This is a genomic window from Pseudomonas putida (assembly GCF_001636055.1).
GTDB classification, from domain to species: Bacteria; Pseudomonadota; Gammaproteobacteria; order Pseudomonadales; family Pseudomonadaceae; genus Aquipseudomonas; species Aquipseudomonas machongensis.
This window is the reverse complement of sequence record NZ_CP011789.1, coordinates 4,151,248-4,379,813: the sequence shown is the minus strand read 5'-3', so window position 1 is coordinate 4,379,813 and position 228,566 is coordinate 4,151,248. Positions and strand designations below refer to the sequence as shown.

Genomic DNA, 228,566 nt, shown 5'->3' with positions numbered 1-228,566 from the left:
TCATCTGGAACGTCACATCTCACTCGATGAGCTATTCGAGCTACGGGCGCCCCATGTGTACCTGGTGCAAGTGGAGGGTGACAGCATGCAGGGCGCTGGCATTTTTTCCGGCGACCTTCTTATCGTAGACCGCAGCAAGGAAGCAGAGCATGGCGACATCGTGATCGCTGCGATCAACGCTGAGCCTGTCTGCAAACGCCTGCACAAGCGGGGTGGGGTGGTGATGCTTCTGTCCGAGAACCCCAGCTATCCACCCCGGTACGTGATGGAGGGCGATGACCTGGTCATCTGGGGTGTGGTTCGCTACAGCGTGCGCGATCATGCGCAGTGACCAGGTGTTTGCGCTGATCGATTGCAACTCGTTCTACGCGAGCTGCGAACGCGTGTTCCGGCCGGATCTGGCTAAGACACCTATCGTGGTACTGAGCAATAACGACGGCTGCGTGATCGCGCGCAGCTACGACGCCAAACCGTTCGTGAAGATGGGAGAACCGTACTTCCAATGCCGCGAGAGGCTGAAGCGGCACGGCGTGGTGGCGTTCTCCTCTAATTACGCGCTGTATGGCGACATGAGTGAGCGCGTAATGTCGATCATCGAATCGATGGTGCCTGCGGCTGAGGTCTATTCGATCGACGAATGCTTCGCCGATCTCACCGGCGTGCAGGGCAGCTTGAGCCAGTTCGGCCGCGACGTGCGGGCCAAGGTGCTGCAGCGTACCGGCATACCGGTCGGTGTCGGCATCGCCCGCACCAAGACCCTCGCGAAGCTCGCCAACCACACCGCAAAGCGGCTGCAGGCGCACACGGGCGGCGTGGTCGATATCACGACGGACTTCGAGCGTGACTGGGTGCTGCGTAATACCGAGATCAAGGAGGTGTGGGGTATTGGGCGGCGGATGACCGAGCACCTGAGGAGCATGGGGATTCAGAAAGCCATGGACCTGGCAAAGGCTGATCCGCGCATGTTGCGGGACAAGTTCAGCGTGGTGGTGGAGAAGACCGCGCGCGAGCTGGCTGGCGTTCCCTGCCTCGAACTGGACGAGGCAGCACCCCCGAAACAGGAGATCTGCTGCAGCAGGATGTTCGGCAAGCGACTGAGTGATCTTGCCCCGATCAAGCAGGCCGTGGCCACCTACACCGGCCGAGCAGCTGAAAAGCTGCGGGCGCAGGGCTCGGTATGCAAGCGCATGCGGGTGAGTATCCGTACTGGCATGTTCAACCCTGATGAGCTGCACCATGCGCAGGGAGCGCTTGTGGAGCTGCCTTACCCTACGAACGATACGCTGCTGCTCACCAGGGCGGCGACAAGCGCGGTGGAGCGTGTTTTCAGGGAGGGCTATCGTTACAGCAAGGCCGAAGTGCTGCTGCTCGATTTGCGGCAGCCAGGTGAATTCACGGATGATCTCTTCGTGATCACGCAGCCTGTGGCGAGCGACAGACTGATGTCGGTGGTGGACCAGATCAACGACCGATATGGGCGAGGGACAATGAGGTCGGGCAGTGTACCCAGGGCCCCCGATTGGGGTATGCGCCGCGAGCTGATGAGTAGGTCATATACCACGCAGATCGATCAATTGTGGCGAGTTCGGTAGCGGGGCATGGCGCAAAAAAAGGGGCAAACTGAGCGCTGTTCTATGCCCCTCCATGACTTTTGTTGGCCTCCCCCGCAAAGATAAAAAGCGCCCAAGCCCTTAGTACATAAGGGTTTGGGCGCTTTTTTACGTTAATACTCAAGCACAATCGGGGAGGTATGCTGTATGCGAGTGTAGGTGCCTTGATGAGATTTCACGTTTCGGTAAGGTTTGGTCTGTGTAAAGGTAATATGTCTTTTTCAGATAAAGGTCTCGGAGCACAGATTTCGAATTTGATCTTTTTTTGCTGAAACTCCGAAGTCGAGCCAGTGCGTGACGTTGTAATAGGTGGTTGGAGACCTCATGTGTTCCTCAAAAATCTCCTTGAGTGTTTTTCGCGGGAGGGTCTTGCAACACTTCAATGCGCAGTGTTTTCTTATGCCGCTATCTTCATCCTGCAATAGCGCTTTTAAACGCCCCAGTCCGAGGTTGACAAAGTCCTTGTCGGGCATTGAAGAAATAAGATGTTGGCGTATTTGTGCGGGACAGCTTATTTCAAGTATTTCAGCTGCTCGGTTTCGCGCAAGCTTCATTATGACTTTAACAGTTGTTTGCAGTGTTTTTTCTGTCATTACTTGGCCTAGGAGGCTTGTTGAGCTGCGGATGCGTTGTGATAAAGAAATAACTCGTGGGATATCTTGCCATTCACCAGCATGCCAGAAATATTGAATATCTTCATCAGTTGGTTTTATTGCTGTGTCTTCTAGTAATCGTCGGACTACAAAAAGGTCTACTTTGCTGTTGCTTTCTATTAGAAGAGTAAGCGTGGCGCGTTTAATGCGAGTGATCATGAATTCTTCAAGCGAGGCAAAGTTTTCCTTGGCAGTGCTGAGTTCGCGGTTGTAATGCCGGGCCCATGCTTGTATGCTCGATTCGTAGTGGGCTTTGAAACCGTCCTCAATCCTTGCCTCGATTTCCTTGCGAAGTCTGTTTTTGTTTCGGCGGTAATATTCAATGTAAGAGCTTATCACCAGGGGTGATTCGCGCTCTGCTCTACTTAATAGTTCATTGTCGCTTATGCTTTGCATCGCAAGGGGGCGATATTTGTCCCAGGCTTCAGTTTCTTCCTGGGTTGGCTTGTTTGTATCCGACATGAGTAATGCTTTAGCCTCATTTTCGCCAATCTTTACATTGTGGCTGTTGAGTGCTTCAAGTGCCAGTAGTCGAATTTTTACGTCTGGGTCTAGTCTCAGTTCGTCAGCTTTCTCAAGGCTAATGATCTTTCTGGTTACGGCAAGTTTAAGGGCCTTGCGTCTAATATTACTATTGCGATTTTCTATAGCCTGTTCTAGGCGAAGATTAGATATTGCGCCTGGGTTTTCGAATATATCGTCGACGAGTTTAGTGCTAAGTGCGGCGGGTTGCAGAGCTTGAGCGGACTCTATTGCGGCATCTGCTCCGTCACGAAGTTTGATAGATATGTAGGCTTCATTTGCTGGAGTAATGCTCTGTGATTCGTTCTCGTCGATTACAGCTTTTATTAGATCCAGGTCTTCTGTTTTACCGTATTTGGCCAAATATTTTAAGGCGGCGTTTCGGGTGGGAATTTTGGTCTTTGAGTTAAGCCAGTCGCTGAGGTAGTCTGCTCTTTTGAAGTGTTCGTCGCTTTTGATTTCTGTGCCTGTTAATGTCATCAGGTCGATAATTGAACTTTTTGTTACAGCTTCATTGTCAGGGAACATCCACGTTAGAAAGCTGAGGTCGATTGCTGGGTTAGTGGCTAGTGTAAGCCAATGCCAGAATGGCATGTTCTCATGGCCGAGATTTTTGGCGCCTGCAAGGATTAAGTGTAGAACTTCCGAAAATTCAAAATTGCACTCGGCCCGATATTTAAATAAAAGGTTGGCATCGTGAGCGCCAATGTAAGTGGTATCATTGGTGCTATCGCCGACTGAAGATGCTACCAGCCTAAATCGCGCTACCTCAAAAGGCTTTAGCTTGGGTTGCTCATCGTTCGTTACGGTCCTCGTAAGAAGATCTTTTATGAAATTTGCGCTTAAAGTCGGGAAAGGTCCATTCCCTGTCTTTGTGGGTTTGTCACTCTGTTCGGGGTTTTGCGCTTCAAGAGTGTCTGGCGTGGTAAACTCAATGTGTTCTAGTGCGTACTTGGTTATGCATCTGCGCACAAGCCTTTCTAGATCTTCTTTTCCCTTGAAGGTTTCGAACAGAATTTTTTTTTCGTCTATTATTTTCTTTCTGAATTTTATTACCTTTTGGAGATGCTCGCCTGGGTCGGTCAGCAGCTGTTGCTCTACCTCTTTAAAAAACAAGCTCATTAGAGGTTTTTTATCTTTTCTATGACTTTCTGATGCCACGTAAAACTCTTCTTCGAACCCTGAAGAGAACTTTCCTTCGGTATCGGGTGGTGTGCCCCACCTCTTCCAAATGAGGCCGATGAATACGTCGCAGCGCTCAAGCTCCTTGTTAATTAGTGCTTGAGGTCGGCCTATTTTTGATCCTGTATCTTCCCGGCCGACGAGTTCTATGAAGATGCTAAGCTTAGCACCAAACATCAGATTCAGATCATCAATGACGTTTTTTACAATTTTTCGCTCTTCGTCCAAGTCGCCAGGGGACGCAAGAAAAAAAACTGATGACTTTGCGATTTCCAGCCACGTTACAAGTCCTTTATGTCGGATGTAAAGAGAAGTTAATCACCTATGCAGAACCATTTCGACTGTGCGGAGTTAGCACTTGTATCTGCGAGTTTTCGGTTGGTAAGGAGTCTAGCTCTGTCGCTTGGGTGTCAAAAAGTTAAGATAGCAATTAGCTATGAGAGGGGCAATGTGGAGGCCTTGACGTTTTGTGAATGCCGAACAGCGGCCAACCCGCCTCGTCATCCAGCATTGCAAGATGGCTGGTCAAATTGAAGGGGTTGGGTGGTACAAAATTGGTACTTAACCGCTACACCAGTGCTGCGTGGTACGAGAATAAAGGCCTGTGAGATATATGCGCCCAATCCATCATCGGTGCAACGCTGAACCGGCGGGAGGGTTCAGGGCGCGTGGTTTGTGGGTTTGAGGCTTGTGAAGCAGTGCGTTCGTTCAACGTATTCAGTACCGATTACCAACAATTTTGTCGCGTTGTACCCTTCGCTCGGGGCGCTGTACCAACAAAACAGCGACAGGAGGCGTTCAAGGCGCCAGTTTACCAAGAGCACCACGTATTTGCCTGTATAGCCTTGCTTGCCGCGGCCCCGGTGGTCAGTCCGGTATGGAACCATTGCCTGCGAAACAACCTACGGCTTGGGTAGCTCCCAGCTGATTTTGCCGAACGTTCGCCTTAAGATAAGTTATTCGTCCCAACCAACCCGCGCCATGTCGAAACCCACAAACAGCCCACATCCGAAGGGAAGACTCATGCATCCATACGACATGCCCCAAGCCGAAGCGGAGAAGATTCACGTCGAAATCGCCAAACTGATGGCAGAGACTCGCAAGCTCAATGCCGAAGCAGGCAAATTGACCCGAGAAACTTTCTGGTACCCGATCGGCATCGCGACCGGTCTGGTGACAGCAGTGGCGGGCATCACCGCACTGACAATCAAGGTCTTTGCCTGAATCCCCAGCCCCGCAATCGCGGGGTTTCTTGCATCAAGGCCAATGGCCTGCACTTCATCAAATGGTCTACAAAGCTGGCGCCAGCGCCATCGATGGTCAAAGCTGCAGGTTCCCCTTGCATTGATAAAGGACTTCGCATGCCCATCCGACGCTCACCGATCGCCGCTGCCATCGCCTTGTCATTCCTGTCGTTTTCCGCCCTTGCCGCCAACCTGACTCCCGACGCTCTACTGAAAAAGGCCGAAGCCGAGCAGAAGGCCTATCTCGCCACCGTCAAGCAACTGGTCAATGTCGATACCGGAACTGGCCAGGCGCCGGGGCTGAAAACCGTCAGCGCCCTGCTGGTCGAGCGGCTCAAGGCGTTGGGTGCCGAGGTCAAGACCAGCCCTGCAAGCCCCTCGGCGGGCGACAATATCGTCGGCACCTTCAAGGGCACCGGCAGCAAGTCGTTCCTGCTGATGGTCCACTACGACACGGTGTTCCTGCCGGGCACCGCTGCCAAGCGGCCGTTCAAGGTCGAGGGCGAGCGTGCCTATGGGCCTGGCGTGGCCGATGCCAAAGGTGGTGTGGCGATGATCCTGCATTCGCTGAAGCTGCTGCAGGACGAGAAGTTCAAAGGCTTCGGCACCTTGACCGTACTGTTCAACCCGGATGAGGAAACCGGCTCCAGCGGCTCGAAGGCGATCATCGCGGAACTGGCGCGCAAGCATGACTACGTGTTCTCGTACGAGCCACCGGACAAGGATGCGGTGACGGTCGCGACCAATGGCATCAATGGCGTATTTCTCGAAGTGAAAGGCAAGTCTTCCCACGCAGGCTCCGCACCCGAGGCTGGGCGTAATGCCGCCATGGAGCTGGCCCACCAGATGCTGCAGTTGAAGGACCTCGGTGACCCGGCCAAAGGCACCACGGTCAACTGGACGATGGTCAAGGCAGGCGACAAGCGCAACATCATTCCCGCCAGCGCCACGGCCGAGGCGGACATGCGCTACTCGGACCTGAGCGAAAGCGACCGAGTGCTGGCCGACGCGCAACGCCTGGTGCAGAAAAAACTCATCGACGGCACCGAAGTGACGGTGCGCCTCGACAAGGGCCGCCCGCCGTTGGCGAAGAACGCCGGCTCCGAGCAGTTGGCGAAAACCGCCCAGACGCTCTACGCGAAGATCGATCGCAACATCGAGCCGATCGCCATGCGTTTCGGGACTGATGCGGGCTATGCCTACGTGCCCGGCAGCGAGAAGCCGGCAGTGCTTGAAACCATGGGCGTGGTTGGAGCGGGATTGCATGCCGATGACGAGTACATCGAGCTGTCGAGCATCGCGCCGAGGCTTTATCTGACAGTGGCATTGATCCAGCAATTGTCTGAGGCGGCGAAGTAAGCGCGCGTAGGATCAAGTGGTTATTGTCCTGCGATGACCAGCATGCCGGTTCCATTTGCCGAGGTGTCTGCTTCGTGGGCAAGTCGGGGCGCCGAACCGCCGCCCCTACAGGGGCGGGCAGTGGATTGCAGGCTTTGTGGCCGCGGCGGTTACTCAAGGCGACTGATTTCTGGCGACTTCCAGGTCGTTCATCAATGCTTTGGCCATGGCGCTCAGATACCTCAGGGCGACCATGGCCGCAGGCGTGATTGATTCATCACCCATTTCGCTCAGGTCGCGCACGCATCCCAGTAGTAGCGAGACTTCGTCGAAAGCCTGGCCGACGGGAATGCCGGGTTGCACGCGGAAAATCCCTAGCGCAGTGGCGATGCCGGGTGTGGTGCCTTCATTCATCAGCGAACCTCTTTCACATCCGCCTCAGTGCATGTTCGATCAAGGCGCGAGCCGTTTCTGCGGCGTGCGCTGCGTTGGCGAGCATGTTCAGGCCAGGAGTACCGGCCAGGGCCCGGCAGTGTTCGTCGAGGGTTTCGCTGACGCCGCGCAACAGTTCGCTGGCGTGAGCCAAGGCGTCGGGCGGAATGAGGTCGGAATGGATGGAGAAGTAGAGGTTGTTGACGAGTTTGAGGCGGGGTGGATCGGGGACGATCTTTTTCATGGCTAACTCCCATTAAGCAAAGTAGCCACCTTCATCATCCCTCTCACAGGACAAGGGTGGCAGCGGTGCGTGGGGTGAGAGACCGGCGAGAGTTAGCAAAAACCGGCCAGGCAGAAGCCTGCCCACGCACTGCTGCCATAGCAGTGCCGCCAACTCTTCAGTAAAGCCGGGCTCTCACCCCCGGTCGCCATAGGGACGACCCGGGGAAATTAGCCCTGATGCTTATCTTCAACAACAGAGAAACGGCTGCGTGCTGCGTAGGATAATTCCCAGGTGGCCTTAAGCTGAAGTATTGGCGGAGAGATTCGGAATTTTCTGAGGGTGTAGTGGAGGGTAGCGGCGGTTCGGCGGCCCGGTTTGTCCCGAGAACACGGGCGTAGCCCGTGCCAGGGAGCGCGGTGTCTTTTTCGCGGGCAAGCCCGCTCCCACAAGGTCCGCGCAGGTTTTGAGAACCCTGTATCGCGGGGCTGCAGGCGCGGGCAGCCTTGCCTCAGCCGTAGGCGAAGTTGTACTCCTCGTCGCGATCCTCCTTGGTAATCGGTCCGCCGGTGAGGTCGTACTTGTCCAGCACCGGCTTGAGTTCGCCGAAGAACTGGTCCTGCATCTTCTCGCGCTTGGCCACTTCGATGATCGGCAGCACGATCCCTGCCACCAGCCCGATCCCCGCCGTGGCCCAGCCCAACACGCCGGAGAAGGCACCGGCGATGGCGCCGACATCGGCCAGGCCAAACAGCCCCGCACCGCCTTCGATGATCGAGGTGATCGCTGCACCTGTACCCAGCGCGCCGGTGGTCAGCGAGAAGCCGGCCCCGACCTTGTCACCGGCGAAGGCGCTGTTGACGCCGCTGATCAGGCCCAGCACGCCGCCGATGAAGCTGCCCGCACCGCCGATGACCTTGCCTAGGTTGCCCAGGCGGTTGATACCGTCGGTGTTCTGCACCATGTTGCCGGTCGGGAACTCGCCGATCGGCGCGGGTTTGGATGGATCGACCGGGGTGGGTTTCCAGACCATGCCATAACCGGCTTCCTTGGCGTACTTGGTACCGCCCTCGATGATCAGGCCGGCGAACTGCATGCCTGCCGAAACCCGCGAGGCGTTGTCGGTCGGGCTGTTGCCACCGGTGGCGGAACGTGCGGCCAGCACACCACCGGCGAGCAGGGCGCTGCCGATGTGCAGCAGGCCTTGCTTGTAGGACTCGCTGACATTGAGCTTCAGACCGTCGATCGACTTGGGCAGGACGTCGCTGATCTTCTCGCCCTGGCGGTTGGTGTCCCACACCGAGCGCAGCATCGAGATCACATCCTGCGGGCGGATCGGCGCACCGCTGGAGTCCTTGAACATGTCTGGATCGTCGGCCATGGCCTTGTCGATGATGGCCTTGGCCTTGTTTTCATCGAAGTTGCCGTTGCCGTCGCCAAAGATATCCTTGAGCGTATTCTTGTCGGCACCGTCGATCAGCGAATCGGACACCGCCTGGTTGATGCGCTGGCCGACCTCGGAGGCCTCCTGCGGCGTCACCTTGTCGCCCAGGAACTCTTTGAACAGCGCGGCATTGGAGGCGTACTGGCCGATGACGGTCATCGGGTCGCCGCCCTTGGACAGGCCGTCCTCCAGGTCCTTGCCGTTGAGGGTGTGCTCGCGGAAATACTGCTCGATATCCCCGGACTTGCCCGACTTGTCGGCGATCGATGCCAGGTCGATGTTGCCGTCGCCGCCCAGGGCCAGGTCGGTCAGGGTGGCATCGGTGCCGGCCAGGGCCAGGGCGTCGGGCAGCGACAAGGGGTTGCCATTGGCGTCCTTGGTGGCCAGGGCGGTGTTGATGATGTTGCCGCTGTTGATCTGGCTGTCCTGGCTGTGCTGCAGCGCTTTCTTCATCGCCGGGTCGGCGTTGATGATGTCGCGCATGCCCGGGCCCTGGTTTGCTGCCATGTAGGCCTTGACGTCCGCGTCGTTGCCCAGCTTGGAGATGGCATCGTCCAGTTGCTTCATGACCTTGGACTTGGTCGGGTTGAGGTGGTACTGGCTGTCGGCGGTGATGCCGGCATACAGGTCGCCGTCGACCTTGTCGCTGGCCTGCAGGCGCGCACGTGCGTCAGTGATCTCCAGCATGGCCGCGGCCTTGGTCTTGCCGTCGTAGTTCTCGGGGTGCTCGAGCACGTCCTTGGTCAGCTTGGAGGTGTCCACGCCCGCCAGAGAGCCGCGAATCGAGGCGTTGCTGAGCATCATCAGCACGCCGTGGTCGTCCTTCGGCGCCTGGTTTTCCAGCCAGGCGCCGATGTTCTTCTGCTGGACGATGCCGTCGGAGGAGGCGGTCGCGGGGTGGTCGCCCGCCGAGTCCATCACGTGCCACATGCCTGGGTTGGACCAGTAACCGGCAGCGCCTGTCAGCTCGGGGCTCAGGCCGCTGTCGGACTTGATCGCGTTTAGGTTGTCGGTGGTCAGGCTACCGTTGTTGGCGCGCTGGTTGGCGCCTTCCATCTGCGGGCCGGCGCTGCTGACCAGCGAGATGTTGGCCATGACGATGGCTGCGGACTTGGCGTTTTCCTTGGCCAGGTCGGAGGCGCCCGGGTTTTTCGAGAGGAACTTCGAATAGGAAGAGGAGGCAGCCGACAGGTCCTTGTTCTGCTGGCTGATGAACTTGTCGACATCGGCGTGGGTGATGACGCCATCGCTCTTGCCCAGGCCGCCGCTGTCCAGGGCGTTCATCAGGCTCGGGCTGCCCGCCAGGTACTTGAGCGTGGCCTGCGCCTCGGGCGGCAGGTCGCTGGGTGGGTTGGCGAAGTCGATCTTGCGGTCGTGAAGGCCCCATTTGTCCCAGTTATCGCTGAGCATCTTGGATGCGGCGCGCGGACGCTCCAGGTCTTTTTCGGCCTGGGTGGGCTTGTCGCCGCCCTTGTTGCCGGTGATGGTGTCCCAGTCGCGCACACCGCTGGCGTACTTGGAGTTGTCGATCCAGCTGGTGTCGACCGCGCCGTCGACACCGAAGATGCCGTTGGACGCCTTGCTCATCGAGGCATAGAGATCCGGGCTGATGCCTTGGGAGACGATGATCTTCTCGCCGCTTTCGGTTTCGTAGCGAATCAGGCCGTGGCCCAGTTCCTCGGGCGTACCGATGGCCTTGATGCCATCGGCGGGCTCGTCGGCCCTGGCCAGGCGATAGCCTTCCTGCTCGCTCTTGTTGATCAGGGTGAGGGCTTCGCCGTCGGACTTCACCTGGTCGAACAGGGCATGGTTGGTCTCGTTGGCGACGATCACCTTGTCGCCGGACTGGGTTTCGTAGCGAATCAGGCCGGGGCCGACCTCGTCGGCAGGGCCGATGAACTTGTAGTCGTCCATGCCCGGTGGCACATCGCCGGCCTGGGCGATGCGATAGCCCTCGGCCTTGCTCTTGTTCAGGGCGTCCACGGCGTCGGTCTTGCTGGCCATGCCGTCGAACAGGTAGGGGGTCATCTGCTTGATGATGACGATGTCGCGGCCGTCGCGGGTCTTGAGGTCCAGGACGTTGTCGGAGAGCTTGGTGATCGAGGCGATGTTGGCCAGCGGGATGCCGGTGTTGCCGATATCGGCGAGGTTGGGATCGTTGAGGTGCTTGATGACTTCCGGGTCGTTAGTGGCCAGTGCGGCGGCGATTTCCGCTTCCTTCTTGTTGTCGACCGCGGCGGCGACGACGAAGCGTTTGTTGCCGGCCGGCGTGGGGTCTGGCGTGTCCTTGAAGTTGGAAAGCGAGCGGGTGACCGCAGTTTCGAAGCGGGCGAGGGGATTGTCCGAGGACGTTGTGCCAGGGGCGTCGGTGTTCGAGGTTTTCATGGGGCCGGACCTAGTGATACAGGAGGATTCCGACGATAAGGAGGCAATAAGTCATATTTGTTTCAAATTGTAAAATAAACGTGCGAAGCGTGAGTTCACTATCGTTTTCACGCGTTTGCTAAATGATGTGATTGCCGCGGCGGAAGTTGTGAATTTAGTTGCCTGTCAAGTGAAGTGTTGTTTGGTAAATCGCCATTGTTATCGGCAAGCTATTAACTAAGTGAAATGTTGTGAAATTACTCGTAACTATCTTTCCCGGATTGGCACTGCGCTTGTGGAGGTGAGCTTATGTGCAGTCTCGCATGCGTCGGTTTCAGGATGTGCCCTGTCGCTTGCGCGCTATCGTTTTCGGCCAACGGTGCCATTCTTATCAGGATGTCCGAGGACCGAGTGCGCACAGACGCACCGGCTTGGACGAGGAGGGCGACCGTGATCCTGTGACCGTGACAGGCCCGGAACGCCACAGCAGAACACCGCCGGACACCTGCCCGCACCTTCGGGCGGATCCGGGTTGCCGAGGTCCGCTGTATGCCTGAAGAGACGCTTGACCTGCCCTTGATCCAGCGTGTGCTGGACAACCACAAGGAGGTGCCCGGCGCGCTGTTGCCGATCCTCCACGCCATCCAGCAAGGCCTGGGCCATGTACCCGATGAAGCAGTCCCCGAGATCGCCCATGCGCTGAACCTCAGCCTCGCCGAGGTGCGTGGGGTGATCAGCTTCTACCATGATTTCCGCACTTCGCCCCCGGCACGCCATACCCTGCGCCTGTGCCGCGCCGAGTCGTGCCAGAGCCGCGGCGCCGAAGCCCTGGCCGCGCAGCTGCGCGAACAGCTTGGGCTGGACGACCATGGCACCACTGCAGATGGAGCGTTGAGTCTGCGCCCGGTGTACTGCCTCGGCGCTTGCGCCTGCTCGCCAGCGCTGGAGCTGGACGGGCAGGTGCATGCGCGGCTCACGCCCGAGCGTCTGCAGGCTTTGGTGAACAGCTGCAGGGTGGAGGCGGGCGCATGATCAAGCTGTGTATTTCCTGCGATTCGCTGGCTCGCGCAGTGGGCGCCGACCAGCTCGCCGAGGCGTTCGAACGTGAGGCCGCGAAGCGGCAACTGCCGCTGCAGATCCAGCGCACCAGCTCGCGTGGCCTGTATTGGCTCGAGCCATTGCTGGAGCTGGAAAGCGCCGAAGGGCGCCTGGGCTTCGGACCGGTCATGCCCGAAGACGTGCCGGGCCTTCTGGAGGCCCTGGACAAAGGGGCTGAGCATCCACTGGCATTGGGCCCTGTCGAACAGATCCCTTACCTGAAGACCCAGCAGCGCCTGCTGTTTGCCCGCGCAGGCATCACCCGGCCATGTTCGCTGGACGACTATCAAGCCCATGGGGGCTTCGAGGGCTTGCGCAAGGCTGCATTGATGGACGGCGATGCAGTGGTTGCCGCGGTTCTGGATTCCGGCCTGCGTGGCCGAGGCGGGGCTGCGTTTCCAGCGGGTATCAAATGGCGCACCGTGCGCCAGGCACCGGCCGGGCAGAAGTACATCGTCTGCAACGCCGACGAAGGCGACTCCGGCACCTTTGCCGACCGCATGCTGATGGAAGGCGATCCGTTCCTGCTGATCGAAGGCATGATCATCGCCGGCCTCGCGGTTGGCGCTAGCAAGGGCTATATCTATGTGCGCTCCGAATACCCGGACGCCATTCGAGTGCTCGACGAGGCCGTCATGCTGGCGCGCGAGGCCGGTTATCTGGACGTCACCGGCAGCGGCGTGGCCTTCGAGCTCGAAGTGCGTGTGGGGGCTGGTGCTTATATTTGCGGCGAGGAAACGGCGCTGCTGGAGTCGATCGAAGGCAAGCGCGGCATCGTGCGCGCCAAGCCGCCGCTGCCGGCGCTCGAGGGCCTGTTCGGCCAGCCGACGCTGGTGCATAACGTCCTGACCTTGGCTTCTGTGCCGATCATCCTGGCAAGAGGTGCAGCGTTCTATCGCGACTTTGGCATGGGCCGTTCGCTGGGCACGTTGCCGTTCCAACTGGCGGGCAACGTGCGCCAGGGCGGGTTGGTCGAGCGTGCCTTTGGCCTGACCCTGCGTGAGCTGGTCGAGGGGTATGGCGGGGGTACCGCCAGTGGTCGTCCGCTGAAAGCTGCGCAGGTCGGTGGCCCGCTGGGTGCCTGGGTGCCGCCGTCGCAGTTCGATACGCCGCTGGACTACGAGGCCTTCGCTGCCATCGGCGCGATGATCGGCCATGGTGGTGTGGTAGTCGCCGACGACACGCTTAACATGGCCGGCATGGCGCGTTTCGCCCTGCAGTTCTGCGCCGAGGAATCCTGCGGCAAGTGCACGCCCTGCCGCATCGGGTCGACCCGCGGCATGGAGGTGGTGGATCGCCTGATCGCCAGCAGCGACCCTGCTGCGCGCGAAGACCAGGCGCACCTGCTGCGCGATTTGTGCGACACGATGCAGTACGGCTCGCTGTGCGCCATGGGCGGGATGACCGCTTACCCGGTGGCCAGCGCCCTCAAGCACTTCCCCGCCGATTTCGGTCTGGCCAGCTCGGAGGCCGCACAATGATCCACTATTTCGACCCCGCCAACAGCGACATCGACCTGGGCACGCCTGCCCGCGACAGTGAGCTGCAGGTCAGCCTGAACATCGACGGCCGTGCGATCAGCGTCCCCGCAGGCACCTCGGTGATGCGCGCCGCCGCGCTGCTGGGCACCAGCATCCCCAAGCTGTGCGCCACCGACAGCCTCGAAGCCTTCGGCTCGTGCCGCATGTGCATGGTCGAGATCGACGGTATGCGTGGTTATCCGGCTTCATGCACCACGCCGGTCAGCGAAGGCATGGTGGTGCGCACCCAGACGCCGCGCCTGGCCGGCCTGCGGCGCAATGTCATGGAGCTGTACATCTCCGATCACCCGCTGGACTGCCTGACCTGCTCGGCCAATGGCAACTGCGAGTTGCAAACGGTCGCCGGCCAGGTGGGCCTGCGCGAGGTGCGCTATGGCTATGACGGCGCCAACCATCTTGACGAGGCCAAGGACGTCTCCAACCCGTACTTCGACTACGAGCCCAGCAAGTGCATCGTCTGCAGCCGCTGTGTGCGTGCCTGCGAAGACATTCAGGGCACCTTCGCCCTGACCATCAGTGGTCGAGGCTTCGAGTCGCGGGTGGCAGCGGCCGGTGGCGAGAATTTCCTCGCCTCCGAGTGCGTGTCGTGCGGCGCCTGCGTGCAGGCCTGCCCGACAGCGACCCTGACTGAGAAGAGTTTGGTCCAGCTCGGCCAGCCGGAGCGTGCGGTGATCACCACCTGCGCCTATTGCGGGGTGGGCTGCTCGTTCCGCGCCGAGATGAAGGGCGATCAACTGGTGCGCATGGTCCCGGACAAGAACGGCGGCGCCAACCACGGTCACGCCTGCGTCAAGGGGCGCTTCGCCTGGGGCTACGCCACCCACCCGGATCGCATCACCACGCCGATGATCCGCAAGCGCCTTGAAGACCCATGGCAGGAAGTCAGTTGGGATGAGGCGCTGGCCTATGCCGCCAGTGAGTTCCGACGCATCCAGCTCAAGTACGGACGCGACTCGATCGGCGGTATCACCTCCAGCCGTTGCACCAACGAAGAAGCCTATCTGGTGCAGAAGCTGGTGCGTGCCGCCTTCGGCAACAACAACGTCGACACCTGCGCGCGGGTCTGCCATTCGCCGACCGGTTATGGCCTGAAGCAGACCCTGGGCGAATCGGCCGGCACCCAGAGCTTCGACTCGGTCATGCAGGCCGACGTGATCCTGGTGATCGGCGCCAACCCGACCGACGCTCACCCGGTGTTCGGCTCGCAGCTCAAGCGCCGCCTGCGCCAGGGCGCGCGGCTGATCGTCATCGACCCGCGCCGCATCGACCTGGTCGACTCGCCTCACGCCCGCGCCGAGCTGCACCTGCAGCTGCGTCCGGGCACCAACGTCGCCATGCTCAATGCCTTGGCCCATGTGATCGTCGATGAAGGGCTGCTCGACCAGGCCTTCATCGACGCGCGCTGCGAGAGTGCCGAGTTCACGCGTTGGCGTGAGTTCGTCAGCCTGGCCGAGAACTCACCCGAGGCGCTTGGGCCGATCTGCGGCGTGCCTGCCGAGCAGATCCGCGAGGCGGCACGGTTGTACGCGGGCGCTGGCAATGCGGCGATCTACTATGGCCTGGGCGTCACCGAACACAGCCAGGGCAGCACGGCGGTGATGGGCATCGCCAACCTGGCCATGGCAACCGGCAACATCGGTCGCGAAGGCGTGGGCGTCAATCCGTTGCGTGGTCAGAACAACGTCCAGGGCTCGTGCGACATGGGCTCCTTCCCCCACGAATTGCCGGGCTACCGGCATATCTCCAACGAGACCGTGCGCAGTGAATTCGAGCAGGCCTGGGGCGTTACCTTGCAGCCTGATCCTGGTCTGCGCATTCCCAACATGTTCGAGGCCGCGCTCGATGGCAGCTTCAAGGCGCTGTACTGCCAGGGCGAGGATATCGCCCAGAGTGACCCGAACACCCAGCACGTCACTGCGGCACTGATGGCCATGGAGTGCGTGGTGGTGCAGGACATCTTCCTCAACGAAACCGCCAAGTTCGCCCATGTGTTCCTGCCGGGCAGCTCGTTCCTGGAAAAGGACGGTACCTTCACCAACGCCGAACGCCGCATCTCGCGGGTGCGCAAGGTGATGGAGCCGCTGGCCGGCAAGGCCGACTGGGAGGCGACCGTGGCCCTGGCCAATGCCTTGGGCTACCGCATGGACTACCGGCATCCGTCCGAGATCATGGACGAGATCGCCCGCCTGACGCCGAGCTTCCACCGCGTCAGCTACGCGGAGATCGACCGCCATGGCAGCCTGCAATGGCCGTGCAACGAAGCCGCGCCCGACGGCACCCCGACCATGCACATCGACCAGTTCGTGCGCGGCAAGGGGCGATTCATGCTCACCGGTTATGTACCCACCGACGAGAAGGTCAATGCCCGTTATCCGTTGTTGCTGACCACCGGCCGCATCCTCAGCCAATACAACGTCGGCGCCCAGACCCGTCGCACCCACAACGTTGCCTGGCACGATGAGGATCGCCTGGAGATCCACGCCAGCGATGCCGAAAGCCGCGGCATCCGCGACGGCGACTGGGTTGGCGTGGGCAGCCGTGCGGGGCAGAGCGTATTGCGTGCGCGGGTCAGTGCGCGGGTGGCGCCGGGCGTGGTGTACACCACCTTCCACTTCCCCGAGTCCGGTGCCAACGTGATCACCACCGACAACTCCGACTGGGCCACCAACTGCCCCGAGTACAAAGTCACGGCGGTTGAGGTGGTGCGGGTGTTCCAGCCCTCTGAATGGCAGAAGCGCTATCAGCATTTCAGTGACGAACAGCAGCGCTTGCTCAAGGAGCGACGCCAGGTCGAAGGACAGGAAAAAGCCGAGGTCCGCCGATGAGCAGTGACAACCTGGTCAAGATGGCCAACCAGATCGCCCACTACTTCGACAGCGAGCCGGACCGGGCGCTGGCGGTGCAGGGGGTGAGGCAGCACTTGCAGAGTTTCTGGACCCCAGCGATGCGCCGGCAGTTGAGCGAATGGAGCGAGGCCCATGCGGGGGAGGGGCTCGATTCGAAGGTGCGGGAGGCGTTGGGATAGTGATCGGGCCTCGGCATGACCCATGCCGAGGCCGCGCAGGCATTAGCCGTTTTCGCTATAATCGAACTTCCATCACCCCGTGAGAGGCGTTGAACGGTGAAAGGCATCAGCTTGGAAACCAAAAAAGCAGCTTGGGAAAAGACTCGCCGCTCGAACTACGCAGCCAGTCTGCGCCTTGAGGGTTTTGATGTCACGCCTGACTCCGCCGAGCGTAAGCTCCCGTCCAAGGAAGAGTTGTTGCGTCACTACCGCAAGCAGGTTTGATCCTTGGACAAGTACGGTGTCGGACAGGACGCCTACTGTTATCCCGGTACGGTCGTCCTGTGCAATCTACTTGATCTTCGTGATGAGTCAGCGCTTGCCAGGGCCGAGCGGGACTTTTCCGAGCTCGCCGCCAGCCAGCTCCCATTCGAGCTTCCTCCTTACGATCTTCCCTATCTCCAGAGGCTTCATCGCGCGCTTTTTCAGGATATTTATGCGTGGGCTGGAGAAATCCGCACGCTCGATATTTCCAAAGGCCACACGCGTTTCTGCAATATGAGTCGCATTGAAGCCGAAGCTTCAAAAGTATTCAGCAGCCTTGCACGGCAAAGCTGGTATGAGGGCTATTCGCGTGCGGATCTGATCCGCGCCGTGGCAGAAAGCTTTGGCGATTTGAACATGGTCCATCCCTTTCGCGAGGGAAATGGGCGAGCTCAGCGGATTCTTTACGAACACGTGATCTTGAACGCGGGTTTTGAAATCGACTGGTGGTCGGTCGATCCTGATGAGTGGGTGGCTGCGAACATAGCGGCAGTTGTTTGCGATTATTCGCCGCTGGAAGCGGTTTTCGACAAGTGCATCGGGCGGACCATCATCGGCTTGTCGCCTGTTTAGCGTTCATGGCACGCCCAACATGAAACCTCCGTCATCTTCGCCAGCCCCGGCCGGTGCTAGGCTCGAGTAAATACTCGCCACGGAAACCCCACCATGGAAATGAACTGGCACCAGGCCCTGCAAGAGAGCCTGAGCTGGCTTGCAGTCGCTTCATTGATCACCCTTGTCGGCTTCACCGCCGCCGCTTTCCTGGCGGTGCGCTTTACTCGCTGGGGCCAGCAGTTCTGGCAACTGGCAGGCGATTACTTCAGCTTCAGGCGCAGTTGGCGTCCGCTGTTGGTGTTTGCCCTGCTGCTGTTCCTGGCGCTGTTCTCGGTGCGCATGAACGTGCTGTTCTCGTTCTGGTACAACGGTTTCTATAGCGCCCTGCAGGGCCTGGACCAGACCGCGTTCTGGTACCTGCTCGGGGTGTTCGCGGTACTGGCGACCATTCATGTGCTGCGTTCTCTGTTCAACTACTACGTCACCCAGTCGTTCAACATCCATTGGCGGGTTTGGCTGACCGAGCGCCTGACCGCCGACTGGATGCATGGCGATGCCTACTACCGCGGGCAGTTCCTCGAAGAGCCGGTGGACAACCCGGACCAACGTATCGAACTGGACGTCAACGCCTTCGTTACCGGCTCGGTGTCGCTGGCCCTCGGGGCAGTGAGTGCGTTGGTCTCGCTGGTTGCCTTCACCGGCATTCTCTGGGGGCTGTCGGCGCCGCTGACAGTGGCTGGAGTCGAGGTGCCGCGGGCGATGGTGTTTGCGGTGTACGTCTATGTGCTCATCGCCACCTGGATCGCTTTCCGCCTCGGGCGGCCGTTGATTCGCCTGAACTTCCTCAACGAAAAGCTCACGGCGAACTTTCGCTACGCACTGATGCGCTTGCGCGAGAATGCCGAGAACATTGCCTTCTACCAGGGCGCGCAGGTCGAGCGGGGCACGTTGCTCGGGCGTTTCTTCGCCTTGATCGGCAATGTCTGGGCACTGGTCTGGCGGAGCCTGAAGTTCAACGGTTTCAACCTGGGTGTCAGCCAGGTGGCGGTGGTGTTCCCGTTCATCCTGCAGGCGCCGCGCTTTTTCAGCGGAGCGATCAAGCTGGGTGATGTGATGCAGACGTCGCAGGCGTTCGGGCAGGTGCAGGATTCGTTATCGTTTTTCCGGGAGTCCTACGACACCTTTGCCAGCTACCGCGCGACCCTCGATCGTCTCACCGGTTTTCTCGATGCCAACCACCAGGCCAGCGAGCTGCCGCACGTGGCAACCCGCGAGCTGCCGCGGGCCCTGGATATCGCGGGTTTGCAGGTGCTGCGCCCGGATGGCCATCGGTTGATTGCCGACCTGAGCCTGAACCTGCAGGCCGGGCAGGCATTGCTGATCAAGGGGCCTTCGGGCAGCGGCAAGACCACGCTGCTTCGAGCCCTGGCGGGATTGTGGCCTTATGCAGAAGGGGCGGTCGCGAGGCCTTTGGGGGAGCAGGCGCTGTTCCTGTCGCAGCGGCCTTACCTGCCGTTGGGGGATCTGCGCACCGCCATCGCCTACCCGGCCCAGGTCGGCCAGGAGCAGGATGCACGGATGCAGCAGGCATTGCGGCAAGTGAACCTGGCGCATCTGGCCGAGCGCCTGGAGGAAAGCCGCGACTGGACGCGCATCCTGTCGATCGGCGAGCAGCAGCGCCTGGCGTTTGCCCGGGTGCTGTTCAACCAGCCGCATGTGGTGTTTCTCGATGAGTCCACTTCGGCGATGGATGAAGGTTTGGAACATGCCTTGTATTCGCTGCTACGCAACGAAATGCCGGAAACCTTGCTGGTGAGTGTCGGGCACCGCAGCACGCTGGCTGGCTTTCACAGCCACCGGCTGGAGGTCGATGGCAAGGGTGGTTGGGCGTTGTTCGAGCAGGACGCGGTGGTGCTGTCCTGAGTATCGGCAGCAGATGAAAAAGCCCCCTGACATCGCTGCCAGGGGGCTTTTTTACATGCGGCGCGGGCCTTACATGTTGGGGTAGTTAGGGCCGCCGGCACCTTCTGGGGTGACCCAGGTGATGTTCTGCGACGGATCCTTGATGTCGCAGGTCTTGCAGTGCACGCAGTTCTGCGCGTTGATCTGGAAGCGCTTGCTGCCGTCTTCCTGGGTGACCACTTCGTAGACCCCGGCCGGGCAGTAACGCTGGGCCGGCTCGTCGTACAGTGGCAGGTTGGTGGCGATCGGCACGTTCGGATCGGTCAGCTTCAGGTGGCAGGGTTGTTCCTCTTCATGGTTGGTGCTGGAGAGGAACACCGAGCTGAGCTTGTCGAAGCTGAGCTTGCCGTCGGGCTTTGGGTAGTCGATCTTTTTCGCGTCGGCAGCCAGCTTCATGCAGGCGTAGTCGGGCTTGGTGTCGTGCAGGGTGAACGGCAGCTTGCCGCCGAACCAGTTCTGGTCGACATAGTTGAACGCAGCGCCGAACAGTGGCCCGAACTTGTGCATGGCCGGGCCGAAGTTGCGGCTGGCGTACAGCTCTTCATACAGCCAGCTGGCCTTGAACGCCTCGACGTAGCTGTTGAGGGCGTCGCCACCTTCGCTGCCGGCGAACAGGGCATCGGCCACTGCATCGGCGGCCAGCATGCCGGACTTCATCGCCGTGTGGCTGCCCTTGATCTTGGCGAAGTTCAGGGTGCCCAGGTCGCAGCCGATCAGCGCGCCGCCGTTGAACACCATCTTCGGCAGCGAGTTCAGGCCGCCCTTGCAGATGGCGCGGGCGCCGTAGCTGATGCGCTTGCCGCCTTCCAGGTACTGGCTGATCACCGGGTGGTGCTTCAGGCGCTGGAACTCGTCGAACGGCGACAGGTAGGGATTGGCGTAGGACAGGTCGACGATCAAGCCAACTACTACCTGGTTGTTCTCCAGGTGGTAGAGGAACGAGCCGCCGGTGTTCTCGGCGCTCACCACATCCAGCGGCCAGCCGGCGGTGTGCACGACCAGGCCTTGCTCGTGCTTGCTCGGGTCGATCTCCCAGATTTCCTTGATGCCGATGCCGTAGTGCTGCACGTCGGCTTCGCTGTCCAGGTCGAAGCGCTTGATCAGCTGCTTGCCGATGTGGCCGCGGCAACCTTCGGCGAACAGGGTGTACTTGGCGCGCAGCTCCATGCCGGGGGTGTACAGGCCGTCCTTGGGCTGACCTTCGCGGTCGACACCCAGGTCGCCGGTGACGATGCCACGGACTACGCCGTTCTCGTCGAACAGCGCTTCCTGGGCGGCGAAGCCCGGGTAGATTTCCACGCCCAGGTTCTCGGCCTGCTGGGCCAGCCAGCGGCACAGGTTACCCAGCGAGATGATGTAGTTGCCCTGGTTGTGCATGGTCTTGGGCACGAACAGGTCCGGCACCTTGACCGAACTGCCCTGGTCCTTGAGCACATAGATGTCGTCGCGCTTGACCTCGGTGTTCAGCGGGGCGCCGAGTTCTTTCCAATCGGGGAACAGTTCGTTCAGCGCGCGGGGTTCGAAGACCGCGCCGGAGAGGATGTGGGCGCCGACCTCGGAGCCTTTCTCGACCACGCAGACGCTGATCTCGTTACCGGCTTCGGCGGCCTTCTGCTTCAGGCGGCAGGCGGCAGACAGGCCCGCCGGGCCTGCGCCGACGATGACCACGTCGAATTCCATGTATTCGCGTTCCACAGGTTCTCTCCTACTCAAGGCTCATCGCGTTGCTTGTCTTATGGGTGTCGGATGCCCGCTCACGGTCGGGGCAGCTGTAGCCGTGCCGGTGGCGGACTACACCGTTTTGTCTTGGCCGCGCATTATATCTACACCACTTGGCGGGTCCAATACAAACGTTTGTTTGAATTTGCCGCAGCCCAGTAAAATCACAGGAGGGCGGCTGGAGGCTGGCCAATTTGCCGTATTGACCGGATTGGGTGTTACGGTCAAGATACGAGCGGTTTTACGCTCGCCGTAGGCTGACCGTCGGGCGCAGGTGCACCTCTAAAAACCAGGCGTAGAGCAGGGAATACAGGCCGAAACCCTTTTTGTAGTGGAGTCTACACGCCACGACAGGAAATGACCCGCGGGTTTTGCCCCGCCAGTTCGCACAGGACTGATCGGTCATGGCAAATTCGCTCGACCCGGAACGTTTTCAGAGGTGTCCTTGTACCCACGCGCATTCGCCGGGCACGCCCCAGGCGACATTCTTTTCACCGGAGAGTAACGAGGAATCCATGAAGGTTCTTGTAGCTGTCAAACGAGTGGTCGACTACAACGTCAAGGTTCGCGTCAAGGCGGACAACTCCGGCGTCGACCTTGCAAACGTCAAGATGTCCATGAACCCCTTCTGCGAAATCGCCGTGGAAGAAGCCGTACGCCTGAAAGAGAAGGGCGTTGCGACCGAGATCGTCGCCGTTGCCGTCGGCCCGACCGCCGCCCAGGAGCAACTGCGTACCGCCCTGGCACTGGGTGCCGATCGTGCCATCCTGGTCGAGACCAGCGAGGAGCTTAACTCCCTGGCCGTGGCCAAGGCGCTGAAGGCCATCGTCGATAAAGAGCAGCCGCAGCTGGTCATCCTCGGCAAGCAGGCCATCGACAGTGACAACAACCAGACCGGCCAGATGCTGGCTGCGCTGACCGGCTACGCCCAGGGTACCTTCGCCTCCAAGGTCGAAGTGGCTGGCGACAAGCTGAACGTCACCCGTGAGATCGATGGCGGCCTGCAGACCGTCGCGCTGAACCTGCCGGCGATCGTCACCACCGACCTGCGTCTGAACGAGCCGCGCTATGCGTCGCTGCCGAACATCATGAAGGCCAAGAAGAAGCCGCTGGAGACCGTGACTCCAGATGCGCTGGGCGTATCCACCGCCTCCACCACCAAGACCATCAAAGTCGAAGCGCCTGCTGCACGCAGCGCCGGTATCAAGGTCAAGTCGGTGGCCGAACTGGTCGAGAAGCTGAAGAACGAAGCGAAGGTAATCTAAATGACTATCCTGGTTGTCGCTGAACACGAGAACGGTGCCGTAGCCCCGGCCACCCTGAACACTGTCGCTGCTGCCGCCAAGATCGGTGGCGACGTCCACGTGCTGGTCGCAGGCCAGAACGTCGGCGGCGTAGCCGAGGCTGCGGCCAAGATCGCTGGCGTTGCCAAGGTGCTGGTCGCTGACAATGCGGCCTATGCGCACGCCCTGCCGGAAAACGTCGCGCCACTGATCGTCGAGCTGGCCAAGGGCTACAGCCACGTGCTGGCCCCGGCCACCACCAACGGCAAGAACATCCTGCCGCGCGTCGCCGCGCTGCTGGACGTCGACCAGATCTCCGAGATCGTCTCGGTCGAATCCGCCGACACCTTCAAGCGTCCGATCTATGCCGGTAACGCCATTGCCACCGTGCAATCGAGTGCTGCGGTCAAGGTCATCACCGTGCGCACCACCGGCTTCGACGCCGTGGCCGCCGAAGGTGGTTCGGCTGCGGTGGAAGCCGTTGCTGCCGCCCACGACGCCGGGAAGTCGGCCTTCGTCAACGAAGAGTTGGCCAAGTCCGACCGTCCCGAGCTGACCGCTGCCAAGATCGTCGTCTCCGGCGGCCGTGGCATGGGCAACGGTGACAACTTCAAGCACCTGTACGCCCTGGCCGACAAGCTCGGCGCCGCTGTCGGCGCTTCGCGCGCTGCGGTCGACGCAGGCTTCGTGCCGAACGACATGCAGGTCGGCCAGACCGGCAAGATCGTCGCACCGCAGCTGTACATCGCCGTCGGTATCTCCGGCGCGATCCAGCACCTGGCGGGCATGAAGGACTCCAAGGTGATCGTCGCGATCAACAAGGACGAAGAAGCCCCGATCTTCCAGGTGGCCGACTACGGCCTGGTTGCCGACCTCTTCGAGGCGGTGCCGGAGCTGGAAAAGCTGGTCTGATCCGAGCGCTTCACTTATAAAGAAGCCCGACCCTCGTGACAGGGGTCGGGCTTTTTTTTGCATGGCTGGCAAGGAGTAAGGTAATGGCGTTTGGCAGAACGGGTCGCTTGCTGACCTGCATGGTGGCCTTGTTATCCTCGCAGGCGATGGCCGCCGGCAAGTGTGAAAAGCTGGTGGCCACTGGCAGCCCGGATGCACCGCCGTACTCCTGGCAGGACCCGCAAGACCCGCGGCACCTGATCGGTGCCAATGTCGACCTGTTGCGCCAGGTGGCGGGCGAGTTGGGGGTGAGGGTCGAGGTGCTGCATGCCGGGCGCCGCGAGCAGGCGCTGGAGGAGGTGCGCAGCGGGCGCATGGACCTGTTGCTGGACACGCCGATGCAAATCGGTCAGTTGACCGCGCTGGACTACATCCATCCCCCCTTGCAGCTCAACGAATACCTGGTCTGGACTCGCCATGATTCGGCATTGGATTTCGACGGTCCGGCGGATCTGGCCCGCTATCAGGGCAGCCTTTCGGAGAAGGCCCGGCTGACCCCGGCGTTCGAGGCGTTCGCCAAGTCCCAGCTCAAGCTGGTGCCTGCGCAGAATCTCACCCAGGCCTTCCAGAAGCTGGTGCTGGGGCAGGTCGACTACGTATTGGCGGGGCGCTATTCGGGGATGGCCATGACCCAAAGCCTGGGCATGAGCAACGACCTCGTCGCACGCGGCCTGCCGGTGGATCGTCCGGGGCTGTACCTGGCGGTGTCACACAATTCGGCCTGTAACGATGCCTGGCTGCGTGGGCAACTGGCGAAAAAGCTGACAGAATTGCCGATCTCTGGCGCCTCCGAGGCGGTGCTGCAGCGGAATGTGGAGCGCTGGAAAGCGCAGATGCAGATGACCGGGGACGCCCCCAAACAGTAGGAAGAATGCGTGAGAATCCAACCACTGATCCTGGTCCTGGCTGTTGCAGCCCTGGCCGGTTGTGCCAACGATCCGGCTCCTCATGAGCAGATGCGCCTGTCCGAGCAGGCGCTGGAGCAGGCCAAGGCTGTCGGCGCGACCGAGCAGGTCGAGGCGTTCAAGCTGGCCGAAGACAAGTTCGCCCGAGCCAAGACCAACATGGTCAGCGAAGACTTTCGTGATGCGCGCATGCGCGCTGAGCAGGCCGAGCTGGATGCACGCCTGGCCGAGGCTCAGGTGTTGACCCAGAAAAGTGAAGAACAGTTGAAGGTGACCGAGTCGCGTATCAAGCGCCTGCGCAAGCAGCTGGAGGTGCAGCCATGAGCCGAACATTCAAGCCCGGTGCTGCCCTGGTCGTGCTGGCGTTGGCTGCCGGTCTGCCGGGTTGCGCGAGCCAGCGCAGCGAGTCGGCGTTGGACGATGCCACGGCTGCGTTCCAGAAGGTCAAGGACAACTCCGACGTGCTGCGCAGTGCACCGCGCGATGTGATCCGTGCCGGTGAGTCGCTGGCGCGTGCAGAGCGTCTGGCCAGTTATGTCGGCAGCGGCACCGATGTACGTCACTATGCCTACCTCAGCCAGCGCTACAGCGAGATCGCCCGCGAGCACGCCAATCTGGCACTGAACCAGGAGCGCCTGGCCAAGCTCGATCTGGAGCGCCAGCGTCTGCAACTGGCGCTGCGTGAGGCGAAGCTGGCCAGCGTGCAGCAGCAGGGCAAGTGGGTCGAATCGCAGATCGCCGCCCTGGCATCGGAGCAGGCCGATCGCGGCCTTGTGATGACGCTGGGGGACGTGCTGTTCGACACCGGCGAGGCGGAGCTCAAGAACTCCGCCAGTCGCACGGTGCTCAAGCTGGTGCAGTTCCTGCAGCTCAACCCGCGCCGCGTGGTGCGGATCGAGGGCTACACCGACAGCACCGGGGCGTCCGAAGACAACCTGAAGCTGTCCCGTGACCGTGCGCAGTCGGTGGCGGACATGCTGGTCGACCTGGGCATCGATGAAAAGCGGATCGAGGTCGAGGGGTATGGCGATCAGTACCCGGTCGAGGTCAACGCCTCGGAGCGGGGCAGGGCGCAGAACCGCCGTGTGGAGATCGTGTTCTCCGATGAGAAGGGCAAGCTCGCGCCGCCGCGCTGAGTGCTGTTCGGGTGTTGCCTGGCACCCGCGCTGACGGTTCGTCTGTTCGCCGCTGTCAAGCAAGTGTAATGTCGACTATTCTCGGAACTGTCCCAGTACACTTTGCAACTGTTACGGTATTCTGTCTCGACTGTGAGTCGTACAAGAACAACGAACCCGTCCGCGCTTCGAGAATCACCATGACCAACCTGCTGTTGTACCAGCGCATTGCCCAGCAACTGGCCGATGACATCCGTCGCGGTGTCTACCAGCCAGGCGAGCGCGTGCCTTCCGTGCGCAAGATGAGCGCCCAGCTCAATGTCAGCCATGCCACGGTGCTGCAGGCCTACGCCAACCTCGAGGATCAGGGGCTGATCCGTGCCCGCCCGCAGTCTGGCTACTATGTCCACCAGACGCCCGCCCTGACCGCGCAGACTCCGGATATCGCCCGGGTCGAGCGCCCTGGGTTGGTCACCCGGGCCAGTATCATCCAGCAAGTGCTCACTGAAGCGCGCCGCGATGGCGTGTTCCCGTTTGGCGCTGCTGTTCCCCATGTGGACTATCTGCCGGTTCGGGCCCTGCACCAGCAGATCGCCAAGGTGACGCGGTTCCACAGCCCGCGTGCCTTCAGCTACATGTTCAGCCCGGGGTTCGAGCCGCTGCGCCGGCAGATCGCCATTCGCATGCGTGACGCTGGCGTGCTGGTCGACCCGCGCGAGGTGATTGTCACCCATGGCTGTGTCGATGCCCTGCAAATGGCGCTGCGCGTGTTGACGCGTCCCGGCGACCTGATCGCCGCCGAGTCGCCGACCTACTACGGGCTGCTGCAGTTGGCGGACTTGCTGGGCCTGAAGGTGATCGAGATTCCCAGCGACCCGTCCACCGGCATCAGCCTCGAGGCGCTGCAACTGGCGGCCAACCAGTGGTCGATCAAGGCCCTGGTGCTGACGGCGCGCCTGAGCAACCCTCTGGGTGGGACCATTCCGGAAGAGCGGCAGAAACAGTTGCTGCGCCTGGCGTCAGACTTCGATATCCAGATCGTCGAGGACGACATCTATGGCGAGCTGATGTTCGAGCAGGGGCGAACCAAGGCGCTGAAGGCGTTCGACCGGCTGGATCGAGTGATTTACTGTTCGAGCTTCTCCAAGACGCTGTCGCCAGGGGTTCGGGTCGGCTGGATGATTCCTGGGCGCTACCAGGACGAGATCCAGCGCCTGCAGACCTTCACCACGCATTCGGCCTGCAGTGTCACCCAGATGGGAGTGGCGGCCTATCTCGAGAATGGCGGCTACGACCGCCACCTGCGTTTCATTCGCCAGGAGTACCGCAAAAATCTCAGTGCCTATCAGCTGGCGGTGCAGCAGCACTTCCCGGACGGCACGCAGATGACTCGGCCTACGGGTGGGTTCATTCTCTGGGTCAGCCTGCCGGGGCGAGTCAATACCCAGGAGTTGCATGTGCGGGCGCTGGAGCAGGGCATCAGCATCGCGCCTGGCCTGATCTTCAGCAACACCGAGCAATTCAACCACTGCATCCGCCTCAATTGCGGGATTCCCTGGAGCAAGGAGGCAGAGCGGGCGGTGATGACCTTGGGGCTGCTGGCCCAACAATTGTGTCGAGAGTCTGCTGTCTCGATTTTGTAGCTTGTCATAAGGGCAGGGAACAGGGAGCATAGGCATTTTGATGCCATGCTCTTGATGCCCATGAATGCGTTTCGCCCTATTGCCCTGATCCTGTGTCTTGCGCTGCCCTGGTTGCCGGGTGCGTCGGTGCGGGCTGCGCAGGTGCAGGCCAAGAGCGAAGTCTCCCAGAGCAAGACCGCCAAACCGGCGGTCAAGACCCCGGCGAAGACGGCCAGTAAACCCGCAAGCAAGCCTAAGCCAAAGCCGAAGAGCAAGCAGGTCAGCAAGGCGGCGAGCAAGCCACTGTCCAATCCCAAGCTTGATCTGAGCCTGCCGACCGAGATGGTGAAGAACCTCAAGCCGGATGTTGGCAATGCCTCGTCGACGCGCAAACCCCTGCTGCCATCGATGTTCCCCGAAAAGCCCGCGTCCGATGACAGCCCGTTCCAGCTCAACGGCCGGCTCATCAGCAACGAAATGCAGTTGCAGTTGCGCAACGACAGTCGCCGTGATGTCGAGGGTGCCGCCATCGATTTCGAATTTCGCAACTGACTGCCGAGTCACCGCGGATTTCATCGGTTCGGTAATTTCAAACATATGTTTGAGCGGTTAGTATCCAGGGATGTCCGTCCCGTCCAGTTCCAGGGAGTCCAGTTGTCATGAAATGCCGTGAGGGCTGCGGTGCCTGCTGCATTGCCCCGTCCATCAGTTCGCCGATCCCCGGTATGCCTCAGGGCAAGCCGGCGGGCGAGCGTTGCCTGCACCTGTCCGTGGACTATCTCTGCGCCTTGTTCGGCAAGCCCGAACGGCCAAAGGTCTGTGGCGGGTTCAAGGCCGAGGTGGATGTCTGCGGCCGTGATCGCGACGATGCGATCAGGATCATTGGCTGGCTGGAGCAGATGACGGCGGCGTGACGTTTGGATCTTCGACAAAAGGAACAAGATGATGAGATCGATCAAGCGCGTTGTACTGCTGTGTGGCATGGGTGTCATGCTGGCGCCGACGGCCTGGGCCGAGAGCTGGCAGGTGGCCAAGGACGAGGAGGGCATCAAGGTGTCCCTCAGCGAGGTGTCGGGTTCCAAGTACAAGGCCTACCGTGGGGTGACCGTCATCAAGGCGCCGCTGGCCAAGGTCAAGGCGCTGCAGGAGGATGTAGCCGGCGCCTGCGCCTGGGTGCATGAGTGCAAGTCGCAGAAGCTGCTCAAGCATGAGGGCGACCAGAGCTGGACCTACACCCAGTTCAACACGCCCTGGCCGGTGACGCCGCGCGATTCGATCCTGCACGTGACCACGGTGCAGGAAGCCGACGGTAGCCTGACCCGCAAGCTCGAGGGTGATCCGAAGTACCTGCCGGAGGAGAAGGGCTTCGTGCGCGTGGCGCAGGTCGAGGGCTTCTGGAAGCTGGTGCCCAAGGGCGACAGCACCGAGGTGACTTATCAGGTGCACACCGAGCCAGGTGGTAGCGTGCCTTCGTGGTTGGCCAACAAGTTCGTGGTGGATGCGCCGTTCAATACGCTGAAAGGCTTGCGTGAGCGGGCCGAGAAGAACTGAGGTTCTTTCGTCGAATGGCCCAATGAAAAAGGCTGCCCGAGGGCAGCCTTTTTGCGTTCAGCCTGGGCGGCTTACTTGCGGTCTTTCAGTGCGGTGATGTCGCGCTGCGGCTCGCCGGTGTACAGCTGGCGCGGACGGCCAATCTTGTACGGGCCGGAGAGCATTTCCTTCCAGTGCGAGATCCAGCCCACGGTACGTGCCAGGGCGAAGATCACGGTGAACATGCTGGTTGGAATGCCGATCGCCTTGAGGATGATCCCCGAGTAGAAGTCGACGTTCGGGTACAGCGAGCGCTCGATGAAGTACGGATCGGTCAGGGCGATCTCTTCCAGGCGCATCGCCAGTTCCAGCTGCGGATCGTCCTTGATGCCCAGCTCGCGCAGGACTTCGTCGCAGGTCTGCTTCATCACGGTGGCGCGCGGGTCGCGGTTCTTGTAAACGCGGTGACCGAAGCCCATCAGTTTGAACGGATCGTTCTTGTCCTTGGCCTTGGCGATGAACTTGTCGATGTTCGAGACATCGCCGATTTCATCGAGCATGGTCAGGACCGCTTCGTTCGCACCGCCGTGGGCAGGGCCCCACAGTGCGGCGATACCGGCGGCGATACAGGCGAACGGGTTGGCACCCGAAGACCCGGCCAGGCGCACGGTGGAGGTGGAGGCGTTCTGCTCGTGGTCGGCGTGGAGGATGAAGATCCGGTCCATCGCCTTGGCCAGCACCGGGCTGATCGGTTTGATCTCGCACGGGGTGTTGAACATCATGTGCAGGAAGTTTTCTGCGTACGACAGGTCGTTGCGCGGGTACATCATGGGTTGGCCCATGGAGTACTTGTACACCATCGCTGCAAGCGTCGGCATCTTCGCGACCAGGCGCACGGCGGAGATTTCGCGGTGCTGCGGATTATTGATGTCCAGCGAGTCGTGATAGAACGCCGAGAGGGCGCCGACCACACCGCACATGACGGCCATCGGGTGGGCGTCGCGGCGGAAACCGTTGAAGAAGGACTTCAGCTGCTCGTGGACCATGGTGTGGTTCTTCACGGTGCTGACGAACTGGGCCTTCTGCTCTGCGTTCGGCAGTTCGCCGTTGAGCAGCAGGTAGCAGGTTTCCAGGTAGTCCGATTGCTCGGCGAGCTGTTCGATCGGGTAGCCGCGGTGCAGCAGCACGCCCTTGTCGCCGTCGATGTAGGTGATCTTCGACTCGCACGAGGCGGTCGCCATGAAACCGGGGTCGAAGGTGAAGTGACCGGATGCCCCCAACCCGCGGACGTCGATAACATCGGGACCAACGGTGCCGGTTAAAATGGGCAGCTCTACGGGGGCTGCGCCCTCGATGACCAACTGCGCTTTTTTGTCAGCCATGTGGCCTCCTATTAATGCTTGAAATCATCAGACAGACCCCCCACGCAGGGCCCGCACCACTATAGAGGGATAAATTCGAATGTCAATTTGCCTAAAGGCTGGTTGAAACACCCTCCAAGCCCATGATTTTCACGAAATTGCCGCCCGTTTACGCCTTTTGTTCGCTAAAGGCAATGCGCTATTCGGGCTAGCCCCTTACGTTGTCATAAGCAGCCTAACTGTCTATACTCGGCAGCCGACTCCCAGGGGCTTTCCAGCCCGCCCTGCTGGGTGTCGTGTTCTCTTCGGTGGTGGGTACCTGACCAGTACACTTACCAACAACTTTGCCCTGTTCGCTAGGGGCTCTTCAGTGTGAAAAAAGCCGTGAAAAGCCAACGACCTGTAAACCTAGACCTAAGGACCATCAAACTCCCGATCACCGCGTACACGTCCATTCTTCACCGTATTTCCGGCGTCATCCTGTTCCTCGGCCTTGCCATCATGCTGTACGCATTGGGCAAGTCGCTGGGTTCCGAGGAGGGCTTTGCCGAGGTGAAGGCGTGTCTGACCAGTCCGCTGGCCAAACTGGTGACCTGGGGCCTGCTGTCCGGCCTGCTGTATCACCTCGTCGCAGGTGTTCGCCACCTGATCATGGACATGGGTGTCGGTGAGACGCTGGAAGGCGGCAAGCTGGGCTCGAAAATCGTGATCGTCATCTCCGTGGTGCTGATCGTTCTGGCGGGAGTTTGGGTATGGTAACTAATGTCACGAACCTGTCGCGTTCGGGCCTCTATGACTGGATGGCGCAGCGCGTCTCGGCGGTCGTTCTCGCGGCTTACTTCATCTTCCTGATCGGCTACCTCGCGATCCACCCGGGCATCGACTATGCCCAGTGGCACGCTCTGTTCTCCAACAACGCGATGCGGATCTTCAGTCTGCTGGCACTCGTTGCCCTGGGCGCTCACGCCTGGGTCGGCATGTGGACCATTGCCACCGACTACCTGACGCCGATGTCGTTCGGCAAGTCGGCGACTGCGATTCGTTTCCTGTTCCAGGCGGTATGCGGCGTTGCGATGTTCGCTTACTTCGTCTGGGGTGTGCAGATTCTCTGGGGTATCTGATTCATGGCTAACATTCCAACCATTTCCTTCGACGCCATCATCATCGGTGGCGGCGGTGCGGGCATGCGCGCAGCACTGCAGCTGGCTCAAGGCGGCCACAAGACCGCAGTAGTCACCAAGGTGTTCCCGACCCGTTCGCACACTGTATCCGCCCAGGGCGGCATCACCTGCGCCATCGCTTCGGCCGACCCGAACGACGACTGGCGCTGGCACATGTACGATACCGTCAAGGGTTCCGACTACATCGGTGACCAGGACGCTATCGAATACATGTGTCAGGAAGGCCCGGCTGCGGTTTTCGAGCTGGACCACATGGGCCTGCCGTTCTCGCGTACCGAAACCGGCCGTATCTACCAGCGTCCGTTCGGTGGCCAGTCCAAGGACTTCGGCAAGGGCGGCCAGGCTGCGCGTACTTGCGCCGCGTCCGACCGTACCGGTCACGCCCTGCTGCACACCCTCTATCAGGGCAACCTTAAGGCGGGCACCACCTTCCTCAACGAGTACTACGCCGTTGACTTGGTCAAGAACCAGGACGGCGCTTTCGTCGGTGTGATCGCGATCTGCATCGAAACCGGCGAAACCATGTACATCAAGTCCAAGGCCACCGTTCTGGCCACCGGCGGTGCGGGCCGTATCTACGCCTCCACAACCAACGCCCTGATCAACACCGGCGACGGTATCGGCATGGCCCTGCGTGCAGGCGTGCCGGTGCAGGACATCGAGATGTGGCAGTTCCACCCGACCGGTATTGCCGGCGCCGGCGTACTGGTCACCGAAGGTTGCCGCGGTGAGGGTGGCTACCTGATCAACGCCCACGGCGAGCGCTTCATGGAGCGTTATGCGCCGAACGCGAAGGACCTGGCTGGCCGCGACGTGGTCGCCCGTTCCATGGTCAAGGAAATCATCGCCGGAAACGGCGTGGGTCCGAACAAGGACCACGTACTGCTGAAGCTGGACCACCTGGGCGAGGAAGTGCTGCACAGCCGCCTGCCAGGCATCTGCGAGCTGTCCAAGACCTTCGCCCACGTCGACCCGGTGGTCGCGCCGGTTCCGGTCGTGCCGACCTGCCACTACATGATGGGCGGCGTTGCCACCAACATTCATGGCCAGGCCATCACCATGGACGCCGAAGGCAAGGATCAGATCATCCCAGGCCTGTTCGCTGTGGGTGAAGTGGCGTGCGTATCGGTTCACGGTGCCAACCGCCTGGGCGGCAACTCGCTGCTCGACCTGGTGGTATTCGGTCGCGCTGCCGGCCTGCACCTGGAAAAGGCACTGAGCGACGGCGTCGAGTACCGCGACGCGAGCGACACCGATGTCGACGTTGCCCTGAACCGCCTGAACAAGCTCAACGAGCGCACCACTGGCGAAGATGTCGCAAGCCTCAAGCGCGAGCTGCAGAGCTGCATGCAGAACTACTTCGGTGTATTCCGTACTGGCGAATACATGCAGAAGGGTATCGAGCAGTTGGCCGGCCTGCGTGACCGCATTGCCAACGTCAAGATCAACGACAAGTCCCAGGCCTTCAACACCGCGCGTATCGAAGCGCTGGAGCTGCAGAACCTGCTGGAAGTTGCCGAAGCGACCGCCATCGCAGCCGAAGCCCGTAAAGAGTCCCGCGGCGCGCACGCCCGTGAAGACTTCGAAGACCGTGACGACGAGAACTGGCTGTGCCACACCCTGTACTACCCGGGTGAGAAGCGCGTCGCCAAGCGTGGCGTCAACTTTGCGCCGAAGACAGTTCCTGCCTTCGAACCAAAAGTCCGGACTTACTAAGGGTGGCCGCTATGTTGAAAGTCGAAGTTTATCGTTACAACCCGGACACCGACTCGGCGCCCAAGATGGAGTCGTTCGACGTCGATACCGGTGGCAAGGACCTGATGGTGCTGGACGTACTGGCGCTGATCAAGGAGAAGGACGAGGGCTTCTCGTACCGTCGCTCCTGCCGTGAAGGCGTTTGCGGTTCCGATGGCATGAACATGAACGGCAAGAACGGCCTGGCCTGCATCACCCCGCTCTCGGGTGTGGTCAAGGGCAACAAGCTGGTCCTGCGTCCGCTGCCAGGCTTGCCGGTCATTCGTGACCTGGTCGTCGATATGAGCATCTTCTACAAGCAGTACGAGAAGGTGAAGCCATTCCTGCAGAACGACACTCCGGCTCCGGCCATCGAGCGTCTGCAGTCGCCGGAAGATCGCGACAAGCTGGACGGTCTGTACGAGTGCATCCTGTGCGCTTGCTGCTCGACCTCCTGCCCATCGTTCTGGTGGAACCCGGACAAGTTCCTGGGTCCCGCCGCGTTGTTGCAGGCCTATCGTTTCCTGGCCGACAGCCGTGACACCAAGACGCAAGAGCGTCTGGCGTCGCTGGATGACCCGTTCAGCGTGTTCCGCTGCCGCGGGATCATGAACTGCGTGAACGTCTGCCCGAAGGGTCTGAACCCGACCAAGGCGATCGGCCACGTACGTAACATGCTGCTGCAGAGCGGCACCTGATTCAAAAATGTTGCACCAGCAGTAAGCCGAAGCGCGGGTGGTGAGCCCGCGCCGAGGTAAAACCCGAGCAAGGGCCCAAAAAGCCCGCGCTCATTACCTATGAAGATATGAGACCAGCAGGGGCTTCCGGGCTGGTACCCGGAAAATCTGCAGGATCCAGGTGGCGTGGTTAGTCGCTGTGTTCGGACTTTTCCAGGTTTGCGTGGTTCTTGCCGATCCGTCCCCTAACCGAGGGTGACCAAGCATGCAAGAAAGCGTGATGCAGCGCATGTGGGAAAGCGCCCACCTTTCAGGTGGTAACGCTGCATATGTGGAAGAGCTCTACGAGCTCTACCTGCACGACCCTAACGCTGTGCCAGAAGAGTGGCGCACCTACTTCCAGAAGTTGCCCGCCGACGGCAGCACCGCTACCGACGTATCGCACTCTACGATCCGCGACCATTTCGTACTGCTGGCAAAGAACCAGCGCCGCGCCCAACCGGTTTCCGCCGGGAGCGTGAGCAGTGAACACGAGAAGAAGCAGGTTGAAGTGCTGCGACTGATCCAGGCCTATCGTATGCGCGGCCATCAGGCTGCCAAGCTCGACCCGTTGGGGTTGTGGCAGCGCCCTGCGCCTGTAGACCTGTCGATCAATCACTACGGCTTGACCAATGCCGACCTTGATACGACCTTCCGTGCCGGCGACCTGTTCATCGGCAAAGAGGAAGCGAGCCTACGCGAAATCTTCGAGGCGCTGCAGAAGACATATTGTCGCACCATTGGCGCCGAGTTCACCCACATCGTCGATTCCGAGCAACGCAGCTGGTTCCAGCAGCGCCTCGAAAGCGTTCGTGGCCGTCCTGATTTCTCCGTTGACGTGCAGACTCACCTGCTCGAGCGCGTTACCGCGGGTGAAGGCCTGGAGAAATACCTGGGCACCAAGTACCCGGGTACCAAGCGCTTCGGTCTGGAAGGCGGCGAAAGCCTGATTCCGATGCTGGACGAAATGATCCAGCGTTCCGGCTCCTACGGCACCAAGGAAGTCGTGATCGGCATGGCCCACCGTGGCCGTCTGAACGTGCTCGTCAACACCTTCGGCAAGAACCCGCGCGAGCTGTTCGACGAGTTCGAAGGCAAGAAGATGAACGAGCTGGGCTCCGGTGACGTGAAGTATCACCAGGGCTTCTCCAGCAACGTCATGACCCCTGGTGGTGAAGTCCACCTGGCAATGGCGTTCAACCCGTCCCACCTGGAAATCGTCTCGCCAGTGGTAGAGGGTTCGGTTCGTGCCCGCCAGGACCGCCGCAACGACACTGTCGGCGACAAGGTCCTGCCGATCTCGATCCACGGCGACGCGGCCTTCGCAGGCCAGGGCGTGGTCATGGAAACCTTCCAGATGTCGCAGACCCGCGGTTTCAAGACCGGCGGTACCGTGCACATCGTGATCAACAACCAGGTCGGTTTCACCATCAGCAACCCGCTGGACGCGCGCTCCACCGAGTACGCCACCGACGTGGCCAAGATGATCCAGGCGCCGATCCTGCACGTGAACGGCGACGATCCGGAAGCTGTGCTGTTCGTGACGCAACTGGCCATCGACTACCGCATGCAGTTCAAGCGTGACGTGGTGATTGACCTGGTCTGCTACCGTCGTCGCGGCCACAACGAGGCCGACGAGCCGAATGGCACCCAGCCGCTGATGTACCAGCAGATCACCAAGCAGCGCACCACCCGTGAGCTGTACGCCGACGCGCTGATTCAAGCCGGTCGCATCGACGCCGAGCGCGCTCAGGCCAAGATCGACGAGTACCGCAACGCGCTGGACAATGGCCTGCACGTGGTCAAGAGCCTGGTCAAGGAACCGAACCGCGAGCTGTTCGTCGATTGGCGTCCGTACCTGGGCCATGCCTGGACCGCGCGTCACGACACGCGCTTCGACCTCAAGACCCTGCAGGAACTGTCGGCCAAGCTGCTCGAGCTGCCGGAAGGTTTCGTCGTCCAGCGCCAGGTCGCGAAGATCTACGAAGATCGCCAGAAGATGCAGGCCGGTGGCTTGCCGATCAACTGGGGTTACGCAGAGACCATGGCCTACGCCACTCTGCAGTTCGAAGGTCACCCGATCCGCATGACCGGCCAGGACATCGGCCGTGGCACCTTCTCGCACCGTCACGCGGTGCTGCACAACCAGAAGGACGCCAGCACCTACGTTCCGCTGAAGAACCTGTTCCCGGGCCAGCCGAAGTTCGAACTGTACGACTCCTACCTCTCGGAAGAAGCTGTACTGGCCTTCGAATACGGCTACTCCACCACCACGCCGAACGCACTGGTGATCTGGGAAGCTCAGTTCGGTGACTTCGCCAACGGTGCGCAGGTGGTGATCGACCAGTTCATCACCAGCGGCGAGCACAAGTGGGGTCGTCTGTGCGGCCTGACCATGCTGCTGCCACACGGCTACGAAGGCCAGGGCCCCGAGCACTCCTCGGCGCGTCTGGAGCGCTACCTGCAGCTGTGCGCCGAGCACAACATTCAGGTGTGCGTACCGACCACGCCGGCGCAGATCTACCACCTGCTGCGTCGTCAGGTCATCCGTCCGCTGCGCAAGCCGCTGATCGTGCTGACGCCAAAGTCGCTGCTGCGCCACAAGCTGGCCATCTCGACGCTGGAAGATCTGGCAGAAGGCTCGTTCCAGACCGTGATCCCGGAAATCGATGCCATCGATCCGGCCAAGGTCGAGCGCCTGGTGCTGTGCAGCGGCAAGGTCTACTACGACCTGCTGGAAAAACGCCGTGCCGAAGGCCGCGAAGACATCGCCATCGTGCGTATCGAGCAGCTGTATCCGTTCCCTGAGGACGACCTGGTCGAGATCCTGGCGCCTTACACCAACCTCAAGCATGCAGTGTGGTGTCAGGAAGAGCCGATGAACCAGGGCGCCTGGTACAGCAGCCAGCATCACATGCGCCGTATCCTGGGCCGCCACAACAAGGCGCTGGTCCTGGAGTACGCCGGTCGCGACGCTTCTGCCGCGCCAGCCTGTGGTTACGCATCGAAGCACGCCGAACAGCAGGAAAAGCTGCTGCAAGACGCGTTCACTGTCTAATGCCTTCGCGCACCTGAAACCGAATTTAAGGAAACACTGATAATGGCTATCGAGATCAAAGCCCCAACCTTCCCGGAATCGGTTGCCGATGGCACCGTTGCCACCTGGCACAAGAAGCCGGGCGAAGCCGTCAAGCGTGACGAGCTGATCGTCGACATCGAGACCGACAAGGTCGTCCTGGAAGTCCTGGCCACCGCCGATGGCGTGCTGGGCGACATCGTCAAGGGCGAGGGCGACACCGTCCTGTCCGACGAAGTCCTGGGTTCGATCGTTGAAGGTGGCGCTGCTGCTGCAGCACCTGCCGCCGCTGCTCCTGCTGCCGCTCCGGCCGCTGCTGGCGCCGACGCTGGCGAAGACGACCCGGTTGCCGCCCCTGCCGCGCGCAAGCTGGCCGAAGAGAACGGCATCGACCTGGCGACCGTTTCCGGTACCGGTAAAGGCGGTCGCATCACCAAGGAAGACGTGGTGGCTGCAGTCGCCAACAAGAAGTCGGCCCCTGCCGCACCTGCTGCCAAGCCGGCTGCTGCTGCCGCTGCTCCGGTTGTCGTCGCTGCTGGCGATCGCACCGAGAAGCGCGTGCCGATGACCCGCCTGCGCGCCAAGATCGCCGAGCGTCTGGTCGAAGCCCAGTCGAGCATGGCCATGCTGACCACCTTCAACGAAGTCGACATGACCGAAGTCATGGCCCTGCGTTCGAAGTACAAGGACCTGTTCGAGAAGACCCACAACGGCGTACGCCTGGGCTTCATGTCGTTCTTCGTCAAGGCCGCCACCGAGGCGCTGAAGCGCTTCCCGGCAGTCAACGCTTCGATTGATGGCAACGACATCGTCTACCATGGCTACGCGGACGTCGGCGTTGCCGTCTCCAGCGACCGTGGCCTGGTGGTACCGGTGCTGCGCAATGCCGAGTCCATGTCGCTGGCCGAGATCGAGAACGGCATCGCCACCTTCGGCAAGAAGGCCCGTGACGGCAAGCTGTCGATCGAAGAGATGACCGGCGGTACCTTCACCATCACCAACGGTGGTACCTTCGGTTCGATGATGTCGACCCCGATCGTCAACCCGCCGCAGGCCGCGATCCTGGGTATGCACAACATCATCCAGCGTCCGATGGCGATCAATGGCCAAGTGGTCATTCGCCCGATGATGTACCTGGCGCTGTCCTATGACCACCGCCTGATCGACGGCAAGGAAGCGGTAACCTTCCTGGTGACCATCAAGAACCTGCTGGAAGATCCGTCCCGTCTGCTGCTGGACATCTAATCACGCAGCTGCACGCTGCAGGCGACAGGCTCCCGACCGGAGCAGGTCGCCTTGCCGCGTGCGGCTTGTAGCTTGAAGCTGATAAGGAATCTTTTATGACCCAGAAATTCGACGTAGTGGTGATTGGTGCGGGTCCTGGCGGCTATGTTGCTGCCATCAAGGCTGCCCAACTTGGTCTGAAGACTGCCTGTATCGAGAAGTACACCGACGCCGAGGGCAAGCTGGCCCTGGGCGGCACCTGCCTGAACGTAGGTTGCATTCCTTCCAAGGCGCTGCTGGACAGCTCCTGGAAATACAAGGAAGCAAAAGAAAGCTTCAACGTCCACGGCATCTCCACTGGCGAAGTGAAGATGGACGTCGCCGCGATGGTTGGCCGCAAGGCTGGTATCGTCAAGAACCTGACCGGTGGCGTTGCCACCCTGTTCAAGGCCAACGGCGTTACTTCGATCCAGGGCCACGGCAAGCTGCTGGCTGGCAAGAAAGTGGAAGTCACCAAGGCTGACGGCACTACCGAAGTCATCGAAGCCGAGAACGTGATCCTGGCCTCCGGCTCGCGTCCGATCGACATTCCGCCGGCTCCGGTCGACCAGAACGTCATCGTCGATTCCACCGGCGCCCTGGAATTCCAATCGGTACCCAAGCGCCTGGGCGTGATCGGCGCTGGCGTCATCGGCCTGGAGCTGGGCTCGGTCTGGGCTCGCCTGGGTGCTGAAGTGACCGTGCTGGAAGCGCTGGACACCTTCCTGATGGCTGCCGACACCGCCGTCTCGAAAGAAGCTCAGAAGACCCTGACCAAGCAAGGCCTGGACATCAAGCTGGGCGCGCGCGTCACTGGCTCCAAAGTCAACGGCGACGAAGTCGAAGTCACCTACACCAACGCCGAAGGCGAGCAGAAGATCGTCTTCGACAAGCTGATCGTTGCGGTCGGCCGTCGTCCTGTGACCACTGATCTGCTGGCTGCCGACAGCGGTGTGAACATCGACGAGCGTGGCTACATCTTCGTCGACGACTACTGCGCCACCAGCGTGCCGGGCGTCTACGCCATCGGCGACGTGGTTCGCGGCATGATGCTGGCACACAAGGCCTCGGAAGAGGGCATCATGGTCGTCGAGCGCATCAAGGGCCACAAGGCTCAGATGAACTACGACCTGATCCCTTCGGTTATCTACACCCACCCGGAAATCGCGTGGGTCGGCAAGACCGAACAAGCATTGAAAGCCGAAGGCGTTGAGGTTAACGTGGGCACCTTCCCGTTCGCGGCCAGCGGCCGTGCGATGGCTGCCAACGATACCGGTGGCTTCGTCAAGGTCATCGCCGATGCCAAGACCGACCGCGTCCTGGGTGTTCACGTGATCGGCCCATCGGCTGCCGAGCTGGTTCAGCAAGGCGCGATCGCAATGGAATTCGGCACCAGTGCCGAGGACCTGGGCATGATGGTCTTCAGCCATCCGACCCTGTCCGAAGCGTTGCATGAAGCAGCGCTGGCTGTGAATGGCGGTGCCATTCACGTGGCCAACCGTAAGAAGCGTTAATTATAAAAACCACGGCGGGCTGCCCGTCGTGGGTCTTGCGTGCAAGATCCACCGCGGAATGTCCGCCGGACCGGGCCACCGGAAAAATCCGGGGTTAACGGTCACAGGTGGCGCGGCTCTGGAAACAGCGCAGCGCCGAAGCGCAGTACCTAACGAAGACGGTAAAAAGCATGAATCTTCACGAGTATCAGGGTAAACAGCTGTTCGCTGAGTACGGCCTGCCAGTTTCCAAGGGTTTCGCTGTAGATACCCCTGAGCAAGCCGCAGAAGCCTGCGACAAGATCGGCGGTTCCGAGTGGGTTGTCAAAGCCCAGGTCCACGCTGGTGGTCGCGGTAAAGCGGGCGGCGTCAAGCTGGTTCGCAGCAAGGAAGACGCCAAGGCGTTCGCTGCGCAGTGGTTGGGCAAGAATCTGGTTACCTACCAGACTGACGCCAACGGTCAGCCAGTCTCCAAGATCCTGGTCGAATCCTGCACTGACATCGCCAAAGAGCTGTACCTGGGCGCTGTAGTGGATCGTTCGAGCCGTCGTATCGTGTTCATGGCTTCCACCGAAGGTGGCGTGGACATCGAGAAAGTCGCTCACGAAACTCCTGAGAAGATCCTCAAGGCTACCATCGACCCGCTGGTCGGCGCTCAGCCGTTCCAGGGTCGCGAGCTGGCATTCCAGCTGGGCCTGGAAGGCAAGCAAGTACAACAGTTCGCCAAGATCTTCGTAGGTCTGGCCAAGCTGTTCAAGGATCACGACCTGGCCCTGCTGGAAGTGAACCCGCTGGTGATCAAGGCCGACGGCGACCTGCACTGCCTCGATGCCAAGATCAACATCGATGCCAACGCCATGTACCGTCAGCCTAAGCTGAAGACCTTCCACGACCCGTCCCAGGACGACGCCCGTGAAGCCCACGCTGCCAAGTTCGAACTGAACTACGTAGCGCTGGAAGGCAACATCGGCTGCATGGTCAACGGTGCCGGTCTGGCCATGGGTACCATGGACATCGTCAACCTGCACGGCGGCAAGCCAGCCAACTTCCTCGACGTTGGCGGCGGCGCTACCAAGGAACGCGTTACCGAAGCGTTCAAGATCATCCTGTCCGACAGCAATGTCGCGGCCGTTCTGGTCAACATCTTCGGTGGTATCGTTCGTTGCGACATGATTGCCGAAGGCATCATCGGTGCAGTGAAAGAAGTCGGCGTGAAAGTACCGGTCGTTGTCCGCCTCGAAGGCAACAACGCCGAACTGGGCGCTAAAGTACTGGCAGAAAGCGGTTTGAACATCATTGCGGCAACCAGCCTGACCGACGCTGCTCAACAAGTTGTCAAAGCTGCGGAGGGCAAGTAATGAGCGTCCTGATCAATAAAGACACCAAAGTCATCTGCCAGGGCTTCACCGGCTCGCAGGGTACTTTCCACTCCGAACAAGCCATCGCCTACGGCACCAAGATGGTCGGCGGCGTCACCCCAGGCAAGGGTGGCACCACCCACCTGGGCCTGCCGGTGTTCAACACCGTCAAGGAAGCTGTGGAAGCAACCGGCGCTGACGCTTCGGTCATCTACGTTCCGGCTCCGTTCTGCAAGGACTCGATCCTGGAAGCGGCCTTTGGCGGCATCAAGCTGATCGTCTGCATCACCGAAGGTATTCCTACCCTCGACATGCTGGACGCCAAGGTCAAGTGCGACGAGCTGGGTGTCACCCTGATCGGCCCTAACTGCCCAGGCGTCATCACTCCGGGCGAGTGCAAGATCGGCATCATGCCAGGTCACATTCACTTGCCAGGCAAGGTCGGTATCGTTTCCCGTTCCGGCACCCTGACCTACGAAGCGGTCAAGCAGACCACCGACGCCGGCTTCGGCCAGTCGACCTGCGTCGGCATCGGCGGTGACCCGATCCCAGGCTCCAACTTCATCGACATCCTGAAGCTGTTCCAGGAAGATCCGAAGACCGAAGCGATCGTCATGATCGGTGAGATCGGCGGTTCGGCTGAAGAAGAAGCTGCTGCCTACATCAAGGCCAACGTCACCAAGCCTGTCGTTTCCTACATCGCTGGCGTTACCGCACCTGCGGGCAAGCGTATGGGCCACGCTGGCGCCATCATCTCCGGCGGCAAAGGCACTGCAGACGAGAAATTCGCTGCACTGCAGGACGCTGGCGTGAAGACCGTGCGTTCCCTGGCTGACATCGGCAAGGCCCTGGCCGAGCTGACTGGCTGGGAAGCCAAGAAGTAAGTAACACGCTATCACCCCCCACGCGCACAGAGGCCACCTTCGGGTGGCCTTTGTCGTTCTGGGTCGTCCCGCGATGGGCCCGGAAATGACAACTCAGATTATTCGATCGGGCCCATAGGATTTTTCCAGCAGACGATGGTTTCAATCCGAGGATAATCCAGCCATCCTCGGTCACGCAGACGACAAACACATACGCACATCGGACAACCAGCACCATTGCAGTGCGTTTGCCCGGCAAATTCTGTAACCTACGCGTTCACTCTGTGCCCGTACCCCAAAAGGGAACGACACGCTAAACGGGTCTGGCTCATCAAGCCGGGCAGCATTTCCCTCATCCATGTGGAAATCCCTTCTCGAATCCCGATTTCAGCAGTGTGGTACTTCCTTAAATGAAAGTGTTAAAAGGCCAGGACATCCTGGCGCTTGGCTTTATGACGTTCGCGCTTTTCGTCGGTGCGGGCAATATCATCTTCCCGCCTATCGTTGGTCTGCAGTCCGGTCCGCACGTGTGGATGGCGGCGCTGGGCTTCCTGGTCACCGCCGTGGGTCTGCCAGTCATTACCGTGGTTGCCCTGGCGAAGGTCGGTGGCGGGATGGATGCCCTGAGCAGCCCGATCGGCAAGTTCTTCGGCGGCCTGTTGGCGGCAGTCTGCTACCTCTCGGTCGGCCCGCTGTTCGCTACCCCGCGCACCGCGACCGTTTCGTTCGAGGTGGGTGTGGCGCCACTGACCGGTGAAAGCCCGCTGGCGCTGTTCATCTACAGCCTGGTGTACTTCGCTGTGGTGCTGGCCGTGTCGATGTATCCGGGCAAGCTGCTCGATACCGTCGGTCGCTTCCTGGCACCGTTGAAGATCATCGCCCTGGCGGTGCTCGGCATTGCTGCCTTCGCGCTGCCAGCGGGCTCGATTGGTGACGCGCAGCCAGCTTACGTCGCAGCTCCGTTCTCCCAAGGCTTCATCAATGGCTACCTGACCATGGATACCCTCGGTGCCCTGGTGTTCGGCATCGTCATCGTCAACGCCATTCGCTCGCGCGGTGTGGAGTCGCCCAAGCTGATCACTCGCTACGCCATCATCGCCGGCCTGATCGCCGGTGTCGGCCTGGCCCTGGTCTACATCAGCCTGTTCCGCCTCGGCGCCGGCAGCCATGAGATCGCTGCGAACGCGAGCAACGGTGCTGCGGTTCTGCATGCCTACGTGCAGCACACCTTCGGCTCGCTGGGCAGTGGTTTCCTGGCCGTGCTGATCGCGCTGGCCTGCCTGGTCACTGCCGTGGGCCTGACCTGCGCCTGTGCCGAGTACTTCAGCCAGATCCTGCCGCTGTCGTACCGTGCCCTGGTGGTGATCCTGGCGGGCTTCTCGCTGCTGATCTCGAACCTGGGCCTGACCAAGCTGATCATGTTCTCGATCCCGGTGCTGACCGCCATCTACCCGCCATGCATCGTGGTCGTGGGCCTGAGCTTCGTGAAGGACCTGTGGAACTCGCCGGTACGCATTCTCGCGCCGGTCATGCTCGTTTCGCTGCTGTTCGGCATGGTCGATGCGATCAAGGGCAGCAGCCTGGCGCACATCCTGCCGGACGCGGTGGCGCACTTGCCGCTGAGCGAGCAGGGCTTGGCCTGGCTGGTGCCTTCGGTGATCGCCCTGGCCGCCGCGGTGGTCTGTGATCGTCTGCTCGGCAAGCCACGCGAGGCGCTGGCCTGATGGGTTGAAGCCTGCAGCAATGCTGGCCACAAGCCCATTGGCACTTGCTGGGTGTTTGAACCCGAAGCCCCGTATCCGAAAGGATGCGGGGCTTTTTGTTGGCAACGAGGTTTTCAGAGCCCGCATGTGTCTTTCGCCGATAGCCAACGTCGAATTCGGATTCTAACCTTTCTATGCACCTGGCCTCTGGAACCCGGCATGACCTTCATCCAAAGCAATCTCCACAACCTGCTGGCCATCGCCTGGTTTGCGCTGTGCTGGGGCGGCTACACCCGCTACGCCACATGGAAGGGGCGCGACACAGCGTGCCTGGCCAGCGTCCTGCATCTCTACCGGGAAGACTGGATGCGCCGTATGCTGCTGCGCGACAACCGCATCGCCGACGCCAGCGTGATCGGCAACCTGGAGCGCAATGCCTCGTTTTTTGCCTCGAGCACCCTGATCATCCTGGCAGGTATCCTCACCGTGCTCGGCGCCTCCGATCGCGCGCTGTCGCTGCTGGCCGACCTGCCGCTGGTGCAGCAGGCCTCGCAGGGGATGTCGGAGATCAAGCTGCTGTGCCTGGCGATGGTGTTCGTCTATGCCTTCTTCACCTTCAGCTGGTGCATGCGCCAATACAATTTCGCTGCGGTGTTGGTGGGTTCGGCGCCGATGATCGGTGAGCGGCAGGTCAGCGAGCTGGAGCGTAAAGCCTTCGCTTCACGCGCGGCGAGGGTGCTTTCGCTGGCGGCCAACCAGTTCAACCTGGGGCTGCGCTCGTATTACTTCGGCATGGCCATGCTCAGTTGGTTCGTCAGTCCCTGGATGTTCATGGTGTTGAGTATCGGAGTCGTATTCATTCTGTACCGACGGGAGTTCCACTCCCATGTACTGGAAGTGATGGTCTTCACACCCACTGAAAGTGTGCACAGCGAAGCGGGCAAGGACACTTCGGTACATATGAATTGATAGACGCTGACTGAAGCGTTTCATCAGTTAGTTGCAGGCACAAAAAAACCCGACGCAAGTCGGGTTTTTCCGTTCAGCATAATTACTGTTTGGCAGGTTCGGCCGGAGCAGTGGAAGGTGCCGGAGTGGAAGGCTGGGCTTCCTCGGCGGCTTTCTGCTGCGCTTCGGCCTGATCTTTGGCGGCTTCGGCGTTTTCCTTGGCGGCCTCGTTCACTTTATCCTGAGCCTCGCCCATCTTCTCCTGGGCTTGCTCGGCATGTTGCTGTGCGTCCTGGGCTTTGTCTTCGCTCGCCTTGTCGCAAGCAGCCAGGCCCATGGCAGCGGCCAGCATCAGAGCAAAAGCAAAAGGTTTACGCATGGGGTGTTTCTCCTTGGTGGAATAACTTACTTGAAACCTTCGAGTCCATCCGCCAGCCATAAGTTCAACGCAGGTTGCAGATATATAACACCCCGTTCTATATCGACTTTTCCGTTGATTTGTGAAATGTCGAGTCGGCAAGGAGTATGCGGACCATGAGTGAGACGGCCTTGATGGCGATGGCTGGACGTTTTCTTTCAGCGCTCAGGCATTGCCAGGTGTTGCAGATGCGTGTCCATCACGCTGATGCCGAGGGCATGACCCTGATACTGCCTTGGTCGGCAGCGATCGTTGGCAATCCACAGACTGGCGCCGTCCATGGCGGCGTGCTGACCACGCTGATGGACACCACCTGCGGCATGGCCACCCTTTGTGTACTGCCGCAGTTCGAAGTCTGCCCGACCCTGGACCTGCGTATCGACTACATGCATCCTGCGCAGCCTGGCAAGGACATCCATGGCCATGCCCAATGTTATCGCGTCACCCGTGATGTGATCTTCACCCGCGGCACGGCCTATCAGGACGACCCTGCTCAGCCGATCTGTCAGGTGGTCGGCACCTTCATGCGTCTTGGGCAGGAGGCCCGTGGTGGTATCCGTTTCGGCAGCGGCCTCAAGGAGGGCAGGGCATGATTCCCGAGGAAGTTCGCAAGCAGCTGACTCAGGCCCACGCCCGCGGCGACTATGCGCCGTTGCTGGCGCTGATTCCCTATGCCGGGCTGATCGGCATCGAATGCGCGCGCCAGGGCGATGATCTGCTGTTCCGCCTGCCGGCCAATCAGGACAACATCGGCAACCCTTTGCTGCCGGCCATCCATGGGGGTGTCATTGCGGGTTTCATGGAGCTTTCGGCAGCGCTCTATCTGCTGATTTTCAGCGAGAGCCTGAGCATTCCCAAGATCATCGACTTCTCCATCGACTACCTGCGCGCCGGGCACTACCGCGACACTTATGCCCAGTGCCAGCTCTGGCGCCAGGGCCGTCGAGTGACCAACGTGGCGATCACCGCCTGGCAAGGCGATCGCGACTCGCCTATCGCCACTGCCCGGGCGCATTTCAAGATCGAACCGCATAAGCCCTTGAAATAGTCGGACATGCCCCCATCTGCTGAACATCTGCCCGGCCATGCGCAATTGCCGTCGGGTGCATTGACCAACAGATCGGAGTTTGAAGACGATGAGTGTGGAGACTCAAAAAGAAACCCTGGGCTTCCAGACCGAGGTCAAGCAACTGCTGCACCTCATGATCCATTCGCTGTACTCGAACAAGGAGATCTTCCTTCGCGAGCTGATCTCCAACGCCTCTGACGCTGCCGACAAGCTGCGTTTCGAAGCCTTGGCCAAGCCTGAGCTGCTCGAGGGCGATGCCGATCTGAAGATTCGCGTCAGCTTCGACAAGGACGCTGGCACCGTGACGCTGGAAGACAACGGTATCGGCATGAGCCGCGCCGATGTCATCGCGCACCTGGGTACCATCGCCAAGTCCGGCACCGCCGACTTCATGAAGAACCTCACCGGCGACCAGAAGAAGGACTCGCACCTGATCGGTCAGTTCGGTGTGGGCTTCTACTCTGCCTTCATCGTCGCCGACAAGGTCGATGTCTTCAGCCGTCGTGCCGGCGCACCTGCAGCCGAAGGCGTGCATTGGTCATCCAAAGGCGAGGGCGACTTCGAAGTCGCCACCATCGACAAGCCGCAGCGCGGCACCCGCATCGTCCTGCACTTGAAGAAGGACGAGCAGGAGTTCGCCGACGGCTGGCGTCTGCGCAACGTGGTCAAGAAGTACTCCGACCACATTGCCCTGCCGATCCAGCTGCCCAAGGAGCAGGCTGCTGCCGCCGAAGGCGAAGAACAGCCGGCCGAGGAATGGGAAACCGTCAACCGCGCCAGCGCCCTGTGGACCCGTTCGCGTACCGAGATCAAGGACGAGGAATACCAGGAGTTCTACAAGCACATCGGCCATGACTTCGAGAACCCGCTGGCGTGGAGCCACAACAAGGTCGAAGGCAAGCTCGAGTACAACTCGCTGCTGTACGTACCGGCCCGCGCCCCCTTCGACCTGTACCAGCGCGAGGCCCCGCGCGGCCTGAAGCTGTATGTGCAGCGCGTGTTCATCATGGACCAGGCCGAGTCGTTCCTGCCGCTGTACCTGCGCTTCATCAAGGGTGTGGTCGACTCCAACGACCTGTCGCTGAACGTGTCGCGTGAAATCCTGCAGAAAGACCCGATCATCGACTCGATGAAGTCGGCCCTGACCAAGCGCGTATTGGACATGCTGGAGAAGCTGGCCAAGAACGAACCTGAGCAGTACAAAGGCTTCTGGAAGAACTTCGGCCAGGTGCTGAAGGAAGGCCCGGCGGAAGACTTCGCCAACAAGGAGAAGATCGCAGGCCTGCTGCGCTTTGCCTCCACCCACGACGACAGCGGCGAACAGAGCGTCAGCCTGGCGGACTACCTGGCCCGCGCCAAGGAAGGCCAGGACAAGATCTACTACCTCACCGGTGAGTCGTATGCGCAGGTGAAGAACAGCCCGCACCTGGAAGTCTTCCGCAAGAAAGGCATCGAAGTGCTGCTGCTGACCGATCGCATCGACGAATGGCTGATGAGCTACCTGAGCGAGTTCGAAGGCAAGGGCTTTGTTGACGTCGCTCGTGGCGACCTGGACCTGGGCAAGCTGGATTCCGAAGAGGACAAGAAGGCCCAGGAAGAAGTCGCCAAGGACAAGGAAGGGCTGGTCGAGCGTCTGAAGAGTGCGCTGGGTGACAGCGTGGCTGAAGTCCGCGTTTCCCACCGCCTGACCGACTCCCCGGCGATCCTGGCCATTGGCGAGCAGGACCTGGGCTTGCAGATGCGCCAGATCCTCGAGGCCAGTGGGCAGAAAGTGCCGGATTCCAAGCCGATCTTCGAGTTCAACCCGACTCACCCGCTGATCGAGAAGCTCGACAACGAGCAGAGCGAGGACCGCTTCTCGGAGCTGTCGCACATTCTGTTCGACCAGGCGGCCCTGGCTGCCGGTGACAGCCTCAAGGATCCGGCGGCCTATGTACGTCGCTTGAACAAGCTGCTGGTCGAGCTGTCGGCCTGAGTTCGAGCTTAATGAAAAAACCCGCTTCGGCGGGTTTTTTTGTGCCCGTTCACACTTATCAATTACAGGCTCGCTTTTTTCTAATGTGACCTTTCTGGTAATCATGAAGATCGTCAGCATCGGCTAGCCTTTTGCACCGGGGTCCGTACACACTAGAGTCGTGATACGGAACAGTTCCAGGTTCAGGAGGAGTTTGATGAGCAAGGTAATCGTCGAGTCGCTGGTCTATCACGTTTCCGGCAGAGGCTATGAAAGCCGTCTGGTTTACGAGCCTGGGGCGTTGGGGCGGCCAGGGCTGGTGATGGCGCCGAATTGGATGGGCATCGGCGAAGGTGCCGAGCGAATCGCCAAGGAAGTGGCCGAGAAGGGCTATGTGGTGCTTATCGCCGACCTGTATGGCCAGGGCGTGCGTCCGTCGAACGCCGATGAGGCCGGTGCGGCGATGATGCCGCTGAAGAATGACCGCGCCGAGCTGCGCAAGCGCATGCAGGAAGCCCTGGCGCAATTGCTCGGGCAGTCCAAGGCGCTGCTGGCGCCGGGCAAGGTAGGTACCTTTGGTTTCTGCTTCGGCGGCTGCTGCGCCCTGGAGCTGGCGCGTACCGGCGCTGATCTGAAAGCGGCGGTGTCGTTCCACGGCACCCTGGACACGCCGAACCCTGAAGATGCCAAGCGCATCAAGGGCTCGGTGCTGGTGCTCCACGGTGCTTCCGACCCGCTGGTGCCCCAGGAGCAACTGCCGGCGTTCGAGGCTGAAATGAACGCTGCCAAGGTCGATTGGCAACTGTTGAGCTATGGCGGTGCAGTACATTCGTTTACCGACCCGAATGCCAACGTGCCGGGCAAGATGCAGTACGACCGTCGCACCTCGGAGCGGGCCTTCCGCGCGATGCACAATCTGCTGGAAGAAGTGTTTTCACACTGACGGTGTATTGGGGCTGCTATGCAGCCCTTCGCGGGCAAGCCCGCTCCCAAAGGTGCAGATGCTGCTTGTCAGGGTTGCGCCATCCTTGTGGGGGCGGCCTTGTCGGCGAACGGCCGCAAAGCGGCCCAGCCTAGCGAGGTAGCTCGATCCGGGAGGTCTCGCCCGGCACCTGTGGCCAGTCACCTGCCGCCCAGCGTGCCCGGGCCTGTTCGATCAACTGCGGATCACTGGCAACGAAATTCCAGTTCATCCGCCGAGGTCCGTCCAGCGGCGCGCCGCCTATCAGCACCAACTGGCACTCGCCTTCGGCATACAGCTCCACTGCTTCGCCGTCTGGCAGCACCACCAGGCTGCACGCCTCTACCTCGTCGCCGTTTAGCACCAGCTCGCCGTCGAGCAGGTACAGTGCCCGTTGTGCGTGCTCGTTCGGCACGATCAGCGAGGTTGCCGCCTGCATCTGCACCTGGGCGTAGAGGGTAGGAGAGAGCACCGGTACTGGCGACTCCAGGCAGAATCCGGTACCGGCGATCAGGCGGATGCGTACCCCCAGGTTGTCACTCACCGGCAAGCTGCTTGCGGGGTGGTAGCTGTAGTTCGGATCGCCTTGTTCGTGCGTCTTGGGCGATGCCAGCCACACCTGCAGGCCGTGCAGCCGCGAGCCTTCAGTGAAGGCTTGTGCCGGCGTACGTTCCACATGGGCCACGCCGCGTCCGGCAGTCATCCAGCTGACGTCACCTGGCAGCACGCGCTGATTCGAGCCCAGGCTGTCCTTGTGCAGGATCTCTCCTTCGAACAGGTAGGTCAGGGTCGACAGGCCGATATGCGGGTGCTGGCGGATGTCCATGCCGTTGCCGGGTGCATAGTCGGTTTCCAGCATGTGGTCGAAGAACACGAAGGGGCCGACGCTGCGGCACTGAGCCGATGGCAGCGGACGCAGAATCGGTTGGCCCTCCACCGATTCGGCACGTGGGCGGATGATCAGGGGGCTGCTCATGGTCGGGCTCCGGACGGGCAGGGGGTGCGCCTAGCATAGCGGGTCGCGGCGGCGTGCTGAACCGTCTTGCAGGCGCGCGGGTCTACCCTGTTCCTGACTGGAACAAGGAAGCTGCTCCATGATTGCCAGAGTGCTGGCCTGCATCGTGTTATCCGGCTGCCTGTGCCAGGCGGCGCAAGCGCGCGACTATCGCTACAGTGACGCCCATCTGCACTACGTCGACTTCTTCCAGGAAACCGAAGGCATGCCTGCACTGCTGAAAGCCATGGACGAGGCCGGCGTCGAGCACGCCATGATTTCCGGTATCCCGGTGGCGAAGAAATGGCATGAGGATGAACCCAAGCGCCCACGCTATTACGCGGGCGACGACGCTGATGCCTACTGGTTCAGCGCTACCGATATCCATGTAGTGGCAGCGGTGCAGAAGTTGCCGGCCGAGCAGCAGAAACGCTTTCATCCATTCCTGTCGGGTTTCAACCCGGTGGACAAGAACGCGGTCAGCCACATCGAGCGCATGCTCGACTTGTATCCGGGGTTCTGGCAGGGCATCGGAGAGGTGTTCACCCGGCATGATGACCTCACTGCACTGACCAGCGGTGACACGCCGAGAGCCAACAACGAAGCGATGACCCGCATCTATCACCTGGCAGCCGAGCGTGACTTGCCGGTGCTGGTGCATTCGAACATCACCTCCAAGCGTGAGCGTAACCCGTTGTACCTGGCGGAGATCGAGGAGCCGCTGCGCAATCACCCCCATACGCGTTTCATCTGGGCCCATGCCGGTACCAGCATGGAGATCCATCGTCACCAGACGCAGATGGACTTCATCCTGCCAACGCTTGAGCGCATGCTCGAGGCTTATCCTAATCTGTACATCGACCTGTCGTGGAGTGTACTGGAGCCCTACCTGCTGGATGAGCAGGGCAAGCCCCGCAAGGCGTGGCTGGCGCTGGTCGAGCGTTTCCCCGATCGATTCATGCTGGGTTCGGATGTGGTGGGCAAGTTCGGCAGCGTCGGTGAGCAGATGCACGGATTCGAGCCATTTCTGGATGCGTTGCCTGAAGCCGTGGCGCGCAAGGTGGCGAGGGATAATTTCCTTGCGGTGCTGCCCAGGCAGCGTTGAACTGCCGACCCTTTCTAAGGCAACACAAATGAAAACGCCCCGAACCAGTCGGGGCGTTTTCGTTGTCGCAGCAGCGTCTTACTTGCCAGTCCAGCGCTTGAGTACCAGGGTGGCGTTGGTGCCGCCGAAGCCGAAGCTGTTGCTCATGACCGTGTCGATCTTGGCGTTTTCTTCGGTCTGACGCAGTACCGGCAGGTCGGCGACCTCTGGGTCCAGTTCGTCGATGTTGGCGGAGCCGGCGATGAAGTTGTTTTCCATCATCAGCAAGCAGTAGATCGCCTCGTGCACGCCAGCGGCGCCCAGCGAGTGGCCGGACAGGCTCTTGGTCGAGCTGATCTTGGGTGCCTTGTCGCCGAACACTTCGCGCACGCCTTTCATTTCAGCGACGTCGCCGACCGGCGTCGAGGTGCCGTGGGTGTTCAGGTAGTCGATCGGGGTGTCGACGGTGGACAGCGCCTGCTGCATGCAGCGGATCGCGCCTTCGCCACTTGGGGCGACCATGTCGTAACCATCGGAAGTCGCGCCGTAGCCGACGATTTCCGCGTAGATCTTGGCGCCACGGGCCAGGGCGTGTTCCAGCTCCTCGACCACCACCATGCCGCCACCGCCAGCGATGACAAAGCCATCACGGTCAGCGTCGTAGGCGCGCGAGGCCAGCTCAGGGGTTTCGTTGCGCTTGGTCGACAGGGCGCCCATGGCATCGAACAGGAACGACTGGCTCCAGTGCTCTTCTTCACCGCCGCCGGCGAAGACGATGTCTTGTTTGCCCCACTGGATCTGCTCCAGCGCGGTGCCGATGCAGTGTGCGGAGGTGGCACAGGCCGACGAGATCGAGTAGTTGATGCCCTTGATCTTGAACGGGGTAGCCAGGCACGCCGATACGGTGCTGCCCATGGTACGGGTGACACGGTACGGGCCGACACGCTTGACGCCTTTCTCGCGCAGGGTGTCCAGTGCTTCCATCTGGTTCAGGGTCGAAGCGCCGCCGGAACCTGCAACCAGGCCGGTGCGTGGGCTGGACACCTGCTCTTCGGTCAGGCCTGCGTCCTTGATCGCGTCCTGCATCGCCAGGTAGGCGTAGGCGGCGGCGTGACCGACGAAGCGATAGACCTTGCGGTCGATCAACTCTTCAAGGTTCAGGTCGATAGAGCCGGAAACCTGGCTACGCAGCCCCATTTCCTTGTATTCCGGGTTGTAACGGATACCCGGACGGCTGTTGCGCAGGTTTTCGGTGACGGTAGCTTTGTCATTGCCCAGGCACGAAACGATGCCCAGACCAGTGATAACGACGCGGCGCATGCGAATAACCCTTAGAAATTGTCAGTGGAGGTGAACACGCCGACCCGCAGGCCTTCGGCGGTGTAGATCTCGCGACCGTCGACGCTGACCGAGCCATCGGCGATGGCCATGTTCAGCTTACCTTTCAGGACGCGCTTGATATGGATGTTGTAGGTGACTTTCTTGGCGGTAGGCAGCACCTGGCCGAAGAACTTCACTTCGCCCGAACCCAGTGCGCGACCGCGGCCCGGCAGGCCCTGCCAGCCGAGGAAAAAGCCAACCAGCTGCCACATGGCGTCGAGGCCCAGGCAGCCCGGCATCACCGGATCGCCTTCGAAGTGGCAGGCGAAGAACCACAGGTCTGGAGTGATATCCAGCTCGGCGACCAATTCACCTTTGCCGAACTTGCCGCCTTCCTCACTGATGTGGGTGATGCGGTCTACCATCAGCATGTTCGGGGCGGGCAGTTGCGCATTACCGGGGCCGAACAGCTCACCGCGACTGCAGCGCAGCAGGTCTTCCCGAGTAAAGGCGTGTTGTTTGGTCATGCGAGCTCCTCAATAACCCCCTGTGGCAGGGGATGAATCTTCCCGGCCGACCCGAAATCCTAGAGAGTCCGGGCGGCAGCCTACAGGTAGACTATTGCGTTGTGGTGAAAGTCACAGCGCACCTGGCAAAAGAAGTACAGGTGTGCACTGAAAGTTTTATTTTCAGGGCCAACGACGGCCCTGTCCAGTCTTTAAGACTGCCGCACTTTATCATTAATCGCCAGTCGCGGCTGTCCGGCCGGGCAACCAGCGCTGCAGAATGCGTTGCAGATCGGTGCGTTTGAACGGTTTGCTCAGGTAATCGTTCATTCCTGCAGCCAGGCAGCGTTCACGATCGCCCTGCAGGGCATTGGCGGTCAAGGCGATGATCGGCAGTTGCGCGCCGTGCTGGCGGATGCGGCGTGTGGCTTCGTAGCCGTCCATTTGGGGCAGGCGACAGTCCATCAGGATCGCCGCAAAACTTTGCTGGCCCGCCATTTCCACCGCTTGCGCGCCGTCCAGTGCCACGCTGACCTCGAAGCCCAGGCTGCGCAGCATGGCTTCGATGACGCTCTGGTTGACCGGATTGTCTTCCACCAGCAGGACGCGCTGGCCGTCGCCACCCAGCAGTGCGTCATGCTCGTGCCCGAGCAGGCGCGCTGCAGGCTTGCTCGACAGCATCAAAGGGACTTCCAGGGTGAAGGTCGAACCCATGCCCTCGCGGCTTTCGCCGCGCAATTTGCCGCCCATGCGCTCGGCCAGGGTACGGGCGATGGACAGGCCCAAGCCGGTGCCGCCGTAACGCCTTGAAATAGAACTGTCGGCTTGCTGGAAGGCGACGAACATCGTTTCCAGCCGATCGCTGTCGATGCCGATGCCGGTATCGCGGACCGCGCAGGTCAGCCAGAGCAACTGACGGTCGAGCATTTGCCAGCGGGCCTCGATCTCCACTTCGCCGCGCTCGGTGAACTTCAACGCATTGCCGACCAGGTTCAACAGGATCTGGCGGATGCGTGTCGGATCGCCGATCACTTGCAGGCGGTCCATGCCCGGCGGCAGGTGCAGGCGCAGGGCCAGGTTGCGCTGTTGGGCGCTGTGCTGGAACGATTGCACGCTGCTGGCAATCAGCTCGCCAAGGTTGAAATCGATGTGCTCCAGTTCCAGGCTGGTGCGTTCGATGCGCGAGAAGTCGAGGATGTCGTTGATCACCTTGAGCAGGTGGCCGGTAGACTCGCTGGCCACGGCCGTGTATTCGGCTTGCTCACCGGTCAGCGGGGTGGTTTCCAGCAGTTGCAGCATGCCGAGTACGCCGTTCATCGGGGTCCGCAGCTCGTGGCTCATCATCGCCAGGAAGTCGGACTTGGCGCGGTTGGCCTGCTCGGCCTCCTCGCGCGCCTGGGTCAACTGGGCAATGGCCTGGCTCTGCTCGTGGCTGGCCTGGTCCAGGGCGCTGGCAAGGTTGTTGATGTGGCGTGCCAGATGGCCCAGTTCGCTATCGTCGACCACCGGCAACGGGGCGTTGAACTCGCCCTGCTGGATGGCCTCGACCGCATGCCCCATGTCACTGATCGGCTTGGACAGGCTCCTGGCCAAGCGCCGGGCGAGGAGGAAGGTAAACAGCAAGGCGAACAGCGCGAGAATGCCGGCCTTGATCACGATCTCCTGCTGGCGTTCGCTGAAGGCGTCGTCGGACATGCCGACGATCACTCGCCCCAGGTAATCGTCGCCAATGCTGGGGGGCGTCTTGCCTTCCTGCAGGAAGTCGTTGTCCAGGCGGATCTGTTGCAGGCGAATGGGCGCCTGGAACACCTCGACGCGCTGGGCGCGGCTGACGCTTTCACCCGACTGCTCGACGTAGACCAGGATGTGGTTGCGGCTGTCCTGCACCTCGAGAAAACGCACGTGAGGGATGCTCAGGGTCGCCCGCATCAAGCTTTCGAGCACCTCGTTGTTGCCTGAGATCACCCCGTATTCGGAGGCTGGCGCCAGTTGGTTGGCGATCAGTTGACCGGTGTGGTTGAGCTCCTGCCGCAAGTCCTGGATACGCACGAAGGTAAAGAAGCTGATCAACAGCAGGGTGAGCAGCAGCGCGGGCCCCAGGCTGATGATCTGGGTGCGTGTGTGGATGTCCCAGCTCAGGCGCTTGGTCATGGGGTGGGTTCTCCTTCGGCCAGGGCCAGGGCGGCGGCGTTCGGATCGATGGGTTCCAGGCCCAGGGCGCGGGCGACCTGCTGGTTGCCGCTGACCCCGTAGTGTTCGGGGTAGAGGCTACGGGGCCAGTGTGCCGGCGGCTGGTCGAGCAAGTCGTCGAGTACCGCCAGCCAGTCGTCCTGGTCGCTGTAGGTGCTCGCCAGGGCGCCAGCGCGAACGAAGCCGGCGTTGGGGCCGATCAGCGCCATCTGTCGGCCATAGCTGCTGAGCAGGACGTTCTTGGCGGTCTTGGAGTTGTACAACTCGGGATCGTCGATTCCCAACAGAACGTCGCTGTTGCCCAGCAGGTGCTGCAACGGGCGGCTGTCACGCAGGTCGGCCCAGTCCTGGGCGACGATCTCCAGACCCAGGCCACGCGCAGCCTGGCGCATCTCATCGATCAGAAAGCGGCTGCCGGGGCCGTACAGTACGCCAATGCGTCGCGCTTGCGGTAGCAGGTAGCGGGTCAGGCGCAGTTGTCGTGGCAGTGGCGGGTCGCTCCACAGCAGGCTCAGGTAGGAGGGCCGCGACTTTCCCAGGCGCTGTTCGGCCTGCACGCGGCTGACCCGCAGGGCCAGCGCCGCAGGACCTGCGGTTTCGCCCATGCGCCAGTCGAGTGCGGCGTTGTCCAGCAGGATCAAGCGGGTCTCGGGTTTGAGCAACGCTGGGCGGGGCAGTTGCGCCACGGTCTGGAAGCGCACGTGGTCGTGAGGGCGGCGTGCCTCCAGTGCGGTGACGAAGCTGCGCACACCGGGCTGGTCTTCGCCGCCCACCAGCAGGATTTCGCTGGCCGAAAGCGCGCCCATCGGCCACAGGCATAGCAGCAACAGGCGCAGCAAGCGCAGCATCAGAACTCCAGCTCCGCGCTGAAACTCAGGCGATGGCGGCTGTCGTAGCGGTTCTGCTCGATGGTGGTGGGCTGGTCGTCCAGCCGCTGCTGCCACAGCGCGGCGAGCTCCAGCGAGCTGCCATACACCCGCAGGCGCTTGGCCACGCGCAGGTCTACACGCTCGTAGCGGTATTGGTTGAGGGCGTCGTCGCCATAATAGAAGAGGGCACTCGACCATCCCTGGCCCCAGTCGCGCATCCAGCCGGCCGAGCCGCTGTTGCGTGCGCTGAGGCGGCGGTCGTCGGGGTTGCTGGCCCAGGCGTCGACGTAGGCATAGGTCAGGCGCAGACGGTCGCGCATGCTCAGGCGCCAGTCCAGTTGTGTCTCGGTGCCGCTGAAGCGGGACTTGTTGGCATTGCTGGCGATGTACTGGTTGTTCTTCAGCGGCTCGCTGATCATCCCGGTGATTTCGTCGTAGAACAGCTTGACGTCCAGGCTCAGGTCGATGTCCGCGAAGTAGCCGTTGTAGCCCAGCTCGCGCGAGCGCATGCGCTCCTGGTCGAGGTTGCCCGGGCCACGGGTCTTGACGAAGTATTCACCGTTCTGCAAACCCAGCGCGTTGGGCGTGAGGTTCTTGACCGTGTAGCTCCAATTGACGTTGTTCTCGAACATGTCCGGCGAACGTACGGCCTCGGAGTACACCGCACGCAGACCGTGGCGCGGGGTGATCAGGTAGTTGACCGCCACGCGCGGGGTCAGCGAGCTGCCGGACAGCTCGCTGTCCTCGAACATGGCCCCACCCTGGAGGATCCAGTGTTCGTCGGCGCGCCATTCGAGCTGTCCGAACAAGCGCCAGGTGCGGTCGTCGAGGCTGCCGTTGAAGTAGGTCTGCGAGTCGGCACGGTCATAGCGGTAGTTGAAGCCGCTGAGCAGGCGCAGGGTGTCGGTGAGGCTCAGGGTATCCTGGATTTCCAGGTCGTAGCGGGTTTCGCGGGTGCTCTGGTCGACATCACCGCAGACTTCACGGTTACCGCCGTTGTCCCACTGGCTCTTGATCTGGTTGCGCAGGCTCTGCAATACCGGGTCGTTGTTGTTGGGCGGGTTGTTGGCGTTGCGCGCCACTTGTTCGGCGTAGTCTGGATTGAGTTGCCACAGCCGGGTCAACTCGGGGCTGAAGGCCAGCGTCGCATCGCAGGCACGCCATACCTGCTGGCGGTCGAACTGCTGCGCCGAGCCCTGTACGTACAGGCTGTGCTCGGGGCTGAAGTCGATGTTCCAGCGCACCGAGCCCGCGTAATCCTTGGCGTTGAGGTCGGCGTTGTCGCCACGCCCGGTGATGAAGGGGAACACCGGGGTATAGGTATAGGGGCGTTGGTTGCTGCCTTCCTTGGCCGCCAGTTGCCATTCGAGGGTCTGGTCGGGCGCCAGGGTGTGGCTGGCGCTGAGGTTGAAGCGGGTCAGCCGGCGGCTGTCGCGGTAGTCCTGGCCGTACTGGTTCTTGTCGAAACCATCGTCCTGCATGCCGGACATCGACAGGCGCAGATCGCCGCCTTCCCAGCCGAAGCCCTGGCTGGCATAGAAATCGTTGATGCCATCCTGGCCCTGGGTGATCTTCAGTCGCGTGCCGTGGCTGTCGGCGGGGCTGCGGGTGAGGATGTTGACCACGGCCATCAGCGCGTTGGCACCATAGCTGACGGTATTGGGGCCGCGGAACACTTCGATGCGTTCGATATCCTCGATCGCCAGCGGGATGTCGCTCCAGTCCACGGTGGCGAGGCCTGCGCGGTACACCGAACGGCCGTCGATCAGCACCTGCATGCGCCGGGCGTCGTTGACGTTGCTGCCATGGTAGTTGACGGTCGGCTGGTTACCGGCGCCGTAGCCGATCATCATGCCGGGCACCAGGCGCAAGAGCTCGGGGATGTCTCGTGCACCGCTGGCGCGGATCAGTTCGCTGTCGAGCACGGTCATGCTGCCGGGCACTGCGGCCGGGGATTGTTTCAGGCGTGTGGCGGTCAGAACCTGCGGCAGGTCCTGGTTGTCGATGAACAGGTCATCGGCCATGGCCGAACCCCCGAGCAGGGCGGTCAGCAACAGCAGGCGAGGGGCAGGAGGCGTGCCTGGGAACACGTGACGGCCTTGTGTGCGGGATAAACCAGGCATGGTAACCGACCGTGGGGGTTTTTCCAGTGATCTGCGCTGGATTTGCCACCCTCTTTCGGATAAATGCCCTCTGGCAAGGCATGCGTACGCGCGCCGTGCAGGCGGCTTTGCCTGTGAAGAGGCTGGTGCCGACACTGGTTCTGTAGCAGACGAGCCGTATAATGCCCGCGTCGCCACTCAACTTAATGGCTTTAACGGATTGAATATGACTGAACAGCAACCTGTTGCAGTTCTGGGAGGCGGGAGCTTCGGTACCGCCGTGGCGAACCTGCTGGCGGAAAACGGCAATCCGGTGCGTCAATGGATGCGCGACCCGGAGCAGGCCGAGGCCATGCGCGCCAACCGCGAGAATCCTCGTTACCTCAAAGGCATTCGCCTGCATGACGGCGTCGAGCCGGTCAATGACCTGCTGGCGACCCTGGAATCGAGCGACCTGGTGTTCGTCGCGCTGCCGTCGAGCGCCTTGCGCAGCGTACTCGCGCCACATGCCGAGCTGCTGCGCGGCAAGTGCCTGGTCAGCCTGACCAAGGGCATCGAGGCGCAGACCTTCAAGCTGATGAGCCAGATTCTTGAAGAGATCGCCCCCCAGGCGCGTATCGGCGTGCTGTCCGGGCCGAACCTGGCCCGTGAGATCGCCGAGCATGCCTTGACCGCCACTGTGGTTGCCAGTGAGGACGAGGCGCTGTGCCAGCGCGTGCAGGATGTCCTGCACGGGCGCACCTTCCGTGTCTATGCCAGCGCCGACCGCTTCGGTGTGGAGCTTGGAGGCGCGCTGAAGAACGTCTACGCGATCATCGCCGGCATGGCCGTGGCGCTGGAGATGGGCGAGAACACCAAGAGCATGCTGATCACCCGGGCGCTGGCCGAAATGACCCGCTTCGCCGTGAGCCAGGGCGCCAACCCCATGACCTTCCTGGGGCTGGCAGGGGTGGGTGACCTGATCGTCACCTGCTCCTCGCCCAAGAGCCGCAATTACCAGGTCGGACATGCCCTGGGGCAGGGGTTGAGCCTGGAAGAGGCGATCAGCCGCCTGGGCGAAGTGGCCGAAGGGGTGAATACCTTGAAAGTGCTCAAGGCCAAGGCTCAGGAAGTGCAGGTCTACATGCCGCTGGTGGCCGGGCTGCACGCGATTCTGTTCGAGGGGCGAACCCTGGCCCAGGTGATCGAGCACCTGATGCGTGCCGAGCCCAAGACCGACGTCGATTTCATTTCCACCAGCGGTTTCAACTGAGCCGTCAGCGGCTCCAAATCAGAGCAAGGAGCGACACATGAACGATACGCCCGAGCGCGCCCAGCGCGAGTCGATCATCCTGCGGGTGCTGTGGATGCTGGTGTTCCTGGTGGTCTGGCAACTGGCCGAGCTGCTGCTTGGCGGGCTGGTGCTGGTGCAACTGATCTACCGCCTGGTGTATGGCGCGCCTAGTGCCAGCCTGATGAACTTCGGCGACAGCCTCAGCCAGTACCTGGCGCAGATCGGTCGCTTCGGCAGCTTCCACACCGACCAGAAGCCCTGGCCGTTTGCCGACTGGCCGACGGCCCGTGCGCCTGAGGGCGAAGCGCCCCACGCAGTGGCTCCGGCGCCGCACCCGGTGCGTGATGAGGAGCCAAAACTGTGAAGCTGTGGATCCTACGCCATGGCGAGGCAGAGCCACGGGCCAACACCGACGCTGAACGCCGCCTGACCGGCCATGGTCGTGAGCAGGTGCTGCACAGTGCCGCACGGCTGCTTGGCCAGCCACTGCAGGCGATCGTCGCCAGCCCTTATGTGCGCGCGCAGCAGACCGCCGCCCTCGTGCACGACACCCTTGGTTTCGCCGAGCCGGTGCGCACCGTGCCGTGGTTGACCCCCGAGAGTGACGTCCGGCAGGTGATCGGCGAAATCGAGCGTATGGGGCTGGAACATGTGCTGCTGGTCAGTCACCAGCCGCTGGTGGGGGCGTTGGTGGGAATGCTGGAGCATGGGCATCTGCAGCAGCCAGCGCCGATGAGCACTGCGAGCCTGGCCGAGCTGGAAGGGGATTGGCCGCTGGCGGGTTTGCTTACGCTGCGTGGGCTTCACGCCTCGGCCTGATACCTGGCACGCATCTGCACGCACGTCGCCGAGCACCGCCGGCCGCATGCGTTGTTTCGCCTCGATAGCGCGACGTGACCTGATAGCCCTCGCCGATGACCTTTCCGAACGTTGCCGCCAACCGGCAGGTTGCTGACAATGGGCTATCACTCTCCAGTCGGACCAGGCGGTCATGTCGCAGCAGATATTCTTCGCCCATGCCAACGGTTTCCCTTCAGCCACCTACGGCAAGCTGTTCGCGGCCCTGGCCCCGGACTACCAGGTCTGTCACCTGGAGCAGCATGCCCACGACCCGCGCTTTCCAGTGGATGACAACTGGCAGAACCTGGTCGACGAACTGCTGCACCATCTGGCGCAGCAGCCGGCACCGGTCTGGGGTGTCGGTCATTCCCTCGGTGGTGTGCTGCACCTGCATGCTGCCCTGCGCCGACCCGAGCTCTACCGCGGTGTGGTGATGCTCGATTCGCCGGTGCTGACCCGCGCTGACCAGTGGCTGATCCGCACCGCCAAGCGCTTCGGTTTCATCGATCGCATCACGCCAGCCGGGCGAACCGAAGGACGGCGCGAGGCGTTTCCTGATCGCGACAGTGCACGCAGTTACTTTGCCAGCAAGACGCTGTTCCGCCAGTTCGATCCCGATTGCCTCGAAGCTTATCTCGAGCACGGGTTGCAAACGGTGGAGGAGGGCGTGCGTCTGCGCTTCGATCCCAGCACCGAGATGCGCATCTACCGCAGCATTCCCCATGTCAGCCCGGCCCCTGCGCGTCAACTGCAGGTGCCACTGGCCATGGTGCGTGGCGATCGCAGTCGGGTGATCCGCAAGCACCACGCCATGGCGGTACGTGCGATGCCGCAGGGGGAGTATCACAGCGTTCCGGGCGGGCACATGTTTCCACTGGAGCGGCCCAACGATACTGCCAGCCTGATCAAGGGCCTGTTCGATCGCTGGAGCCAGGCATGAGTGCGCAGGTCGAGGAGATTCGCCTGAGCTTAGGCCATATCGAACTGGCTGCACACCTGTTCGGTCCTGCCGACGGCCTGCCGGTGATCGCTCTGCACGGCTGGCTCGACAACGCCAACAGCTTCGCCCATCTGGCCCCGCGCCTGAAAGGCCTGCGCATTGTCGCGCTCGACCTGGCCGGGCACGGCTATTCACAGCATCGTCCAGCCGGGGCGAGCTACAACCTGGCCGATTATGCCCATGACGTGCTGCGGGTAGCCGAGCAACTGGGCTGGGAGCGCTTTGGCCTGCTCGGGCATTCGCTGGGGGCGATCATCTCGGTGCAGCTGGCGGGCGCACTGCCTGAACGGATCAGCCATCTGGCGTTGATCGATGGCGTCATCCCGCCTACGGTCGCCGAGCAGGATGCCGCCGAGCGCCTGGGTATGGCACTGCAGGCGCAACTGCGCCTGGATGGCAAGCGCAAGTCGGTGTACCCGAGCCTGGAAGAGGGCGTGCAGGCGCGGATGAAGGGCATGGTCGCAGTCAGTCGCGAAGCCGCCGAGCTGCTCGCCCAGCGTGGGCTCATGCCGGTGCCTGGCGGTTACAGTTGGCGCAGCGACAGTCGCCTGACCTTGCCGTCGCCCGTGCGCCTGAACGAGGCGCAGGCCATGGCCTTTGTGCGCCGGGTGAGCTGCCCCACCTGCCTGGTGATCGCCGAGGACGGCATGCTGGCGCGCCACACAATTCTGCTGGAGCAGCTACCCTTCGAGCAGGTGGCCTTGCCCGGTGGTCATCATCTGCACTTGAACGATGCGCAGGGCGCGGCCCTTGTCGCAGACTGTTTCAATCGCTTCTTTGGCTTTGCTTGACTTGCACTGGACAAGTGTCGAGGCTTGGCGGGTTGAACAGGGAGACAACCATACATGCCAGACATTCACGATCTTCGCCACGGCGCCCGACGCCGCAAGGACGGCCGATGAGCGCGCCGTTCCTCGTTCGCAGTGCCATCGCCGCCTGCCTCACACTCGCCAGCCCGCTGCTGTGGGCCGGGAGCCTGCCGGTGCCGGCCGATGCCAAGGTGGTCGACCAGCGTCCGGTCGTGGAGGGGGAGAGGGTCTACCCCATGGGCCCGGTACGCAAGATCAGCGGTCGCCTGCGCGTCGAGGGCAAGGTCGAGAGCCGTGGCCAGGTCAGCTCGGTCACCTACGAACTGCCGGTGGAGCGCACTGCCCGCGAGGCCTTTACCAGCGCACGTGAGGCGCTGCAGCGCGACGGTGGCTATCCGCTGTTCTGGTGCCAGGGCCGTGACTGCGGCGAGGCCAGCATCTGGGCCAACGATGTGTTCAACAACGCCCGTCTCAATGGTGGCGACGAGCAGCAGGCCTTCATTCTTTTGCGCCGCTCGGCCGAAGAGGCCGACACGCTGGTCGCCCTGTACAGCGTCACTCGCGGCAATCGCCGCGCCTACCTGCATGTCGAGGAATTCGTCGCTGACAGCCCGCTGGGCGAAGTGCTGCCGACACCCGCCACGGTGCTGCGTGAGATGCGCGATACCGGCAAGCTCGACTACCCTGACCTGAGCGCACCACAGCCTGCGTGGGTTTCGCTGCTGGCCCGCAGCCTGAACCTGGACAGCACCCTGCGTGCCAGCCTCAGCGGCCAGGCGGCCGAAGCCTGGCGCGAGCAACTGGTCAAGGCCGGTGTACGCAGTGCCCGTCTCGAAGTGGGTACGGCGCCTACCGATGGCCTGCATCTGGAACTGATTCGTTGAACGAGGGCCATCATGGCCAACAATGACCGTCTGCTGGTCCAGATTCTGTTGCTGGCGCTGTTGGGCGCCGCCTTGTGGGTCATGGCACCGTTCATCTCGGCGCTACTCTGGGGGGCGATTCTGGCCTTTGCCAGCTGGCCGCTGATGCGCTTGTTGACGCGCCTGCTGGGTGGGCGCGAAACCCTCGCGGCCAGCATCCTCACGACGGTGTGGATCCTGGTGGTTGCCCTGCCGCTGGTGTGGCTGGGCTTCAACCTGGCCGACCATGTGCGTGACGCCACCAACTTCGTGCGTGACGTGCAGTTGGAGGGTTTGCCGGATGCGCCGGAGTGGGTGCGTGGCATTCCCTTCATCGGCGAGCGCCTGGTCAACTGGTGGGAGTCCCTCGACCAGCAGGGTGCGGCTCTGATCGCCTCGGCCAAACCGTACCTCGGCCAGGTCGGCAATTGGTTCCTGGCGCGTAGCGCCCAGATCGGCAGCGGCGTGCTGGAGCTCACGCTCAGTATCGTCTTCGTGTTCTTCTTCTACCGCGACGGCCCACGCCTGGCCGCGTTCGTGCAACGCTTGCTGCAGCGCCTGGTGGGAGAGCGCGCCGAGTACTACATCGACCTGGTGGCCGGTACCGTACAGCGGGTGGTCAACGGTGTGATAGGTACTGCTGCAGCGCAAGGGCTGCTGGCGTTGATCGGCTTCTTGATCGCCGGCGTGCCCGGGGCGATCGTGCTGGGCCTGGTGACCTTCATGCTCAGCCTGATCCCGATGGGGCCGCCACTGGCCTGGATTCCTGCCACCGGCTGGCTAGTGTGGAAGGGCGAGTATGGGATGGCGGTGTTCCTCGGGATATGGGGCACCTTCATCATCAGTGGCGTGGACAACGTGCTCAAGCCGTATCTGATCAGCCGGGGGGGCAACCTGCCGCTGGTGATCGTGCTGCTCGGCGTGTTTGGCGGGTTGATCGCGTTTGGCTTCATCGGGCTGTTCATCGGGCCGACCCTGCTGGCCGTCGGCTACAGCCTGCTGCTGGACTGGAGCCGGCATTCGGGGCAGGTTCAGCGCTGACCTGCAGCGTTCTCTTCGCGGGCAAGCCCGCTCCTGCAGTTCCAGGGCTGCAGGAGCGGGCTTGCCCGCGAAGAGGCCGGTATTGATGATCCAGAAACCAAACTTTACGCATTCTTTATTCCCATCCCGCCCCCCCGATCTCGTCCCTTTACGCCCCCCGCCCCGACAATTCCCCCAAAGCGGCCGACGCCGCAAGACGGGGAGATCCACCGATGAACATGCTCGACGGAGTGTCACTGCTGCTGGCAGTGGCGTTGGCCATTTACCTGCTGGTTGCGCTGCTGCGCGCCGATCGCAGCTAGGGAGCGGCCATGCACAGCTACGACTTCGCATTGCTGCTGGCGTTTCTGGCCCTTGTGCTGCTACCAGCACCCTGGCTTGGGCGGTTCTACTACAAGGTCATGGAGGGTCAGCGCACCTGGCTGTCGCCGGTCCTCGGCCCGGTAGAGCAGGGTTGCTACCGGTTGTCCGGGGTGCGCGCCGAGCAGGAGCAGAACTGGAAGCAATACACCCTGGCGTTGCTGGCCTTCAACCTGGTGGGCTTCCTGGTGCTGTTCGCCGTGCTCCTGCTGCAGGGCTCGCTGCCGCTCAACCCGCAGCACCTGCCGGGCCAGGAATGGTCGCTGGCATTCAACACCGCTGTCAGCTTCATGACCAACACCAACTGGCAGGCCTACAGCGGTGAGGCCTCGCTCAGCTACTTGAGCCAGATGATCGGCCTGACCGTGCAGAACTTCGTCAGCGCTGCCACCGGCCTTGCCGTGCTGGTCGCCCTGTGCCGTGGTATCGGCCGGCGCTCCACTCACAACCTGGGTAACTTCTGGGTCGACATGACCCGTGCCACCCTCTATGGCCTGCTGCCACTGTGCATCGTGCTGGCGTTGCTGCTGGTGTGGCAGGGTGTGCCACAGACCTTCGCCGACTACGCCCATGCCGTCACCCTGCAAGGTGCCGACCAGAGCATCCCGCTGGGCCCTGCCGCCAGCCAGATCGCGATCAAGCAACTGGGCACCAATGGCGGCGGCTTCTTCGGCGTCAACTCGGCGCATCCGTTCGAGAACCCGACAGCCTGGAGCAACCTGTTCGAGGTGGCTTCGATCATTCTGATTCCGGTGGCACTGGTGTTCACCTTCGGCCACTACGTCAAGGACCTGCGTCAGAGCCGGGCGATCCTGGCCTGCATGTTGGGCCTGTTCCTGATCGGCGGTGCGGTCGGCCTGTTGGCCGAATACCAGCCCAACCCGGCCCTGGACAGCGCTCAGGTGCAACAAAGCGCGCCGATGGAAGGCAAGGAAAGCCGCTTCGGCACCACCGCTAGCGTGCTGTGGGCCGTGACGACGACCTCCGCCTCCAACGGCTCGGTCAACGCCATGCACGACAGCCTCAATCCGCTGACCGGCATGGTAGCGATGGTCAACATGATGGTCGGCGAGGTGATCTTCGGCGGCGTCGGTGCGGGCCTCTACGGCATGCTGCTGTTCGTGCTGATCGCGGTATTCCTGGCCGGGTTGATGATCGGTCGCACGCCGGAATACCTGGGCAAGAAGTTGCAGGCCCGTGAAGTGCAACTGTTGGTGGCGACGCTGCTGGTGATGCCGGTTGGTGTGCTGGTACTCGGCGCCATCGCCGCCAGCCTGCCGGGGCCGGCAGGTGCGGTGAGCAATCCGGGGCCGCATGGCTTCAGCCAGCTGCTGTATGCCTACACCTCCGGCACCGCCAACAACGGCTCGGCTTTCGGCGGCTTCAGTGCCAACACGGTGTTCCACAACCTGATGATCGGCCTGGCCATGCTGATCGGGCGCTTCGGCTACATCCTGCCAGTGCTGGCCCTTGCAGGCAGCCTGGCCGCCAAGAAAAGCGCGCCGCAGGGCCAGAACAGCTTCCCCACCCATGGCCCGCTGTTCGCCGGCCTGCTGTTGGTGACCATCCTGCTGGTCGGCGGGCTGACCTTCCTGCCGACCCTGGCCCTGGGGCCGATCGCCGAACAGTTGAGCCTGGGTTTCTGAGGATCCGAACATGAACATGCCCATTTCTGAAGTGAAAGCTCCCCGCGCCGTCGACCAGACCCGCTTCGCCGCGCTCTGGCGCCCGGCCCTGGTGCAGGCCTTCGTCAAGCTCGATCCGCGCCAGCTCAAGCGCTCGCCGGTAATGCTGGTGGTCGCCCTGACGGCTGTGCTGACCACGGTCCTGTGCCTGGTGCCCGGCAGCGGTGTGAGCACCGGCGTGGCGGTGCAGATCGCCCTGTGGCTGTGGTTCACCGTACTCTTTGCCAATTTTGCCGAAGCCTTGGCGGAAGGCCGGGGCAAGGCCCGTGCCGATAGCCTCAAGGCCGGCAGCCAGGGCCTGACCGCTCAGCGCCGTCTGGCCAATGGCAGCTTCGAAACCGTCGCTGCCACCGCATTGCGCAAGGACGATGTGGTGCGCGTGGTGGCCGGTGAGCTGATCCCGGGTGATGGCGAGGTGCTCGAAGGCATCGCCGCCGTCAACGAGGCGGCGATCACCGGCGAGTCTGCGCCGGTGATCCGCGAGTCCGGTGGCGATCGTTCGGCCGTGACCGGCAATACCCGGCTGGTTTCCGACTGGCTGCTGATTCGCATCACCAGCAACCCCGGTGAGTCGACCCTGGACCGCATGATCGCCCTGGTCGAAGGCGCCAAGCGCCAGAAGACCCCCAACGAGATTGCCCTGGATATCCTGCTGATCGGCCTGACCCTGATTTTCCTGATCGTGGTGGTGACCTTGCAGCCGTTCGCCCATTTCGTGGGTGGCAGCCTGCCGCTGATCTTCCTCGCCGCGTTACTGGTGACGCTGATCCCGACGACCATTGGTGGCCTGCTGTCGGCCATCGGTATCGCGGGTATGGATCGCCTGGTGCGCCTTAACGTCATCGCCCGCTCCGGGCGTGCGGTGGAGGCTGCGGGCGACGTGCACACGTTGATGCTCGACAAGACTGGCACCATCACCTTCGGCAACCGCCGCTGCAGTGCCCTGCACGCCGCGCCGGGTGTTACCGCCAAGGAGCTGGGGGAGGGAGCCTTGCTTGCCTCGCTGGCCGACGACACGGCCGAGGGCAAGTCTATCGTCGACTACCTGCGCCAGTTGCACGACTTCGACGAGCCGGCTGCCGCGCAGTACAGCGCCATCGCCTTCAGCGCCGAGACGCGCCTTTCGGGTATCGACTTCGGGCAGCGTCACTACCGCAAGGGCGCGGTGGACGCGGTGCTGGCGTTCGTCGGCTTGCAACGCCTGGAAATGCCGGCTTCGCTGGCCCGTGAAGTCGAACGCATCGCCCAGAGCGGCGGCACCCCCTTGCTGGTATGCGTTGACCGCCACTTGCTGGGGGTGATTCACCTCAAGGACGTGGTCAAGCCCGGCATCCGTGAGCGTTTCGCCGAGTTGCGCAAACTGGGTATCCGCACCGTGATGGTGACCGGCGACAACCCGCTGACCGCTGCGGCCATCGCCGCCGAGGCCGGTGTCGATGACGTACTTGCCGAGGCCACCCCTGAGAAGAAGCTGGCGCGCATTCGCCAGGAGCAGAATGACGGCCGCCTGGTCGCCATGTGCGGTGACGGTGCCAACGATGCCCCGGCCTTGGCCCAGGCGGATGTCGGCATGGCCATGAACGACGGTACCCAGGCGGCGCGCGAGGCGGCCAACATGGTCGACCTGGACAGCGATCCGACCAAGCTGCTGGATGTGGTCCAGGTCGGCAAGGAACTGCTGGTGACCCGTGGTGCACTGACTACGTTCTCCATCGCCAACGACGTGGCCAAGTACTTCGCCATCCTGCCGGCGCTGTTCGCTTCGATCTACCCTCAACTGGGTGTGCTCAACCTGATGCGCCTGAGCAGCCCGCAAAGCGCGATCCTTTCGGCGATCGTCTTCAACGCGCTGATCATCATCGTGCTGATCCCCCTGGCCTTGCGCGGTGTGCGCGTGCAGGCGGCAAGTGCCGCGCACCTGCTGCGGCGCAATCTGCTGATCTACGGCGTGGGCGGCATCCTGGTGCCGTTCGCCGGGATCAAGCTGATCGACATGCTGCTCACTGCACTGCACCTGGTCTGAAGGAGAGACGAACATGAGCACCTACGTACGCCCGGCCGTGAGCCTGGTCCTGCTGATGACCCTGGTCACCGGCGCGTTGTACCCGCTGGCGGTGACCGGTATCGCCCAGGTCGCCTTCCCCGAACAGGCCAATGGCAGCCTGGTGCGCGATGAGCAGGGGCAGGTTCGCGGCTCGGCGTTGATCGCCCAGGAATTCAAGGGCGACGGCTGGTTCCAGTCGCGCCCTTCGGCCGGCGCCTTCGCGACGGTGTCCAGCAGCGCGAGCAACCTGGCACCGAGCAACCCGGCGCTGGCGGAGCGGGTCAGGAGTGATGCCGCCGCCCTGTACCAGCCTGAGCTTGGCCCGGTGCCGCAGGCCCTGTTGACCACCTCCGGCAGCGGGCTCGACCCGCAGTTGCCGCCGGAGGCGATCGCCTACCAGTTGCCGCGCGTGGCGGCGGCGCGGCAGATCCCCATCGAGCGCTTGCAAGCGCTGGTGGATGAGGCCACTCTGCGGCCATTGGTCGGCCCGCCGGTGGTCAATGTGTTGGCGTTGAACCAGGCGTTGGAGCGGTTGGCGCCTGTTACAGATCGCTGATAATCGAGACCGTGTCGCGGCCATCGCGGGGCAAGCCCGCTCCCCCAGGTTCACCGGCGCTCACAAGAACGGCGCAGGACCTGTGGCTTGCCCCGTGATGGCCTGCGAAGCTGGCCCCTGGCCCCCTTACCAAAGGATCAAGCATGAGTGATTCCGCCCGCGCCGATGCGCTGTTGGCGAGCCTGCCCCGCAACGGTCGCGGCAGGCTTAAAGTATTTCTGGGCGCAGCTCCCGGCGTGGGCAAGACGTTCGCCATGCTCCAGGCCGCTCATGCCCAGCAGCGCCAGGGGGTAAAGGTGCTGGCGGCGGTGGTGGAGACTCATGGCCGGGCCGAAACCGAGGCGCTGCTCGGTGGCTTGGCGCAGCAGCCCTTGCTGCGCAGCGAGTACCGCGGCGTCATCCTCGAAGAAATGGACCTCGATGGCCTGCTCAAGGCTGCACCACCGCTGGCGCTGGTCGACGAGCTGGCTCATACCAACGCCCCAGGCAGCCGTCACGCCAAGCGCTGGCAGGATGTTCAGGAACTGCTCGCTGCCGGTATCGATGTGTATACCACGGTCAATGTCCAGCACCTGGAAAGCCTCAACGACAAGGTTCGCGACATCACGGGCGTTCAGGTGCGCGAAACCCTGCCCGACTGGGTGCTGCAGGAAGCCTTCGAGCTGGTGCTGATCGACCTGCCGCCACGTGAACTGCTCGAGCGCTTGCGCGAAGGCAAGGTCTACGTGCCTGAGCAGGCACGGGCGGCGATCGATGCGTTCTTCTCCCAGACCAACCTCACCGCCTTGCGCGAACTGGCCATGCAGACCGCTGCAGCCCAGGTCGATGCCGACCTTGCCCATGGCTACCGCCAGCGCGGCGAGCAGGCGCCGACCTTGCGAGGGCGCCTGCTGGTCGGGGTCGATGGCGATGAGCAGGCCGAGCGTCTGGTGCGCCATGCCAGCCGCGTCGCCCAGCGTCGGCATTTGCCGTGGAGCCTGGTGCATGTCGACAACGGCAAGCTGCGTGACGAGGGCGCTCGTCAGCGCCTGCAGGCCGCGCAGCAACTGGCCGAGCGCCTGGGCGGCGAAGTCGTGGTACTCAGGGCCGGGGAGGTGGCGCGCACGCTCATCCAGCATGCGCTGGAACGGCGGGCGAGCCTGGTGCTGGTCGGCCAGTCCCGCGACCGTCTGCGCCGCCGCGTGCTCGGTGCGGGCGTCGCTGCACGCTTGCTGCGCGACAGCCGGGGGTTGGAGATCAATGTGCTCGACCGCGACGCTCAACCCGTACCGACACGGGTGGTGGTCAATCGTGTGTGGGTCTGGCGCCACTATTGGCTGGCGCTGCTGGCGACCATGCTGGCGGCAGGGCTGGCCTGGGCCGTGTCCAGTGTGCTGGCCTTGCCGAACATTTCGCTGGTGTTCCTCGCGGCAGTGCTGCTGGTCGCGGTGCGCAGCAGCCTGGGGCCTGCGCTGGCCTGTGCGGCGCTGTCGTTCCTGACCTACGACTTCCTGTTCATCCCGCCGAGCTTTTCGTTCAGCATCCAGCGCGAAGAGGACGTGCTGACCCTGGTGTTCTTCCTGCTCATGGCGGCCCTGACCGGCAATCTCGCCGCTCGTCAGCGCCGTCAGTTGCAGGCGCTGCGCGAAACCCAGGGCGAGACCCGGCAACTGCTCGACCTGTCGCGTCGCCTGACCGTGGCCACGGATCGCCAGGCGGTTTTCAGTGCCGCCGGGCAGCACCTGAACGATTGGCAGGGTATCCAGATCTGTCTGCTCGAGCGCGATGCCGAGGGCTTGTTGCAGGTGGCCAGCGGCGGGCCGCAGGTCTTTACCGACAACGAGCGCGCCGCTGCCGAATGGGCCTGGCAACATGGCCAGGCAGCAGGGCATGGCAGCGATACCTTGCCCCATGGCCGCTGGTGGTGGTGGCCGCTGGCGGTCGACGAGACTCCCTTGGCCTTGCTGGGTGTGCAGCCGGCCTCGGGCGAGTCGTTGAGCGCACAGCGCCGTCGCTTGCTGACGGCGCTGGCCGAGCCGCTGGCCCAGGCCCTGGCCCGCGCGCGCCTGGGCGAGCAGCTCGAAGCCGCGCGCCTGCATGGCGAAACCGAGCAGTTGCGCAGCGCCTTGCTTGCCTCGGTGTCCCATGATCTGCGCACCCCGCTGACCGCCATGCGCGGTAGCATCGACAGCTTGCTGGCACTGGGCGATGCGATCCCTCCGGACGATCGCCGTGAGCTGCTCGAAGGCACACGCAACGAAGCCGAGCGCCTGGATCGTTACATCCAGAACCTGCTCGACATGACCCGGCTGGGCCATGGCGGCTTGAAGCTTGCGCGTGACTGGGTGTCGCCCGGCGATATCGTTGGCAGCGCTCTGAACCGTCTGCGCGCGGTGCTGGCACCGTTGCGCGTAGACACCGAGGTACCTGCAGAGCTGCCCCTGCTGTTCGTGCATGCAGCGCTGATCGAGCAGGCGCTGGTCAACGTACTGGAGAATGCCGCACGTTTCTCGCCGGTCAATGGTCGCCTGGCGCTGCGGGTGGAGGTGCAGGAGGAGCGCCTGTGCTTCGCGGTCGCGGATCAGGGCCCGGGCATCCCGGTGGCCGAGCGCGAGAAGATCTTCGACATGTTCTACACCGCTGCCCGCGGTGACCGCGGCGGGCAGGGCACAGGCCTGGGGCTTGCGATCTGCCAGGGCATGATCGGCGCCCATGGCGGCAGCATACTGGTTGGCGAGGGCATCGATGGCCAGGGCACCTGCATCACTCTATGCTTGCCGTTGCCTCTTCAACCCGACAGCGACAGTGAAGCCCCATGAGCCAAGCCGCCACCCTTCTGGTCATCGACGACGAACCGCAGATCCGCAAGTTCCTGCGCATCAGCCTCGTGTCCCAGGGCTACAAGGTGATCGAGGCTGCGACCGGCGGCGAAGGCCTGGCTCAGGCGGCGCTGAGCAAGCCTGATCTGGTGGTGCTCGATCTCGGCTTGCCGGATATGGACGGCCAGCAGGTGTTGCGCGAACTGCGCGAGTGGAGCGCCGTGCCGGTGATGGTGCTGTCGGTGCGAGCCAGCGAGGTGCAGAAGGTCGATGCGCTGGATGGCGGTGCCAACGACTACGTGACCAAGCCGTTCGGTATCCAGGAGTTCCTTGCCCGGGTGCGCGCGCTGTTGCGGCACAAACCCCAAGCTGGCTCCGGGCAAGCGGCCAGTGCCAGCTTCGGTGCGCTGGTGGTCGACTTCGCCTATCGCAAGGTCACGCTCGACGGCGTCGAGGTGGCACTGACACGCAAGGAGTACGCGCTGCTGGCGCAACTGGCCGGGCATCCGGGGCGGGTGATCACCCAACAGCAACTGCTCAAGGATATCTGGGGCCCGACCCATGTCGACGACACACACTACCTGCGCATCGTGGTGGGGCATCTGCGGCACAAGCTGGGCGACGATCCGACCGCTCCGCGGTACATCATCACCGAGGCGGGTGTGGGCTACCGGTTGGTGGCGCCGCCATCGGTTTAAACGCTGCGGGCGATCCGTCAGGCTGCAGCCCATCTCGCGATATAAGCCCGGTCAATGGTGGCAGACGTTTCGCACCTTACCCTCTAGATTTCGTCAGGCGTGCTGGAAGCCCTGAATAACGATAACGAGGGACCCGACCATGACCACCGCCCCCCAAGCGTCCAACGCCTGGCGCATCTTGTTCCTGCTGTTTCTGGCCAACCTGTTCAACTTCTTCGACCGCACCATACCCGCGATCATCATCGAACCGATCCGCCTGGAATGGCACCTGAGCGACTTCCAGATCGGCCTGATCGGCACCGCCTTCACCTTGGTATACGCCATCGCTGGCCTGCCGCTAGCGCGCATGGCCGATACCGGCTCGCGGGCCAAGCTGATGGGCTGGGGCCTGGCGGCCTGGAGCGGGCTGACGGCGGTCAACGGCATGGTCGGCAACTTCTGGAGTTTTCTGCTGGTGCGCATGGGCGTGGGTATCGGTGAAGCCAGCTATGCGCCGGCCGCCAACTCGCTGATCGGCGATCTGTTCCCGGCCGAGCGACGGTCGCGGGCGATGGGCATCTTCATGCTCGGCCTGCCGCTGGGCCTGTTGCTGGCGTTCTTCACCATCGGCGCCATGGTCCAGGCGTTTGGCAGCTGGCGTGCGCCGTTCTTCATCGCTGCGGTACCCGGCCTGGTGTTGGCGCTGTTCATCTTCCTGATCCGCGAACCTGCCCGGGGCGCTGCGGAAACCGTTGCCATCTCCCTCGCGCCGATCGATCGCCCGCTGCGTCGGGTGCTGAGCGTGCCCACGTTCGCCTGGCTGGTACTGGCGGGGCTGACCTTCAACTTCGCTTCCTATGCCTGCAACTCGTTCATGGTGCCGATGCTGCAGCGCTACTTCGCCTTGCCCTTGCACGATGCGGCCGTGGCAACGGGGATGATCGTCGGTCTGAGCGGCCTGGTGGGGCTCACGCTAGGGGGCTGGGTGGCCGACAAGGTGCACCAGCGTTTTGCCAATGGGCGTCTGTTGTTCGCCGCGCTGAGCATGTTGGTGGCCACTCTCGCCACCGCCTGGGCACTGCATGCCGGGCGTATCGAGCTGGGGCTGTTCGTCGCGGTGTTCGGCGTCGGCTGGCTGTTCTCGTACAACTTCTATACCTGCGTGTACACGGCGATTCAGGATGTGGTGCAACCGCGCCTGCGGGCTACCGCCATGGCCCTGTACTTCGCCGGGCTGTACCTGCTCGGCGGCGGCCTGGGGCCGGTGGTGGTCGGTGGGCTGTCGGATCATTTCGCCGTGTCGGCCATGGAGACGGCGGGACAGCTGGTGATGAGCGAGGCGTTCAAGGCCCAGGGGCTGCATGACGCGATGTACCTGATCCCGGTGGCGCTGCTGCTGACCCTGGTGTTTCTGCTGGCGGCGTCGCGTTGCTTTGTGCGTGATGCGCAGAAGATGCGCGAGGGGATGGTGCTCGAAGGCGAGGCAGTGACTGCCCGCGCCGCCGAAGCCTGAGCGCTAGCCGACTTGAGCCTGCTCACTCCTATGAGGGCTGAGCAGGCTCTTGGGTTTTGAACGAGTTAGTCGCTCTTTGTCATTGCACAAAGGGATCAACTGTTCGCCGTCTCCAGAAACGCCGCCTCCAGCAACTGACGCGTATACGGATGCTGCGGCGCATGGAAGATCTCCTGCGCATCGCCTTGCTCCACCACGTGCCCGTGCTTGATCACCATCAATTGGTGACTCAACGCCTTGACCACCGCCAGGTCATGGCTGATGAACAGGTACGTCAGGTTGTACTTCAACTGCAGGTTGCGCAGCAGCTCCACGACCTGGCGCTGTACGGTGCGGTCCAGCGCCGAGGTCGGTTCGTCCAGCAGGATCAATGCCGGCTTCAACACCAGTGCCCGGGCGATCGCGATCCGCTGTCGCTGCCCGCCAGAGAACTCGTGCGGATACCGGTGCCGTGTGCGCGGGTCCAGCCCCACTTCCTCCAGCGCCGCAATGATCGCGGCTTCCTGCTCGGCGGGGGTGCCGATCTTGTGAATCCGCAAGCCCTCGCCAACGATATCGGCCACGCACATGCGCGGGCTCAGACTGCCGAACGGGTCCTGGAACACCACCTGCATTTCGCGGCGCAGCGGCCGCACTTCCTGCTGCTTCAGCCCTTCCAGCGACTGCCCGTGGAAGCGAATCCCACCCTGGCTTGCGATCAAGCGCAGGATCGCCAGCCCCAATGTCGATTTGCCGGATCCGCTCTCACCAACGATCCCCAGGGTTTGCCCCTGCGGGAGGCTGAAATTGATCCCGTCGACGGCTTTCACATGATCGACAGTGCGGCGCAGCAGGCCCTTCTTGATCGGGAACCACACCTTCAGGTCGTTGACTTCCAGCAGCGGTTTGCCGATCGCGTTCGCCGCCGGGCCACCGCTGGGTTCGGCATTGATCAGCATCTGCGTATAGGGGTGCTGCGGGGCCTTGAACAGTGTCTCGCAGTCGGCCTGTTCGACGATCTTGCCGCACTGCATCACACACACGCGGTGGGCGATACGCCGCACCAGGTTGAGGTCGTGGCTGATCAGCAGCAGCGCCATGCCCAGGCGCGCCTGCAGGGACTTGAGCAAATCGAGAATCTTGAGCTGCACGGTGACGTCGAGCGCGGTGGTGGGCTCGTCGGCGATCAGCAGTTCGGGTTCGTTGGCCAGGGCCATGGCGATCATCACGCGCTGGCGCTGGCCGCCGGAAAGCTCATGGGGCAGGGCCTTGAGGCGCTTCTTCGGGTCGGGGATGCCCACCAGTTCGAGCAGCTCCAGGGTGCGGGCGGTGGCCTGCTTGCCGGTGAGGCCTTTGTGCAGCAGGAGGATCTCGTTGATCTGCTTCTCGATGCAATGCAGCGGGTTCAACGAGGTCATCGGCTCCTGGAAAATCATCGCGATGCGATTGCCGCGGATGCGCTGCATGGGCTTCTCGCCCAGGTGCAGGAGGTCCTTGCCGTCGTAGTGGATGGTGCCGCTGGGGTGGCGTGCAAGCGGGTAGGGCAGCAGGCGCAGGATCGAGTGGGCGGTGACCGATTTTCCCGAGCCGCTCTCACCGACCAGGGCGAGGGTCTCGCCCTTGCGGATGTCGAAACTGATGCCATCGACCACGCGGTTGACCTGCTCGCCGGTGACGAACTCCACCGCCAGGTCGCGCACTTCGATCAGGGTGTCTTGGCTCATGTCATTTCCTCGGGTCGAAGGCATCGCGGGCGGATTCGCCGATGAACACCAGCAGGCTCAGCATGACGGCCAGCACGGCGAAGGCGCTGATGCCCAGCCACGGCGCCTGCAGGTTGGACTTGCCCTGGGCGACCAGTTCGCCCAGCGACGGCGAGCCGGCGGGCAAGCCGAAGCCGAGGAAGTCGAGGGCGGTGAGGGTGCCGATGGCGCCAGTGAGGATGAATGGCATGAAGGTCATGGTCGAGATCATGGCGTTGGGCAGGATGTGGCGGAACATGATCGGGCCGTTGCGCATACCCAGGGCGCGGGCGGCGCGCACGTACTCGAGGTTGCGTCCGCGCAGGAACTCGGCGCGCACGACATCCACCAGGCTCATCCATGAGAACAGCAGCATGATGCCGAGCAACCACCAGAAGTTGGGCTGCACGAAGCTTGCGAGGATGATCAACAGGTAGAGCACCGGCAGGCCCGACCAGATTTCCAGGAAACGCTGGCCAGCCAGGTCCACCCAGCCGCCATAGAAGCCCTGCAGGGCACCGGCGATGACGCCGACGATGGAGCTGGCGATGGTCAGCGTCAGGGCGAACAGCACCGAGACGCGGAATCCGTAGATCACCCGGGCGAGCACGTCGCGCCCCTGGTCGTCGGTGCCGAGCAGGTTGTCGGCCGAAGGCGGCGCGGGGGCAGGGACCTTCAGGTCGTAGTTGATGCTCTGGTAGCTGAACGGGATCGGCGCCCACAGCACGAAGCTGTCCTTTTTTTCCAGCAGTTCGCGGATATAGGGGCTCTTGTAGTTGGCTTCCAGCGGGAATTCGCCGCCGAAGGTGGTTTCCGGGTAGCGCTTGAACGCCGGGAAGTACCACTCGCCGTCGTAGCGCACGGCGATGGGCTTGTCGTTGGCGATCAGCTCGGCACCCAGGCTCAGGCCGAACAGGATCAGGAACAGCCACAGCGACCACCATCCGCGACGGTTGGCCTTGAAGCGCTCGAAGCGCCGGCGGTTCAGGGGAGAGAGGGCCATGTCAGTGCTCCCGGCTGGCGAAGTCGATGCGCGGATCGACCAGGGTGTAGGTGAGGTCGCCGATCAGTTTCACCACCAGCCCCAGCAGGGTGAAGATGAACAGGGTGCCGAACACCACCGGGTAGTCGCGGTTGATGGCCGCTTCGAAACTCATCAGGCCCAGGCCGTCGAGAGAGAAAATCACCTCGATCAGCAGGGAGCCGGTGAAGAAGATACCGATGAACGCCGACGGAAAGCCTGCGATCACCAGCAGCATGGCGTTGCGGAATACATGGCCGTAGAGCACGCGGTTGCGGCTCAGGCCCTTGGCCTTGGCGGTGATCACGTACTGCTTGTTGATCTCGTCGAGGAAGCTGTTCTTGGTCAGCAGGGTCATGGTGGCGAAGTTGCCGATCACCAGCGCGGTGATCGGCAGCACCAGGTGCCAGAAGTAGTCCATCACCTTGCCGGTGGTGGACAGCTCGTCGAAGTTGTTCGACGTCAGGCCCCGGAGCGGGAACCAGTCGAAATAGCTGCCACCGGCGAACAGCACGATCAGCAGGATGGCGAAGAGGAACGCGGGGATGGCGTAGCCGACGATGATCGCCGAGCTGGTCCAGACGTCGAAGTGGCTGCCATGGCGCACCGCCTTGGCAATCCCTAGCGGGATCGACACCAGGTACATGATCAGTGTGCTCCACAACCCCAGCGAGATCGACACGGGCATCTTCTCGGCGATCAGGTCGATGACCTTGGCATCGCGGAAGAAGCTGTCGCCGAAGTCGAGCTGGGCGTAGTTCTTGACCATGATCCACAACCGCTCCGGGGCTGACTTGTCGAAGCCGTACATGCGTTCGATTTCAGCGACCAGCGCCGGGTCCAGGCCTTGGGCGCCGCGGTAGTTGGAGCCGGCTACCGATACTTCGGCACCGCCGCCGGCAATGCGGCTGGTGGCGCCATCGAAGCCTTCGAGCTTGGCGATCATCTGCTCGACCGGGCCACCGGGGGCGGCCTGGACGATGATGAAGTTGATGATGAGGATGCCGAACAGGGTCGGGATGATCAGCAGCAGGCGGCGCAGAATGTAGGCAAGCATGTCAGTTCGCCTCGTCCACGAGTGGCACGCGCGCTTCGCTGACGGCCGGGGTCACGTCAGGCTTGATCCACCAGGTGTCGATGCCGATATCGTATTTGGGTGACACCTTCGGATGGCCAAGGTGGTTCCAGTAGGCGACCCGCCAGGTCTTGATGTGCCAGTTGGGAATGACGTAGTAGCCCCACAGCAGTACACGGTCCAGCGCGCGGGTGTGGGCGACCAGGCTCTGGCGCGAGTCGGCATTGATCAGGTCTTCGACCAGTTGGTCGATGGCCGGGTCGCGCAGGCCGATGGTGTTGCGGCTGCCCGAGCGGTCGGCGGCAGCGCTGGTCCAGTACTCGCGCTGTTCGTTGCCCGGCGAGTTGGATTGCGGGAAGCCGCCGACGATCATGTCGAAGTCGCGCGAGCGCAGGCGCGTGATGTATTGCGAGACGTCGACGCGACGGATGGTCAGGTCGATGCCCAGGTCGGCGAGGTTGCGCTTGAACGGCAGCAGGATGCGTTCGAACTCGGTCTGTGCCAGGAGAAACTCGATCGACACCGGCTTGCCCTGGGCGTCGACCATCTTGTCGTTCTCGATCTTCCAACCGGCGTCCATCAACAACTGGTAAGCCTTGCGTTGCTGCTCGCGAATCATGCCGCTGCCGTCGGTGACGGGATTGTGGAACGCCTCGCTGAAGACCTGCTCGGGGATCTTGCCGCGCAGCGGCTCGAGAATCTTCAACTCGTCGGCGGAGGGGAGGCCCGTAGCGGCCATCTCGGAGTTTTCGAAGTAGCTGCCGGTGCGGGTATAGGCACCGTTGAACAGCTGCTTGTTGGTCCATTCGTAATCGAGCAGCAGGCTCAGGGCCTGGCGCACGCGGATGTCCTGGAACACGGGCTTGCGCAGGTTGAAGATGAAGCCCTGCATGCCGACCGGATTGCCGTTGGGCAACTCTTCCTTGATCAGACGCCCGTCGCGCACCGCAGGGACGTTGTAGGCGGTGGCCCAGTTCTTCGCGCTGACTTCCAGGGCATAGTCGAACTGCCCGGCCTTAAGCGCCTCGAGGGCGACGGCAGTGTCGCGGTAGGAGTCGAAGGTCATGGCGTCGAAGTTGAACATGCCGCGGTTGATCGGCAGGTCCTTGGCCCAGTAGTCCTTGACCCGCTCGTAACGGATCGAGCGTCCGGCCTTGACCTCGGCGACCTTGTACGGGCCGCTGCCCAGCGGGATCTCAAGGTTGCCGCGGGTGAAGTCGCGAGTCTCGTACCAATGCTTGGGCAGCACTGGCAACTGGCCCAGGATCAGTGGCAGTTCGCGGTTGTTGCTGTGCTTGAACTTGAACAAGACGCGCAGCGGGTCCTCGACGATCACCTCGGAGACATCACCGTAGTACTGGCGGTACAACGGCGCACCCTGCTGGGTGAGGGCGTTGAAGCTGAACACGACGTCTTCGGCGCGGATGGGGTGGCCGTCATGGAAGCGTGCTTCAGGTCGCAGGTAGAAGCGTACCCAGCTGTTGTCAGGGGCCTTCTCGATCTTGCCGGCGACCAGCCCGTACTCGGTGAAGGGCTCGTCCAGGCTCTGGCGCATCAGGGTGTCGTAGATGATGCTGATGTTGTCGGCCGATACGCCCTTGTTGATGAAGGGGTTGAGGCTGTCGAAACCGCCGAAGCTGGACTGGCGGAAGGTCCCGCCCTTGGGGGCATCGGGATTGACGTAGTCGAAATGCTTGAAGTCGGCGGGGTACTTGGGCGGTTCGTCGTAGAGCGTCAGGGCGTGTTGCGGGGCGGCCAGCGCGGGTAGGCTCAGGCAGGCGAGCAACAGGCTGCAGGCCAGGCGCAGGCGAGGCGTCGGCATCATTTGGCTTTCTCCGAAGTCTTGAGCCACCAGCTGTTCAGGCCCAGGGTGTAGGGCGGCGTGGTGACGAAGGCGAACCGGTTGCGGTAGGCCAGGCGATGGTTGTCCAGGTACCAGTTGGGAATCATGTAGTAGTGCCACGACAGCACCCGGTCCAGCGCGCGCGCAGCGGCGACCTGATCATCGCGGGTGCGGGCGGCCATGAGCGTGTCGAGCAGGTGATCGACCACAGGGTCCTTGATGCCCGCGTAGTTCTTGCTGCCCTTGACGGTGGCCTGGCTCGAGTGGAAGTACTGCCACTGCTCGAGGCCGGGGCTGAGTGTCTGGTTCAGGGTCATCAGGATCATGTCGAAGTCGAATTGGTCCAGCCGTTGTTTGTACTGGGCTCGGTCTACCGTGCGCAAGCGCGCGTCGATGCCGATGCTGGACAGATTTTCGACATAAGGTTGCAGGATGCGTTCCAGATTAGGGTTTACCAGCAGCAACTCCAGGCGCAACTGGCGGCCTTTGGTGTCGACCAGGCGCTGGCCGTCGAGCTTCCAGCCGGCTTCGCCGAGCAGGCCCAGGGCCGTGCGCAAGGTCTGGCGGTCGATGCCGCGCCCGTCGGTCTGGCTGACCTGGTAGGGCTCGGTGAAGAGCTTGGCGGGTAACTGTTCGCGAAACGGTGAGAGCAGCAGCCATTCCTTGCCGGTGGGCAGCCCGCTGGCGGTGAATTCACTGTTGGGGTAGTAACTGGTCGAGCGACGGTAGGCACTGCTGAACAGGGCACGGTTGGTCCACTCGAAATCGAGCATCAGCCCCAGCGCCTGGCGTACCTTCGGGTCGGCGAAGGCGTCGCGGCGGGTGTTCATGAACAGACCCTGGGTCTGGGTCGGGATCCGGTGCGGGATCTGTGCCTTGATCACATCGCCACGGCGGATCGCCGGGAAGTTGTAGCCGTTGGCCCAGTTCTTGGCCTGGTGTTCGATGTAGATGTCGAACTCGCCAGCCTTGAACGCTTCGAAGGCCACGGTCGCGTCACGATAGAACTCGAACTCCACGCGGTTGAAGTTGTACTTGCCGCGGTTGACCGGCAAATCCTTGCCCCAGTAGTTCTTCACCCGGCTGAATACCAGGCGTCGACCGGGTTGTACCTCGGTGATGCGGTACGGACCGCTGCCCAGCGGAGGCTCGAAGGTGGTGGCCTTGAAGTCTCGATCTTGCCAGTAGTGCTTGGGCAGTACTGGCATTTCGCCCAAGCGCAGGATCAGCAGCGGATTGCCGGCGCGCTTGAAGACGAAGCGGATGCGCAACGGCCCCAGGATGTCGACGCGCTGCACTTCCTGCAGGTTGGTGCGGTACAGCGGATGGCCTTCCTTGAGCAGGGTGCGGTAGGAGAACGCCACGTCGGCCGAGGTGATGGGTTGCCCGTCATGAAAACGCGCCTCGGGACGCAGGTTGAACACCACCCAACTGCGGTCTTCGCTGTACTCCACCGAGCGGGCGATCAGGCCGTAGCTTGAGGTCGGTTCGTCGCCGGAAGGGTCGTATTGGCCTGTGCCGACCATCAAGGTCTCGTTCAGCTCGTTGACGCCGTACTGCTGGAAATTCGGCGTCGAAACGGGGCTGGTGCCCTTGAAGGTGTAGGGGTTGAGCGTGTCGAAGGTACCGAATGCCATGGCCCGCAAGGTTCCGCCTTTAGGCGCCTGCGGATTGACCCAGTCGAAATGGGTGAACGTGGCCGGGTACTTGAGCGTGCCGAACTGCGCATACCCGTGGCTTTCGGTCACGGTCGCGACTGCGGGGAAGCTCAAGGCCAGGCTCAGTGACAGGAGGAGGGGTCTTATCAAGTCTGGAATCCGGTCAAGGCGGCGTTGGGCTTGGTCCGGCGTACAGTAACAGCTTGTCTGGAATGGAAAAAGGGTATGGCGGGGGCGGTTGTGGAAGCGGGCTGGCGCCGCGAAAAGACACCGCGGTGCATGGCGCCGGCTCGCCGCCCTGACAAGCCCGCGCCTACGCAGTCAGCGCGTCAGGTAGACGGTGAGGGTCTGGCCGGGCTTGAGTGCCTGGCCGCTGCGCGGGTTCCAGCGCTTGAGGTGTTTCATCTCGACGTTGAACCGTTTGGCCACCAGATAGTACGAGTCGCCCTTGCGTACCTTGTACTGGGTGGAGCGCTGCTTGGCTGCCGCGACGCGGTTGGCTGAGGCGCTCGGCGCGTTACCGCCACGCAGGGCCAGAACCTGGCCGACTTTCAGGTTGCTGCCCGACAGGCGATTCCAGCGCTGGATGTCCTTGACCGACACACGGTTGGCCTTGGCGATGGCGCCCAGGTTGTCGCCGCGCTTGACTCGGTAACTGCTGGTTGCGGCCGGTGCCTTGGCCTCGGCGAGGGCGGCCTGGAACACGGCCTTGTTCGGTTGCAGGCTGACCAGTTGCTCGGGCTTGAGGTTGGACAAGCTGCTGGTCAGCAGTTGCGCCTTGGCGGTAGGAACGAGCAGTTGCTGCGGGCCATCGACCGTCATGCGTTTCTTGAACGCGGGGTTGAGCTGGATCAGTTCGTCTTCGTCGATATTGGCGAAGGCGGCGACGCGGGTCAGGTCGAGGCGCTCGTTGATGGCGACGGCTTCGAAGTAGGGCTCGTTGGCGATGGGGCTGAGGTTGACGCCATAGGCCTGTGGTGTCAGGACCACCTGCGACAGCGCCAGCAGCTTGGGCACGTAGTCGCGGGTCTCCTGAGGCAGCGGCAGGTTCCAGTAGTCGGTGGGCAGGCCGAGGCGTTCGTTGCGTTCGATCGCCCGGCTGACAGTGCCTTCACCAGCGTTGTAGGCGGCCAGGGCCAGCAGCCAGTCGCCATTGAACATGTCGTGCAGGCGGGTCAGGTAGTCCAGCGCGGCGTTGGTGGAAGCGGTGATGTCGCGACGACCGTCGTAGAAGTTGGTCTGGCGCAGGTTGAAGTGGCGCCCGGTGGACGGGATGAATTGCCACATGCCTGCCGCGTGGGCGCGGGAGTAGGCCATCGGGTTGTAGGCGCTTTCGATGGCCGGCAGCAGCGCCAGCTCAAGAGGCATGTCGCGTTCTTCGAGGCGCTCGACGATGTAGTGCAGGTAGAGGCTGCCACGCTCGCCGGCGTTCTCGAGGAAGCTCGGGTTGCTGGCGAACCACAGGCGCTGTTGCTCGATACGCGGGTTGACGTCGATGCTGTCTTGCAGGGCGAAGCCCTGGCGCATGCGCTCCCAGACATCCTCGGGCGCTTTTTGCTCGGCCGGCTTGATCATCAGCGGCGCTGGTTTGTGCTTGATCCGGGCCTGGTAGTTGTGTGCGCGAACGCTGTCGGATTCGTCGACCTGACGGGTGCTCTGGCAGCCCACGAGGGTGGCGGCCAAAGCGAGTGCGCTGACCTGGGCCAGGCGCGTCAGGGCGGCGGAATGAGCGGTGCGGCGGCTACGGGAAGACATCGGCGGACACGGTTTTCCGGGCAAAAAATTTCGGCGATTCTAGAAACCGCATCCAGTCGGGTCAACCTTGGATGTCATCCTGCGATATATCGTGAGGTTATCAGAAGCCGTCTTTCCAAGACCTCAAGGCAGCAAAAACAGCGGGTTGGGATTCGTTTGAATGTCCCTTCCATTCGTCTGCTTTTTGTTTAACGGATGTTTCAGTTGTGCGAAGAAACGGATTGGTCAAACGCTCCAGGCCGATGGTCGAGGGCAGGGTGATGCGATTGTCGGCGCGCAGGCGGGTAACCGCTTCGAAGCGTTGGATAACATGCGGGTTATCCGGCTCCACAGCCTTGGCAAAGCGCAGGTTGCTCAGGGTGTATTCGTGGGCGCAGTAGACGGCGGTGGCCTCGGGTAGCGCGGCCAGGCGCTGCAGGGCCGGTTGCATCTGTTCGGGTGTGCCTTCGAACATTCGCCCGCAACCGGCGGCGAACAGGGTGTCGCCGCTGAACAGCAGCGGGGTCGGTGTTTTTGCACTGTAATAAGCAATATGGCCGAGGGTGTGGCCAGGTACGGCAAGCACCTCGAAGGTCACGCCCAGCGCCGTCACGGTGTCGCCGTCGTCCAGCGCCACGTCGCGGCTCGGAATGCGTTCGTTGGCCGGGCCGTAGACCTTGGCACCGGTCGCCTGCTTGAGTTGTTCCACACCGCCGACATGGTCGTTGTGGTGGTGGGTGATGAGGATGTCGGTGAGCGTCCAGTCGGTGTGTGCCTGCAGCCACTGCAGCACCGGTTTGGCGTCGCCGGGGTCGACCACCGCGCACTGGCGTTTGGCAGTATCCTGTAACAACCAGATGTAGTTGTCGGAGAAAGCGGGAAGGGCATCGATCTGTATCATGGCGCGGATCCGAATCATCTGGCGTGGGACATGAAGGCATCTTAGCTGCGATGGCGTGGCTGAAGAAACCTTCGAGGGAGAATGCAATGACCGACCAAGCCTTTGCCCAGGCCGACCCCGAGTGGGTGGAGCTGATCAGCCTGGCCCGTGACTGGTTCGCCGGGCCCATCGGGCAACTGATGCTCAAGGAGGAAGAAAAACTGCTCGAGGATGAGCTGGGCCGCTTCTTCGGCGGTTTTCTCGTGCACTATGGGCCGAGCGCCGATACACCGCCCAGCGCGCCGCAGGTGCAACGCACGGTGCGCCTCGGCGCGCCATTGCCGGGTGTGGAGATCGTCTGCGAGGAACAGGCCTGGCCGTTGTCCGAGCATGCGGCTGATGTGGTGGTGCTGCAGCATGGCCTGGATTTCAGCCTCTCGCCCCACGGTCTGTTGCGCCAGGCTGCCAGCGCGGTGCGCCCGGGCGGGCACCTGCTGATCGTTGGCATCAACCCCTGGAGCGCCTGGGGGGCGCGGCACTTTTTCGGCCGCGGGGCGCTGCGCAAGGCGCGCTGCATCTCGCCGTCGCGGGTCGGCGATTGGCTCAACCTGCTGGGCTTCGCGCTGGAGAAACGCCGCTTCGGGTGCTATCGTCCGCCGCTTTCCTCCCCGGTCTGGCAACAACGCCTGGCGGGGTGGGAGCGGATGGCCGGGGGATTGCAGACCGCGGGCGGGGGTGTTTACCTGCTGGTGGCGCGCAAGATGGTGGTTGGCCTGCGACCGCTGCCCATGGAGCGCCGGGAGCCGATGGGCAAGCTTTTGCCCCTGCCGCTGGCCAAGGTCAATCGTCGTCACAGCGAGCCCTGACCGCGCCGTCCATGGTCGATAACCTGCAAGCGAACGAAGGCGGTACATGAGCGATAGCGTCGAGATCTACACCGATGGTGCCTGCAAGGGCAACCCTGGCCTGGGCGGCTGGGGCGCCCTGATCGTCTACAAGGGCGTCGAGAAGGAGCTGTGGGGCGGCGAGCGCGACACCACCAACAACCGCATGGAGCTCATGGCTGCGATCTGCGCGCTGATGGCGCTCAAGCGCGAATGCGAAGTGGTGCTGACCACCGACTCGCAATATGTGATGAAGGGCATCACCGAGTGGATGGCCAACTGGAAAAAGCGCGGCTGGAAGACCGCTGCCAAGGAGCCGGTGAAGAATGCCGACCTCTGGCAGTTGCTCGATGAACAGGTCAACCGGCACAAGGTGACCTGGAAGTGGGTGCGCGGGCATATCGGGCATCCGGGTAACGAGCGCGCCGACATGCTGGCCAACCGCGGGGTGGATGAGCTTCGCGCCAAGCGTTGAGGCACCTGCAAAGCCAGTGGCCTGTTTGATGTATACTCGCCCCCTTTCCCAGAAGTCGCTTGGAGCCCCCGCGTGGAGCAGCAGAACACCCGACTGATCGTCCTCGATACCGAAACTACTGGTATGCCGGTCAGCGAAGGCCACCGGATCATCGAGATCGGTTGCGTCGAGGTCATTGGCCGACGCCTGACCGGGCGCAACTTCCACGTCTACCTGCAGCCAGACCGCGAGAGTGACGAGGGCGCCATTGGCGTTCACGGCATCACCGACGCGTTCCTGGTCGGCAAGCCGCGTTTCGCCGATGTGGCCGATGAGTTCTTCGAGTACATCCAGGGCGCGCAACTGGTCATCCACAACGCGGCGTTCGACGTTGGCTTCATCAACAACGAATTCGCCTTGATGGGCCGCCAGGACCGCGCCGACATCTCCCAGCACTGCACCATCCTCGACACCCTGATGATGGCGCGCTCGCGCCATCCGGGCCAGCGCAACAGCCTCGATGCGTTGTGCAAGCGCTACGGCATCGACAACTCTGGCCGTGACCTGCACGGGGCGCTGCTCGACTCGGAACTGCTTGCCGACGTCTATCTGGCGATGACCGGTGGCCAGACCAGCCTGTCGCTGGCCGGCCAGGGCGCTGAAGACAACGAAGGGCAGGGCGGCAATGGTAGCGAGATCCGCCGTATCGTCGGGCGTCAGCCGGGGCGGGTGATCATGGCCAGCGAAGAGGAGCTCGAGGCACATGCCGAGCGTCTGGCGGCGATCGCCAAGTCGGCGGGGGCACCGGCAATGTGGCAGGCACTGACCGAAACGCCAGCAGGCTGACACCGCCCATACAGTTGCCCTGAGGCTCGACTACCCTGAAATGGACACGCGTCCTTTGGAGGTAGCGGCCTGATGTACAAGGACCTGAAGTTTCCCATCCTCATTGTCCACCGTGCGATCAAGGCCGACAGCGTCGCCGGTGAGCGCATACGGGGTATCGCCGAGGAGCTCAAGCAGGATGGCTTCGCCATCCTCGCCGCCGCCGACCATGCCGAAGCGCGTCTGGTCGCCGCTACCCACCACGGCCTGGCCTGCATGCTGATCGCCGCCGAAGGCGTCGGTGACAATATCCATCTGCTGCAGAACATGGCCGAGCTGATCCACCTGGCGCGGCTGCGTGCACCGGATCTGCCGATCTTTGCCTTGGGTGAGCAGGTTACCCTCGAAAATGCCCCTGCCGAGGCGATGAGCGAGCTGAACCAGTTGCGTGGCATCCTCTACCTGTTCGAAGACACTGTGCCTTTCCTGGCCCGGCAGGTGGCGAGGGCTGCGCACAATTATCTCGACGGCCTGCTGCCTCCCTTCTTCAAGGCGTTGGTGCAGCACACTGCGCAATCGAACTATTCCTGGCACACGCCTGGCCACGGTGGTGGCGTGGCATATCGCAAGAGCCCGGTGGGTCAGGCCTTTCACCAGTTCTTCGGTGAGAACACCCTGCGCTCGGACCTCTCGGTCTCGGTGCCGGAGCTGGGGTCGTTGCTCGATCACACCGGGCCGCTGGCCGAGGCCGAGGCCAGGGCTGCGCGCAATTTTGGTGCCGATCATACGTTCTTCGTCATCAATGGCACTTCGACCGCCAACAAGATCGTCTGGCATGCCATGGTCGCGCGTGATGACCTGGTGCTGGTGGACCGCAACTGCCACAAGTCGGTGGTGCATGCGATCATCATGACCGGTGCCATCCCGTTGTACCTGTGCCCGGAGCGCAACGAACTGGGCATCATAGGGCCGATCCCGCTCAACGAGTTCAGCCGTGAGTCGATCGAGTCCAAGATCCAGGCCAATCCACTGACCCGTGGCCGCGCGCCGCGCATTCGCCTGGCGGTGGTGACCAACTCCACCTATGACGGTCTGTGCTACCACGCCGGCCAGATCAAGCAGGCCCTGGGCGCGAGTGTCGAGATACTGCATTTCGACGAGGCCTGGTTTGCCTACGCCGCGTTCCACGACTTCTTCAGTGGGCGTTATGCCATGGGCACCGCCCGCGAGGTCGACAGCCCGCTGCTGTTCAGCACGCACTCTACCCACAAGCTACTGGCTGCTTTCAGTCAGGCCTCGATGATCCATGTGAAGGATGGCGCCCTTCGCCAGCTTGATCGCGATCGCTTCAACGAGGCGTTCATGATGCATATATCGACCTCGCCTCAGTACAGCATCCTGGCATCGCTCGATGTTGCCTCGACCATGATGGAAGGCCCGGCCGGGCGATCACTGCTGCAGGAGATGTTCGACGAGGCCCTGAGCTTTCGTCGTGCGCTGGCCAACCTGCGTGCGCACATCGCGACCGATGACTGGTGGTTCAGCATCTGGCAGCCACCGACGGCCGAAGGTATCCAGCGCCTGGCCGCGCAGGACTGGCTGCTGGAGCCCGGCGCCCAGTGGCACGGTTTTGGCGAGGTGGCGCACGACTACGTGCTGCTCGATCCGCTCAAGGTGACCCTGGTGATGCCGGGGCTGACCGCCGAGGGCGTGCTCGGCGAGCATGGGATTCCAGCGGCGGTGGTGAGCAAGTTCCTCTGGGAACGTGGATTGGTGGTAGAGAAGACCGGGCTGTACAGTTTCCTGGTGCTGTTCTCCATGGGGATCACCAAGGGCAAGTGGAGCACACTGCTGACCGAGTTGCTCGAGTTCAAGCGCCACTATGATGCCAATACCGTCCTGCAGCTGTGCCTGCCCAGCGTTGTGGCCGTCGCACCGTTGCGTTATCAGGGGCTGGGCCTGCGCGATCTGTGCGAGCAATTGCACGACTGCTACCGTGCCAACGCTACGGCCAAACAGCTCAAACGCCTGTTCACACGCTTGCCGGAAGTGGCCATGAGCCCAGGGCAGGCTTACGACCGGATGGTGAAGGGGGAGGTCGAGGCGGTGCCGATCGAGCAACTGCTCGGCCGTATCTCGGCGGTGATGCTGGTGCCTTACCCGCCAGGTATTCCGTTGATCATGCCGGGCGAACGATTCACCGAGGCGACCCGTTCGATCCTCGACTACCTGGCCTTCGCTCGAGCCTTCGATAGGGGTTTTCCCGGCTTCGTTGCCGATGTCCATGGCCTGCAGCATGAAGGCGATGGGCCTTACACGGTGGATTGCGTCACGGAATGCGAATGATCTCGACGCCGCTCTGGGCCAGTTCGAAACGGTCTTCACCCAGGTAATTGACCCGGTCGCCGATGGCCAGGCGATAGGTGGTGATCGGCGCGCCAAGGGTGCTGCCGTCCGCCTGCAAGGTCGACTCCTGGAACTCATGCACCGGGTAGATGCGGCCTTCGGCGTCGCGGGCGTGGAATTGGCCGACCAGTACTGCTGCCATGTAGGTTGAAACCTCTGAAATATGGAGAAATATCTGCAGTCATAGACCAGCGAAGGGGGCGGGAAGTTTTCTTGTTACGGAAAAAAACCTCGAGGGTGAAGCAGGGTCATCTATAACTACACAGTTCCCCTTCCCCAGCAGAGGATGCAAATCGCCATGAGCCAGGTCTATTCGGTAGCGGTCGTTGTCGGCAGCTTGCGCAAGGACTCCTACAACCGCAAGGTGGCTCGCGCCCTTTCGGAGCTGGCGCCGTCCAGCCTTGCGTTGAAAATCATCGAGATCGGTGATCTGCCGTTGTACAACGAGGACGTCGAGGCCGCGGGTGTACCGGCGCCTTGGCAGCGTTTTCGCGACGAGATCCGCCGCAGCGATGCGGTGCTGTTCGTCACTCCGGAGTACAACCGCTCGGTCCCGGGGGCGTTGAAGAACGCCATCGATGTTGGCTCGCGACCTTACGGGCAGAGTGCCTGGGGCGGCAAGCCGACGGCGGTGGCCAGTGTGTCGCCGGGGGCGATCGGTGGCTTTGGTGCCAACCATGCGCTGCGCCAATCGCTGGTCTTTCTCGACATGCCCTGCATGCAGATGCCCGAAGCCTACATCGGAGGCGCGGCGACACTGTTCGACGAGGCGGGCAAGCTCAGTGACAAGACTCGGCCGTTCCTGCAGGCATTCATTGATCGGTTTGCCGCGTGGGTGAAGCTCAATAGGGCGGTGTGATAGCGCTCGCTGTCCTTTTCGCGGGCAATTCGCAGCGGCGAGCCGCTGCGAATTGCCCGCCAGTGAGTCACCGCCAGGCCATCAGACCCCCTGCGGCATCTCCCCCTTGGCCAGTCGCCGATTGATATCGGCAACCACCTCCGGCAGCTCGTTGATGGTGTCGATCAAGTAATGCGGTCGCGAGCCCTCGAACAGCGCATGGATCCGCTTGCGTTCCTCCTCCAGTCTTTCGGCACCCAGCGCCTGGTATTGCTCCCAGGTCAGCCCCAGGGCATTGCCCGAGCACACCAGCGCCACGGTCCACATCCCTGCACGACGACCTTCCAGTATGCCCGGCACGGTATCGTCCACCTTCACGCATGCGGCGACATCGTCGATGCCCAGGGCAATCACGTTGGCCAGAGCCTGGGCCGGCCATGGGCGACCATTGGGCGTTTCGTCGGTTGCCACCACGTGGTCGGCGACATAGCCATTGCGTGCTGCCAGCGCTACCACCTTGTCCATCACCACTTTCGGATAGCCCGAGCACGAGCCGATCTTCAGGCCGTCCTTGCGCAGCCCAGTGAGGGTATCCAGTGCACCGGGAATCAGTGCGGAATGCACGGCGATCTTCTCGATCTGCAGAGGCATGAAACGCTCGTAGATGGCCGTGACGTCGTTGTCGGTCGGGGTACGGCCAAACACCTTGCGGTAACGCTCGGCGATTTCCGGCACATCGCACAGGGTGCGGATATGGTCCCATTTGCCCATGCCCATCGGGCCGCGGGCCTCCTCGATGGACACCGCGACATCGAACTCGGCAAAGGCTTCGACGAAGATCTGGGTCGGGGCGAAGGAGCCGAAGTCGACCACGGTACCGGCCCAATCGAGAATGGCGGCTTGCAGTTGGGTGGGGTTGCTGTAGTTCATGTGCACGATTTCCATAAATGGGGTGGGCAAAGAGGTCAGATATCCAGCACTTCCATTTCTCGCAGCACCTGGGCCACGGCATCGACGGCGGCCTGCATGCCTGCCGAACCGACCACACCGATGCAGCCGACGCGGAAGGTTTCGACCTGGGTCAGCTTGCCTGGATAGAGAATGAAACCCTTGGCCTTGACCCGCTCGTAGAAGTCCTTGAACTGGTAGCGGGCGTCCGTGGGTGCGTGGAAGGTGACGATGATCGGCGCCTGGATGTCGGTAGGCAGGAAGCTGCGCAGGCCGATTCTGGCCATGCCGTCGAGCAGGGTCCGGCAGTTGTTGGCGTAGCGTTGGTGCCGCGCTGGCAGACCGCCTTCTTCAGCGTACTGTTGCAGTGCTTCGTGTAGTGCCGCGACCACGTGGGTAGGCGGGGTGAAGCGCCACTGGCCAGTCTTGGCCATATAGGTGTGCTGGTCGTGAAGGTCCATGGCCAGTGAGTGGGCGTTGCCTTCGGCAGCGGCCAGGGCATTTTTCTCGGCGAACACGAAGCCCATCCCAGGCACACCTTCCAGGCATTTGCCGGAGGCGGCGATCAGGGCTTCGAACGGCACCTCACGCGCATCGATGGGCAGGGCGCCGAACGAACTCATGGCATCGATGATCAAGCGTCTGCCGTGGTTTTTGACGACCTGGGCGATTTGGGCGAGCGGGTTGAGAATACCGGTGCTGGTTTCACAGTGGATCAGTGCGACGTGGGTCACGGCCGGGTCGGCGGCGAGCAGGCGGTCGACATCGGCGGCGGTGGTCGGTTGATCCTCGGCGGTTTCGAAGGTGCTGTAATTGCGGTCCAGCACCTTGCAGATCTTTGCCAGGCGCTGGCCGTACGCACCGTTGATCAAAACCAGGACCTTGCCATCACGCGGCACGAGGGTGCCGATGGCCGCTTCCACGGCGAAGGTGCCGCTGCCTTGCAGGGGCACGCAGTGGTGGCTGGCGCTTGCGTCGAGAATCGCCAGCAATTGTTCGCAGACGCTGGCGGTCAGCTGATTGAAGTCACGATCCCACGAGCCCCAGTCCACCAGCATGGCCTGGCGGGTGCGGATCGAAGTGGTCAGTGGGCCGGGGGTCAGCAGAATCGGGGCGCTGGTCATTGCGGTGCTTCCTCGCAGGCAGTGGGCTGAAACGACGGGGCTAGGTTGCAATTCGCTCAATCATCAATCAAATTGTTTGTTGTTATGCCAGCCATAAGTCAGGCCGATAAATGAACCTCTTTCAACTCCGTGCCTTCGATGCCGTCGCCCGCGAGGGCAGCTTCACCCGTGCCGCGGCGCGCCTGTTCATCAGCCAGCCGGCAGTGACCGGACACGTCAAGGCGCTCGAGGAGCATTACCAGATCACCCTGCTGCGCCGCACTGCGCGGCGTGTCGAGCTGACCGAGGAGGGCACGCGTCTGGCGGCCATTACCCGGGCCATGTTCGGGCTGGCCGAAGAGGCCCAGGCGATGCTCGAAGCGAACCGTCAGCTGCTGACCGGGCGTCTGGAGGTCGCAGCAGACGGACCGCACCGGGTCATGCCGATGCTGGCGCTGCTGCGCGCACGCTACCCTGGCATCACCGTCAACCTGCGCCTGGGCAATGCCCAGGAGACCTTGGCGGCGCTGCTGTCCGAGCACGCCGATGTGGCGGTGCTGACCGAGGTGGAACCGCGCAAGGGCCTGTATCTGCAGCGTTTGGGCGAGTCGCACCTGTGCGCTTTGTTGCCGGTCGGTCACCCGTGGGCCGCCGAGCCTGGGGAGCTGGCGCTGAGGGCTCTGGACAAGCAGGTCATGGTGCTGCGTGAGCCCAGTTCGATCACCCGGCAGACCTTCGACCGGGCCTGCGCTGCGGTCCATGTGCAACCCCGAGTGGTGTTGGAGCTGGACAGTCGCGAGGCGGTAACCGAAGCGGTGGCCGCGCAGCTTGGCATCGGGATCGTCTCTTCGGCGGAGGTAGCGCATGATCCACGGGTAGTGGCGCGCCCCATGGCGGGCGCAGGGCTGCTCAACCGGCACATGATCGGCTGCCTGGAGCGGCGTCGCCCGTTGCGCTTGATCCAGGCGTTCCTGGGGTTGGCCAGTATGTCCGAAGAGGACGGGAACAGTTCCGGCTGTGCCCCGCTGAGGTGATTGGCAAGAGTAGTCCTGGTTATCTTCCAGGAAACTCCTATGACCACCCTCAAACTCGATCACACTGACAGCTTCATCGTGGACAACCTGCCTGTCTGGCTGCATGCCGCTTCGGCCGAGCAAATCACGACCTTGCGACGCCGATTCGACGAGCACCGTGCGGTGGAAGCACGTCTTCAGGCGGCGTTCAAGGCGCTGAAGGCTCCCCAAGACTTCGCCTGTAGCCTCCTGAATACGGCAATGGAAAACACGCTGAAGGTCCGGTTGGACTTGCGCAATAGCTTATGGCGCCAGCGGTGGGACAATTACAGCCTTTTAGGTGGAGAGACGCTGGTCAATCATTTCACCTTTGAACCTGCGATGAACCACCTGATGCAGAACTTCGTATCGGGGCTTAACTTTGACCACCGCACTGGTCTGATCAAGGCCGGACCCCATGCGTCTCTGACCAGCGAAAAGCTGCTCGTGGATACCGCCCGGTTGGCACAGGTGTGTCGCCAAGTTGATGCTGGCGCGCATTACCAAACGCATCTTGAGCAGGTACTGGATGATTCGGTCACCGCATTGCTGGCCGAGGAGAAAGCCAGGCGCCTGGCGCTGGCGGCTCAGCTTGCGGTTGTGCAGGGTCGCATCGAGGCGGCCGAGCTGGCGGCGCTGGAGCCCCTCCTGGGAAGCGTGTCGACAGTGAATCCGACGCTCCCGAGTGTGAAGGTGAAGCACCTTTATCTGCTGGGTCATGCAGTATTGGGCGCCTTGCTCATAGAGCTGTCGGAGCATGCGCATGCATCGGGACCTTCCGATAGCGCGGGCATATTGCTTTTTCTGCCTCATCGACCACTGCAGCGATTTGCCGACTTGAACGGCGTCGTTACTCATCTGGTCACGATGCTCGCGACCCCGCACGAGCATGAAGCCTTGCTCGCGCTGATTGCCCTCGACAGTCGCATCGGCTTCCAGGCCATGTTGAAAAAGCGTCTGAGCGATGCGGTGCCTGACCTGGAGGTCCTCGGCAGGGTCTGTGGCAAAGCCCTGTTCGCCGAGCTCGCCGAGTTGCAGGTGAAGCAGATCAAGGATGATGCCCGGTACCTGCTGGTGCCAGTGGCGGATGTCGATGACAAGGTCAAGTGGCAACGGTTGCTGACACTGGAGTCCGTCGGCATGAACTTGCTACAGGCGGCATCGCTGTTTGTGCCAGGGCTGGGTCAGTTGTTTCTCGCGGCAACGGTGGTGCAGGTGCTTGACGAGGTCTACGAAGGCGTTGTCGACTGGTCGCGCGGTCATCAACACGAAGCCTTGGAACACATGCTTGGCGTCGCCGAACTGGTTGCTGTCAATGCGTTGGGGGCTGCGGGTGGGGCGGCGGTAGCCCGAGGTTTCCAACGTAGCGGTTTCGTGCAGGAATTGGCTCCTGTCGAGCCTCAGCCAGGCACAGGACGATTGTGGGCCCATGAGCTGGCACCTTACCGCGCCAGGAATGTGCCGCAGCACGCGCAACGTGGCCCCGATGGCCTGTACCGACATGGCGGCGAGCGTTGGTGGTTGCATCAAGGCCACCTTCACGGCGTTCGTCGTGATATCGCTGCAGCTCAATGGCGGCTGCAACGAGGCGACGGCAAGTCGGGCTTTGCTCCAGCGTTGCAATGGAACGGTGAATACGGTTGGCGCCTGGCCTGGCAGCGCCCGCAGGAATGGCAGGGCGAGTCGTCTTTGCTAGGACACTTGTGGCCGCTGGCCTCCGAATTCGATGAGCAGCGGATCAAGTCGATTTTGTCGATCGCCGATATTGACCACTCGACCTTGCGCCGCCTCGTCGCCGAGCAACGAGCGCTTCCTGCTGGGCTGCGTGACACCCTCAACCGCTTCGCCGCTGATGGAAGAATCGACCAGTTCTTTCTCGCGTTGCATCATAGCCCGCAAACTGCTGAGGTGGACTTGATGCGTTTTTGCAGCAATCGCCTCAAGCTTGAGCAAATGACGTCTCAGGCTCGTGTACAAGCCATGCTTGATGACGCTGCCATGTTGCGTGAGGAGCTCATGGCACATTTGACCGAGCAGGCGGGCGGGCGCACGGACACTGCCTTGATACAGCGTGATTTCCCCGGCTTGCCTGATGTGTATGCCGCCGATCTGCTTGATCGTGTAAGCCCCGTCCAGCAACAGCGCTTGCGAAGCAGCGGACGTTTGGACCTGGCATTGGCGGAGCGCGCGCGTCTGGCGTTGCACGAGGCGCGGATTTGCCGATTATTGCAAGGGTTGTACCTCAACAACGCCTACCAGCAAGAGCTGCCGAGCCTGGTCTTCGCGTTGCTGCGCAGGGAGCCGGCCTGGCCCCGCGAAATCAACTTCGAGGTACGCCAAGGCACTGTCGACGGACGGCTCATCACAAGCTTGTACCCGGCTGATACAGGGGGTAAGCCCAAGGTACTGGTATGGCGCGCAGGGCAGATGCACGTGTTCGAGGATGGCAGGCGTCTGCTCGTCGAAACCGAGGGCGCGGGTGGGCTGCTGGAGTGCTTGTGGCACTTTCTGCCCGAGGCAGACCGCCAGCGGCTGGGATGGACAGGCCAGGCAGCCATCGAAGCAATGCGTGCCGACCTCCGGCGCCGTCTACCGAACAGCCGGACCCAGGTGCTCGAACTGCTGAATGTGCAGCCGCCCAAGCCGACGTTCCGCCCACCGGTCCGCCTTCCGGACAGGCGTTTCGGCTATTTGATGAGTGGCCGTGGTGGGCGCGGCAGTCATGCGGCCGAACGCACGCTGGAGGATCGGGTGCGCAGCCTCTATCCAGGGTTCAGCGAAAGGCAACTAGAGAGCTATCTTCAGGTTCTCGATGAGCAGCCGGGGTCTTCCTTCACGGCCTTGCTCGCGCAGGAGCAAATCTATGCGCAACTTGACCGTGACCTGCAGAGCTGGGCCGAGGATGAAGACGGTGTAGCGACGCGTCGACAGCGACGTCAGGTGGCTGATGAAATCCGTCGCTGCTGGCGTTTTCAAGGATTGGCTGGCAGGGCGCATAGCAACGGCGACCCTGGTATGGTGCTGGTACTGTCCGGTCTGGATGCGGCCGAGCTGCCGGATCTCTCCGGGCATGAGGGGTTCAGTCACGTCAGTGAGATGACCCTGTCGCACATGCAACTGGGCGATCTTCCCACGGGCTTTCTACAGTCATTTGGCAGTTTGCTGACCCTGAATCTGGACAGTAACAGGTTGACCGTAGTCCCCCAGGCGCTTTCGACATTGCCGCATCTACGTGAACTGACGCTTTCGCGAAACGAGCTCCACATCGATGCAGCAGGCCTTGCCTTACTCGGGCAGATGCGCCAACTGCGTATGCTGGACTTGAGCGAAAACCCGCTCGGGATGTTCGGGCTGGCGCTGGATCAAATGCCGCGTCTGCGCCAGTTGGGTCTGCGTAATGTTGGCCTGACCGAGGTCCCGCGACATCTGGAACTGGGGGTATCCCTGGACTATGTCGATCTGCGCGACAACCAAATCACCGCCTTGCCGCTGAGCCTGCGCAACCGGGCTGGGCAGTGGCGGCGAAGGCTCGCGCTGGTGGGGAATCCGCTACCCGAGCAGTACCGTGACCTGTGGATCGACCCGAGCTGGACGTCTGAGAGCGAGGCCGAGAACGAGGCCGAGAGCGACGTACACGATGGCACGCGCTGGCTGGAGCGGCTCGACGATGCGTCCCGGGTCACCCGCGCCGCGCAATGGGACCGCCTGCAGGCGGAACCGGGAAGCGCCGATTTCTTTGGCTTGATTCACGCACTGGCGGACACCAGCGATTTTCGCTTGGCGCGGGCGCACCTGGAGGCCAGGGTATGGGCCATGTTCGACATGGTCGAACGGAATACGGCTGTGCGTGAACAGTTGTTTGCGCTTGCGAGCGAGCCACGCACCTGCGTGGACAGTGTGATTTCGACCTTCGGCCTGCTGGAAGTCAAGATGCTCAGTACTGCGGTCGAGAGCGGCTCAGCGGACGAGGCCGAGACGCAATTGCTGGACCTGGCACGGAGGTTCTTCCGTCTCGACCAAGTGGAAGCCTACGCCCGAGAGGACGTCAGGCAGCGCCGCGCCGGTGGGCGAGGCGTCGATGAGGTGGAGGTGAGCCTGGCCTACAGGGTAGGGTTGGCGCAAGCCCTCGACTTGCCAGGCCAACCGCGTACGATGCAGTTCGAGACCATCGCCGGGGTGAGTCGGCAAGATCTTCAGGCGGCGCAGGCCGCCGTGCTCGAGGCAGAGGCCAGTGATGCGCTGGCGGTTGACATCAGCCATAGAAGCTTTTGGCTTGATCGTTTGCAAAGATCGCACGAAGCAGCCTTCGGGTTGATACGCGAACCGTTCGTAACGCGAATGGAGGCTGTGTATGCCCGTCGTCACAGCCTCACGGATGCCGAGTACGACGCTCAGGGCAGAGCGATCGTTGCGGAGTGCGAGTCGGCAGTAGATGCCAAGGCACTCGAGCTGACCCGCCAGGCACTGGCACGTCAGACCGAGTGAGGGTCAGCAGACCCGGTCCATGAATTGTTCAGGAGCTGGCCTTTTTTCGTCATGGCCCTAAGATGGCCTGCATTGGGCAATCTGGATAGCCGATGAGCGAGAAAGATACGATTTCCATGCAATTGGTGCGCGAAGCGCTGCTGCAGACCTGCCCGCAGGGCAAGGCTGACGCAGCGCTGCTGCGGCGGGCGGGAATCGATGAACGCAGCTTCGAGCAAGCTGATGCGCGCGTTGGTGCCGATGCCTATGCGCGTCTCTGGCGCTTGTTGGCACGTCGATGCAACGACGAATTCTTCGCGATGGACCCGCGCGGTCTGCGTAGCGGCAGCCTCTCGTTCATGTGCCAGGCAAGCATGGCGCAGCCCACGCTCGGCGCAGGACTGGAGACTGCGTTGGGGTTTCTCTCGTTGATGCTCGAAGACCTGCAGCCCGGGCTGGTGCGCCAGCAGAGCCTGGCCGAGATCACCATCAACGAACCGCGCGATGAGCCCCGGCGTGCCTTTACCTATTTTACGTTCTGGATGATTGTCCATGGCGTCGCCTGCTGGCTGGCGGGCCGACGCATTCCCATCCTCGCCATTGACCTGCGTTGTGCCGAGCCGCCGTTTTGCGACGATTACCGGGTGATGTTCTCCGAGAACCTGCAGTTCGAACGCCCGCGTACACGCATGATCATCGCCGCCGATTGCCTTGACCTGCCCCTCAGGCGCACGCCCGAGGAGTTGCAGAAGTTTCTCGCCGAGGCTCCGGGCAACATCCTGGTCAAATACCGAGATCCAGACAGCCTCGCCCGACGTGTGCGTCGCATCCTGGGGAAGCTCGACCCCGGCCAGTGGCCCGACGCCGAACGTCTGGCCCGCGACCTGTGCCTGTCGTTATCGACCTTGCGCCGTCGCTTGGCAGAGGAAGGGCAGACCTACCAGGGGCTCAAGGATAGCGTACGCCGACAGCTGGCGATCGACTGGCTGAGCGAGGGCTCGCTGGCGATGAGCGATATCGCCGAACGCCTGGGGTTTGCCGACGCCAGTTCGTTCTATCGCGCGTTTCGCAAGTGGTTTGGCTGCAACCCAGGGGGGTATCGGGCCTTCGTATTGGGTGGCACGCAGGTACAAGACAAGAACTCCGGCTGAATGCCGAGTGATGCCTGTGTACGTGAAGCCGAGGCCAGCGATGAGCTGGGCGCAGGTCGCTAATCCGATCATTCGCAGCCCATGACGGGAGTTCATTCCTCCTGCCATGGCCCGGACGGTCCAGCGAGAGTGCATGACGCGATTTGCGAAAGGAGCCTCTCCCATGACATCTATCCCTCCCTTGACCGTCGGTAAGCCCAGTGTTGCCGATGCAGTCGATGACTTTATCCGCACCGGGTTGCCCGAATGGCTCAAGCGTGCCTCACCTGCCCAGATCAACCGTCTGCGCGATCGCTTCAAGAGCAGCCGGGCCAGCCAGGACAAGGTGCGTGCGGCAACGCTCGACCTGATCCCGCTGCACACCTTCGTACTTGAGCAATTCACAGCGCTGCTCGGCGACCGGTTGCCCAAGGACTGTAAGCTCTATCAGTTGCAGTGGCTGGATGTCAGGCGCGAGTTCGGCCTGGTTCCGGGAGTGCATTGGCCGTTCTATCGACCGGGTTACGTGCGACAGCCAGGGTTGTTGCGACTGATGCAGAACTTTCACGCCGACGACGCCGCACTCGAGGGCAGTGGGCTGGTGCATCCGGGGGCTGATGTTGTGTTGTCAGGTCCGGCGAACGATCTGGCACGCGACTGTCGCAAGAAAAATGTCGGCAGCCTTTACCAGGCCCAGCTAGCGCAGGTTTTCAGTGCATCGAACTGCGCGCTGCTGGCCGAGGACAAGCGCTCGAGCCTGAGCCTTGTGATGGAGATCGCAGCGCTCAAGGGAGAGATATCGGCGCTTGAGCAGATTGCTTTGCAGGATATCGTCCAAGGTGTGCCCGAGCAGCATGAGACGCTGTTGCGAGGCTATTCCGGCATGCTGACGGTGCTGGGTTGCAGTATCACTGATGGCCTGACCATCGCGCTGCGCGACGCTGCAGGTGTGAGCAAGGGTGTCATCCTGTACCTGCCCAGTGACCCGCAGCTTGCTCTGCGGCGTTATGACTCGTGGGAAGACCTGAGTGCGGCTATGGTCACCGCGCTTGAGGACAAGGCTTACCTTGAGTTCTTCAGTGGTCTGGTTGCGCTTGAACAGCGGCCGACGTTCCTGCAGACACTGGGCAAACGTCTGGCCGATGCCAGCCCGGATCTACAGATCGAAGGCAAGACAGTGCAGGGCGAGTTGTTCGCGGAGCTGGTGGCGCAGCAGGTGCAGCGGGTGAAGTCCGACGCACGGTACGTGCTGGTGCCGACCGCTGACGCGGATCATGCTGCGACCCAGTCACGCCTGCAGGCGTGGCAGTCGATCGGGCTTGGCTTGGCCAATCTGGCAGGGCTGTTCATTCCTGCGATCGGTGCGATTTTGTTTGGCCAGTTGGTGGAGCAGACGCTCTCGCAGGTGTTCGAAGGGGCTGCGGACTGGACCCGTGGTCATCAACATGAAGCCCTTGAGCATCTGCTCGGTGTGGCCGAGACCGTTGCGGTCACGGCGGCGGTGGCTGGAGGGGCTGCGGTGGTTGCACGGGGGTTCGCCCGCAGCAGCTATGTTGATGGTCTGGAGCCTGTCGACGTGCAAGGCGTTGGCACGCGTCTTTGGTCAAGCGCGCTGGATACTTATGTTACCGAGCCGCTACAGCCGCGCTTGCAGGATGACGGGCTCTATCGCACTGCCGACTCGCGCTGGCTGCGGGTTGGCAAGCGTTTCTTTGCCGTGCACCAACCGTCGGCTCAAGGTGGCTGGCGCGTGCGTCACCCGCGTCGTGTGGCTGCCTACGGTCCTGCGCTGGAAACCGTCGGCGAGCGTGGCTGGCGGCTGCGCCTGGAGCGACCGCTGGAGTGGTCGGATGAGGCTCGGATGCTGCAGAGCCTATGGCCCCTGGACCCGGCGTTGACCCGCACCGATGCCTTGGCCGTTCTCGACATGGCGGACATCGATGTCGAAGAGTTGCGTGGCTTGCTGGTGGACAGCCGTGAGGTTCCGGCCAACCTGCGCGAGACGTTGCGGCGCTTCGATGCGGACCGACAGGTATCGGCGTTCTTCAAGGCGTTGGCCGAGGACCAGCTACCTGTGGACGATGCACGTATCGAGGCGTGGTGCCTGGCGTTGCCAGGCTCGCACAAGGCGGACAGTGCCGCGCTGCGTGTTGCCTTGCTGGCGCAGGAGCCGGTGCTGCGCCGCGATCTTTTCCAGTATCTGGTGACCGAAAACCCGCCTGCAGACCCGCTGTGTGCGCTGTTGCAGCGTGACTTTCCCGGGTTGCCTGCACGGTATGCCGTGCAGGCAGCCGCCCAGGTGTCGAGCCGTCTGCGCACGATCGCCGAGGTTGAATCACGCGTACCGCTGGCGGTGGCGAACGACGCCCGGTCACTGCTGCAACTGGCTCGCTTGAACCGCGCCTGCGAGTCGCTTTACCTGGACAATGTATACAGCGACGAAGGTGCCGAACTGGTTCTGGCGCTGGCAGCACGGCTACCCGGGTGGCCGCAGACGTTGCGCCTGGTGTTGCGTGAAGGAGCCCTTGATGGACGGGTGGTCAAGGCCGTCGGACCTGTTGCCGACACTGGCTCGCAAGTCACACTGGTGCATAAGGATTGCCAGTTCCAACGCTACGACCATGGCGGTCGGAAGCAGGGTGAGCCCGCGTTGTCTATGGCACAGGCGCTGGTCGACGCACTACCGGTCGAGGTACGGACCTCACTGGGGCTTGCAGGTATGCATGCAGGTCTGCTGTTGCGTACGGCGTTGCGTGCGCAACTACCGAGCACACGCAGTGAGCGTGTAAGTCTGCTGGGCTGGACCCCGCGCCAATCCTGGTTCAACCCTGGACGGCGCATGGCTGATGGGCGTGTTGGGTATCCGCTCAGTGGACGCGGGCAGCCTGGCTCGTCCTGGCAGTCGCTACTGGACCGTCTGCGCGCGATCTATCCTGATCTTTTACCCGCGCAACTCGAGGCGCGACTGAGTCAGATGCAGCAAGCGCCTGGGTCCGTGTACCGGCGGCTGGCCGAGCTTGAACGCGATTACGAGCGACTGGAGGGGGCACTCACGCGTTGGCTCAGCGCCGGGCTTGGCGGCCGTAGCCACGCTGCCCGCGTCCAGGCTGCCGAGCGCATGCGCCAGGCCTGGCGTCTTCAGGACGGGCAGCAGACCCTGGTGATCAGTGGCGTACAACTGCAGACCTTGCCCGAGTTCGCCCACCCGACGACGTTCGCCAACGTTACCACGCTGGTGATCAGCGACACCTCGCTCAATCATGTGCCGACCGATTTCCTGCGTTGTTTCAGCGCTTTGAGGGAGCTGAACCTGAGCGGCAATCATCTGCTGGCCTTGCCACGAGGTATCGTTCACCTGGTCGAGCTGCGTCGTCTGCGACTGGCGCGTAACGACATTCGCCTTGATGAAGCAGGTGTCCAGGTGCTGACGGGCCTGCAACATCTGAGCGAGCTGGACCTGAGCCACAATCCGTTAGGAGCGTTGATCTTGCGATTCAATCACCTTCCGCAACTGCGCGAAATCAGTGTGCGCCATTGCCGATTGGGTGCCTGGCCGGACGGTTTGGAGCAGTGCGGATTTCTCGAGCGCGCCGACCTGCGCGACAACCAGATTCGTGTCGTGCCAGCGGCCATCCTCCAGATGCCGAATGTCTTCCGCCGCGGTTTCATGGTCGAAGGCAATCTTTTGTCGAGCGTTGAGCTGCGAGGGCTCTATGCTCTCGACGTGATCCAGGAGCACTTGCACCTTCCCGAGCGACTGGCCCGGCAGAATGTCGACGTGGTGCGCACCTGGTGGTTGGACAGAGGCGATGAGGCCTTGTACAACGCGCGGCTGTTCCAATGGGACACGCTGCAGGCGATGCCGGACAGCGATGGGTTCTTCCAGTTGCTGGGGTGGCTGACGCTCACGCAGGACCATGCTCAGGTGCCAGCGGTGCTGTCGACGCGCGTATGGTCGGTGCTCAATGCCATCAACGCCGACACTGACCTGCGCAACCAGCTTTACGCGCTGGCCGACGACAACCTGACCTGCCTGAATGCGGTCAGTGACCGTTTCAGTGATTTGCAGCGCTGCGCCGCGATTGCGCGTGCCGATGCCAACACCTTGCATGAGCGGGGCAGTGAGCTGATCACACTCGGTCAGGGGCTGTTTCGCCTGGACCAGTTGGACGCGTTCGCTCGTGCCGACATCCGTCGCCGGATCGAAGCCGGCGACAGTGTCGACCAGCTTGCAGTGCGCTTGTACTACCGAGTGAGCCTGAGGGAGCGCCTGAGCCTACCGTTCACTTCGCGGTTCATGGACTATGCCTCGGCGGCCGAGGTGACTGACAGCCAGCTCCAGGAAGCGCTGGTGGCGGTGAGGGCCGCGGAGTCGATCGAAGCCCTGGGTGAAAGCCTGAGCCGGCAGGCGTTCTGGCGGCGCTATATGCTTGAGCGCCATGATGCGGTCTTCGAGCGCGTCGAAACAGACCATCAGACACGATTGGCGGCGCTGCAGGCCAGGGCCGACCAGATTTCGGCCGAGAATCTGGCCCTGGAGATCGAGGCGCTGGAGAGTCGGCGGGACGTCGAGGAGCTCGAGATGATACGTGAACTGACCCGGCAAATGCTGATTGGCCGGGAGCGGGGGCTTGGCTGAACGCTCAGGGCGCTGAGGCTACAGTGGCCAAACCGATCATGCCTGATGAGCGCTTTTGCCATTGTCCACAAGCGCTGGCGGCGCGACTATCGTCGGACCTAGGGTTCAACTCCAACAACAAGAAACCAGGAGTCCGACGATGCGTGATTACGCCGAGGCCGCGAGAGCATTCGAATATGACCGGGTTGCCGCAAACGCCTTGCATGGCAACCTGCAAGCACTTAACGCCTGTGTCGAGTGCTGCGACCGGCATGTCGGCCGCAACCTGCCTGCGCTGATCTGTGAAGACCAGGAAGGTAACGGCGCGCGCTACAGTTTCGAGCAGCTGCAGGCCATGTCGGCTCGCATGGGCAATGTCCTGAAGGATCAGGGCGTGGGGCCTGGGGACCGGGTCGCCGGCCTGATGCCACGTACCGTCGAACTGCTGGTGACGATTCTCGCCACCTGGCGACTGGGGGCGGTATACCAGCCGTTGTTCACCGCGTTCGGTCCCAAGGCCATCGAGCACCGTCTGGAGCAGTCCCAGGCCCGGGTGGTGGTCACTGATCGCAACAACCGCGCCAAGCTGGACGATGTCAGCGGCTGCCCGGCGATCATCACGGTCGGTGCTGCGGCGCACGAGCTGGATTTCCAGCAGGCGTTGGAGGCGGCAAGCGATCACTGCGAGCCGGTAATGCGCAGCGGCGACGACCCCTTCCTGTTGATGTTCACGTCCGGCACCACAGGGCCGGCAAAACCACTTGAGGTCCCGCTGCGTGCGATCGTCGCCTTCCAGGGCTACATGCGCGATGCCATCGACCTGCGCCCCAACGATACCTTCTGGAACCTGGCCGATCCGGGCTGGGCCTATGGCCTGTACTACGCGGTTACCGGCCCACTGGCGCTGGGGCACGCCACCACGTTCTACGATGGTCCGTTCAGCGTCGAGAGCTGTGCACGGATCATCGACAAGCTGGGCATCAGCAACCTGGCCGGCTCGCCCACCGCCTATCGCTTGCTGATCGCAGCCGGTGAGGCGTTCTCGGCACCGATCAAGGGGCGTCTGCGGGTGGTCAGCAGCGCCGGTGAGCCGCTCAATCCCGAAGTGATCCGTTGGTTCGCCGACGCCTTGAACGTGACCATCCACGACCACTATGGCCAGACCGAGCTGGGCATGGTGCTGTGCAACCACCATGGCCTGGCGCACCCGGTACACTTGGGCTCGGCGGGCTTCGCCATCCCCGGGCATCGCATCGTGGTGCTGGACGAAGCTGGCAACGAGCTGCCTGCCGGTCAGCCGGGGATACTGGCAGTCGACCGCGAGCAGTCACCACTGTGCTGGTTCGGCGGCTATCACGGCGTCCCCACCAAGGCGTTCATCGGCAAATACTACCTTTCCGGCGACACCGTCGAGCTCAACACCGATGGCAGCATCAGCTTCGTCGGCCGCAGCGACGATGTGATCACTACCTCCGGCTACCGCGTCGGTCCGTTCGATGTGGAGAGCGCGCTGATCGAACACCCGGCGGTGATCGAGGCGGCGGTGGTGGGCAAGCCTGACCCCCAGCGTACCGAGCTGATCAAGGCTTTCGTGGTGCTGGCTGCAGGCCATAGCGCCAGCCCTGAACTGGAAGAGGCTCTGCGCCAACATGTGCGCCAGCGCCTGTACGCCCACGCTTACCCGCGTGAAATCGAATTCGTCGGCGAGCTGCCCAAGACCCCGAGCGGCAAGCTGCAACGCTTCATCCTGCGCAATCAGGAAATCGCCAAGCAACGCGCTGCGCAGGCCAACCCTGCTGGCGCCTGAAGGAAGACCTCCATGAACGTTCAACGCAAAAGTTTCATTGTCACCGGCGCCGCCTCCGGGCTGGGCGCCGCTACCGCGCAAATGCTGGTCGAGGCCGGCGCCCGTGTGATGCTGGTCGACCTCAACGCCGAGGCGGTCGAAGCCAAGGCGCGGGAGCTGGGTGACAACGCCCGCTTCGCAGTGGCCGACATCAGCAGCGAGCCGGCCGCCCAGGCAGCGGTCGAGGCGGCCGTCAGCGCCTTCGATGGCCTGCACGGGTTGGTCAATTGCGCGGGGATCGTCGGCGCCGAGAAGGTCCTGGGCAAACAGGGGCCGCATGGCCTGGCAAGCTTTGCCAAGGTGATCAATGTCAACCTGATTGGCAGCTTCAACATGCTGCGCCTGGCCGCAGCGGCCATGGCCGAAGGCCCTGCGGACGAGGGCGGTGAGCGGGGTGTGATCATCAATACCGCCTCCATCGCTGCCTATGACGGGCAGATCGGCCAGGCGGCCTATGCCGCCTCCAAGGGCGCGATTGCCAGCCTGACACTGCCGACCGCCCGTGAACTGGCGCGCTTCGGTATCCGCGTGATGACCATCGCTCCCGGCATTTTCGAGACGCCGATGATGGCCGGGATGACCCAGGAAGTGCGTGATTCGCTCGCCGCCGGGGTGCCATTCCCACCACGTCTCGGCCGCCCGCAGGAATATGCGGCGCTGGCCCGCCACATCATCGAGAACAGCATGCTCAACGGCGAGGTGATCCGCCTCGACGGTGCACTGCGCATGGCTGCCAAGTAAGGAGAAGAGCTCATGAGCCTCGTCAATGATCCGATCGTCATCGTCAGTGCCGTGCGCACGCCCATGGGTGGCCTGCAGGGCGACCTGAAAAGCCTCACTGCACCGCAGCTGGGCAGCGCAGCGATCCGCGCCGCAGTCGAGCGTGCCGGCATCGATGCCGCCAGCGTCGAGCAGGTGTTGTTCGGTTGCGTATTGCCCGCCGGGCTTGGCCAGGCGCCGGCGCGCCAGGCCGCCCTCGGGGCGGGCCTTGGCAAGCACACCACCTGTACCACCCTGAACAAGATGTGCGGCTCTGGCATGCAGGCGGCGATCATGGCCCATGACCTGTTGTTGGCCGGCAGTGCCGATGTGGTGGTGGCGGGTGGCATGGAGAGCATGACCAACGCTCCGTATCTGCTGGACAAGGCCCGCGGCGGCTATCGCATGGGGCATGGCAGGATCATCGACCACATGTTCATGGATGGCCTCGAGGATGCCTACGACAAAGGTCGCCTGATGGGCACCTTCGCTGAAGATTGCGCCCAGGCCGGGGCCTTCAGTCGCGAGGCCCAGGATAACTTCGCCATTGCCTCGCTGACCCGTGCGCAGGACGCGATCAAGAATGGCCGCTTCAGCGCCGAGATCGTGCCGGTGGAGGTCACCGAGGGCAAGGAGAAACGGCTCGTCAAGGACGACGAGCAGCCGCCCAAGGCGCGGTTGGACAAGATCCCCCAGCTCAAGCCGGCATTTCGCGAGGGCGGCACGGTGACGGCCGCCAACTCCAGCTCTATCTCCGACGGCGCCGCGGCCCTGGTACTCATGCGCCGCAGTGAAGCCGACAAGCGTGGCCTCAAGCCGCTGGCGGTGATCCACGGTCACGCAGCCTTCGCCGATACGCCTGCGCTGTTCCCGACCGCACCGATCGGCGCTATCGACAAGCTGATCAAACGTACTGGCTGGGATCTTGCTCAGGTGGACCTGTTCGAGATCAACGAAGCCTTTGCCGTCGTCACCCTGGCCGCCATGAAGCACCTGGACCTGCCCCATGACAAGGTCAACATTCATGGCGGCGCCTGTGCCCTGGGCCACCCGATTGGCGCCTCCGGTGCGCGCATCCTGGTGACGCTGCTTTCGGCGCTGCGCCAGAACAACCTGCGCCGCGGTATCGCGGCCATCTGCATCGGCGGCGGCGAAGCCACGGCGATCGCGGTCGAATGCCTGTACTGAGGTGAACCATGCTGGTAACTGACGAGCAACAACAGATCGCCGATGCGGTAAAGGACTTTGCCCAGGAGCGCCTCAAGCCGTTCGCCGAACAGTGGGACAAGGAGCATCGCTTCCCGCGTGAAGCCATCGACGAGATGGCCGGGCTTGGCCTGTTCGGGATGCTGGTGCCGGAGCAGTATGGTGGCAGCGATACCGGTTATGTCGCCTACGCCATGGCCCTGGAAGAAATCGCCGCCGGCGACGGCGCCTGTTCGACCATCATGAGCGTGCATAACTCGGTGGGCTGCGTGCCGATCCTGAAGTTCGGAACCGAGCAGCAGAAACAGCGTTACCTGGTGCCGCTGGCCAGCGGTGCGATGATCGGCGCCTTCGCCCTCACCGAGCCTCAGGCGGGCTCCGACGCCAGCAGCCTGAAAACGCGTGCGCGTCTGGATGGCGATCACTACGTGCTAAACGGCAGCAAGCAGTTCATCACTTCCGGTCAGAACGCCGGCGTGGTGATCGTCTTCGCTGTCACCGATCCTGAAGCGGGCAAGCGTGGGATCAGTGCGTTCATCGTGCCCACCGACTCGCCGGGCTATCAGGTGGTGCGGGTTGAAGAAAAGCTTGGGCAGCACGCCTCCGACACCTGCCAGATCGTTTTCGATGACGTGCGGGTGCCGGTGGACAATCGCCTGGGCGAAGAGGGGCAGGGCTACAAGATCGCTCTGGCCAACCTCGAGGGCGGACGTATCGGCATCGCTTCGCAGGCCGTCGGCATGGCCCGTGCGGCGTTCGAGGTCGCGCGCGACTACGCCAAGGAGCGCCAGAGCTTCGGCAAGGCGCTGGTCGAGCACCAGGCCGTGGCTTTCCGTCTGGCCGACATGGCCACGCGCATCGCCGTGGCCAGGCAGATGGTGCTGCATGCCGCCGCTCTGCGCGATGCCGGGCGCCCGGCGCTGGTGGAAGCGTCGATGGCCAAGCTTTTCGCCTCGGAAATGGCCGAAAAGGTCTGTTCGGATGCCTTGCAGACGCTCGGCGGATATGGCTATCTGAAGGACTTCCCGCTGGAGCGCATCTATCGCGATGTGCGGGTTTGCCAGATCTACGAAGGCACCAGTGACATTCAGCGCATGGTCATTGCGCGCAATCTTTGAAGGAGCAGCTTGCATGGCATTCGAAACAATCCTGCTGGACATCCACGGCAAGGTCGGCCTGATCACCCTCAACCGTCCCCAGGCGCTCAATGCCCTGAACGCGCAGATCGTGGCCGAGATCAATCAGGCCCTGGACCAGCTCGAGCGTGATCCGAACATCGGTTGCGTGGTCCTGACTGGCTCTGCCAAGGCCTTCGCCGCAGGTGCCGACATCAAGGAGATGGCCGAGCTCAAGTATCCGCAGATCTACGTTGACGACCTGTTCAGCGACGCCGACCGCATCGCCAATCGGCGCAAACCGATCATCGCCGCGGTGTCGGGGTTCGCCCTGGGCGGCGGCTGCGAACTGGCGATGATGTGCGACTTCATTCTCGCCGCTGACAACGCCAGGTTCGGCCAGCCGGAAATCAACCTCGGCGTGCTGCCGGGTATGGGCGGCACCCAGCGCCTGACCCGCGCCGTGGGCAAGGCCAAGGCCATGGAACTGTGCCTGACTGGCCGCCTGATGGGCGCAGAGGAGGCCGAGCGGGCAGGGCTGGTGGCGCGCGTGGTGCCCCAGGCCGAGCTGCTGGAAGAGGCGCTGAAGGTGGCGGCGACCATCGCCAGCAAGTCGATTCCGGTGAGCATGATGGTCAAGGAAAGCGTCAATCGTGCTTTCGAGGTGAGCCTGAGCGAGGGTGTGCGTTTCGAACGTCGCGTGTTCCACGCGGCGTTTTCCACGGAAGATCAGAAGGAAGGCATGGCAGCGTTCATCGCCAAGCGCGAGGCGCAGTTCAAGGACCGTTGAGGTTGAGGGGCAGCGCCAGGGCGCTGCCCCGCTGTTTCAGTTCGTGAGAACGTACTGCTTTGCGTCGTTCAACGAGACCGAGCTACGTTATTGGGCCTGCGCCGCTCTCCGTGCCGGTGTCCATCACCGGTTACGATCCCGGGGCAATCCGTCCGATACGGCAGATTCCTCTGTCATTTCTGTTGCCCCACGGGGCCGGGCACCTTAGACTGCCGCCCCCTGTAAAAGAGTGCCGATTGGCGCTTGAAGAATTCCGCTGCCTGCGAGCCATCGCCGGCGGCACCCGAATCGCCCAAATGCACATTTTTTCATAGAGAAATCGATGACCAAGGAACAGTTGCTGGCCATGTCGGCCGATGACTACATGAATGCCGATCAGCTCGGGTTCTTCACCGCGCTGCTGCAAGCGATGAAAGTCGAGACCCATGAGCGCATCGAGCTGAGCCGCGCCACCATCGAAAGCCTGGATACGCCCTCTGACCCGGCCGATGTGGCTTCGGTCGAGGAAGAGCGTCATTGGCTGGTCAACGCCATCGAGCGCGACCAGCGCCTGCTGCCGCAGCTGGAGATGGCCCTGGGCCGTATCGCTGACGAGAGCTTTGGCTGGTGCGACGACAGCGGCGAGCCGATCGGTCTGCAACGCTTGCTGATCAGCCCGACCACCAAATACTGCATCGAAGCCCAGGAGCGTCACGAGCAGCTCGACCGCCATCAGCGGCAGATCTGACCGGACACACTCGGCGCAAGGCCCTGCGGAGCAATCCGTGGGGCCTTTCGCGTTTCCGCAGGAGCAGAAAGCATTTCGATTTGTTGCGATTGATGCAATACAGCTCTACCGGCAAGCGCTTTTTCCCGGCCTTGGCGGGTCGTATCCTATCCATGTAGTTAGCTTGCTAATTAAGTGGAGAGGGTCATGCAATCCCGGGTCAATGTGGCAGTGATGATAGGCTCTGGTGTACCTGCGATGCTGCAGGCACAGGGACAGCGGGCATGCTGGGTAGTGTTGGTCGATGGCGAGCGTCGCGGTACTGCCTTCGCCAGCCGGGCTGAAGCGCTGGAGTGTCAGGCTGCCTGGCTGCAGCAACTGGCGAAGGGATATGCGGCTTAGATATCCAGGCTTAGCGCCAGCTCGCAGGCTGCCAGGTGGCTGCGGCGAAAGCCCATGACTCGGCCAGTGGCACGCTCGGTGATGTGGAAGAACGCGACGCCGGCGGGAATGACCACGAAACGCGCGATGTTGCGCACAGGTCGGATGTAAGAAATGTTCGAGACCTCTCGACGGATTTCGGTGTTTTCGTGCATATTCTTTCCCCTGTAAATGCATGGATGAATACCGGACCCATTCTGCCGAGGGGCCTGGCTCTATCTATTGCATCTTTTCTGGCGGCATTGTTGTCAGACAATATTGTTCCCCCTGTGGGATCTATGCTGAGCGTTCTCTTGGGGTTTTGGCTGGCGTGCGAGGGTAAAAGATCCTGCCTGCCGTATCGACGAGCCCCGCAGACGTTTCACGCATCATGTCACTAACCTTTCAGACTTCGCTTTGAAATGGCCGCCGCGTCACGCTTTCACGACTTCGTGTGGCGGCGGGAAACAACCGGTTCGAGGATCACTTCATTGGCAGTCAGTACTCTGGATACCCACGCCCTGTTCGCCCTGGGCGATTTGCGGGCCAAGTTGGTTAAGCTTTTTCAGGGCCGTTTCATCTACGTCACCGAGCAGAACCCCGATGGCCTGTACATGGCCGAGATCGATACCGACAACGCGATGGTCGTCGATGACAAGCAACGTCTGGAACTGAAGGTCGGGGATCACTTCCGGGCCGCGGTCCTGCCGAGCCGCGAGGGTGGCAAGCTCGAGCTGCGCTTTCGCGACATCAAGTTCAACGTCTATGGCGTGGGTGACTATGCGTTCGTCTCGGTACCCGAGGGCGATGGCATTGTCTTCCGTGACGGGCAGGGCGTGATGCTCGTGTTCGCTGCCCAGTCCCAGGTGGCGGAAGGCCTGGGCAAACTGCTCAAGGCGGTGACCGGCAAGGTCGCCAAATGGCGCAAGGGCGAGCTGACCACCTTCAAGGCCAGTGAATGAGTGGCGACGATGAGCTGCCTGCGGGGCGCGCCGAGTTTCACCAGCGCCACAAGGCGCAAGCAATCCTGGACGCCGAGCGCCTGATTGCCCATCGAGCACAGTTGAAGGATGGTTGGCTGGCCTGGGTGGCGGGGGAGCTCTATCGGCGCGAGCTGCAGCGCCTTACCCAGCACTGACAGCGTTTGCCAGGCGGCTTCAGCGGGCGCTCAGTTGCCCCGATCGCCACCGCTGCTGACCTCATCCGGCACCTGTTCTCCCGACATGCGTTTGCGGAACAAGGCGGCCCGCGCGAGCAGAAGCGTCGTGACCGGTACGGTAATCGACAGCAGGATCGGTATCAGCCAGGCATGCAGCACTGGCCCTTGCTTGAGACCGGAGAAGTACAGGATCGAGGCGAGGCTGACGCACCACGCGCCAATAGTCGAGGCCAGTGCAGGCGGATGCATGCGCTGGAAGTAGTCCTTCAGGCGCACCAACCCGATTGCGCCGATCAAGGCGAACAGGCTGCCTATCAGCAGGAGCGCGGCCGTGGCCAGCTCCAGCCAGAACGGGAGTTCGACGGTCTGCATCATTCGATCACCTCCCCGCGCAGCAGGAACTTGGCCAGGGCAAAGGAGCCGACGAAGCCGAACAGGGCGATCAGCATCGCGCCTTCGAAATAGGTATCACTGGCATAGCGGATGCCTAGCACCAGCATCATCAGCATGGCCAGGATGTACAAGTAGTCCAGCGCCAGGACCCGGTCCTGCGCCGAAGGGCCGCGGAACACCCTGACCAGCGCCAGGGCCATGGCGATGATGAAGATGAACAGGCTGGCGAGAATGGCGTTGGCGAGCAGGCCTGTCATTCGAAGATCTCCATCAGCGGGCGTTCGTAGGTGTGCTTGAAGTGTTCGATGAAGGTGGCTTCGTCGTCCAGGTCGAACACATGCAGCAGCAGGATGCTGCGATCCAGGGCCAGCTCCGACCAGACCGTGCCGGGTACCACCGTGGTGATCATCGACAGGGCGGCCAGGCCATGGGCGTCGCGCAGTGACAGGGGGATGTGCACGAAGGCAGAGCGCGGTGGATGGCCGCCGGCTCGCAGCACGCCCCGGGCAACTTGCAGGTTCGAGAGGATCACATCCAGGCCCACACGGCCGATCAAGCGCGCAATCACCAGCGGGCGGCGGATATGGGCGTGCTGCGGGCGCAATGGCGCCATGAGCACGGGTGCGAGGATGCCGAGGGCGGCGCCAAGCAGCAGATTGCCTGGGCTGACGGAAAGGTTCAGCACCAGCCACAGCACGAACAGCGCCAGCGACAGCAGCGGGGCGGGGAACAGCCGGTTCATGGTTGCACCTGCGTCATGGTGGTCGGCCCAGGCACGGGGCGGGTTGACAGGACCGCCTGGATATAGGCGTCGGGTGCCTGCAGGCCGGCGGCGGTGTCCTGGGTGTAGCGCAGCAGCGGCTCGGCCTGGATGCTGAGGACGATACACAGCCCCAGCAGTACCACGATCGGTATGCATTCATAGCGACGCAGTAATGGCGAGGGCCTCTCCTCAGGCTTCCAGAAGCGCTGGATGCCCACCCGGCCAAAGGCGATCAACGATGCCATGCCCGATAGCAGCAACAGGGCTACCAGGCACCAGCCAGCGGCTGACAGAGGCTGCCCGGCCGCCATGCCCAGGCCTTGCGGATTGAACAGGGCGCTGATCAGGTTGAGCTTGCCGATGAAGCCGGACAGCGGCGGCATGCCAATGATCAGCAGGGCGCAGGCGATGAAGCTCAAGCCGAGGAAGGCCATGGTCCAGGGGATGATCTGACCGATCACTGCCTTCTGTTCGTCGTCGAGGTTGATGCCCTTGGGTGGATGCAGGGATTCGAGCGGCGGCGGGATGGCGTCCTCTTCGTCGTCCAGGGGCACTTCGTTGGCCGAGCGCGAACGCTCGATCAATTCGGCCAGCAGGAACAAGGCGCACAAGGCCAGGGTGGAGCTGGCGAGATAGAACAGCGCCGCGCCGGTGAGGGCTGCCTGACCAAAGCCGACCGAGGCCAGCAAGGTGCCAGCCGAGACCAAAATGCTCAGCGCGGCGAGACGCTCCAGGCGCTGTGCGGCGAGAATCGAGACGGCAGCCACCGCGAGGGTGACGAGGCCGCCATACACCAGCCATTCCCCACCGAAATTCGCCGAAGCGCCTGCCTGGCCCGAGAACAAAAGAGTCCACAGCCGCAGCACTGCATACAGACCGACCTTGGTCATGATGGCGAACAGGGCTGCGACCGGTGCGCTGGCCGAGGAGTAGGCCGGCACCAGCCAGAAGTTCAGCGGCCAGACCCCGGCCTTGACCAGGAATGCCATGGCCAGGATCGCCGCTCCGGCGTGCAGCAAGCCACGATCGGCTTCTGCGACCAACGGGATCTTCAGCGCCAGGTCGGCCATGTTCAGCGTGCCCGTCACGCCATAGAGCATGGCGGCGCCAACCAGGAACAGGGAAGAGGCGAACAGGTTGATGGCGATGTAGTGCAGCCCGGCCCTGACCCGCGCGCGTCCCGAACCGTGCAGCAGCAGGCCATAGGACGCCGCCAGCAGCACTTCGAAGAACACGAACAGGTTGAAGAGATCGGCGGTCAGGAACGCGCCGTAAAGGCCCATCAGCTGAATCTGGAACAGTGCGTGGAAGCTGGCGCCGGCGCCGTCCCAGCGGGCGCGGGCGAACAGCAGGGCGCTGACGCCGATTACACCGGTCAGGGTAAGCAGCAGTGCGGACAGGTGATCGAGTACCAGCACGATACCGAACGGCGCCGGCCAGTTGCCTGGCAGGTAGACACCGATGGACTCGGCCTGACCCTGGCCGCGTACCCACATCAACAGCGTCACGGCGACACCCAAGCCGATCAGGCTCGACAGCAGGTTCAGGCGGGCCTTGAACTGGCGGTGCTTTTCACCGATCAGCAGCATGATCGCTGCGGTTACCAGCGGTAGCAGGATCGGGGCGACAATCAGTTGATTCATCCAGCTCATTCCTCACGCTCCCGGCCATCGACATGGTCGGTGCCGGTCAGGCCGCGCGAGGCCAGCAGGACCACCAGGAACAGGGCGGTCATGGCGAAGCTGATGACGATGGCGGTCAACACCAGCGCCTGGGGTAGTGGGTCGGTGTAGTTCAGCAGGTCCTGTGGGACGCCCTCCTTGATGATCGGCTCCTTGCCGATGAACAGGCTGCCCATGCTGAAGATGAACAAATTGACGCCGTAGGAGAGCAGGCACAGGCCCATGATGACCTGGTAGGTCCGTGGGCGCAGTACCAGCCAGACTCCGGAGGCGGCCAGTACGCCGATGGCGACTGCGATGACTTCTTCCATCAGGCGGCTCCTGTCTGGCTGGATTTCGGATGGCCCGGGCGATAGGCACGCACCGATTGGTGTGCCAGGGCGGTCAGGATCAAGAGCGTGGAGCCGACAACCACGGTGTACACGCCGATATCGAAGAACAAGGCGCTGGCGACATGGATGTCACCGAGCAACGGCAGATGCAGGTGCGCAGTGTGGGTAGTGAGGAACGGATAACCCAGCAACATGGCACCTATGCCGGTAAGCGTGGCGCACAGCAGGCCGGTGCCCATCCAGCGCAGCGGCCGCAGGCTCATCTGGGCCTCGACCCACTGAGTGCCTGCGACCATGTACTGGAGGATGAACGCCACCGACATCACCAGCCCGGCGACGAAGCCGCCGCCTGGTTGGTTGTGGCCGCGCATGAACAGGTACATCGAGACCAGCAGGGCGATCGGCAGCAGCAGGCGTACCAGCACCGCAGGCACCATCATGAAGCCCAGCGCGGTATCGGTGACATGCCGTGGGTTGACCAGGTCGGTGATCACGTCTGGCGCCAGCTGGCGCTGTTGCGTCGGCAGCTGCATGCTCTCTTTCGGTGGGCGGAAGCGGCGCAGCAGGGCGAAGACCGTCAGCGCCACGGCGACCAGTACAGTGATTTCACCCAATGTATCGAAGCCGCGGAAGTCCACCAGCATCACGTTGACCACATTGGTACCGCCACCCTCGGGGAGTGCACGGCTCAGGTAGAACGATGAGATGTCGTTGGGTGTAGGACGGGTCAACATGGCGTACGACAGCAGGGCCATACCGCCGCCGACCAGCACTGCCAGCAGCAGGTCGCGCAGGCGTCGCAAGCGTGCACGCTCCTGGCTGCCTGGCAGGGGAGAGACGCCTTCGATTCGGCGCGGCAGCCAGCGCAGGCCCAGCAGGATCAACACTGTGGTGACGACTTCGACCACCAGTTGCGTGAGTGCAAGGTCAGGGGCAGAGAACCAGACGAAGGTGATGCACGTCATCAGGCCGCAGACGCTGACCATGATCAGCGCAGCCAGACGGTGGTATTTGGCCTGCCAGGCTGCGCCGATGGCACAGGCAATTGCAATCAGCCACATGGCGACGAATACGCCGGACCCCGGAATCTTGGGGCGGTCCCCCCAGCTGATGCCGCTGTACAGCATGGGGGTGAGGCCGGCGAGGAAGGCGGCGACCACCAGCATGAACAGCTGGGTCTGCAGACGGCGGCTGGTCAACAGTCCTTCGAGGTGCCGGGCCAGCAGCATCAGACGTACCAGTCCGTGCTCGAACAGCCGCTTGCCATTGAAGCGTTCGATCAGTGGCGGGTAGGGGAAGCGGCCCAGGCGCAACTGTTTGCGCAGCAACAGGTAGAGCACCACGCCGCCGCACATGGCGATCAGGCTCATGATCAGGGGGGCGTTCCAGCCATGCCAGATGGCCAGGCTGTATTCCGGCAGGGTGCCGCCCACCACCGGCAACGCTGCGGCGGCGAGCAGCGGGCCCACCGACTGGGCAGGGAAGATGCCGACTACCAGGCAGGTCAGGACCAGCAGTTCGACCGGCGCGCGCATCCAGCGCGGGGGTTCGTGGGGGGTATGCGGAAGGTCCTGGGCGGTCGGGCCGAAGAACACGTCGACCGTGAAACGCAGGGCGTAGGCAACGCTGAACGTGCCTGCAAGGGTGGCGATCACCGGCAAGGCGGCCTCGACCCAGGCGCTGGAGCTGATGAATACGGTTTCGGCGAAGAACATTTCCTTGGAGAGGAAGCCGTTCATCAGAGGTACGCCGGCCATGGACGCACTGGCGACCATGGCCAGGGTGGCGGTATAGGGTACCAGGCGTATCAGGCCGCTGAGACGGCGAATGTCGCGGGTGCCGCTTTCATGGTCGATGATGCCGGCGGCCATGAACAGCGAGGCCTTGAAGGTGGCGTGGTTGAGGATGTGGAACACTGCCGCGACAGCGGCCAGCGGGCTGTTGAGGCCCAGCAGCAGGGTGATCAGGCCCAGGTGGCTGATGGTCGAATAGGCCAGCAGCCCCTTGAGGTCATTCTGGAACATCGCCGCGAAGGCCCCCAGCAGGAGGGTACAGGCGCCTGCCCCGCCGACGATCCAGAACCACTCCTCGGTGCCCGACAGCGTTGGCCATAGGCGTGCCAGCAGGAACACTCCGGCCTTGACCATGGTCGCCGAATGCAGATAGGCCGAGACCGGCGTGGGGGCAGCCATGGCATGCGGTAGCCAGAACTGGAAGGGGAACTGCGCGCTCTTGCTCAGGGCGCCAATCAGGATCAGCGGCAGCAACACAGGATAGAGCGCGTGCTGGCGGACGGTTTCGCCAGCGGCCAGGACCTTGTCCAGGTCATAGCTGCCGACCACATGGCCCAGCAGCAAGGCGCCGACCAGCAGGCACAAACCACCTGCACCCGTGACCATCAGCGCCATGTAAGCGCCGCGGCGGGCATCGCTGCGGTGGTGCCAGTAGCCGATGAGGAGGAAGGAGAACAGGCTGGTCAGCTCCCAGAAGAACACCAGCTGAATCAGGTTGCCGGAAATCACCAGCCCGAGCATTGCGCCCATGAATGCCAGGAAGAAGGCAAAGAATCGTGGCACGGGGTCTTGGGGTGACATGTAGTAGCGCGCATACAGCGACACCAATGTGCCGATGCCCAGCACCAGCAACGAGAACAGCCAGGCGAATCCATCCATGCGCAGCACGAGGTTGAGCCCGAGGCTGGGCAGCCAGAGGAATTCTTCGCGGATCACGCCGCCATGGGCGATCTGCGGGTACAGCAGCGCTACCTGGACAGTGCCGACCAAGGCCACGAGCCCGGCGAGAATGGACTCGGCGTTACGCGCATTGTGCGGCAGCACGGCTGCCAGGCAACTGCCGATGAAGGGCAGAAGCGATAGCACTATCAAAGACATAGCGTTCTAATCTACGGAGGTTTGCCATGGATCATACGTGCCACGCTGGTGATCACCAACACGCAAGCTGTGGCAGAATCCTACAAAAGCGCTGTGACAAGCTGTTTTTTTATAACAGTTTTTTTCAGAGCATAGCCGCTGATCAGGAGTTCAACGCCCTGTCTCGCTTTCGCTTGGCGTCAGGCCTTGCGGCTCTGGAAGGGGATCGCGATCGCGGCGAATCTTCAGTTCGCTGACGACCACGGCGATCACGATCAGCAGGCCACCAATAAGCGCCACGCCTGGCAAGCGGTCCCCTGCGATACGACCAACGATGCCGGCCCAGACCGGTTCGCCGGCATAGATCAGCGTGGCACGGGTTGGCGAGACAGATTTCTGCGCCCAGTTCATCGCCACCTGGATTACCGCGCTCATGGCGCCCAGGCCAAGGGCGCTGGCCAACAGCAGCCAGGAGAAATCCGGGATGCGCTCCTGGGTCGGAACGATCATCAGGAATGATAGTGCCGAGGCAGTTGCCAGTTGCACCACGGTGACCCGGCGCACATCGACCTTTCCGGCATAACGGCTGATCAGGATGATCTCGCCGGCGATGGCCACGGCGCTGACCAAGGTCACGATTTCGCCTTCGCTGAAATTCAGCGCACCACCCTCAGGGCCGGCCAACAGCATCAGCCCGACAAAGGCCAGGCAGATACCGATGCTTGGCATCAGGCCGGGCCGGCGTCCCAGCACCAACCATTGCAACAGCGGCACGAAGGGTACGTAGAGGGCTGTGATGAAGGCCGACTGGCTGCTGCTGATGGTTTGCAGGCCCATGGTCTGCAAGCCGTAGCCGAGCATGATCGATACACCGATCAGTACGCCGGCCTTGAGTTCGGTGAACGTCAGGCCCGACAACGCTCGCGCCGATACCAGCCCGACGAACAGTGCCGCTGCCGCGAATCGCAGGCCGACGAAGAACATCGGTCCGCTCACGCTCATGACGTTGTGCACGATCAGGAAGGTGCCGCCCCAGAGCATGGTGATGAACACCAGCACCCATTCGGCTTTGCTCAGGCGAAAGGATACGGACGGCCGCGGGCTGCTGCTGGTGTGGGTCATGGTCTTGCGCACTCGGAAGGGGCGGCGCACAATCGCCGCAAAGTGGGCAGTATACTGCGCAATTCCTACCAGTGAGCAATATAGTGCACAAAGATTCCTCGCACCGCGCTTCGGTGCTGCAGCACGTCAGTCAGAACATCCGCCGCCTGCGTAACGACAGGGGGCTGAGCCAGACCGCCTTGGCCGAAAGCTCTGGTGTCAGTCGGCGCATGCTGGTTGCCATCGAGGCAGGCGAGAAGAACGTCAGCCTCACCACCCTCGACCTGATCGCCGAAGCGCTGGGTGTGGCGTTCAGTACGCTGATCCAGGCGCCCGAGCAACGCGATCCTGCACGCATCAATGAGCTGGCCTGGGCCGGTGAGCAGCCGGACAGCCGCGCGGTACTGCTGGGTAGTAGCCCCGCGCGGCGCGAGGTCGAGCTCTGGGAGTGGACCCTGGCACCGGGCGAGCACTATGCCAGTGAGGCTGATGCCGAGGGTTGGAGCGAGCAGATCTATGTGACCGAGGGCTGTCTGACGCTGCTGATCGAAAGCGGTGAACTGCGCCTGCGCGCTGGGGAGTTCCACATCTTCCCCAGCGACTGCCGCTACGCGTACCGCAACGACGGCGACCAGCCCACGCGATTCGTGCGCAATGTGGTGATCTGATCCACCCAGCCTACTTGGCCAGCAACGTATCGGTACTCTCGACGGCGGCAAAGGCGAAAGCTAGCGCCGCCATGGCCGAGTCGTGCACGTGCGATGCGGGCACCGTCTGTCCATTGAACTCCAGGGCCAGCGTGGCGCAGGCGTCGTGCGCCACCGAGACCTGGTAGCCGAAGTCTGCGGCAGCGCGGGTTGCCGAATCGATGCACATGTGGCTCATGGCGCCGACGATGGTCAGGTTTTTTACCTCATGCTTGTCGAGGAGCGACTTGAGCTCGGTGTCGCGAAACGCGTTGACTTGATGCTTGAGCACCACCGGCTCGCTGCTGATCGGCAGTACCTTGGCGTGGATCTCGGCGCCTGGCGAGCCAGGGGCAAAAAACGGCGCATCGGCTGATTCGAACTCATGGCGCACATGCACGACCAGGTCGCCGCGCTCGCGGGCAGCGGCGAGCAGGCGGGCGGCGTTGTCGGCCGCCGCATCGGCGCGGTCGAGTGTCCATTTGCCACCGGGGAAGTAGTCGTTCTGGATATCGATGAGAATCAGGGCCTGCTTGCTCATGCTGCGCGCCTCCTTGGGCGTGGTCGTGGTGTGGCGATAGTTATAGGCTTGAACGACCGACATGGGGATTGGCGCGACCGACACAATGAGGGCAAAAACTGACATGGGTACAGGCTTGGAAATCGGTGTGCTGGTCTATCCCGATGCGCAGCGTGCCGCTGTACATGGGCTGACCGACCTGTTCACGGTCGCCAATCAGGTCGCCTGTGAACTCGGTGATGGGAAGCTGGTGCCGATCCGTATCAGCCACTGGCAACTCGATCAGGCCGGTGAACTCTGCGAGGTGTACGACAGCCTGCCGGGCGCGCGCCATGACCTCAAGGTGCTGGTGGTGCCGCCCAGCCTTGGCCCGGCACCTGCACCTGCGCTGCTTGAGCGACACCGCGCGCACTTGTGCCAGTGGCATGCACGCGGCACTGTGCTCGCTTCGGTGTGCATCGGCGTGTTCTTCATTGCTGCCAGTGGCCTGCTGGACGGGCGTTCGGCGAGTACCCACCGGAATTACGCCCAGACCTTGGCCGAGCGTTACCCGCAAGTACGCGCCGATGCCAGCGTAGCGGTACTGGACGATGGCGACATCATGACGTCGGCCGGGCTGATGGCCTGGACCGAGCTCGGGCTGCGTCTGCTTGAGCGTTTCCTGGGTGCCACCCTGGCGCGCGAGACTGCACGCTACCTGGCGGTCGATCCGGTGCCGACCCCGCTGCCCGGTGCGTTGTTCACACCGAGGCTGGATCACGGCGATGAAGCCGTGCTGAAGGTGCAGCACTGGCTGCAGGGGAGTGGTGCGCGAGAGGCCAATCTGGCAATTATGGCTGGATGTGCCGGGCTCGAAGAGCGTACGTTTCTGCGGCGTTTTCGCGCGGCGACCGGATTGCGTCCTACCCAATACTGCCAGCAGGTCCGGGTAGGACGTGCCTGCCGCCTGCTGGAGTTCACCCGGCGCAGCGTCGACCAGATTGCCTGGGGCGTGGGCTATCAGGACCCCGGTGCCTTTCGTAAGGTGTTCCAGCGTGTCACCGGCCTGACACCCAGTGACTACCGGCGACGTTTCGCCGTGGTTGCCTGAGCGTCTGGGCCTAACGGGTGTGGCCCCGGGCCTTCCGCGGCGAGGCGGTCGCTATGGTTGCGCAGCGGACATTCCTTCAATGACATGCAGCCGCAGCCAATGCAGCCATCCAGCTGGTCGCGCAGCATCATCAATTCTTCGATGCGCTGGGTCAGGTCTTCTCGCCATCGTGCGGAAAAACGCTGCCAGTCTTCAGCGGTCGGCGTGTGCCCTTTGGGCAGGGTATCGAGCGCTTCGGCGACTTGCGCCAGCGGTACTCCCAGGCGCTGCGCCATCTTGATCACTGCCACCCGGCGTAGCATGGCTCGCTCGAAGCGGCGCTGGTTGCCGTTGTTGCGGGTGCTGTGGATCAGTCCCTTGCTTTCATAGAAGTGCAGCGCGGTCACCGCGACGCCGCTGCGCGCGGCCAACTGGCCTACGCTGAGCAGGCGTTCCGGCGCCGTCACGTCCTTGCTGGGCATATCGAAATATTCCTTGACCTTGACTTAACTCGAGGTTTTACCCTGCTCGCCATCACGCTGCAAGTACCCCGAGCAAGGAGACTGTTCATGGTGGCCACCCCTCATTCCCTATGGTTTACCCAGATGATCGAGTACGAAGTGCCGGCGATTCGGCAACAGGCCCTGGCCGAGGCGTTGGTCCTGCGGGCGGAGGAGATCGCCAGCCGTTGCGATGGTCTGCTGGGTGTCAGCATTCAGGCCAGTGTCGATGGCAGTCGGGTGTTGCAATACCTGCGGTGGCAATCGCGCCAGGAGTGGGCGGCTGCCGCGCCCTGTTTCGTCGAGGAGCCGTTCCTCGACCTGTTGCAGCGTCACCAGGCACGCGGTGTCAATTTCACGGCCTACCAGACCTTGCGCAGCCTGGTGCGAGGCAGCGACGGCGGCTTGCATTGCGAGGTCGGTGAGCCTCAGGCGTACCAGGGAGCGTAGTGCGGGTAGCGGTCTAGCCGTGCGCCGATGACCATTTCTCCAATCCATGTACCCAGGATCGAACTGTAGGCTTTCTGGCTTTCCTCGCTGGACAGTGCATGGTCGGCCCCGTCGACGATGCGATGGGTCAGTGAATGGGCGCCGACGAACGCGGAGCGATAGCTCATCAGGGTGTTGTGCGGCACATAGTCATCGTGCTCGGACTCCACCAGCAGGACATCGCCAGCGAACTCGGCGCAGGCGGCCAAGGCACGATTGTCGGCCGGCCCCAGAATGCGTTGGCGATAGTGATTCAGGCGCTGGCGGTCGAGTGCTTGCTTTGGAGTGTCCCATTCATCGTCCCAGTACAATGCAGGTACCCGCATCGCCAGCCATTTCACGGGTCTATGTGCGGTCAGCAGGGTGGCCAGATAACCGCCATAGCTGCTGCCGATCAGCGCAATGGCGCCGGGATCGACGGCAGGGTGCGAGGCCAGTCGATCGTAGGCGGCCAGCAGGTCGGTGAGGTTCTGCTCACGGGTCACCGTCAATCGCTGGCTTTCGGTCTTTTCGTGTCCGCGCAAGTCGAAGGTCATGCACACGCAGCCCAGCCCGGTAATCTGTCGGGCGCGGGCCAGGTCTCGCTGCTGGCTGCCGCCCCAGCCGTGGACGAAGAGAATGCCGGGCATCTTGCTGCCAGGACTGACCAAAGTACCGGCGATACTTTCGCCCTCGACCTGTAGCTCGACCTGTTCACTCTGAATGGCCATGCTCGCGAATCCGTGCAAATTTGCAGAATTGTCCGAGTTCACTGTCGTCCCCCTCATAGAAAAGTGTGGCGTCGGCCGGAAGTTCAGGCGTGCCGAACACCTCGTGGGTGGATGCGCGTACCTGCTGCAGCGTCGGATCGTCGGCGAAGGCGCGCACGGCAAGGAGCTCTGCGCTGCTGGCGCCACCCTGGCGCCACGATTGCTCCAGGACGCCGCTGCGCAGGTGGCCACGTGCGTCGAGGCCACGGGCGATGTCGTAGTTGCGGCGTGAGGCGATGAAACCTGGGAAGTGTCGCTCCGCCGCTTGCTCGTAGGTCATGGCCTGATTGATAGCCAGGCGCAGATAATCTTCCAGCGGGCGCTGCAGCAGCGCCTGATAGTCGCCGCGTACTACCATCAGATCTGAGCCACCGTAGACTTGTTGGCCCTGATGATCCTGGGTGAGTTGCTGGGTACCGTAGTAGCTGCAGGTGAGGCCAGCGACACGCACTTGGCCAACACTGAAGGTTTCTACTTCATGCAGGTCTTCCTCCAGCACCAGCCCCCAAAGGCCAAGTGCCTTGTCGTCCAAGGTCGCGAGCAAGGGGGCAAGTGCGTCAAGGGTATCGATTACCTGCTGGCCGCGACCGGCACGGGCCAATACGGGTTTGACCCGAACGGGGCCGCTGCGCAATAGCAAGTCGGCTGCTCGTCGAGCGTCGTCCTTGGAAAAGACCGTGTAGCCGCGCAACAGGGCACCGCTGGCCTGTTGCGCGAAGGCGTCAGTCCAGCCCGGCGGAAAGACTGCATTGGCGGGTAGTGGGTGGGAAATGGCTTTGGTCGCCATGTAGGGATGGCTTACCAGGCCGCCGAACAGGTCCTGTTCACTGCGGATGCCCTGCTGCTGGCCGATCAAGGTTTCCGTGGGCAGGTAATAATAGTGGTTGGCCTGGCCGGCCGGTTGTCCAGGGTTGAAGACGGGTATTCCAAGCAATTGCGCCAGGATCTCGGCGAGCTTCTGGCGAGTGGCATATTCATGGTCCGGGGTGCGTTCGCGGGTGTCGAGAAGTACGACGGCGATTTTCGACTCGTGGGGGTGGGCCATGTGCGATCTCATCCGCTGGGGCTGTACGAACTGTGAAATTCCAGACAGCTCGAAAGTTCAGCCCGTTGGACTGGCGGCCGAGGCGCTCCAATCTATCGCAGGCTCTTTGTGGGCGATCCGATTGCGGGCGTTCGCAGCCTGTTCCATTATCCCGACCTGGAACCGTCCAAGATGTGATCGCAGGAGAGCGCATGAGCAGTCTGAACCCCCTTAAGGAATCCATACCGGCACGCCTGGCGCGTGTGCGCGATGTCATGGCCAGGGAGGGTGTCGATGCCCTGTTGGTGCCCTCTGCCGATCCGCACCTTTCCGAGTACTTGCCCGGCCATTGGCAAGGGCGCCAATGGCTGTCTGGCTTCCAGGGCTCGGTCGGCACGCTGGTAGTGGCCGCGGAATTCGCCGGGCTGTGGGTCGACAGCCGCTATTGGGAGCAGGCAGAGAAGGAATTGGCGGGCAGTGGCATCGAGCTGATGAAGCTACTGCCAGGTCAGCCGGGGGCATTGGATTGGCTGGGTGAGCAGGTTGCCAGCGGCGGTGCCGTGGCGGTTGATGGTGCGGTCATGGCGCTGGCCTTTGCCCGTCAATTGGGAGAGCGCCTGAGCGCTCGCAATGTAAGACTGCTGACTGACCGAGACCTGCTGGGTGAGGTCTGGGGCGATCGTCCGGCCTTGCCTGGCAACCCCGTCTATCAGCACCTGCCCCCCCATGCGACTGTCAGTCGTGCGCAGAAACTCGGTGAGTTGCGTCAGGCCCTGGATAGCAAGGGCGCCGACTGGCATTTCATCGCAACTCTGGACGACATCGCCTGGCTGTTCAACCTGCGCGGTAGTGATGTTTCGTACAACCCGGTGTTCGTTTCCTTCGCCTTGATCGGTCGTGATCAAGCCACGCTCTTTGTCGGTCAGGACAAGATCAATACTCACCTGCGTCAAGTACTGGCGGCCGACGGTATCCAGGTGCGTGACTACGCGGAAGTTGGCCAGGCACTTGCGAGCCTCGTTGGCGGCACCCGCCTGCTGGTCGATCCGGCGCGTGTCACCCAGGGCCTGCTGGACAAGCTCGACGAGCGGGTCGCGTTGGTCGAGGGCATCAATCCGACTACGCTGAGCAAGTCGCGCAAGGGCGAGGCGGACCTGGTTCATATTCGTCAGGTGATGGAGCAGGACGGTGCAGCCTTGTGCGAGTTCTTCGCCTGGTTCGAGGCCAATCTTGGGCGCGAGACCATCACCGAACTGACGGTCGATGAACAACTGAGCGCGGCACGTGCGCGGCGCCCTGACTTCGTCTCGCTGAGCTTCTCGACCATCGCGGCCTTCAATGCCAATGGCGCGATGCCCCATTACCGCGCCACCGAACAGTCGCATGCGGTGATCGAGGGTAACGGCCTGCTGCTGATCGATTCGGGCGGCCAGTACCTGGGCGGAACTACCGACATTACCCGGATGGTGCCGATTGGTACACCCAGCCTGGAGCAGAAGAAGGACTGCACGCGGGTGCTCAAGGGAGTGATCGCGTTGTCGCGGGCGACTTTCCCGCGGGGCATTCTTTCGCCGCTGCTCGATGCCATCGCCCGGGCGCCTATCTGGGCCGATCAAGTCGACTACGGCCATGGCACTGGGCATGGCGTAGGCTACTTCATGAATGTGCACGAGGGGCCGCAGGTCATTGCCTATCAGGCGGCAACTACGCCGCAGACAGCCATGCAGGCCGGGATGATCAGTTCGATCGAGCCGGGCACCTACAGACCTAGAGCCTGGGGCGTGCGTATCGAGAATCTGGTGGTTAATCGGGAGGTGGGCAACAGCGCTTTTGGCGACTTCCTGGCCTTTGAAACCCTGACGCTTTGCCCGATCGACACCCGATGCTTGCTGCCCGAGTTGCTCGATGTTTCGGAGCGCCAATGGCTCAACCGTTATCACCAGACCGTGTATGAGCGATTAGCGCCCCTGTTGCAAGGCGACGCACTGGCCTGGTTGAGACTGCGAACGCAGCCGGTCTGATCGACTGGAACGAGAAAGGGCAGCCTGAGGCTGCCCTTTCCTTTATTTGCAGATGACGATCATGCTGCGGCTGGTATAGCCGGCTGGGTTGATTCCGAACACGTAGTCGCCCGGCTCTTCGTCGCTGTCGCTGGAGCGCGCGATTACCTTGTAGCCTTTGCTGCCGCATGACGCTTGCGCATTGGCGTAGCACTTGTCCCAGGACGATGAAAGCCCGGAGCAGTTGATGTGCAAGCCCTTCTTCCCTCGCTTCACCTCGGTCTTGGCTGTAGCGGCACACCCAGCAATGGCCAAGATGGCCAGGATGAGAAAAATACGTTTCATTCCTGTCCTTATCTGGGCGGTGAGCATTGTCCGCCCTTGTAGTGATGACTGCGTTCTGCCTGAAACTCCCCTGCTTCCGTGCCCGGCTCAGTAGATCGTCTGAAGGTGATGATGCTGTGACAGCTTAAACAGCCTTATAGGCGGGTACAAGGCTGAAGCTGCTCAAATGAAAATATTTCTCAAATCAGTCAGCCGCTACGGGAGGGCTGCTTTCCTTGCGCATCGACAGTGTGGCCCCGACCGAGGCGGTAATGATTGCCAGGATCGCCAACCATTGGGTCAAGCTGAGAACCTCTCCAAGGAATAGAAGCCCCGACAGTGCACCGAATGCGGGTTCGATACTCATCAGTGTGCCGAAGGTTCGCGCGGGCATTCGTGTCAGTGCGACCATTTCCAGGCTGTAGGGGAGGGCGGTAGACAGGATCGCCACGGCAAGTGCGACCGGAATCAGTGCTGGAGTGAGCAAGGCACTACCGGCGTGGGCGATACCGATGGGAGCCACGAACAGCGCCGCGATCAATACGCCCAATGCCGCGGTCTGGATACCGTTTTCCGCGCCTGCTCGCTGGCCATATAAAATGTAGAGCGCCCAGCAGACGCCGGCACCCAAGGCGTAGGCCGCGCCGGTCAGGTCGAGGGAGGCCCCCGTCTGCCCTGTCGGGATGAGCAGTAGCAGGCCGACGATGGCGAGCGCGATCCAGAGAAAGTCCAGGGCGCGGCGCGAAGCGAAGATCGCTACCGCCAGCGGGCCGGTAAACTCCAGCGCCACGGCGATGCCCAGCGGAACGGTGCGCAACGACATATAGAAAAGGAAATTCATGCCGCCCAGGGCCAGCCCATAGATGATGACGCTGCGCAGGGTGCTGGCATTGAACCTGGCGCGCCACGGGCGTAGCAATGCAAGCATGATGATGCTGGCGAAGATCAGGCGCAGCGTTGTGGTGCCCTGAGCGCCGACAACTGGAAACATGCTCTTGGCCAGTGACGCTCCAGACTGGATGGAAGCCATGGCAATCAACAGCAGGCCGATAGGGAACAGCGTGGCGGCCAGGCTGCGGGGCTGGGTGTTCATTTGGGTGGGGCAGTCCTAAATAAGTAGAAGGGGCGAGCTGCGCAATATAGTGCGCAAATCCCAGTGGCAGGTGCAACTGCTCTTGAGCAATGCGCGGGCTAAGCCCTTCATTTCGATTAAGATTTTATGAAATAAAAGGTTGACGGCCTCTCAGATTCCCTTATAATGCGCCCCACTTCCGCAGCAAACGGAACGCAAAACTTCTTGTTAATCAACGAGTTAAGCGATTTCGGCAAGGCGTGAAGGGCTTCGGTCACCTGATCGGCAGCGGTGAAAAAGGCAGTTGACAGCATCTTCGAGTGCTGTATGATTCGCCTCCCGCTACGAGAGATCGCAGCGAGTCAAGTGTTTGAAGCTAAACGAGTTTCTCGCGAAAAACTTCAAAATAAACGCTTGACAGCCAATGAGGAAAGCGTAGAATGCGCGCCTCGGTTGAGACGAAAAGCTCTTAACCAACCGCTCTTTAACAAATCGAATCAAGCAATTCGTGTGGGTGCTTGTGAGTACGGACTGATAGTCGCCAAGATTATCAGCATCACAAGTGGCCATGCGAGAAATCACATAGTCATTTGAGATTGCTGAGCCAAGTTTAGGGTTTCTTAAAAACCCAAGCAGTATTGAACTGAAGAGTTTGATCATGGCTCAGATTGAACGCTGGCGGCAGGCCTAACACATGCAAGTCGAGCGGATGACGGGAGCTTGCTCCTTGATTCAGCGGCGGACGGGTGAGTAATGCCTAGGAATCTGCCTGGTAGTGGGGGACAACGTTTCGAAAGGAACGCTAATACCGCATACGTCCTACGGGAGAAAGCAGGGGACCTTCGGGCCTTGCGCTATCAGATGAGCCTAGGTCGGATTAGCTAGTTGGTGAGGTAATGGCTCACCAAGGCGACGATCCGTAACTGGTCTGAGAGGATGATCAGTCACACTGGAACTGAGACACGGTCCAGACTCCTACGGGAGGCAGCAGTGGGGAATATTGGACAATGGGCGAAAGCCTGATCCAGCCATGCCGCGTGTGTGAAGAAGGTCTTCGGATTGTAAAGCACTTTAAGTTGGGAGGAAGGGCAGTAAGTTAATACCTTGCTGTTTTGACGTTACCGACAGAATAAGCACCGGCTAACTCTGTGCCAGCAGCCGCGGTAATACAGAGGGTGCAAGCGTTAATCGGAATTACTGGGCGTAAAGCGCGCGTAGGTGGTTCGTTAAGTTGGATGTGAAAGCCCCGGGCTCAACCTGGGAACTGCATCCAAAACTGGCGAGCTAGAGTATGGTAGAGGGTGGTGGAATTTCCTGTGTAGCGGTGAAATGCGTAGATATAGGAAGGAACACCAGTGGCGAAGGCGACCACCTGGACTGATACTGACACTGAGGTGCGAAAGCGTGGGGAGCAAACAGGATTAGATACCCTGGTAGTCCACGCCGTAAACGATGTCAACTAGCCGTTGGAATCCTTGAGATTTTAGTGGCGCAGCTAACGCATTAAGTTGACCGCCTGGGGAGTACGGCCGCAAGGTTAAAACTCAAATGAATTGACGGGGGCCCGCACAAGCGGTGGAGCATGTGGTTTAATTCGAAGCAACGCGAAGAACCTTACCAGGCCTTGACATGCAGAGAACTTTCCAGAGATGGATTGGTGCCTTCGGGAACTCTGACACAGGTGCTGCATGGCTGTCGTCAGCTCGTGTCGTGAGATGTTGGGTTAAGTCCCGTAACGAGCGCAACCCTTGTCCTTAGTTACCAGCACGTTATGGTGGGCACTCTAAGGAGACTGCCGGTGACAAACCGGAGGAAGGTGGGGATGACGTCAAGTCATCATGGCCCTTACGGCCTGGGCTACACACGTGCTACAATGGTCGGTACAGAGGGTTGCCAAGCCGCGAGGTGGAGCTAATCTCACAAAACCGATCGTAGTCCGGATCGCAGTCTGCAACTCGACTGCGTGAAGTCGGAATCGCTAGTAATCGCGAATCAGAATGTCGCGGTGAATACGTTCCCGGGCCTTGTACACACCGCCCGTCACACCATGGGAGTGGGTTGCACCAGAAGTAGCTAGTCTAACCTTCGGGAGGACGGTTACCACGGTGTGATTCATGACTGGGGTGAAGTCGTAACAAGGTAGCCGTAGGGGAACCTGCGGCTGGATCACCTCCTTAATCGAAGACATCAGCCTGCTGATGAGCTCCCACACGAATTGCTTGATTCATTGTATAAAGACGATCAAGACCCAAAGTTTTACCCTTAGGTCTGTAGCTCAGTTGGTTAGAGCGCACCCCTGATAAGGGTGAGGTCGGCAGTTCAAATCTGCCCAGACCTACCAATTTTGGTTGGAATGATGAGCACCCCATGCCTCTGGATAAAGAGTGGTGAGGACGGCTCTTCTGCAGTTCAAATCTGCCCAGACCTACCAATATGCGGGGCCATAGCTCAGCTGGGAGAGCGCCTGCCTTGCACGCAGGAGGTCAGCGGTTCGATCCCGCTTGGCTCCACCACTTACGCTGTACCTTGATCAGAACCTAGAAATGAACATTCGTCGCTGAATGTTGATTTCTGGCTTTTGTCAGATCGTTCTTTAAAAATTCGGATATGTGATAGAAATAGACTGAATGCCAGTTTCACTGCTGGTAGTTCAGGCTAAGGTAAAATTTGTGAGTTCTCACGAATTTTCGGCGAATGTCGTCTTCACAGTATAACCAGATTGCTTGGGGTTATATGGTCAAGTGAAGAAGCGCATACGGTGGATGCCTTGGCAGTCAGAGGCGATGAAAGACGTGGTAGCCTGCGATAAGCTTTGGGGAGTCGGCAAACAGACTGTGATCCAGAGATCTCTGAATGGGGGAACCCACTCAGCATAAGCTGAGTATCTTGTACTGAATCCATAGGTGCAAGAGGCGAACCAGGGGAACTGAAACATCTAAGTACCCTGAGGAAAAGAAATCAACCGAGATTCCCTTAGTAGTGGCGAGCGAACGGGGACCAGCCCTTAAGCTGGTTTGAGATTAGTGGAACGCTCTGGAAAGTGCGGCCATAGTGGGTGATAGCCCCGTACACGAAAATCTCTTGCCAGTGAAATCGAGTAGGACGGAGCACGAGAAACTTTGTCTGAACATGGGGGGACCATCCTCCAAGGCTAAATACTACTGACTGACCGATAGTGAACCAGTACCGTGAGGGAAAGGCGAAAAGAACCCCGGAGAGGGGAGTGAAATAGAACCTGAAACCGTATGCGTACAAGCAGTGGGAGCCTACTTTGTTAGGTGACTGCGTACCTTTTGTATAATGGGTCAGCGACTTATATTCAGTGGCGAGCTTAACCGAATAGGGGAGGCGTAGCGAAAGCGAGTCTTAATAGGGCGCTTTAGTCGCTGGGTATAGACCCGAAACCGGGCGATCTATCCATGGGCAGGTTGAAGGTTAGGTAACACTGACTGGAGGACCGAACCGACTACCGTTGAAAAGTTAGCGGATGACCTGTGGATCGGAGTGAAAGGCTAATCAAGCTCGGAGATAGCTGGTTCTCCTCGAAAGCTATTTAGGTAGCGCCTCATGTATCACTGCTGGGGGTAGAGCACTGTTTCGGCTAGGGGGTCATCCCGACTTACCAAACCGATGCAAACTCCGAATACCAGCAAGTGCCGAGCATGGGAGACACACGGCGGGTGCTAACGTCCGTCGTGAAAAGGGAAACAACCCAGACCGTCAGCTAAGGTCCCAAAGTCATGGTTAAGTGGGAAACGATGTGGGAAGGCTTAGACAGCTAGGAGGTTGGCTTAGAAGCAGCCACCCTTTAAAGAAAGCGTAATAGCTCACTAGTCGAGTCGGCCTGCGCGGAAGATGTAACGGGGCTCAAACCATGCACCGAAGCTACGGGTATCACCTTTGGTGATGCGGTAGAGGAGCGTTCTGTAAGCCTGTGAAGGTGAGTTGAGAAGCTTGCTGGAGGTATCAGAAGTGCGAATGCTGACATGAGTAACGACAATGCGAGTGAAAAACTCGCACGCCGAAAGACCAAGGTTTCCTGCGCAACGTTAATCGACGCAGGGTTAGTCGGTCCCTAAGGCGAGGCTGAAAAGCGTAGTCGATGGAAAACAGGTTAATATTCCTGTACTTCCAGTTATTGCGATGGAGGGACGGAGAAGGTTAGGCCAGCCTGGCGTTGGTTGTCCAGGTTTAAGGTGGTAGGCTGAAATCTTAGGCAAATCCGGGATTTCAAGGCCGAGAGCTGATGACGAGCGCTCTTTAGAGTGCGAAGTGGTTGATACCATGCTTCCAAGAAAAGCTCCTAAGCTTCAGATAACTGGGAACCGTACCCCAAACCGACACAGGTGGTTAGGTAGAGAATACCAAGGCGCTTGAGAGAACTCGGGTGAAGGAACTAGGCAAAATGGCACCGTAACTTCGGGAGAAGGTGCGCCGGCGAGGGTGAAGGACTTGCTCCGTAAGCCCATGCCGGTCGAAGATACCAGGCCGCTGCGACTGTTTATTAAAAACACAGCACTCTGCAAACACGAAAGTGGACGTATAGGGTGTGACGCCTGCCCGGTGCCGGAAGGTTAATTGATGGGGTTAGCGCAAGCGAAGCTCTTGATCGAAGCCCCGGTAAACGGCGGCCGTAACTATAACGGTCCTAAGGTAGCGAAATTCCTTGTCGGGTAAGTTCCGACCTGCACGAATGGCGTAACGATGGCGGCGCTGTCTCCACCCGAGACTCAGTGAAATTGAAATCGCTGTGAAGATGCAGTGTATCCGCGGCTAGACGGAAAGACCCCGTGAACCTTTACTATAGCTTTGCACTGGACTTTGAGCTTGCTTGTGTAGGATAGGTGGGAGGCTTTGAAGTGGGGACGCCAGTTCTCATGGAGCCATCCTTGAAATACCACCCTGGCAACCTTGAGGTTCTAACTCAGGTCCGTGATCCGGATCGAGGACAGTGTATGGTGGGTAGTTTGACTGGGGCGGTCTCCTCCCAAAGAGTAACGGAGGAGTACGAAGGTGCGCTCAGACCGGTCGGAAATCGGTCGTAGAGTATAAAGGCAAAAGCGCGCTTGACTGCGAGACACACACGTCGAGCAGGTACGAAAGTAGGTCTTAGTGATCCGGTGGTTCTGTATGGAAGGGCCATCGCTCAACGGATAAAAGGTACTCCGGGGATAACAGGCTGATACCGCCCAAGAGTTCATATCGACGGCGGTGTTTGGCACCTCGATGTCGGCTCATCACATCCTGGGGCTGAAGCCGGTCCCAAGGGTATGGCTGTTCGCCATTTAAAGTGGTACGCGAGCTGGGTTTAGAACGTCGTGAGACAGTTCGGTCCCTATCTGCCGTGGACGTTTGAGATTTGAGAGGGGCTGCTCCTAGTACGAGAGGACCGGAGTGGACGAACCTCTGGTGTTCCGGTTGTCACGCCAGTGGCATTGCCGGGTAGCTATGTTCGGAAGAGATAACCGCTGAAAGCATCTAAGCGGGAAACTTGCCTCAAGATGAGATCTCACTGGGATCTTGAATCCCCTAAAGGGCCGTCGAAGACTACGACGTTGATAGGTTGGGTGTGTAAGCGCTGTGAGGCGTTGAGCTAACCAATACTAATTGCCCGTGAGGCTTGACCATATAACACCCAAGCAATTTGCTTTGCAGATTGCGGTGGTGAAGACGAAACGAACCGAAAGTTCGAAGCGACCCACAAAGATCACATATCCGAATTGGCTGGCGTGTCTGCAAGGACGCACTGGCAACCGAATTTCTTGACGACCATAGAGCATTGGAACCACCTGATCCCATCCCGAACTCAGCAGTGAAACGATGCATCGCCGATGGTAGTGTGGGGTTTCCCCATGTGAGAGTAGGTCATCGTCAAGATTCATTTCGCAAAACCCCTATCTGCGCGAGCAGGTAGGGGTTTTGTCTTTCTGGCCGTCCGAAACAGCGACTGAAAAACCGATCTGTATCGCAATCAACCGCGCGCCAACTCGGCCAGGTGCGTCGTGGCCTCCTCGCTCTTGAGCACCAGTACATCCCCCTCGAGTGAATCAAGCACCACCTCGGCGGTGTTGCCGATCAAGGCGCCAGATATCCCCGTGCGCGCAACGGTACCGACGATGGTGACCACCGCATCGATCTGTTTCTCGGTATAGGGAATCAGTACATCGGCAGGCCCCTCGGCGACATGCAGGCGATCCTCGCTGATATCGAACTCCGCCTGGAATGCCGAGCACGCTTCGCGGTAACGCTTTTCGATGGTTTCGCTGAGCTGATACACCGGGTCGGACGCCGACAGCATCGGCGAGGGATGAGCACTGATCACATGCAACTCGCCTTTGGCCAGGCTGGCGATTGCATAGCCATGGTCGATGATGCTGGCATGTAGCCGCCGATGATCCCCGTCCTGATTCCCCACATCCACCGCTGCGAGGATCTTGCCGCCGGTCCAAGGCCGTTCGCTTTTGACCATCAGCACGGCGCAGGGGCATTGGCGCAACAGTTTCCAGTCGCTGGGTGTGAGCAGCGCCTTGCGCAGCGGATTGTCCGGACGATGCTCCTTGATCACCAGTTCGCACCCTTCGGCTTGCTGCACACTGATAATCGACTCATGCAGCGTGTCATGCCAGGCCTGCTCATGGGTGACATTGTCGTAGCCATCATCATGCAGTTGGCTACTGAGCAGGCTGAGCAGGGCGCTATGGTCCTGCTTCTTGTCGCACATCAGCAGATGCAGGCGTGCGCCGGTCACCCCGGCGATCAGCTTGGCCCGGGTCAACGCCCGGCTGTGGGCGTGCTCGGGGTCGAGTACGACGAGGATGCTGCGAACGGCTTGCATGGGCATGACTCCGTTGGGATATGAAGGCCAATGCCTGACTATAGTCGGCGGTCTGTGTCGCGCCGTTTGATGTGTATCAAGCATAGTCGCTGGCGATCGGCATCGCCCTCGGTATAATCCGCGCTCCTGCGATGCTACCCAGCTGTGAGCTTATGTCCCTGACCCCTGAAATCGACGCCTTCCTTGGCTGCCCTACGCCTGACGCCTGGATCGAAGCGGCGCTCGCCGACCAGGAAACCCTGCTGATCGACCACAAGAACTGCGAGTTCAAGGCCGCCAGCACCGCGCTCAGCCTGATCGCCAAGTACAACACCCATCTGGACTTGATCAACATGATGTCGCGCCTGGCTCGTGAGGAGCTGGTGCACCATGAACAGGTTCTGCGTCTGATGAAGCGTCGTGGCGTCCCCCTGCGGCCTGTTTCGGCAGGACGATATGCCTCGGGCTTGCGCCGCGTCGTGCGTGCTCACGAGCCGGTCAAGCTGGTCGATACCCTGGTCGTCGGCGCTTTTATCGAGGCGCGCAGCTGTGAGCGTTTCGCAGCGTTGGCGCCACACCTGGATCAGGAGCTTGGCACCTTCTACCACGGCCTGCTCAAGAGTGAAGCACGTCATTACCAGGGCTACCTGAAACTGGCGCACCACTATGGTGAACAAGCTGATATCGCGCGGGTGGTGGAGAAGGTGAGGGAAGTGGAAGCCGAGCTGATCAGCTCGCCAGATATGGAGATGCGCTTTCACAGCGGCATCCCGATGGCCCAGCCCGCCTGAGGGCGAGCGGGCCCGTGGGGGCGCGTCAGCTTACTGACGACGGCCGAGCAGCAAGCCGACCACCAGCCCGAAACCTGCGGAAATCGCGACGGTCTGCCACGGATGACCACCAATGTACTCCTGCGTGGCATCTACCACCGGCTGTGCCTTCTGCCCCAGACGACTGGTGGCCTGGCGTGCCTGACGTAGCTTCAGGCCAAGCTGGGCGCGCAAGGTGTCGGCTTCTTCGCCCACCAGTGAGGCGCTGTCGTCGAGAAGCTTTTCGGACTCCTCGATCAAGGCCTGCAGCTCACTGAATACCTGGTCCTTGATCTGATCGCTGTCGACTGTTGCGGTGGATTTCCTGGCCATGAACACGTCCTCGTAGATGGATTGACTTGTACAGTGGATAACGGCGTGCGTCGAAAGTTGCACCGGCATACCAGCGCCTCGCCGCTAGGTGTAAGATAGCGCTCATTTTCAAGCGGCAGGAAAGACCATGAGTTTCAATCTGGCCAACAGAGATTTCGCCGAACGCGCGCAGATCGAGGCGGAAAAAGCCCGACTGTTTCAGCTTTGGCAGAGCAACCTCGGCAAGGCCAAGGGTGAAGCAGCCCGAATGATCGCCGAGAAACCTCGACGCAAGGGCAAATGGGCCGAATGGGTCCGTGCCGAGCTGGAGGGTATGTCGCCCCCGGAGTTCGCCGACATGGTTCGCAGCGAAGTCAACAAGATGATGGCGGCAGCCAGCGCCAACCGCTGATCCTCACCAGCCTGCACCCCCAGGCTGCGGCAGATCGAGCTTGCCTTTATCGGTGAAGCGCACCGTACCCAGCGGTCCGCCGGCCAGCTTCCCGCGCAGCACATAGGGCAATCCCTGTAGCGATTGGGTTTGGCTGAGACCATACGCCTGGCGCAAGAACGAAAACGCGGTGATGCTCACCGGGACCACGATCACCGCCTCGTCATAACGGCCGATATGCCCGCGCTGGTCGCTGACACCTGCCGCCAACGGTTGATCGTTCACTTCCAGGTTCAGTGCAATACCGTTGAAGTCCACCGGCGTCTCGTTGGGGTTCTGAACGCGTATCTTCACTGCCATGCGCAACTCCAGGTCCTGCCCGGGCAGGGGTTCGACACCGATGACATTGATGTTCAGCGGATCGCGGTTTTGCAGCAGTGCGCAGGCATTGAGAGCGAGGGCCAGCAGCAGGGCCAGGCACAGTCGGGCTGAGTTACGCAAGCAGGCGGTCATGTCAGGGGGCCTTGGCTGTAGAGGGCCCTTGAGTGTGGCAAATACATTCCATCGGTGAAACCCTCGCTGTCGCCCCGAGCGCTTCCGGGCTGAAGGAAACATCACGAATCAACTCCATTGGTTTTCATGCTTTTGTCGCGAACCTGAAGCGCCTTAGGCTATCCAACGCTTGGGCGCGACTTTTCGTACCGGAGATGAAGGATGAAACCTACACTGCCTTTCCTCGCCATCAGCCTGCTGCTGTGCCTTCCTGCGCACGCGGCCCCCGTGCAGATGCCCTTGCTTGCCGCCAGCGACCGCAATAACCCCTACAACAGTCCGATTCAGCGCGCCAACCCCAACAGCCGCCAAGGCAGTGTACCGGCGACGCCGCCGGTGCGCGGTCCCTCGACCCAACCGATTGTGCGGCCACCGACGCTGGACAACCGCGGCATCGGCAACGGTGGCAACCTGCGCCGTCAGCAACAGACCCCGAACCTGGAACCCACTCGGCCACCGCGCGATTCACAACGTGCGCCCTGAGCCTCTTGATTGGAAGGATCCCCGCATGACGTCACGTATCTGGATGACCACCCTGGCTGCAGCCGCGCTGTTCCCGCTATTGGCGCAGGCTGCCGACGACAGGCAGTTTCCGAGCGAAGAAGGGCAGTTGACCGTCAGTACCGTTGCCGATGGCCTGGTCAACCCGTGGGCTTTGGCATTCCTGCCGGGGGGCAAGGATATGCTCGTCACCGAGCGCTCAGGCAACCTGCGCATCGTCGGGGCCGAAGGCAAGGTCGGGCCGCCGCTGTCAGGGGTGCCCAAGGTCTGGGCGCAAGGGCAGGGCGGTCTGCTGGATGTGGTGCTTTCGCCGGAGTTCAACCAGGATCGCACGGTGTACCTGTCGTATGCCGAGGAGGGCGCGGACGGCAAGGGAGGCACGGCGGTCGGACGTGGCCAGCTGTCGCAGGACCGCGCGCGCCTGGAAAATTTCACCGTGATCTTCCGCCAGCAACCCAAGCTGTCTGACGGTAACCACTTCGGTTCGCGACTGGTGTTCGACCGCGACGGGTATCTATTCATTGCCTTGGGCGAGAACAACCAGCGCCCCACCGCCCAGGACCTGGACAAGTTGCAGGGCAAGCTGGTCCGCATCCTGCCTGATGGCGAGGTGCCCAAGGACAACCCCTTCGTCGGCCAGAAGAATGTGCGCCCGGAAATCTGGTCGTACGGCCACCGCAACCAGCAGGGCGCGGCGCTCAACCCTTGGACAGGCAAGCTCTGGACCCACGAGCATGGCCCACGCGGCGGCGATGAGATCAACATTCCCCAGGCAGGAAAGAACTACGGTTGGCCGATCGCGACCCATGGCATCAACTACTCGCTGATGCCGATCCCCGAGGCCAAGGGCAAGCATGTCCAGGGTATGGAAGATCCGCACCATGTGTGGGAGAAGTCCCCAGGTATCAGTGGCATGGCCTTCTACGACAGCCCGACCTTCAAGGCCTGGGATCACAACCTGTTCATCGGTGCGTTGGCCACCCAGGAGCTGATTCGTCTGCAGCTCGACGGTGACAAGATCGTCCACGAAGAGCGCCTGTTGGGGGAACTCAAGGCGCGTATTCGTGATGTGCGAGTGGGGCCGGACGGTTACCTTTACGTGCTGACCGACGCCAAGGATGGGGCGCTGCTCAAGGTAGGCCTGAGCGGGAGTTGATGGCGGATCCGGGAAACCCCCATTACCATGGCGATTTGCCCACGACCCATCGCCATGACGCCCTACGCCCTTTATCAGCAAGCCATCCTGCAGCAAGGCTTTGCCGCCGATCCTGCACAGGCTGAGGCCGTTGCCGCCCTGCAGCATTGCTTCGAGGTGCTGGAGCAGGGGCGTAGCGGCCAGGGCGTCTACCTGTGGGGCCCGGTCGGACGTGGCAAGACCTGGTTGATGGATCAATTCCAGCAGTGCCTTGCGGTTCCTTCCCGGCGACAGCATTTTCATCACTTCATGGCCTGGGTGCACCAGCGCCTGTTTTTGCTGAGTGGCACTGCCGACCCACTGCATGCGTTGGCCCAAGAGCTGGCCAGGGATATCCGCGTACTGTGCTTCGATGAGCTGTTTGTCAGCGATATTGGCGACGCGATCATCCTGGGGCGCCTGTTTCAGGTGCTGTTCGACCAGGGCGTGGTGATCGTCGCTACGTCCAACCAGCCGCCCGACCAGTTGTATCTCGACGGATTCAATCGGGAGCGCTTCTTGCCGGCCATTGCCGCGATCCAGCGGCACATGCAGATCGTTTCCGTGGCCGGTGAACAGGACCACCGCCTGCACCCCGGCGAACAACGCCAGCGCTACTGGATTGCCGAGGCGGGCAAGCCCGGCGCAATGGTCGAGGTATTCCGGCAACTGAGCGCGGATGACCCCGGCACCGACCAACCGTTGCAGGTCGGTTCGCGGCAGATCCAGGTGATTCGCCGCAGCGAGCAGGTGATCTGGTGCCGCTTCGCCGACCTGTGCGAGCAACCGCTGGCGGCGACTGAGTTCATGGCCCTGTGTGACCGCTATACGGCCATCCTGCTGGAGGGGCTGCCAGCACTGGGCGGGGTGCAACGTGCCGGGCGCATCGCCCGCGGAACCGAGGACGGCGCCCGGCGTGTAGTGGCTGGTGATCGCCAGTTACCGGCGCTGTCGCCCCGCGATGACAGTGTGCGGCGTTTCATCGCATTGGTCGACGAATGCTACGACCGTCGGGTCGCCTTGTACCTGGAAGCGGAGGTTGCGCTCGAAGCGCTCTACACTCAAGGGTATCTGGCGTTCCCGTTCAGGCGGACCCTGAGCCGGCTGCGGGAGATGCAACTGCAACGCTTCGCCTGAAGGAGCCGACCATGGAGCTGCTGTCGCACCATCTGCTGACCCAGGCCTACAACAATGGCTGGGCCAACCATCGCCTTTACAAGGCATGCCTGCAACTGAATCACGACGAGTTCGTCGCCCCCCGTTGCAGCTTCTTTCCCTCGATCAAGGCCACGCTCAATCACCTGCTGACGGTGGACTGGTTCTACCTCAATGCCCTGGAGTGCGAGCAGCGCGGTGAAGCCCCCGAGGCGGATGGCGAGCGCTTCTTCGAGCCTGAACAGCCGTTTGCTACCTGCACCGACCTGCACGCCCAGCAGGCCCAGGCCGACCAGCGCCTGATCGCGTATTGCCGACTGTTGCGTGACGACCAGTTGCGGCGCTATGTGAGTATCGTGCGGCCTGACCGGGTCCAGCGCGAGCAGCGCCTGCGCCTGCTCGCGCACCTGTTCGAACACCAGATCCATCACCGCGGGCAGGTGCATGCGATGCTCAGCGACACCTCGGTGCGCCCGCCGCAGCTGGACGAATTCTTCTGCGAGGAGGAAGCGCCCCTGCGTGCGGATGATTTTGCCGAACTGGGGTGGAGCGAAGAGCAGGTCTGGCGGGCGTGACAGCTTTGCCCGCGCCGTCTGTTCAGGAGCGGCCTTGTGGCCGTAGCAGGCCGCTCCCAGCTTGCCGCAAGGCGAGAGCTACTGCTGCAACCAGTTGATCAAGGCTTTGTGGAACGCTTCAGGTTCCTCGATCTGTGGGGCATGACCCATGCCCGCGAAGGTGACCAGTTGCCCCTGGGGAATCAGCTTGGCCACCTGCGGTCCGAGCTCTGCGTATTTGCCCAGGCGGGCCTTGACCTCTGGCGGGGCGATGTCGCTGCCGATGGCGGTAGTATCCTTGTCGCCGATCAGCAACAGCGTCGGCATCTTCAAGTCCTTGAACTCGTAGACCACAGGCTGGGTGAAGATCATGTCGTAGATCAGCGCCGAGTTCCATGCCACCGCCTCGTGCCCTGGCCCTTTGTTCAAGCCCACCAGCATCTGTACCCATCGCTCGTATTCCGGTTTCCAGCGCCCGGCGTAGTAGGTGTTGCGCTCGTAGTTGCGCACGCCTTCGGCATCGAGCTTGAGTTCACGCTGATACCATTGATCGACACTGCGATACGGCACGCCCAGGGCTTTCCAGTCTTCCAGGCCGATCGGATTGACCATGGCCAGTCGCTCCACCTGCTGTGGGTACATCAGCGCATAGCGGGTGGCGAGCATGCCACCGGTGGAGTGGCCCAGCACGTTGACCTTGTCGATGCCAAGCTGTTGAAGCAGTGCATGGGTGTTGTCGGCCAGTTGCTGGAAGCTGTACTGGTAGTGCTCCGGCTTGCTCGAGGTGCAGAAGCCGATCTGGTCCGGGGCGATGACCCGGTAGCCGGCCTTGCTCAGGGCATCGATGGTGGTTTCCCAGGTGGCGGCGCAGAAGTTCTTGCCATGCATCAGCACCACGCTGCGACCATTGGCCTTGCCCTGCGCAGGGACATCCATGTAGCCCATCTGCAGGGCTTGGCCTTGGGAGGTGAGAGCGAAGTGCTTGAGCGGGTGAGGGTAGGTGAAACCTTCGAGCTGTTTGCCGTAGGTGGGCGACTCGGCGGCGATGGCCGAGCTGCCGACGAGGCAGGCCAGGGCCAGGGCGGTTGCGCGCAGCATCGGGGTACTCCGTGTAGGTTCAAGTAGGAAAAGGCGACTGTAGCAGTCAGTTGACCTTCGGAACCGTGAAAGGTGTTACCCGTTGTGAAACCAGCCCAGGGTGATCATCGCGACCACCAGGTAACGCCCGGCCTTGGCCAGGGTGACCAATAGCAGGAAGCGCCAGAATGGTTCGCGCATGATGCCTGCGATCAGGGTCAGTGGATCGCCGATCACGGGCATCCAGCTCAGCAGCAGCGACCACTGGCCCCAGCGTTGGTAGCGTCGTTGCGCACTTTGCAGCTGGCTGGCGCTGAACGGAAACCAGCGTTTTTCGCGAAAGCGCTCGATCGCTCGGCCCAGCAGCCAGTTGACCAGCGAGCCGAGCACGTTGCCCAGGGTCGCTACCAGCAACAGCGTGAGCCAGGCGTCGGGGTCGCGCAGGAGCAAGCCGACCAGCACCGCCTCGGACTGCAGCGGCAGCAAGGTGGCCGCGCCAAAGGCGCTGAAAAACAGCGCCCAGAGACTGAGCATCAGTATTCGGCGACCACAGTGTCCTGGCCGTCCTGGGTCAGGCCGATGACCTGATAGGCATCCTTGTGGTCACCCATTTCCATGCCAGGCGAGCCCATGGGCATGCCCGGCACGGCCAGCCCCTTGAGATCGCTGCGTTTGGCCAACAGGCGCACCTGTTCGGCGGGCACATGCCCTTCGACGAACTTGCCGTCGATCACGCCGGTATGGCAAGACGCCAGGCGTGGTGCGACGCCCAGGCGCTGCTTGACCGCGCTCATGTTCGGCTCGACATGGTCGTTGACCGTGAAACCGTTGTCGCGCAGATGGCTGATCCACTGTTTGCAGCAGCCGCAGTTGGGGTCGCGGTAGACATCGATGACGTCGGCGGCCTGGGCCAGGCCACTGATTGCCAGCAGTCCAAAGGCCATCAGGTGTTTGTGTAGCATGGTCGAACTCCTTCAAAAACGCAGGCGCACACCTGCGACCAGACGGGTCTGCGCGGGGTCGTCGCCGTCTTCACGGGCCTGGTCGGCGCGTGTACCGTGCACGCGGTTGAAACTGACGCCGACATAGGGCGCGAAGCTGCGGGTGATTTCATAGCGCAGGCGCAGGCCAACTTCGCTTTCGGCCAGCCCCGAACCTTGTTCGCGCCCGGCGTCGTTACGGCCGAAGAAGTTGGCTTCGATGTTCGGTTCGAGGATCCAGCGATTGGTCAGCAGCATAGCGTAACTGGACTCCAGGCGCAGCGCCGTCTGCTGTCGCTCGCCGGCATAAGCGGTGGCTTCGAACTCCAGCCCATACAGCGGCGTACCTTGGATGCCGAACGCTGCCCAGGCCTGGCCGCTGGCAGGTTTGAAGTCCTGGCGTATACCACCGACCAGCTCCCACCAGGGGCTGATGGCATGGCCCCATAGCGCCTGCAGTTCGGCCTTGTGGGTGATGCCCTGTTCACGTTCGCCTTCGCTGCGCAGCCACAGGCGATCGATGTCGCCGCCGATCCATGCGGTGGCATTCCAGTTCAGCACGCCGCTGTTGTCGAAGTGCTGGTATTCGAGTTGATCGACGATCACCGCGCCGTTCAGTGCATCGTCATGTACCTGGTGGCCCGGCAAAAGGGGGAAGGCGGCGCGGCGGTCGGCATCGGTGATGACCGGCAACGCCGTGCTGGGCTGGGTCGGGTTCTGCTGTGCGCGCGCCTCTTCGCTGGCCAGTAGCACCAGCAGTGTGATGCTGGTCAGGATCCAGCGGCTGTTGAACTCATTCATCGACCCGTACCTCGCGGAACATGCCGGTCTCCATGTGGTAGAGCAGGTGGCAGTGGTAGGCCCAGCGGCCCAGGGCGTCGGCACTGACCCGGTAGCTGCGGCGAGTGCCGGGCGGGATATCGAGGGTGTGCTTGCGCACCATGAAGTTGCCCTGCTCATCCTCCAGGTCGCTCCACATGCCATGCAGGTGAATGGGGTGGGCCATCATGGTGTCGTTGACCAGGGTGATGCGCACCCGCTCGCCATAGGTAAGGCGCAGCGGCTGGGCGTCGCTGAACTTCACGCCGTCGAATGACCAGGCAAAGCGCTCCATGTGGCCGGTGAGGTGCAGTTCGATATCGCGTGAAGGCGGGCGGCCGTCGGGGTCTTCGAAACGGCTGCGCAGGTCGGCGTAGGTCAGCACCCGGCGGCCGTTGTCGCGCAGGCCGATACCGGGGTCGCCCAGGTTTGGGCGGGGCGCCATGGTCTGCATGTCGACCAGCGGGTTGTCAGTCTCGCTGGCCGGGTGTGGCTGCATGGCGGCCATTGCCGCGTGATCCATGCTGGCCATGCTGGCGTGGTCCATGCCAGGCATGTCTGCCATTGCGGTGCCGCCCATGCCGCCGTGCCCCATGTCGTTAAAGGTCAGGCGGGGGCGTGGGTCCGTTGCAGGGACGGGCGCCTGCTGGCCGTGAGCATGTGCCAGGGTGCCACGGGCAAAGCCGGTGCGGTCCATGCTCTGGGCGAACAGCGTGTAGGCTGGCGCATCGCCCGGCTCGACCAGTACGTCGAAGGTTTCGGCCACGGCGATGCGCAGTTCGTCGACCGTCACCGGCACCACAGGTAGGCCGTCTGCGGCGATCACGGTGAGTTTCAGGCCGGGGATGCGGAAGTCGAAGTAGGTCATGGCCGAGGCGTTGATCAGGCGCAGGCGTACCGTCTCGCCGGGGCGGAACAGGCAGGTGAAGTTGCCGTCCGGCGGCTGGCCGTTGAGCAGGTAGCTGTAGGTGGCCGCGCTGATGTCGGCAAGGTCGGTGGGGCTCATGCGCATGCCGGCCCACATCAGGCGCTCGTCGACGGTCTTGCGCCAGCCGTCGCGAGCGACATCCTCGATGAAGTCACCCACGGTGAGCTTGTGGTAGTTGAAGGCGTCGGACTGCTTCTTGAGCGTCGCCAGCAGTGCTTCAGGGGCCTGATCGCTCCAGTCGCTGAACAGCAGCACATGGTCGCGCTGGTAGGCGTGTGGCTCGGCCTCGCGCGGTTCGATGACGATTGCCCCATAGACCCCCGCCTGCTCTTGCAGCCCGGAATGGCTGTGGTACCAGTAGGTGCCACTCTGGCGCAGGGTGAAGTGGTAAAGGTAGTCGCCGCCAGGTTCGATGCCGGCGAAGCTCAGGCCCGGAACACCGTCCATGTTGGCGGGCAGGATGATGCCGTGCCAGTGGATCGAGGTGGGTTCGGCCAGGCGGTTGCGTACGCGCAAGGTTACGCTGTCACCTTCGCGCCAGCGCAGCAGCGGGCCGGGCAAACTGCCGTTGACGGTGAGGGCAGTGCGGGGGCGGCCGGTGATGTTGACGGCGGTCTGGCCCACGTACAGTTCGAAGTCCTGACCCTGCAGCGGTTGGCCTGGGCGATGGCCTTCGGCGGCGCTGGCCAGTGGGCGCCAGAGGCCCAGGCCGGCCACTGCGGTGGCGGCGCCGAGGCCTTTGACGAAGGTGCGACGGGAGGGGCTGTGGGGCATAAACGGCCTCAGGCAGGGCTTGGGTAGAGGCCTTGTCGCGATCGGGCGCGCCTTTCGTAGCCCTGGGCTTGCCTGCGAACGGCCTTGGAATAGCCCGATGATCCACCACCGTTCCTGTCAGCCAGCTGAGGCTGTCATTACAGCGTTGTCAGCCCAGGGCCTCCTGCACAGGCAGGTCGCGCATCAGCAGCCCGAATTCGAGCGATACCTGCTCCGGAATCGGCAGGTACACCAGGTGCCCGTCGCCTGGAGCCACCTCGATGGCCTGGCCTTGGCGATCACCCAGCCGGGCGAGCTCGAAGTGGTAGTTGCCGCGAGGGGTCATCAGTTCGAGGGTGTCGCCCAGTGCGAAGCGGTTCTTCACCTTCACCTCGGCCAGCCCGTCGATACGCAGCCCCGTCAGTTCGCCAACGAACTGTTGGCGCTCCGAGACCGAGTTGCCGCGCTGGTAGTTCTGGTACTCGTCGTGCACATGGCGGCGCAGGAAGCCTTCGGTGTAGCCGCGCTGGGCCAGGGACTCGAGGTTGTCCATCAGGCTGCGATCGAAGGGCCGACCGGCGACGGCGTCGTCGATCGCCTGGCGGTAGGACTGCACGGCACGGGCGCAGTAGAAGTGCGATTTGGTCCGTCCTTCGATCTTCAGCGAGTGCACGCCCATCCGGGTCAGGCGCTCGACGTGCTGTACCGCGCGCAGATCCTTGGCGTTCATGATGTAGGTGCCGTGTTCGTCCTCGAACGCAGGCATCTCTTCACCCGGGCGATTGCCCTCCTGCAGCAGGAACACCTGTTCGGTGGGCGCGCCAATGCCCAAGGTCGGTTCGCACTCACGCACGATGTCGCCGGTGGCGTTTTCCCCTGCCGGGGTCGCCTGGTACTTCCAGCGACAGGCATTGGTGCAGCTGCCCTGGTTGGCGTCGCGCTTGTTCAGGTAGCCCGACAACAGGCAGCGCCCGGAATAGGCCATGCACAGTGCGCCATGGACGAAGACCTCCAGTTCCATGTCAGGTACTTGCTGGCGGATTTCCCCGATCTCTTCCAGCGACAGCTCGCGCGACAGAATCACCCGGCTCAGGCCCAGCTGTTGCCAGAACTGCACGCTGGCCCAGTTCACTGTGTTGGCCTGCACCGACAGGTGCACGGGCATCTGTGGGAAATGCTGGCGCACCAGCATGATCAGCCCGGGGTCGGACATGATCAACGCATCGGGTGCCATCTCGATCACGGGCGCCAGGTCCTTGAGGAAGGTCTTGAGCTTGGCGTTGTGCGGCGCGATGTTGACCACCACGTAGAAGCGCTTGCCCAGGGCGTGCGCTTCCTGGATGCCCAGGGCCAGGTTGGCGTGGTCGAATTCGTTGTTGCGCACCCGCAAGCTGTAGCGCGGCTGGCCGGCGTAGACCGCATCGGCGCCATAGGCGAAGGCGTAGCGCAGGGTCTTCAGCGAGCCGGCGGGGGCCAGCAGTTCGGGCTTGGCAAGAGGGTTCATGGGGGCACCGGGGCAAAAGGTGCGGATGCTACGACCGGGCCCGGAACGCGGTATTGACCTGGATCAAGCGCTGCTGATGGCACTTTTGCCTCTACGCTGTGCACTAAGGTCCAGGACAATCGAGGAAAGCCCATGAATCAAACTGCTCTACAGAACAGAGCCCTGGCCGTATTGCTGGCGCTGGTCACCATCGCATTCTTCTGGATACTGCTGCCGTACTACGGCGCGATCTTCTGGGCCGTGATCCTCGGCATCCTGTTCGCACCGCTGCAGCGCAACCTGCTGCTGCGTTTCAACCGTCGGCGCAACCTGGCGGCCGGCGCTACCTTGGCCACCTGCCTGATGATTGCGATCCTGCCGGTGATCATCATCAGTGCCCTGCTGGTCCAGGAAGGGGCAACACTGTACCAGCGCATCGAAAGCGGCCAACTGGATATCGCCGGCTACATCGAGCGCGGCAAGGACATGCTGCCGCACTTCGCCCAGAACGGCCTGGACCGCATGGGCATGGGCAATCTCGATGGCCTGCGCGACAAGATCACCAAGTGGGCGACACAGGGTAGCCAGTTCCTTGCCAGCCAGGCTTTCAGTTTTGGCCAGGGCACCTTCGACTTCCTGGTGAGCTTCGGCATCATGCTCTACCTGCTGTACTTCTTCCTGCGTGAAGGGCCGGAGCTGGCGCGCAAGGTCCGTCAGGCCGTGCCGCTGCCCGAGCAGCAGAAGCGCCGCTTGCAGTTGAAGTTCAACCGTGTGGTGCGGGCCACGGTGAAGGGCAACCTGTTGGTGGCGATCACCCAGGGCGCGCTGGGCGGCTTGATCTTCTGGGTGCTGGATATTCCCAGTGCGCTGGTGTGGGCGGTGCTGATGGCGTTCTTGTCGCTGTTGCCTGCGGTGGGTGCCGGGATCGTCTGGGGGCCGGTTGCGGTGTATTTCCTGCTGACCGGCGCGATGTGGCAGGGCATCGTGCTGACGGCGTTCGGCGTGCTGGTGATCGGGCTGGTGGACAACCTGCTGCGCCCTATCCTGGTGGGCAAGGATACGCGCATGCCCGACTACCTGATCCTGGTGTCGACCCTGGGCGGGCTGGCGGTGTTCGGCCTCAACGGCTTCGTGATCGGGCCGTTGATCGCCGCGTTGTTCATTTCCAGCTGGACGATCTTCACCGAGACCACACCGCAGGTGCAGTTGCCGTCCTGACTCGATCTACCCAAGGGCAGGAGCAGCGTAATGCTGCTCCTGCAGGGTGCAGTTCAATTAGCCCCGGCTAATCGCTAGCGGAAGCTGTACGAAACCCCCGCATACATCCCGAACCCTTCTCCCGGGGTCGAGCGCGCAGCATCCAGCCCGGCATCGTCGTACCCTGGTGTCACCGTCGCGGCGTAGCGCTTGTTGGTCAGGTTGCGCAGGTCGAGCCAGGTCTGCCAGTCGCGCTTGGGCGAATCCCAGCCCAGACGCGCGCCCAGTAGGGCGTAGGCATCGGCGTGATAGCTGTTGGCGTAGTCCACCTGCACCTTGGAGGCCAGTTGCGTGTTCACCCCGGCGTAGAAACCGCTCGGCCAGTCGTAACGTAGCTCCGCCTGGTAGTAATGCATGGGGATGCCCGGCAAACGGTTGTCGCCGAAGCGGTCATCGTCGCGGTAATGGAAGTCGCTGAAGGTATAGGCCTGGCGCAGAGACAGCTTGCCACTGCCCGGCTGCTCCCACAGCGTGCTGTCCAGACCAGCTTCGATGCCCTGGTGCACGGTGGCGCTGGCGTTGAACTCCTTGAACGGCTGGCCCGGCACGATTTCCACTGCCAGCAGCTCGTGACGCACCTGCGAGTAGTACCAGGCCAGGTCCCAGCGCCCCAGCACCGAGTCGCCGCGGGCCCCCAGCTCCAGGGTGGTGGCCGTCTGGTTCTGCATCTCGATCGGTTGCGTTGCAACGGTCGAACTCCAGATCAACGACCAGGGGTGCGGTGGTTCGACGGAGCGACTGAGGTTGCCGTAGACCTGGGTCTGCGGATCGATGTCGTAGCGCAGGCCCAGGCGTGGTGCGTAGTCCCAGTCATGCTGGCTGACCTTGCCGCCGTTGGCGGGGAAGGTGACAGCACTTTCTCGGCGGGTGTAGATCATGGCAAGGCCCGTGGTCAGCCACAGGTTGGGGACCAGCTCCAGATCGTTGCCCAGGTGCAGCACGGTGTCCGAGCCCTGGTAGCTGAAGTCGCGGCTGCGCGGGCCGAACACATCGCCATTGCGGGCGAACTGCGAGGCGCCGCTGTTGGGCAGGTGCTTGGTGGTGCGCCAGCCAACGGTGGTCTTGCTCTCGTGGCCGAACAAGGTGTCGCGACGCAGATAGTTGAGCGTGCCGCTGACATCGGTGTAGGCCACCTTCAGGCGCATCGGGCCTTCGCGCAGGTCCATCGGGTAGTCGTGGTAGACCAGCCCGGCCTCCAGGCGTGAGTCGTCGTCGAGGAAGAAGGTGGTCTTGTTGCCCACCCAGGTGCTGCCGGGCTGGGGACGGCTGTCATCGCGGGCGAGGTAGGCCGGGTTGGCGGCGCGCGGGTGATGCTTGATCTGCGCCTTGGTCAGGCGCCCGGCCAGGTCGTTCTCGGTTTCCCGGTAGCGCAGGTAGAAGCGCGTTTCCAGATTCGGGTTGAAGCGATAGCCGACATTGGCGGCGATGCCCTTGGCACTGCCGCTGCTGTGTCGCTGGTAGCCGTCGTACTCGGCGTCGGTCAGCGCCACGTAGTAGTCGAGGTTGCCCAGCACCTGGCCAGAGCTGATGTGCCGGCGCTGGTAGCCGTGGCTGCCGACCTCATAGCGCAGTTGCAGCGGGGCGGCGTCATGGCCGGTGTGGGTCACGTAGTTGATCGCACCGCCCAGAGCCAGGGCGCCCTGCTCGAAGCCGTTGGCGCCGCGCAGTACCTCGGCGCGGCTCAGCCACAAGGGTTCGAACAGCTCGTAGGGCGTCCCGCCGGGGCCGGTCAGCGGCAAGCCGTCGAACATCGTGTAGACCCCCGAGCCATGGGCGCCAGGCGCGCGGTTGATACCCGAGCCCCGGATCGACAGCTTGATCCCGTCGTTGCCCGCCGACTGGGCGAACACGCCCGGCTGGTAGGCCAGCACATCCTGGTTGCTGGCCACGCGTCCCTGGCCGACGGTTTCCATATCCACCAGGTTGCTGGCGCCAGGGATCTCGCGCAATCGTTCGGCGGCGGCCTCCTGCTCGGATTGCTGGCGGTCCTGGATCAGCACCTGTTCGAGCTCGATGCGCTCGGCGGCATGGGTGGCGGTGCTGACCAACAGGGCCAGTAACGAAAGTGGAAGGGTCGGACGCATGGGCAGGGGTTCCAGAGCGGGTGCGCAGTTGTGACGCTACAACTGTCAGACGAAGCACAGTGGTCGATCTGCAGAGCGCAGTCCTGGCGCCTGCGTGTTAGCCTTGACAGGTTCCAGCCGCTTCGGACGCCCTATGGCCAACCACAAGATCGAGATCCGCCGTCGCAATATCGAGAAGATCCTCCAGGCAGCCGAGCAGGTGTTCGCCGAACAGGGCTACGGCGTCACCTCCATGGGCGACATCGCCGAGCGTGCGCAGTTGCCGCGTTCCAACCTGCATTACTACTTCAGTACCAAGGACGAACTCTACCGCGCGGTACTGCAGGACCTGCTGGACGTCTGGAAGCAGGATGCCCTCTGTTTCGAGCGCTTCGACGACCCGCGCGTCGTGCTGACCAGCTATATCCGCGCCAAGATGGGGCACTCGCGCTCGCGGCCGCTGGGCTCGAAGGTCTGGGCCGAGGAAATCCTCCATGGCGCGCCGCTGCTGGGAGGCAGCCTGGACGATTCGCTGGTGCCTTGGGCGCAGTTGAAGGAAGCCAAGATCCGGCGGTGGGTGGAGGAGGGGCGCATCCTCCCGGTCGAGCCGTCGGCGCTGCTCTACATGATCTGGGCTTCGACTCAGCATTACGCCGATTTCGGTTATCAGGTGGCTTTGCTCAATGATGGGCAGCCGCTGTCGGACATGGCGTTCGAGCGGGCGGTACAGACGGTGACCAGCGTGATTCTGCGGGGCATCGGGCTGGAGCCTTGAGCCTGCCGGGGTGCCTGACAACCCCGGCGAGGGTTCTTGCAGGGTTCAAAATCTGAAGGCCAGCCCAGGTCAGCTCGCTTCACGATAGGGGTTGCGCGGATCCTGGGTCCAATTCAGGTACGGCTTGCCGGTCTCCTGCGCCACCATGTCGATGCAGTTTTCAACCGGGCAGGTGATCTGGCACAGGTTGCAACCCACGCATTCGGCCTCGATCACGCTGTAGACGTGCGTCCCATCGGCCTGCAGGGTGTTGGCGATGGCTTGGTGCGAGGTGTCTTCGCAGGCGATGTGGCAGCGTCCGCAGCCGATGCAGGCATCCTGGTCGATATGCGCCACCGACTTGTAGTTGATGTCCAGGTACTTCCAGTCGGTGGTGTGCGGTACGGCCTGGCCGCGGAAGGCTTCCAGGGTGCGGTGTCCGTGCTGGTCCATCCAGCGCGCCAGGCCATCTTTCATGTCTTCGACGATGCGAAAACCGTGCAACATCGCCGCCGTGCACACCTGCACCGCACCGCTGCCCAGTGCGATGAATTCCGCGGCATCGCGCCAGTTGCCGATTCCACCGATGCCACAGATCGGCAGGCCACGGGTTTCAGAATCGCGCGCAATCTCGGCGACCATGTTCAGCGCGATCGGTTTGACTGCCGAGCCGCAGTAACCGCCGTGGGTGCTCTGGTCACCGACGATGGGGTGGGCGACCATGCGGTCCAGGTCGACACTGGTGATCGAGTTGATGGTGTTGATCAGCGACACGGCATCGGCGCCGCCTCGATGTGCGGCGCGGGCCGATTGGCGGATGTCGGTGATGTTGGGCGTGAGCTTGACGATCACCGGCAGTGAGCAATACGTCTTGCACCAGCGGGTGACCATTTCCACGTATTCCGGCACCTGGCCGACCGCCGCGCCCATGCCGCGCTCGGGCATGCCGTGGGGGCAGCCGAAGTTCAGCTCGATGCCATCGGCGCCGGTGGCTTCGACCAGCGGCAGGATGAACTTCCACGACTCCTCGACGCACGGCACCATCAACGACACCACCAGCGCCCGGTCGGGCCAATCCTTCTTAACCTGGGTGATTTCACGCAGGTTGATCTCCAGCGAGCGGTCGGTGATCAGCTCGATGTTGTTGATGCCCTGCACCTGGCGGTTGGCGCCGAAGTGCGCGGAGTAGCGCGACGACACGTTGACCGCCGCCGGGTCCTCGCCGAGGGTTTTCCAGACCACGCCACCCCAGCCCGCCTCGAAGGCGCGAACCACGTTGTAGGCTTTGTCGGTCGGTGGCGCGGACGCCAGCCAGAAAGGGTTGGGCGCCTTGATACCGGCGAATTCGATGGACAGATCGGCCATTTACGCTGCCTCCACATTGAGCATGAGTTGGGCATGGATGGCTTCGGCGGCCAGCTTGCCATGTTGCACGGCCTGAACGGTGAGGTCCTGGCCAAGGGCGGTGCAGTCGCCACCGGCATAGACGCCAGGCAAGCTGGTGCGCATCTGCTCGTCGACGCGGATGCGTTCGCCATCGCGCGCCAGTTGCGCCGCCACCGGATCCTTGAGCCCTGCGTCGTCGAAGCACTGACCGATGGCCTTGAAGATCGCGTCGGCGGGCAGCTCGAAGGTTTCGTCGGTATCGGCCAGTTTTCCTTCGACCTGTTTGGTGCGGACGAAGCGCATCCCCTTCACCCGGCCCTGCTCATCCAGCAGCACCGCATCGGGCCGCGCCCAGGTATGCAGGCGCACCTGGTTGGCCTTGGCGATGTCCTGCTCGTGGCCGGTGGCGCCCATGTCGGCGGCGCCGCGGCGGTAGACGAGGTTGACCTCGCGCGCCCCCAGGCGGCTCATCTGCACCGCCATGTCGATGGCGGTATTGCCCGCGCCGATCACCAGGCAGCGGTCGGCCAGCGGCAGTTGGCTGAGGTCGTCGGCCTGGCGCAGTTCACGGATGTAGTCGGTGGCGGCCAGCACGCCAGGGGCCTCTTCGTCCGGCAGGCCGAGCTGGCGCACGGCATTCAGGCCAAGGCCCAGGAATACCGCGTCGTACTGGTCACGCAGCTCGCCGAGGGTGAGGTTGTCACCCAGGCGTTGGCCATGGCGGAGCTCGATGCCGCCGATGCCGAGCAGGAAATCCACTTCACGCTGGGCGTAGTCGTCGACCAGCTTGTAGCGGGCGATGCCGTACTCGTTGAGGCCGCCAGCCTTTTCCAGCGCCTCGAAGACCACCACATCATGACCATGCAAGGCCAGGCGATGGGCACAGGACAGCCCGGCGGGGCCGGCACCGACCACTGCGATGCGCTTGCCGGTGCTGGGCGAGCGCTTGAAGGGGTGTTCGCTGAAACCGGCGTTGTCCAGGGCATAGCGTTGCAACTGGCCGATCAGCACCGGCGCGCACTCCTGGGCGTTGTTGCGTACGCAGGCTTGCTGGCAGAGGATTTCGGTCGGGCACACGCGGGCACAGCTACCACCGAGGATGTTCGCCGACAGGATCCGCTCGGCGGCGCCCTGCAGGTTTTCATCACCGATGCGGTGGATGAACGAAGGGATGTCGATTTCGCTCGGGCATGCATTCACACAGGGGGCGTCGTAGCAGTACAGGCAGCGCGCGCTTTCCACGGCGGCCTGGCGTGCGGTCAGGGGAGGGGCGAGGTCGGTGAAGGCGTCGGCGAGCTGCTCGGCGCTGGCCCTCGGGCGCGGCAAGTGGTTCAGGGTGTCGATCACGGTTGTAGCCTCTCTCTTTTTTATGGGTGCAGGCGGCGGTTACTCGCCCGTCCGTTCTGGGATGGCAGTCAACAGGTGTCTCTGGATTGTTATCGCCGGAGGCGTTGCGGCCCCCGGCCGTTATGGGCTGCTCAGCGGCTGACCGGGATCGGCCGCTGCTGCTCGGCCCGTCGCCCTAGGACCTCGTACACCGAGGGGTAGGCGGGCCTTTCCACATAGCGTCCCGCGCCCGGCTCGGCGCGCAGGTCGCCATCTGCCCAGAGCACTCGCCCCTGGCTGATGGTGTGGCTGGGAATGCCGCGCACCGTGCGACCTTCGAAGATGTTGAAGTCGACCTTCTGGTGATGGGTGCTGGCAGAAATCGTGCGTGTGCCCTGCGGATCCCAGAGCACCAGGTCGGCGTCGGCTCCGACACGGATCGCCCCCTTGCGCGGGAACAGGTTGAAGATCTTGGCCGTGTTGGTCGAGGTCAGCGCCACGAACTCGTGCATCGACAAGCGCCCGCTGTTCACGCCGGCGTCCCACAACACCGCCATGCGGTCCTCGATGCCGGCGGTGCCGTTGGGGATGCGGCTGAAATCATCACGGCCCATGGCTTTCTGCTCGGCGCAGAAGCAGCAATGGTCGGTGGCGGTGGTGTGCAGGCTGCCCGATTGCAAGCCGCGCCACAGGGCTTCCTGGTGTTCGCGCGGACGGAATGGCGGGCTCATCACATAGCCGGCGGCGGTGGACCAGTCGGGGTTGCGATAGACGCTGTCGTCGATCAGCAGGTGCCCCGGCAGTACCTCGCCATACACCGGCTGGCCCTTGGCCCGGGCGTAGGTGATCTCATCCAGTGCTTCCTTGCTGGAGATGTGCACCAGGTACAGCGGGGTGCCCAGCGTTTCGGCTATACGGATGGCGCGGCTGGCCGCCTCGCCCTCGACCTGCGCCGGACGCGACAGCGGATGGGCCTCGGGGCCGGTGATGCCCTGGGCCAGCAGTTTCTTCTGCAGGTGGTACACCAGCTCGCCGTTCTCCGCATGCACGGTGGGCACCGCGCCCAGCTGCAGGCAGCGCTCGAAGCTGGCGACCAGGGTGTCGTCGGCGGCCATGATCGCGTTCTTGTAGGCCATGAAGTGCTTGAAGCTGTTCACACCGTGATGGGCGACGAGCTCGCCCATCTCCTGGGCGACCTGCTCGCTCCACCAGGTGATTGCGACGTGAAAACCATAGTCACTGGCCGACTTCTGCGCCCAGCCGCGCCAGGTGTGGAACGCCTCCAGCAGTGACTGCTGCGGATTGGGGATGACGAAGTCGATGATGGAGGTGGTGCCGCCGGCCAGGCCTGCGGCGGTGCCGCTGAAGAAGTCCTCGCTGGCCACAGTGCCCATGAATGGCAACTGCATGTGGGTGTGCGGGTCGATGCCGCCTGGCATCAGGTACTGGCCGCTGCCGTCCAGGACCTGGCAACCGCTGGGCACTTCGAGGTCTTTGCCAATGGCGCGGATCAGGCCGTCGGCACACAGGACATCGGCGGGATAGCTTTCTTCGTGGGTGACCACGGTGGCGCCACGGATCAACAGGGACATACCGTCTTCCTCGCAGGCTGACCGGTCGTTTTGCCGGTTCTTGAAATTGTTTTGTGCCAGCGGCGGGAGGCTGCGTTGCAATCCTGTCAGCGCTGACAAGATTGGAATCTAGATGCTGATCAAGGATTGATCAAGAAAAAATTTTATGAGCTTATTACTTTTATAAATTACTGAAATATAAGTGTTTTCTGTATAAATCACCAAAATGGACAGGCTGCTCACCATTTTGACGCACTTGACAAGAAGCAGATTTGGTCAAGATTTTCCATGCGAAATCAGCCGTTTGAAACCTGGCTTGCCGGCGCGAACCACGCCACGCAAAAACCAGGCTGCACCAGATTGAAACCGAGTGCGCAGGCCAGGGCGGGCCGCCACCAGCAAGACGACAGGGCAAGGCATGACCGTACCTTTCCCTGGCGCTAATCAATGCCTTGCAAATCAGTGAATTACCTCCAGTCGGCGGTGGCCGGCAGGGTTGGCCCGGGCCAATCCGGCACGCAATTTGAGTGCGGCCACAACCGCCAGGCCGGACCGGAGGTGCAGTACTGGTGAGGTGTGTAACTCCGGCCATCGATTCAGCCGATGAGCGAATAACTAGAACAATCTGGAGAAGGCCCCATGCAACAGAGCAGATCGCAAGTGATCGAGCAGCACGGGCTGTACGAGCTGTCCGAAGGCACTGATGTCCTCGACAGCCCTCGCTACAACCACGACATCGCACCGACCAAGGTGCACCAGCGTACCTGGAACAAATGGCACATCACCGCCTTGTGGGTCGGCATGTCCATCTGCGTCCCTACCTACACCCTCGGCGGGGTCCTGACCGCCTACTTTGGGCTGAGCGTCGGCGAGGCGCTGCTGGCGATCTTGCTGGCCAACCTGATCGTGCTGATACCGCTGACCCTCAACGCCTTCCCCGGCACCAAGTACGGCATTCCCTTTCCGGTGCTGCTGCGCGCCTCGTTCGGCATTCTCGGCTCCAACGTGCCGTGCCTGATCCGCGCGGTGGTGGCTTGCGGCTGGTTCGGTATCCAGACGATGTTCGGCGGCCTTGCCATCCACCTGTTCCTGGGGTCGCTGTTCGACGGCTGGAAGAGCCTGGGCGGAACCGGCGAGGTGATCGGCTTCATGCTGTTCTGGCTGCTCAACCTGTGGGTGGTGCTGCGCGGCTCGGAGTCGATCAAATGGCTGGAGACCCTGTCGGCACCGCTGCTGGTGGCGGTGGGCGTAGGCCTGCTCTTCTGGGCGCTGCCGCACATGTCGATGAGCGAACTGCTGGCCCAGCCGCCCAAACGCCCGGAGGGGGCCAGCGTGGTCGGCTATTTCTGCGCGGGGCTGACGGCGATGGTCGGGTTCTGGGCCACGCTGTCGTTGAATATTCCCGACTTCAGCCGCTACGCCAAAAGCCAGAAGGACCAGATCCTCGGCCAGATCTTTGGCCTGCCGCTGACCATGTTCCTGTTCGCTGCCCTGGGCGTGATCATGACCGCCGCCTCGGCATCGCTGGTGGGCGAAACGGTCTCGGACCCGGTGAGCCTGATCGGACGTATCCAGAGCCCCGGCTGGGTGGCGCTGGCCATGGCGCTGATCATCATCGCCACGCTGTCGACCAACACGGCGGCGAACATCGTCTCACCGACCAATGACTTCCAGAACATCGCCCCACGCCTGATCGGGCGCAGCCGTGCGGTGTGGCTGACCGGGTTCATCGGCTTGGCGCTGATGGGGCACGAATTGCTGAAAAAGCTTGGCTGGATCGTTTCCGACCTGAGCCTTGAGAGCGTGTACTCCAACTGGCTACTGGGTTATTCGAGCCTGCTCGGGCCGATTGCCGGGATCATGGTGGTGGACTACTTCCTGATCCGCCGCCAGCAACTGGACCTTGCCGGGTTGTACCGCGATGACGTGTACCCGGCCTGGAACTGGGTCGGGTTCCTGGCGTTCGCGGTGCCGGTGGCGCTGACCGTGATGTCGATCGGCAACAGCAGCTTCAGTTGGTTCTACGACTACGGCTGGTTTACCGGTTCGCTGCTGGGGGCGGGGCTGTACTACGTCCTGGGCCGAGTCGCGGTGCGTGGAACGGCGCGCCTGGCCAAACCATCACCCTGAAATCTGGCTGGCCGCTACAGCCGAATCACCAGAACAAGAAATCGCCTGAGGAGAGTCTCGATGAAACCGATCAAGGAAGTGCTGCACTCCACCGACCGCCATGTCGACAGCGCGCGCCTGTGGCAATCGCTGATGGACCTCGCGCGCCTGGGCGCCACGCCCAAGGGCGGGGTCTGCCGATTAGCGCTGACCGACCTGGACCGCCAGGCCCGCGACCTGTTCCGGCAGTGGTGCGAGGCCGCAGGCTGTAGCGTCAGCGTCGATGCGATCGGCAACATGTTCGCCCGGCGTCCCGGACGCAACCCCAAGCTGCCCCCGGTGATGACCGGCAGCCACATCGACACGCAGCCCACTGGCGGCAAGTTCGATGGCTGCTTCGGGGTGATGGCCGGCCTGGAAGTGATCCGCACCCTGAATGACCTCGGCGTGGAAACCGAAGCGCCGCTTGAGGTGGTGGTGTGGACCAACGAGGAAGGCTCGCGTTTCCCGCCGTGCATGATGGGATCGGGGGTGTTCGCCGGCAAGTTCACCCTCGAAGAGACGCTGGCCAAGCGCGACGCCCAAGGGACCAGCGTCGGTGAGGCGCTGCAGGCCATCGGTTATGCCGGCCCGAGGGCCGTGCTGGGGCATCCGGTCGGGGCGTATTTCGAGGCGCATATCGAGCAGGGGCCGATTCTGGAGGATCAAGGCAAGACCATCGGCGTGGTGCTCGGCGCCCTCGGCCAGAAGTGGTTCGACCTGAGCCTGCGCGGCGTCGAGGCGCACGCCGGGCCGACGCCGATGCACCTGCGCAAGGATGCCCTGGTCGGCGCGGCGGCAGTGGTCGAGGCCGTCAACCGCACCGCACTGGAGCATCAGCCACATGCCTGCGGCACGGTCGGTTGCCTGCAGGCGTATCCGGGGTCGCGCAACGTGATTCCGGGTGAGGTACGCATGACCCTGGACTTCCGTCACCTTGAGGGAGATCGGCTCGATTCGATGATCGCCGAGGTGCGTGAAGTGATCGACAGCACGTGTGCCAAACACGGGCTGAGTTTCGAGCTGACGCCAACGGCGGATTTCCCGGCGCTGTATTTCGACCGCAACTGTGTCGATGCCGTGCGTGAGTCGGCCAGGAGCCTTGGGCTGGCACACATGGATATCGTCAGCGGGGCAGGGCACGATGCGATCTTCCTGGCCGAGCTGGGCCCGGCAGGCATGATTTTCGTGCCGTGCGAGAACGGCATCAGCCACAACGAGATCGAGAACGCCACGCCCGAGGATCTGGCGGCGGGTTGTGCAGTGTTGCTGCGGGCGATGCTGGCAGCGTCGGAGGCCATTGCCCAAGGGCGATTGGCGGCCTGACTGCGAGCGGTGCCTGGCATCGGCTCAGCCGGTGTCAGGCACTGGACATGCCCACTTGCCGACGTGACCGTGCTGGCCGGGCGTCAGGCGTTGCACAAGCGCGGCGATTACTGACGCCCGGCCTGCCTGGTTCAGATCACGCCGCAGGCCACGCGGTCGCCGCCACCGCCCAGGGGCATGGGCATGTCGGCGTGGTTGTCGCCACCGGCATGGATCATCAAGGCGTGGCCCTTGATTTCGGAAATCGTCTTCAGGCGCGGCGCCAGTACCGGATACGTGGAGGTGCCGTCGGCGCTCACATAGAGCGCCGGCAGGTCACCCAGATGGCCATTGCCATAGGGGCCCAGGTGCTTGCCGGTCTTGGCCGGGTCGAAGTGCCCGCCCGCGGCCAGCGCCGCCACTGCCTTGCCATCTTTCATGCCTGGCGCACAGCTGCCGTTCTCATGCACGTGGAAACCATGCACGCCTGCGGGCAGGCTGTTCAGCTTGGGGGTGAAGATCAGCCCGTAGGCCGACTCGCTGATGCTGACCTGACCGATGGGTTGTGCTTTGCCATCGGCGCTGACCAGATTGACCGGTACATCAAGGGTGGCGGCGTGGGCGCCAATGGACAGGGTGCCCAGCAGGGCGAGCCAGAGGTGTCGTTTCATGTTTGCCTCTTCAATTCAATGACAGGAAAGCGGGGTGGCGGGAACCTGAAAGTTGTTCCGGCGGGGCAAGAATAGAAAGGGCTGAGCGCGAGAGTCCAACTAAAATTGGTAATTAAAAAAAACAGAAAAAGCTATGGAATAAACGGCGTGAGATAAGTGTTATGGGCGTTTTTATTGCCTGAAAGTATGAGCTCATGAAACAAGGACGATAAATAACAAGATGAGTTCCCTTCACTTGTAAAAATAATGGCTTCGGCGCACTGTATGAAAAATCAACAGGCCGAAAGTTGCCGAGCAGTTTCCCAGGAGGGCGTATGCAAGTGCCTGGCAATGCGTACGAAGGTTCAGGTGCGCAGCAGGTCGCGGCCAGGCGCCGAGGGCTTGGGGGTGTCATTGAGCAGCGTGCCAATCGTTTGCCTGGCGCGGGACAGCCGACTCATGACCGTGCCGATAGGCACCTCCAGGATGTCGGCGGCTTCCTTGTAGCTGAAGCGCTCCACCGCCACCAGCAGCATCACTTCGCGCTGGCCCTCGGGCAGGCTGTTCACTGCCGTGAGGATCTGCTGGTGCATCAGATCGGTTTCCGGGGTGGGCGCGGCAGGGTCGGTCACCGACTCGATGACGCTGTCGTTCCACTCCGAGCGCGAGCGGCTGCGCACGTTGCGCGAGCGCACCTCGTTGATCCAGGTAGTATGCACGATGGCGAACATCCAGCTCAGCGGCGCAGTGTCCGGCCGCAGTTGGTGGGTACGTTCGAGGGCGCGCACGCAGGCGAGCTGGACCAGGTCTTCAGCGTCGTGCCGGTCGCCCGAGAGGCGCAGGGCAAAGGCCCACAGGCGCGGCAACATGCCAGGGAGCAGTGCAGGGAGGTCGGCACCGGTGATCGACATAGTTCCTCGTTCTTGTACTGGGTGGACTGGAAGTCAGTTGCTTCTCATGCGGCCGCCGTACGCTCCGGCCGGCGGATTCCCTCGCATGTCTTGGACTTCATTGTCGCTGAGCCGATACACTGCGCGGATTGTGCCACCACCTACGCTAAAAACCTATCCGAGTGCGTTTCAAAATCGATTTATAATGCTGGCTATGTCGCATTTGCCGACTTGTCAGCGTTAGGTAAAGCTGCTTGCGGCTGTTTCAGTGATATTAATATGATGGCGAGCTGACTACCCCTTCGCTCGCAGGTCGGCCCACAAGGCCGCAACGATGCCGTAACAGAAGTGCGAAGTACCATGAATAACGGAGACCGGGAATTGACCACCACCGTCGCGGATGATGCCCTGCTGATGGCCTATGTTGACGGCGAATTGTCGCCGCAACAGTGCGAGGAAATCGAGCAGCTCATGAACGCTTCGCCCGAAGTGGCCGAGCGTGTCGCGCTGTTGATGTCGTCTGCCCTGCCATACGCCGAGGCCTTCGCCCGCCAGGCACTGCCCCCGGTCCCTGACAGCCTGGTGAGCAACGTCGATGCGTTGATCGCCCGGCACGCCGCCCCGGCCAGCACGGCGCCCTCGCGTCCGGCAGCCAAGCCTGAAAGCCTGCTCACCCGTCTGTTCGGTCGCCCCAGGTTCGGTTGGCTGGCCGTGGCCTTCGCCACCGGTGCGGTGTGCTACGGCCTGGTGCTGCAGGCGGGTTTCATCGGTGGTGCGCTGAACACCGACCGCGCGCTGCAGGCGCCCAGCGTCGCCCAGGTCCAGGCCTCGCCCTGGGTGATGCAGGCTGCCAGCTATCAGCAACTGTACACCCGCGACACGGTCAACTACGTCACCCCTGACACCGACGATGTGCGCAAGACCCTTGCCGACATCCGCCAGATCGACGGCCTCGAGTTGCGCGTGCCAGACCTCAGCGCCGCCGGCCTGACCTTCAAGCGCGTGCAGCGCCTGCGCTTCAACAACAAGGCGCTGATCCAGCTGGTGTACCTGCCGCAGCAGGGCGATCCGGTAGCCCTTTGCGTGATGAAGGAGCCCAAGCCCGACCAGTCCATCGCCCAGTTGAACGTCGCTGGCATGGATGTTGTGGTCTGGCGTCAGTCTCAGCTAGGCTACGCGCTGATCGGCGCCCCGGACGGCGTCGACCTCGATGCCGTGGCGCGCGTGGTCGCGGACCGCAGTTCGGGCCAGTTGTATACGGCCAATGCCAGCCTGCCATCGCCGTTGTGGTTCGCCGATATCCGCCAATAAGGACCCTGGTGACGGGCGACCGGATTCTTGGATCGCCTGAATGCCTGCTCAGCACCGCCGCCACGTCCTCCTTGCCCTGTTCCTGACCCTGTCCGCCGGCCTTGGCTGTGCACTGCTCGTCGAGCGCAATGGCTGGGCAGCCCCCTCATCGTTATCCTCTCCTGCCGGCGCTGCCCATATGGTCGATGCGTTCGAAGCGGTGTCCGGCCCGCAGCCGGGCTTTCGCCGCAATCACGCCAAGGGCCTGTGCGTCAGCGGTCGCTTCGACAGCAACGGCCAGGGTGTCGCACTGGCAAACACCGGGTTGTTGCGCACTGGCAGTTACCCCGTGACAGGGCGCTTCTCGGTGGTCGGTGGCAACCCGTCGGTCAACGATACCCAAGGGGGCATGCGCAGCCTGGCGCTGGACATCAGCAACGGCGGGGAAACCTGGCGCATGGCACTCAATTCAAGCCCGGTGTTCTTCGTGCGCACCCCCGAGGCGTTGCTGGAACAATTGCAGGCCTCGGTGCCGGCCGACGGTCGTGAGGCGCGCATTCGGCATTTTCGTCGCGACCATCCCGAGAGCCAGGCCTTCGAGGACTGGATGGCTGCGCACCGGCCATCGACGGGGTTCGACAACGCGGCGTACTTCAGCGTCAACGCCTTCCGCTTCAATGCCGCCGACGGGCAAGAGCACCTGGTGCGCTGGCGTCTGCAACCAGAAACGCCCTATGCGCCGCTGAGCGATGAGCAGATCGCGCAGAACGACCCCGACATGTTGTCCTATGGCCTGGCCTCGCGCCTGGCCGAGGGGCCGCTGCGCTGGCACCTGATCCTCACCCCGGCGTTGCCGGGCGACTCGGTCAACGATGCCACGCAGTTGTGGACTCAGCCAGGTCACCAGGAGATCGATGCCGGGGTGCTGGTGATCGACGCCCAGCAGCCGCAGATGGACGGCCCGTGCCGCGACATCGATTTCAACCCGTTGATATTGCCACCTGGCATCACCCCTTCGGACGACCCGCTGTTGCAGGCACGCGGGGCGGCCTATGCCGAATCGCACCGGCGCCGGGTGCGGGAGATGGCGGGGCAGTAGCTCGCCAGTTGCGGTGCCTGTGGTGGCCCTATCGCGGGACAAGTCGGGGCGCCGAACCGCCGCTCCTACAGATACCCCACCGCTCCCAGATTAAGCGGTGAACCTGTGTGCGGGCTTGTCCCGCGATAGGGCCATCACAGCCCCCCAAAAATAATTTCCCACCCCCGGAATAATCCCCACCCCCCACCTGTTATCCCCTCAGAACACGCATTCCGATGGGGTCCTTCGATGTACCTTAACCATTTGGCCGAACCGCTGACCGCCGACGCCCCCTGTGGCGAAAGCCTGGAATACGATGCCGACTACCTGGCCCTCGAGGAAGAGGTCCAGGGCAAGCCGGAAGTCGAATATGGCAGCACCCTGACCCAGGCCACCGCCGCCGACTGGAAACGCGTGCACCACCTGGCCCTGGCCCTGGCCCAGCGCAGCCGAGACCTGCGCCTGGCCGCGCACCTGACCCGCGCCGAGCTCAACCTCAACGGCTTCCCTGGTCTGGCCGCAGGCCTGGCACTGATCGAAACCCTGCTTGCCGACCAGTGGGCCCACCTGCATCCGCAACTGGACCCGGAAGACGGCCACGACCCGCAACTGCGCGTGAACACCCTGGCCAGCCTCTGTGAAACCGCCGGCCTGCTGCACGACCTGCGCACCACGCCGCTGGTCGATCTCGCGCCGCTGGGTAGCGTCAGCCTGCGCGACATCGATCTGGCCAACGGTGAAGCCAGTGCCACGTCCGATTCGCAAAGCCCGTCCCTGGCGATGATCGAGGCCGTCTTCCAGCAAGCCGCCCCCGAGCACCTCGCCGACACCCTGGCCACCCTGGAGCATGCCTGGCACAGCAGCCAACGCATCGAGTCGCTGCTGACCGAGCACGTCGGTTTCACCAGCGCCATCGACCTCAGCGCGTTGTCCACGGCGCTGCGCCGCGCTGCCGAGGTACTGCGCCAGCGACTGCCTGCCACCCCCGTCGATACAACGCAGGCCGCCACACCACAGGCCCGCGCAACCGGGGCCAGCCCGCGCGGCGAGATCGCCAGCCGCGAGGACGTGCGCCAGACCCTGGACCGGCTGTGCGCCTACTTCGCCATGCACGAACCCGGCAGCCCGGTGCCGCTGCTGTTGCAGCGTGCCCGCAAACTGCTGGATCTGAACTTCATCGAATTGCTGCAAGACCTGGCCCCCGATGGCCTGGCGCAGATGGCCATGGTCAGCGGCGTGCGCGACGACCCGCGCAGCGACGACTGATCGACACACCCCGTTAACCCAGCACAGGAGCAGTCCCGTGGCAGAAAACAGCCAGAAGTTCATCGCCCGCAACCGCGCCCCCCGGGTGCAGATCGAATACGACGTGGAGATCTACGGCGCCGAGAAGACCGTGCAATTGCCCTTCGTCATGGGCGTGTTCTCCGACCTTTCCGGCAAGCCTGCCGAGCCGCTGCCGCCGGTGGCCGAGCGCAAGTTCCTGGAGGTCGACGTCGACAACTTCGACGAGCGCCTCAAGTCGATGAAACCGCGCGTGGCCTTCCAGGTGCCCAACACCCTTACCGGCGAGGGCAACCTGCCGGTGGAGATCACCTTCGAGAACATGGACGACTTCAGCCCCGGCGCCGTGGCGCGCAAGGTGCCGTCCCTGGATGCACTGCTCACCGCACGCAACCAGCTGTCCAACCTGCTGACCTACATGGACGGCAAGGTCGGCGCCGAGGAACTGCTCGCCCGCGTGCTCGCCGACCCTGCGCTGTTGCAGGCCCTGGGCAGCGCGCCGAAGCCGACTGCCGACAGCAGCGACTGACCCCAACTCCCTGATCGAACCCTGACACCCGGCTGGGCCTTCGCGGCACCGGCAGGTAGACCCTTTTGCCCAAAAAACGAGGGATGCTGCAATGTCCACCCCACAAGCCCACGAGGCAACGGCCCCCGCAGCGGCCCGCGAAGTCGACCTCGATGACTTCGCCAGCCTCTTGCAAAAAGAGTTCAAGCCCAAGACCGACAAGGCCCGCGACGCCGTCGAGAACGCCGTGCGAACCCTGGCCGAGCAGGCCCTGCAAGGCACCCGGCTGATCACCGGCGACGTGCTTGGCACCGTCGAAGGCATGATCGCCGAGCTCGACCGCAAGCTCTCCGAGCAGATCAACCATATCCTCCATCACGAGGAATTCCAGGGCGTGGAAAGCGCCTGGCGCGGGCTTCACTACCTGGTGAACAACACCGAGTCGGACGAGTCGCTGAAGATCCGCGTGATGAACATCTCCAAGGCTGAAGTGCATCGCACCCTGCGCAAGTTCAAGGGCGTGGCCTGGGACCAGAGCCCGATCTTCAAGAAGCTCTACGAAGAAGAATACGGCCAGTTCGGCGGCGAGCCATACGGCGCATTCGTCGCCGACTACTACTTCAACAACAGCGCCCCGGACGTCGAGCTGCTGAGCCAGATGGCCAAGGTCAGCGCCGCCGCCCACTGCCCGCTGATCACCGCCGCCGACCCCAGCGTGATGCTGATGGAATCCTGGCAGGAGCTGGCCAACCCGCGCGACCTGACCAAGATCTTCCAGACCCCCGAGCACGCCGCCTGGCGCAGCTTCCGCGCCTCGGAAGACTCGCGCTACGTGGGCCTGGCCATGCCGCGCTTCCTCGCCCGCGCGCCCTACGGCGCCAAGACCAACCCGGTGGAAGACTTCGACTTCGAGGAGACCACCGACGGCGTCGGCAGCAAGGACTTCACCTGGGCCAACGCCGCCTACGCCATGGCGGTGAACATCAACCGCTCGTTCAAGCACTACGGCTGGTGTTCGCAGATCCGCGGCATCGAGTCCGGTGGCGCGGTCGAAGGGCTGCCGGTGCACACCTTCCCGACCGACGATGGCGGCGTGGACATGACCTGCCCGACCGAAATCGCCATCAGCGACCGTCGTGAAGCAGAACTGGCCAAGAACGGCTTCATGCCCCTGGTGCACAAGAAGAACAGCAACCTGGCGGCCTTCATCGGCGCGCAGTCGATGCACAAGCCCGCCGAGTACGACGACCCCGACGCCACTGCCAACGCCAACCTGGCCGCGCGCCTGCCGTACCTGTTCGCCACCTGCCGCTTCGCCCACTACTTGAAGTGCATCGTGCGCGACAAGATCGGCTCGTTCAAGGAACGCGCCGACATGCAGGTGTGGCTGAACAACTGGATCGGCCGCTACGTCGAGCACAACCCGGCCACCGCCACCGAATCGGACAAGGCGCGCAAGCCGCTGGCCGGCGCCGAGGTGGTGGTCGAGGAGGTCGAGGGCAACCCCGGCTACTACCACTCCAAGTTCTACCTGCGCCCGCACTACCAGCTCGAAGGGCTGACCGTGTCGCTGCGCCTGGTTTCCAAGCTGCCGTCGGCCAAGACCTGACGGCGCGCGTTCCCCAGCACCCTCACTGACCCACCGAAAAGGTACAGACCATGATCCTGCTCAACTTCAACGGCAAGAAAATCAAAGGCACCTCGACCGTCTCCGGCCACGCCGACTGGATCACCATCGACGCCCTGCAGATGGGCGTCGGCCGCGCCATCTCCACCAGCGGCGGCGGCGCCGACCGCGACACCAGCAACCCGTCGTTCTCGGAGATTTCCCTGACCAAGGCCACCGACCTGGCGTCCGCCGACCTGTTCATGGAAGCGGTGTGCGGCAAGAGCCTGGGCAAGGCCGAGATCCACTTCATCCAGACCGGCGGCGCCGAGAAGAAAGAGCAGGTGTTCCTCAAGCTCGAACTCGAGGAGGCGATCATCAGCTCCTACTCGGCCAGCAGCAACGGCGAGCGCCCGAGCGAAACCTTCTCGATCAACTTCACCAAGATCAGCTACCAGTACGACTCCTTCAGCGGCGAGAAGATCACCACCGGCACGCCGAAGAAGTGGGACCTGGAAGCCAACGCCAAGATCTGACCTGGCCCCTTGGCCGGCCGGTGCCCAGGTGCCGGCCCGGCCCTTCGACCTGGAGTGTCGCCCATGACCCCCTTCATTTTGCCTGGCGCTGTCGATCATGGCTGAGCTGACCAGCAGTGAGCGTCTGCAACCCTCGCTGCTCGACCGCCTGAGCGACGACGCCCGCGACCAGTCGCACGAGCCCCGCGAGCAGCGCGTGCTGTCGATGCGCGCGCTGCGCAAGGCGGTGCTGCGCGACCTCGGCTGGCTGCTCAACAGCACCAGCCTGGGCAGTGTGCAGGACCTCACCGCCTACCCGCTGGCGGCGCGCTCGGTGCTCAACTTCGGACTGCCCGACCTGTCCGGCAAGACCGCCACCGGCCTTGATCCGCAGGCCCTGGCGCGGCGCATCGAGCAGGTGATCGTCGATTTCGAGCCGCGCATCCTGCCGGCCAGCGTGCGCGTCACGCCACTGGCCCGGGACCGCGAACAGGCCAGCCCCAACCAGGTGGCGTTCGAGATCCACGGTGAGCTGTGGGGCCAGCCGCTGCCCGAGCGCCTGTACCTGAAGACCGAACTGGACCTGGAGGCGGGCGATGTGAAGCTCTACGACATCGACGCCGGAGGTGTGCGATGAACCCCAAGCTGCTGCGTTACTACGAGCGCGAACTCCAGCACCTGCGCGAGATGGGCGGTGAGTTCGCCCGCGATTTCCCCAAGGTCGCCGGGCGTCTGGGGCTGGAAAGCCACGCCTGCGCCGACCCTTACGTCGAGCGCCTGCTGGAGGGCTTCAGCTTCCTCGCAGCGCGCGTGCAACTGAAGATCGACGCCGAATTTCCACGCTTCACCAATCACCTGCTGGAGCTGGTCTACCCCCATTACCTGGCACCCACGCCAGCCACCGCCTTGGTGCAACTGCAACCGGACCTCGCCGAAGGCAGCCTGGCCGCCGGCTTCACCGTGCCGCGCGGCACGCCCTTGCACAGCCTGCTGGGCAAGGGCGACCAGACCGCCTGCGAATTCCGCACCGCGCATGACGTCACCCTGTGGCCGATCGAGCTCACCGAGGCCCGTTACTTCGCCTGCTCCGGGCAGGTCGGCGGTGTCGAGCTGGCGCGCCTGGGCCCGGTCAAGGCGGCGCTGCGCCTGCGCCTGAAAGTCGGCGCCGGGCTGACCTTCGACAAGCTCGCCCTCGAGCGTTTGATGCTGCACCTGCGCGGCACCGAAGGGCTGGCCGGGCGCATCCAGGAGCAACTGCTGGCCCAGGCCGCCGGGGTGCTGGTGCAGCCGGTGCAGGCCGACAACCGCTGGCACGCCTTCATCGACGCCTCGGCGCTGCGCGCCCAGGGCTTTGACGACGACCAGGCCCTGCTGCCGGTGGCGCCGCGCACCTTCCAGGGCTACCGGCTGCTGCAGGAATACTTCGCCTTGCCGCAGCGCTTCCAGTTCGTCGAACTGGGCGGACTGGGCCCGGCGGTGCAGCGTTGCGACGTCAGTGAACTGGATGTGACGGTGCTGTTCAAGACCTTCGTGCCAGCGCTCGAAAGCAGCGTGTCCGCCACGCAGTTCGCGCTGCACTGCACCCCGGCGATCAACCTGTTCCCCAAACGCGCCGACCGCGTGCACCTGTCTGACCAGCAGGTCGATTACCACGTGGTGCCCGACCGCACCCGGCCGATGGATTTCGAGATCCATCAGGTCACCGGCGTCACCGGCCACGGCAGCGGTGCCGAGGCCGAGCAGCGCTTCGAGTCGTTCTACCGCGCCAACGACCTGCACGACCCTCGCCAGGGCGCCTGGTTCCAGGTGCGCCGCGACACTCGCGTGCTCAGCGCCCAGCAGCGTCGCCAGGGGCCGCGCTCCAGCTACATCGGCAGCGAGATCTTCCTGACCCTGGTCGACGCCCACGAGGCGCCGTACCGCAGCGACCTGCGCCAGCTGGGCGTCGACACCCTGTGCAGCAACCGCGACCTGGTGCTGAGCATGCCGGTGGGCGTGGGCAAGACCGACTTCACCGTCGACTCCGGCGCGCCGGTGCAGGCGGTGCGTTGCGTGGCCGGGCCGACCGCGCCGCGAGCCTCGTTCGCCGAGGGCGAAACCGCCTGGCGGCTGGTCAGCCACCTGTCGCTGAACTACCTGTCGCTGCTCGACCAGGACCCGGAGCAGGGCGCCAGCGCCTTGCGCGACCTGCTGCGGCTGTACTGCGGCGTCAGCGATACGCCGGTGCACAAGCAGGTCGACGGTCTGCGCTCGGTGATCGCGCGGTCGATCGTGCGACGTCTGCCGATCCCAGGCCCGATCACCCATGGCCGTGGTTTGCAGGTGTGCGTCACGGTCGACGAGAGCGCCTTCGAAGGCGCCAGCCTGTTCGTCTTCGGCGCGGTGCTGGAGCAGTTCTTCGCCAAGTACGTGGCGCTCAACAGCTTCACCGAAACCCAGCTGCACAGCACCACGCGCGGCTTGATCATGCAGTGGCCGGCGAGGGTAGGGCGATGCGAGATCCTCTAGCGCTGTTGCAGCGGCTCGCGCAGAAACCGGCGTCGTTCGACTTCTACGCCGCCCTGCGCCAGCTCGAATGCGCCTTCGCCGACCGCCCACGGATCGGCCAGGCCAGCCGCCCGGCCGACGAGCCGCTGCGCTTCGGCCAGCAGCCGTCGCTGGCCTTCGAACCGTCGATGCTGGCGGGCCTGCAGGCGGGCGACGGGCACCAGGCGCCGCGCCTTCTGCTCAATGGCTTCGGCGCACTGGGCGCCAACGGGCCACTGCCGCTGCACCTGACCGAATACGTACGCGACCGCCAGCGCAATGTCGACGACCCGACCCTGGCGCGCTTCCTCGATATCTTCCATCACCGCCTGATCAGCCTGTTCTACCGCGCCTGGGCCAGTGCCCAGCCAGCGGTCAGCCTCGACCGCCCCGGCACCGACCGCTTCTCCGACTACGTGGCCTCGCTGATCGGCCTGGGCATGCCCTCGCTGCAAGGCCGCGATGCCGTGCCGCAACTGGCCAAGCAGCACCATGCCGGGCGTCTGGCGCCGCACATGCGCAATGCCGAAGGCCTGGCCGCGCTGCTCAGCGACGACCTCGGTGTGCCGGTGCAGGTGGAGCAGTTCGTCGGCCACTGGATGACCCTGCCGGCCGATGGCCTGTGCGCCCTGCGCAGCGGGCCGAGCGCCGAGCGCCTGGGCGTGGGCACGGTGCTCGGGCGCAAGGTGTGGAACGCCCAGGGCAAGTTCCGCCTGCGGGTCGGCCCGCTGAGCATGGCCCAAGTGCGCCGCCTGCTGCCGGGCCAGCCCGGCCTGCGCCGGCTGACCGACTGGGTGCGCCAGTACGCGGGCCTGGCGCTGGACTGGGACGTCAACCTGATCGTCGCCCGCCAGCACCTGCCCGGCACCCGCCTGGGCCGGGATGCCCGGCTTGGCTGGAGCAGTTGGCTGAGCAGCGCACCACCGAGCGAAGACGACCGCCAGTTGCTCATCAACCCGCGCCTTACCCCTTCCGTTTCCCCCTCATCGCAAGGATCAGATCATGGCTGAGATCAGTCGAGTGGCCCTGTTCGGCAAACTCAACGGCCTGTGCTACCGGGCCATCGAAAGCAGCACGGTGTTCTGCAAGCTGCGTGGCAACCCCTACGTGGAGCTGGCGCACTGGCTGCACCAGCTGCAGGCGCAGGACAGCGACCTGGTGCGCATCGTGCGCCACTACAGCCTCGACCCGGCGCGCCTGGCCGCCGACCTGACCACGGCGCTGAACCGCCTGCCGCGTGGCTCCACCTCGATCACCGACCTGTCGTCGCAACTCGAAGACACAGTCGAGCGCGCCTGGGTGCATGCCACGCTGATGTTCGGCGAGGCCCAGGTACGTTCCGGGCACCTGCTGGTCGGCCTGCTCAAGGACCGCGCCCTGCGCAATGCGGTGCTGGCGTTGTCCGCCGAGTTCGCCAAGGTGCGCATCGACGACCTTACCGAGTGCTTCGCCACGGTGCTGGCCGACTCGCCCGAAGCCCATCAGGCAGCCAGCGACGGCTTTCAGCTGGCACCGGGGGAAAGCTCCGGCGCGCTGCCCAGCGCCGGCCCGAATGGCCAGGAGGCGCTGGCGCGCTTCACCGTCGACCTCACCGGGCAGGCGCGCAGCGGCACGCTGGACCCGATCGTCGGTCGTGACGACGAGATCCGCCAGGTCATCGACATCCTCATGCGCCGCCGGCAGAACAACCCGTTGCTGGTCGGCGAGGCCGGGGTCGGCAAGACCGCCGTGGTCGAAGGCCTGGCCCAGCGCATCGTGCGCGGTGACGTGCCGCCAGCGCTGCGCACGGTGCGCCTGCTGGTGCTCGACGTCGGCCTGCTGCAGGCCGGGGCGAGCATGAAGGGCGAGTTCGAGCAGCGCCTGCGCGCGGTGATCGACGAAGTGCAGGCCAGCGTCACGCCGGTGATCCTGTTCATCGACGAAACCCACACCCTGGTCGGCGCGGGCGGTGCGGCGGGCACCGGCGATGCGGCCAACCTGCTCAAGCCGGCGCTGGCCCGTGGCACGCTGCGCACGATCGGCGCGACCACTTTCGCCGAGTACAAGAAGTACATCGAGAAAGACCCCGCGTTGACCCGGCGCTTCCAGACCGTGCAGGTCGGCGAACCCGACGAGGCCCGCGCGCTGCTGATGCTGCGCGGCATCGCCGAAAGCATGGCACGCCACCACCAGGTGCAGATTCTCGACACTGCGCTGGCTGCGGCGGTGCGCCTCTCGCACCGCTACATCCCCGCGCGCCAGCTGCCGGACAAGGCCATCAGCCTGCTCGACACCGCCTGCGCGCGGGTTGCCATCAGCCTGCACGCCACCCCGGCGGCGGTGGACGACAGCCGTCGGCGGCTCGAAGCGCTGGACACCGAGCAGGCGATCATCGCCCGCGAGCGCGCGCTGGGGGTGGACACCGACGCGCGCCAGGCGGCCCTCGACGCGCAGCGCACCCGCGAGCGCGAGCGGCTCGATGGTCTGGAGGCGTCCTGGGCCAGCGAGCAGGAACAGGTGGCGGCGATCGTCGAACTGCGCGGGCAACTGGGCGGTGAGGGCGTGAGCGACGACGCCCTGGTTGAGCTGCGCAGCCGCCAGCAGGCGCTGGCCGAGGCCCAGGGCGAGACGCCATTGATCCTGCTCACCGTCGACGAGCAAGCGGTGGCCGCCGTGGTGCAGGACTGGACCGGCATTCCGGTCGGACGCATGGTGCGCAACGAGATCGACAACGTGCTCAACCTGGCCAGCAGCCTGTCGCGACGTATCATCGGCCAGCCGCATGCCCTGGAAGCCATCGCCCGGCGTATCCAGACCGCGCGCGCCGGGCTCGACAACCCAGGCAAGCCGGTGGGCGTGTTCCTGCTCGCCGGCACCTCCGGGGTGGGCAAGACCGAGACCGCCCTGGCCCTGGCCGAGGCGCTGTATGGCGGTGAGCACAACCTGGTGACCATCAACATGAGCGAGTACCAGGAAGCGCACACGGTTTCCAGCCTCAAGGGCGCGCCACCCGGCTACGTCGGCTACGGCGAGGGCGGCGTGCTGACCGAGGCGGTGCGGCGCAAGCCCTACAGCGTGGTGCTGCTGGACGAGATCGAGAAGGCCCACCCCGATGTGCACGAGCTGTTCTTCCAGGTGTTCGACAAAGGCTGGATGGAGGACGGCGAGGGCAGGGTGATCGACTTCAGGAACACCCTGATCCTGCTCACCACCAACGTCGGCACCGAGACCATCAGCCATCTGTGCCTGCGACCGGAGCGGGTGCCGGACCCGGAAACCATCGCCCGCGCCCTGCGCGAGCCGCTGCTGCACGTCTTCCCGCCCGCGCTGCTCGGGCGGGTGGTGACCATCCCCTATTACCCGCTGAGCGACGCCATGCTCGCCAGCATCATCCGCCTGCAACTGGGCCGCATCGAGCGGCGCCTGGCCGAGCGCCACGGCGTGCCGTTCAGTTGCGACGAGGCAGTGGTAGCGCTGATCGCCAGCCGCTGCACGGAGCTCGAGAGCGGCGGGCGGATGATCGACGCGATCCTCACCCACTCGGTACTGCCCGCCATCAGCCGCGAATTCCTCGAACGGATGCTGCGCGGCGAAGCAGTCACCCGCGTGCACCTGGGCGTGCGCGACGGCGCTTTCGACTACACCTACGACGAGGAAGCGGCATGATCATCACCATGCACCTGTACACCGGCCTGTTCGTCTACGGCGACGCCATCGCCCAGATGCGCACCTTGCTGGCCATGCCCAAGGGGCGCGAAGGGTTCTTTCGCATCGACCTGATCCTGAAGCCAGGCGAGGGCGTGGCGGCGAGCCTGCTGATGTCGCGCAAGTCCCTGTACATCGATGCCTTCCTCGGTGCCGATGGCACCTGGTACCACTTCGCCGATTCCGAGCCGCCGTTCGCCCCGAAGCTGGGCGTGGGCGGCAACAACAACCGCCTGCGCAAGATTGACCTGAAGGGCACTCATTCGGCCTTGCGCACCAACACCACGGCCACCACCTACTCGGCCTTCACCCGCATGGACCTGGTAGCGCTGCGCCAATACAGCGGCGGCGGCTACGACCACCTCAGGCTGCCGCTGTCGTTCGCCGTGGTCGTCTGCGCGGAGGCGGTGCGCTTCAAGGAAACCGAGCTGCGTATCGAACGCCTGCTGGCCAGCGAGCACGACGCCTACAAGCCGCTGGGCGACTGGCAGACGCTGTTCAAAGACTGGGAAAAGCTCACCGAGGTGCAAAGCGCCAAGGTGTGGGTGCGCCACGCAGGCTGACAGGGGAGACAACGAGCATGTCCGAGCGCGACGGCAAGAAAAGCAGCTACGAGTTCATCAAAGCCTTGGAAGAGGCGGCCGACCCTGATTGCGTCAAGGCCTGCAAGCAAGGGCCGATCCTCGACCTGTACCGCATTGATTTTCGCTACCTGCCGGTGGACGCGCGCATCAAGCAATTGATGCGCACCTTGATGCAATCGACGGCGCCCTACGATTGCAGCGCCATCGCCACCTCGATCGGCGACGACACCCTGGGGGCGATGCGCCAGATCCATTCCAACACCCCCTGCTACCTGCCGCAGTTGACGGCGCAGCAGCCGGCCTCGGCACGCGGGCAGCTGTACCACACCTACGCGCAGGCCAACAAACACCACTCGGCCGACCGCGGCGGCGGCAACTGTGCCACTGGCTACGTCGAGTACACCGCGGGCGACCTGGACGCCTACGGCTGGGGCGGCAACCGCTTTCGCATTGTCTTCGACTACCTCAACGCGCGGCTGTACTTCGCGCCGCTGCACTACGCCTCGTGGCGTTTCAGCGGCAGTCAGCTGGAGACCGTCGACAAGCCGGCGGCGTTCTCTGGCCATCCGAACCCGTTCTTCTGGATTACCGACATCAAGTGAACCCAGGCCTGCCGGCCTTCGAGAGCCTTCCATGAACAAGAAACAAGATTTCGCATTTTCCTGTGGCGCGGCATCGCTGTTGTGCGCGGCGGCGGAGCTGGGCGTGACCACCATGCCGAACACCGGCGCGCGCAGCACCGGCCAGGCCTTGCAGGCCAACTATTTCTGCGAGGCGGCGCTGTACCAGATCACCTCGGGGTCCGTGACGGGCGGGCGGCTGGATAAGGAGCAGGCCGACTTGAGCAAGCTGGGCTATTCCTTCCCGCACAACGTGGCCATCGCTGCCCGCGAGTTGGGGTTGGATGTGAAGATCTACATGAGCGGGATGATCGCCAGCGCGTTGTCGACCTTCTACCCCGATGCCGAGACCAAGTGCGTGCGGGCGGGCTTCCCGATCATCCATTCCGAGCCACCGGCCCTGGCGGCCAACCGGCGGGCGCTGAAGATCGTGATGACCTTCGGCATCGGCCTGCACTACGTGATGCAGCGTCCGGACGGCACCTACATGGACCCGGGTGACGGCAAGGACTTCGCCGACTTCAAGCAGATGAACCTGTGGAACAAGTGCTACAACGCCACCGGCATCACCCTGGTGCTGGAGCGGCTGGTGTCTACCGCCGCGGCCTGATCGCATCGCCTGGCACGGGCTACGCCCGTGATCGCGCGGCAAGTCGGATCGCCGCACCGCCGCCCACATGTACAGCGCGGTTCTCAGGGACAGCGCCGTCCTTGTGGAGCGGCGGTGCGGCGATCCGACTCGTCCCGCGATAGGGCCATCCGCAGCACCCTCGCGCTCACCCCACACACTTTTTCATCCCCCCACGGAATAAACCCCGCTCCCCACCTGTTGTGTCCCCAAGGCCGACCCTTGCGGCCACCCCGCGTGAAGGAGCCCTGGATGCCCGTTACCCAAGCCAACCGCGAAATTGCCGTCACCTGCGTGCTGGCCCCCGACACCCTGCTGTTCCGGCGCATGACCGCCCGTGAAGGCCTGTCGACCTTGAGCGAATACCACATCGACCTCTACAGCGAACGCACCGACCTGGACCTCGACGACCTGCTCGCCACCCCCCTGACCGTTGCCGTGGAACTGCCCAAGGGCGGCCAGCGCCACTTCAGCGGCCTGGTCACGCGCTTCGCCTATACCGGCCGCCAGGGCCGTTTCGCCACCTACCACGCGGTGGTGCGCCCGTGGCTGTGGCTGCTGACCCGCAGCAGCGACTGCCGGATTTTCCAGCAGCGCAACGTGCCGGACATCGTCCAGGCGGTGTTCGCCCCCTACACCCTGGCCGACGTCGACACCTCGGGCCTGAGCGCCAGCTACCCGGCGCTTGAGTACTGCGTGCAGTACCGCGAAAGCGACTTCGACTTCGTCAGCCGCCTGCTGGAGCAGGCCGGCATCTACTACTTCTTCCGTAGCGCCGCCGGCCGCCACACCCTGGTGCTGGCCGACGGCTACGGCGCCCACGCGCCCGCCCCAGGCTACGCACAGGTGCGCTACCTGCCAGCCGAGGACCAGGCCATGCGCGACAGCGAGGTGATCTACGACTGGCGCATGAGCGGCGAAGTCGAGCCCGGCGCCTGGGCCCTGCAGGACTACGACTTCGAAAAACCTGCGGCCAACCTGCTGGTCAAGTCGACCCAGGCGCGCCCCTACGCCCAATCGCGCTTCGAGCGCTACGACTACCCCGGCAAGTACCGCGAGCGCCCGCAGGGCGAGACCCTGGCCCGCCAGCAGCTCGAGGCCCGGCACACCAGCTACCGGCGCATCGAGGGCGCCACCCGCGCGCGCGGGCTGTTCCCCGGCGCGCTGTTCACCCTCAGCGAACACCCGCGCGGCGATCAGAACCAACAGGTGCTGGTGCTCGCCGCCGAATACGAGCTGTCGTCCGACACCTACGAACCGACCCGCCCCGAAGACCCGGCGCCCGTGCTCACCTGCCGCTTCACCGCACTGCCGCGCCAGCAGGACTACCGCCCGCCATGCCTCACCCCGCGTCCGCTGGTGCACGGCCCGCAGACCGCCAAGGTAGTGGGCAAGGCCGGGGAGGAGATCTGGACCGACCCGTATGGCCGGATCAAGGTGCAGTTCCACTGGGACCGCGAAGGCCAGGAAAACGAGAACAGCTCGTGCTGGATCCGCGTCGCTCAGGGCTGGGCCGGCAAGCGCTGGGGCAGCCTGTTCCTGCCGCGCATCGGCCAGGAAGTGGTGGTGAGTTTTCTCGAAGGCGACCCCGACCGTCCGCTGGTCACCGGCAGCGTCTACAACGCCGAGGTGATGCCGCCCTACAACCTGCCCGAACAAGCCACCCGCTCGACCCTCAAGAGCCACTCCAGCAAAGGCGGCAACGGCTACAACGAACTGCGCTTCGAAGACCGCAAGGGCGCCGAGCAGGTGTTCATCCACGCCGAGCGCAACTTCGACCAGCGCATCGAGCGCGATGCCCTCGATTGGGTGGGCGGCGAGCGCCATTCGCGAGTGGCCAAGGACCTGCGCGAACGCGTCGGCGGCGACCGCCACCAGCATGTGCTGGGCGACCGCACCGAGAAGGCCGTGGGCAGCGTGTGCCAGGCCGCCGGCCGTGACCTGCAGCTGGACGGCGCGCTCAAGGCCAGCCTCAGCGGCGGCACCGACGTGCACATCAAGGGCGGCATGAACGTGGTGATCGAGGCGGGGGCGAGCATCACCCTCAAGGCCGGCGGCTCGTTCCTGACCCTCGGCCCGACCATCATCGCCTCGATGCTGCCGCTGCCGTTGCCCCAGGCCTCGGCCGCCGCCAACGCCCTGGTGCTGGCCTCGCGGCCCGGCCCGGTGGGCCAGCCGCTGGAGCCCAAGGAGGCCGACGATGGCCGCCAGTGAGCCCCGCCACCTTCCTGCCGAAAGGAACCTGACATGCCTGTGAAACTGTGGGTCGAACGTTATCGCGGGCAGCCGCCCGCAGCTGAGCTGGCGTGCCTGATCGACGTCGCCGGCACCTTGGGCCGCGCGCCCGGCAACGACCTGGTGCTGGACGATCCGGGCAAGTACATCTCCCGCAGCCACGCCCGCGTCGAGCGGCGTGAGGGCGGCTACTACCTCACCGACACCGGCAGCAACCCCAGCGTGATCAACGAGCGCCTGCTCGGCCATGGCCGCGAGACGCTGCTGCAGGCCGGCGACCAGTTGGTGATCGGCGACTACCAGATCGGTGTGGCGCTGCTCGCGGTGGAGCAGGCCGACCCCGACCAGACGGGGGTTGGCGCCACCCAGACCCTGGCGGTGTTCGTGCCACCGGCGCCGGTCCAGCCGCCGCCGCCACCGCCGCTGGAAGCCGCCGTGGCACCGCGCAGCGAGCCGGGCTTCAGCCAGCCACGGGTGGACACCGACGCCCTGGCGGCGGCGAGCATCGTGCAAGGCGAGTCAGTGTTCGAGCCGGCCCCGATGCTGGACGACCCGCTGGGCCTGAACCTGTTCGGCGGCCAGCGCCCCACGGCGGCCTTCCTCGGCACCCCGGCCGATCATCTGTCGCCGGAGTTGCAGGCCCTGCCGGCCTTGCCTGTCAGCCCAGCCCCCCAGGCGCCGGAAGCGGCGTTGATCCCCGATGGCTACGATGCCCTGGCCGACCTGCTGGCGACGCCCGCCGCCCCAGCCAGCCTGGCGCCTGCACCCACCCCAATCGCAACACCAGCCCCCGTTGCCGCAGAACCCACGGCGGCCGGCGAAGACCCTGTGCTCCAGGCCCTGCTCGAAGGCCTCGGCCTGCCGCACCTGCGCGCCTCGCGCAGCCCCGAAGAGCTGGCCCGGCTGGTGGGAGAAATGCTCCGCGCCGCCACCGGCGGCACCATGGGCGTGCTGATGGCGCGGGCGCTGACCAAGCGCGAAAGCCATATCGAGATGACGATGATCGGCGCGCATTCGAACAACCCGCTGAAGTTCTTCCCCGACCCCACCAGCGCCCTCAGCCAGATGCTCAGCACCGACGCCCCGGCCTATCTGCCCGGCGTGCAGGCGCTGCACGCCGCCTTCGACGACCTGCGCGCCCACGAGATGGCGGTGATCGCCGGCATGCGCGAGGCCCTGGGCGAGGTGATGCAGCGCTTCGACCCGGTGCGTATCGAACGTCGACTGGCCGCTCCCGGCGCCCTGGAACGCGTGCTGCCCTCGACGCGCAAGGCCCGCCTATGGGCGCGTTTCGCAGAGCTGCACGCCGAGCTTGCACGCGATGGCGACGAAGACCTGCAACGCCTCTACGGCGAGAAATTCTCCGTGGCCTACCAGCAGCAGGTCAGCCGCCTGCGCGACATGCCCTGAACCCCTTTACCCGAGATCGCATTCATGTCCTGGAACAGCAAAGTCGTCTGGTCGGAAGGCATGCTCCTGCAGCCCCAGCACCTGCAGCAGCACGACCGTTTCCTCAATGCCCACCTGGAGGCCCGGGTCGCGGCGCTGCGCCCCTACGCCTGGGGCTTTTCGCGCCTGGAGCTCGACGAGCAGCACCTGGCCTTCGGCAAGCTGGCGCTCAAGGCCTACAGCGGCGTGCTGCCTGATGGCACGCCGATCGGCCTGCCATTCGACGAGATGCCGTTGCCGCTGGAGATCCCTGCCGACGCCCGTGACCTCGACGTGGTGCTGGCGCTGCCCACCGCACGCCATGGCGTGGCGGAAGTGGACGACCGCGTGAGCGCGGAAAACTTCGCCCGCCATCGCAGCGTCGAGTACGAGGCCTGGGACAGCAACGGCCTGGACAACAGCGCGCTGATGAACGTCGGCAAGCTGCGCCTGCGCCTGGCCCTGGCCAGCGACGTCGCTGACGCCCACGCGGTGTTGGGCGTGGCACGGGTGCTGGAGCGCCGCGCCGACCAGCAGGTGTTGCTCGACCCCGCCTACTGCCCGCCGAGCCTCACTTTGCAGGCCGCACCGCGCCTGGCGGCGTTCGTCGACGAACTGCTGGGCCTGCTGCACCAGCGCGCCGAGGCCATGGCCACGCGCCTGGCCCAGCCGGGTGCCAGCGGCGCGGCAGAGATCGCCGACTTTTTGCTGCTGCAACTGCTCAACCGCAGCGAGCCGCTGGTGCGTCACCTGGCCGGCATGGCCGGGCTGCACCCCGAGGCGTTGTACCGCCAACTGACGGAGTTGGCCGGCGAGCTGGCGACCTTTACCCACGCCGACAAGCGCGCCAGCCGCTACCCGGTGTACCGCCACGATGCCCTGGCCGAGACCTTCGCCCCGCTGATGCTCGACCTGCGCCGCGCCCTGGCCACGGTGATCGATGCGCGCGCCCTGCAGATCCCGCTGGAGGAGCGTCAGTTCGGTATCCGCGTGGCGGTGCTGCCCGACCGCGCGCTGCTCGGCAGCGCCACCTTCGTCCTCGCCGTGCATGCGCAGATGCCGGCCGAAGCGGTGCGCAGCGGGTTCCCGCCGCAGGTCAAGCTGGGCTCGGTGGAGAAGATCCGCGACATGGTCAACCTGCAACTGCCCGGCATCGGCCTGCGGCCCTTGCCGGTGGCGCCGCGGCAGTTGCCGTTCCACGCAGGCTTCACCTACTTCGAACTCGACCGCAACAGCGCGTACTGGCAACAGCTGACCCAGTCGGCAGGCTTCGCCCTGCACGTGGCCGGCAGCTTCCCCGGGCTGGACATGCAGTTCTGGGCCATCCGCAACGCCTGATCGACAGCGCAGGTACATCACCGTGAACATGAACGACTCCCTTGAGCCCGGGCAAGACCCGGACCACACCCTGTTGCTGCCGACCCCCGGCGGCCGCCGCCCGGCCTCCAGCGCCGCGCCTGCGCCGGTCGAAGCCGACCTGGCCCTGCGCGGCGCCGGCCTCAACCCGCTGGTGCGCGCCGCCAACCCCTTGCTCGACCTGGTGGTGCCGCTGCGTGGGCTGACCCGCGCACCGGACATGGAAACCCTGCGCGAGCGGCTGGTGCAGGCCGTGCAGCAGTTCGAGGCGCAGGCGCGCAACGCCCGGGTGGAAGCCCAGACCCTCGCCGCGGCGCGCTATGCCCTGTGCACGCTGGTCGACGAAACCATCTCCAGCACGCCTTGGGGCGCCGGGGTGTGGAGTGGCAGCAGCCTGCTGGTGACCTTCCACAACGAGGCCTGGGGCGGCGAGAAGTTCTTCCTGATCCTGCAGCGCCTGAGCCTGGATGCGCGCGCCAACCTCGACGTGCTGGAGCTGATGTACCTGTGCCTGGCCTTGGGCCTGGAAGGGCGCTACCGCGTACTGGACCGTGGCTTCGACCAACTGGCGGCCCTGCGCGAGCGCCTGTTGCAGTTGATTCGCCAGCAGCGCGGCGCGGTCGAGCAGGACCTTTCGCCACGCTGGCGCGGTGCGCCCACTGCGCCGGTGTCGATGCTGCGCCTGGTGCCGCTGTGGGTGCTGGCGGCCTTGGCGGCGCTGCTGCTGGTGCTGTTGCAGGTGACCGGCAACTGGCTGCTCAATCGCGCCTCGGACCCGGTGTTCGCGCAGATGGGCGAGCTGCGCCTGGCCTCGCCGTTGAAGGCCGCCCAGCCCACGGGGCCGGCGCCGGTGCGGGTGTCCGGGTTCCTCGCCGAGGAGATCGCCCAAGGCCTGGTGAGCGTGCGCGAAACCAGTGACCGCTCGGTGATCACCCTGCGCGGCGACGGTGTGTTCGCCTCTGGCAGCGCCGAGGTGTCGAGCGCCTTCGACGGTCTGTTGACGCGCATAGGCGAGGCGCTCAAGGGCGTGCCTGGCGACGTGCTGGTGGTCGGTCACACCGATAACGTGCGGCCTGCGCTGGGTTCGCGGTTGTCGTCGAACTTCGACCTGTCCAACACCCGCGCGCGCAACGTCGCGCGCCTGCTGGCCGAACGCGCCGGGCCCGCCACGCGCTACCGCAGCGAAGGCCGTGGCGAGACCGAGCCGCTGGTGGCCAACGACTCGGCCGCCAACCGCGCGCGCAATCGCCGCGTAGAGATCACCGTATTTGTTCCTGCGCAGCCGCAGTGAGGTCCAGGCGATGTCTTATCTGATCTATCTGTTCGATACCTTCATGCGCGGTCTGCGCTGGCTGGCCAGTTCCTGGCTGCTGTCGCTGCTGGGCGTGGCGTTGATGGCGCTGCTGATCTGGTACGAAGGTCCGCTGCTGTCATTCGACGGGCGCGAGCCACTGGCCTCGACCTGGGCGCGCGGCTGGCTGGTGGCGGCGTTGCTGGCCGCGTGGTTGGCCTATTTCGGCTGGCGCGCTTTTGCTGCCTGGCGCGCCAACCGCCTGCTGATGGCCGGGGTCACCGATGAGCAGGCCGGGGAACCCGCCTCGGCGCGCGCCTCGCAGGCCGAGGTGGCGCATCTGGCCGAGCGCATGCGCGAGGCGATGGCCGTGCTGCGCAAGGCCAGCCCCGGCTGGAAACCGGGCGGGCAGTACCTGTACCAGTTGCCGTGGTACCTGTTCGTCGGCGCCCCAGGCAGCGGCAAGACCACTGCGTTGACCCACTCCGGCCTGCAATTCCCGCTCAGTGACACCCACGGCGCCACGGCCATCGGCGGCATCGGCGGCACGCGCCACTGCGACTGGTGGTTCACCGACGAAGCCGTGCTGCTGGACACCGCCGGGCGCTACACCACCCAGGACAGCGACGCCGAGGTCGACAAGGCGGCCTGGCGCGGTTTTCTCGACCTGCTGAAAAAGCACCGCCGACGCAGCCCGGTCAACGGCGTGATCGTCACCCTGAGCGTCAGCGACCTGCTGCAACAAGGCGAGGCCGAGCGCCAGCGCCAGGCCATGGCGATCCGCGCGCGCCTCGACGAGCTGCACGAACGCCTGGGCGTGCGCTTCCCGGTGTACGTGGTGGTGACCAAGTGCGACCTGCTGGCCGGTTTTGCCGAGTACTTCGAGCACTTTGGGCGCGATGAGCGCAGCCAGGTGTGGGGCGTGACCTTCCCGCTGGCCCAGAGCGAGCAGCCGGGAGCGGCGCTGGCGGGCTTCCCGGCCGAGTTCGAGGCGCTGGAGCGGCAGTTGCAGGTGCGCGTGCTCGAGCGCATGCAACAGGAGCGTGACCTGTCGCGACGTGCCTTGCTGTACAGCTTCCCACAGCAGTTCGCCGGCATGGGCGACGTGCTGGCGGGCTTCCTGCGCACGGTGTTCGAACCCAACCGCTTCCAGGCACCGACCCGCCTGCGCGGGGTGTACTTCACCAGCGGCACCCAGGAAGGCAGCCCGATCGACCGGGTGCTGGCCTCGCTGGCCGCCGCCTTCGGCCTGGGGCGCAAAGTGCTGCCTGCCGGGTACGCCAGTGGGCGCAGCTACTTCATCACCCGGCTGCTGCGCGAGGTGATCTTCAAGGAAGCGGGCCTGGCCGGGCTCGACCCGCGCCAGGAGCAGCGCCGCCGCCAATGGTTGCGCGCGGGGATGGTGCTGGTCGCGGTGCTGACGCTGCTGCTGGCGCTGGGCATGGCGCTCAGTTACCAGCGCAACCGCGTGCTGGTCGATACCGCCGCGCAACGTACCGCTGAGGTGGCGCAACTGGCCAAGGCGCTGCCGGCTGAGGGCAACGTGCTGCAGGCGTTGCCGCTGCTCGACGCTGCCCGCGCCTTGCCCGCGGGTTACGACCAGCGCGGGGAGGGCGTGCCGCTGCTTGAGCGTTTTGGTTTGTACCAGGGTGACAAGCTCGGTGCCGGGGCCGTGGCGCTGTACCACCGCCTGCTGCGCAGCACCCTGCTGCCGTCGATCGTCGGCAACCTGGAGAGCGCCTTGCGCCGGGGCGATGCCAGCAACCAGGACTTCCTCTACGAAACCCTGCGCGTGTACCTGATGCTCGGCCAGCGCCAGTTCTTCGATGCCGCCTCGGTGCAGGCCTGGGTCGATGTCGACTGGCGCCGCGAGCTGCCCCAGGCCAGCGAGGCGCAGCGCCAGCAACTATGGGCGCATGTCGCCGCGCTGCTCGAAGACGCCGACGCCGAGCCGGTACAGCTCGATGCCGACCTGATCGCCAAGACCCGCCTGACCCTGGCGGGCATGCCGCTGTCGCAGCGCATCTACAACCGCCTCAAGCGCCAGGTGGCCCAGGCCGGGCTGGCCGAGCAGAGCGTCAACGCTGCCGCCGGGCGCGATGCCTCGTCGTTGCTGGTGCGGCGCAGCGGCCTGCCGCTGTCGCGCGGCGTAAGCGGCGTGTACAGCGTGGCTGGCTACCGCGCCTTGCTGGCCAGGCGCGAGCGCGCCGTGGCCGACATGGCCCGCGACAGCTGGGTGCTCGACCGCCAGGAAGCGGCCCTCGGCGCGGGCGATAGTGCGCGCCTGGGCGCTGCGGTGCTTGAGCTGTACTACGCAGACTATATCCGCCAGTGGGATGCCTACCTGGCCGACGTGCAACTGGTGCCCCTGGCCAGCCTCGGCCAGGCGGCCCAGGTGAGTAATGCCCTGGCCGCCGCCGACTCACCGTTGCGCGCCTTCCTCCAGACCGCCGCACGCGAGACCACCCTCGAAGGCGTGCTGGCCGACACCCCCGGCGACAGCGCCGGTAACCCGGTCGACCGCGCCCTGCGCGAACGCCTCGACAGTGCCCGCAAGCGCCTGGAAAGTGCGTTGTCCGACAGCGCCCCGGCCCCCGCGCCGGCTGCCACCGGCAACCCAGTGGACCAGCACTTCGCCGCCCTGCATGCCCTGGCGGGCAGCGCCACCCCGGCGTCGCTGGAGGAAAGCCTGACCCTGCTCAAGGACGCCGCGCAGTTCTTCGACAGCGCCGAAAATGCCCGCCGCAGTGGCACGCCAGCGCCCAGCGGCGAGGTGCTTGGGCGCATCAAGCGCGCCGCAACCGAGCAGCCAGCCCCGTTGTCCGAGGTGCTGCGCGCAGTCGACAGTGGCGGCAGCGCGCTGACCCTCGGCAACGAGCGCGAACGCCTCAATGCCCTGTGGGTGGCCAATGGCGCGCCGTTCTGCCGCGATGCCATCGCCGGGCGCTACCCGCTGGTGCGCGGCGCCAGCCGCGACGTCACCGCCGACGACTTCGGCCGCTTCTTCGGCCCTGGCGGCATCATGGACGACTTCTTCAGCCGCAACCTCGCGCCCTACGTCGACATGAGCAGTAGCCAATGGCGCTGGCGCGCCAACGGCAGCGCGCCGCTGAGCATCCCCCAGGAGGTGCTCGACCAGTTCCAGCGCGGCGCACGCCTGCGCGACATGTTCTTCGCCGCCGGTGCCCGTCAGCCCTCGCTGCGCTTCGACGTGCAACCCCTGACCGTCGATCCCGCATTGGGCCAGGTGACGCTGGATATCGCTGGCCAGCCGGTGACGTTCGTGCCTGGCGGCGATACCGGATTCACGCCGATCGTGTTGCCCAGCGGCAAAGGCAGCGACCGCGTGCAATTGCAGTCTCCCACCGGTAGCGGCCTGCGCAGCGACGGCCCTTGGGCCTGGTTGCGTTTGCTTGACCAGGGGCAGGTCAGCGGTGAATCGGGTGAGCGCTTCCTGCTCACGTTCAACCTGGGCGGGCACAAGGTGAGCTACACGCTACGCGCCAGCAGCGTGATCAACCCGTTCCGCCGCGACGCGCTGGAGCAGTTCCGTTGCCCGGCGCGGTTGTGAGGTGAGGCCCTTGGAACAGCGCGTTTCGCGCACCGGCTTCTACGGCAAGCTGGTGACCCATGGCGATTTCCTCAGCCGGCGCCTGTCGCCCGCGTTCGTGCGAGGTTGGGATGACTGGTTGCAGGCCGGCCTGCGCGCCAGCCGCGAGCGCCTGGGAGCTGGGTGGGAGCAGGCCTACCGCTGTAGCCCGATCTGGCATTTCGCCCTGGCCGCCGGGGTCTGCGGCGAGCCCGCCTGGGCTGGCGTGATGATGCCCAGTGTCGACCGGGTGGGGCGTTATTTTCCCCTGACCCTGGCCTATGGCGGGCCGGACATTCCAGTGCTGGAGCGCCTGCGGCGCGACGGCGCGTGGTACGCCGAAGTGGAGCGCCTGGCATTGTCGACCCTGGAGACGGGGTTCGTGCTGGAGCGCTTCGACCGCGACCTCAGCCAGTTGCCCGCTCCATTACGGCCAGAGCCCGCAAGCATCGCGCCTGCGTGGGGGCAGCCGGCGATGGGCGCGATGTGGTCGGCGCTGCCGGAGCAGGACGGAATGGCGCAGGCGGTCGAACAGTGGTTGCTGCAACTGGACGGGCTGGCGGGGCAGCGGTCGTTGGCCGGGCATGCCTTGTTCTGGACCGAGGGCGGGCCGCAGGTGGCGCCGACGCTGCTGGTGAGCCGGGGTTTGCCGGGGGTGGGGTGGTTCGTTGGCATGCTGGGCGGGGAGGGTGGCGGCGCGGCTTGAGCTTCATACCTGCACCGCCCTCACCGCTGATCTTGAGTACAGCGAGGTACCTGTGGGAGCGGGCTTGCCCGCGAAAAAGACCCCGCCGTGTCAGGCACGGCGGGTCACGTCACATCCATCTCAAACCACCTCACAGCAAGCGGCCACCGCATCAATCTCCACCAGCATGCCATCCAGCGCCAGCCGTGGAACGGGGATCAGGGTGCAGACCGGATGCCCGCTTTCCCAGACCCGATTTGCTTCGCTGACCCATTCACGCAAGCGATGCTCATCATGATCGACGATCAACAAGGTCAGCTTGAACACCTGTTGCAAGCTCGCGCCCTGCGACCGCAGCGCCGTGTCCAAATTGGCCAGTGCCTGCCTGGCCTGCGCGGCAAACTCGGCGGGCAGTCGCCCGTCGACATCCTCGCCACCTTGCCCGGCAATGAACAACAGCCTGGCTCCAGGTGCTACTGCGGCGACGTGGGAGTAACCGTTGCTGCTCGGGTCGTACAGCCCGGGTGGATTGGACAGCGCGAATGCGGGACGGGAATCTGCGGACATGGGATTGCTCCAGAAGAAAGAGCGGGCAGTCTGCAACCTCGAGTCAACTTGAGGTCAAGCGCGTTTGTGGCAGAGAGAAGAAATCTCCTGGACACAACGCAGTCACTCAATCAGGCGGAAATCCTACGCCACGGTCATGCTGCACTCGATGCCGTGCGCTCGCTGTTGGAGTGAGTGCTGGCCCAGGTGGAGCTCAAGAGCCGAGCGCAGCCGCTGTCCCTGCACTCGTCCGTATTCATTCCAAAGGGCTTGCAGGGCCTCTGTGGGGGCGGGCTTGCCCGCGATCACGGGCAACGCCCGTGCCATGCACCGCATCGCCTGCTTCGCGGGTAAACCCGCTCCCACAGAGTGGACGTCGCACTTACGAAACGCGATTTTTCAGTGTCCGAAATGGGGCGAAAGCAGTCTTCCGCTACCGCCAGCTCCCCCTAAGGCGGTGGGCAATTTCAGGAATAAGGCTGAGTCGTTGATTGCACGATAAACAACGAAAACCATCAGGGTCAGCTAGAGTTTTGATGAGTACAACACCGCGAGATAACGATCATGCTAAAACAAGAAGCAGACGACGTGATTGAGCGTATTCGGGAAGATCTGAAAAGGCACGGTGTGCTGATCGGCTACGATCCCGAGTTTACTACTGCTGAATTCGGGTGCGACCTGGACCATCACGTTGCTCAGGTCAGAGAGGATCCGAACAACCGTGTGTTGCAGATTGCGATACATGACGAAGGGCTCTGGAATCAGCTCCAGCAGGGAAATGTGTATCGGTGTAGCGTCAGTGATTGTCGAGGAAAGCTCTTCGGCATTCCTATTACGATAGAACCGAGAGAGGATGAGTCCTACACCATTGAGTACAGGCTCTGAAGTTTCAGGAGGGTCGTCTGCCGTCCAGATTCCCGTCCCGCAGACGAGTCGGCAGATCACCCTCTGTCGGAAGCAAAAAGCCCACAGCGATTTTCGCAGTGGGCTTGCGTCCATACAGGATGCCAAGCCTCGATCCCATCTGCCCTGATGTCCAGGAACTGCCTGTCGAGCTGCAGTAAGGATGGCGCATCAGTTGTTGGCACAGCCATTCCCCACGATTCTGTACTCCATGATATGCCGCTCGCCATTGGAGTCGTCGTAAGTCAGCTGCATCGGCACAACTTCGCAGACATTGGGCACCGGCGTAACAGCCACAACGTGCGCGATATCCAGGTTCTGAGAGTAGCGATAGGGTTCAACCGTCATTGGTGCAGCTCGAGTGCCTTGGTCATCGGCCATGGCAACAGAACCAAGGCAGCCTAGGAACAGAACGAGTAAGAGTTTCATGGTGATCACCTGTACTGAGGGCGTAAGAAGGCCTGAGCATCCGATTGGCGCTCAGTCGTCATGAATGTTGGGGATGGCCCGGCGCGGTATGGCACCGGGCTGAGCTACATCAGAAAGGCTTGGTAGGCAGGTACTTGCCGTCCAGGGTGATCACAGCACGGTGGCCACCGTCCGGGTCTTCGACTTTCTTGATGTCCAGCTTGAAGTTGATGGCGCTGATGATGCCGTCACCGAACTTCTCGTGGACCAGCGCTTTGAGGGTGGTTCCATACACCGACATCATTTCGTAGAAGCGGTAGATGGTAGGGTCGCTCGGCACGCCGTCGAAGAAACTGCCGCGAATCGGCATCGATTGCAGCAGTGCGACTTGATCAGCATCGAGGTCGAGCTTTTCGCCTACGACCTTCGCGGCGCTTTCAGGCAGCGGATGCTGGCCAAGCAAGGCCGCGGTGACGAAGGCCTCGGACAGGCCCGTACCGTCAACGATTTGCGCGAAGGACAGGTCTTTGCGAGCCTTGGCCTGAATGATGACTTCGGTCAGTTCCTGGCGAGCGGTGCGGGTGGCTTGGGTCTGGATCATGGTGAGTCTCCTGGGTAAGAAAAGGTGCAGGTACAGGTTTCAGGCGACGTGCCTGGCTGGCTGGGAAACGGCGTGGACTTCTGGGTGTTCCGCGAGAGACACGAAGGTGCCGGTGCTGCCATCAAAAGCGTCGATACGTCCGCTCTCGATGTCATAGATCCAACCGTGCAGGGTCACGCGGCCTTCTTCTAGCGCCAGGCGTACGGAGGGGTGGGTCTGGATGTTGGCCAACTGCGCGACCACGTTTTCGCGCACCATGGAGGCAACCTTGCTTGGTCCGTCCGCGTGCTGACGGGCCTCATTGACTACCTTGGCTGAGTCGGCATACCGCAACCAGCTGGCTACGGCGGGCATGTGATCCAGGCATTTGCAGGTGGCGATGGCGGTCATCGCGCCGCAGTCGGAGTGGCCGCAGATCACGATGTCTGCAACCTTGAGTCCGGCGACCGCGTATTCGACCGACGCCGAAACCCCACCCGGCTCTGGCCCGTACGACGGCACGATATTGCCGGCGTTGCGGATGACAAACAGATCGCCTGGCTCGCGTTGGGTGACCAGCTCAGGCACCAGTCGGCTATCAGAGCAGGAGATGAAGAGAGCCTTTGGCGCCTGCTGATTGGCAAGGTCCTTGAACAGTTTGACCCGCTCCGGAAAGGCATTTTTTTGAAACTTCAGAAATCCGTCGATGATCGCTTTCATGGTTGCTGTCTCGATGTCGCTGGGTGTGAGACGGAGATTAAGCAGCGCATGGCATAAGGTAAAAGTCTCATTTATTATGAGTTGGATCAGATTATCTTATGGGTATGGACATGCTCGCTCGCCACATCCAGTACTTCCTGGCCGTTGCAGAACATCTCAGTTTCACGAAGGCCGCAGCAGCGCTGCATGTCTCTCAGCCGGCGCTTTCTCAGCAAGTAAGGCAGTTGGAAGAGAGCCTGGGAGCCCAGTTGTTCGACCGATCAGGCCGCACGACGCGTTTGACTGACGCGGGGGATGTCTACCTTCTCTATGCGCGCCGTGCGCATCAGGAACTGCAGGAAGCCAAAAGGGCTATACATGATGTCAGCGACCTCAGCCGTGGCTCATTGCGTGTTGCGGTAACGCCGACGTTCACGACCTATCTGGTGGGGCCGCTGATCGAGGTATTTCACTCCAGATACCCCAAGATTACCGTCAACCTGAAAGAGCTTTCCCAGGAGCGTATCGAGGAGCTGTTGTTGGCGGGAGAGCTGGACGTAGGGATCGCTTTTGATGAAATACATGCGCCGGATATCGAAGCCATCCCCTTGCTGAACGAAACGCTTGCTTTGGTCATGAACCGCAGACACCGCCTGGCCGAGGAACGCTCCATTACCTCGCACGGCCTGAGTGCAGAGTCTTTGGTCTTGCTCAGCACAGAGTTTGCCACTCGCGAGCAAATCGACCGCTACTGCCGCAAATATGAGATTCGTCCCAAGGTGCAGATGGAGGCCAATGCCCTCGGCGCAGTGATCGAGATCGTTCGCCGGACGAATCTCTCGACCTTGTTGCCTGCCAGAATTGCGTTGGCCCATGACGACCTGGTGGCCATCACACTGGAGCCGGAGCGCTTGCAGCGACGGGCCGTTCTGATGCGGCGCAAAGACGCCTTTCTGAGTGCGGCGGTGCGTGTCTTCATCGAGCTGGCTAAAGAAATATCCAGCGATCTTGATCAGTGAGGGTTTGCGCGACCGCAGGATGTGCGTGTGCAACAGGGCCCAAGGGCAGGTGCAACGATGATGGCCTTGCAAATTCGCTCAGCGTAATCAAGGTGACGTCTGAGGTATCTAATACCTGCAGAGAGGCCACGGACCCACCTTAGATTCCCACTTCAAAACCAAGGTCCGCAGCTATGCGCGTCGACAAGGGATCAAACACTGAAGCCGTGCTAATACAGGCTTGACCTTGAAGTATTCTGCGGAAGTTATTAAGTAGTTCATGGCGGGAACGGCTTCGCATGGCGATCTCTTAAAATTATCTAGTGAGGCGTAAATTGAAGCCGTGCTAGGGTGGGTGTTGGATGTTGTGACTTATAAATAAGTGCTTAACAAGGTTGAGAGATGGGCAGTTTAGGGGTATTCGCTAAACTGCCCCAGCTCGTCACTTGATGAAACGGACTTGGCTATTGATCTTCTCGATGACTGCACCTTTGCGTTCGTTGAAGCGGGCCTTGTTCTGCTCGAACAGGTTGTTGCCCTTGGTGTCGATGGAGATGATCAGAGGCCCGAATTCACGCACACGGTTAACCCACAGCGTCTCCGGCATGCCTAAATCCTGCCATTCGGCACGTTCGATTTCCTCAACCTGCGTGGCGGCCAGTACTGCGCAGCCGCCGGGAAATACCGCGTGTACGGCTTTGTTCTCCAGGCATCCGGTAGTGGTCTCCGGCCCCATGCCGCCCTTGCCTACGATCAGCTTGACACCGGTCTGTTCGATGAACTGCTTCTCGAATTTTTCCATGCGCATGCTGGTGGTCGGGCCGATGGACACCATCTCGAAACTGCCGTCTTCTTTCTTCTTGACGATCGGGCCCGCGTGGAAAATAGCGCCGCCACGCAGGTCGACAGGCAGCTCGCGGCCCAGCTCGATGAGGCGGCGGTGGGCGACGTCACGGCAGGTCACCAGTTGGCCGGTAAGGTAAACCACATCGCCGACGTTGAGGTTGGCCAGATCTTCGTCGCTGATCGGGGTGTTGATGATCTTCTTCACAGTACTACCCCTTCGTGGGAGAGGATGTCATAGGTCAGGTCGGCGTTGATGCGGATTTTGCCGCGGCGGTGTGCCCAGCAACCGGTGGATACTGCCACGCCAATGGTCGAGGGGTGACGCGCCGAAGACTCGATATTCACGCCCATCACGCTGCTGTTGCCGGTCAGGCCCTGCGGGCCAATGCCGATTTCGTTGAGGCCTTCTTCCAGCAGCTTTTCCATCATCGCCGCGCTTTCGTTCGGGTGGCTGGAGTCAACTTCGCGCAGAATCGCCTTCTTCGACAGGCGAGCTGCGGTCTCCACCGAGGTGGAGACACCCACACCTACCAGCAAAGGTGGACAGGCGTTTACACCACGGGAGGTGATGACATCGAAGACAAACTCGGTCACCCCTTCATAACCTTGGCCTGGCATCAGTACCTTGGCCGAACCCGGCAACGTGCAACCGCCACCGGCCATGTACACGTCGACGATGGCGTAGTCGGCATCGGGGATGATTTCCCAGTCCAGCCACGGGATCTTCGAGCCGGTATTGGTACCCGTGTTCTTCTCGATGAAGGTTTCCACCGCGTTATGGCGCAGGGGGCCATGGACAGTGGCTTCCTTGGTAGCATTTTCGAGGATGCCTTCCATTTCACCGAGCAGCGGAAAACGCGCTCCGGCCGAAATGAAGTACTGGATCACGCCAGTGTCCTGGCAGCTCGGCCGGTTGAGCTTGTCGGCGTATTCCTGGTTGTCGGCCATCGAGTCATACACGGCAATAGCCAGTGGATTGGTTTCGGCTGCACGCAGCTTGGCCGTTTTTTCCTTCACGTCTTTGGGCAGGCGTTTGCCAATATAGGCAGTGAATTTGGCCAGCGTGTCGGTCAGCGATGAGACGGCTGCTTCTTTATCTATGGTATCCACGGTTATTTCCTCAGTGCATCACAAGGTGTTTTTTTTCAGGGCTGACGGCAGTGAGTGGAGCCGCACCCTCTAACGCTTCTTTCTCTGGTTCAGCGCAGGCCTTGCCATCAAGAATCTGGTTCATCCGGTCGCTATCAAGCGCACCAACCCACTTCGCGATGGCCATCGTTCCCACCGCGTTGCCGATGGTGTTGGTGATAGCGCGAGCTTCGGACATGAAACGATCGACGCCTAGCAGCAGCACCATGCCCGCTACCGGAATGTTGTCCATGGTGGCCAAGGTCGCAGCGAGCGTGATGAAGCCTGAGCCAGTAACCCCTGCCGAACCCTTGGAGGTGAGTAGCAGCACGCCGAGTACGATCAGTTGATCCATCAGGGACAATGGTGTGTTAGTGGCTTGGGCGATGAAGATCGCGGCCATGGTGTAGTAGATGCACTGGCCGTCAGGATTGAAGGTGAGGCCGGAGGGGATGACCAGGCCGACGACTGGCTTGGACACACCGACCTTTTCCAGCTTGTTCATCATTTGAGGCACCACCGACTCAGATGAGCTGGTGCCGAGCACGGTGAACAGTTCTTCGCGCAGGTACTTGAGAAACTTCCACAAGCTGAAGCCCGACATCCGCGCGATGCTGCCCAGGATGATCACCACGAACAGGAAGCAAGTCAGGTACATGGTCGCCATCAATTTTCCTAGCGACGCGATTGAGCCCAAGCCGTACTTGCCTACGGTGAACGCCATTGCGCCGCAGGCTGCCAACGGCGCGACGCGCATGACCAAGCCAACGATGTAGAACATGCCATGGGAGAATGACTCCAGCACGTCAACGACCGGCTTGCCGCGTTCGCCGAGATTGGCCAAGGCAATGCCCAGCAAGGAAGAGAAGAGGAGGATCTGCAGGATCTCATTCTTGGCAAAGGCGTCGATTACGCTGCCCGGAATCAGATGGAGTAGGAAGTCGGTGACACCGCCCGTGCCAGTGGCTGCGGCTGAGGTGTAAGTGGAAATTGCATGGGTGTCCAGGGTGGCTGGGTCGACGTTCATCCCTTGTCCGGGTTGCACCAAATTGACAACGATCAGGCCCAGAACGAGAGCAAAAGTTGACAGTACCTCGAAGTAGATCAGGGCGCGGACACCGACCCGACCCAACTCTTTCATGTTTTCCATTTTGGCGATGCCCAGCACCACCGTCGCGAAGATGATGGGCGCGAACACCATCTTGATCAGCTTGATGAACGCATCACCCAGCGGCTTCATGTCCACGCCGAGCTGCGGCCAGAACACTCCTAACAGGATGCCGAACGAGACCCCGATCAGCACCTGCACGTACAACTTACCTACCCATCGCTTGGCCATTGCCGTCTCCGAATTATTGTTGTGAGTCGGATTTATGTGGCGACTGGGCTACGTAGCGGGAGGAAAACCTCCTCACAGGCTGGCAGCTAATAGCCCAGATTTTTTGTGGTTAATCACGCAGGCCTAAGGTAATGGTTTTTTCAAAACGGTGTAATACAATGAAATTAAACTCATTGTTTACCTAGAGTTAATTATGAACCCAGTGTCTGAGCTTGCTTTCTTTATTCAGCTGGTCGGGGCGGGCAGTCTGGCGGCCACCGCTCGCGAGCTGAACCTCACTCCACCTGCAGTGACGAAGCGTCTTGCGCAATTGGAAAAGCGCCTTGGGGTGCGCTTGCTTAATCGGACGACACGCAGCATCAGCCTCACGGCGGAAGGTGAGACCTATCTGGTTAATGCCAAGCGGATCCTTGAGGAGATTGAAGAGATGGAGCGGCAGGTCTCAAGCAGCCGAGCCGAACCGAAGGGTTTGCTGCGTGTGAATGCGCCTCTTGGCTTTGGGCGTACACATGTAGGGCCGGCAATTTCATCCTTTGCCAAGCGTTACCCTGAGGTGGAGGTCCAGCTGCACCTAAGCGATCGTCCTATACATCTTCCTGATGACGCGATCGATGTGGCTATTCGTTTCGGTGAGCTACCGGACTCCAGACTGATTGCTCGAAAGATTGCCACCAACCGCCGACGTCTCTGTGCCACGCCGAGCTATCTCGACACCTTCGGCAGACCGGAGTCTCCACGTGATCTCATGAAGCATAACTGCATAGTATTGCGGCAAAACGATGCGGCATTTGGCACTTGGCGATTGAGTCGGGGTAAGCAAACTGAGTCCATCAAGGTGCATGGTGGCTTGAGTACCAATGACGGTGAGGTCGCTTTGAACTGGGCCTTGGAGGGGCATGGGATACTTATGCGTGCGGAGTGGAACCTAGCTGATCATTTACGATCCGGAAGGCTTGAAGAGGTGCTAGGGGACTATGAAACACCCCCGGCGGACATCTATGCCGTTTACCTGGAACGCCTGAATTTATCTGCGAAAGTGTCATTTTTCATTGAACACCTCAGGAATTTTTTCAAGAGCAAGGGAGATCAGCAGGAAAATAGTCTTTCTGCCTGGGCGCGTTAATACTGTATCGCACCTGTTGTTTAGAGCATCGACTGCTTCTGGCTAGAGGCTGCCCTTGGCGAACGTCTGCTTTGGGTCGTTAGCGGTCAGTCGTGAACGGCACCAATCGACCCATAGCGGCCACCCCCGAGTGTCGAGGGAGACCGCGTCTGGTTTACTGAAAAAGGCCGCAGAAGGCTGTTCCGCTACACAGCTTTTTCCGTCCGAGGTTGTGCATATGATTTACTGAAAGACCTGCTACCGATGAACGCGCATGCTATTGCGATGATGCAGATCACGAGGCCCATCGAGAAAACGTAGACAAAGTTGTTCCATTCGGGTGCCTGGGATGCATCACCTGATGCGGTAGATAGCAATCCTCCAACCACTTGGGCTCCAGTAGTTGCACCAATCGCTTTGGCTACGAAGTTCAACCCGGTAAAAGTGCCAACCCGGTCATCAGGCACGCCCATTACCATCAAATTCATGGCTTGCGTGATGGTTATCCCCGAGCCAAGGCCTGCGCAGAGCATGGAGATAATTACCAGCGGCAAGCTGCCTGCCGACTCAAGAGCCAACCAGAATCCGGCTCCCATGATGAGAGGGCCCACTACGGAGGCGGATGCTAGCCCTGCGTATCGCTCAACAAGGTTGACGATAGGGGAAGCCACACCGATCAGTACTCCAGGTAGCAAGATCAAACTGGTTAACGTGGCAGTCGCACCTAGGCCATAGCCTGTACTCAAGGCTTGCTGAACCTGCATAGGTACTGAAACAAAAAAACTATTGATCACATAGCCGGCGGCCATCATCAGCACGAGGCCCGAAGTGACGCTGAAGCTGCGGAGCACCCGCAGCTCGACCAGTGGATCTTTATGTGTGAGTTCGGCCCAGACAAATGCGAGCAGGGAACATAACGAAACGGCACATGTGCCTAGAAATGAGGTAGACCCCCATCCCCATTCAGGCGCATAGGTGAGTCCGATCAAAAATGTGCCCAGGGCAATGGCGAAAAGGACCAGGCCTTTTACATCTATGCTCGGCTTCGTCTTGGATTTTGAGGGGCAGGGAGGTAATAGCATCCAGGCTGCTGCTATCAGTATCATCAGCGCCAAAAAGGGCGCCCAGAAAAGGTATGTGTAGTGATAATTGTCAGCAATGGGCCCCGCGATCAGCATCCCTAAGGCGGTAGACCCATAGATAGCAGAGATCATGAGGCTGTTGCTGAATTTCAAAACGCTCGCCGGTTGCGTATCTTTCATGATCCCGACAGCAAGCGGGACCATACTCAGGCCGAACCCTTGTAGCAGTTGCCCGATGATCAGCATCTGCATCGATGCTGAAAGTGACGACACCAACGTGCCCGTGGCGACGATGAGCATGATCGCCATGATCAGCTTACGTTTGTCATAGATGTCAGCCAGGCGGCTGATCAATGGTGTAACGAGGGGGCCTGTCAACAGAACACCTGTCATCACCCAAGTGACTTCGGCTCGTGTCGCACCCAGTTCAGCCTGGATGATCGGCAGTGCAGGCGACACCAGTGACTCGATTGCTTTGTAGACGCCGACGGCGCCAACGGTCACTGCGAGACAGACGCCCAAGGCGACGCGTCTATCTTGAGTGTTCTGACCGTCAGGAATGGAATGCTGCATATTCTCTCCTGGTGGGCACACTGATCTGGTCAGTTGCCCTTTCTTGTTATGTGGGACTCTACGCGCTATTTCGGCTACGGGTTAGTACCGTTCTTCATCAGTGCTTTCGCTTCGAAAACGGTCTGAAATGCGTGCGTTAACCCACTGGATACAGGCTCTTTTGGTTATTCAGTTTGGCTGAGTACTTGTCGATTCTCGATCTCCTTAAGGCGGATGTCTGGTTGGGGTGAAGGTTTGGCGCCGAGCGGGAAGTCAGAAAATGGAAAGCGGGTACTGCGTGATCAGACGAACCTGGTCGGCGTCGCCATCAGCCTGCGCGGAGTTGGCGCGATGGATCGTTTGCTGAAGGGTGATGGAGAGGTCTTTTGCTGGGCCGCTCTGGACGACGTACCTGATCTGCGTATCACGCTCCCAGTGCTCGCCTCCACTGCCGAGCTGCGCGTAATAGGCATAGGCGCCGTTCGGGTCGACTTTGGTGTTGTCGATGTCGCTACCTTTTATGTAGCGCGTCATGAACGTCAGGCCGGGCAAGCCCACACCGACGAAGTTGAAGTCATAGCGCAATTGCCACGAGCGCTCATTTGGGGAGTTGAAGTCTGAGTAGTAGAGCGAATTGGCCAGGTATATCGAATCGCCGTCCCCCAGGTAATCGAATGGCTGATCGCCGTCGATACGCTGGTAGGCCACGGTGAATGAATGAGCGCCCAGTGACAGGCGCCCATAGGCACTCCAACTATCGGTATCAATGGTGCCTGCGAGTGCTTTTCCCTCATCGCGAGTGCGATAGAAGTCACCTCCCAGTACCAGCGATACGGCCTGCGATAACGGCAGTGTTTTCGTCAGGCTGAGGTAGGTCTGGTTCCAGACGTCTTCGAAGTTTGCCTGGTAGATACTGGCCGAGGTGGCCTCGTCGAACTGGTAGTCAGCTCCCAAATAGCGTGCGGATTTAAACGCCGTCCCACCGTAGTCAGTGGACAGCTCTCCGTCATGGTTACTACTTGCTTTGTATCGAGTCGAGTGAAAGGAACCGGCTTGCAGATTCAGCCGGTCAATCGAAGTGTTCTGTACGGAGACGCCACGAAAGCTCTGCGGCAGCAAGCGGCCATCGCCATGTCTGAATACAGGGGTGCTGGGGAACAAATCACCGGCTTTTACTTCGGTATCAAATGCTTTGAGCTTGATGGCTCCGCCCGCAGCGCTGTACTCACCTTCGGCTCGCCTGTTGCTATCCAGCGGAAGCAAATTGGTACCTGAGGTCCCACGCCCACTATCCAGCTTGAACCCCGCCAGGGCATGGGCATCGAGTCCGAACCCGACTGTGCCTTGGGTGTAGCCCGAACTGAAGAGCGCCTGGATGCCGTGCGCCCATTCCTCCCGGTAATTCTGCTGACGGCCATTGAATATGCCGTTGTCGTGGTAGTTGCGGTAGAAATAGAAATTGCGATTGATCACTTTCAGCGAGCTGTCGTGAACGAAGCTTGCACGTTGTTCGGCAGCCAGAGCCGAGCAAGTAGTAAGCAGCACGGCTGTTGCGCACAGCTGGCCCAAAGCTTGATTGCGGTGGGACATGAACGAACCCTCTCAACGATGCTGAGGAAAACCGGAATTTCCACATACGCAGTCAGGTAACCAGCCGCAATGCAGGGCAAGTCAGACTCCTGACGTAGCGAAGCAGTATTGGACCTATCGTTGAGAAATGCGTGTTGGGCCACCGTCGAGCGGCCAGAGGAGATGCTCACAATTGAACATGAGCGCGGGTTGATGCAGGCAAGGCGGCTGGTTCTTGGCTGACATGTGACGAGTTTCCTGTTTTTTATATTTTTTATCAGTCTGCCTGAGCATTTGTGCGTACGTTCAAGGCGTTCCACACGGCGCTCTGGCGCGCAAAGCAACTCTGGGTTCGGCGTTGACTTATTCAGGCAAGCTGCATAAATGGCCACCGACGGGCAAGGTATAGCGATGGAGCAAGCAGCTGTCAACAGCCTCAGACGGTAGGTCCTGCCTGCATTTTTCCGTGGGATGGCCGTAGTCAAGAGGCTGAAGCCACAATCGAACCGTTCAGAAAAAAAACAGGTTGACTGAATAAATTTTCGTGATGAAAATCGGCATCACAACCTGTACACCAATTTGGGATACCAAGGTGCTTTATGACAAGAACAAGAATTTTGGCTACCGGCGATGCAATGCTGACTCAACGCATCTCCAGCAACCCAGACGACGATTTCAAGGCATTGGTGGAGGAAATTCGCTCTACTGATGTGGCCATCACCAACGTCGAAATGGTTTTTCCAGGTCGTGGGCGCATCGCTTCGACGACCATGCATGGCATTCCTTGTGGCGTCGATCCTGCACTCCTGTCGGAATTTGAGTGGATGGGGATTGATCTCTACGGCATGGCTCACAACCACGCGACCGATTACGGTGTGTCGGGATTGGTTTCATCGCTGGAAGCGCTTGAAGCGCGCGGACTGACCTATGCAGGGGCGGGTCGCACATTGCGTGAAGCTCGTGCACCCAAGTACTTCAGTGCCCCAGGTTGTCGAGTTGCCTACATTGCCGCGGGTTCAAGCAATGCCCGCCTGAACCTGGCCGCGGATCCGAGTGTTGGTGATGCTGGCCGCCCAGGCATCGCGCCGTTGCGGGTTCAAAAAACGCATTTCATCAAGCATGAACAGTTCGAAACACTGCGCGACATTTTTGCTGAAGCGGGCGTCAACGTAGCAGCCACTGGCACTACTGCTCCTGGGATTCACTTCCCTTACCCTGATAAGAACGTCTATGACTCGCCTCCCGAAGGCGGCTTTGCTGTTGAAGGGATCAACTTTGCGTCAGCTGATGCTTCAAAGGTGCAGACCGACGTTCTGGAGCGAGACATCGAGGCACTCGTGGCATCGGTCTCCGAGGCAGCCCGCCAAGCGGACCTGGTGTTCGTTGGTTTGCACTGTCATGAAGGTGTTCAAGGGCGCTGGAACACCGAAGTCCCGGCTGAATTCATGCAACCGGTGGCGCGTCGTCTTATCGATGCCGGTGCGCATGGTGTTTTCGCACATGGCCCGCACATGCTGCGTGGTGTCGAACTCTACAACGGCCGGCCTATCTGCTATTCGCTCGGAAATTTCATCTTCAACGTTGAATCCTTCGATTCCTTCCCGCTTGAGGTGTACGAGCAGCAGGGCATGCCGCTGAATTCAACCACTGCTGATCTCTTCGACGTTATTACCGGTTACGAGAGGCAGCCCTTGTTTTGGGAATCGGTGGTTGCGCGTTTCACCTATGAAAATGGTGTGCTTGTCGATAGCGAGTTGCTCCCGATCACCTTGGGTAGGGATACGCCCCGAGGCCGTCGAGGTTGTCCGAAATTAGCTTCATCCCAAGATGGGGAGCGCATCTTGTCTCGGCTGAATGAGTTGTCCAAGCCGTTCGGAACTGAGCTTCTCATTGATGGTGAACAGGGTCGATGCATCGGAAGGATCAAGCTCTAATTCTTACGAATAGACCAGTTACACCCAAACGTTACATAAAAAATACTAAAGTCGTGTGAGCGAGCGCAGGTCCAGTCGGACCTCGCTCCGCAGTAAAAAAGCGAATAATAGGTATGCCTGTATGAGTGCCGATGCTATTTCTCGTGAAGCGTCTGATGAGTCCGCCAGCGGCGAGCCCACTTCCCCTATACTGGTTAATGCGCCCAGGAAGCGCTGGTTTACATTCATGGGGGCAGGCAGCCTCATCGCTGTCGGCTACATGGACCCTGGTAATTGGGCAACTGCTTTGGGCAGTGGCTCAAAATATGGTTATGAACTGCTTAGCGTTGTACTGATTGCCAGCCTGATGGGGCTCTTGTTACAACGCATTGCGGCGAAGGTAGGGGTTATCACCGGGCGTGATCTTGCGCAGTTGTGCAGAGAGCGTTGCGGTAAGCGTACCAATATCTTCTTGTGGGTAACTTGTGAAATATCAATCATCGCTTGCGATGTGGCAGAGGTGGTAGGGAGTGCCGTTGCCCTTCAGTTGCTTTTTGGTATTTCATTGACCTCGGGTGTATTGATTTCGGCTGTTGCAACCCTGGTCATGCTGCTATTGCAGATCCGCAGCCAGCGTCCATTACAAGTCGCCATCTCATTCTTGATTCTTTTAATTGGCATCTGCTTTGTAATTCAGTTGTCGCTTGCGAATCCTCAATGGGGGGCAGTTGCCGGTGGCCTGGTACCTTCGCCAGAACTCCTTCGAGATGCGGGTATGGTGTGGTTGGCTGCGGGCATCCTTGGCGCAACCGTGATGCCACACAACTTGTATCTCCATTCGGCACTGGTCAAACAGCACGGAGTAGGAGCGAGTGAGGGGCAGGTTCAGCAGATCTTGAAGGGCGTCAATGTGGATACGACGCTTTCGCTGGGTGTCGCATTCACGATCAACGCGGCATTGCTCATTGTCGCGGCTGCGGTTTTCAATGTAAGCGGTCATACCGAGGTGAATGATCTCGCGGATGCGCATAGACTCATTTCACCGCTCTTGGGTAATCAGTGGGCCAGTATCCTGTTTGCCTCTGCATTGCTTGCATGCGGCATCAATGCAACCGTGACAGGAACCTTGGCAGGCCAAGTGGTCATGGAGGGTTTTCTCAAGTTAAAGATGGCGCTATGGGCTCGGGCATTACTAACACGTGGTTTGGCGATAGGCCCTGCGCTACTGTGTGTCGGGGTGTTTGGTGATAACGGATCCAATGAGTTGTTGGTGGCGAGTCAAGTCGTGCTGAGTTTGCAGCTACCCCTTGCAGTCATTCCGCTCGTTGCGTTTGCCGCGAGCAAAGAGTTGATGGGTAAGTATCGTATACGTGGCGGTACTTGGGCGCTAGCGCGGCTATGTTCAAGCATCATTGTGCTACTTAACTTTGTGCTGCTTGCCCAGATCCTGTCTGGAGAATGAATCAACATAGCGCGCTCTTGGCTGTAGTTTGAATGTTGGTTGAAATTCACAGTTTAAAAAATTAAAAAATTTTTGTTGCATGCTTCAAAATCACGCTGTAAACATATTCAGGCAGGCTGAATAAAACGACAGACATATGTCGGAGGAGATAAAAATGACAATTGAGATCCTTGAACGTACGGAGAGTCTGGAAGCCCAGGTCGATCAGGTAGAAATTACCGTTATCGACACTGACGTCCACGTCGAACCGAAATCATTTGAAGAACTGCTTCCTTACCTGGACGCGCCTTGGCGCAATATGCCCAACCTTATCGACAGCGTGCCGTTCAGTCGGTCCACTTACAAGACCCTGGATGGTGGTGGTCGCAAGGATGCGTATCCGGAAGTGGGCGATATCGGTTCTTGCCCTGATATGGTCGGGCAACAGATGTTCGTCGATGATCCCACCGACTATGCCATTCTGCTGCCTTGGAGCTTCCGTGGATTCACCACCGACCCCAAGCTCGATACCGCCCTGGCCGGAGCAGTCAACGCCTGGCTGGCAGACACCTGGCTGAGCAAATACAACGCTGAAAACCGCTACGTTGGTTCGATCTCGATCTCGGTCGATGATCCTATCGGTGCTGCCAAGGAGATCGAGCGCTGGGGCAATCATCCAGCATTCCGCCAAGTGATGATCGGCCACTACGGACCGCGCCCGTTTGGCCATCCAATGTATGACCCGATCTGGGAAGCGGCTGCCAAATACAACCTGCCTATTTCCATGCACTTCCGGGGCGGTGCCACCCAGCCCTTGGGATGGACGTCGACCGGTCCATTGCAGTACTTCGTCGAATACCACTCACTGATTGCACCGATGGCCTACGCCACTCACATGGCCAGCTGGATCTGCAACGGCGTACTCGATCGCCATCCGAACATGAAAGTGCTCTTCGTTGAAGGTGGCTTCCTTTGGTACCAACCGATCATTGATCGCATGGAGCGCCACTGGGACAAAACTGCCAAGGAACTGGGGCTTAAGAAAACGCCGCGTGAATATGCGCGTGATCACTTCCGCTTCGCTACGCAACCGATCGAAGAAAACACCGATCCGCACAAGATCGCCGAATTGTACGAACAGGCCAATGCTGCGGAGCTGGTGATGTTCTCCAGCGACTACCCGCACTACGACTACGACCCGCCCAGCAAAGCGCTGCCACGTTCGTTGGATGCCAATACCCGCAAGCGGATCATGTCTGAAAACGCGCGATTGGTTTACGACCTTCCCAAAACGCGACCCATTGACCGCTTCGACCGTGCCGGAGGTGCAAAATGATCATCGATTGCGCAGTTCACCCAGTCTTTGAAAACGAAGAATTCAACCAAGCCATCGGTGCTCCCTGGAACCTGCTCAAGCTGCCCCCGCTGTTTGGCGAGAAGTATCGTGCGCCTTTCGACCAATTCTCGGTTGCTGCGGACAAAGCGTCGAGCCCTGCTGCTGTTGCAGAGCACCTGCGTCGTTCAGGTGTGGATTACGCGGTGCTGAGCCCGACGACTCGCGGCTACTGGCCAAACCCGCAGCAGGCAGCCTCCGTAGCCCGCGCTGCGAACGATCTGCTGTGCAAGAAGTGGCTGGACGCGCCGGAAGCGGAAGGCAAATTCCTCGGTTCGATCCGCATTGCGCTGAACGATACCGATACCGCACTTCGTGAGATCGACCGCTGGGCCGATGACAAACGCTTCGTACAGATCGTCGTGCCGGCGCGGGCCTTGGCAACCTACGGCGAACAGCGCTTCTTCCCCATCTGGCGCGCTGCTGCGGAGCGTGGACTGGTTGTATTCGTGCACGATGACTTCGCCACCCTGGTCGAGCCGGCACCCTCGCAAGTGGGCTTCCCAAGCTACTTTGCCGAGCACCACGCGATCCGGCCCATTTCCTCGATTGTTCAACTCACCAGCTTCGTCGTGGCCGGTGTATTCGAGCGCTTGCCTGAGCTTCGCGTAGTGTTTGGCGATGTGAGCGTTCATGCCGCCCGCTCGCTGCTGATCCGTACCGACAAAGACTGGCAGTCCGACCGCCTGGAAGTGCCATGGGTCAGCAAGGATCCTACGACTTACCTGGAGAACCATGCCCGGTTCGTGACACAGGCCGATGACGAGATCTCGCCACACAGTGGCGCTGCGACCGACACCATCGGTGGCGACAACGCTTCGCTGGTGGTCTTCGGCAGCCGCCACCCTTACTGGGATGGTGTCGTCGCCAACGATGTGTTCCCAACCTGGCCCGAGGCTGAGCGCGCCAAATGCTTCTCCACCAACGCGTTGCAGTTCTATCCACGAATCGCCTCGTTGATTTCGTCAGAAGTCGCCTGCTGACCTCTGCCCAGCGTCATTCGGAGAATTTGATATGCGTTACATCGTCGGTCCTGTCAGTGAGTTGCCACCAGGTCAAACCAAGGTGGTTTACCCAGAGAAAGTCAAAAGCGGTATTGGTGTCTTCAATGTGGATGGTGAGTTTTATGCGCTGAAAAACACCTGTCCGCACATGGGCGGTCCATTGTGCCGTGGCCGAGTTCGCGGTACCTCCGCAGCCGAGCTTCCAGAAGATGGTCAACCCGAGATCCATTGGGTGCGCAATGGCGAGATCATCGCTTGCCCTTGGCATCACTGGGAGTTCGAGATCAAAACAGGCAAGACGATCTTCGAATCGAGGCAGAAGGTCAGGACCTACCCGGTGGCGATCGAATGCCCTGAAGAGTTGGAGCGCCTCAAGGCGGGTGTGGAAACCATTCCCGTCAAGGTTGAAGACGCGACCATTGTTCTGGAGATCTAAGCGCCATATTTGACGCTTGGTTTGGCCCTGGCTGGCTGCTGATCCTAACCAGAGTCGGCAGCCTCCGGAAGTGAGGTTCCAAAATGTCCGAACGTGAGTTTGAAGTATCCATCAGCCATGTTGAAAAGGTCGCGGAAGGGGTACTGCGTTTCAGCTTGACCCACCCCCAAGGGCAAGAGTTGCCAAGCTGGGAGGCGGGAGCACACATTGATGTTGGCCTGAGTATCAATGGCAAGGGGACTACACGGCAGTACTCGTTGTGCAGTCGCCCGTCCAACAGGAGCGCCTGGCAGATTGCGGTGAGGCTTTCTGAAGAAGGGCGGGGAGGCTCCGCACACATTCATCAAGCCTTCGCTGTAGGCAATAGAATCAAGGTGAGCCAGCCGCGAAACCACTTTCCCCTGATAGCGGCGCGACGCTACTTGTTCATTGCAGGGGGCATTGGAATCACCCCGATTCTGCCCATGATCGCGGAAGTGCACAGCGAAGGCTGTGAGTGGAGGCTTGTCTACTGTGGTCGGAAAGCGGCCTCCATGCCATTTACCCAGGCGTTGTCCGCGCAATACGGGGACCATGTGGTCTTCCATGAGAGCGCCAAAGATGGGCGGCTTGATCTGGCGACCGTCATTGCCTGGGCAGATGCAGACACGGTGATTTACTCCTGTGGTCCTGCCTCGATGCTCGATGGAATCGATACCCAGTGTGCTTCCTGGGCGCCCGGTCGCGTGCACTATGAGCGTTTCGCCGCTCAAGAAGTAGAAGCTGAAAATGGAGCTTTCGAGGTGGAGTTCGCACGGTCAGGTATCACTGTAGAGGTGCCAGCCGACAAAACCATTCTTGAAGTCGCTGAAGAAAATGGCATCGACATTGACTCTTCCTGTCAGGAGGGGGTGTGCGGTGCGTGCGAGACACGCATTCTCAGCGGTTCTCCAGATCATCGAGACACAGTCCTGAGCGCCAAGGAACGGGCGGCGGGGCGGTCCATGATGGTCTGCGTATCACGATGCTGCTCATCGCGGCTGGTGCTCGACGCCTAAGCGCATCCGCGTACCCATCCATTCAACGTGCAAAGTATTCCACCTTTTCGCTCAGGTTCGGAGAGTAGATCCATGTCCAATGAAAATAACAAAGTGTCGAGCGCTTCCAGCCTTCCAGCTCACAGGAAGGTGATTCAGGAAGTCGGAGCCGCAGCGGGTCGTATCAACAGCATCAACCATCTGGTGATGTTCACCCACGATATGAATGAAGGCGTTCGCTTCTATCGCGATGTGCTTGGAATGCGCGTTGTGCGTACGCAACGGTTCAAGACTACCGGTGAGGGACTGCGGTCGGCTGCGCACCATTCGAGCGGATCGGCGGTGGCGGCTGCTGAGGTTTCCGCCGTGTCCGTCGAGATACTGCTCAAACAGGTGTTTTTCGAGATGGGTAATGGCGAGCTGTTCTCGTTGTACGAGGCTCCAGGAGTCGCCGAAAAGCCAGCAGCACCGGTGAGTTCGTTGCTCTGGCCTGCCAGTGTCAAAGAGGGGTGGAGCCAGCCAGTCGTGCCGCAGAAGCTCGACCACCTGTCATTCGATGTCTCTAGCCACGATGAGGTGTTGTGGTTCAGGCAGCATCTGATTGCGCACGGCGTGGCTGTGTCCGAGGTGTCGGAGCGTCGAGGTGTCAACAACACCCACCGGTTCATTTCCTCCATCTACTTTGCCGATCCAAGTGGCAATCCACTTGAGATTTCGTCGTTCGATGCCTCCGACACCGCCTGGCAAAGCTACGACTTCTCGGACTGGTTCATGGACGAGCAACCGGTTGATGCCTTGCTTGGCTCGGCACAGGCACAGCCTGGCAACCACAAACCTCGCTGGCTCAAGCCGGGCGAACGGTGATTACGATGGAGTTTGAGGAAGTCGCAGGATGGGGAGGAGAGCTTTGGGCGCATGACGTTACTGGCGTGGCAGTAGATGCCCAGGACCGGGTTTATGCACTGAAGCGGGACAAGCATGCTGTCACTGTCCTGAGCCCACAGGGAGAGGTGTTGACTAAATGGGGGCACCCCTGCATTTCTGACCGACCGCATCTTATCTCTATCGGCTTTGATGAGTTGGTCTACATCGCTGACGACGGTGGGCATCAGATCCATGTCTTTGACTTGGAAGGTCAGTGGCTGGAAACGCTTGGAAGTGGCGTGCCCTCTAGTACGGGCTTTGATGCCAGTATTGGCGGTGTGGAGCAGGCGTACGATTTGACCGTGGGCGGCCCACCTTTTCATCGTCCCACGAAGGCTGTCGTGTCGCCCTCAGGTGAGCTATTTGTTAGCGATGGATATCGCAACAGTAGAATTCACCGCTTTTCCGAGCAGCGCGACGCGGTCTATTCCTGGGGCGGCCCTGGGGCAGGGCCGGGCTGTTTTGTAATCCCGCACAGTGTTCAGGTGGACGCCAGCGGCAATGTTTTCGTGTGTGATCGGGAAAACGACAGGATCCAAGTCTTCTCTCGGAGCGGCGAGTTTCTTAGCAGCTGGGAGAATGTTCAGCGCCCAACCGACATTGCGTTTGACCCTAGCGGGAGAGCCTATGTGACTGAGCTACCCCGTGGGCCTCGCGACATCAAGTCTTGGCGACTGGGCCGGGCTGAGGAAGAGATGGCCGGTGCTGTATCGGTGCGTTCGACTGATGGCAGTGCTTTGGCCTGGTTACCCGTTTCCGAGGCAGGGTTTCCTGCGCCGCATGCTGTTGCTGTGGATTCCGAGAATGCGGTTTACGTGTCGGAAGTGCCGGAGTCTTTCGCGTCCTACACCGGGAGGGCTCTGAAAGAGCATCGCTGCCTGAGGAAGTTTGTTCGTGTTCGTTAAAACGGAGCCGATGTGATGATCAAATGTGGTGATGCGCTACCAGATGTGATGCTGTTCGAGTTTGCCGAGGACTCGGCAACTGGGCGTTCTGGGCCTGTGGGCTTTTCGTTGAAGCAGCGTTGGAGTGGCAAGCGCATCGTGCTGTTCGGGCTGCCTGGCGCGTTCACCCCCACCTGCTCGGAACGGCATGTTCCAGGCTACCTGGACGCTGCCCAAGAACTGCACTCGGTTGGTATCGACGAAATCGTCTGCATTTCGGTGAACGATGCATACGTGATGAAGGCTTGGGGTGATGCTTCCCAGCCCGAGCCCTTGATCAGCATGATTTCGGACGGCAATGGTGATTTGACCAAGGCGCTGGGCCTTACCCAGGATCTTAAGGCTCGTGGAATGGGCGTGCGTTCTCACCGCTACGCGATGATCGTGGATCATGGTTACGTCACGTACCTCAGGGTTGAAGAGCCTGGGAAATTTGAGGTCAGTGATGCGCGGACCATGCTTGAAAATCTTCCGGATTCACGCCTGCTGGTCAGTGCCTAGGCAACCGCTGAGCAGGCGCGATTCAGGAAATTTCTCGTCTGCTGATCACGCGTTGGATCAACTGGAGTCCGCGTTTGAGTTCATCTCGCTCTGTTTCACTGAGGCTTTCAAGGATCACCGTGTTCAGCCAATCTTCACGAACCGCAAACACTTCATCGAGCGTGTCCCGGCCTTTGCCGGTGAGTTCCAGCACAGTGGCGCGGCCGTCAGTGGGGTGCGGCCTGCGCACGATCAAACCTTCTTTCTCAAGTGCTTGCAGGGTCGTCGACATGGATTGCGGCCGCACACGCTCTGCTATTGCAAGGTCCGTCATGCTCATGGTGCCTGACCGTTGCAGATGGCCCAATACCGTGAGCTGCGGCAATGGCGGCCCGTTCTCGACCCGTACGAGTCGAGCCCCTCTGCCTAAAGTCTCCCGCAGCTCGAAGGCGAGTTGAGCTACTGAGTCTCTGTCATTGGTCATAGCGCATAGCCTGTGTCGCTCAACGCGACCTGCCCCTGTGAGAAAGAAGGAGCATCATATAGCACAGAGCAGGCTTGCCAGGGAACGGAGCTGGCCGCTGACGAGGCTAATCGCTCAACCCCTGAAAAGAGATTGAAGGGACTTGGAGTCAGTAATCTCAGCGTGTTCGGCGAGAACTTGATTAGTGATCAGAGTATGTTTTTCAGCTGTCGCATCTGCACAACAGTCTTCAGCAACGACTACGCGATAGTCGAGATCAAGCGCTTGTCGGGTGGTAGAAAGCACAACGCCGGCTGTAGTCAATCCGGCCATGATGAGGGTATCGATACCCTTGGCCCGCAGTTGCATGTTTAAGGCGGTACCGGTAAATGCCCCCATGCGGTGTTTAGTGATGACTGCCTCATCACGAGTGGGTGACAGTTCGGCATGGATGGCGGTATGCGGGTCATCCAAGCTTAACAGTCCGGCCCCTTTTATGGTGCTGAACAAGGCGTTGTTCCGATTCACTTCCGGGTAGCCTTTGCTGAAGCCGACCTTGACGAAAATCACTGGAATAGATGCTTCACGTGCAGCGTTGAGTAATGAATGGGTATTACCTACTACCTGCGATGCTGCCTCAGCGCAGATGAACTGCTCAATAATGATCCGTTGGTAGTCCAAAACCAGGAGGGCGGGTTTGCTGTTTTTGATGTCAATGGTCATTGGAGAACCTCATAAAACTGCGTCAATTACTTCGGTGAACGTAAAGGGCGGAGGCAGCCAAAATCAGGCTGGTGAATAGGAACACCCAGCTGATACCCAGGTGGCCGCCTATAAATCCTCCCAGCAATGGGCCGAGAAACTGGCCTGCAAACTGACAGGATATGGAATATCCCAGCACTGTCCCTATGTAGCTCTCAGGCACATTGTGACGAATAACCGCAGCGATGCAGGGAAGCAGGCCGCCTAAGGCCAAGCCCATCAGAAAGCGCAAGGCGATGAGCTGCCAGCTTTGCGTGACGAATGCCTGGGGGATGAGAAGCAGCGACGCCAAGACCAGCGCCAGGATGATGATCGGTTTGTAGCCAATCCTGTCCGCCAGTTTGCCGAGCTGAAACGAGGACACGATGCTGCCCAATGCTGCTGCGGACATGACTAAGCCGGCGACCGAGGTTGCATGGGCCGGATTTTCCACTAACCCGGAAACATAGACGGTGAGGATCGGCTCGATCGACATGTTGGCCATCATCAGCACGAGGCCAGATACCAGCATGGCGGCAATAATGCGCGGCTTGCGTATCTCTGCCCAGCTTCCAGCTGTTTTTGATTTTTGCGCAACCGCAGGGGGGGCTTCCCTGACAAAATAGACTGTTGAAAGGAAAGCCAGAAAAATCACAGCGCCAGCGCCCCAGAAGATGGCCCGCAAACCGATGATTGCGGGTAATAGGCCGCCGATAAGTGGACCAAGCAGGTTACCCACCATGATGCCTGCGGTGAGTAATCCCAGCGCCTGTCCAGCGCGCTCTTTGGGTGTCTGTATGGCTACGAGAATCATTGCTCCGGACGAGTATCCGCCCGCTAGGCCGATAATCAGGCGCAGGGCGACGAGTTGCCAGATATCGGACACCAGGCCCATCAGCGTCATGCAGATGGCCATGCCCAGGCTGGCCCTGATGAGCATTTTCTTGCGGCCGAAACGATCACCGAGATAGCCCCAGAGGGGGGCTACGAGGCCTGCGGTTATGAACGTAGCGCTGAAGGCGATACCTGACCATTGCACGATTTCGCGGTGGCCAGAGACGCCAAGCTGTTCGACATAGAGGGGTAGAAAGGGCAGCATTAACGTCATTGCCATGACGGTCGTGATCGATCCGAGGAGGCAGGCAACGAGGTTTCGCTCCCAGAGAGCCAGAGGTCTGAGTGGCATGGGATGTACAAGCTATTATGGAATTCCAGTTTGGGATACCATAGCAATCTGTCGTCAGTTTGGTCAAATTGGAGAAGGGATGTGGTGATGGACAAGCAGCCTGTAAATCAGTCACAAGAGGTCGAGTCCCGGTTGCGGGAGATGATTCTCAACCTGGATCTTGGCCCTGGCGAGCGGTTGACGGAGCGCTGGGCGGAAGCTCAGTTCGGTTCATCTCGGACACCGGTCCGGGCTGCTTTATTGCGCTTGATGGGGGAAGGGCTAGTGGCGCGTGAGGGGAGGGGCTGGATCGTTACCCCTCTTGATGCAAAAGAGATCGAACAGCTTTTTGTCTTTCGCGAAGTGCTTGAAGCTGCTTCATTGAAGCTCGCCTCAAACCAGATCACAGAATCAGTGCTCAATGAGCTGGAGGAGGCTTACTGCAAGCCTAAGTCGAGCCTCATGACGGGGGAAGCTCACAAGATCGGCACTGACTTCCATATGCGTTTGGCGGAACTGTCGGGCAATGACTTCATTTATCGCGGCATCGCTGATGCAATGACCCGTCTTGCACGCGCCCGTTGGTTGGACACTGAGGCCGATCATGACGGTTGGGAACAGCATTTGGCGATCGTCGTCGCGCTTCGAGCTGGCAATGTCGATCTTGCCGCCTCGCACCTCGTCACGCATATCAGCGAAAGTAAATGCAGACTATTAGAAATTCTGAAAAACACGCGCCGTAGCATCAGGGCTCGTGGCGGACTCGTAATGGCCTGAGCCTCACGTGATGAGGCCCTATGTAAGCTAGTTATGAGCGGCTGCTATGGGTCGATAGCAGTCAGTGATGACCGGTCGCGCTCGATCTCAAACGGCCCCCTCCGCAACTATACGTTGGCCTCAATGGCTGCGACGGCGCCCAGGTAGGCATCATTGCCAATCCCGACCTGACTCCATATCGCGCGTGCCCCCCGGCCGTCTCGGTCATACTGTTCATCCGCATCCCAAAGCGTAAGGATCTGGTTGGGGAAGCAATATTCATAGCTGTTGAACTCATGCGAGCCAGAGTTATCGGCCTCAGCCATCAGCGAGAAAAGGTCGGGAGCAGCAAGATTGAAAACGTCGAAGCCTTTGAATGTCACCTGGAAAGTTGAACTTCCAGATACGCCAATGAAGATGACTGTCTCGTCGATGTCTTACGAGATTTGCACAGCATTACTGGAAAAATAATCGAGATGCTCACGAGCAGCTTCCAGCGGGTATCCCATGGCGGCCATTACCTCCCTCGTTTCCATGCGCGTAGCACCAAGGCGTACTGGACCTATGGCTTGCAATGGCAGAATTTCAAAAGTACGCATTTTGAGTTCATCCTGAAAGCAGCAACGCTGACTGTGAATCGAAAGGTCCGAGGGCTGGGTTGAGTGGATGGAGTGTATCAAGCGACAGGCTGTAAAGGGCCGAATAGGTCGTTCGCTAATGAACGGCCTCAAGGGGTCAAGCAAACCGCAGCTAACGCAATATTTCGAAAACACCAGCAATCCTGTGAGGCCAGCCCCTTCCACCCCTCACTCAAACTTCACCAACACCACCGTAGCGTTATCCCGCCCCCCATACTCCGCCGCCAACCGAATCAACCGCTGACTGCTCGCCGCCAAGTTGTCCCGCCCGGCACCTTCCAGCACTCGCGCCATCTCATGATGCGGCACACACCCATGAACCCCATCACTGCACAGCATCAGCAAGTCCTCCGGCTGCACCGCCTGCACCCACACCTGCGGCTCCACCCGCGGCGCTGGCCCGATCGCCTGCAACAGCACATTGCGCGCCGGCAGCCGATCGAAATGCCCGGCGTCCAGCGCCTGCTGGTACCAGGTCTGGTCGCGGCTCAACTGCTCCAGCTCACCGTGGCGATAGCGGTACAACCGGCTGTCACCCACATGAAACGCCAACAACGGCCCACCGGCCTGGGGGCGCCAGATGCCGGTGAGGGTGGTGCCCATGCCGCGACCTTCGCTGAGCTGACGGGTGTGGTTGTGCGCGTACAAACGGGTGTTGACCGCTTCGAGCGCCTCGTGCAGCGCGCTCAGGGCCCGCATTGAGGGCACCTGGCAGGTGGCGTCGGGGTCGCTGGAGGTGTGGGTGAGCTGCGCCAGTTGGTGCGCCAGGCAGTCGCGCAGCGACTCCAGGGCCAGGGCGCTGGCCAGGGCGCCGGCCTGGTGGCCGCCCATGCCGTCGGCGACGGCCAGCAGTTCCAGGCGTGGGTCTATCAGGAAGTGGTCTTCGTTGTGCTGGCGCACTGGGCCGGTGTCACTGTGACCGAAGGCGATGCCGCCGCGCAGCAGGCAGGGCGCGGTGGCCATGTGGTTTTGTGGCGCGCTCATGGCTGCTCCTCGAGAAAGGCGCTGCGTTGGGCGGGGTCGGGGATGTGTTCGGCCAGGGTCTGCAACAGCGCCTGGCGGGTGCTGGCGCGGGGCAGGGCGCGGCGCATGACGATGCGGGCGATGGGGCCGATCAGGTAGGTCAGGCGCGTTTCGCTGGCCTCCAGGAATGCGGGGTCCAGCGCTTCTGGCATGCCGGGTTGGCTGACCAGGGTGCCTTGAGCTGGCAGTGTTTCGGTCGTGGGCAGCAGCGCTTCGGTGGCGGCGACGAACTGTTCGCGGCCACGCTCGGAGGGAATGTGCGGCAGCAGGGCGCTGCGCAGGCTGGCGAAGTCGTCGGCGCTGGCCAGGCTGCGTTTGACCAGCAGGCGCGCCAGTGGGCCGATCTGTTGCGACAGCAGCGATTCGAGCTGCGGGCGGACCTGGCGTTTCCACGGGGTCAGTGTGTCCGCTGCTTCACTGCTGCTGGTTGGCGAGCTGCCCAGGCTGGCGTGGCTGAACGAGGCGGGCATCAGCAGCCGTGTGCGGTCGTCGTCCAGTTCCACGCTTTCCAGTGTCTGTGGGCCGGACAGTGCGTCCAGGGCGTCGAGGAAGTCCTGGGCCGAGGCGAAGCGCTCGTCCGGGCGCTTGGCCAGGGCCTGGCGAATCAGCTGGTCGAACTGCGGGTCGAGGGTCGGGTTCAGGCTCGACGGCGGTACCGGGGTCTGGTTGAGGATCTGCTGCATCACCATGGTCGCGGACCCCGAGAACGGGCGCTCGCCGGTGAGCAACTGGTACAGCACGATGCCCGCCGAAAACACGTCGGAGCGACCATCCACCAGCTCGCCGCAGAACTGTTCGGGCGACATGTAGCTGGGCGTGCCGATCATCGAGCCGGTCTGGGTCAGCACCGAGGTGTCGATGCGGGCGATGCCGAAGTCGGTGACCTTGACCTGGTCGTCGGCGGTGATCAGCAGGTTGGCGGGCTTCACGTCGCGGTGCACCACGCCCTTGGCGTGGGCGTAGTGCAGGGCGCCGAGCAGTTGGCGCATCCAGCCCAGCACCTGGGCCAACTGGCGCGGCTCTTGGTTCTGCAGGCGGGTGTTGAGGGCGATGCCGTCGACGAACTCCATGGCGATGTAGGCGGCGCCGTCGTCTTCGCCGTAGTCGTACACCGCGACAATATTCGGGTGGCTTAGCCGCCCGGCGGCCTGGGCCTCGTTCTGGAAGCGGCTGAGCAACTGGTGCTGCTGGGCGTCGCCGAGCAGTTCGCGGCGGATGGTCTTGAGCGCCACCACTCGGGCGATGTGCGGGTCGAAGGCTTTGTACACGGTGCCCATGGCACCTTTGCCGAGCACGCTGTCTATGCGGTACTTGCCCAATTGTTCGAGCATGGTGGGCTCCCGGTTATTCTTCGAGCATCTTCATGGCGCTGACCAGGCTGGTGCGCATGCGCACGAACGATTGGCCCATGCGTGCCAGTTCGTCGTGGCCGCTGACGTCCATCTCCGGCACGTCGTCTTCGCCGAGGCTGACCCGGTCGGCCAGTGCCGACATCGCCCGCAGGCGGCGGATGACGAACAGGTGGACCATCACGTTCAGCGCGCAGAACAGGAATACGAACACCCCCAGCAGCGACAGCATGAAGGTGTGCAGCAACTCGCTGGCCCGCTGCAGCGGCACGGCCAGCGGCACCGAGACCAGGCGTGCGCCGATGATCTCGTTGAGCTTCCAGCCGAAGCCGTTGTGCGTGCCGTAGCGGTCGACCACGGTCTTCGGTGCGGTTTCCGGGGAGGTGTGGCAGGCCAGGCAGGCGGGGTCGGTAATCTGGATCGGCTGGGCGACGAACAGCGCCGGGCCCTTGCCATCGCTGCGCTCGCCGATCAGTTCCTGGGTGTCGGGCTTGCCGCGCAACTGTTCGACCACCTCGGTTTCCCAGCCGGTGGCCTTGTTGCGTGGGTTGGTCGGGTTGAGGGTGGCTTCCTTGTAGAGGAAGTCGGGGTAGGTCTTGAGCAGTTGCTGGAGCTGCTCGGTGGCGGCGAAGGAGGGGATCGACTGTGGCAGGAATTCGAACTTCAGGCGGTTCTCCAGCAGCGGCACGATCTGTTCGGCGGTGTAGGTGCTGCTGGCGCTGGCGGCGCTCATGAGCATGCGTGCCTTGTCCAATGATTCTTCACGTGCGCTTTTTTGCAGCAGGTAGTTGGCAAATAGGCTGCTGGCGATGAAGCCAACGATGAAGACGGCCAGGAACACCAGGTTGAAGCGTACGGCCAGGGTCAGTTTCATGGGGGCTCCGGGGTGTCAGCGCGTGGCGTTCTTGCGTTCGAATCGGTACAGCGCGGTTTCCCAGTCCAGCGTGCCGCCGAAGCGCTGCACGATGGCCTGGCGGAAGGCCGGATCGGCCAGGCGCGGTGTGAACCGCGTGGCCAGGGATGCGCCGTTGAGCTTGAGGGGGCCGAGCAGCAGCGGGCTGGCGTCGGCGAAGCTGGCTTCACGCAGCTTGTTCAGCGGGTCGGCTGTGAGCTTGCGGGCGGCGACGCTGGGCAGCGGGTCGAAGAAGGCGGGCGGCATCGCGCCGATGAAGTCGCCACTGGGGCGACCCGGCGTGCTCACGGGGCCCTGGCCCTTGGCCTGGGCAAATTCTTCGCGGCGCAGCACCTGCCTGGCAGGGTCGCGCGGCTTCTGCCCCGGATCACGGACGCTGACCATGCCGTCTTCGACGAACACTTCGGTGCCACTGGCGTCGGCATGGATGACGCTGGCGGCCTTGCTCGCATCGAGCGCCAGGTTGGCGGTGCTGACCCGTAGATTGCCTTGGGGTACGCCGCTCAACGGTTGCAGCTTGAGCCAGCCCTGCAGCAGGTTGAGATGGGTGGTGTTGCCAGTGTGTTCCAGATACAGGCGGGTGTGCGGGCCAAGGGCAATGCGTGTGCCGGCCAGTTGGTCGATGAGCACGCCTGTGCTGCCGGCTTCGAGGTAGTCGGCACTCTGTAGGCGGGCGCCGGCGCTGGCTTGGTAGACGCTTGTGGCACGCAGCAGTTGCACGGGCTTTTCCGCCGCGCTGATCACCCCGATATCTGCCGGGGCTGCGAGCAGTGGCGAGAGGTGGAGCAGGCTAGCCAGGAGGGGGAGGAGCGCGGTTCTGTTCACGGTTCGGTCATCGTGTGTACGGAAGGGGTAACCCCGGGATGAGCGCAGGCTACCGATTCACGGGGTGCGATGAACGTCAATTTTTTCTATGTATTTCAAGGGGATGTATTGAATGAAATCATGGAATAAAAGGGCGGTGGCGGGTGTTCTCGTTATGGGCGCGCGGGTTATTCGTTGGCATTGCTGGCCCTATCGCGGGACCAGCCCGCTCCCACAGGCACCCCACCGCTTTCAATAACGATGATGAACCTGTGGGAGCGGCGGTTCGCCGTTGCGACTGGTCCCGCGATAGGGCCGGTAGATACAGCGGGAATAAACGGGTGGGCTGGCTTGTTGTGTAGAGGTCCCCATTGATCACAGGCAAAACACCATGCACCCGACCTCATGCACCACCCCGCAACGCCGCCGCGCCTTCCTCGGCGTCTGCGCCCTGGCCGTGCCACTGCTCGCTGGCGCGGCGCCGGCCAGCTTCACCGTCGCGCCGGGCAAGGCCGAGATCCTCGCTGTGCAAGCAGTGGGGGTGCAGGTCTATGACTGCCGGGCCGATGAAACCGGGCAGTTGAAATGGGCATTTCGCGAACCGCTGGCCACCCTCACCCGAGGCGGCAAGACCGTCGGCCACCATTTTGTCGGGCCGTCCTGGGAGATGGACGACGGCAGCCGGGTGACCGGCAAGGTCGTGGCCCAGGCGCGGGGCGCCGGCGAGCCGGATATCGCGCTGTTGCAATTGGAGGTTGCCAGCCACCAGGGGCAGGGCGTGTTGAGTGGAGTGGACGAGGTGCAGCGGCTCGATACCCAGGGTGGCAAGTTTGCCGGAAGCTGCACACGGGAGGGCGCGCTGCACGTTGAACCGTACAGCGCGCGGTATGTGTTTCTGGGGCGGTGATGGAGTGTTCAGGGTTTGATGGATTTCAGTGCCGGCCTCATCGCGGGGCGGTACTGACGTCGCGATCAGAGAATCGACAGCGGGTAGTCGACGATCACCCGGAACTCGTTGACATCCCCTTCGGCCTGGTCGGCATTGCCCCGATGGATTGCCTCGCGCAGGCGCACCGACAGGTCCTTGGCCGGGCCGGACTGCACCACGTACTTTGCTTCGAGGTTGGTCTCATGATGCTTGCCATCCTCGCCATAGCCATAGCCCAGGTACTTGCTGTCCGCGGCCATCTTGCTGCCGTCGATGCCATGGCCGTTGACGTAGCGGGCCATGAAGCTCAACCCCGGCACGCCGAAGGTGTTCATGTCCAGGTCGTAGCGCACCTGCCATGATTTTTCCTCTGGCCCGTTGAAGTCCGAGTACTGGATGGAGTTGGCCAGGAAGATCCCGTCACCGGTGTCTCCCGGGCCGTTGATGCCGAAGGCGACATAGTCGAACGGGGTGTCGCCGTGCACTTTCTGGTAGGCCAGGGTGATGGTGTGCGCCGAGAGGAAACTGTACGCGGTGGAGAACGACCAGGTGGTGTTGTTGATCGCACCGGCGTCGGCGCGACCGTCGTCATTGGTGCGGTAGAGGTTGAAGTCGAAGTTCAGCGACTGGTCGTCGGCCAGCGCCAGGATGTAGTTGGCGTTGCCGTAGTACTGGCGCCAGATGTCCTGCAGCTTGGAGCCGTACAGCGACACCGACAGGGCGTCGTTGACTGCGTATTTGCCGCCGATGTAGTTGATGCTGTCAGCCTGGATATTGGCGTAGGAGGCCCACAGGCCATGGTCGCCGTTGGTGGTGACCGGGCCGTTGCCTCCGGTGAAGTGGCCCGCTTCCAGATCCAGTCCCTTGATCTCGCTGCTGAGCAGGTTGAAGCCAGTGGCGGTTTGCGGCAGCAGGCGGGTACCGCCGGCGGCGAATACCGGCGCCGTGGGTTGCAGGTCGCCCCAGCGCAGTTCGGTCTTGGAGATGCGCACTTTCAACGCACCACCGGCGCGGCCGTAGTCGTCTTCGGGTGAGCCGTTGTCCCTGACGGGCAGGTTGCCGGTGCCGGAGGTGCCCTTGCCGCCGTCGAGCTTGACTGCCAGGTGGCCGAACGCTTCGACGCCGAAGCCCACGGTACCCTGGGTGAAGCCGGAGCTGTAGTTGAGGATGAAACCTTGGGTCCAGTCGCGGCGATCCGGGCCTTGCGACTTGCCATCACGGTTGAAGTAGTAGTTGCGCAGGCGTGCATTCAACTCGCTGCCCTCGAAGAATCCCTTGGCTTCGGACTGGCTCGAAACGGCTTCGGCGAATGCGGCTTGCAACGGCGCGCACAGCAGTGCCGCGCTCAGCATGGAGAGTCGGAATGGCGACATGTCATACCCCTTGGTTGGAATTGTTGAGGCAGGTGTCTGGGTAAAGGAATGTAATTGTTGTAAGGGTGTAGCCGGTATTGATGCCGGGCTACTAGTAACAAATGCGCCGCGCATGCCATTGTGTTTCGTTGATAATCGAAATCACGGTTTTTGATTGCAGTATCGAGTGACTATGGGGTTAAAGTCGGCCCCGATAAAGTATTCGTGCATTCAGGACATCCCCCGTGCTAGAGCACCTCCTGGGTGGGCTCCACTTTATCGCCCTTTGGTTGTTTGCCGCCTGGTTTCAGGCGGCTTTTTTATGCCTGATATTTAATGATGGGTGGCGAAGAGCCATTTTTTTCGCGCACTGATTTCAGCGCGCCTGGAAGGGCAGGGGGCAACTTTCCTGCAGCAGAAACAACAAGGCCGGTGACAAAGAATGTCACCGGCCTTGTTGTTTGTCGCGGGCGTTATATCAGCCGATCACACCACCGCTTCGCGGCGGCTGCTGGCAACCTGAGTGTGGCGCAGTGTCGGCAGCAGGAAGGCGATCGACAGCAGGCAGGCACCGACCAGCAGCACGAAGCCGCCGTCCCAACCGAAGTGGTCGACGGTGTAGCCCATCGCGGCACTGGCTGCGACCGAGCCGCCCAGGTAGCCGAACAGGCCCGTGAACCCGGCGGCGGTGCCGGCGGCTTTCTTCGGCGCCAGCTCCAGCGCCTGCAGGCCGATCAGCATCACCGGGCCGTAGATCAGGAAGCCGATGGAGAACAGCGCGATCATGTCGACGGTGGGGTTGCCCGGTGGGTTGAGCCAGTACACCAGGGTGGCGACGGTGACCAGGGCCATGAACACGATGCCGGTCAGGCCGCGATTGCCACGGAAGATCTTGTCCGACATCCAGCCGCACAGCAGGGTGCCGGGGATGCCTGCCCACTCGTAGAAGAAGTAGGCCCAGGAGGTCTTGTCGACGGTGAAGTGCTTGGCCTCCTTGAGGTAGGTCGGCGCCCAGTCGAGCACGCCGTAGCGCAGCAGGTAGACGAACACGTTGGCCAGGGCGATGTACCAGAGCATCTTGTTGCGCAGCACGTACTTGACGAAGATCTGCTTGGCGCTGAATTCCTGTTCGTGGCTGGCGTCGTAGCCTTCGGGGTAGTCGTTCTTGTACTCCTCGATCGGCGGCAGGCCCACCGATTGCGGGGTGTCGCGCATGGTGACGAAGGCGAACACGGCCACCAGCACCGCCACGGCGGCCGGTACATAGAAGGCAGCATGCCAGTCGTTGGTCCAGCCCAGCCCAAGGATGAACAGCGGGCCAATCAGGCCGCCACCCACGTTATGTGCCACGTTCCACACCGACACCACGCCGCCGCGCTCCTTCTGCGACCACCAGTGCACCATGGTCCGTCCGCTCGGCGGCCAGCCCATGCCCTGGGCCCAGCCGTTGATGAACAGCAGGATGAACATGATGGTGACGCTGGAGGTGGCCCAGTGCGCGAATCCGAACACGAACATCACCGCAGCCGACACCAGCAGGCCGAAGGGCAGGAAGTAACGGGGGTTGGAGCGGTCGGACACCAGGCCCATGAGGAACTTGGACAGGCCGTAGGCAATGGCGATGGCCGAGATTGCCAGGCCGAGCTGGCCGCGGGTGTAGCCTTCCTCGTCGATCAGGTAAGGCATGGCCAGGGAGAAGTTCTTGCGCAGCAGGTAATAGCCTGCATAACCGAAGAAGATGCCGGCGAAGATCTGCCAGCGCAGGCGGCGATAGGTACTGTCGACCTGTTCAGCGGGCAGCGGCGCCCGGTGCACGGCGGGGCGGAAGAAGGCAAACATCGGGGTACTCCAACGTTGTTGTTTTATCTGCGAAAGCGAATATTACATTTTCGTTACAGAAAAAAATATCGCTTTCACAGGCTGGAGTGTTGCTTTGCGAACGCTCCGTCAGATCGTGATCAGGGACGGGGTCTGGCTGTTTGGGGGGGGCGATGTCGCTGCGTTTGCTGGAGACATCGGTGGTGGTGCTGGGCGGGGTAGGCTTGGCTTTCGGCGCGGCAGGGCTGAGCTGGCGCCAGATTTCAAGGCCATGGCGGGTGCGGTTCATAACCTCAAGGCCAGCCATCCCCCTGTGGGGGCGGGCTGGCCTTGATTTAGCGCATCACTGATTACGCGTCACCCGCCACACAGTATTGGCCAGGTCGTCGGCGATGATCAGCGCGCCTTTCGGATCCACTGTCACCCCCACCGGGCGGCCGCGTGTCTTGCCATCCTCACCCCGGAAACCGGTAGCGAAGTCGATTGGCTCACCCGCTGGCTTGCCGTTGCTGAACGGCACGAAGATCACCTTGTAGCCGACAGGATTGGGCCGGTTCCAGCTGCCGTGCTCGCCTACGAATACACCGTTGGCGAACTGTTCGCCCATCGCCGGCAGGGAGAAATCCACGCCCAGTGCGGCGACGTGCGAACCCAGGCTGTAGTCCGGCTTGATCGCGGCGGCGACTTTCTCCGGATTCTGCGGTTGCGCGCGGGTATCGACGTTCTGCCCCCAGTAGCTCCAGGGCCACCCGTAGAAGGCCCCTTCGCGCACCGAAGTCAGGTAGTCCGGCACCAGGTCCGGCCCCAGCTCGTCGCGTTCGTTGACCACCGCCCACAGTTGCCCCGAATCAGGCTGGATGGTCAGCGCCGTGGGGTTGCGCAGGCCGGTCGCGTAGGGTTTGTGGGCGCCGGTCTGGGCGTCGATCTGCCAGACCATCGCGCGGTCGATCTCCACTTCCATGCCGCGCTCGGTGATGTTGCTGTTCGAGCCGATGCCCACATACAGGTAGCGACCGTCCGGGCTGATGGTCAGCGCCTTGGTCCAGTGGTGGTTGATCGTCGAGGGCAGCTCGGTGAGCGTGGTCGGCGGGCCGTCGGCCTTGGTCTGGCCGTCCTGGTAATCGAAGCGCACCAGCGCATCCTGATTGGCCACGTACAGCTTGCCATCGGCAAATGCCAGGCCGTAGGGGGCGTTGAGGTTTTCGGCGAACACTGTCTGCACTTCGTAGCGGCCGTCGCCATCGGCATCGCGCAGCAGGGTGAGGCGATTGCCGCTTTTGACCTGGGTGTTGCCCTTGGCCTTGATCTGGCTGGCGATCACGTCCTTGGGCTTGAGCTTGGCGGCATTGCCGCCACGACCTTCTGCCACGATGATGTCGCCGTTGGGCAGGATCAGCGTCTGGCGCGGGATCTTCAGGTCGGTGGCGATGGCGGTGATGCTGTAGCCGTCCGGCACCTTGGGTTTCTGCTCGCCCCACAGTGCCGGCTCGGCGATCTTCATGCTCGGTAGCAGGCCACGTTCGGGGGCCGGAAGTTTCGGGTCGGGGCCGCGGGCCTGGGTGGCATCGCCTTCACCACCGCAGGCGGCCAGCAGCAGGCTCATGCTCAGGATCGACAGCGCGAGGGGCGTCTTCATGCAGCACCTCCCGAGCGCAGGTTGGTCAGGCCGATCCAGGTGGCGATGCAGGCCAGCACGCTGACGATCACCGACAGCACCAGCCCCGAGGGCATGACCGCCCAGGCATCCTTGGCGTGCTCGAAGGCGTTGACCAGCCCCAGCAGCCAGGTCACCACCAACAGCAGCACGTACAGCACCGGGCGACCGGCCTTGCGCTCGGCGCGCACCAGGTTGGCCAACGCGAACAGCACGGCCAGGCCGCAGAACAGCAGCCCTCCGGCGATGAGCCAGGCGGCGAAGTTGCTCCACTGGATCTGGAAGGTCTGGTAGTAGGCGATGTCGCTGATCAGTGCCCCGAGAAACAGCGGCACGGTGCCGGCCAGCAGGGTCGCATGCAGCGGCCCGGGCGTGCACCGGTAGGGGTCGTGGACGGTCGTGGTCATGGCGGCTCCTTGTCGTTGGCGATGAAAGCCAGCGATTTTTACGCTGGCTGCGCCTAGGGAAGGATCGCGCGGCTGGTCGGTTGGTTCAGTGCAATTTCGCGTTCAAGTATTTTGCTCGCGTACCAGTTGCCCGTTTCGGTCCAGGTGATAACGCTCAAGATCGCGCGCCAGTATCAAGCAACCGTCGTAGTGGGTCTGGGCTTCGGCGTGGATGTCGTCGATGCACGGGCTGCGCCGTGGATCGCCCTGGTAGCGCGCGCTGAAGTGCGTGAGCACGAGATTCCTCACCCCGGCGGCCTGGGCGAAGCGCGCGACCGCCTCGGCACTGCTGTGTCCGAAGCTGACACCGGTGCGTTCGATCAGTGGCTGGGTGAAGGTCGCTTCGTGCACCAGTACATCCGCGTCCCTGGCAACCTCTGCCAACAGCTCGGGGCGATCGTTGTCGCCGCAGACGATGACCCGTCGCGCAGGCCGGGAGGCGCGCAGGTAGTGCCGTGGATCGAGCATGCGGCCCTCGTGAACCACGGCAGTGCCCTTGGCCAGTTCGCCCCACAACGGGCCGCGCGGGATGCCGTCGGCCTCCAGGCGCTGGATGTCCAGGCGGGGCTCGGGGTTGATCTCGGTGAACACATAGCCACGGCTCGGCACCCGATGGGACAGCTCGACTGCATTGACCTGCAGGCTGGTGTTGCTCCAGGTGCCGAAGGTTTCGGCCGCGTGCAGGCGCAGCTCGAAGGGCAGGTAGGTGTCGCTGACCGACAGGCTCAGGCGCACCCAGTCGTGCAGGGCAGTTGGCAGGATCAACTCGAGTGGCTCGCTGCGCCCGGACATGCCGGCGCTGGCCAGCAGGCCGGGCAGGCCGAAGCAGTGATCGCCATGTACGTGGGTGATGAAGATCGCGCGCAGGTCTCGGACCGATAAAGGTGTGTGCAGGAGCTGGTGCTGGGTGGCCTCGCCGCAGTCGACCAGATACCAGCCGCTGCCGCTCGTGTCGATGACGGCCGTGGCGCTGACATTGCGCGCCTTGGTGGGCGCTCCGGCGCTGGTGCCCAGGAACAGCAGGTCCATATGAAATGCTTCCAGAGAGTGTCGGCCTATTCTAAGGCGCGACACACCGGTGGGCACAACCCGGGTTGGGCGCTGTGTCAGGCAAAGCTGCCGGTCTGCACCGCGCCACTGCGCCGGTAATGGGCGAGCAGTACCCCGCGTGGCGTGCTCAGGGACTCGACCAGGCTCAGCGCTGCCGGTTGCGCGTTGTCTGCGAACAGCCGCTTGCCGTGCCCGAGCATCACCGGGTTGATCAACAGGCGCAGCTCGTCCACCAACCCGGCAGCCAACAGTTGCTGCACCAGTTCGGCGCTGCCTTGGGTGAGCAGTGCCGGGCCGTCCTGCTGCTTGAGCGTGTGGACGGCCTGGATCACATCAGCGCCCAGGGCGCGGCTGTTTTGCCAGTCGAGGGTGTCAGGGTGGTGGGTGGCGACGTGCTTGGGCACCTTGTTGAACAGCTCGGCCATGGGCGCGTTGTCCGAGTCGGCGTCTACCTTGGGCCAATAGCCGGCAAAGATGTCGTAGGTACGCCGCCCCAGCAGCAGTTCGAAGGGCTGGCTGAACAGCGCTTGCATGGCTTGGCCAAAGGTCTCGTCGGCATAGGGCACGAGCCAGCCACCAAAACCGAAGCCCTGGCTGGTGTCTTCCTGCGGGCCGCCAGGGGCCTGCATGACGCCGTCCAGGCTGACGAACGCGGCAACGATGAGTGTGCGCATGGGGGTGTCCTCGCGAGGGGTGTTCGGGGCAGTGGAAGAATAGGTCACTGCGGTTCCTGAAGATTGGTCGAACGGGCAAGGCGCGAATCGACAGCCCATTTGTTACCCGCGGCGATCAGTCCCGCCTTTGGCATAAGCACCGCCTTGCAGGTGCGTTATAGTCCGGCGCGTGAACCCTTTCCCCACAGGAGTGCCGCCCGTGACCGAGTACACCGCGTTCAAGGTCGAACTGACCGACAACATCGCCCATGTACAGATCAATCGCCCGGAAAAAATCAACGCGATGAACGCGGCCTTCTGGGAGGAAATCGTCGAGATCTTCCAGTGGATCGACGACACCAAGGCGGTGCGGGCGGTGGTTGTCAGCGGCGCGGGCAAGCATTTTTCCTCGGGGATCGACCTGATGATGCTGGCCTCGCTGGCCGGCCAGATGGGCAAGGACGCCGGCCGCAATGCGCGCCTGCTGCGCCGCACCATCCTGCGCCTGCAAAGCTCGTTCACGGCCGTCGACAAGTGCCGCAAGCCGGTGCTGGCGGCGATTCAGGGCTATTGCATCGGCGGTGCCATCGACCTGGTGTCGGCCTGCGACATGCGCTATTGCAGCGCTGATGCGCAGTTCTCGATCAAGGAAATCGACATGGGCATGGCCGCCGATGTCGGCACCCTGCAACGTTTGCCACGTATCATCGGCGACGGCATGATGCGTGAGCTGGCCTACACCGGGCGTATGATCGACGCCACCGAGGCATTGCGCATCGGCCTGGTCAACCGGGTCTATGACGATCAGGCTGCATTGCTCGACGGGGTCTTTGCCATCGCCCGGGAAATTGCAGGAAAATCGCCCATCGCCGTGGCCGGCACCAAGGAAATGATCAGCTACATGCGCGACCATCGTATCGACGATGGCCTGCAGTACATCGCCACCTGGAACGCCGCCATGCTGCAGTCAGAAGACCTGCGGGTCGCGGTGGCGGCCCACATGAACAAACAGAAACCGACGTTCGCCGACTGACTTCCCGACGGCGCACGCGCCTGAAGGGATCCGAACATGTCAGCACGCTGGACTACCGCAGTACTCGACCCGCAGACCGCTGGCGGCCTGGCCGTCGCCCGCAGCCCTGCGGGGTTCCTGGTGGACGACAACGGTGCGTTGTTCCCGCGGGACTGGCTCAAGCGCCAGGAGCTGGACGTACTCTGCGAGCACGGTATCGGTCATTTCGACGGCGAACCGGTGTTCCTCCTGGAGCTGCGCACTGCCAGTGAACTGCCGGGCATGAGCTGGCGCGGCCTGCGCCAGTTCATGCTCGAAGGCGACTTCGATACCTACAAGCTGCTGGGTTACGCCGCACAGATCGGCACCTGGGCGCGCGAGCATCGTTTCTGCGGCAGCTGCGGCCAGCCGATGACGCAGATTCGCTGGGAGCGGGCGATGCATTGCCAGCCCTGCGACCTGCGCAGCTACCCGCGCATCTCGCCCAGCATGATCGTGCTGGTGACCCGTGGCGACGAAATCCTGCTGGCGCGCTCGCCGCGCTTCGTCACCGGCGTGTACAGCACCCTGGCCGGCTTTGCCGAACCGGGCGAGTCGGCGGAGGATTGCCTGGTGCGCGAAGTGCGCGAGGAAGTGGCGGTGCAGGTCAAGAATATCCAGTACGTGGGCAGCCAGTGCTGGCCGTTCCCACATTCGATGATGCTGGGCTTCCACGCCGAGTACGCCGGCGGCGAGATCGTCATGCAGCCTGACGAGATCGAGGATGCCCAGTGGTTCAGCGTGCACGACCTGCCGCCATTGCCCGCCGGGCGCTCCATCGCACGCTACCTGATCGACCTGTACGTGGCGCGGCGGCTGGGTCTGGCAGAGCCGGTGCTGCCGACCTGATCAGGGCTGTTCCGCGGGCAACCACGACGGAATTGTCATCGTGGTTAATCCAGCTGAGGGCTGGGCCGCTCAGGCCTGGCCGAACCAGTGCTGCCAGGCCAGGCGCACGGTCAGCGCCAGCACCACGGTGATGAACACCGGACGAATGAACTTGCTACCGCCGCTGATCGCGGTGCGGGCGCCGAAGAACGCACCAATCATCACCGACACGCCCATGGCCAGGCCGACGATGTAGTCCACTTGCCCGGAAATCACGAACACCGTCAGCGCCGCGATGTTGCTGACGAAGTTCATGCTGCGCGCCACACCACTGGCACGTACCAGGTCGATGGGGTAGAGCAGCAGTGTGCTTACCGTCCAGAACGCACCCGTGCCGGGGCCTGCCACGCCGTCGTAGAAACCAAGGCTGAAACCCTGGGGGAACTGCCATTTTTTCCTGATCGGTGCATCGGCATCCAGCGGCGCCTTGGGGGTGCCGCCGAACAGCAGGTACACGCCACAGGCGAAGACGATCACCGGCAGCATCTTGTTCAGCCATTCGGCGGGCATGTAGTGCGCGATCACCGCGCCGATCAGCGCGCCATTGAGGGTGCCGACGATCGCCAGGCGCCACTGCGCCGGGTGGAACAGCTTGCGTCGGTAGTAGGTGAACCCGGCGGTGGCCGAGCCGAAGGTCGAGCTGAGCTTGTTGGTGCCCAGCACCAGGTGCGGCGGCATGCCGGCGGTGAGCAGGGCGGGGGTGGTGAGCAGGCCGCCGCCACCGGCAATGGCATCGATGAAACCGGCGACGAAGGCCACTGCGGCGAGGATCAGCAGGGTAAGCGGTTCTACGGTGAGTTCGAAGGGCATGGGACGGCTTTCAGGCTACAGGCGAGGGCGCGGCAAAAGGTCGCGCCAGAGGCTGCACATGGTAGCCCTCGGGGCGCGCCCTTGCCAGAGTCGCTAGCTGGAGCTTGGGGATCCGTCGTGCCTAGCCTTGCGCAAACAACTCGCTGATCACCCTGCGCAACCACACACTGCGTGGCGCCTGCTGGAAGCGTGCGTGCCAGAACTGCTTGAGGTCGTAGCAGGGGATCTCCACCGGCGGCTCGACGATCTGCACGTTCACGGTATCCAGGTACAGATTGGCCACGGTGCGCGGCAGCACCACCACCAGGTCGGATTGCTCGATGATTGAGGGCACGCTCATGTAGTGCGAGGTCTCGAGCACGATGTTGCGCTTGATCCCCGCTTCGTTCAGATGCGCCTCGAACATTTCCTGGCGGCGGCTGCCGTCGCGCACCTGCAGGTGCTCCATACGGGCGAAATCCTCGAGCGCCAGGCGCTCGCGGGCCAGTGGGTGGCCGCGGCGCAGCATGCAGGTGAGGTCGTGGGAGAACAGCCGTTGCTGGTAGATGTTGGGGGCCGTGAGGTCGGGGAAGTAACCCAGCACGGCATCGACCTTGCCGTCATGCAGGCTATCGGTGAGCGCATCGGGTGCCAGGCTGAGCGTGCGCAGGCGAATGCGTGGCGCGAGCTGGCGCAGCTTCTGGAACAACGGTGGCAGGAACACCACCTCGCCGATCTCGCTCAGGCAGAACACGAACTCGTCTTCGGCGGTGGCAGGGTCGAAGGTTGGGCTGCTGAGGATGTCGCGGTCGATGATTTCGATGACTTCGCGGGTGCGCTCGATGATGCCCTGGGCCCGTGGCGTGGCCTCCATGCCGGCACCGGAGCGGATGAACAGCGGATCTTGCAGCGAATGGCGCAGGCGGGCGAGGGCGGCGCTGGCGGCGGGCTGGCTGATGCCCAGCTGTTTCGCCGCAGCGGTGACGTTGCCGGTTTCGTAGACGGCTAGAAGGACGCGAAGCAGGTTGAGGTCGGTGCGCATCTCTATAACCAAATCAAATAGTGCGAATAAAGAGAATTAGCTTCTGCGATTAAGCGCCGGTTGCGAGGATGAGTCCAGACAAAAATAAAACCAAGGGACTCCACCCATGATCAACCTGCACGATATCCGCTACGTGCGCCTGGGTACCGCCAACCTGGACGATGCACGCCGCTACGCGACGCAGATCCTCGGTCTGCAGGTGGCCCGCGAGGCCAACGGTGCGGTGTATTTTCGCTCCGACAGCCGCGATCACACCCTGTGCTACTACGAGGGTGACCCGCGCGAAACCACAACCGCCTTCGAGGTCACCAGCAGCGACGAGCTGGAGCACGCCGCCGTGCTGCTCGAACGCAATGCCTTCAGCGTGGTGCACGGCTCGCGTGAAGACGCCGAGGTGCGCCACGTCAATGAGCTGATCCGATTCAAGGACCCCAGCGGCAACAACATCGAACTGGTGTTGCGCCCCCACGCCAGCGGCAGCCGTTACTTCCCCAGCCGCGACGCCGGCATCACCGGCTTCAGCCATATCGGACTGCGCACCACCGACGCCCGCCGCGACGAGGATTTCTGGACCCGCCTGGCCAACGCCCGAGTCAGCGATCGCATCGGCGAGGCGCCGCTGCTGCGCATCGACGAGGTGCACCACAAGATCGCGCTGTTCCCCTCCAGCCACGCCGGGGTGCAGCACATCAACCACCAGGTCGAGAGCATCGACGACGTGATGCGCGCCTACTATTTCCTGCGTGAGCGCAACATCAAGATCCTCTTCGGCCCGGGTCGGCATCCGACCTCGGGTGCGGTGTTCCTGTACTTCGAAGGGCCGGACGGCATGACCTACGAGTATTCCACCGGGGTCAGCCACATCCGCGCCGAAGACGACTCCAGCCACCAGCCACGGCAGTTCCCCGGCGTATCGTCGTCGTACTGCGCCTGGGGTTCGAAACCCGATATCCCGGAGTTCAAGGCATGAGCGGCCAGCCGATTGCCAGCCAGGCGCAGCAACGCCAGGTGCGCATGGCGGCCCGCGCGTTGGGCCGCGCCGGCCTGGCGCATGCCTACGGGCATTGCAGCCTGCGCCTGGACGCCGAGTACTTCCTGGTCTGTGCAGCGCGCCCGATGGGCCTGATCGGCGTGGGCGAGCCGGGCACCGTGGTGCCGGTCCATGGGCCGCTGCCAGACGGCGTGCTGGGCGAGGTGCGCATCCACCAGCAGCTCTACCGTCGCCGCGCCGACCTGGGCGCAGTGATCCGCAGCATGCCGGCGCAGGTGATGGCGCTGTCCTGCGCCGGCCTCACGCCACAGCCGCGGCATGGCATGGGCAGTTACTTCCAGCCGTCGATCCCGCTGTGGGACGACGTCCAGTTGCTGCGTGACGATGCCCAGGCCAGCGCGCTGGCTGAGCTGTTCGGCCAAGGCAAGGCCCTGGCCATGCGCGGTAACGGTGCCATCGTCGCCGGCGATTCGCTGGTCGAGGCCCTGACCCTGACTTGGTACCTGGAGGACGCCGCGCGCATCGAGCTGCAACTGCAGGCCGCAGGCCTGGCCGAGCGCGGCCCGTTGCTCGATGCCCAGGCCTGCGCGCAACGCGCCACCCGTGGCGGGCGGATCTACGAGCGGATGTGGGAATACCTCACTGCCGGCGATCCGGAAGCCAGCGACACCGTATTCGAATAAAAAACAGAGGACTACCGATCATGCCTGCGCAAGCGTTTCGTCATTTCATCAATGGCGAGTGGGTCTCCAGTGCCCGCACCTTCGAAAACCGCAACCCTGCCGACAACAGTGTCATCGGCCTCGTCCACGAAGCGGGGCAAGCCGAAGTCGATGCCGCCGTGGCCGCTGCCCGTGCCGCCCTCAAAGGCCCTTGGGGGACGATGACGGTCGCCCAGCGTACTGCGCTGCTGCACAAGGTCGCCGAGGGCATAGAGCGTCGCCACGCCGAGTTCGTCGCGGCCGAAGTGGCCGACACCGGCAAGCCTGCACACTTGGCCGGGCACCTCGACATTCCGCGAGGCGCCGCCAACTTCAAGGTGTTCGCCGACCTGATCCGCAACGTACCGACCGAAAGCTTCGTGATGGACACCCCAGACGGTGGCAAGGCGGTCAACTACGCCGTGCGAGCACCGCGCGGTGTGATCGGCGTGGTCTGCCCGTGGAACCTGCCGCTGCTGCTGATGACATGGAAGGTCGGCCCGGCCCTGGCCTGCGGCAACACCGTGGTGGTCAAGCCATCCGAAGAAACCCCGGCCACTGCCACGCTGCTGGGCGAGGTGATGAACGAGGCCGGAGTGCCGCCGGGCGTGTACAACGTGGTGCATGGCTTTGGCGCCGATTCGGCGGGGGCCTTCCTGACCTCGCACCCGGATGTCGATGGCGTGACCTTCACCGGCGAGACCGGGACTGGCGAGGTCATCATGAAGGCTGCGGCCAAGGGCATTCGCCCGGTCTCGCTGGAGCTGGGCGGCAAGAACGCCGGCATCGTCTTCGCCGACGCCGACCTTGAGAAAGCCGTCAAGGGGCTGGGGCGCGCAGTGTTCGAGAACAGTGGGCAGGTGTGCCTGGGGACTGAACGCATCTACGTGCAGCGGCCATTGTTCGAGCGCTTCGTCGAGGCCTTCAAGGCGCACGCCGCGAGCATCGTGGTGGGCGATCCGAACGCCCATGGCACCACCATGGGGCCGCTGATCTCCCTCGGGCACCGCGAGAAGGTGCTGTCCTACGCCCGCCAGGCTATCGCCGATGGCGCCACCGTGGTGTGCGGCGGCGGCATTCCCCAGGTGCCGGCGCACCTGGCCGAAGGCGCCTGGTTCGAGCCGACCATCTGGACCGGCCTGCCGGAAACCTCGGCGGTGATCCGCGAAGAGATCTTCGGCCCCTGCTGCCACATCGCGCCGTTCGACACCGAGGAAGAGGCCGTGGCCCTGGCCAACGATACTCCTTACGGGCTGGCTGCCAGTGTCTGGACCCGCGACCTGCAGGTCGCCCACCGCTTGGGCAGCGCGCTGGATGTTGGCATCTGCTGGATCAACGCGTGGTTCCTGCGCGATCTGCGCACCGCCTTCGGCGGCGCCAAGCAGTCGGGCATCGGCCGTGAGGGGGGTGTGCACTCGCTGGAGTTCTACACCGAATTGCGCAACGTCTGCGTCCGCCTGTGAGGAGCACTCCATGAACCTTGACGACATCCAGCGCGCCGGCCAGCAACTGCACCAGGCCCTGGCGTGTGGCCAGGCCCTGGCGCCGCTGACCGAAACCCACCCCGACATCACCCTGGAGCAGGCCTACCAGGTGCAGCTGGCGATGATCCAGCCGCGCCTCGATGCAGGCGAGCGGGTGCTGGGCAAGAAGATCGGCGTCACCAGTCAGGTGGTGATGAACATGCTCGGCGTCGACCAGCCAGACTTCGGTCACCTGCTCAGCGACATGCTCCACGCCGATGGCGCGGCCATCGCTATCGACGGCCTCATCGCGCCCAAGGCCGAGGGCGAGATCGCCTTCGTGCTCAAGGAGTCTCTGCAGGGCCCGGGCGTCACTGTCGCCGATGTGCTGCGCGCCACCGCCTATGTGATGCCGTGCTTCGAGATCGTCGACTCGCGCATTCGCGACTGGAAGATCCGCATCCAGGACACCGTCGCCGACAACGCCTCCGCCGCTGCCTTCGTGCTGGGGGACCGCAGTGTTGATCCGCGTGATGTGGACCTGGCCTGTGTCGGCATGACCCTGGAAAAGAACGGCGAGATCGTCGCCACCGGCGCCGGTGCCGCCGCGCTTGGCCATCCGGCCAACGCCGTGGCCTGGTTGGCCAACACCCTCGGCCGCCTCGGCATCGCGCTGAACAAGGGCGAGGTGATTCTCTCCGGTTCGCTGGCGGCCATGGTGCCGGTGCAGGCCGGTGACCAACTGCGTATCAGCCTCGGCGGCATCGGCTCGGCCGCTGTTCGCTTCGTTTGAAGGAAAACCCCTATGAACCTGTCCCAAGCCACCATCGCCCAACTGGCCGAACACCTGGAAAACGCCGAACTCAAGCGTGAGGCGGTGGCCAAGATCACCGACGCCCACCCCGACATGGACTGGGACGACGCCTATGCCATCCAGGATGCCATCCGCGCCCGCAAGCAGGCCCGTGGCGTGCGTATCGCCGGCCTGAAGATGGGCCTGACCTCGTTCGCAAAGATGAAGCAGATGGGCGTCACCGATCCGATTCACGGCTTTCTCACCGACTACGGCTCGAGCCTCGACGGCGCGGCCATCGATGTCGACAGCCTGATCCACCCCAAGGTCGAGGCCGAGATCGCCTTCGTCCTCAAGCACCCGCTCAAGGGGCCGGGTGTGCATGTTGGCGACGTGCTGGCGGCCACCGACTTCATCGTGCCGGCGGTCGAAGTGATCGATTCGCGCTACGAGAACTTCCGTTTCGACCTCAAGAGCGTGATTGCCGACAACACCTCGTCGGCACGTTTCGTCACGGGCGGGCGCATGTCCGGGGTCGAGGGCGTCGACCTGAAGTGCCTGGGCGTCGTGCTGGAAAAGAACGGCGAAGTGGTCGCCACCGGAGCCGGTGCCGCGGTGCTCGGGCACCCGGCGCAGAGCGTGGCGATGCTCGCCAACATGCTCGGCGCCAAGGGCCGCGAGCTGCCGGCGGGCACCTTCATCATGACCGGCGGCATCACCGAGGCCATTGCAGTGCAGGCGGGCGACAACGTCACCGTGCGCTACCAGCACCTGGGCAGCGTGTCGATGCGCTTCATCTCATCCGGCCAACGCTGACAGGAGTACCTGAGATGCCTATTGCCATCATCCATATCGCTGAAGGCCGCACGCCCGAGAAGAAGCGTGCGCTGCTGGACAAGGTCACCCTGGCCATTGCCGACAGCCTCGAAGTATCGGTCGAGAGCGTGCGCGTCCTGTTGCAGGAAATCCCCGAGACCCAGTGGGCCGCCGGTGGCCAGACCCTCGCCGAACGCCGTGCCAAAGCCTGAACACAGGACCACGACAATGAACGACAAGATCAGCGTTGCCATCATCGGTTCGGGCAATATCGGCACCGACCTGATGATCAAGATCCTGCGCAACGGCCAGCACCTGAAGATGGGCGCCATGGTTGGCATCGACCCGGCCTCCGATGGCCTGGCGCGGGCCGAGCGCCTGGGCGTGGCGACCACCGCCAAGGGTGTCGAGGGCCTGCTGGCGCTGCCGGGTTTCAAGGATATCCGTATCGTCTTCGACGCCACCAGCGCCGGTGCCCACGGTCGCCACAACGCGCTGTTGCAGGAGCACGGGGTCAAGGTCATCGACCTGACGCCCGCCGCCATTGGCCCGTTCACCATTCCGGCGATCAACCTGGATGCTGAACTGGCCGCGCCGAACATCAACATGGTCACCTGCGGCGGCCAGGCCACCATACCGATCGTCGCTGCGGTGTCGCACGTGGCCAAGGTGCATTACGGTGAAATCGTCGCCTCGATCAGCAGCAAATCGGCAGGCCCCGGCACCCGGGCCAATATCGACGAATTCACCGAGACCACTTCCCATGCCATCGAGAAACTCGGCGGGGCACAGAAGGGCAAGGCGATCATCGTCCTCAATCCCGCCGAGCCGCCGCTGATGATGCGCGACACTGTGTTCGTGCTGTCGGAGCCGGCAGATCAGGCGGCGGTCGAGCGCTCGATCCTG

The 228,566-nt window shown here is 62.4% G+C and carries 202 protein-coding genes, 2 tRNA genes, 3 rRNA genes and 1 pseudogene (2 of these 208 only partly in view); 129 read left to right on the top strand and 79 right to left on the bottom strand.

Translation table 11 applies throughout. From position 1 onward, the window contains the following. On the top strand, positions 1 to 331 hold the 3' portion of the coding sequence (locus AB688_RS19615; RefSeq protein ID WP_063545604.1) for a LexA family protein. Its footprint begins 98 nt before the window's first position; only the last 331 of its 429 coding nucleotides appear in the window; its start codon lies beyond the left edge, outside the window; its stop codon occupies positions 329 to 331. Next, complete coding sequence (locus tag AB688_RS19610) at positions 321 to 1,592, top strand: Y-family DNA polymerase (protein WP_063545603.1); 1,272 nt, start codon at positions 321 to 323, stop codon at positions 1,590 to 1,592. Before AB688_RS19615 ends, AB688_RS19610 begins: the two co-directional genes overlap by 11 nt. Before the next feature lie 239 nt (positions 1,593 to 1,831). On the opposite strand, the gene AB688_RS19605 is transcribed toward AB688_RS19610, so the two are convergent. Next, a complete protein-coding gene (locus AB688_RS19605) occupies positions 1,832 to 4,195 on the bottom strand; it encodes a DUF4062 domain-containing protein (protein ID WP_196759874.1) in 2,364 nt (787 codons plus the stop codon). Between the two features lie 810 nt (positions 4,196 to 5,005). On the opposite strand from AB688_RS19605, the gene AB688_RS19600 reads away from it, so the two are divergent. Both AB688_RS19600 and AB688_RS19595 read left to right on the top strand, forming a co-directional pair. After that, on the top strand, positions 5,006 to 5,191 hold the full coding sequence (locus AB688_RS19600; RefSeq protein ID WP_081255346.1) for a hypothetical protein: 186 nt from the start codon (positions 5,006 to 5,008) through the stop codon (positions 5,189 to 5,191). Between the two features lie 137 nt (positions 5,192 to 5,328). Further along, positions 5,329 to 6,570 (top strand): M20/M25/M40 family metallo-hydrolase, encoded by a 1,242-nt coding sequence (locus AB688_RS19595; RefSeq protein WP_063545601.1) that lies wholly within the window; start codon positions 5,329 to 5,331, stop codon positions 6,568 to 6,570. A 153-nt stretch (positions 6,571 to 6,723) separates the two neighbouring features. On the opposite strand, the gene AB688_RS19590 is transcribed toward AB688_RS19595, so the two are convergent. The 3 genes from AB688_RS19590 to AB688_RS19580 form a co-directional block, all read right to left on the bottom strand. Further along, a complete protein-coding gene (locus tag AB688_RS19590; protein ID WP_063545600.1) occupies positions 6,724 to 6,963 on the bottom strand; it encodes a DUF3077 domain-containing protein in 240 nt (79 codons plus the stop codon). Between the two features lie 13 nt (positions 6,964 to 6,976). Continuing rightward, positions 6,977 to 7,225 (bottom strand): hypothetical protein, encoded by a 249-nt coding sequence (locus AB688_RS19585; RefSeq protein ID WP_063545599.1) that lies wholly within the window; start codon positions 7,223 to 7,225, stop codon positions 6,977 to 6,979. Positions 7,226 to 7,715: 490 nt separating this feature from the next. Next, positions 7,716 to 11,033, bottom strand: a complete 3,318-nt coding sequence (locus tag AB688_RS19580) for a type III effector HrpK domain-containing protein (RefSeq protein ID WP_063545598.1) — start codon at positions 11,031 to 11,033, stop codon at positions 7,716 to 7,718. 528 nt (positions 11,034 to 11,561) lie between these two features. On the opposite strand from AB688_RS19580, the gene AB688_RS19575 reads away from it, so the two are divergent. The 7 genes from AB688_RS19575 (at position 11,562) to AB688_RS19550 (ending at position 19,457) form a co-directional block, all read left to right on the top strand. Further along, the gene (locus AB688_RS19575; protein WP_054895549.1) at positions 11,562 to 12,044 is read left to right on the top strand and encodes a formate dehydrogenase subunit gamma; all 483 of its coding nucleotides are present in this window, start codon (positions 11,562 to 11,564) and stop codon (positions 12,042 to 12,044) included. Beyond that, entirely contained in the window at positions 12,041 to 13,591 is a 1,551-nt protein-coding gene (locus AB688_RS19570; protein ID WP_063545597.1) for a formate dehydrogenase beta subunit, read from the top strand. Before AB688_RS19575 ends, AB688_RS19570 begins: the two co-directional genes overlap by 4 nt. Then, entirely contained in the window at positions 13,588 to 16,476 is a 2,889-nt protein-coding gene (gene fdhF, locus AB688_RS19565; protein WP_063545596.1) for a formate dehydrogenase subunit alpha, read from the top strand. Before AB688_RS19570 ends, fdhF begins: the two co-directional genes overlap by 4 nt. Beyond that, positions 16,473 to 16,676: a formate dehydrogenase subunit delta gene (locus AB688_RS19560; RefSeq protein WP_054894270.1), complete on the top strand. Its 204-nt coding sequence runs from the start codon at positions 16,473 to 16,475 to the stop codon at positions 16,674 to 16,676. Before fdhF ends, AB688_RS19560 begins: the two co-directional genes overlap by 4 nt. A 96-nt stretch (positions 16,677 to 16,772) precedes the next feature. Then, entirely contained in the window at positions 16,773 to 16,940 is a 168-nt protein-coding gene (locus AB688_RS26540; RefSeq protein WP_081255289.1) for a YhfG family protein, read from the top strand. Positions 16,941 to 16,943: 3 nt separating this feature from the next. After that, on the top strand, positions 16,944 to 17,552 hold the full coding sequence (locus AB688_RS19555) for a Fic/DOC family protein (RefSeq protein ID WP_054894269.1): 609 nt from the start codon (positions 16,944 to 16,946) through the stop codon (positions 17,550 to 17,552). Between the two features lie 93 nt (positions 17,553 to 17,645). Next, positions 17,646 to 19,457, top strand: a complete 1,812-nt coding sequence (locus AB688_RS19550) for an ABC transporter ATP-binding protein/permease (RefSeq protein ID WP_063545595.1) — start codon at positions 17,646 to 17,648, stop codon at positions 19,455 to 19,457. Between the two features lie 69 nt (positions 19,458 to 19,526). Here the strand turns inward: AB688_RS19550 and AB688_RS19545 are convergent, their stop codons facing one another. Continuing rightward, positions 19,527 to 21,191, bottom strand: a complete 1,665-nt coding sequence (locus tag AB688_RS19545; protein ID WP_063545594.1) for an electron transfer flavoprotein-ubiquinone oxidoreductase — start codon at positions 21,189 to 21,191, stop codon at positions 19,527 to 19,529. A 539-nt stretch (positions 21,192 to 21,730) separates the two neighbouring features. Here AB688_RS19545 and AB688_RS19540 point away from each other — a divergent pair. The 9 genes from AB688_RS19540 to AB688_RS19500 all read left to right on the top strand — a co-directional run bounded on the left by AB688_RS19540 (position 21,731) and on the right by AB688_RS19500 (position 28,642). Then, complete coding sequence (locus tag AB688_RS19540) at positions 21,731 to 22,480, top strand: electron transfer flavoprotein subunit beta/FixA family protein (protein ID WP_063545593.1); 750 nt, start codon at positions 21,731 to 21,733, stop codon at positions 22,478 to 22,480. Then, the gene (locus AB688_RS19535; RefSeq protein ID WP_063545592.1) at positions 22,481 to 23,410 is read left to right on the top strand and encodes an electron transfer flavoprotein subunit alpha/FixB family protein; all 930 of its coding nucleotides are present in this window, start codon (positions 22,481 to 22,483) and stop codon (positions 23,408 to 23,410) included. Between the two features lie 83 nt (positions 23,411 to 23,493). Beyond that, positions 23,494 to 24,315, top strand: a complete 822-nt coding sequence (locus tag AB688_RS19530; RefSeq protein ID WP_063545591.1) for a substrate-binding periplasmic protein — start codon at positions 23,494 to 23,496, stop codon at positions 24,313 to 24,315. Between the two features lie 9 nt (positions 24,316 to 24,324). After that, positions 24,325 to 24,678, top strand: a complete 354-nt coding sequence (locus AB688_RS19525; protein ID WP_054894263.1) for a DUF4398 domain-containing protein — start codon at positions 24,325 to 24,327, stop codon at positions 24,676 to 24,678. Next, complete coding sequence (locus tag AB688_RS19520; protein ID WP_063545590.1) at positions 24,675 to 25,490, top strand: OmpA family protein; 816 nt, start codon at positions 24,675 to 24,677, stop codon at positions 25,488 to 25,490. Before AB688_RS19525 ends, AB688_RS19520 begins: the two co-directional genes overlap by 4 nt. A 179-nt stretch (positions 25,491 to 25,669) precedes the next feature. After that, positions 25,670 to 27,112, top strand: coding sequence for a PLP-dependent aminotransferase family protein (locus AB688_RS19515; protein ID WP_054894261.1), 1,443 nt, complete (start codon positions 25,670 to 25,672; stop codon positions 27,110 to 27,112). Between the two features lie 60 nt (positions 27,113 to 27,172). Next, the gene (locus tag AB688_RS19510; protein ID WP_063545589.1) at positions 27,173 to 27,643 is read left to right on the top strand and encodes a hypothetical protein; all 471 of its coding nucleotides are present in this window, start codon (positions 27,173 to 27,175) and stop codon (positions 27,641 to 27,643) included. Positions 27,644 to 27,750: 107 nt separating this feature from the next. Continuing rightward, the gene (locus AB688_RS19505; protein ID WP_063545588.1) at positions 27,751 to 28,005 is read left to right on the top strand and encodes a YkgJ family cysteine cluster protein; all 255 of its coding nucleotides are present in this window, start codon (positions 27,751 to 27,753) and stop codon (positions 28,003 to 28,005) included. A gap of 28 nt (positions 28,006 to 28,033) precedes the next feature. Continuing rightward, positions 28,034 to 28,642, top strand: a complete 609-nt coding sequence (locus AB688_RS19500; protein WP_419555246.1) for an START domain-containing protein — start codon at positions 28,034 to 28,036, stop codon at positions 28,640 to 28,642. A 71-nt stretch (positions 28,643 to 28,713) separates the two neighbouring features. On the opposite strand, the gene gltA is transcribed toward AB688_RS19500, so the two are convergent. Further along, positions 28,714 to 30,003, bottom strand: a complete 1,290-nt coding sequence (gltA, locus tag AB688_RS19495) for a citrate synthase (protein ID WP_054894257.1) — start codon at positions 30,001 to 30,003, stop codon at positions 28,714 to 28,716. 351 nt (positions 30,004 to 30,354) lie between these two features. Here gltA and sdhC point away from each other — a divergent pair, with 351 nt between their 5' ends. From sdhC to AB688_RS19440, 11 genes are all read left to right on the top strand, one after another. Beyond that, positions 30,355 to 30,741, top strand: coding sequence for a succinate dehydrogenase, cytochrome b556 subunit (gene sdhC, locus AB688_RS19490; protein ID WP_023628897.1), 387 nt, complete (start codon positions 30,355 to 30,357; stop codon positions 30,739 to 30,741). Continuing rightward, the gene (sdhD, locus tag AB688_RS19485; RefSeq protein ID WP_054894255.1) at positions 30,735 to 31,103 is read left to right on the top strand and encodes a succinate dehydrogenase, hydrophobic membrane anchor protein; all 369 of its coding nucleotides are present in this window, start codon (positions 30,735 to 30,737) and stop codon (positions 31,101 to 31,103) included. Before sdhC ends, sdhD begins: the two co-directional genes overlap by 7 nt. 3 nt (positions 31,104 to 31,106) lie before the next feature. Then, positions 31,107 to 32,879 (top strand): succinate dehydrogenase flavoprotein subunit, encoded by a 1,773-nt coding sequence (gene sdhA / locus AB688_RS19480; protein WP_054894254.1) that lies wholly within the window; start codon positions 31,107 to 31,109, stop codon positions 32,877 to 32,879. An 11-nt stretch (positions 32,880 to 32,890) separates the two neighbouring features. After that, complete coding sequence (locus AB688_RS19475; protein ID WP_012315348.1) at positions 32,891 to 33,595, top strand: succinate dehydrogenase iron-sulfur subunit; 705 nt, start codon at positions 32,891 to 32,893, stop codon at positions 33,593 to 33,595. A gap of 244 nt (positions 33,596 to 33,839) precedes the next feature. Continuing rightward, positions 33,840 to 36,671, top strand: coding sequence for a 2-oxoglutarate dehydrogenase E1 component (locus AB688_RS19470; protein ID WP_063545586.1), 2,832 nt, complete (start codon positions 33,840 to 33,842; stop codon positions 36,669 to 36,671). A gap of 42 nt (positions 36,672 to 36,713) precedes the next feature. Next, on the top strand, positions 36,714 to 37,934 hold the full coding sequence (gene odhB / locus AB688_RS19465) for a 2-oxoglutarate dehydrogenase complex dihydrolipoyllysine-residue succinyltransferase (RefSeq protein WP_063545585.1): 1,221 nt from the start codon (positions 36,714 to 36,716) through the stop codon (positions 37,932 to 37,934). A 95-nt stretch (positions 37,935 to 38,029) separates the two neighbouring features. After that, positions 38,030 to 39,466, top strand: coding sequence for a dihydrolipoyl dehydrogenase (lpdA, locus tag AB688_RS19460; protein WP_054894251.1), 1,437 nt, complete (start codon positions 38,030 to 38,032; stop codon positions 39,464 to 39,466). Between the two features lie 170 nt (positions 39,467 to 39,636). Beyond that, the gene (gene sucC / locus AB688_RS19455; RefSeq protein WP_011534748.1) at positions 39,637 to 40,803 is read left to right on the top strand and encodes an ADP-forming succinate--CoA ligase subunit beta; all 1,167 of its coding nucleotides are present in this window, start codon (positions 39,637 to 39,639) and stop codon (positions 40,801 to 40,803) included. After that, positions 40,803 to 41,687 carry a succinate--CoA ligase subunit alpha gene (gene sucD / locus AB688_RS19450; RefSeq protein WP_016393102.1) on the top strand — a complete coding sequence of 295 codons (885 nt, stop codon included), beginning with the start codon at positions 40,803 to 40,805 and terminating at the stop codon, positions 41,685 to 41,687. Before sucC ends, sucD begins: the two co-directional genes overlap by 1 nt. Positions 41,688 to 42,076: 389 nt before the next feature. After that, positions 42,077 to 43,390: a branched-chain amino acid transport system II carrier protein gene (gene brnQ, locus AB688_RS19445; RefSeq protein WP_054894250.1), complete on the top strand. Its 1,314-nt coding sequence runs from the start codon at positions 42,077 to 42,079 to the stop codon at positions 43,388 to 43,390. Positions 43,391 to 43,588: 198 nt separating this feature from the next. Beyond that, on the top strand, positions 43,589 to 44,338 hold the full coding sequence (locus AB688_RS19440) for a DUF599 domain-containing protein (protein ID WP_063545584.1): 750 nt from the start codon (positions 43,589 to 43,591) through the stop codon (positions 44,336 to 44,338). Positions 44,339 to 44,420: 82 nt separating this feature from the next. On the opposite strand, the gene AB688_RS19435 is transcribed toward AB688_RS19440, so the two are convergent. Further along, the gene (locus AB688_RS19435) at positions 44,421 to 44,696 is read right to left on the bottom strand and encodes a hypothetical protein (protein WP_054894248.1); all 276 of its coding nucleotides are present in this window, start codon (positions 44,694 to 44,696) and stop codon (positions 44,421 to 44,423) included. A gap of 155 nt (positions 44,697 to 44,851) precedes the next feature. Here AB688_RS19435 and AB688_RS19430 point away from each other — a divergent pair, with 155 nt between their 5' ends. The 4 genes from AB688_RS19430 (at position 44,852) to AB688_RS19415 (ending at position 48,701) form a co-directional block, all read left to right on the top strand. Next, positions 44,852 to 45,328, top strand: coding sequence for a PaaI family thioesterase (locus AB688_RS19430; protein WP_054894247.1), 477 nt, complete (start codon positions 44,852 to 44,854; stop codon positions 45,326 to 45,328). Continuing rightward, entirely contained in the window at positions 45,325 to 45,783 is a 459-nt protein-coding gene (locus AB688_RS19425; RefSeq protein ID WP_063545583.1) for a PaaI family thioesterase, read from the top strand. Before AB688_RS19430 ends, AB688_RS19425 begins: the two co-directional genes overlap by 4 nt. Positions 45,784 to 45,871: 88 nt before the next feature. After that, on the top strand, positions 45,872 to 47,779 hold the full coding sequence (gene htpG / locus AB688_RS19420; RefSeq protein ID WP_054894245.1) for a molecular chaperone HtpG: 1,908 nt from the start codon (positions 45,872 to 45,874) through the stop codon (positions 47,777 to 47,779). Between the two features lie 196 nt (positions 47,780 to 47,975). Then, on the top strand, positions 47,976 to 48,701 hold the full coding sequence (locus AB688_RS19415) for a dienelactone hydrolase family protein (RefSeq protein ID WP_063545582.1): 726 nt from the start codon (positions 47,976 to 47,978) through the stop codon (positions 48,699 to 48,701). Positions 48,702 to 48,831: 130 nt separating this feature from the next. On the opposite strand, the gene AB688_RS19410 is transcribed toward AB688_RS19415, so the two are convergent. Next, complete coding sequence (locus tag AB688_RS19410) at positions 48,832 to 49,695, bottom strand: pirin family protein (RefSeq protein WP_063545581.1); 864 nt, start codon at positions 49,693 to 49,695, stop codon at positions 48,832 to 48,834. Between the two features lie 118 nt (positions 49,696 to 49,813). On the opposite strand from AB688_RS19410, the gene AB688_RS19405 reads away from it, so the two are divergent. Further along, on the top strand, positions 49,814 to 50,818 hold the full coding sequence (locus AB688_RS19405) for an amidohydrolase family protein (protein WP_063545580.1): 1,005 nt from the start codon (positions 49,814 to 49,816) through the stop codon (positions 50,816 to 50,818). A gap of 78 nt (positions 50,819 to 50,896) precedes the next feature. Here AB688_RS19405 and fabB read toward each other — a convergent pair whose 3' ends face one another. The 5 genes from fabB to AB688_RS19380 form a co-directional block, all read right to left on the bottom strand. Continuing rightward, entirely contained in the window at positions 50,897 to 52,117 is a 1,221-nt protein-coding gene (gene fabB, locus AB688_RS19400; RefSeq protein ID WP_054894239.1) for a beta-ketoacyl-ACP synthase I, read from the bottom strand. 11 nt (positions 52,118 to 52,128) lie between these two features. Next, positions 52,129 to 52,644, bottom strand: a complete 516-nt coding sequence (gene fabA, locus AB688_RS19395; RefSeq protein ID WP_054894238.1) for a 3-hydroxyacyl-[acyl-carrier-protein] dehydratase FabA — start codon at positions 52,642 to 52,644, stop codon at positions 52,129 to 52,131. Between the two features lie 213 nt (positions 52,645 to 52,857). Further along, positions 52,858 to 54,774, bottom strand: coding sequence for a response regulator (locus AB688_RS19390; protein WP_063545579.1), 1,917 nt, complete (start codon positions 54,772 to 54,774; stop codon positions 52,858 to 52,860). Further along, positions 54,771 to 55,661, bottom strand: coding sequence for an ABC transporter substrate-binding protein (locus AB688_RS19385; protein WP_063545578.1), 891 nt, complete (start codon positions 55,659 to 55,661; stop codon positions 54,771 to 54,773). The genes AB688_RS19390 and AB688_RS19385 overlap by 4 nt, the downstream gene beginning before the upstream one ends. Then, complete coding sequence (locus AB688_RS19380) at positions 55,661 to 57,772, bottom strand: TonB-dependent receptor plug domain-containing protein (protein ID WP_063545577.1); 2,112 nt, start codon at positions 57,770 to 57,772, stop codon at positions 55,661 to 55,663. The genes AB688_RS19385 and AB688_RS19380 overlap by 1 nt, the downstream gene beginning before the upstream one ends. Positions 57,773 to 58,010: 238 nt before the next feature. On the opposite strand from AB688_RS19380, the gene AB688_RS19375 reads away from it, so the two are divergent. The 14 genes from AB688_RS19375 to AB688_RS19310 all read left to right on the top strand — a co-directional run bounded on the left by AB688_RS19375 (position 58,011) and on the right by AB688_RS19310 (position 73,282). Beyond that, positions 58,011 to 59,036: an NAD(P)H-dependent glycerol-3-phosphate dehydrogenase gene (locus AB688_RS19375; protein ID WP_063545576.1), complete on the top strand. Its 1,026-nt coding sequence runs from the start codon at positions 58,011 to 58,013 to the stop codon at positions 59,034 to 59,036. 37 nt (positions 59,037 to 59,073) lie between these two features. Beyond that, on the top strand, positions 59,074 to 59,421 hold the full coding sequence (locus AB688_RS19370) for a DUF4389 domain-containing protein (protein WP_063545575.1): 348 nt from the start codon (positions 59,074 to 59,076) through the stop codon (positions 59,419 to 59,421). After that, positions 59,418 to 59,876, top strand: a complete 459-nt coding sequence (sixA, locus tag AB688_RS19365) for a phosphohistidine phosphatase SixA (protein ID WP_063545574.1) — start codon at positions 59,418 to 59,420, stop codon at positions 59,874 to 59,876. The genes AB688_RS19370 and sixA overlap by 4 nt, the downstream gene beginning before the upstream one ends. A gap of 172 nt (positions 59,877 to 60,048) precedes the next feature. Beyond that, positions 60,049 to 60,837 (top strand): alpha/beta fold hydrolase, encoded by a 789-nt coding sequence (locus tag AB688_RS19360; RefSeq protein WP_063545573.1) that lies wholly within the window; start codon positions 60,049 to 60,051, stop codon positions 60,835 to 60,837. Then, entirely contained in the window at positions 60,834 to 61,688 is an 855-nt protein-coding gene (locus tag AB688_RS19355; RefSeq protein ID WP_063545572.1) for an alpha/beta hydrolase, read from the top strand. The genes AB688_RS19360 and AB688_RS19355 overlap by 4 nt, the downstream gene beginning before the upstream one ends. Before the next feature lie 107 nt (positions 61,689 to 61,795). Next, positions 61,796 to 62,590, top strand: coding sequence for a DUF4892 domain-containing protein (locus AB688_RS19350; RefSeq protein WP_063545571.1), 795 nt, complete (start codon positions 61,796 to 61,798; stop codon positions 62,588 to 62,590). Positions 62,591 to 62,602: 12 nt separating this feature from the next. Beyond that, positions 62,603 to 63,649, top strand: coding sequence for an AI-2E family transporter (locus tag AB688_RS19345; protein ID WP_054894227.1), 1,047 nt, complete (start codon positions 62,603 to 62,605; stop codon positions 63,647 to 63,649). Between the two features lie 212 nt (positions 63,650 to 63,861). Continuing rightward, positions 63,862 to 63,951 carry a K(+)-transporting ATPase subunit F gene (gene kdpF, locus AB688_RS19340; protein WP_063545570.1) on the top strand — a complete coding sequence of 30 codons (90 nt, stop codon included), beginning with the start codon at positions 63,862 to 63,864 and terminating at the stop codon, positions 63,949 to 63,951. A 9-nt stretch (positions 63,952 to 63,960) separates the two neighbouring features. After that, positions 63,961 to 65,655 (top strand): potassium-transporting ATPase subunit KdpA, encoded by a 1,695-nt coding sequence (gene kdpA, locus AB688_RS19335; protein WP_063545569.1) that lies wholly within the window; start codon positions 63,961 to 63,963, stop codon positions 65,653 to 65,655. Between the two features lie 10 nt (positions 65,656 to 65,665). Continuing rightward, positions 65,666 to 67,717, top strand: coding sequence for a potassium-transporting ATPase subunit KdpB (gene kdpB, locus AB688_RS19330; protein ID WP_054894225.1), 2,052 nt, complete (start codon positions 65,666 to 65,668; stop codon positions 67,715 to 67,717). Positions 67,718 to 67,730: 13 nt separating this feature from the next. After that, positions 67,731 to 68,294 (top strand): potassium-transporting ATPase subunit KdpC, encoded by a 564-nt coding sequence (gene kdpC / locus AB688_RS19325; RefSeq protein WP_063545568.1) that lies wholly within the window; start codon positions 67,731 to 67,733, stop codon positions 68,292 to 68,294. A 143-nt stretch (positions 68,295 to 68,437) separates the two neighbouring features. Further along, the gene (locus tag AB688_RS19320; protein WP_063545567.1) at positions 68,438 to 71,092 is read left to right on the top strand and encodes a sensor histidine kinase; all 2,655 of its coding nucleotides are present in this window, start codon (positions 68,438 to 68,440) and stop codon (positions 71,090 to 71,092) included. Further along, on the top strand, positions 71,089 to 71,790 hold the full coding sequence (locus AB688_RS19315; protein ID WP_054894352.1) for a response regulator: 702 nt from the start codon (positions 71,089 to 71,091) through the stop codon (positions 71,788 to 71,790). The genes AB688_RS19320 and AB688_RS19315 overlap by 4 nt, the downstream gene beginning before the upstream one ends. Positions 71,791 to 71,929: 139 nt before the next feature. After that, positions 71,930 to 73,282: a spinster family MFS transporter gene (locus AB688_RS19310; protein ID WP_063545566.1), complete on the top strand. Its 1,353-nt coding sequence runs from the start codon at positions 71,930 to 71,932 to the stop codon at positions 73,280 to 73,282. A gap of 95 nt (positions 73,283 to 73,377) precedes the next feature. Here the strand turns inward: AB688_RS19310 and AB688_RS19305 are convergent, their stop codons facing one another. From AB688_RS19305 to gloB, 7 genes are all read right to left on the bottom strand, one after another. Further along, the gene (locus tag AB688_RS19305) at positions 73,378 to 74,985 is read right to left on the bottom strand and encodes an ABC transporter ATP-binding protein (protein ID WP_063545565.1); all 1,608 of its coding nucleotides are present in this window, start codon (positions 74,983 to 74,985) and stop codon (positions 73,378 to 73,380) included. Position 74,986: 1 nt separating this feature from the next. Next, complete coding sequence (locus AB688_RS19300) at positions 74,987 to 76,006, bottom strand: ABC transporter permease (RefSeq protein WP_054894349.1); 1,020 nt, start codon at positions 76,004 to 76,006, stop codon at positions 74,987 to 74,989. 1 nt (position 76,007) lies between these two features. Further along, on the bottom strand, positions 76,008 to 77,081 hold the full coding sequence (locus AB688_RS19295; RefSeq protein WP_054894348.1) for a microcin C ABC transporter permease YejB: 1,074 nt from the start codon (positions 77,079 to 77,081) through the stop codon (positions 76,008 to 76,010). A 1-nt stretch (position 77,082) separates the two neighbouring features. Next, positions 77,083 to 78,924 (bottom strand): extracellular solute-binding protein, encoded by a 1,842-nt coding sequence (locus AB688_RS19290; RefSeq protein ID WP_054894347.1) that lies wholly within the window; start codon positions 78,922 to 78,924, stop codon positions 77,083 to 77,085. After that, positions 78,921 to 80,750 (bottom strand): extracellular solute-binding protein, encoded by a 1,830-nt coding sequence (locus AB688_RS19285; RefSeq protein WP_081255288.1) that lies wholly within the window; start codon positions 80,748 to 80,750, stop codon positions 78,921 to 78,923. The genes AB688_RS19290 and AB688_RS19285 overlap by 4 nt, the downstream gene beginning before the upstream one ends. A 171-nt stretch (positions 80,751 to 80,921) precedes the next feature. Beyond that, positions 80,922 to 82,355 carry a lytic transglycosylase domain-containing protein gene (locus AB688_RS19280; protein WP_054894346.1) on the bottom strand — a complete coding sequence of 478 codons (1,434 nt, stop codon included), beginning with the start codon at positions 82,353 to 82,355 and terminating at the stop codon, positions 80,922 to 80,924. Between the two features lie 100 nt (positions 82,356 to 82,455). Continuing rightward, positions 82,456 to 83,235: a hydroxyacylglutathione hydrolase gene (gene gloB, locus AB688_RS19275; RefSeq protein WP_063545564.1), complete on the bottom strand. Its 780-nt coding sequence runs from the start codon at positions 83,233 to 83,235 to the stop codon at positions 82,456 to 82,458. A gap of 86 nt (positions 83,236 to 83,321) precedes the next feature. On the opposite strand from gloB, the gene AB688_RS19270 reads away from it, so the two are divergent. The 4 genes from AB688_RS19270 (at position 83,322) to AB688_RS19255 (ending at position 87,723) form a co-directional block, all read left to right on the top strand. Then, entirely contained in the window at positions 83,322 to 84,080 is a 759-nt protein-coding gene (locus AB688_RS19270) for a hypothetical protein (RefSeq protein WP_063545563.1), read from the top strand. Between the two features lie 46 nt (positions 84,081 to 84,126). Beyond that, positions 84,127 to 84,573, top strand: coding sequence for a ribonuclease HI (gene rnhA / locus AB688_RS19265; protein WP_054894343.1), 447 nt, complete (start codon positions 84,127 to 84,129; stop codon positions 84,571 to 84,573). Between the two features lie 123 nt (positions 84,574 to 84,696). Then, on the top strand, positions 84,697 to 85,398 hold the full coding sequence (gene dnaQ, locus AB688_RS19260) for a DNA polymerase III subunit epsilon (RefSeq protein WP_063546835.1): 702 nt from the start codon (positions 84,697 to 84,699) through the stop codon (positions 85,396 to 85,398). Positions 85,399 to 85,470: 72 nt separating this feature from the next. Next, complete coding sequence (locus AB688_RS19255) at positions 85,471 to 87,723, top strand: Orn/Lys/Arg decarboxylase N-terminal domain-containing protein (protein ID WP_063545562.1); 2,253 nt, start codon at positions 85,471 to 85,473, stop codon at positions 87,721 to 87,723. Here AB688_RS19255 and AB688_RS19250 read toward each other — a convergent pair. Beyond that, positions 87,707 to 87,925: a hypothetical protein gene (locus AB688_RS19250; protein WP_054894341.1), complete on the bottom strand. Its 219-nt coding sequence runs from the start codon at positions 87,923 to 87,925 to the stop codon at positions 87,707 to 87,709. The two genes, AB688_RS19255 and AB688_RS19250, sit on opposite strands and share 17 nt — an antisense overlap. A gap of 156 nt (positions 87,926 to 88,081) precedes the next feature. Here AB688_RS19250 and AB688_RS19245 point away from each other — a divergent pair, with 156 nt between their 5' ends. Then, positions 88,082 to 88,642 (top strand): NADPH-dependent FMN reductase, encoded by a 561-nt coding sequence (locus tag AB688_RS19245; RefSeq protein ID WP_054894340.1) that lies wholly within the window; start codon positions 88,082 to 88,084, stop codon positions 88,640 to 88,642. A gap of 81 nt (positions 88,643 to 88,723) precedes the next feature. Here the strand turns inward: AB688_RS19245 and phnX are convergent, their stop codons facing one another. Both phnX and AB688_RS19235 read right to left on the bottom strand, forming a co-directional pair. Beyond that, positions 88,724 to 89,551, bottom strand: coding sequence for a phosphonoacetaldehyde hydrolase (gene phnX / locus AB688_RS19240; protein WP_063545561.1), 828 nt, complete (start codon positions 89,549 to 89,551; stop codon positions 88,724 to 88,726). 35 nt (positions 89,552 to 89,586) lie between these two features. Beyond that, positions 89,587 to 90,693 (bottom strand): 2-aminoethylphosphonate--pyruvate transaminase, encoded by a 1,107-nt coding sequence (locus AB688_RS19235; protein ID WP_063545560.1) that lies wholly within the window; start codon positions 90,691 to 90,693, stop codon positions 89,587 to 89,589. A gap of 110 nt (positions 90,694 to 90,803) precedes the next feature. Between AB688_RS19235 and AB688_RS19230 the strand changes: the two genes are divergently transcribed. The 11 genes from AB688_RS19230 (at position 90,804) to AB688_RS19180 (ending at position 108,760) form a co-directional block, all read left to right on the top strand. Then, a complete protein-coding gene (locus AB688_RS19230) occupies positions 90,804 to 91,706 on the top strand; it encodes a LysR substrate-binding domain-containing protein (RefSeq protein ID WP_063545559.1) in 903 nt (300 codons plus the stop codon). A gap of 39 nt (positions 91,707 to 91,745) precedes the next feature. Beyond that, positions 91,746 to 96,209, top strand: a complete 4,464-nt coding sequence (locus tag AB688_RS19225) for an NEL-type E3 ubiquitin ligase domain-containing protein (RefSeq protein WP_063545558.1) — start codon at positions 91,746 to 91,748, stop codon at positions 96,207 to 96,209. Positions 96,210 to 96,301: 92 nt separating this feature from the next. Further along, complete coding sequence (locus AB688_RS19220) at positions 96,302 to 97,339, top strand: AraC family transcriptional regulator (RefSeq protein ID WP_063545557.1); 1,038 nt, start codon at positions 96,302 to 96,304, stop codon at positions 97,337 to 97,339. 163 nt (positions 97,340 to 97,502) lie between these two features. Continuing rightward, on the top strand, positions 97,503 to 101,957 hold the full coding sequence (locus AB688_RS19215) for an NEL-type E3 ubiquitin ligase domain-containing protein (protein ID WP_063545556.1): 4,455 nt from the start codon (positions 97,503 to 97,505) through the stop codon (positions 101,955 to 101,957). Between the two features lie 139 nt (positions 101,958 to 102,096). Further along, positions 102,097 to 103,743 carry an acyl-CoA synthetase gene (locus tag AB688_RS19210; RefSeq protein ID WP_063545555.1) on the top strand — a complete coding sequence of 549 codons (1,647 nt, stop codon included), beginning with the start codon at positions 102,097 to 102,099 and terminating at the stop codon, positions 103,741 to 103,743. Between the two features lie 12 nt (positions 103,744 to 103,755). After that, positions 103,756 to 104,523, top strand: coding sequence for an SDR family NAD(P)-dependent oxidoreductase (locus tag AB688_RS19205; RefSeq protein WP_063545554.1), 768 nt, complete (start codon positions 103,756 to 103,758; stop codon positions 104,521 to 104,523). Between the two features lie 12 nt (positions 104,524 to 104,535). After that, entirely contained in the window at positions 104,536 to 105,729 is a 1,194-nt protein-coding gene (locus tag AB688_RS19200) for an acetyl-CoA C-acyltransferase (protein WP_063545553.1), read from the top strand. 8 nt (positions 105,730 to 105,737) lie between these two features. Beyond that, positions 105,738 to 106,865 (top strand): acyl-CoA dehydrogenase, encoded by a 1,128-nt coding sequence (locus AB688_RS19195; RefSeq protein WP_063545552.1) that lies wholly within the window; start codon positions 105,738 to 105,740, stop codon positions 106,863 to 106,865. A gap of 13 nt (positions 106,866 to 106,878) precedes the next feature. Further along, positions 106,879 to 107,652: an enoyl-CoA hydratase gene (locus tag AB688_RS19190; protein ID WP_063545551.1), complete on the top strand. Its 774-nt coding sequence runs from the start codon at positions 106,879 to 106,881 to the stop codon at positions 107,650 to 107,652. 322 nt (positions 107,653 to 107,974) lie between these two features. Continuing rightward, on the top strand, positions 107,975 to 108,379 hold the full coding sequence (locus AB688_RS19185; protein ID WP_054894328.1) for a TraR/DksA family transcriptional regulator: 405 nt from the start codon (positions 107,975 to 107,977) through the stop codon (positions 108,377 to 108,379). 186 nt (positions 108,380 to 108,565) lie between these two features. After that, positions 108,566 to 108,760, top strand: a complete 195-nt coding sequence (locus AB688_RS19180; RefSeq protein WP_063545550.1) for a hypothetical protein — start codon at positions 108,566 to 108,568, stop codon at positions 108,758 to 108,760. Here the strand turns inward: AB688_RS19180 and AB688_RS19175 are convergent. Further along, entirely contained in the window at positions 108,757 to 108,954 is a 198-nt protein-coding gene (locus AB688_RS19175) for a hypothetical protein (protein ID WP_063545549.1), read from the bottom strand. The genes AB688_RS19180 and AB688_RS19175 overlap by 4 nt on opposite strands. A 315-nt stretch (positions 108,955 to 109,269) precedes the next feature. On the opposite strand from AB688_RS19175, the gene AB688_RS19170 reads away from it, so the two are divergent. Next, positions 109,270 to 109,740, top strand: coding sequence for a hypothetical protein (locus AB688_RS19170; RefSeq protein WP_054894325.1), 471 nt, complete (start codon positions 109,270 to 109,272; stop codon positions 109,738 to 109,740). Continuing rightward, the gene (locus AB688_RS19165) at positions 109,737 to 109,916 is read left to right on the top strand and encodes a hypothetical protein (protein WP_063545548.1); all 180 of its coding nucleotides are present in this window, start codon (positions 109,737 to 109,739) and stop codon (positions 109,914 to 109,916) included. Before AB688_RS19170 ends, AB688_RS19165 begins: the two co-directional genes overlap by 4 nt. Before the next feature lie 30 nt (positions 109,917 to 109,946). Here the strand turns inward: AB688_RS19165 and AB688_RS19160 are convergent, their stop codons facing one another. The 7 genes from AB688_RS19160 to AB688_RS19130 form a co-directional block, all read right to left on the bottom strand. After that, entirely contained in the window at positions 109,947 to 110,312 is a 366-nt protein-coding gene (locus AB688_RS19160; RefSeq protein ID WP_063545547.1) for a Na+/H+ antiporter subunit G, read from the bottom strand. After that, positions 110,309 to 110,587, bottom strand: coding sequence for a K+/H+ antiporter subunit F (locus tag AB688_RS19155; RefSeq protein WP_054894322.1), 279 nt, complete (start codon positions 110,585 to 110,587; stop codon positions 110,309 to 110,311). Before AB688_RS19155 ends, AB688_RS19160 begins: the two co-directional genes overlap by 4 nt. Next, complete coding sequence (locus tag AB688_RS19150; protein WP_054894321.1) at positions 110,584 to 111,072, bottom strand: Na+/H+ antiporter subunit E; 489 nt, start codon at positions 111,070 to 111,072, stop codon at positions 110,584 to 110,586. Before AB688_RS19150 ends, AB688_RS19155 begins: the two co-directional genes overlap by 4 nt. Then, positions 111,069 to 112,745 (bottom strand): monovalent cation/H+ antiporter subunit D, encoded by a 1,677-nt coding sequence (locus tag AB688_RS19145; protein WP_063545546.1) that lies wholly within the window; start codon positions 112,743 to 112,745, stop codon positions 111,069 to 111,071. The genes AB688_RS19150 and AB688_RS19145 overlap by 4 nt, the downstream gene beginning before the upstream one ends. Then, entirely contained in the window at positions 112,742 to 113,086 is a 345-nt protein-coding gene (locus AB688_RS19140; RefSeq protein WP_054894319.1) for a Na+/H+ antiporter subunit C, read from the bottom strand. Before AB688_RS19140 ends, AB688_RS19145 begins: the two co-directional genes overlap by 4 nt. Beyond that, entirely contained in the window at positions 113,086 to 115,998 is a 2,913-nt protein-coding gene (locus AB688_RS19135) for a monovalent cation/H+ antiporter subunit A (protein WP_063545545.1), read from the bottom strand. The genes AB688_RS19140 and AB688_RS19135 overlap by 1 nt, the downstream gene beginning before the upstream one ends. A gap of 150 nt (positions 115,999 to 116,148) precedes the next feature. Further along, a complete protein-coding gene (locus AB688_RS19130) occupies positions 116,149 to 117,099 on the bottom strand; it encodes a DMT family transporter (protein ID WP_054894317.1) in 951 nt (316 codons plus the stop codon). 83 nt (positions 117,100 to 117,182) lie between these two features. Here AB688_RS19130 and AB688_RS19125 point away from each other — a divergent pair, with 83 nt between their 5' ends. Beyond that, positions 117,183 to 117,746, top strand: a complete 564-nt coding sequence (locus AB688_RS19125; RefSeq protein WP_054894316.1) for a helix-turn-helix domain-containing protein — start codon at positions 117,183 to 117,185, stop codon at positions 117,744 to 117,746. Positions 117,747 to 117,756: 10 nt separating this feature from the next. Here AB688_RS19125 and AB688_RS19120 read toward each other — a convergent pair whose 3' ends face one another. After that, positions 117,757 to 118,305 (bottom strand): cysteine hydrolase family protein, encoded by a 549-nt coding sequence (locus tag AB688_RS19120; protein WP_063545544.1) that lies wholly within the window; start codon positions 118,303 to 118,305, stop codon positions 117,757 to 117,759. Between the two features lie 85 nt (positions 118,306 to 118,390). On the opposite strand from AB688_RS19120, the gene AB688_RS19115 reads away from it, so the two are divergent. Next, positions 118,391 to 119,374: a GlxA family transcriptional regulator gene (locus AB688_RS19115; RefSeq protein ID WP_063546833.1), complete on the top strand. Its 984-nt coding sequence runs from the start codon at positions 118,391 to 118,393 to the stop codon at positions 119,372 to 119,374. On the opposite strand, the gene soxR is transcribed toward AB688_RS19115, so the two are convergent. Then, on the bottom strand, positions 119,344 to 119,835 hold the full coding sequence (soxR, locus tag AB688_RS19110; RefSeq protein ID WP_063545543.1) for a redox-sensitive transcriptional activator SoxR: 492 nt from the start codon (positions 119,833 to 119,835) through the stop codon (positions 119,344 to 119,346). The two genes, AB688_RS19115 and soxR, sit on opposite strands and share 31 nt — an antisense overlap. Before the next feature lie 87 nt (positions 119,836 to 119,922). Between soxR and AB688_RS19105 the strand changes: the two genes are divergently transcribed. Then, positions 119,923 to 120,303: an antibiotic biosynthesis monooxygenase gene (locus AB688_RS19105; RefSeq protein WP_054894313.1), complete on the top strand. Its 381-nt coding sequence runs from the start codon at positions 119,923 to 119,925 to the stop codon at positions 120,301 to 120,303. Here AB688_RS19105 and AB688_RS19100 read toward each other — a convergent pair. Continuing rightward, a complete protein-coding gene (locus tag AB688_RS19100) occupies positions 120,282 to 121,052 on the bottom strand; it encodes an alpha/beta hydrolase family protein (RefSeq protein WP_063545542.1) in 771 nt (256 codons plus the stop codon). The genes AB688_RS19105 and AB688_RS19100 overlap by 22 nt on opposite strands. Then, positions 121,036 to 122,136 (bottom strand): DUF3182 family protein, encoded by a 1,101-nt coding sequence (locus AB688_RS19095; RefSeq protein WP_063545541.1) that lies wholly within the window; start codon positions 122,134 to 122,136, stop codon positions 121,036 to 121,038. Before AB688_RS19095 ends, AB688_RS19100 begins: the two co-directional genes overlap by 17 nt. Before the next feature lie 191 nt (positions 122,137 to 122,327). Here AB688_RS19095 and AB688_RS19090 point away from each other — a divergent pair, with 191 nt between their 5' ends. Further along, positions 122,328 to 124,136: an aminopeptidase P family protein gene (locus tag AB688_RS19090; RefSeq protein WP_063545540.1), complete on the top strand. Its 1,809-nt coding sequence runs from the start codon at positions 122,328 to 122,330 to the stop codon at positions 124,134 to 124,136. Positions 124,137 to 124,178: 42 nt separating this feature from the next. On the opposite strand, the gene AB688_RS19085 is transcribed toward AB688_RS19090, so the two are convergent. After that, entirely contained in the window at positions 124,179 to 124,460 is a 282-nt protein-coding gene (locus AB688_RS19085) for a hypothetical protein (protein WP_054894309.1), read from the bottom strand. A 184-nt stretch (positions 124,461 to 124,644) separates the two neighbouring features. Next, the gene (rhtA, locus tag AB688_RS19080; RefSeq protein ID WP_054894308.1) at positions 124,645 to 125,532 is read right to left on the bottom strand and encodes a threonine/homoserine exporter RhtA; all 888 of its coding nucleotides are present in this window, start codon (positions 125,530 to 125,532) and stop codon (positions 124,645 to 124,647) included. Between the two features lie 619 nt (positions 125,533 to 126,151). Between rhtA and AB688_RS19075 the strand changes: the two genes are divergently transcribed. The 5 genes from AB688_RS19075 (at position 126,152) to rrf (ending at position 131,388) form a co-directional block, all read left to right on the top strand. Further along, positions 126,152 to 127,688 (top strand): 16S ribosomal RNA (locus AB688_RS19075). A gap of 87 nt (positions 127,689 to 127,775) precedes the next feature. Further along, a tRNA-Ile gene (locus AB688_RS19070) sits at positions 127,776 to 127,852 on the top strand. 96 nt (positions 127,853 to 127,948) lie between these two features. After that, a tRNA-Ala gene (locus AB688_RS19065) sits at positions 127,949 to 128,024 on the top strand. A gap of 222 nt (positions 128,025 to 128,246) precedes the next feature. Beyond that, positions 128,247 to 131,139: ribosomal RNA gene (locus AB688_RS19060) — 23S ribosomal RNA — on the top strand. Between the two features lie 133 nt (positions 131,140 to 131,272). Further along, positions 131,273 to 131,388 (top strand): 5S ribosomal RNA (gene rrf / locus AB688_RS19055). The 16S, 23S and 5S rRNA genes sit together here with 2 tRNA genes alongside, the layout of an rRNA operon. A gap of 94 nt (positions 131,389 to 131,482) precedes the next feature. Here rrf and AB688_RS19050 read toward each other — a convergent pair. Beyond that, on the bottom strand, positions 131,483 to 132,346 hold the full coding sequence (locus tag AB688_RS19050) for a universal stress protein (protein ID WP_054895320.1): 864 nt from the start codon (positions 132,344 to 132,346) through the stop codon (positions 131,483 to 131,485). A 152-nt stretch (positions 132,347 to 132,498) separates the two neighbouring features. Between AB688_RS19050 and AB688_RS19045 the strand changes: the two genes are divergently transcribed. Beyond that, a complete protein-coding gene (locus AB688_RS19045; protein WP_063545539.1) occupies positions 132,499 to 133,116 on the top strand; it encodes a tRNA-(ms[2]io[6]A)-hydroxylase in 618 nt (205 codons plus the stop codon). A gap of 30 nt (positions 133,117 to 133,146) precedes the next feature. Here AB688_RS19045 and AB688_RS19040 read toward each other — a convergent pair whose 3' ends face one another. Next, positions 133,147 to 133,467 carry a DUF883 family protein gene (locus AB688_RS19040; RefSeq protein WP_054895322.1) on the bottom strand — a complete coding sequence of 107 codons (321 nt, stop codon included), beginning with the start codon at positions 133,465 to 133,467 and terminating at the stop codon, positions 133,147 to 133,149. 127 nt (positions 133,468 to 133,594) lie between these two features. Between AB688_RS19040 and AB688_RS19035 the strand changes: the two genes are divergently transcribed. Then, entirely contained in the window at positions 133,595 to 133,858 is a 264-nt protein-coding gene (locus AB688_RS19035; protein ID WP_054895323.1) for a hypothetical protein, read from the top strand. A gap of 3 nt (positions 133,859 to 133,861) precedes the next feature. Here AB688_RS19035 and AB688_RS19030 read toward each other — a convergent pair whose 3' ends face one another. Then, positions 133,862 to 134,350, bottom strand: a complete 489-nt coding sequence (locus AB688_RS19030) for an LEA type 2 family protein (RefSeq protein ID WP_063545538.1) — start codon at positions 134,348 to 134,350, stop codon at positions 133,862 to 133,864. Between the two features lie 201 nt (positions 134,351 to 134,551). On the opposite strand from AB688_RS19030, the gene AB688_RS19025 reads away from it, so the two are divergent. From AB688_RS19025 to AB688_RS19010, 4 genes are read left to right on the top strand one after another with little or no spacing between them, the layout of a single operon-like run. Next, positions 134,552 to 134,872: a hypothetical protein gene (locus AB688_RS19025; protein ID WP_063545537.1), complete on the top strand. Its 321-nt coding sequence runs from the start codon at positions 134,552 to 134,554 to the stop codon at positions 134,870 to 134,872. Between the two features lie 25 nt (positions 134,873 to 134,897). Next, entirely contained in the window at positions 134,898 to 136,046 is a 1,149-nt protein-coding gene (locus tag AB688_RS19020; protein WP_063545536.1) for a PQQ-dependent sugar dehydrogenase, read from the top strand. A gap of 54 nt (positions 136,047 to 136,100) precedes the next feature. Next, positions 136,101 to 137,201, top strand: coding sequence for a cell division protein ZapE (zapE, locus tag AB688_RS19015; RefSeq protein WP_372822409.1), 1,101 nt, complete (start codon positions 136,101 to 136,103; stop codon positions 137,199 to 137,201). Between the two features lie 11 nt (positions 137,202 to 137,212). Beyond that, positions 137,213 to 137,794, top strand: coding sequence for a DinB family protein (locus AB688_RS19010; protein ID WP_063545535.1), 582 nt, complete (start codon positions 137,213 to 137,215; stop codon positions 137,792 to 137,794). Positions 137,795 to 137,872: 78 nt separating this feature from the next. On the opposite strand, the gene AB688_RS19005 is transcribed toward AB688_RS19010, so the two are convergent. The 6 genes from AB688_RS19005 to yegQ all read right to left on the bottom strand — a co-directional run bounded on the left by AB688_RS19005 (position 137,873) and on the right by yegQ (position 143,834). Next, a complete protein-coding gene (locus tag AB688_RS19005; RefSeq protein ID WP_054895328.1) occupies positions 137,873 to 138,871 on the bottom strand; it encodes an alpha/beta fold hydrolase in 999 nt (332 codons plus the stop codon). A gap of 75 nt (positions 138,872 to 138,946) precedes the next feature. Beyond that, entirely contained in the window at positions 138,947 to 139,384 is a 438-nt protein-coding gene (locus tag AB688_RS19000; protein WP_063545534.1) for a YqaA family protein, read from the bottom strand. Beyond that, entirely contained in the window at positions 139,384 to 139,812 is a 429-nt protein-coding gene (locus tag AB688_RS18995) for a DUF411 domain-containing protein (protein WP_054895330.1), read from the bottom strand. The genes AB688_RS19000 and AB688_RS18995 overlap by 1 nt, the downstream gene beginning before the upstream one ends. 12 nt (positions 139,813 to 139,824) lie before the next feature. Then, positions 139,825 to 140,631 (bottom strand): copper resistance protein B, encoded by an 807-nt coding sequence (locus tag AB688_RS18990; protein WP_063545533.1) that lies wholly within the window; start codon positions 140,629 to 140,631, stop codon positions 139,825 to 139,827. Beyond that, entirely contained in the window at positions 140,624 to 142,351 is a 1,728-nt protein-coding gene (locus tag AB688_RS18985) for a copper resistance system multicopper oxidase (protein ID WP_063545532.1), read from the bottom strand. The genes AB688_RS18990 and AB688_RS18985 overlap by 8 nt, the downstream gene beginning before the upstream one ends. Before the next feature lie 148 nt (positions 142,352 to 142,499). Next, the gene (gene yegQ, locus AB688_RS18980; protein ID WP_063545531.1) at positions 142,500 to 143,834 is read right to left on the bottom strand and encodes a tRNA 5-hydroxyuridine modification protein YegQ; all 1,335 of its coding nucleotides are present in this window, start codon (positions 143,832 to 143,834) and stop codon (positions 142,500 to 142,502) included. A 132-nt stretch (positions 143,835 to 143,966) separates the two neighbouring features. Here yegQ and AB688_RS18975 point away from each other — a divergent pair, with 132 nt between their 5' ends. Further along, entirely contained in the window at positions 143,967 to 145,031 is a 1,065-nt protein-coding gene (locus AB688_RS18975; protein WP_054895332.1) for an AI-2E family transporter, read from the top strand. Between the two features lie 74 nt (positions 145,032 to 145,105). Here the strand turns inward: AB688_RS18975 and AB688_RS18970 are convergent, their stop codons facing one another. Then, entirely contained in the window at positions 145,106 to 147,154 is a 2,049-nt protein-coding gene (locus AB688_RS18970) for a TonB-dependent receptor family protein (protein ID WP_063545530.1), read from the bottom strand. A gap of 133 nt (positions 147,155 to 147,287) precedes the next feature. Here AB688_RS18970 and AB688_RS18965 point away from each other — a divergent pair, with 133 nt between their 5' ends. Then, the gene (locus tag AB688_RS18965) at positions 147,288 to 147,908 is read left to right on the top strand and encodes a TetR/AcrR family transcriptional regulator (RefSeq protein ID WP_054895334.1); all 621 of its coding nucleotides are present in this window, start codon (positions 147,288 to 147,290) and stop codon (positions 147,906 to 147,908) included. 69 nt (positions 147,909 to 147,977) lie between these two features. Here the strand turns inward: AB688_RS18965 and preA are convergent, their stop codons facing one another. The 3 genes from preA to hydA form a co-directional block, all read right to left on the bottom strand. Then, positions 147,978 to 149,252 (bottom strand): NAD-dependent dihydropyrimidine dehydrogenase subunit PreA, encoded by a 1,275-nt coding sequence (gene preA, locus AB688_RS18960; protein WP_063545529.1) that lies wholly within the window; start codon positions 149,250 to 149,252, stop codon positions 147,978 to 147,980. Beyond that, a complete protein-coding gene (locus tag AB688_RS18955) occupies positions 149,253 to 150,620 on the bottom strand; it encodes an NAD(P)-dependent oxidoreductase (protein WP_063545528.1) in 1,368 nt (455 codons plus the stop codon). 131 nt (positions 150,621 to 150,751) lie between these two features. Beyond that, positions 150,752 to 152,191, bottom strand: coding sequence for a dihydropyrimidinase (hydA, locus tag AB688_RS18950; protein ID WP_063545527.1), 1,440 nt, complete (start codon positions 152,189 to 152,191; stop codon positions 150,752 to 150,754). Between the two features lie 618 nt (positions 152,192 to 152,809). Between hydA and AB688_RS18945 the strand changes: the two genes are divergently transcribed. Together AB688_RS18945 and AB688_RS18940 are read left to right on the top strand one after the other, a co-directional pair. Next, the gene (locus AB688_RS18945; protein WP_063545526.1) at positions 152,810 to 154,300 is read left to right on the top strand and encodes an NCS1 family nucleobase:cation symporter-1; all 1,491 of its coding nucleotides are present in this window, start codon (positions 152,810 to 152,812) and stop codon (positions 154,298 to 154,300) included. Between the two features lie 60 nt (positions 154,301 to 154,360). Further along, complete coding sequence (locus tag AB688_RS18940) at positions 154,361 to 155,644, top strand: Zn-dependent hydrolase (RefSeq protein ID WP_063545525.1); 1,284 nt, start codon at positions 154,361 to 154,363, stop codon at positions 155,642 to 155,644. A gap of 131 nt (positions 155,645 to 155,775) precedes the next feature. On the opposite strand, the gene sodC is transcribed toward AB688_RS18940, so the two are convergent. Both sodC and AB688_RS18930 read right to left on the bottom strand, forming a co-directional pair. Beyond that, positions 155,776 to 156,294: a superoxide dismutase family protein gene (gene sodC / locus AB688_RS18935; RefSeq protein WP_063545524.1), complete on the bottom strand. Its 519-nt coding sequence runs from the start codon at positions 156,292 to 156,294 to the stop codon at positions 155,776 to 155,778. A gap of 344 nt (positions 156,295 to 156,638) precedes the next feature. Beyond that, the gene (locus AB688_RS18930; RefSeq protein ID WP_196759873.1) at positions 156,639 to 157,184 is read right to left on the bottom strand and encodes an RNA polymerase sigma factor; all 546 of its coding nucleotides are present in this window, start codon (positions 157,182 to 157,184) and stop codon (positions 156,639 to 156,641) included. Between the two features lie 360 nt (positions 157,185 to 157,544). Between AB688_RS18930 and AB688_RS18925 the strand changes: the two genes are divergently transcribed. The 19 genes from AB688_RS18925 to tagF all read left to right on the top strand — a co-directional run bounded on the left by AB688_RS18925 (position 157,545) and on the right by tagF (position 182,091). Further along, the gene (locus tag AB688_RS18925) at positions 157,545 to 158,474 is read left to right on the top strand and encodes an anti-sigma factor family protein (protein WP_231100261.1); all 930 of its coding nucleotides are present in this window, start codon (positions 157,545 to 157,547) and stop codon (positions 158,472 to 158,474) included. A 40-nt stretch (positions 158,475 to 158,514) separates the two neighbouring features. Beyond that, positions 158,515 to 159,552, top strand: coding sequence for a catalase family peroxidase (locus AB688_RS18920; protein ID WP_063545522.1), 1,038 nt, complete (start codon positions 158,515 to 158,517; stop codon positions 159,550 to 159,552). A 228-nt stretch (positions 159,553 to 159,780) separates the two neighbouring features. Beyond that, entirely contained in the window at positions 159,781 to 160,797 is a 1,017-nt protein-coding gene (gene tssA, locus AB688_RS18915) for a type VI secretion system protein TssA (protein WP_063545521.1), read from the top strand. 37 nt (positions 160,798 to 160,834) lie between these two features. Further along, the gene (gene tssB / locus AB688_RS18910) at positions 160,835 to 161,344 is read left to right on the top strand and encodes a type VI secretion system contractile sheath small subunit (RefSeq protein ID WP_054895420.1); all 510 of its coding nucleotides are present in this window, start codon (positions 160,835 to 160,837) and stop codon (positions 161,342 to 161,344) included. A 91-nt stretch (positions 161,345 to 161,435) separates the two neighbouring features. Then, the gene (gene tssC / locus AB688_RS18905; protein ID WP_063545520.1) at positions 161,436 to 162,932 is read left to right on the top strand and encodes a type VI secretion system contractile sheath large subunit; all 1,497 of its coding nucleotides are present in this window, start codon (positions 161,436 to 161,438) and stop codon (positions 162,930 to 162,932) included. A 50-nt stretch (positions 162,933 to 162,982) separates the two neighbouring features. Beyond that, positions 162,983 to 163,465 (top strand): type VI secretion system tube protein Hcp, encoded by a 483-nt coding sequence (locus tag AB688_RS18900; protein ID WP_054895422.1) that lies wholly within the window; start codon positions 162,983 to 162,985, stop codon positions 163,463 to 163,465. Positions 163,466 to 163,562: 97 nt separating this feature from the next. Next, complete coding sequence (gene tssE, locus AB688_RS18895) at positions 163,563 to 164,081, top strand: type VI secretion system baseplate subunit TssE (RefSeq protein ID WP_063545519.1); 519 nt, start codon at positions 163,563 to 163,565, stop codon at positions 164,079 to 164,081. Then, positions 164,078 to 165,952 (top strand): type VI secretion system baseplate subunit TssF, encoded by a 1,875-nt coding sequence (tssF, locus tag AB688_RS18890; RefSeq protein ID WP_063545518.1) that lies wholly within the window; start codon positions 164,078 to 164,080, stop codon positions 165,950 to 165,952. Before tssE ends, tssF begins: the two co-directional genes overlap by 4 nt. Continuing rightward, positions 165,937 to 166,980 (top strand): type VI secretion system baseplate subunit TssG, encoded by a 1,044-nt coding sequence (gene tssG, locus AB688_RS18885; protein ID WP_231100259.1) that lies wholly within the window; start codon positions 165,937 to 165,939, stop codon positions 166,978 to 166,980. Before tssF ends, tssG begins: the two co-directional genes overlap by 16 nt. Then, positions 166,973 to 169,615 carry a type VI secretion system ATPase TssH gene (tssH, locus tag AB688_RS18880; protein ID WP_063545516.1) on the top strand — a complete coding sequence of 881 codons (2,643 nt, stop codon included), beginning with the start codon at positions 166,973 to 166,975 and terminating at the stop codon, positions 169,613 to 169,615. Before tssG ends, tssH begins: the two co-directional genes overlap by 8 nt. Then, on the top strand, positions 169,612 to 170,217 hold the full coding sequence (locus AB688_RS18875; protein WP_063545515.1) for a ribosome-inactivating family protein: 606 nt from the start codon (positions 169,612 to 169,614) through the stop codon (positions 170,215 to 170,217). Before tssH ends, AB688_RS18875 begins: the two co-directional genes overlap by 4 nt. A gap of 17 nt (positions 170,218 to 170,234) precedes the next feature. After that, complete coding sequence (locus AB688_RS18870) at positions 170,235 to 170,840, top strand: hypothetical protein (protein ID WP_063545514.1); 606 nt, start codon at positions 170,235 to 170,237, stop codon at positions 170,838 to 170,840. Between the two features lie 31 nt (positions 170,841 to 170,871). Then, complete coding sequence (locus AB688_RS18865; protein WP_063545513.1) at positions 170,872 to 171,468, top strand: hypothetical protein; 597 nt, start codon at positions 170,872 to 170,874, stop codon at positions 171,466 to 171,468. Between the two features lie 270 nt (positions 171,469 to 171,738). Further along, positions 171,739 to 173,700, top strand: coding sequence for a type VI secretion system Vgr family protein (locus tag AB688_RS18860; protein WP_063545512.1), 1,962 nt, complete (start codon positions 171,739 to 171,741; stop codon positions 173,698 to 173,700). 33 nt (positions 173,701 to 173,733) lie between these two features. Then, complete coding sequence (gene tagH / locus AB688_RS18855; protein WP_063545511.1) at positions 173,734 to 175,131, top strand: type VI secretion system-associated FHA domain protein TagH; 1,398 nt, start codon at positions 173,734 to 173,736, stop codon at positions 175,129 to 175,131. 24 nt (positions 175,132 to 175,155) lie between these two features. After that, the gene (gene tssK, locus AB688_RS18850) at positions 175,156 to 176,487 is read left to right on the top strand and encodes a type VI secretion system baseplate subunit TssK (RefSeq protein WP_063545510.1); all 1,332 of its coding nucleotides are present in this window, start codon (positions 175,156 to 175,158) and stop codon (positions 176,485 to 176,487) included. 28 nt (positions 176,488 to 176,515) lie between these two features. Next, positions 176,516 to 177,796, top strand: coding sequence for a type IVB secretion system protein IcmH/DotU (gene icmH, locus AB688_RS18845; RefSeq protein WP_063546827.1), 1,281 nt, complete (start codon positions 176,516 to 176,518; stop codon positions 177,794 to 177,796). Between the two features lie 10 nt (positions 177,797 to 177,806). Continuing rightward, positions 177,807 to 181,367 carry a type VI secretion system membrane subunit TssM gene (tssM, locus tag AB688_RS18840; RefSeq protein WP_196759872.1) on the top strand — a complete coding sequence of 1,187 codons (3,561 nt, stop codon included), beginning with the start codon at positions 177,807 to 177,809 and terminating at the stop codon, positions 181,365 to 181,367. 10 nt (positions 181,368 to 181,377) lie between these two features. Beyond that, entirely contained in the window at positions 181,378 to 182,091 is a 714-nt protein-coding gene (gene tagF, locus AB688_RS18835; protein ID WP_063545509.1) for a type VI secretion system-associated protein TagF, read from the top strand. A gap of 120 nt (positions 182,092 to 182,211) precedes the next feature. Here tagF and AB688_RS18830 read toward each other — a convergent pair whose 3' ends face one another. Then, on the bottom strand, positions 182,212 to 182,637 hold the full coding sequence (locus AB688_RS18830) for a RidA family protein (RefSeq protein WP_063545508.1): 426 nt from the start codon (positions 182,635 to 182,637) through the stop codon (positions 182,212 to 182,214). Positions 182,638 to 183,180: 543 nt separating this feature from the next. Between AB688_RS18830 and AB688_RS18820 the strand changes: the two genes are divergently transcribed. Next, on the top strand, positions 183,181 to 183,501 hold the full coding sequence (locus AB688_RS18820; RefSeq protein ID WP_054895303.1) for a hypothetical protein: 321 nt from the start codon (positions 183,181 to 183,183) through the stop codon (positions 183,499 to 183,501). 189 nt (positions 183,502 to 183,690) lie between these two features. Here the strand turns inward: AB688_RS18820 and AB688_RS18815 are convergent, their stop codons facing one another. The 3 genes from AB688_RS18815 to AB688_RS18805 form a co-directional block, all read right to left on the bottom strand. Beyond that, the gene (locus AB688_RS18815) at positions 183,691 to 183,948 is read right to left on the bottom strand and encodes a DUF2790 domain-containing protein (protein ID WP_063545506.1); all 258 of its coding nucleotides are present in this window, start codon (positions 183,946 to 183,948) and stop codon (positions 183,691 to 183,693) included. Positions 183,949 to 184,057: 109 nt separating this feature from the next. Continuing rightward, on the bottom strand, positions 184,058 to 184,528 hold the full coding sequence (cynS, locus tag AB688_RS18810; RefSeq protein ID WP_054895305.1) for a cyanase: 471 nt from the start codon (positions 184,526 to 184,528) through the stop codon (positions 184,058 to 184,060). 39 nt (positions 184,529 to 184,567) lie between these two features. Next, positions 184,568 to 185,227 carry a carbonic anhydrase gene (locus tag AB688_RS18805; protein ID WP_063545505.1) on the bottom strand — a complete coding sequence of 220 codons (660 nt, stop codon included), beginning with the start codon at positions 185,225 to 185,227 and terminating at the stop codon, positions 184,568 to 184,570. 110 nt (positions 185,228 to 185,337) lie between these two features. On the opposite strand from AB688_RS18805, the gene cynR reads away from it, so the two are divergent. After that, positions 185,338 to 186,225 carry a transcriptional regulator CynR gene (gene cynR, locus AB688_RS18800; RefSeq protein WP_063546823.1) on the top strand — a complete coding sequence of 296 codons (888 nt, stop codon included), beginning with the start codon at positions 185,338 to 185,340 and terminating at the stop codon, positions 186,223 to 186,225. 55 nt (positions 186,226 to 186,280) lie between these two features. Here cynR and AB688_RS27240 read toward each other — a convergent pair. From AB688_RS27240 to AB688_RS18785, 4 genes and pseudogenes are all read right to left on the bottom strand, one after another. Continuing rightward, positions 186,281 to 186,505: pseudogene (locus AB688_RS27240) on the bottom strand (oxaloacetate decarboxylase); the annotation flags it as partial. A gap of 141 nt (positions 186,506 to 186,646) precedes the next feature. Continuing rightward, complete coding sequence (gene ttdB, locus AB688_RS18795) at positions 186,647 to 187,255, bottom strand: L(+)-tartrate dehydratase subunit beta (protein ID WP_028945996.1); 609 nt, start codon at positions 187,253 to 187,255, stop codon at positions 186,647 to 186,649. Continuing rightward, on the bottom strand, positions 187,252 to 188,151 hold the full coding sequence (gene ttdA, locus AB688_RS18790) for a L(+)-tartrate dehydratase subunit alpha (protein ID WP_081255345.1): 900 nt from the start codon (positions 188,149 to 188,151) through the stop codon (positions 187,252 to 187,254). The genes ttdB and ttdA overlap by 4 nt, the downstream gene beginning before the upstream one ends. A 19-nt stretch (positions 188,152 to 188,170) precedes the next feature. Next, entirely contained in the window at positions 188,171 to 189,517 is a 1,347-nt protein-coding gene (locus tag AB688_RS18785; RefSeq protein WP_063545504.1) for a dicarboxylate/amino acid:cation symporter, read from the bottom strand. 193 nt (positions 189,518 to 189,710) lie between these two features. On the opposite strand from AB688_RS18785, the gene AB688_RS18780 reads away from it, so the two are divergent. Next, positions 189,711 to 190,640, top strand: coding sequence for a LysR family transcriptional regulator (locus AB688_RS18780; RefSeq protein ID WP_063545503.1), 930 nt, complete (start codon positions 189,711 to 189,713; stop codon positions 190,638 to 190,640). Between the two features lie 185 nt (positions 190,641 to 190,825). Here AB688_RS18780 and AB688_RS18775 read toward each other — a convergent pair whose 3' ends face one another. Then, complete coding sequence (locus AB688_RS18775) at positions 190,826 to 192,274, bottom strand: MFS transporter (RefSeq protein WP_063545502.1); 1,449 nt, start codon at positions 192,272 to 192,274, stop codon at positions 190,826 to 190,828. A 252-nt stretch (positions 192,275 to 192,526) separates the two neighbouring features. Next, positions 192,527 to 193,843 (bottom strand): OprD family porin, encoded by a 1,317-nt coding sequence (locus tag AB688_RS18770; RefSeq protein WP_063545501.1) that lies wholly within the window; start codon positions 193,841 to 193,843, stop codon positions 192,527 to 192,529. A gap of 578 nt (positions 193,844 to 194,421) precedes the next feature. Here AB688_RS18770 and AB688_RS18765 point away from each other — a divergent pair. The 9 genes from AB688_RS18765 to AB688_RS18725 all read left to right on the top strand — a co-directional run bounded on the left by AB688_RS18765 (position 194,422) and on the right by AB688_RS18725 (position 203,394). After that, a complete protein-coding gene (locus tag AB688_RS18765; RefSeq protein WP_063545500.1) occupies positions 194,422 to 195,756 on the top strand; it encodes a CapA family protein in 1,335 nt (444 codons plus the stop codon). A 121-nt stretch (positions 195,757 to 195,877) separates the two neighbouring features. Continuing rightward, positions 195,878 to 197,197, top strand: coding sequence for an Nramp family divalent metal transporter (locus AB688_RS18760; protein ID WP_063545499.1), 1,320 nt, complete (start codon positions 195,878 to 195,880; stop codon positions 197,195 to 197,197). 154 nt (positions 197,198 to 197,351) lie between these two features. Further along, positions 197,352 to 198,512, top strand: coding sequence for an amidohydrolase family protein (locus AB688_RS18755; RefSeq protein WP_063545498.1), 1,161 nt, complete (start codon positions 197,352 to 197,354; stop codon positions 198,510 to 198,512). Further along, positions 198,509 to 199,552, top strand: coding sequence for an amidohydrolase family protein (locus AB688_RS18750; RefSeq protein ID WP_063545497.1), 1,044 nt, complete (start codon positions 198,509 to 198,511; stop codon positions 199,550 to 199,552). Before AB688_RS18755 ends, AB688_RS18750 begins: the two co-directional genes overlap by 4 nt. A 31-nt stretch (positions 199,553 to 199,583) precedes the next feature. Further along, entirely contained in the window at positions 199,584 to 200,009 is a 426-nt protein-coding gene (locus AB688_RS18745; protein ID WP_063545496.1) for a Rieske (2Fe-2S) protein, read from the top strand. An 83-nt stretch (positions 200,010 to 200,092) separates the two neighbouring features. Then, positions 200,093 to 201,046 carry a PDR/VanB family oxidoreductase gene (locus AB688_RS18740; RefSeq protein ID WP_063545495.1) on the top strand — a complete coding sequence of 318 codons (954 nt, stop codon included), beginning with the start codon at positions 200,093 to 200,095 and terminating at the stop codon, positions 201,044 to 201,046. A 72-nt stretch (positions 201,047 to 201,118) separates the two neighbouring features. Beyond that, positions 201,119 to 201,889: a VOC family protein gene (locus AB688_RS18735; RefSeq protein ID WP_063545494.1), complete on the top strand. Its 771-nt coding sequence runs from the start codon at positions 201,119 to 201,121 to the stop codon at positions 201,887 to 201,889. Between the two features lie 5 nt (positions 201,890 to 201,894). Then, positions 201,895 to 202,854: a hypothetical protein gene (locus tag AB688_RS18730; RefSeq protein WP_063545493.1), complete on the top strand. Its 960-nt coding sequence runs from the start codon at positions 201,895 to 201,897 to the stop codon at positions 202,852 to 202,854. A 15-nt stretch (positions 202,855 to 202,869) separates the two neighbouring features. Further along, a complete protein-coding gene (locus AB688_RS18725) occupies positions 202,870 to 203,394 on the top strand; it encodes a peroxiredoxin (protein WP_063545492.1) in 525 nt (174 codons plus the stop codon). 22 nt (positions 203,395 to 203,416) lie between these two features. Here the strand turns inward: AB688_RS18725 and AB688_RS18720 are convergent, their stop codons facing one another. From AB688_RS18720 to AB688_RS18710, 3 genes are all read right to left on the bottom strand, one after another. Continuing rightward, the gene (locus tag AB688_RS18720) at positions 203,417 to 203,713 is read right to left on the bottom strand and encodes a MarR family winged helix-turn-helix transcriptional regulator (protein WP_231100254.1); all 297 of its coding nucleotides are present in this window, start codon (positions 203,711 to 203,713) and stop codon (positions 203,417 to 203,419) included. 258 nt (positions 203,714 to 203,971) lie between these two features. Continuing rightward, complete coding sequence (locus tag AB688_RS18715; RefSeq protein WP_063545490.1) at positions 203,972 to 204,559, bottom strand: isochorismatase family cysteine hydrolase; 588 nt, start codon at positions 204,557 to 204,559, stop codon at positions 203,972 to 203,974. A gap of 22 nt (positions 204,560 to 204,581) precedes the next feature. Continuing rightward, positions 204,582 to 205,763: an MFS transporter gene (locus AB688_RS18710; protein ID WP_063545489.1), complete on the bottom strand. Its 1,182-nt coding sequence runs from the start codon at positions 205,761 to 205,763 to the stop codon at positions 204,582 to 204,584. A gap of 87 nt (positions 205,764 to 205,850) precedes the next feature. Here AB688_RS18710 and AB688_RS18705 point away from each other — a divergent pair, with 87 nt between their 5' ends. Continuing rightward, positions 205,851 to 206,519: a GntR family transcriptional regulator gene (locus AB688_RS18705; protein ID WP_063545488.1), complete on the top strand. Its 669-nt coding sequence runs from the start codon at positions 205,851 to 205,853 to the stop codon at positions 206,517 to 206,519. 107 nt (positions 206,520 to 206,626) lie between these two features. Here AB688_RS18705 and AB688_RS27235 read toward each other — a convergent pair whose 3' ends face one another. The 5 genes from AB688_RS27235 to AB688_RS18680 all read right to left on the bottom strand — a co-directional run bounded on the left by AB688_RS27235 (position 206,627) and on the right by AB688_RS18680 (position 211,141). Further along, entirely contained in the window at positions 206,627 to 206,881 is a 255-nt protein-coding gene (locus AB688_RS27235; protein ID WP_231100252.1) for a hypothetical protein, read from the bottom strand. 423 nt (positions 206,882 to 207,304) lie between these two features. Then, on the bottom strand, positions 207,305 to 208,120 hold the full coding sequence (locus tag AB688_RS18695) for a PP2C family protein-serine/threonine phosphatase (protein ID WP_231100251.1): 816 nt from the start codon (positions 208,118 to 208,120) through the stop codon (positions 207,305 to 207,307). After that, on the bottom strand, positions 208,117 to 209,490 hold the full coding sequence (locus tag AB688_RS18690; protein ID WP_063545487.1) for a serine/threonine-protein kinase: 1,374 nt from the start codon (positions 209,488 to 209,490) through the stop codon (positions 208,117 to 208,119). Before AB688_RS18690 ends, AB688_RS18695 begins: the two co-directional genes overlap by 4 nt. Positions 209,491 to 209,503: 13 nt before the next feature. Next, the gene (locus AB688_RS18685; RefSeq protein WP_081255285.1) at positions 209,504 to 210,382 is read right to left on the bottom strand and encodes a c-type heme family protein; all 879 of its coding nucleotides are present in this window, start codon (positions 210,380 to 210,382) and stop codon (positions 209,504 to 209,506) included. 15 nt (positions 210,383 to 210,397) lie between these two features. Next, complete coding sequence (locus AB688_RS18680) at positions 210,398 to 211,141, bottom strand: hypothetical protein (RefSeq protein WP_155738227.1); 744 nt, start codon at positions 211,139 to 211,141, stop codon at positions 210,398 to 210,400. 475 nt (positions 211,142 to 211,616) lie between these two features. Between AB688_RS18680 and AB688_RS18675 the strand changes: the two genes are divergently transcribed. Continuing rightward, on the top strand, positions 211,617 to 212,132 hold the full coding sequence (locus AB688_RS18675; RefSeq protein WP_063545485.1) for a DUF3455 domain-containing protein: 516 nt from the start codon (positions 211,617 to 211,619) through the stop codon (positions 212,130 to 212,132). Between the two features lie 65 nt (positions 212,133 to 212,197). On the opposite strand, the gene AB688_RS18670 is transcribed toward AB688_RS18675, so the two are convergent. The 7 genes from AB688_RS18670 to AB688_RS18640 form a co-directional block, all read right to left on the bottom strand. Continuing rightward, positions 212,198 to 213,526 carry an OprD family porin gene (locus tag AB688_RS18670; RefSeq protein WP_063545484.1) on the bottom strand — a complete coding sequence of 443 codons (1,329 nt, stop codon included), beginning with the start codon at positions 213,524 to 213,526 and terminating at the stop codon, positions 212,198 to 212,200. 465 nt (positions 213,527 to 213,991) lie between these two features. Continuing rightward, entirely contained in the window at positions 213,992 to 215,344 is a 1,353-nt protein-coding gene (gene glpT / locus AB688_RS18665) for a glycerol-3-phosphate transporter (RefSeq protein WP_063545483.1), read from the bottom strand. Beyond that, positions 215,295 to 215,612 carry a hypothetical protein gene (locus AB688_RS26910; RefSeq protein WP_155738226.1) on the bottom strand — a complete coding sequence of 106 codons (318 nt, stop codon included), beginning with the start codon at positions 215,610 to 215,612 and terminating at the stop codon, positions 215,295 to 215,297. The genes glpT and AB688_RS26910 overlap by 50 nt, the downstream gene beginning before the upstream one ends. Before the next feature lie 54 nt (positions 215,613 to 215,666). After that, positions 215,667 to 216,959 (bottom strand): PQQ-dependent sugar dehydrogenase, encoded by a 1,293-nt coding sequence (locus tag AB688_RS18655; protein WP_063545481.1) that lies wholly within the window; start codon positions 216,957 to 216,959, stop codon positions 215,667 to 215,669. Continuing rightward, a complete protein-coding gene (locus AB688_RS18650; RefSeq protein WP_054892136.1) occupies positions 216,956 to 217,384 on the bottom strand; it encodes a DUF2231 domain-containing protein in 429 nt (142 codons plus the stop codon). The genes AB688_RS18655 and AB688_RS18650 overlap by 4 nt, the downstream gene beginning before the upstream one ends. A gap of 102 nt (positions 217,385 to 217,486) precedes the next feature. Beyond that, a complete protein-coding gene (locus AB688_RS18645; protein ID WP_063545480.1) occupies positions 217,487 to 218,452 on the bottom strand; it encodes an MBL fold metallo-hydrolase in 966 nt (321 codons plus the stop codon). A gap of 77 nt (positions 218,453 to 218,529) precedes the next feature. Beyond that, the gene (locus AB688_RS18640; RefSeq protein WP_063545479.1) at positions 218,530 to 219,147 is read right to left on the bottom strand and encodes a dihydrofolate reductase family protein; all 618 of its coding nucleotides are present in this window, start codon (positions 219,145 to 219,147) and stop codon (positions 218,530 to 218,532) included. Between the two features lie 199 nt (positions 219,148 to 219,346). Here AB688_RS18640 and AB688_RS18635 point away from each other — a divergent pair, with 199 nt between their 5' ends. Together AB688_RS18635 and nudC are read left to right on the top strand one after the other, a co-directional pair. Continuing rightward, positions 219,347 to 220,159, top strand: coding sequence for a crotonase/enoyl-CoA hydratase family protein (locus tag AB688_RS18635; RefSeq protein WP_063545478.1), 813 nt, complete (start codon positions 219,347 to 219,349; stop codon positions 220,157 to 220,159). Positions 220,160 to 220,195: 36 nt separating this feature from the next. Beyond that, positions 220,196 to 221,026 carry an NAD(+) diphosphatase gene (nudC, locus tag AB688_RS18630; RefSeq protein ID WP_063545477.1) on the top strand — a complete coding sequence of 277 codons (831 nt, stop codon included), beginning with the start codon at positions 220,196 to 220,198 and terminating at the stop codon, positions 221,024 to 221,026. Positions 221,027 to 221,095: 69 nt separating this feature from the next. Here nudC and AB688_RS18625 read toward each other — a convergent pair whose 3' ends face one another. Then, on the bottom strand, positions 221,096 to 221,875 hold the full coding sequence (locus AB688_RS18625; RefSeq protein ID WP_063545476.1) for a TSUP family transporter: 780 nt from the start codon (positions 221,873 to 221,875) through the stop codon (positions 221,096 to 221,098). A gap of 121 nt (positions 221,876 to 221,996) precedes the next feature. Next, positions 221,997 to 222,896: a LysR family transcriptional regulator gene (locus AB688_RS18620; protein ID WP_063545475.1), complete on the bottom strand. Its 900-nt coding sequence runs from the start codon at positions 222,894 to 222,896 to the stop codon at positions 221,997 to 221,999. Positions 222,897 to 223,002: 106 nt separating this feature from the next. Here AB688_RS18620 and AB688_RS18615 point away from each other — a divergent pair, with 106 nt between their 5' ends. The 7 genes in view from AB688_RS18615 to AB688_RS18585 are tightly spaced (at most 20 nt apart) and all read left to right on the top strand, a layout consistent with a single transcriptional unit that may run on beyond the window. Next, positions 223,003 to 223,866, top strand: coding sequence for a VOC family protein (locus AB688_RS18615; protein ID WP_063545474.1), 864 nt, complete (start codon positions 223,003 to 223,005; stop codon positions 223,864 to 223,866). Further along, on the top strand, positions 223,863 to 224,570 hold the full coding sequence (locus AB688_RS18610; protein WP_063545473.1) for a class II aldolase/adducin family protein: 708 nt from the start codon (positions 223,863 to 223,865) through the stop codon (positions 224,568 to 224,570). Before AB688_RS18615 ends, AB688_RS18610 begins: the two co-directional genes overlap by 4 nt. 20 nt (positions 224,571 to 224,590) lie before the next feature. Beyond that, on the top strand, positions 224,591 to 226,051 hold the full coding sequence (locus tag AB688_RS18605; protein WP_063545472.1) for a 2-hydroxymuconic semialdehyde dehydrogenase: 1,461 nt from the start codon (positions 224,591 to 224,593) through the stop codon (positions 226,049 to 226,051). A gap of 10 nt (positions 226,052 to 226,061) precedes the next feature. After that, complete coding sequence (dmpE, locus tag AB688_RS18600) at positions 226,062 to 226,844, top strand: 2-oxopent-4-enoate hydratase (protein ID WP_063545471.1); 783 nt, start codon at positions 226,062 to 226,064, stop codon at positions 226,842 to 226,844. 12 nt (positions 226,845 to 226,856) lie between these two features. Continuing rightward, positions 226,857 to 227,660 carry a 2-oxo-3-hexenedioate decarboxylase gene (dmpH, locus tag AB688_RS18595; RefSeq protein ID WP_063545470.1) on the top strand — a complete coding sequence of 268 codons (804 nt, stop codon included), beginning with the start codon at positions 226,857 to 226,859 and terminating at the stop codon, positions 227,658 to 227,660. Between the two features lie 14 nt (positions 227,661 to 227,674). Then, a complete protein-coding gene (locus AB688_RS18590) occupies positions 227,675 to 227,872 on the top strand; it encodes a tautomerase family protein (RefSeq protein WP_063545469.1) in 198 nt (65 codons plus the stop codon). A 16-nt stretch (positions 227,873 to 227,888) separates the two neighbouring features. Then, a protein-coding gene (locus AB688_RS18585; protein ID WP_063545468.1) for an acetaldehyde dehydrogenase (acetylating) crosses the window boundary here: on the top strand, positions 227,889 to 228,566 show its 5' portion. 258 nt of this gene lie beyond the right edge of the window; 678 of the gene's 936 nt are visible here — the first part of the coding sequence; it begins with the start codon at positions 227,889 to 227,891; its stop codon lies off the right edge, out of view.

Excerpts from the sequence above, each read along its gene's own strand:
- sdhD (WP_054894255.1), top strand. The coding sequence starts at position 30,735 with ATGGTAACTAATGTCACGAACCTGTCGCGTTCGGGCCTCTATGACTGG.
- AB688_RS19595 (WP_063545601.1), top strand. The coding sequence starts at position 5,329 with ATGCCCATCCGACGCTCACCGATCGCCGCTGCCATCGCCTTGTCATTC.
- AB688_RS18970 (WP_063545530.1), bottom strand. The coding sequence starts at position 147,154 with ATGCGTCCGACCCTTCCACTTTCGTTACTGGCCCTGTTGGTCAGCACC.
- AB688_RS19535 (WP_063545592.1), top strand. The coding sequence starts at position 22,481 with ATGACTATCCTGGTTGTCGCTGAACACGAGAACGGTGCCGTAGCCCCG.
- AB688_RS18610 (WP_063545473.1), top strand. The coding sequence starts at position 223,863 with ATGAGCGGCCAGCCGATTGCCAGCCAGGCGCAGCAACGCCAGGTGCGC.
- AB688_RS18920 (WP_063545522.1), top strand. The coding sequence starts at position 158,515 with ATGCCTGCTCAGCACCGCCGCCACGTCCTCCTTGCCCTGTTCCTGACC.
- preA (WP_063545529.1), bottom strand. The coding sequence starts at position 149,252 with ATGGCCGATCTGTCCATCGAATTCGCCGGTATCAAGGCGCCCAACCCT.
- dmpE (WP_063545471.1), top strand. The coding sequence starts at position 226,062 with ATGAACCTTGACGACATCCAGCGCGCCGGCCAGCAACTGCACCAGGCC.
- AB688_RS19245 (WP_054894340.1), top strand. The coding sequence starts at position 88,082 with ATGAGCCAGGTCTATTCGGTAGCGGTCGTTGTCGGCAGCTTGCGCAAG.
- AB688_RS19430 (WP_054894247.1), top strand. The coding sequence starts at position 44,852 with ATGAGTGAGACGGCCTTGATGGCGATGGCTGGACGTTTTCTTTCAGCG.
- AB688_RS19550 (WP_063545595.1), top strand. The coding sequence starts at position 17,646 with ATGGAAATGAACTGGCACCAGGCCCTGCAAGAGAGCCTGAGCTGGCTT.
- AB688_RS19385 (WP_063545578.1), bottom strand. The coding sequence starts at position 55,661 with ATGCTGCGCTTGCTGCGCCTGTTGCTGCTATGCCTGTGGCCGATGGGC.
- AB688_RS19185 (WP_054894328.1), top strand. The coding sequence starts at position 107,975 with ATGACCAAGGAACAGTTGCTGGCCATGTCGGCCGATGACTACATGAAT.
- htpG (WP_054894245.1), top strand. The coding sequence starts at position 45,872 with ATGAGTGTGGAGACTCAAAAAGAAACCCTGGGCTTCCAGACCGAGGTC.
- AB688_RS18995 (WP_054895330.1), bottom strand. The coding sequence starts at position 139,812 with ATGCTACACAAACACCTGATGGCCTTTGGACTGCTGGCAATCAGTGGC.
- AB688_RS19405 (WP_063545580.1), top strand. The coding sequence starts at position 49,814 with ATGATTGCCAGAGTGCTGGCCTGCATCGTGTTATCCGGCTGCCTGTGC.
- AB688_RS19470 (WP_063545586.1), top strand. The coding sequence starts at position 33,840 with ATGCAAGAAAGCGTGATGCAGCGCATGTGGGAAAGCGCCCACCTTTCA.
- AB688_RS19225 (WP_063545558.1), top strand. The coding sequence starts at position 91,746 with ATGACCACCCTCAAACTCGATCACACTGACAGCTTCATCGTGGACAAC.
- AB688_RS19315 (WP_054894352.1), top strand. The coding sequence starts at position 71,089 with ATGAGCCAAGCCGCCACCCTTCTGGTCATCGACGACGAACCGCAGATC.
- AB688_RS18655 (WP_063545481.1), bottom strand. The coding sequence starts at position 216,959 with ATGAAGACGCCCCTCGCGCTGTCGATCCTGAGCATGAGCCTGCTGCTG.
- AB688_RS19210 (WP_063545555.1), top strand. The coding sequence starts at position 102,097 with ATGCGTGATTACGCCGAGGCCGCGAGAGCATTCGAATATGACCGGGTT.
- AB688_RS19000 (WP_063545534.1), bottom strand. The coding sequence starts at position 139,384 with ATGCTCAGTCTCTGGGCGCTGTTTTTCAGCGCCTTTGGCGCGGCCACC.
- AB688_RS19270 (WP_063545563.1), top strand. The coding sequence starts at position 83,322 with ATGACCGACCAAGCCTTTGCCCAGGCCGACCCCGAGTGGGTGGAGCTG.
- AB688_RS19570 (WP_063545597.1), top strand. The coding sequence starts at position 12,041 with ATGATCAAGCTGTGTATTTCCTGCGATTCGCTGGCTCGCGCAGTGGGC.
- AB688_RS19085 (WP_054894309.1), bottom strand. The coding sequence starts at position 124,460 with ATGAAACGTATTTTTCTCATCCTGGCCATCTTGGCCATTGCTGGGTGT.
- AB688_RS19310 (WP_063545566.1), top strand. The coding sequence starts at position 71,930 with ATGACCACCGCCCCCCAAGCGTCCAACGCCTGGCGCATCTTGTTCCTG.
- AB688_RS19120 (WP_063545544.1), bottom strand. The coding sequence starts at position 118,305 with ATGAGCAAGCAGGCCCTGATTCTCATCGATATCCAGAACGACTACTTC.
- AB688_RS18940 (WP_063545525.1), top strand. The coding sequence starts at position 154,361 with ATGAAACCGATCAAGGAAGTGCTGCACTCCACCGACCGCCATGTCGAC.
- rhtA (WP_054894308.1), bottom strand. The coding sequence starts at position 125,532 with ATGAACACCCAGCCCCGCAGCCTGGCCGCCACGCTGTTCCCTATCGGC.
- AB688_RS18755 (WP_063545498.1), top strand. The coding sequence starts at position 197,352 with ATGACAATTGAGATCCTTGAACGTACGGAGAGTCTGGAAGCCCAGGTC.
- AB688_RS19520 (WP_063545590.1), top strand. The coding sequence starts at position 24,675 with ATGAGCCGAACATTCAAGCCCGGTGCTGCCCTGGTCGTGCTGGCGTTG.
- AB688_RS19350 (WP_063545571.1), top strand. The coding sequence starts at position 61,796 with ATGAGCGCGCCGTTCCTCGTTCGCAGTGCCATCGCCGCCTGCCTCACA.
- AB688_RS18875 (WP_063545515.1), top strand. The coding sequence starts at position 169,612 with ATGATCATCACCATGCACCTGTACACCGGCCTGTTCGTCTACGGCGAC.
- AB688_RS18705 (WP_063545488.1), top strand. The coding sequence starts at position 205,851 with ATGGACAAGCAGCCTGTAAATCAGTCACAAGAGGTCGAGTCCCGGTTG.
- AB688_RS18945 (WP_063545526.1), top strand. The coding sequence starts at position 152,810 with ATGCAACAGAGCAGATCGCAAGTGATCGAGCAGCACGGGCTGTACGAG.
- tssK (WP_063545510.1), top strand. The coding sequence starts at position 175,156 with ATGTCCTGGAACAGCAAAGTCGTCTGGTCGGAAGGCATGCTCCTGCAG.
- AB688_RS18730 (WP_063545493.1), top strand. The coding sequence starts at position 201,895 with ATGGAGTTTGAGGAAGTCGCAGGATGGGGAGGAGAGCTTTGGGCGCAT.
- AB688_RS19040 (WP_054895322.1), bottom strand. The coding sequence starts at position 133,467 with ATGGCCAGGAAATCCACCGCAACAGTCGACAGCGATCAGATCAAGGAC.
- AB688_RS19095 (WP_063545541.1), bottom strand. The coding sequence starts at position 122,136 with ATGGCCCACCCCCACGAGTCGAAAATCGCCGTCGTACTTCTCGACACC.
- tagH (WP_063545511.1), top strand. The coding sequence starts at position 173,734 with ATGCCTGTGAAACTGTGGGTCGAACGTTATCGCGGGCAGCCGCCCGCA.
- sucD (WP_016393102.1), top strand. The coding sequence starts at position 40,803 with ATGAGCGTCCTGATCAATAAAGACACCAAAGTCATCTGCCAGGGCTTC.
- AB688_RS18645 (WP_063545480.1), bottom strand. The coding sequence starts at position 218,452 with ATGGACCTGCTGTTCCTGGGCACCAGCGCCGGAGCGCCCACCAAGGCG.
- tssH (WP_063545516.1), top strand. The coding sequence starts at position 166,973 with ATGGCTGAGATCAGTCGAGTGGCCCTGTTCGGCAAACTCAACGGCCTG.
- AB688_RS19230 (WP_063545559.1), top strand. The coding sequence starts at position 90,804 with ATGAACCTCTTTCAACTCCGTGCCTTCGATGCCGTCGCCCGCGAGGGC.
- AB688_RS19540 (WP_063545593.1), top strand. The coding sequence starts at position 21,731 with ATGAAGGTTCTTGTAGCTGTCAAACGAGTGGTCGACTACAACGTCAAG.
- AB688_RS19515 (WP_054894261.1), top strand. The coding sequence starts at position 25,670 with ATGACCAACCTGCTGTTGTACCAGCGCATTGCCCAGCAACTGGCCGAT.
- AB688_RS18870 (WP_063545514.1), top strand. The coding sequence starts at position 170,235 with ATGTCCGAGCGCGACGGCAAGAAAAGCAGCTACGAGTTCATCAAAGCC.
- fabB (WP_054894239.1), bottom strand. The coding sequence starts at position 52,117 with ATGCGCCGCGTCGTTATCACTGGTCTGGGCATCGTTTCGTGCCTGGGC.
- AB688_RS19410 (WP_063545581.1), bottom strand. The coding sequence starts at position 49,695 with ATGAGCAGCCCCCTGATCATCCGCCCACGTGCCGAATCGGTGGAGGGC.
- AB688_RS18990 (WP_063545533.1), bottom strand. The coding sequence starts at position 140,631 with ATGAATGAGTTCAACAGCCGCTGGATCCTGACCAGCATCACACTGCTG.
- AB688_RS19190 (WP_063545551.1), top strand. The coding sequence starts at position 106,879 with ATGGCATTCGAAACAATCCTGCTGGACATCCACGGCAAGGTCGGCCTG.
- AB688_RS19530 (WP_063545591.1), top strand. The coding sequence starts at position 23,494 with ATGGCGTTTGGCAGAACGGGTCGCTTGCTGACCTGCATGGTGGCCTTG.
- lpdA (WP_054894251.1), top strand. The coding sequence starts at position 38,030 with ATGACCCAGAAATTCGACGTAGTGGTGATTGGTGCGGGTCCTGGCGGC.
- kdpB (WP_054894225.1), top strand. The coding sequence starts at position 65,666 with ATGAACATGCCCATTTCTGAAGTGAAAGCTCCCCGCGCCGTCGACCAG.
- AB688_RS18860 (WP_063545512.1), top strand. The coding sequence starts at position 171,739 with ATGCCCGTTACCCAAGCCAACCGCGAAATTGCCGTCACCTGCGTGCTG.
- AB688_RS19035 (WP_054895323.1), top strand. The coding sequence starts at position 133,595 with ATGAGTTTCAATCTGGCCAACAGAGATTTCGCCGAACGCGCGCAGATC.
- odhB (WP_063545585.1), top strand. The coding sequence starts at position 36,714 with ATGGCTATCGAGATCAAAGCCCCAACCTTCCCGGAATCGGTTGCCGAT.
- AB688_RS19105 (WP_054894313.1), top strand. The coding sequence starts at position 119,923 with ATGGTGGCCACCCCTCATTCCCTATGGTTTACCCAGATGATCGAGTAC.
- AB688_RS18590 (WP_063545469.1), top strand. The coding sequence starts at position 227,675 with ATGCCTATTGCCATCATCCATATCGCTGAAGGCCGCACGCCCGAGAAG.
- tssE (WP_063545519.1), top strand. The coding sequence starts at position 163,563 with ATGGCTGAGCTGACCAGCAGTGAGCGTCTGCAACCCTCGCTGCTCGAC.
- AB688_RS19100 (WP_063545542.1), bottom strand. The coding sequence starts at position 121,052 with ATGGCCATTCAGAGTGAACAGGTCGAGCTACAGGTCGAGGGCGAAAGT.
- AB688_RS18750 (WP_063545497.1), top strand. The coding sequence starts at position 198,509 with ATGATCATCGATTGCGCAGTTCACCCAGTCTTTGAAAACGAAGAATTC.
- AB688_RS19415 (WP_063545582.1), top strand. The coding sequence starts at position 47,976 with ATGAGCAAGGTAATCGTCGAGTCGCTGGTCTATCACGTTTCCGGCAGA.
- AB688_RS19280 (WP_054894346.1), bottom strand. The coding sequence starts at position 82,355 with ATGTCTTCCCGTAGCCGCCGCACCGCTCATTCCGCCGCCCTGACGCGC.
- AB688_RS18725 (WP_063545492.1), top strand. The coding sequence starts at position 202,870 with ATGATCAAATGTGGTGATGCGCTACCAGATGTGATGCTGTTCGAGTTT.
- AB688_RS18720 (WP_231100254.1), bottom strand. The coding sequence starts at position 203,713 with ATGAGCATGACGGACCTTGCAATAGCAGAGCGTGTGCGGCCGCAATCC.
- AB688_RS18745 (WP_063545496.1), top strand. The coding sequence starts at position 199,584 with ATGCGTTACATCGTCGGTCCTGTCAGTGAGTTGCCACCAGGTCAAACC.
- AB688_RS18770 (WP_063545501.1), bottom strand. The coding sequence starts at position 193,843 with ATGTCCCACCGCAATCAAGCTTTGGGCCAGCTGTGCGCAACAGCCGTG.
- sucC (WP_011534748.1), top strand. The coding sequence starts at position 39,637 with ATGAATCTTCACGAGTATCAGGGTAAACAGCTGTTCGCTGAGTACGGC.
- AB688_RS18670 (WP_063545484.1), bottom strand. The coding sequence starts at position 213,526 with ATGTCGCCATTCCGACTCTCCATGCTGAGCGCGGCACTGCTGTGCGCG.
- AB688_RS19145 (WP_063545546.1), bottom strand. The coding sequence starts at position 112,745 with ATGAGCTGGATGAATCAACTGATTGTCGCCCCGATCCTGCTACCGCTG.
- phnX (WP_063545561.1), bottom strand. The coding sequence starts at position 89,551 with ATGAACTACAGCAACCCCACCCAACTGCAAGCCGCCATTCTCGATTGG.
- soxR (WP_063545543.1), bottom strand. The coding sequence starts at position 119,835 with ATGCCCAGCAAGGACGTGACGGCGCCGGAACGCCTGCTCAGCGTAGGC.
- cynR (WP_063546823.1), top strand. The coding sequence starts at position 185,338 with ATGCTCGCTCGCCACATCCAGTACTTCCTGGCCGTTGCAGAACATCTC.
- tssG (WP_231100259.1), top strand. The coding sequence starts at position 165,937 with ATGCGAGATCCTCTAGCGCTGTTGCAGCGGCTCGCGCAGAAACCGGCG.
- dnaQ (WP_063546835.1), top strand. The coding sequence starts at position 84,697 with ATGCCGGTCAGCGAAGGCCACCGGATCATCGAGATCGGTTGCGTCGAG.
- tssM (WP_196759872.1), top strand. The coding sequence starts at position 177,807 with ATGTCTTATCTGATCTATCTGTTCGATACCTTCATGCGCGGTCTGCGC.
- AB688_RS18675 (WP_063545485.1), top strand. The coding sequence starts at position 211,617 with ATGCACCCGACCTCATGCACCACCCCGCAACGCCGCCGCGCCTTCCTC.
- AB688_RS18785 (WP_063545504.1), bottom strand. The coding sequence starts at position 189,517 with ATGGCCAAGCGATGGGTAGGTAAGTTGTACGTGCAGGTGCTGATCGGG.
- AB688_RS18985 (WP_063545532.1), bottom strand. The coding sequence starts at position 142,351 with ATGCCCCACAGCCCCTCCCGTCGCACCTTCGTCAAAGGCCTCGGCGCC.
- AB688_RS19510 (WP_063545589.1), top strand. The coding sequence starts at position 27,173 with ATGAATGCGTTTCGCCCTATTGCCCTGATCCTGTGTCTTGCGCTGCCC.
- yegQ (WP_063545531.1), bottom strand. The coding sequence starts at position 143,834 with ATGAACCCTCTTGCCAAGCCCGAACTGCTGGCCCCCGCCGGCTCGCTG.
- AB688_RS19135 (WP_063545545.1), bottom strand. The coding sequence starts at position 115,998 with ATGTCTTTGATAGTGCTATCGCTTCTGCCCTTCATCGGCAGTTGCCTG.
- AB688_RS18690 (WP_063545487.1), bottom strand. The coding sequence starts at position 209,490 with ATGCTCGAACAATTGGGCAAGTACCGCATAGACAGCGTGCTCGGCAAA.
- AB688_RS19505 (WP_063545588.1), top strand. The coding sequence starts at position 27,751 with ATGAAATGCCGTGAGGGCTGCGGTGCCTGCTGCATTGCCCCGTCCATC.
- AB688_RS19180 (WP_063545550.1), top strand. The coding sequence starts at position 108,566 with ATGCAATCCCGGGTCAATGTGGCAGTGATGATAGGCTCTGGTGTACCT.
- AB688_RS19205 (WP_063545554.1), top strand. The coding sequence starts at position 103,756 with ATGAACGTTCAACGCAAAAGTTTCATTGTCACCGGCGCCGCCTCCGGG.
- dmpH (WP_063545470.1), top strand. The coding sequence starts at position 226,857 with ATGAACCTGTCCCAAGCCACCATCGCCCAACTGGCCGAACACCTGGAA.
- AB688_RS19320 (WP_063545567.1), top strand. The coding sequence starts at position 68,438 with ATGAGTGATTCCGCCCGCGCCGATGCGCTGTTGGCGAGCCTGCCCCGC.
- AB688_RS19600 (WP_081255346.1), top strand. The coding sequence starts at position 5,006 with ATGCCCCAAGCCGAAGCGGAGAAGATTCACGTCGAAATCGCCAAACTG.
- AB688_RS18715 (WP_063545490.1), bottom strand. The coding sequence starts at position 204,559 with ATGACCATTGACATCAAAAACAGCAAACCCGCCCTCCTGGTTTTGGAC.
- tssC (WP_063545520.1), top strand. The coding sequence starts at position 161,436 with ATGTCCACCCCACAAGCCCACGAGGCAACGGCCCCCGCAGCGGCCCGC.
- kdpF (WP_063545570.1), top strand. The coding sequence starts at position 63,862 with ATGAACATGCTCGACGGAGTGTCACTGCTGCTGGCAGTGGCGTTGGCC.
- AB688_RS19345 (WP_054894227.1), top strand. The coding sequence starts at position 62,603 with ATGGCCAACAATGACCGTCTGCTGGTCCAGATTCTGTTGCTGGCGCTG.
- AB688_RS19045 (WP_063545539.1), top strand. The coding sequence starts at position 132,499 with ATGTCCCTGACCCCTGAAATCGACGCCTTCCTTGGCTGCCCTACGCCT.
- AB688_RS18865 (WP_063545513.1), top strand. The coding sequence starts at position 170,872 with ATGAACAAGAAACAAGATTTCGCATTTTCCTGTGGCGCGGCATCGCTG.
- glpT (WP_063545483.1), bottom strand. The coding sequence starts at position 215,344 with ATGTTTGCCTTCTTCCGCCCCGCCGTGCACCGGGCGCCGCTGCCCGCT.
- AB688_RS19020 (WP_063545536.1), top strand. The coding sequence starts at position 134,898 with ATGACGTCACGTATCTGGATGACCACCCTGGCTGCAGCCGCGCTGTTC.
- tssF (WP_063545518.1), top strand. The coding sequence starts at position 164,078 with ATGAACCCCAAGCTGCTGCGTTACTACGAGCGCGAACTCCAGCACCTG.
- AB688_RS19585 (WP_063545599.1), bottom strand. The coding sequence starts at position 7,225 with ATGAAAAAGATCGTCCCCGATCCACCCCGCCTCAAACTCGTCAACAAC.
- AB688_RS19165 (WP_063545548.1), top strand. The coding sequence starts at position 109,737 with ATGAGTGGCGACGATGAGCTGCCTGCGGGGCGCGCCGAGTTTCACCAG.
- AB688_RS19155 (WP_054894322.1), bottom strand. The coding sequence starts at position 110,587 with ATGACAGGCCTGCTCGCCAACGCCATTCTCGCCAGCCTGTTCATCTTC.
- AB688_RS18760 (WP_063545499.1), top strand. The coding sequence starts at position 195,878 with ATGAGTGCCGATGCTATTTCTCGTGAAGCGTCTGATGAGTCCGCCAGC.
- AB688_RS18930 (WP_196759873.1), bottom strand. The coding sequence starts at position 157,184 with ATGTCGATCACCGGTGCCGACCTCCCTGCACTGCTCCCTGGCATGTTG.
- AB688_RS18815 (WP_063545506.1), bottom strand. The coding sequence starts at position 183,948 with ATGAAACTCTTACTCGTTCTGTTCCTAGGCTGCCTTGGTTCTGTTGCC.
- AB688_RS19090 (WP_063545540.1), top strand. The coding sequence starts at position 122,328 with ATGAGCAGTCTGAACCCCCTTAAGGAATCCATACCGGCACGCCTGGCG.
- AB688_RS19575 (WP_054895549.1), top strand. The coding sequence starts at position 11,562 with ATGCCTGAAGAGACGCTTGACCTGCCCTTGATCCAGCGTGTGCTGGAC.
- zapE (WP_372822409.1), top strand. The coding sequence starts at position 136,101 with ATGACGCCCTACGCCCTTTATCAGCAAGCCATCCTGCAGCAAGGCTTT.
- AB688_RS19005 (WP_054895328.1), bottom strand. The coding sequence starts at position 138,871 with ATGCTGCGCGCAACCGCCCTGGCCCTGGCCTGCCTCGTCGGCAGCTCG.
- AB688_RS19440 (WP_063545584.1), top strand. The coding sequence starts at position 43,589 with ATGACCTTCATCCAAAGCAATCTCCACAACCTGCTGGCCATCGCCTGG.
- AB688_RS19195 (WP_063545552.1), top strand. The coding sequence starts at position 105,738 with ATGCTGGTAACTGACGAGCAACAACAGATCGCCGATGCGGTAAAGGAC.
- AB688_RS19360 (WP_063545573.1), top strand. The coding sequence starts at position 60,049 with ATGTCGCAGCAGATATTCTTCGCCCATGCCAACGGTTTCCCTTCAGCC.
- AB688_RS18695 (WP_231100251.1), bottom strand. The coding sequence starts at position 208,120 with ATGAGCGCGCCACAAAACCACATGGCCACCGCGCCCTGCCTGCTGCGC.
- AB688_RS19475 (WP_012315348.1), top strand. The coding sequence starts at position 32,891 with ATGTTGAAAGTCGAAGTTTATCGTTACAACCCGGACACCGACTCGGCG.
- sodC (WP_063545524.1), bottom strand. The coding sequence starts at position 156,294 with ATGAAACGACACCTCTGGCTCGCCCTGCTGGGCACCCTGTCCATTGGC.
- AB688_RS19050 (WP_054895320.1), bottom strand. The coding sequence starts at position 132,346 with ATGCAAGCCGTTCGCAGCATCCTCGTCGTACTCGACCCCGAGCACGCC.
- AB688_RS18625 (WP_063545476.1), bottom strand. The coding sequence starts at position 221,875 with ATGCCCTTCGAACTCACCGTAGAACCGCTTACCCTGCTGATCCTCGCC.
- AB688_RS18780 (WP_063545503.1), top strand. The coding sequence starts at position 189,711 with ATGAACCCAGTGTCTGAGCTTGCTTTCTTTATTCAGCTGGTCGGGGCG.
- AB688_RS19200 (WP_063545553.1), top strand. The coding sequence starts at position 104,536 with ATGAGCCTCGTCAATGATCCGATCGTCATCGTCAGTGCCGTGCGCACG.
- AB688_RS19305 (WP_063545565.1), bottom strand. The coding sequence starts at position 74,985 with ATGAGCCAAGACACCCTGATCGAAGTGCGCGACCTGGCGGTGGAGTTC.
- AB688_RS18640 (WP_063545479.1), bottom strand. The coding sequence starts at position 219,147 with ATGCGCACACTCATCGTTGCCGCGTTCGTCAGCCTGGACGGCGTCATG.
- AB688_RS19435 (WP_054894248.1), bottom strand. The coding sequence starts at position 44,696 with ATGCGTAAACCTTTTGCTTTTGCTCTGATGCTGGCCGCTGCCATGGGC.
- AB688_RS18620 (WP_063545475.1), bottom strand. The coding sequence starts at position 222,896 with ATGCGCACCGACCTCAACCTGCTTCGCGTCCTTCTAGCCGTCTACGAA.
- cynS (WP_054895305.1), bottom strand. The coding sequence starts at position 184,528 with ATGATCCAGACCCAAGCCACCCGCACCGCTCGCCAGGAACTGACCGAA.
- AB688_RS18805 (WP_063545505.1), bottom strand. The coding sequence starts at position 185,227 with ATGAAAGCGATCATCGACGGATTTCTGAAGTTTCAAAAAAATGCCTTT.
- AB688_RS19370 (WP_063545575.1), top strand. The coding sequence starts at position 59,074 with ATGAACGATACGCCCGAGCGCGCCCAGCGCGAGTCGATCATCCTGCGG.
- AB688_RS19425 (WP_063545583.1), top strand. The coding sequence starts at position 45,325 with ATGATTCCCGAGGAAGTTCGCAAGCAGCTGACTCAGGCCCACGCCCGC.
- hydA (WP_063545527.1), bottom strand. The coding sequence starts at position 152,191 with ATGTCCCTGTTGATCCGTGGCGCCACCGTGGTCACCCACGAAGAAAGC.
- AB688_RS19375 (WP_063545576.1), top strand. The coding sequence starts at position 58,011 with ATGACTGAACAGCAACCTGTTGCAGTTCTGGGAGGCGGGAGCTTCGGT.
- AB688_RS18775 (WP_063545502.1), bottom strand. The coding sequence starts at position 192,274 with ATGCAGCATTCCATTCCTGACGGTCAGAACACTCAAGATAGACGCGTC.
- AB688_RS19235 (WP_063545560.1), bottom strand. The coding sequence starts at position 90,693 with ATGACCAGCGCCCCGATTCTGCTGACCCCCGGCCCACTGACCACTTCG.
- AB688_RS18615 (WP_063545474.1), top strand. The coding sequence starts at position 223,003 with ATGATCAACCTGCACGATATCCGCTACGTGCGCCTGGGTACCGCCAAC.
- AB688_RS19610 (WP_063545603.1), top strand. The coding sequence starts at position 321 with ATGCGCAGTGACCAGGTGTTTGCGCTGATCGATTGCAACTCGTTCTAC.
- kdpC (WP_063545568.1), top strand. The coding sequence starts at position 67,731 with ATGAGCACCTACGTACGCCCGGCCGTGAGCCTGGTCCTGCTGATGACC.
- fabA (WP_054894238.1), bottom strand. The coding sequence starts at position 52,644 with ATGACCAAACAACACGCCTTTACTCGGGAAGACCTGCTGCGCTGCAGT.
- AB688_RS19255 (WP_063545562.1), top strand. The coding sequence starts at position 85,471 with ATGTACAAGGACCTGAAGTTTCCCATCCTCATTGTCCACCGTGCGATC.
- AB688_RS19130 (WP_054894317.1), bottom strand. The coding sequence starts at position 117,099 with ATGACCCACACCAGCAGCAGCCCGCGGCCGTCCGTATCCTTTCGCCTG.
- AB688_RS26910 (WP_155738226.1), bottom strand. The coding sequence starts at position 215,612 with ATGAACCGCACCCGCCATGGCCTTGAAATCTGGCGCCAGCTCAGCCCT.
- AB688_RS19250 (WP_054894341.1), bottom strand. The coding sequence starts at position 87,925 with ATGGCAGCAGTACTGGTCGGCCAATTCCACGCCCGCGACGCCGAAGGC.
- nudC (WP_063545477.1), top strand. The coding sequence starts at position 220,196 with ATGTCAGCACGCTGGACTACCGCAGTACTCGACCCGCAGACCGCTGGC.
- AB688_RS19160 (WP_063545547.1), bottom strand. The coding sequence starts at position 110,312 with ATGATGCAGACCGTCGAACTCCCGTTCTGGCTGGAGCTGGCCACGGCC.
- AB688_RS19590 (WP_063545600.1), bottom strand. The coding sequence starts at position 6,963 with ATGAATGAAGGCACCACACCCGGCATCGCCACTGCGCTAGGGATTTTC.
- AB688_RS19580 (WP_063545598.1), bottom strand. The coding sequence starts at position 11,033 with ATGAAAACCTCGAACACCGACGCCCCTGGCACAACGTCCTCGGACAAT.
- AB688_RS18735 (WP_063545494.1), top strand. The coding sequence starts at position 201,119 with ATGTCCAATGAAAATAACAAAGTGTCGAGCGCTTCCAGCCTTCCAGCT.
- AB688_RS18740 (WP_063545495.1), top strand. The coding sequence starts at position 200,093 with ATGTCCGAACGTGAGTTTGAAGTATCCATCAGCCATGTTGAAAAGGTC.
- icmH (WP_063546827.1), top strand. The coding sequence starts at position 176,516 with ATGAACGACTCCCTTGAGCCCGGGCAAGACCCGGACCACACCCTGTTG.
- AB688_RS19150 (WP_054894321.1), bottom strand. The coding sequence starts at position 111,072 with ATGAACCGGCTGTTCCCCGCCCCGCTGCTGTCGCTGGCGCTGTTCGTG.
- AB688_RS19025 (WP_063545537.1), top strand. The coding sequence starts at position 134,552 with ATGAAACCTACACTGCCTTTCCTCGCCATCAGCCTGCTGCTGTGCCTT.
- AB688_RS18820 (WP_054895303.1), top strand. The coding sequence starts at position 183,181 with ATGCTAAAACAAGAAGCAGACGACGTGATTGAGCGTATTCGGGAAGAT.
- AB688_RS19010 (WP_063545535.1), top strand. The coding sequence starts at position 137,213 with ATGGAGCTGCTGTCGCACCATCTGCTGACCCAGGCCTACAACAATGGC.
- tssA (WP_063545521.1), top strand. The coding sequence starts at position 159,781 with ATGTACCTTAACCATTTGGCCGAACCGCTGACCGCCGACGCCCCCTGT.
- sdhA (WP_054894254.1), top strand. The coding sequence starts at position 31,107 with ATGGCTAACATTCCAACCATTTCCTTCGACGCCATCATCATCGGTGGC.
- AB688_RS18830 (WP_063545508.1), bottom strand. The coding sequence starts at position 182,637 with ATGTCCGCAGATTCCCGTCCCGCATTCGCGCTGTCCAATCCACCCGGG.
- AB688_RS19560 (WP_054894270.1), top strand. The coding sequence starts at position 16,473 with ATGAGCAGTGACAACCTGGTCAAGATGGCCAACCAGATCGCCCACTAC.
- AB688_RS19300 (WP_054894349.1), bottom strand. The coding sequence starts at position 76,006 with ATGGCCCTCTCTCCCCTGAACCGCCGGCGCTTCGAGCGCTTCAAGGCC.
- kdpA (WP_063545569.1), top strand. The coding sequence starts at position 63,961 with ATGCACAGCTACGACTTCGCATTGCTGCTGGCGTTTCTGGCCCTTGTG.
- AB688_RS19500 (WP_419555246.1), top strand. The coding sequence starts at position 28,034 with ATGATGAGATCGATCAAGCGCGTTGTACTGCTGTGTGGCATGGGTGTC.
- AB688_RS19175 (WP_063545549.1), bottom strand. The coding sequence starts at position 108,954 with ATGCACGAAAACACCGAAATCCGTCGAGAGGTCTCGAACATTTCTTAC.
- fdhF (WP_063545596.1), top strand. The coding sequence starts at position 13,588 with ATGATCCACTATTTCGACCCCGCCAACAGCGACATCGACCTGGGCACG.
- AB688_RS19290 (WP_054894347.1), bottom strand. The coding sequence starts at position 78,924 with ATGATGCCGACGCCTCGCCTGCGCCTGGCCTGCAGCCTGTTGCTCGCC.
- AB688_RS19220 (WP_063545557.1), top strand. The coding sequence starts at position 96,302 with ATGAGCGAGAAAGATACGATTTCCATGCAATTGGTGCGCGAAGCGCTG.
- AB688_RS19390 (WP_063545579.1), bottom strand. The coding sequence starts at position 54,774 with ATGACCAAGCGCCTGAGCTGGGACATCCACACACGCACCCAGATCATC.
- AB688_RS18900 (WP_054895422.1), top strand. The coding sequence starts at position 162,983 with ATGATCCTGCTCAACTTCAACGGCAAGAAAATCAAAGGCACCTCGACC.
- AB688_RS19215 (WP_063545556.1), top strand. The coding sequence starts at position 97,503 with ATGACATCTATCCCTCCCTTGACCGTCGGTAAGCCCAGTGTTGCCGAT.
- AB688_RS19295 (WP_054894348.1), bottom strand. The coding sequence starts at position 77,081 with ATGCTTGCCTACATTCTGCGCCGCCTGCTGCTGATCATCCCGACCCTG.
- AB688_RS18650 (WP_054892136.1), bottom strand. The coding sequence starts at position 217,384 with ATGACCACGACCGTCCACGACCCCTACCGGTGCACGCCCGGGCCGCTG.
- brnQ (WP_054894250.1), top strand. The coding sequence starts at position 42,077 with ATGAAAGTGTTAAAAGGCCAGGACATCCTGGCGCTTGGCTTTATGACG.
- AB688_RS18765 (WP_063545500.1), top strand. The coding sequence starts at position 194,422 with ATGACAAGAACAAGAATTTTGGCTACCGGCGATGCAATGCTGACTCAA.
- AB688_RS19355 (WP_063545572.1), top strand. The coding sequence starts at position 60,834 with ATGAGTGCGCAGGTCGAGGAGATTCGCCTGAGCTTAGGCCATATCGAA.
- AB688_RS19115 (WP_063546833.1), top strand. The coding sequence starts at position 118,391 with ATGAGGGCAAAAACTGACATGGGTACAGGCTTGGAAATCGGTGTGCTG.
- AB688_RS18685 (WP_081255285.1), bottom strand. The coding sequence starts at position 210,382 with ATGAAACTGACCCTGGCCGTACGCTTCAACCTGGTGTTCCTGGCCGTC.
- AB688_RS19030 (WP_063545538.1), bottom strand. The coding sequence starts at position 134,350 with ATGACCGCCTGCTTGCGTAACTCAGCCCGACTGTGCCTGGCCCTGCTG.
- AB688_RS19140 (WP_054894319.1), bottom strand. The coding sequence starts at position 113,086 with ATGGAAGAAGTCATCGCAGTCGCCATCGGCGTACTGGCCGCCTCCGGA.
- gloB (WP_063545564.1), bottom strand. The coding sequence starts at position 83,235 with ATGATACAGATCGATGCCCTTCCCGCTTTCTCCGACAACTACATCTGG.
- AB688_RS18605 (WP_063545472.1), top strand. The coding sequence starts at position 224,591 with ATGCCTGCGCAAGCGTTTCGTCATTTCATCAATGGCGAGTGGGTCTCC.
- rnhA (WP_054894343.1), top strand. The coding sequence starts at position 84,127 with ATGAGCGATAGCGTCGAGATCTACACCGATGGTGCCTGCAAGGGCAAC.
- AB688_RS18710 (WP_063545489.1), bottom strand. The coding sequence starts at position 205,763 with ATGCCACTCAGACCTCTGGCTCTCTGGGAGCGAAACCTCGTTGCCTGC.
- gltA (WP_054894257.1), bottom strand. The coding sequence starts at position 30,003 with ATGGCTGACAAAAAAGCGCAGTTGGTCATCGAGGGCGCAGCCCCCGTA.
- AB688_RS18965 (WP_054895334.1), top strand. The coding sequence starts at position 147,288 with ATGGCCAACCACAAGATCGAGATCCGCCGTCGCAATATCGAGAAGATC.
- AB688_RS18975 (WP_054895332.1), top strand. The coding sequence starts at position 143,967 with ATGAATCAAACTGCTCTACAGAACAGAGCCCTGGCCGTATTGCTGGCG.